We start from the raw sequence: 227,987 nt of genomic DNA on the forward strand, positions 1-227,987 counted from the left end.
CGCCCTCGCCGTGGGTGATCTCCATCACGCGCGCGGCCACATCCTGCTTGCCCTCGCCGCGGTAGCGAATCACCTCCACACAGCCACATTGATCGGCCTTATTCGCCGTGGCATCGCTGCCCGCGGTGCCAATCACCATCGCGCCCAGCTGCGTGGCCCACTGGCTCAGAATCTGGCCCATGCCGCCGCCCGCAGCCTGCACCAGAATGCGCGAACCCTGGCCCACCTGCGCCACGCGGTGCAGCAGCACATCGGCCGTCAGCCCGCGCAGCAGGCTGGACGCGACCAGCGCATCACTCAAATCATCAGGCACGGCTATCAGCTCGTCCGCGACAATCACGCGCTCTGCCGCATAAATGCCATAGGCTGCCGAGACATAGCAAACCCGGTCACCCTGCTTGAAACGGCTCACGCCCTCGCCCACTTCGGCCACCACGCCCACCGCTTCGATTCCCGGTGTGCCCGGCAGCGCCAGCGTCTTATACAGGCCCGAGCGCACATAGATATCGTGAAAGTTCACACCAATGCGCGTGTGCTGCACGCGCACCTGCCCGGCTGCCAGCGGCTGCGATGGGACAGTGGCAATCTGCATAACATCGGGGGCGCCATATTGCTCGATAACAATGGCTTGATGCGTGGCCTGGGCCATGATTGGTACTCCTTGATCGTTATGCCACGAATGTAGCCTGCGGCAGCGCTTGTCCCTGCAATATGCTGCGAAGCGGCAATTCCCGCACAATGCGCCTCCTGCACCGCTTTTGAGCCCACGTTGATTTCTATGTCTTTTGCCCCCCTAGGCCTGCGCGCCGAGCTTTTGAATGCTGCCCTGGACCTGGGCCTGCACGACGCCACGCCCATCCAGTCCCAGTCCATTCCCGCCGCACTGGCCGGGCGTGATCTCTGGGCCTGCGCCCCCACGGGCTCGGGCAAGACCATGGCTTATCTCATGCCGCTGCTGCAGCAATGGATGGCACAAAAGCGCAGCCACACCGGTTTTGTGCGCCCTCTTTCCACCTTGATTCTGGTGCCCACACGCGAGCTGGCCCAGCAAGTGCATGAAAGCCTGAGCGACCTCACCCGCAAGCTGCACGACCAGCCCCGCAGCCGCGTCGTGTACGGCGGTGTCTCCATCAACCCGCAGATGATGCAGCTGCGCGGCAGCGCAGACTTTCTGGTGGCTACGCCCGGCCGCCTGCTGGACCTGGTGGACAACAACGCCGTGCGACTGGGCCATGTGCAGCATCTGGTGCTGGATGAAGCCGACCGCCTGCTGGACCAGGGCTTTGCCGAGGAACTCAACCGCGTGCTGGCCCTGCTGCCCGCCAAGCGCCAGACCCTGCTGTTCTCTGCCACCTTCCCGCAGAACGTGGAAGCACTGGCCAGCCAGTTGCTGCAAGACCCCGTGCGTGTGCAAGTCGATGCAGATGCGGCATCCGAACACTCGGCCAGCCCCGAAAACATCAGCCAGCGTGCCATTGGTGTGGACAGCACACGCCGCACCCAGCTGCTGCGACAGTTGGTCAAAAACGGTGAAGGCCAGCCCGAATGGGAACGCGCCCTGGTCTTTGTGGCCAAGCGCCACACCGCCGAAATGCTGGCCGACAAGCTGTACAAGGCAGGCATCTATGCCACCACCTTCCATGGCGACATGAGCCAGGGCGCGCGCAAAGATGTGCTCGATCAGTTCAAAGCCAAGCGCTGGCAGCTGCTCATCACCACTGACCTGGCCGCACGCGGCATCGACATTGCGCAGCTGCCCACCGTGGTCAACTACGACCTGCCCCGCTCGCCTGCCGACTATATTCATAGAATTGGCCGCACAGGCCGCGCTGGACATACGGGTGCAGCTATCACTTTTGTAACACCTGCAGAGACTGCGCACTGGAATTTGATCTGCAAGCGCAACCAGCTAGACATCGCGCAAGAGCAAATTGCAGGGTTCGAGCCCACCGAAGAAGTGCCACCACCGCCCGTTGCCCAGGACGGAAACGGCGGCATCAAGGGCCGCCGTCCCAGCAAAAAAGACAAGCTGCGCGCAGCAGGCTTGTTACCTGCCAAACCCGGCCAGAACTGATGGCAAGCGGTATTTCCCAGTACAGTCAGCACCAACTGATTGATCTGGGAAATCCATGTCCGCCAACGAGAATCCAAGCGCAGCCAACGACGGCCTTGAAGCAGCTGCGCCAACGTCTTCTCCCGCCGCTTCAACGCCCATCGCCCGCCAGCTGGAAAAAAGCCGCCAGAGCCTGCTGGACCTGTCCACGCGCAACCGGCTGCTGAGCCTGCCGCAGGCCGCCACGGCCAAGCTGCTGCACTTTGCCGATGAACTGACGCCCGAGGTCTATCGCCTGCTGGTCGCTGAAAGCAAGGCCATGAGCTTTGTGCCCAGCAAGGTCGATGAAGCCGAGCCGGTCAACACCGAAGCGCAAGCCCCCGCCCTGCCCCAGCCCGATGCAGAAGATGAGCCGCGTGATGAACGTGGCGTGGCGCAGCGCCACCGCGACCTGAAACTGCAGACGCGCCTGACCAGCGAAAAACTGCAGCGCCGCCTGCTGGACATGTATTCCGACGCCCGCACTTTTGTGGAAGAGCAAGGCGTCAACATTCTGTTTCTGGCGCTGGGCCATTTGCAGTGGTTTGACCGCAATGCCCCCGACAAGCCGCGCTTTGCGCCACTGATTTTGCTGCCCGTGGCGCTGGAGCGCAAAAGCGCTGCCGAGCGCTTCACCCTGTCCTGGCTGCAGGAAGATGCGGCCGAAAACCTCTCGCTGGCCGCCAAGCTCAAGGCCGACTTCGGGCTGGAACTGCCCGAGTTCAAGGCCGGAGACGACTTTGACCCCGCCGCCTATCTGGCCGAGGTCGCCACCATGGCCGCCGCCCAGCCGGGCTGGCAAGTGCTGCCCGATGCCATGACGCTGGGCTTTTTCAGCTTTGCCAAATTCCTGATGTACCGTGATCTGGACGCCAGCACCTGGCCTGCAGAAAAGCGGCTGGACCAGCAGGCGCTGATAGCTGCCGCGCTGCAGGACGGCTTTGAAGCCCGCGACGAAATCTTTCCCGAAGATGCCGATGTCGATGCCCTGATACCCGTGGTCAGCCAGCGGCATGTGGTGGATGCGGACAGCTCGCAGTCTCTTGCCATCGAAGCCGTGCGCCGTGGCGAAAACCTGGTCATTCAAGGCCCTCCGGGTACTGGCAAGTCGCAAACCATCACCAACGTCATTGCCGCCGCCATTGCCGATGGCAAAAAGGTGCTGTTCATCTCCGAAAAAATGGCGGCGCTGGAGGTGGTGAACCGCCGCCTCAAAGCCGTGGGCCTGGGCCCCGCCTGTCTGGAGCTGCACAGCCACCACACCAACAAACGTAAGGTGCTCGAAGAGCTCAAGGCCACACGCGACCTGGGCAAGCCCCGTGTGGAGCACCGCGACCAGATCATCAACGAGCTGAGCAGCGTGCAGCAGCAGCTCAACGCACACAGCGACACCATGCATGCGCCGCTGACGCCCTGCGGGCTGACGCCGTACCAGGTGCTGGGCCATCTGGCCCAGCTTGATGCGGTACAGATTGCCCATCTGCCCGATCTGCTGCAAGGCGGCCAGGAATGGTCGCCCACCGACTTTCACACCCGCCAGCAAACCGTGCAGGCGCTGCGCCAGGCCGCCACCAAAGTCACGCCAGTGGCCCAGCACCCGTGGCGCGGCGTGTGCCACCCTGCCCTGCTCAAGCTGGATGCCGAACGCTTTGCCCAGCAACTGCCTGCCCTGCAGAGTTTGCTGCAGCAAGCGCTACAAGATTCGCAGCGGCTTGCGCAGTCACTGAATGGGCCTGCGGCGAAAAACAGTCAAAGTCTGCAAGCGCAGATTGCACTGGCGCGGCAACTGGCACTGGCTCCCTCGGTGGATCGCCAATCCGTCGTCAGCGTGATCTGGAACCATGGTCTGAGCCAGCTGCAAAAGCTGGTGGACACCGGCTATCAGTTCAACCAGCAGGCGCAAGGCCTGCGCAGCCGCTTTGCCGAATCGGCCTGGGCGCAGGACTGGAACAGCGCCCGCCAAAGCATTGCCGCGCATGGCGATTCGCTGTTTCGCATCTTCAACGGCAGCTACCGCCAGGCCATTGCCAGCGCCAAGGCCCACCTCAAGGAAGCGCTGCCCAAAACCAAGGGGGAGCGTATTCAGTGGCTGGATGCGCTGATGCAGGCCCAGAGCCTGCGCCAGACGCTGACCCAGCAAAACGCCGACGGACTGGCCGCCTTTGGCCAGCTGTGGCAGGGCGAGCAAAGCGACTGGAGCCAGCTGCAAGCCGTGCTGGGCTGGATGGCCGGGCCTGACGGCAAGGGCCGCAGCGAGGCCTTTCGCCAGCTCTATGCCCAGCTGCCATCGCCTGCGCACTGTGCAGAACTGGCCGCCAAAGCCCAAGAATCGCTGCAGAAATTTGAGCAGGCTGCGCAAGCCGTGCTTGCCAATTACCAGTTCAGCACTGAGGAGGCCTTTGGTGAGACTGCGCTAGCCGCTATCTCTTTTGAAGTCTTTGCCGAGCGCCTTGCCCAGTGGATGGCCCAGCCCGCCGCCCTGCTGGACTGGACGCAATACCACGCCACGCGCGAGCAGGCCCGGGCCTCTGGGCTCGGCCCTTTGGTGCAGCAGCTGGAGCGGGACGCCATTGCGCTGAACGATCTGCCCGCCAGTTTTGAGCGCGCCTATTACGAAGCCCTGCTGCGCCAGGCCACGCAAACCCACCCTGAGCTGGTGGGTTTCAACGGCGACCAGCACAGCCAGAAGGTGCGCCAGTTTCGCGCGCTGGATATTGAGCGCATTGAGCTGGCCCGCGCCCAGTCTGCGCTATCGCATTATGAGCAGGTACCGCGCACGGCGTCTGGCATTGGGCCGCTTGGCGTGCTCAATGGCGAGATTGCCCGCAAACGCGGCCATATGCCGCTGCGCAAGCTGTTCAAGCTGGCGGGCGAGGCTGTGCAGGCCATCAAGCCCGTGTTCATGATGAGCCCGCTTTCGGTGGCGCAGTTTCTGGAGCCCGGCGCTGTCGAGTTCGACCTGCTGGTGATTGATGAGGCCAGCCAGATCGAACCGGTGGATGCGCTGGGCGCCATCGCCCGCTGCAAGCAGCTGGTGGTGGTGGGTGATGACCGCCAGTTGCCGCCTACGCGCTTTTTCTCGCGCATGACCAGCGAACAGGATGAGTATGACGACGAGGACGAAGATCAACTGATCGCCGGCGCTGCCGATGTGGAAAGCATTCTGAGCCTGTGCCTGGCCAAGGGCATGCCCCAGCTCATGCTGCGCTGGCATTACCGCAGCCGCCACCAGTCGCTGATTGCGGTGTCCAACCAGCAGTTCTACAGCAGCAGCCTGTTCATCGTGCCCAGCCCCTACACGGCCCGCGCGGGCATGGGTCTGCGCTTTCACCATCTGCCCGAGGGCCGCTTTGACAGCGGCGGCACGCGCATCAACCGCCTGGAAGCCCAGACCATTGCCAACGCCATCATGGCCCACGCACTGCAAACGCCGCAGCTCAGTCTTGGCGTGGCCGCGTTTTCGCTGCAGCAAAAAGTCGCCATTCAGGATGAGCTGGAACTGCTGCGCCGCCAGCAGCCCGAGGCCGAGTCTTTCTTTGTTGCCCACGCCAACGAACCCTTCTTCATCAAGAACCTGGAAAACGTGCAGGGCGACGAGCGCGATGTGATCTTTATCTCGGTGGCCTATGCGCGCAATGCCCAGGGCTATCTGCCCATGCGCTTTGGCCCCGTCAGCGCCGATGGTGGCGAGCGCCGCCTGAACGTGCTGATCTCGCGTGCCAAGCAGCGCTGCGAGGTGTTCTCGTCCATCACGGCAGACGATATTGATCTGGAACGCGGCAAGGGCAAGGGCGTGGCTGCGCTCAAGGTCTTCCTCAACTACGCGGCCACCGGCAATCTGGCCGTGGCGGGCATCAGCGGGCGCGATCTGGAGTCTCCGCTGGAAGAAGATGTATACCAAGCGCTGACCGAGAAGCTCACGGAGCTGGGCCTGAAGGTTGAGACGCAAATCGGCATTGCCGGTTTCTTCATCGATTTGGCCGTGGTGGACCCCGAACAGCCGGGCCGCTATCTGCTGGGCATCGAATGCGATGGAGCCAGCTATCACCACACACGATCTGCCCGCGACCGCGATCGCCTGCGCCAGTCGGTGCTGGAAAGCCATGGCTGGCAGTTGCACCGCATCTGGGGCTGCGACTGGTTTCGCCAGCCACGAGCAGAGACCGAAAAAGTGCTGGCTGCCGTGCAGCGCGCCCGGCAAAACATTGAGTCCAATCTGCCGCAAGCCCAGGTTCCTGCAGCGCCAGCCGCTATCGAAGTCATAGAACGCGCAGATCCTGCGCAAGACCCGGCCAGCCGCCAGCAGCCAGCCAACGAAGCCGCCCATGCGTCCATCTATACCGAGGCGCGCTTTGAAGTGCCCGCGCAGGAACTGCACAGCCTGCCTACCTCACGACTGGCGCAACTGGTGCTGCAGGTGGTGGAGCAGGAAGGCCCGATTCACGCCGACGAGCTGACCACGCGCATGCGCACCCTGTGGGGCCTGCAACGCGCAGGCAGCCGCGTGCGCGAGGCGCTGGATGCTGCCCGCCAGTCGCTGCTGGCCGATGGCGCCATTACCGCAGAAGCCGACTTTCTGGACCTGCCCGGCCGCGCCGTGCGCGTGCGGGATCGCTCAGCCGTCAGTTCGGCCAATCTGCGCCGCCCGGATTGCCTGCCGCCCGCAGAGATTCGCCAGGCCATCAAGCAGACGCTGCAGTCAAGCCTGGGCGGCCAGCGCGAGGAGCTGCCCGGCGCCGTGGCCCGCACACTGGGGCTGAGCGCTGTGACGGCCCCTGTGCGCGAGCTGATTCTGAGCCAGCTGGATGTGCTGCACCAGTCGGCCGAAGTGGAGTTCAATGGCACGCTGTACCGGCTGCCCAGCTGATGCCGCCTCAGCAAGACTGACCCCATCTGCCTTCAACGCCCTGAGATCTCTCAGGGCGTTTTGCGTTTCAGGGCTGCGTTGCAGTGCCCGCACCAGCCACGCGCCTATCCATATTTCCTTTGCATTTTTTCATTGAGACATTTATAAATACATCATTAGTGTATTAATTACTGTCGCAATGTCCTCCTTCACACTGCAAGAGCTGTGCACCCAAGTCGATCTGCCCATACGCACGGTGCGCTATTACGTGCAGATCGGCCTGCTGGACAGACCGGAAGGTGAAACCCGCGCCGCACGCTATGGCGATGCGCACCTGAGCCAGCTTGCCAGCATCAAGAAGTGGAGTGCCAGCGGGCTGTCGCTCGACCGCATCCGAGAACTGCTGGCCCAGCAAACGGCACCCGAGCAGCCGCTGCGCGGACCGCAGCCCGGCTCTGTCCTGGTCAAAACCCATATGCACATTGCCACCGGTCTGGAGCTGGTGATTGACCCCAGCAGCGCAGCCCTCAGCCCCGATGAACTCAGGCAGCTGAGCCTGGGCATTGCAGAGCTGCACGCCCGCATCACACAACGCAAAGCCTGAACGCTGCACCCACCGATAGCCACCTCAAGGAACACCCCCATGCCACTTCCCCAAGCCTTCGCCGAATGTCGCACCCGTGGAAACCAGCCGCTGCACTTTATGGGCATGCACGCACTGGCACGCCTGCATGGCAATTTGCTGGACATGCATCTGCACCAGCGCTTTCGCAACCCGGGGCGCCGCAATGTCGAAATCAGCTACAGCTGCCCTCTTCCCTGGGGCGCAGTGTTGCTGGCCGTTTCGGTGCAGTTGAACGGACAGACACTGCATGGAGAAGTTCTGCCCAAAGCCAAGGCGCGTGACCGGTACGAAGTGGCTCTGGAAGAAGGCAATAGCAGCGTGCTGATTTCGGTGAACCCCGATGGTTCTCTGGGCATGGAGCTGGGCAATCTGCTGGCGGGTGAGGAATGTGAAATCCATCTTCACTACAGCCAGGTTCTGCTGCCCGCGCAAGGCAGTCTGCGCTGCATGCTGCCCACCACCATGGCGCCGCGCTATGGCGATGCGGTGCGTGACGGGGGCTTTGAGCCGCATCTGGCACCACAGACGGATTCGCAGGTGCAATATCCGTTCTCGGCAGAAATCCATATCGAAGGCGAACTGGCCCAGGCGCTTATCAGCTGCCCCAGCCACCGCACCAGCACCCAGCTGAAAAGCGATGGCTGTGTGCTGCGGCTGACCGAGGCGCAATACCTGGACCGCGATCTGGTGATTCAGCTTGATGCCTTGCCCTCGACCAGCATGGCCAGTGCGGCAATCGACCTCACTGAGCGAGAAGAATCTGTGGTGATGGCCTGCCTGAACACCACACTTGCCCAGCAAGAGCTGACGCCTCGCGCCGTGCAGGTGCAGTTTTTGCTGGACTGCAGCGGCTCCATGAATGGCGACAGCATTCACAGCGCCCGCAATGCCTTACTGCAGATGCTGGGGCAGCTCGGGCCAGAAGACCAGTTCAGTCTCAGCAAGTTTGGCAGCACGCATCAGCACTGCCATGCACGCATGGTCAACATGGACAGCACCCAGCGCGAACACGCGCTGAGCTGGGCGCGGCAGCTGCAAGCCGATATGGGCGGCACGGAGATGGAATCGGCCTTGCTCAGCACCCTAGGGCTGCCGGGCCCGCAGCAACGCGATCTGCTGCTGATTACGGACGGCGAGGTATTTGCCATTGACGCACTGATTCAAACCGCCCGCCACAAAGCGCAGCGTATTTTTATCGTGGGCATTGGTGCCAGCCCTGCAGAGCAGCATCTGCGGCGCCTGGCGCTTGCCACCGGCGGCAGCTGTGAATTTGTGGCCCCGGACGAAGATGCCCAGCCCGCCATACTGCGCATGTTCCACCGCCTGCGCAGCCCTGTGCTGACGCAGCTGCACCTGGAGCTTCCGGCGGATGTGAAGCTGCTGTCCACACTGCCACTGCCCCGCCATGCTTTTGCCGACGAGCATTTGCAGGTCTATCTGCGCATAGAAGGCGCCTGGCCCAGCCAGCAGCCGCTGCAGCTGACGGGCCACGTGGATGGAGCCACCGAGCCTTTGCTGCTGGCGCATTGCCTGCCGCAAACCGTCGTTGATAACGACAACAGCCTGGCGCGCATGGCTACCCAAGCGCTGATCAAGCTGCAGCCGGACTTGGCATCCATGGCCACATACCAGCGCCCGCTGAGCGAAGAACAGCTGGAAAAGCTGGCGCTGCGCTATCAGCTGATTACCGATCAGACCCACTTTGTGCTGGTGCACGAACGCGCCGAGCAGGACAAACCTGTTGATCTGCCCGACCTGGTGCAAGTGCCCCATATGCTGGCCGCAGGCTGGGGCGGGGCGGGCACGCTGCTGTCAGCACCGCTAGACAGCTCACCCAGTGTTCCCAGCGTCTGGCGCACTCACCGCAAACAATCCAATACACCGCTAATGGCAAGCTCAGACTTGGAGATTCCCTCCTTTTTGCGCCTGAGCGAGGAATTTTCCGCTGCCGATGTTCGCTTCTCTGTACATCGCCGCACACCTCGCTCCATCACGCCAGCAGCCTTTGTCAAAGCCCTGCAGCAGCTCGACTTCGCCGCGCTGCAGCAGATTGATGAACTGCGCGCTGCGGGGCTGCCAGAGAAAATCGCTCTGCGGTTGCAGCAGCAAGTCAGCCCCACGCTGACCGAGGCTGCTGTGGTGCAGCGCTTTGTTCAGGCAATGATGACCCTGAAGAGCAACCACTGGCAGGAGCCCATGACTATGGACTCCGACGATGACCTCTTCTTCACACTGCCCCTGTCGGGCGTGACGGCCCGCAGCTGGCCCTCGTTGCTCATGCCGTAAGCGCCTGCCAGCGCCACAGCCCGGTCTGCAGGATGATTTGCAGCTGCTTTGCGGTTTTCGGCCTCCAAACCGCCCTACCATTGCGCCATGCCTCGTCAGAACACCAGTCCCGCAGAGTTTCCGCCCGCCATTCTTTTGCAGATCGAGCAGCTGGCACAGCGCATTGTTGAACTGCGCAAAAACCGGGGCGAAACACAGGCCCAGTGGGCCACGCGACTGGGCATTTCTCAACCCACCATGGCGCGCATTGAGCGTGGCGATGCAGCGGTGTCCATGGCAACTTATGTGTCCTGCCTGTGGCAGCTCAACCCCGCCCTGGATTTGACGCAGTTGCTGGCCGCCAGCCCCGCGCCCAAACTCGCACCCGCTTCTGATTTAATAGATGCAAACGCGCACAAATCAAAGGCTTCGGCTGAAAAACCCATCCAAGCAGAGCCTGAACTGTCTGCCCAGCAGCAAGCCCAGATCGCGCAAAACTTTGCGGCAGCCAAGGCTGCGCTGGACTTTTTCAAAAGCCCGATGTTCTAAGCCCGATGTTCTGAGCCCCATGAAAAACCCCCGGCCATTGCGGACCGGGGTTTTTTCATGGCGTTGGCGGGCAAGCGGCATCAGCCCATGCGCTGCCCTATGGCCAGCACCGCAGCCATATTGCGTGCGGCACTGCGCACATTGTGCTCGGCATCGGCCAGTGCATCGTCCAGCGTGCAGATGCTGCTGAGCACGCTGAAGATGGCGTCAATACCATGGTCGTGCACCACATGGGCGTTGGTGCCCAAACCGCCTGCAATACCGATGACCGGCACGCCGTGGCGCTTGGCCACGGTGGCCACACCAAACGGCGTCTTGCCAAAGATGGTCTGGTGGTCAATGCGGCCCTCGCCGGTGACGACCAGATCAGCGCCTTGCACGGCTGCATCCAGCCCCACAGCCTTGGCGATGATCTCGCAGCCGGGGCGCAGTTGCCCCTTCAAGAAAGCCATCATGGCCGCGCCCATGCCGCCTGCAGCCCCTGCACCAGCGACGGCGTCCACATCCACACCTAGGTCACGCAAAATGATCTGGGCAAAGTGCTTGAGGCCCGCATCCAGCGACTGCACCATCTCGGGCGTTGCGCCCTTCTGGGGGCCGAAGATGGCTGAGGCACCACGCGGGCCGGTCAGCGGGTTGTCCACATCGCAGGCCACTTCGATCTGGCACAGGGCCAGACGGGCGTCGATGCCCGAGGCATCAATACGCGCCAGTTGCGCCAGCGGCGCACCGCCACGGGCCAGTTCATGGCCTGCAGCATCGAGCAGTTTTACACCCAGTGCCTGCAACATGCCTGCACCGCCGTCATTGGTGGCACTGCCGCCAATGCCCAGAATCAGGTGACGCGCACCGGCATCCAGCGCCGCCACGATCAGCTCGCCCGTGCCATAGCTGGTGGTGACATTCGGATTGCGCTGCGCTGGCGGCACCAGCGCCAGACCGCTGGCGGCGGCCATTTCGATCATGGCAGTCTGGCCGTTGCCCGTCAGGCCGTAAAAGCCGGTAATGCGCTCGCCCAGCGGGGCAGTCACTTGCACCTCGATACGGCGGCCCTGCGTGGCTTCGACCATGGCCTGCACCGTGCCCTCGCCGCCGTCGGCCATGGGCACCTTGATGTATTGAGCGCTGGGAAAGATTTCTTTGAAGCCCAGCTCGATCTGCGTGGCCACTTCCAGAGCGGACAGGCTTTCCTTGTATGAGTCGGGGGCAATGACGATTTTCATGGATTCGGCTTTCGCAAACGGCTGCGGCTTCGAGCGCTTGCCATCCGCAGTACGCAGAGGAAGTCAGGCTCGAAGCCGCAGGCCATGCCCCTCATGCAGGCTGCACGCGGGGCAAAGAGTGGTTTACAGCATGAAGGCGCTGGCGGCCCAGATGCAGGCAAAGGTCACCAGGCCCATCACCACGGTGGACGAGGAGAATACGCGCAGCGATTGCTGCATCTCGATGTTGGAGAACTTGGTGACCACCCAGAAGTAGGAGTCGTTGGCGTGCGATGCAATCATCGAACCGGCGCCAATGGCCAGCACGGCGAACATGCGGCCCATTTCCGAATCCAGACCAAACGTGGCCATGCTGGGCGCAATGATGGCGGCGCTGGTGAGCGCTGCCACGGTGGAAGAGCCTTGCGCAGTCTTGAGCAGCGCCGCAATGATGAAGGGCACCAGCAGGCCCACGGAAGCGCCGCCCAGCACCTGGCCCAGCGCGTTGCCCACGCCGGTTTCCTTGATGATGGCGCCGAACATGCCGCCCGCAGCGGTGATGATCAGGATGGGGCCAGCCTTGACGATGGCCTCTTCCAGCACATTGGTGAAGTCACCCTTTTGGCCGCCATGCTTCATCAGCAGCCAGATGCCGCACAGCATGCCCACCAGCAGCGCCATCACGGGGTTGCCCAGGAAGTGGAACACCACGGCCACGCCTTCCTTCATGCCCAGCGTGGTCAGCAGCGTGGAGATCGAAATCAGCACCAGGGGCAGCACCACGGGCAGCAGCGCATGGCTGAACTTGGGCAGATCGCGCTGCGACAGTTCATCGGCACCTTCTTCGGCTTCGGCCGGGGCGTAGTTCTGGCCCTTGTTCATCAGGCCAGCCCAGTAGTAGGAAGCCAGCAGGCCGGGAATGGCAAACACGATGGAGGCCAGCACCAGCATGCCCAGATTGGCATTCAGCGTGGTGGCGGCAGCCAGCGAGCCGGGGTGGGTAGGCACCAGGCAGTGCACCACAAACAGCGAGGAGCCCATGATGGCGGCAATCAGCGGCATCGAGGTCTTGGAGCTGGCGCTGACGCTGCGCGCAATGCCGCTCAAGATGATGTAGCCGGTGTCGCAGAAGATCGTCAGGCCGGGAATGAAACCCGTCCAGGCCATGGCAGCCTTGGCATTACCCTTTCCGGCCAGCTTCAGGATATGGCTGGCAATGCTCAGTGCACCACCACTTTTTTGCATGCACACGGCAATCGCGGCGCCAAAGATGATGATGAAGGAGATGCCGCCCAGCGTGTTGCCAAAGCTGCTCTTCAGGGTATCAATCACCTTGCCCAGCGGCATGCCAGAGCCCAGCGCCAGCGCCAGAGAGACGGCAAACAGCGATCCGAAGACGCTGAACTTCACCTTGGACGTTAGGAAGATGATGGCCACAATGCTGAGGACCACCAGAATGGATGAAATAGCAATACTGCTCATGATTTGGATTCGCTGATTGGTTGCCAGTGCACAGCAGATGTGGCCTGAACAAAATGTGGCGCTGGTTCGCAGCGCCCGTTTAGAGCTGCTTTCACACCCCGCAAACCCAGGGTTTGTGTTTGACGCGAAGCGCGCAGCGGCAGTCCGTACAAAAGTACGACTGGGCAGCGCAACGACGTATCAGGGGATGTGTGAGCGACTCTTACCGATCTGTGGCAGGCCACCTGTTATGCAGTTGCCGTGCCCACCTTGGAGTGGGCGAAATTATAGTTTTGCAAGTGCATGTAACTGGGTTACCAAAAGATTAGCCAACTGTGTCGCAAAGGCTGCTGAATCTTTCTTGCACATTGCGTGCACAAAGAGTAAGCAGGTACTCAATGGCCGGTTTCAGGCATGCCGGCTCAGTCGCCGCACAGCCCGGTTTCAATCCCCAAAGCGCTCCCGGTACACCACCGGCGTAATGCCCATGCGGCGCACAAACAGGTGGCGCAGCGCCTGCTCTGACCCCAGCCCCACCTTGGCCGCCACGGTTTTCAGGGGCAGATTGCCCAGGTTCTCCAGCAGTTGCTTGGCACGTTCAAGCCTTGCGCTCTCTACAAAGGTGCTGGGGCTGCAGCCCGTCTCCTGCAGAAACACGCGGCGGAAGTTGCGTTCGCTCATCGCTGCTTTGCTGGCCAGCAGCGCCAGCGGCATGGGCTGATCCAGATGCTCCAGCACCCATTGCTGCGCGGCCTGCACTCCATCGTGCTGTGTGGCCTGCGCCGCCAGCGAGACGCTGAACTGCGATTGGCCACCGGGGCGCTTGAGGTACATGACCAGATCCCGCGCCACCTCCAGCGCCAGCGCGTGGCCAAAGTCCTGCTCCACCACGGCCAGTGCCAGATCAATGCCCGCAGTCACTCCGGCTGAAGTCCAGTAACTGCCGTCGCGCACATAGATGGCATCGGCATCCACGGCAATGCGCGGAAAGCGCTGCGCCAGCAGGCCCGCCACGCTCCAGTGCGTGGCCGCACGCCGGTCGTTGAGCACGCCTGCGGCGGCCAGAAAAAAGCTGCCGCTGCACAGCGCAATCATGCGGCCCACCTGCGGGGCCACGCGGGCCACCCAGTCCACCAGTTCACCCGAGGCGGCCAGCACCTGCTCGATATGGCGTGAACCCACCAGCAGCACAGTGCAGCCCGTGCCATCAGCCTCGACCTGCGCCAGCGTGTGCGTGGCCTGCAGGCCCATCAGCGTGTCTGACTGCACCAGCCCGGCCTTTGCTGCCACCACGCGCACGGCATAGCCATCGGGCAGGCCCTTCTGGCGCAGATGCACATTGGCATAGTCGAACACCGACATGGGGCCAATGGCCTCCAGCGCTTTAAAGCCGGGGTAAACAACCAGATCAACGCGATGGGCGCCAGCGTGGCGATGTTCCATATCAAAAATAAGAGCTAGAAACGCAGATAGATATTGCGCTACAGAGCATTTTTATTGAATGAGCTGCAGCAAACTGCAGCAACTATACGCAGGCCCGGCCATTCGCTGACGCAGGCAGCCATGCAACCATCGCTACAGTTGGGGAATCCCGTTCTGCAACGCGAGTAAAGATTCATGATTCCTGGCCCGCTATTTTCCTGGCCCCAGCTTGTGCTGCTGCTGTCTCCATTTCTGGCCCTGTTGCTGGGCCTGGGCCTGCTGACCTATGGCGCGATTTGGCGGTCCAGCAATCACCATCTGCCCAAAGCGCAACGCCAACGCTTTTGGCGCGCCAGCACCATCACGGTGGCGCTGCTGGTGGCGGCCGGTGGCATCTGGGGCTTGTTTTTGCTGTACAAGACCTATGAGTTCGACCGCAAATTCACACTGCAGACCCACTACCGCCAAAGCCGCGAGCAGTTTGTGCTGCCGCAGGATTTTCAATATGGCGAGTTGCTGATCCCCAAGGGCAGCCTGATCAACAGCTACAACGCTTTTGACAATGGCGAGCCCCAGCGCCCGCTGCGCATGAACCGACTGGATGCAGTGCGCTTTGCCCATCCCGTGCAGGTTGCGGGCGTGTGGGCCAGCGCGATGGAAGGGGATGAACTGGAACTGGACCGCGACCAGCGCATCAGCCCGGTGTTTCATTTCGACAGAAATGTGAATGGCGACTATGGCGCCTGGGTACGTGACCCATCCCAGCCATACCTAGACTGCAAAAAAGGCCAGCTGGCGCGGTTCAACGTGCCGCTGATCGAATACGACATCCAGGCTGAATTTGGCAAGCCCGAACCAGATGGCCCGGATGCCCGCTTCAAGCCCAGCCAGTGGGCGGTGGTGGAGTGCAACAATCACGGCCCCATCGAGGTCAAGCCCGCTTATACCGAGAAAGGCCCACCCGAGGCACAGGCCCAGGTCTGGGGGCCGCTGCTGCCTAACAAGGAAGACTGAAACCCAGCCTCGCACCTTGATCTGCGGCCAACTGACCCGCCCCTGCGGCCATCACCATTCGAGGGCCGGGCCACATGCTCTAAAGTCGGGCTTTCGCAAAGCGAGGCTGTTCAGGGCCTCGCTTTCCCGCCTTCCATAGAAAGACCATCATGAAATCACGCGCCGCCGTAGCCTTCAAAGCCGGAGAACCCCTGCAAATCGTCGAAATCGACGTGGCTCCCCCCAAGGCTGGCGAAGTGCTGGTCAAGATCACCCACACCGGCGTGTGCCACACCGACGCCTTCACCCTGAGCGGTGATGACCCCGAAGGCATCTTCCCCGCCGTGCTGGGCCACGAAGGCGCTGGCATTGTGGTGGAAGTGGGCGAAGGCGTGACCAGCGTCAAGCCCGGCGACCATGTGATTCCGCTGTACACCGCTGAATGCGGCGAGTGCCTGTTCTGCAAGAGCGGCAAGACCAACCTCTGCACAGCCGTGCGCGCCACACAGGGCAAGGGCGTGATGCCTGATGGCACGACGCGCTTCAGCTACAACGGCGAGCCTATCTATCACTACATGGGCTGCTCCACGTTTAGCGAGTACACCGTGGTAGCCGCCGTATCGCTGGCCAAGGTCAACCCCGACGCCAACCCCGAGCAGGTTTGCCTGCTGGGCTGCGGCGTGACCACCGGCCTGGGCGCCGTGTGGAACACCGCCAAGGTGCAAGAAGGTGACACGGTTGCTGTGTTCGGTCTGGGCGGTATCGGTCTGGCCGTGGTGCAAGGCGCGCAGATGGCCAAAGCTGGCCGCATCATCGCCATCGACACCAACCCCGAAAAATTCGCACTGGCCAAGACTTTTGGCGCCACTGATTGCGTGAACCCCAAGGACTTTGACAAGCCTATCCAGCAAGTCATCGTCGAGATGACCGGCTGGGGCGTGGACCACAGCTTTGAGTGCATCGGCAACACCAACGTGATGCGCGCCGCGCTGGAATGCGCCCACCGCGGCTGGGGCCAGTCAGTCATCATCGGCGTGGCAGGCAGCGGCCAGGAAATCTCCACCCGCCCCTTCCAGCTGGTGACCGGCCGCAAGTGGATGGGCACGGCCTTCGGCGGCGTCAAGGGCCGCAGCCAGCTGCCCGGCATGGTGGAAGACGCCATGGCTGGCAAGATTCAGCTGGAACCCTTCGTCACCCACACCATGAGCCTGGCCAAGATCAACGAAGCCTTTGATCTGATGCACGAAGGCAAGTCGATCCGTAGTGTTGTGAACTACGCTGACGCTTCGTAACCCCCTGAGGCGCTCTGCGCCTTCCCCCTTTCTCGCTTCGCGGAAGGGGGACGACACCTTCGGTGCGGGACGGCCCTTCCTCGGTGTCTCGTTGATCGAGCATGCCAGTTTTGAAGATTGCGCCCTAGGCTTTCAATTTCGGAGCCGCTCGCACGAACGGCAATTGGTTTTTTGAATATAAAACAGCTGCAAGTCAACGATTTTCAATGACTTGCAGCTTCTTTTTTAGGAGCAACCATCATGGAACTAAAAAACGCCCACGCCTGCTTTGGCGGCGCTCAGCGCTATTACGAACACCATAGCACCGAGATTGGCCTGGCCATGAAGTTCTCGGTCTACCTGCCACCCAAGGCGGTGATGGGCGAGAAGGTGCCCGCCCTGCTGTATCTGGCGGGCCTGACCTGCACCGAAGAGACCTTCATGACCAAGGCCGGTGCCCAGCGTCTGGCCTCCGAACTCAACGTCGCATTGATCTGCCCGGACACCAGCCCACGCGGTGCGGGTCTGGCCGGTGAGTCGGACAGCTGGGACTTTGGCGTGGGCGCAGGTTTTTACCTGGACGCCACCACCAAGCCCTGGGCGCTGCACTGGCGCATGGAGAGCTACATCTTCAACGACTTGCTGCCGCTGATTGCAGCCAAGCTGCCGGTGGACATGGATCGTCTGGGCATCTTCGGCCACAGCATGGGCGGCCACGGCGCGCTGACGCTGGCGCTGCGCCACCCCGGCGTGTTCAAGTCGGTTTCGGCTTTTGCCCCGATTGCCAACCCCGTCAACTGCCCCTGGGGCCACAAGGCTTTCAGCGGCTATCTGGGCGAGGACAAGACCGAATGGGCCAAGCATGACGCCAGCGAGCTGATGGGCCAGCTGTCTGCCGCACCCTACCCTGCCGGCATCCTCATCGACCAGGGTCTGGCCGACAAGTTCCTGATCGAAAAGCAGTTGCTGCCCGAAGCCTTTGAAGCTGCCTGTGCCAAGGTGGGCCAGCCGCTGACGCTACGCCGCCAGGCGGGCTATGACCACGGCTACTACTTCATTCAGACTTTTATCGACGACCACCTGCGCCACCACGCGCAGCAATTGCAGACCAGTTCTGCAAAATAACCAATTTCAGTGATTCCCAAAGCCTGCGCTGATTTCTAAGATTCCCCCGTGGCTCCAGAAACGTACTGGGCCCCGAGGATAAATGCGCCCATTGAGCGCAACCCATCTTAGTGACTGAGGGAATCCATGAAATCCAACTCTTACGCCCTGCTGGCATTGCTGGCCCTGGGCAGCACCAGCGCGGCCCTGGCGCAAAGCAGCGTCTCGCTGTATGGCCGCATTGATGTATCTGTCGAACAGCAAAAGTACGGCGGCGCCAAAACCACCGGCATGGCCAGCAATGGCTCGTTCATCGGCCTGCGAGCACAGGAAGACCTGGGTGGAGGTCTGAAGGCAGGCTTTGTGCTGGAGTCCAGCATCAACGCCGATAGCGGTAGCGGCTCCAACACATGGGGCGAGGACGATACGTTCAACTTCAAACGCCGCAGCGAAGTCAATCTGGCCGGCAACTGGGGCATGGTGCGCATGGGCACGTTCAAGCACGCATCGTACGAAGCCACGGCGCAAGCCATCAGCTGGCATAACGACAATGTGGGCTCCACCGCAGACAGCTTCAGCAACGCCAACTCACACTCCAATGTGCTGGCCTATCGCACCCCCAGCCTGGCGGGCCTGAGCGCTGAGCTGCAATACCGCTTTGGCGAAAAAGCCGTCTGGTATGACGATATTCAATACCGTGATGGCGTTGACCTGGGTGTGCGCTACGAACGTGGCCCCTGGGGTGCAGGCTTTGGCTATGCACAGAGCACACTCAAAGGTGATGTGCACGGCGACAAGCTCAAGGACAAGGACTATTCGCTGCGCGCCAGCTATGACACCGGCACCTGGGCGCTGGGTGCCTACTACCAGCGCAGTGAAAGACGTGATCTCTGGCCCGGGCTGGAACAGTCCCACGCCCACAGCAACACGCTGCGTATCGCCGGTAAGTATGTCCTGGGTGCCTCCGAATTCCACGCCAGCATCGGCCGCAAAAATTTCTCTTTTTCTTCAGAAAGTCTGAACCCGAGCCAGCCTGGATCAATGCGTGAAAAGTCCAGCATGAACCAGTGGCTGCTGGCCTACCACTACAACCTGAGCCGCCGCACCAAGGTCTATGCCTTCTACGGCCATCAGGATGACGTACCCGTCACGCAAAGCTTTTCCAGCCTCTGGCAAGCTGGCATCAACGGCAACTTCCGCAGCATGGGCGTAGGCATGCGTCACCAGTTCTGACGCGCCGCCCACATTCCACAAACACCAAGAGGAAACCGCCGAAAGGCGGTTTCCTTTTTTCTATCCAGCCATGTGCAGAAGCCCTCAGTGCACCGGCTGTTCATCGGTTTGCGCTTTCAAACACTCTTCAAAAAGAGCATTGAGGCATCCGTGCCTGCCTCGCAGCAAACCTTGTTGCTCACACACGGCTTTCTTCCCCATAAGGGCAATCGTTTTCCCTAAATTTATAAGGAAAGCACACACATTGATTCAAATCAGTGAGTTCATCATCTTTTCAAAGCTGTTTCTTTGGCATAAATTGAAGGCAATCGTTTGCCTTAATCAATTTATTCATCGGCACAAATCAGCAAGGAGACCGCGATGTGTGAGCATGTTTTCCCCTCTACCAGCCCTGAGGCGCTGCTGGCCGCAGTGCTGAAGTCCAACGCCAACACCGGCAATCCGCGACTGAAGGAAATTCTGGAGATCGGCATCCGCCACCTGCATGCGTTTGCACTGGAGGCCGACCTTGCCCCCGCCGAGCTGGAAGTGGGCTTGGACTTTCTGGTCGCCATCGGCCAAGCCAGCGGCCCCAAAAAGCATGAAGGCATCTTGCTGGCCGACATCCTGGGGCTGGCCACGCTGGTTCAGCTCAACGACGCCCGCCACGCGCTGGAAGCTGGCGGCACCGAGCCTGCACTGATCGGCCCGTTCTGGCGTGCCAACCAGCCAGAGCGCAAAAACGGCGAGCGCATTTCCACTGACGACACACCCGGCCCGCGCCTGACGGTCACCGGGCAAGTGTTGTCGCTGGATGGCACGCCACTAGCCGGTGCCCGCGTGGAAACCTGGCAGGCATCGCCCAAAGGGCTGTATGAAAACCAGGACGAGTCCCAGCCCCGCATGAATCTGCGTGGTCGCTTTGTGACCGATGAGAACGGGAGCTTCTCGTTCGAAAGCGTGCGCCCCGCAGGCTACCCGGTTCCAGTGGACGGCCCCTGTGGCGAGCTGCTGGCCGCCCAGAACCGCCACACCATGCGCCCCGCCCATCTGCACTTTCTGGTGGTGGCCCCCGGCCACAAGGTGCTGGCCACGCAGTTCTTTGATGTGGATGACCCCCATGCCCAGGATGACGTGGTGTTCGGTGCCGTGGGCTCGCTGCTGCGCCAGTTTGAGTCTGATGGCGCAAGCGGTTTCAAGCTGGATGTGAAGCTGCGCATGGAGCCGGGCGAGACCCGTGTGCCCAAGTGCCCCATTCCCTAAGCCGCCGCAGGAGCACGCCATGAGCCACACTTTCTCTCCTCTCGATCGTCTGGACGGCCAGACGGTCGTCATCACCGGCGGCACCGGGGCCATCGCTGGCGCAGCCGCCATGCGTCTGGCACATCTGGGCGCACGCATCGTGCTGCTGCATCGCGGCGGCCCGGAAAAATCTGCAGCGCTGCTGCAGTCTCTGCCCGGCACGGGCCACGGCGCAGTGTCTGCCTCGGTCACCCACAGCCATGAACTGAGTGCCGCTGCCCAGCAAGTGCAGCAGGCGTTTGGCGGCGCGCAGATTCTCATCAACTGCGCAGGCCACACCCAGCCCGTTCCAGCCAGCGACCTGGAAGGCCTGACCGACGCGCTGATCGACGAAATGTTCGCCAGCAACTGGCGCGGCACGTTTGCAGCCATTCGAGCCTTTGCACCGCAGCTGGCCGCCAGGGGCGATGGCTTGATCGTCAATATTTCTTCCATCGCGGGCAGCACGGGGCTGGGCAGCAATCTGGCTTATGCCTCATCCAAGGCAGGCATTGACGCACTGACCAAAGGACTGGCCAAGACGCTGGCCCCCAAGGTGCGCGTGCTGGCCGTCTCCCCCGGCGTGGTGGACAGCGGCTTTGTCTCTGGTCGCGATGCCAGCTTCAACACCAAGGTCGGCGCAACCATTCCGCTGCAGCGCGTGGGCACGGCCGACGACGTGGCGGCCGCCATCGCCGCCTGCTGCACCAGTCTGCGCTATGCCACCGGCAGCATTTTTGTGGCCGACGGTGGCCGCCACCTCTGACTTTGCCCAGGAGATTCACCATGAGCCAGCCCACCATCCTGACCTGTGCCGTCACCGGCAACCTCACTACGCCCGAGCAAACGGCCTATCTGCCCGTCACCCCCGAGCAGATCTCCATCGCCTGCATCGAAGCCCATGACGCCGGAGCTGCCGCCGTGCACATCCATGTGCGCGACCCCAAAACCGGCAAGCCCTCCATGGATGTGGACCTCTATGCCCAGGTGGTGGAAACACTGCGCAAGGAACGCCCGGAACTCATCATCAACCTGACCACCGGCCCCGGCGGGCGCTATGTACCCAGCGCCGATGACCCCAAGGTGTTTGCCGCAGGCACATCGCTGCTGCCGCCCGAAGCCCGTGTCGATCACATTGCCGCGCTGCGCCCCGATATCTGCTCGCTGGACCTGAACACCATGAACTCTGGCGAGCAGGTGGTGATGAACACCCCCGCCAATGTGCGCCGCATGGCGAAGGTGATTCGCGAGGCAGGCGTAGTGCCCGAGCTGGAATGCTTTGACACCGGTGACCTGGTGCTGGCCCAGCAGCTGATTGCCGACGAGTACCTGCAAGGCCCGGGCATCTACAGCTTTGTGATGGGCGTGCGCTACTCGCTGCCCTTTAACACCCAGGCCATGCAGATGGCGCTGTCGCTGATTCCGCACAAAGCCGAGTGGACAGCCTTTGCCGTGGGCCGCCATGCGTTTCAAGCGGTGGCCCAGGCCTATCTGCTGGGCGGCAATGTGCGCATCGGTCTGGAAGACACGATTTATCTGGACCGTGGCCAGCTGGCCAGAAGCAATGCAGAGCTGGTGACCAAGGCCCGCCGCATTGTGCAGGACCTGGGCGGCACGCTGGCCACCAGTGCCCAGGCTCGCCAGCGCTGGGGTCTGCGCGCCAGCAACCAGAAGGCCTGATTTTCATCTCTCTCCCCTATCCATCCTCCTCAACGAAAGCCCACCATGACTGTTGCCCAATCTCTGCGCCTGAGCGCCAAGGCCGCCACCGCCGCCGACATCGCCCCCGCCATCGTCAATCAGACCCAGCCTGCTGCCACCGCCACGGAAGCGGTCATTGAAATTTATGCCGCTGCCGTCAACCCCAGCGATGTGAAAGCTGCACTGGGCTCCATGCCCCAGGCCGTGTGGCCACGTACCCCCGGCCGCGACTTTGCGGGCCGCGTGATTGCAGGGCCTGAGGACTGGGTAGGCCAGGATGTCTGGGGCACGGGTGGCGACCTGGGCGTGACACGCGACGGTACCCACGCCCGCTATCTGGTGCTACCTGTCAGTGCTCTGAGCCGCAAACCCAAAAGTGTTTCTGTGGCAGCCGCTGCCACTGTGGGCGTGCCCTTTATCACCGCCAATGAAGGCCTGCGCCGTGCTGGTCTGAAAGGTGAGGGGCAGACACTGATCGTCTTTGGCTCCAATGGCAAAGTGGGCCAGGCCGCAGTGCAACTGGCCACTCGCGCGGGTGCCCAGGTCATTGGCGTGGAGCGCGGCTCCAGCCAGTACCGTGGCCATGCATCGTCCGCCGTGACCGCGTTTGACGCCCAGGACCCCGATCTGGTGCAAAAGCTGCTGGATGCAACCGGTGGGCGCGGTGCCGATATCGCCTACAACACCGTGGGATCGCCTTACTTTGAGACTGCGCTGGCCACCCTGGCCATCGGCGGCACGCAGATCCTTATCTCGACCATCGAGCGCAATGTCTCCTTCGACATTCTGGCTTTCTATCGCCGCAATCTGCAGATGCTGGGCGTGGACAGTCTCAAGCTCTCCGTTACCCAATGCGCCCAGGTGCTCAACCAGTTGCTGCCGGGGTTTGACGATGGCTCGCTCAAGGCTTTTGAGGTGGACGAGTCTTCGCTGATTCCGCTCAGCGGCGCCGCCGACGCTTACCGCAAAGTGCTCAGCGGCTCCATGGACCGCGTGGTTCTGGCCCCCTGATTACCCCCCAGGAGCACGCCATGCATGTCGTTCCCATTACCGAGGCTCCCGCCTATGAAGCACCTGGCCATATGCAGATGGCCATGCAACGACTGCAGGGCATGGAGGCAGGGCCTTCCGGCAGCGTCTGGATTGGCTGTTCCCTGCTGGAGCCTGGCGGCGGCACCACGCTGGCTGGCTCAGACCTTGAAAAGTTCTACATCTGCCTGGAAGGCGTGGTGCAAGTCACTGCGGTTGCTGACGGTCACCGTCAGGAAACGCATCTGCACCCGCTGGACAGTTGCCGCATCGCCCCCGGAGAAGCACGTCAGTTGTTCAATCCCGGCACCACCGCAGCGCGCCTGCTGCTGGTGATGCCACAGAGGACCTCAACACCCCCACAGGAGACAAGTCCATGAACCGCAACCGCATCACCACGATCTGCGCCGCCCTGCTGCTGGGCAGCGCCCCCCTGACCAGCGCACTGGCACAGGACCCCTACCCCAACAAACCGGTGCGCATCATCGTGCCGTTCACCGCCGGGTCTGCTACCGACATCATTGCCCGCGCCGTAGGCGAAGGCTTGCGCAAGGAACTGGGCAACCAGCCCGTCATCGTGGAAAACAAGCCCGGTGCCGGGGGCACGCTGGGGGCAGCGCAAGTGGCCAGCTCACCTGCTGATGGCTATACGCTGCTGGTTCATTCTGCCGGTCATGTGGCCAATGCCGCGCTCTACCCCGGTCTGCGTTACGACCCGATCAAGGATTTCAAGCCTCTGGCCATGCTGGCCTCCGTGCCCAATGTGCTGGTGGTTTCGCCCAAAGCCAACTACAAGGATCTGGCCGCGCTGGTTAGCAAAGCCAAGGCCGAGCCTGGCAAGCTGCTCTACGCCTCTGCAGGCAATGGCAGCGCCACACACATGAACGCCGAGAAGTTCAGAATTGCATCCCAGATTGATGCCGTGCATGTGCCCTACCGCGGCACCCCCGAGGCGATCACGGATGTGATCTCCGGTCAGGTCAACTGGTTCTTTGCCCCCATCACCAGCGCCATCCCCATGATCAAGGATCACAAGCTGCAGGCCCTGGCCGTTGGCTCGCCCCAGCGCGCCACGGCACTGCCCGATGTGCCGACAACAGTGGAAGCGGGCTTTCCCAACTCATCCTATGACTTCTGGATCGGGCTGTTTGCCCCTGCCAAGCTGCCGCCCGCATTGGCTGAGCAGATCAGCAAGGCCACGGCCACTGCCCTGCGCTCTGATGCCGTCAAGGCGCGCTTTACGGCTCTGGGTGCCAACGCGCCCCATGTGGAGCCTGCGCAGTTCGAGGGTTTTGTAAAAGCCGAATCTGCCGTCGCCACCAAGCTGATTCAGCAAGCCAAAATCACGCAGAACTGAACGCCGTTCTGCGGCTCAGAAAGCGCTCTGTACCGGAGCGCTTTTTTGCTTTTAGCGGCGCGTGGCCGTCGAAGCACGTACCACCAGCGAGGGCGTGAGAATGCGCGTTGTCGTGGCCTGACCATCACCGTTGATATTTTCCATCAGCACCTGCGCAGCCTGACGCCCCATTTCGGCCACCGGAATATGGATGGTAGTCAGCGGCGGCTGAACAATGTCCACAAACGGCATGTCGTTGTGCCCCACCAGAGACACATCGGCAGGAATGGCAATGCCCAGCTCCCGTGCCACATCCATCACCCCCAGCGCCAGCAGATCGTTGCTGGCAAAGATGGCGGTGAATGGTCGGTCATGCAAATTCCAGCCTTCAAACAGCTGCCGCGCCGCCTTGACGCCTTCTTCTCGCGTAAAGGCCTGAGCATCCACCACCATGGGCGGCTCACTCTGCATCAATTCAAGAAACGCCTTCTTGCGCGCCGCGCCTGTGGATGACGAGGCAGGGCCTGCCACATGCGCAATCCGCTCATGGCCCAGCGCCCGCAGATGGGCGATGGCCAGATGGGTGCTCTCCTGGTCATCATTGACCACACTGGAAAAGCGCCGCTCGCCCAAGCCTCGGTTGACTAGCACCGTCGGAATCTTCTGCTGCACGGCTTCTTCCAGCATGGCGTCACCGCTCTCAGCGGCCAGAATCAGCAGCCCGCTGACCTGGCGCATGGCCAGCTCCTGCACCAGACGGGCCCGCGCCTCCTTGCCCTCCGGCGGCTGGGTGATTAGCGCCAGCATGTCGTGCTTGCGCAGCTCCTGCTCCAGCCCCTTGACGATGGGCGCAAACAAAGGGTTGGCCAGATCGGGCACGATGATGGCAGCCATATTGCTGCGCTTGGTGCGCAAAGAGGCCGCAACGATATTGGGCTGATACCCCAGACTGCGCGCCACGGCTTCAATCTCGGCCCGCTTGGCTGCAGACACCTTGCCCGCTACGCCGCGCAAAGCACGCGAAACAGTGGCGGCATGGACTCCGGCGGCCTTGGCAACATCGTCAATGGTTACAGGCATGTATTCACTCTTGGCTAGGGGAATCTGATTTTAAGAACGTGCGGACGAAAACTGCCCCTCACCCTCAGTCAACTTGAGGCGCCACCTTGCCCCTGCAACCAGCGCGCTGCCACCGTGCAAGCCTGGCCCAGCAGAGGCTGGGCCTCATCTTCAAAATGAGTAGCGGTGGCAAAGTAGCCCAGAGACACCTCATGCAACGCATTCTTGAACGGGCTGGCACTGACAAAGTCACCCGCAAGAAAGTCTTGGTAGGCCTTTTTATCTGCCAGGCAGATGCGCACAGCCTGCTCATAAAAACGCAAGGTGTTGCTTGCATTGAAGTTTTGAAACATCTGCGCCATTTCGGCCAGATATTCCCCGCCTGCATTGAAAAACAACTGGGCAAAGCCGCCGTTTATAAGGTTTCTGGCCACAAAAGCCGCCAGCACCACATCCATCACCTGCTGGGGTGGATGAGAGGTACTCGCGGTTCCATGCTGTAGTTTCACAGCCAGAGCACAAAGGGATTCCAAGCCCAGCGGCTCTTCGGGTGAATGGTGTTCAGCAGTCATTGCAGCAGATGGACGATCAACACCATCCCATCCTAGCGAGGCTTTACCCCTATTCCTGTCAACTCTCCAAGCCCTGCTCCAGGTCGCGTTCCATGAATCATTGCAGATACCTATAAATGGTTACCTCCTACAAGGTATTTCCTATCAGACTTCATTTGTTAAATCTATCGACTTATATTTATCAATAGCAATAAAAAGCATGATGGCATCAAGACAAACGCGATGCGACACACGCAGCGCTGTAACGCAAGGGGATGCATCATGATCGGACTGGCTTTTGCTGCAATTCTGGGTTTCAAGGCTGGCGCAGGCTTTCACTCCAGCTCGCTGTTCCTCGGCGGCATCATGGGCGCCACGGCCAGCACCGTGAGCTTTATTCTGGGCAACGACGTGGTGCAGAACTATCCGCACCTGATTCCTGCGTTCTTCTGACATCCATGAAAAAGGGCTACCCGTGGTAGCCCCTGTGCAATCACCGCAGTTGACGCTGCAAGTGCGTCAACCTGCCAGCATCAAGCTGGCTTGCGCCCGGCGCGCATATCCGCCGCAATAGCCTGCAGCACCTCAGGCAGATCCGCCACGCTGCGCACCACATAGTGGGCACCGGCTTTTTTCAGCTTGGCTTCAGCCACCTCCACACGGGCCTCAACGTCTGCTGCATCGGCCTTGGCAAACTCTTGCACGCTGTAACCTACTTCGTTGCCCGACAGGCTCAGGCCCACGGTCCACATGCCTGCATTCAAGCCTTCTTCAATGCCGGGCACGGTGTCATCCACCTTCACACAGGCGCGCACATCGCCAATGCCCAGCGCCAGCACATTGGCCAGTGCCATGAAGGGGCCAGGGCGGCCACCGGCTTCCAGTTCGTCACCCGCCACCACATAGTCAGGCTTAACGCCTGCCGCTTCAGCCTGCGGCAGCAACTGATTCAGCACTTCACGGGGGTAGCCCGAGCAGGAGCCCACCTTCAAACCATTGGCGCGCAGCCACTGCAGGGTCTGCACAGCACCTTCGATAGGGGCGGAAAACTCACCCACCTTGGCAATCTGCATGGGCATGAAGCGGGCATAAATCGCGTCCACATCTTCATTAGCAGGCGCACGGCCAAACTTTTCCAGCCACTGGGCGGCAATGCTTTCATCCTGCAGCAGCTGGCGAATGTGATCCCACTTGGACAAGCCCATGGGGCCGCGTGCCTGGGCCAGCGTGATGTGGATGCCGAAGGTGGCAAAGGCCTCGACAAAGATCTGCGTGGGCGCCAGCGAACCAAAGTCCACCAGCGTACCGGCCCAGTCAAAGATGACGGCTTGCAGCGGAGACAAGTCTGCGGATTTTTCGCGCCCAGCGGCGCTGGATGCTGTGGACAGGGCTTGCATTTCGGTGTTGACGTTGGAGTTCATGAGTGGATGGCAGGTTGCTATGGACAGGAGAGTGCGAGGCCTCACCCAGGCTTTGTGCAATCAATGGCAGCAGACAGAAGGGAGACATCGCAGAAAAGAGTTATGTATCGTTAAAGCGCGCGAATGAAATTGCGCCCGCGCGGGCCACTGGCGGCCTTGTGAACCATGGCCTGCCAGTCATCCGGCGCTACGCCGTAGTGCGCAGGATCGGTGGCAACACCCAGCCCTTGCAGGAAAGCGCGCAGGCGTTCAATCGCCACCGATGGGGTGCTTGCATCAAAGATGGACAGCAAGGCGGCATCGGCCACGGGGTCAGCACCCAGCGCCATCTCCAGCACCAGCGGAAGGCTGAATGAGCAGGCCAGGCCATGCGGCACACCATGCTGCAACGTGATGTCGTAGGACAGCGAATGTGCCAGCGCTGTCTTGGTGTTGGAAAACGCCAGCCCGGCCAGCAATGCGGCTTCGGCCATATCGGCGCGCAGCGCCAGGCTGCCCAGGTTTTTCATCAAGGCAGGCAGCGCAGCCATGGTGCGGCGGGCGGATTGCACGGCCAGCGACATGGAAACGGGGTTGCGGTTGACGTTCCAGATCGACTCCAGCGCGTGCGATAAAGCATCCAGCCCCGAAGCCAGCGTGGCGCCAGCGGGCAGGCTGGTCATCAGTTCTGCATCGATGACGGCTGCCTCGGGCCAGGTGCATGGCTGGTGCAGAGAATATTTCTGTCCCCCGGACTGATCCCAGATCGTGGCCCAAGGCGTCACTTCGCTGCCCGTGCCTGCTGTTGTGGGAATAGCGATCAGCGCCTTGTGGCCCGCAGACGGCAGCGAGCCGCCCTGCTTCAGCACCGCCAGCAGGTCTTCAAACTTGCCACTGGGCGTATGACAAATCAGGGCCTTGGCCGAGTCAATGGCGCTGCCGCCACCCAGCGCCACAATCACCGGCACATCGGCATGTTCGCGCTGCACCTGCTCATACAGCGGTGCCAGCCATTGCACATCGGGGTTGGGGGCAATGCTGTCGATCACGCCGCGCAGTTGCGCGCCCAGCATTGTGTGCACGCGCTGCACCAGGCCCAGAGCTTGCGCTTCAGGGAAGGTGACCAGCAGGCAGCTGCGGCCATTGAGCAGCGCTGGCAGTTGATCGAGGCTCTTGCATCCCACGCTAATGTGCACGGGGTTTTGATAGGTCCACACGAGAAAGGCTTTCAGAGAATTTTGGGTAAAACCAGCCCCTGGCGCTTATCCATAAAGCGCCAGCAGCTCATATTTCAGGAGTTTTGAATCGGCCATGCATCGCATGCATGGCGCGAAAAATCAGTGGCGTGCGCCCTGCTGGATGCGGCTGCGCAGCCAGTTGGAAGCCATGTCGGCAGCAATCACCATCACCGTGATGACGATGATGCAGGTAGCCGTTTCCTGGTAGCGGAACAGCTTGAGACTGCTGACCAGCTCAAAGCCCAGACCGCCTGCCCCCACCATGCCCAGCACGGTGGCAGAGCGCAGATTCACTTCAAAGCGGTAGAGCACCACCGCAATCCAGGCCGTGATGACCTGCGGCACCACGCCAAAGGCAATGATCTGCAACTGGCTGGCACCGGCGCTGCGCAAGGCCTGCAGCGGGCCATCGTCAATTTCTTCAATGGCCTCGGCAAAGAACTTGGCCAGCATGCCCATGCCATGCAGGGCCAGCGCCAGCACACCGGGGAACGGGCCCAGCCCCACGGCAGAGACAAAGACCAGCGCCAGAATCAGCTCGTTGATGCTGCGCACCACGTTCAAGAACTGGCGTGTGATGCGGCGCAGCCAGTGCCAGCTGTGCAAATTGCTGGCCGCGATAAAGGACAGCGGCAGCGCCAGAATTACCGACAGCAAAGTACCCCAGATCGCAATCTGAATCGTCTCCAGCGCAGGCGCCCACAGGCGCGGCAGAATGTCCCAGTCGGGCGGTACAGAGCGCGAGAGAAAGTCGCCAATCTGCGGCATGCCATTGGCCAGTTCGCTCCAGCTCATCTGCGCACCAGAAGCGCTCCAGTGCAGCACCCAGCCAATGACCAGTGCCATCGCAGCGTAGCCCAGCCATCCGCCCGTGCTTTCGGGGCGTGCAGCCGTCCACTGCCAGCGGTCTTCTTGCTTCAGGGTATTACTGCTCATTGCAAACCGCCCGCTGTGGCCGCAAGCGGCATGGCCTTGGGCAGCCATGCGCCAGGCGTGGTCAGCACCGCGTCTTTTTCACCTGCCGCCTGCTGCGGCATGTCGGTGTTGTAGATGGCGTTGAGTGCTGTCTCATCCAGCGAATCGGGTGCACCATCAAACACCATGCACCCTTGCGACAGGCCCACCACCCGGTCTGAAAACTCACGGGCGTAATCCACCTGGTGCAGATTGCAAACCACAGCAATGCCCAGCTCTCGCGTGGCATCACGCAGATATTGCAGCACGCTGCGCGCTGTCTTGGGGTCCAGACTGGCCACGGGCTCGTCCGCCAGAATCACCTGTGGCTGCTGCGCCAGTGCACGGGCAATGCCCACGCGCTGCATCTGCCCACCGGACAGAGCTTCCGTGCGCTCATCGGCCTTGTGGGCCAGCCCCACACGCTGCAGACACTCGTCGGCCAGTGCAATGTCGCTTTGCCGGAACAGCTGCATGACCGAGGCCAGCGTACCCACCTGGCCCAGGCGCCCCGTCAGCACGTTCTTGCGCACCGACAGGCGCTGCACCAGGTTGTGGTGCTGAAAAACCATGGCCACATGGCGGGCCAGATCGCGGCGCGAATGTTTTTGCATCAGGTCAATGCCGCCCACCTGCAGCGTGCCGCTGTCGGGCTGATTCAGCCCGTTCATGCAGCGCAGCAGCGTGGACTTGCCTGCGCCGGACAGCCCCAGCATGACCACGAATTCACCAGCCTTCACGTCCATGTCGATGCCGTGCAGCACATGGTTGCTGCCATAGCTTTTGCGCAGATTGCGGATGGTGATCATTTCATCTTCCCCAGATCCAGATTCAGCGCCTTAGCAGTCTGGCGCACCACGTCGTAAGCCTGATCGTTGGTGGGCGCAAAGCCGTTGAGCTCACCACGGTCGCCCCAGGGCAGGCCCTTGATCTCGGCCAGTGCAGTGGCTACTTTTTTCTTGGTGGCTTCATCCAGATTCTTGCGCCAGGCCATGGGTGACTCGGGGATGTCCTTGGAGCGCCAGATGATCTGGAAGTCTTCGGCCTTCACATGGCCCTTGGCCACAGCGGTCTGGAAGATCGGGGCGGCCACCGCCGCCGCATCCACCTTGCCGTTGGCCACCGCCATGATGCTGGCGTCGTGCGAGCCCGAGAAGATCACGCGAGAGAAGTATTTGTCGGTATCAATGCCGTCGCCCTTGAGGCCCGCCTTCGGGAACAGATGGCCCGATGCAGAGCTGGGATCGACAAACGCAAACGTCTTGCCCTGCAACTGGGGCACGGTGCTCAGGCCCTTGTCCTTCTTGCTGATGATGATGCTGTTGTAAGAGCTGCGTCCCGACTTCTTGGCTACGGGAATCGCAAACGCTTCGGCGTTGGCCAGCTGCGATGCCAGCACATAGGAGAAGGGGCCGAAGTAAGCCACATCGATCTTGCCCGAGCGCATGGCTTCGATCACGCCGTTGTAATCGTTGGCGACAAAAGGCTTGACCTTCATGCCCGTCTTGGCCGCCAGTTGCTCCATCACCTGCTGGCTGGCACGCATCATGGCCTGCGCATCTTCAGAAGGGATCAGGCCCACGCGCAACTCCGTGGGCTGCTGCGCCATCACACCGGAAGTGGCGGCCAGAGTCAGGCTGGCAACAGCGGCTTTCAGCCAGGTTTTGCGGGTCATTGTCATGGAGTTCATCCTTTGCATTTCGATCATTCGCACCGCCTTTGTGTGGTGCGTTGGCTCGAATATTAGGGACGACATATGACTGTCATGTGAAAGCTTCAGAATCAGTTTTGACAGTTTCCATAGATCAAACCTTGAGATGTAATCTTCATGAGCACCGCCCGCTACCGAGCCTTTATCGCCGTGGCCCAGCAAGGAAGTCTGAGCGCTGCCGCACGTTCTCTGGGCCTGAGCCAGCCCACGATATCGAGCCAGATCGCCACGCTGGAGCGACAAAGCCAGATTGAGCTGTTTCACCGTCAGGGCTACCGCATGAGCCTGACCAGTGCGGGGCACAAGCTGATGACGCTGGCGCAGAAGCTGCTGGCTCTGGAGTCGGAAGCCGAGTTCTTTCTGCGCGACTCCGGCAAGCTCCATCAAGGGGAACTCAAGATCGGCGCCGTGGGGCCGTTTCATGTCATCGAAATGGTGGCGGCCTACCGTGCGCTGCATCCTGGAATGCAGCTGTCGATTCGCATGGGCAACTCGCAGCAGGTGCTGCATGACCTGGAGAACTACAGCACCGATGTGGCCGTGCTGGCGGGCCTGTACGAACGCCCGGAACTGGTGGCCCGCGAATATGCACGCCACTCCATCATCTTGTTCGCCCATGTGGACCACCCGCTGGCGCAGCGCGAGCAAATCGACATTGCAGCCCTGCACAACCAGGCATTGCTGCTGCGCGAACGAGGCTCCACCACGCGCACAGCCATGGAAAAAGCACTGGCAGCCGCCAGCGTGAAACCACAACTGAATCTGGAAATTGGCAGCCGCGAAGCCATACGCGAAGCCGTGGCACGCGGCCTGGGCATTGGTGCGGTGTCAGAGGCTGAATTCATTCCCGATGCCCGCTTCAGGCCGATTCGCATTGCGGGCGACCCGGCCAGCACCACGACCTATGTCTATTGCATGAAGGAGCGCAGCGACAGCTTGCTGGTGCGCTCGTTCTGGGAAGCGATTGAGGACAGAAATTAAAGGCAGATACCTTGCTCTGAACAATCAGTCGTCGTCCAACTCTTCATCCTCGGAAGGCTCCAGACCGCGAATGAACTCGGCGAAGTTATCGGCCACATAGCTGATCTCGTAATTCGACTCCTGATTGACCGACACCACGCAGGGCTCACCGTCAGGGCCGCAATCCGAATAGTCCAGAAAAATCATCTGGTGACCGGCGCTGATGGTGTCGGCAATCGCAATGCCAATCTCTGGATAACGCCATTCTTCAATCCAGAACTTAGCACCCCGGCTTCCGCACAGCGAATAGGGTTTGCTGCGATCAATGCCAAAGATACTTTCCACGGAAAACGCCGCAGTCGTCCAGTCCCGGCGCAAAGCATTGGGGTAGCAATTGCGTGCCAAGATGCCGCCATTGCGCAGCTGAATCAGCGATTTGTAGGCACCTGGCAGGCGAAAACCCAGCTCGGTCTCGATCGCCGCAAAATCCTCGGTCGTTGGAGTGGCTCCGGTGTATTGGCTCAGCGAATATTCGCTGTCATCCCACAGGCCCGCCAGATCTTGCGCGCTGAACTTGGCATCCACAGGTGTTTTGCTGCGCGCCGATCTTCGCTGGGCTTCAAAGCTTTTCATCTCCAGCCGCCGCGGTGCCCACATCTCGGCGCGCTCCACCCATTTGCTGACCGACTTGGGGAAGTAAGTGCCGGGCAGCTCATCAATTTCCTCCAGCCCCAGGGTCTGCGCCTTGAGGAACCAGGGCAGCGCCTCATCTTCGCGATTCATTTGCCACAAAGTCAGCGCTCGGCGCAGGCAATACCACGGCTCATCACCACTGCGATCGGCAATCCCGTCCAGCGTTTCAAGTGCTGCAGGAAATTCGTCCTCATTGAACAGCGCCCGCGCCAGCAGGCTCAGCAGCTCATCACTGCGTTCAGCTGCAGGCAAAGCCTCAATCGCGGCTTTGATCTTTGCGTGCTCTTGCGCTGTGTGCCAAACGGCAATCTGGTTCAATCGTTCTTGAGATGAATTCATAGACATTCCTGTTGGGGCCAGCGCTGCCAGCTTCAAGCTGTTCTGTGCAGACCTCTACTGCTGTGACCTTGGCCGAAACACCCAAGGCAAAGCACCCACACCGAACAGATTCGCCCCCTGCCCCAGCAACTGGAAAAACTCTGCCGTCGTGGCGGCAATCACGACACCGTCAAAACTGCGCGGTGCAATGCGAATGACAGGGCAAGCATCTGGTGGCATGCGAATCAAGTCATGCAAGTGCCAGCCGCACATATCACCGTTGTCGCTGCTGGCAAAGACCAGTACATCGGCCGTGGGCTCCAGCAATTCCTGCAAGTCATCATCCATAAAGGAAGACAGCAGCTCCTCGTGCGTGCTCATATGCTCCGGCGCATGAAAGTGCAGAAATTCGCCCCAGCTTCCAGGGCCGAGAAGCCTCAAAAAGTCTTTATAAGCGGAGGGAATCTCAACGCCATGCGTGGGCTGCACAAGTCCAGAGCCGGGTTCCGGGTGAACTCCTTGGTTGGCACTGGCTTTGGCGAGATTCGTAAACAGGGTTTGCAGGTCGGCGGTCATCACGAACTCTTATTCAAAACAGGGATTGCTGCGCAGACAGGCGACTGGGGTGATATTGGCTGCAGTCCAGCACCACTCTGTCGCGATTCAAGCCCAGCTTGCGACAAGCCAGCCCAAAACGCTGGGCCAGCATATCAGCCCATGCCCCGGTGCCTTTCATGCGCTGGCCGAACTGGCTGCTGTAGACCTTGCCTTCGGCCCGGTCCTCTTCGCGGATGCCATGCAGGTCACGCACACGCTCCATCACGCGCTGGGCGCGGTCGGGGTAATGCAATTGCAGCCACTCCTCAAACAGCGGCGCCACCTCCCACGGCAAACGCAGCACGGCATAAAAAGCCTGGCGGGCACCCGCCTCTTGTGCAGCGGCCAGAACCTGCTCCAGGTCGTCGTTGAGAAAAGGAATCTGCGGCGCCAGGCTCACGCCGACGGGAATGCCTGCTTCGCTCAGGCTGCGAATCAGGCGCAGCCTCCGGTGCGGCGCGGCGGCTCGCGGCTCAAGGCGGCGGGCCAGCTCGGGCTGCAGCGTGGTCAGGGTGATATAGACGGCCACCAGATTTTTCTGCGCCAGCGGAGCCAGTAAATCCAGATCACGCTCTATGCCTGCGCCTTTGGTAACGATGGAAAACGGATGGCGTGCCTGCGCCAGCACTTCAATGGTTTTGCGCGTCAGGCCCACTTCGCGCTCTATGGGCTGATAGCAATCGGTGACCGAGCCCAGCATGACTGTGGCTGCCACATGGCCGGGGCGCGACAGCTCTTTGCGCAGCACCTGCGGGAAATTGGCTTTGGCGACCAGGCGAGTTTCAAAATCCAGCCCCGGCGAGTAGCCCAGATAGCTATGCGTGGGCCGGGCATAGCAATAAATACAGCCATGCTCACAACCACGGTAGGGGTTGAGGCCCAGATGAAAAGGCAAATCAGGCGATCCGTGGCGGCTGAGCGCAGACTTGCACTGCTCCCACTCCAGCTGGGTACGCCACGGCGCGGTGCCGCTCTCACCATCCTCTGGCACGACCTCGCCCCAGCCATCATCAAAATCCAGGCGCGCATCGCGTGCAAATCGGTGAGCGATCTGACTGGCAGAGCCACGCCCCTTGATGGCGATCACAGGCCGGACCACATCATTGCCTGTGGTTGCGTCCTGCTTGTGGAGTGGTGGCTGACTTTTCATGAAATAACTGTATAAAAATACAGCTATTTCAGCAAGGATTTTTGTTTTCCCATCGTGCCTCCTGGGTCAATACTGTTACAGCCAATGCGCGTTGATTTTTCTGAAAATCGGCTGTTTCGCTTATGCATAAAGCGCCAGCAGCTATCAAACAAGGAGCTTTCTGGCAAGCAATTCGCACTGGCGGAGTGCGAGATGGCTTGGAGCAAACCCAGCTTGCACCGACAATGACGCCAACGCACCAAAAAGGTGCTTTTTCATCGCCTTGGCCCGGACAACACCGTTGCCCGGGCTTTTGTCCGTTTGCGCAACGCGAAAAGCGCCAACCACACCACCAAGCAAGGGAGTCACACCATGGAGCGCAAGCCCCAAATCACTTTGTCGTCCTTGGATCTGGAACGCATTGAGACTTTGCTGGAAAAGAACTCCAGCAACTTTCCAGGCCGCGATGCGCTGGAAGCCGAACTGGATCGCGCAGATGTGCTCGACCCTCAGCAAATGCCACCCACTGTGGTGACCATGAACTCCACCGTGCGCTTCACGATGCTGGAGAGCGGCAAGGCCAACACCCTGACCCTGGTCTACCCCAAGGACATGGATGGCAGCGCTGACAAGGTCTCGATTTTCGCCCCCGTCGGCATTGCCCTGCTGGGCCTGTCTTTGGGTGACGAATTCAAGATGCCCAGCCCAACCGGCCAGGTCACCGTGCGCGTAGATGCCATCGTTTTCCAGCCCGAAAGCTCTGGCGAGCTGCACCGCTGAGGATTCAGTGCCCACAAAAAAGCAGCTCCGCGGAGCTGCTTTTTTCATGCCCTGCGCCCGTTCAGCGCAAGCCTGCCAGCAGGGTTGTGAAGAGGCCAACCCCAATCAAGCCAGCCTGCCAGCGCAGCGCCTGGCTCCAGGACGAGACATGGCGCTCGACCAGCTGATACAGCACATAACCTGCAGTCAGCGACAACACGAAGGCAAAAGGAATGCCCATCACTGCCGCCGTGACCGAGCCATGCCAGAAGTGGTTGACCACCGCATTGACCAGCAGGCAGATGGAGAAGTGAATCAGGAATACCGAGTAGGAAATCTCGCCCAGACGGCGCAGCGGGGCAAAGCCCTTCCAGCGCGCAATGCCCTCCGTGCGCATGCAGACGATCAGCAGCAGCCCGGTCACACCAGCCAGAAAGATGCGGTCGCGCCATTCATAGACCAGAGCGCCAATCGCCAGGGCGGCAATCAGCATGGCCCAGCTCCAGGCTGTGCTGCGCTTTTCTGCTGCCACGGCCCAGTAGGCCATCATGCCCAGCCCATAGGCCCCCATGAAGTAGATGGCCCAGACGTCCAGATCCGCATCCAGATTGAAACTGAAGAGCGATGCAGCAGTCAGCGCCACGACCAGCGCCTGCATGCCAGTGACGGCCCAGGGCCACCAACCCTTGACTGTGGCCTCGCCCCAGCGCTTGACTGCCAGTTGCTGCAAACCACGCACACCCGCCAGAAGCAGGACCGTGCCTGCAAACAGCTGAAAGTCTATGGACACATACCAGACACCGGCGGACAGAGACTCCTCGCCCACAATGTTCTGCAGCAGCAGCGCATGGGCAAACAGCTGCCAGAGGTCTGGGTCTGCCGAGACGGACTCGTGATCGAACCAGGGGCGAATGGCTGCAGAGACGACGATGGTCACCACCAGCGCCACGGCATAAGGCACGACCAGGCGCACAAAGCGCTTGCCGACTTTGGACCATGGCGAATCAAACCGGGCCAGCCCCTGCGGTGCCAGGCTTGCAGCCGCCAGGAAGCCACCAATCACCAGAAAAATCTGCACCGCCATGCGGGCGTACTCATAGAGCCAGTCCAGCAAATCCGGCATGACAGGATGCGCCACATCGGACATGGGGCCATAGAACGCCAGGTGATGCCAGACAATGGCCGCGCAAGCCAGGCCTTTGGTGCAATCAATCAGAGCGCTACGAGAGTGAGAGTTGTTTGAGCTTTGTGCCATCGGTGTCCTGTGCCCTGCATTCCTTGATGGCAATGCGGGCCGAGAAAGGGTTTTGAAGCACGAAGACGTGTCAAGAACCCGACAGGTAATTCACAGGAATGCGATTTTGCGCCCAAAGCCAACAATTTGCTGACACTCTCTGCGCTATTAATGCAACAAGTGACAAAGTTTCATCCCCACTTCATAGTTAGATATGCAAGTAGGTTTGATTTAGCGTCACGACTGAAAACACGGTGCAAAGGCACAATAGAGGGCATGACGCAAGCCAAACCACTTTCGGAATTGAGCCGACAATTTGTTTCTCATTTTGGAGAGATGGGCAGCCGCTGGGGAATTAATCGCACAGTGGGGCAGATCTATGCCCTACTGTTTCTGTCCGCAGATCCCCTGAATGCCGATCAAATTGCAGAAACACTGGAGTTCTCACGCTCCAATGTGAGTATGGGACTCAAAGAGCTACAGGCCTGGCGGCTGGTGCAACTTCGTCATCAGCCCGGCGACCGCCGCGAGTACTTTCAGGCGCCTCAGGATGTCTGGGAAATATTCAAGCGCCTGGCCGAAGAACGCCGCCGCCGCGAGATTGAGCCCACACAGTCCATGCTGCGTACCGCCATGATGGAAGAAGTCCATACGGATGAAGAGCGCTACGCCCAGCAGCGCATGCGCGATATGCATGAGCTGATCGACAAGCTCATGAACTGGTATGACGATGTGCAGCGCCTGTCACCCGAAACCGCCATGCAGCTCATGGGCATGGGCTCTGCCGTGACCCGCCTGCTGGACCTCAAGGACAAGATTACAGGCCGTGGCAGCAAAGCCGCCCCTGAAGCCTGAGACCGCTTCGTAAAAGCCTTTTCAAGTGCTGGCTCTCGGTATCAGCCTGAAGCCCAGATCCACACGCGGCTCCTGAACCGGCTTTCCCTCCAGCAGTTGCAGCAGCATCTGCGCAGCTCTTTGGCCCACCTCATCGCGCGGGGTGTGAATGGTGGTCAGCGGCGGCACCATCTGGTCACTGCCCGGCAAGTCGTTGAACCCCGCAATGGCGACTTGCTGCGGCACTCTGATGCCCATGCGCGCAGCCTCCAGCACCGCGCCTTGCGCGATGTCGTCGTTACAGAAAAAGATAGCATCAACCGCAGGATCCGCCTTGATAAGCGCCTGAAACTGCCTTGCACCCAGCGCCAGCGATGAACGCTCGGGGTTGAGCATTTCCAGCCCTGGCTCATACAGCCCCGCCTGCTTCAGCACGCGCCTGTAGCCTTGCAGCCGCTGCATCACCCGCGCATCCAGTTGCGCACCGCAAAACGCAATGCGCCTGTAGCCTTTGTCCAGCAGGTGCTGGGTCATCTCTGCCCCGGCCGCCGTCTGCGAAAAGCCCACGCAATAGCTGTCGGCCGCCACAGCCTGCTCTCGCAGCTCCATCAGGTGCACACGCGGCACAGGGTTGGCGGCCAGCAGTTGCTGGGCGGCTTCACTGTGGTCAAACCCGGTCAGCAGCAAGCCAGCGGGGCGCATGGGCAGATAGGCACGCAGCAGTTGCTCTTCTTCCTGCGGGTCGTAATGGGTCACCCCAATCAGCATGTGATAGCCGTGGGCGAACAGCACTTTGTGCGCGGCTTCCAGCAAATCCACAAACAAGGTGTTCGAGAGCATGGGAATCAGCACCAGCACCTGGGTGCTTTTTTGCGAAGCCAGTGCCCGCGCCGCCAGATCGGGCACATAGCCCAGAGACGCAGCCACCTCGCGCACTTTCTCGACCAGCGCCGGGGCCACGCGGCGCTCGCCGCGCAGTGCGCGAGATACCGTCATGGCGCTGACCCCTGCAGCCTCTGCCACATCACTCAAAGTCACCCGCCCGCTGGCGCGGGAACGGCGCTGCCCACTGGTGTCCGCCGGACTGTCGCTCTTGGCTTGAGGCTCGGGAGGCAAGGGATTCTCCTAGTCTTGTTTTGCAGTTCTGGTGCTTATGATAGCGCTAACCAAGCTTCATTTGAAGCACCCAATCAGCAGTCCGACAGCGAACCGCCCCCTCGACACCGGCCTTCATGGCCACGGAGATGAGAGCCTCTTGCGCATGTCGGCCTGCGCTTTTTTTAACCGCCAAGGATAGCGCTAACCAAGATGCCAGAACGACAATCTCATGCACCCGCGCAAAAGGTGGCTCTGGTCATCATGGGGGTCTCCGGCTGCGGCAAATCCAGCGCTGGCCAAGCCATTGCCCAGCAACTGAACTGGGAGCTGGTCGAAGGCGACAGCTACCACTCAGCGCAGAGCGTGGCCAAGATGCAGGCAGGCACCCCTCTTACCGACGAAGACCGCGAAGGCTGGCTTGAGCGGCTGGCCCAGCGGCTGGCGCAGGCCAGCCCCACGCATGGCCTGGTGCTGACCTGCTCTTCGCTCAAGCGCAAATACCGGGATCAACTGCGCGCAGCCCAGCAACTGGGCTTTGTGTTTCTGGAGCTCGACTACGACACCGCGCTGGAGCGGGTGCAGACCCGGGCGCAGCATTTTTTCTCGCCCCATCTGGTGGCCAACCAGTTCGCCACGCTGGAAGACCCGCGCCAGGAAAGCGATGTGCTGACACTGAACGCCACCCTGCCCTTGAACACCATTGCGCAGAAGGTTCAGCTCTGGCTGCAGGAACCTGCTGCCAGCCATACCCCCACAGGAGCCCAATAATGAGTCATAACAATCAGGCCGAATCCTCCCCCAAGCCAATGGCCAAGCGCCTGGCGGAAGGGCTGATGGTGCTGGCCCTGGCCGGCATGGTGATTGCCGTTTTCGTCAACGTGGTGCTGCGCTATGTGTTTCACACCAGCATCGTCTCGTACGAAGAAATCTCGCGCCTGCTCTTTGTATGGCTCGTGGCCATTGGCGCGATTGTTGCCGCGTTTGAAGGCTCGCATCTGGGCTTTGACATGGTGACATCCCGCGTCGGCCCCAGCACCCGCAAAGTGCTTTTCTGGATTTCCCAGTTGCTGATTGCAGCCTGCATGGGCTTGCTGCTGTGGGGTTCGTGGGAACAGGTGGTGGCAGGCTGGAGCAGCTATAGCACCGTGCTGGGTTACCCGCTGGCGCTGGGCGCTGCAGCCACGCTGGTGCTGGCCATCGGCATGCTGGTTGTCGTCGTGCGCGACATGCTGCGCGGCGGCCCTGCCGAGTCTTCTGAAACCACTGTGGAGTAAGGAGAGCACCATGGTCGTTACCCTGATTTTTCTGGCCGTGCTGATTGGTGGCATGGTCATTGGCATGCCGATTGCGCATTCACTGGTGCTGACCGGCGTGGCGCTGATGTGGCATCTGGACTTTTTCGACACCCAGTTGCTGGCCCAGAACCTGCAGGCCGGTTTTGACAACTTCCCGCTGCTGGCCGTGCCGTTCTTCATTCTGGCGGGCGAGCTGATGAACGCAGGCGGTCTGTCGCGCCGCATCATTGATCTGGCCCGCGCCTTTGTCGGCCACATCCCCGGCGGGCTGGGCTATGTGGCCATTGGCGCTGCGGTGCTGCTGGCGTCCATGAGCGGCTCGGCCATTGCCGACACCGCCGCGCTGGCCACCATCTTGCTGCCCATGATGCGCGATCAGAAGTACCCCGACAGCTACAGCGCAGGCCTGCTGGCTTCAGGCGGCATCATCGCCCCCATCATTCCGCCTTCGATGCCATTTGTGATTTATGGCGTCACCACCAACACATCCATCAGCAAGCTGTTCCTGTCGGGCGTGGTGCCGGGCCTGTTCATGGGCGCGTTTCTGATTGCCGCGTGGTGGTTCATTGCCCGCAAATACCAACTGGCCGCTGGCGAGCGTGTGGAGTGGGGCACCCGTATCAAGGCGCTGTTCAAAAGCTTCTGGGCCATGATGATGCCGGTCATCATTCTGGGCGGCCTGAAGGGCGGCGTGTTCACACCCACCGAAGCGGCTGTGGTTGCTGCCGTCTATGCGCTGTTCGTGTCCATGGTGGTGTACCGCGAGATGAGCTGGGGCAAGCTCTATGACGTGTTTCTGGCAGCCGCCAAGACCACCGCAGTCGTGATGTTCCTGTGCGGTGCAGCCACCGTGACAGCCTACATGATTACGCTGGCCGACCTGCCCAATATGCTAGCCGACAGCTTTGCCGGCCTGCTGGGCTCGCCCATGCTGTTCATGGCAGTGATGATGCTCTTCCTGCTGGTCGTCGGCACGGCCATGGACCTGACCCCCACCATCCTGATCTTCGGCCCGGTCTGCGCACCACTGGCGGTGAAGGCTGGAATCGACCCCGTGTACTTCGGCTTCATGTTCATCTATGTGGGCTGTATCGGCCTCATCACCCCGCCTGTGGGCACAGTGCAGAACGTGGTGGCCGGCGTGGGCAAGCTGCGCATGGAAACCGTCATCAAGGGCACCAACCCCTTCCTCATGGTCTATGTGCTGCTGGCAATTCTGTTTGTGATCTTCCCGCAGCTGGTGACCGCACCGCTCAAGTGGATGCATTGAAGACCCCGCCATAGTGCTCTTCAAAACTATCAATTCAATAGCTGACAGCGCATTACCTATAAGCGCTGCAGACATATTTCGCTTTAACCCAAGGGCTCCGGCCCATTCAAGCAAGGAGACAGGTATGCGTATCAAATTTGCAATCACAGGCCTCACCGCCATGTTGCTGGCCACCGGTGCTGTTCAGGCACAGGACTTCAAGCCCCGTCTGGTGCGCTTTGGCTACGGTCTGGTCGAAGACTCCAACCAGGGCCGTGCTGTGCGCATGTTTGCCAAGGAAGTGGAAAAAGCCACGGGCGGCAAGATGAAGGTGCGCGCCATTGGCAATGCCTCTCTGGGCTCAGACACCCAGATGCAGCAGGCCCTGATCGGCGGCGCGCAGGAAATGATGGTCGGCTCCACCGCCACGCTGGTGGGCCTGACACCCGAAATGGCCGTCTGGGATACGCCTTTCCTGTTTGCCAACACCAAGGAAGCCGACACCGTGCTGGACGGCCCCGTGGGCGAGAAAGTCAAAGCCACGCTGGAGCCCAAGGGCATGGTCGGTCTGGTCTATTGGGAAAACGGCTTCCGCAACCTGACCAATAACAAGCGCCCTATCGCCAAGCTGGAAGACCTGCAGGACGTGAAGCTGCGCGTGATGCAGAACAACGTCTTCCTCGACAGCTTCAAGGCACTGGGCGCCAACGCCGTGCCCCTGCCCTTCTCCGAGCTGTTCACAGCGCTGGAAACCAAGGCCGTTGATGGTCAGGAAAACCCGTTCAACACCGTGCTATCCAGCAAGTTCTACGAAGTGCAGAAGTACCTGACCGTCTCCAACCACGTCTATAGCCCCTGGATTGTGACGGTGAGCAAGAAGTGGTGGGACACGCTGACACCTGCTGAAAAGAAGGTGCTGCAGGATGCCGCCATCAAGAGCCGCGATTTCGAGCGCAAGGACACCCGCGAAGAAGCGGCCAAGGCGTTGGCTGAAATCAAGACCAAGGGCATGCAGGTCAACGAACTGCCTGCCGCTGAAGCAGGCCGCATGCGCGACAAGCTGGCCACGGTGAACGCAGGCATTGCCAAGACTGTGGGTCAGGGCACCTGGGATTCGGTGCAGGCTGCCGTCAAGCAAGCCCGCGCCAAGTAATTCCACTTCTAAATCATTCGATTACTTTGTCGGCTTCGCTTGCCGTGCGACTGCACTGTCTTCGCTTCGCCTTCGCGTACTCGAATGATTGATAAACGGAATAAAGCGCTCCCACTAAGCCGCTGCTGCGTGATCGCTTGAGGCTCTCACGCAGCAGCGCTTTTGAAAGATTCTCATCATGGCAATCCACCCCGTTCTGTCCCAGGTCACGCAGCGCATACAACAGCGCAGCCAGGCCAGCCGTGCGGACTATCTGGCACAGGTCGATGCCATGGCCGCGCGCCCGCCGCAGGTTCGCTCCATGGGCTGCGCCAATGTGGCCCATGCTTTTGCCGCCCTGCCCGGCGCTGACAAGATTCGCATCGTCGAAGAAAAAGGCCCGAACATTGGCATCGTCACGGCCTATAACGATGTGCTCTCGGCCCACGCGCCGTTTGCGACCTACCCCGATATTCTGAAAGACGAAGCGCGCAAAAACGGCGCCACCGCCCAGGTTGCGGGCGGCGTGCCTGCCATGTGCGATGGCGTCACCCAGGGCCTGCCCGGCATGGAGCTGAGCCTGTTCAGCCGCGACGCGATTGCCATGTCCACCGCCGTGGCACTCACCCACGACACCTTTGACGCCGCCCTGCTGCTGGGCGTGTGCGACAAGATTGTTCCCGGCCTGCTGATTGGCGCCCTGCACTTCGGCCACCTGCCCATGGTGTTTGTGCCCGCTGGTCCCATGACCTCTGGCCTATCCAACAGCGAAAAAGCCAAGGTGCGCGAGCAAGCCGCGCAAGGCCTTGTGGGCCGCAAAGAGCTGCAGGCTGCAGAGAATGCCGCCTATCACGATCAAGGCACCTGCACCTTTTACGGCACGGCCAACAGCAACCAGATGCTGCTCGAAGCCATGGGCCTGCATGTGCCCGGCACGGCTTTTATCAACCCCGGCGATTCAGAGCGCGAGCTGCTCACGCGCGAAGCCATGCGCACCGTGCTCTCCATCACCCACGGCAAGCGCTTTGCACCCATTGGCCATGTGGTGGATGAGCGCTGCATCGTCAACGCCATGGTGGCCCTGCTGGCCACAGGCGGCTCCACCAACCACCTGATTCACTGGGTGGCCGTGGCCCGCGCAGCGGGCATCCTCATCGACTGGGATGATTTCGAACAACTGTCTGCCGTCGTGCCACTGCTGGCCCGCGTCTATCCCAACGGGGCAGCCGATGTGAACCAGTTTCAGGCCGCTGGCGGCCCTGGCTATGTGATTGCCCAGCTGCTGCAGGCCGGGCTCATGCATGGCGATGTGCTGACCGTAAAACCCGAAGGGCTTGCTGCCTTTGGCCGCATCCCCCATGTCGAAAACGGCGCACTGCACTGGCAAGTGGCCGGAGCCTCCACAGACGATAGCGTGCTTCGCCCGGCCACAGCCCCTTTCAGCCCCACAGGGGGCTTGAAACTGCTCAAAGGCAATCTGGGCCGCAGCGTCATCAAGATCAGCGCCGTGCCCGAAGACCGTCACACACTGCGCGCACCGGCCTGGGTGTTTGACTCGCAGGACGAATTGCAGGCCGCCTTCAAATCTGGCGCGCTGGAGCAGGCCTGCCAGACCAACGGCCACAACGGCGTGGTCTGCGTGGTGCGCTGGCAGGGGCCGCAGGCCAACGGCATGCCAGAGCTGCACAAGCTCACCCCCCCGCTGGCCGTGCTGCAGGGCAAGGGCTACAAGGTGGCGCTGGTGACCGATGGCCGCATGAGCGGTGCATCGGGCAAGGTGCCTGCCGCCATCCACCTCAGCCCCGAAGCGCTGGCGGGCGGGCCGCTGGCCAGGGTGCAAAGCGGCGACCTCATCACGCTGGATGCTGCAAGCGGCCTTCTGCAGGCCGAAGTGACCGAGGCCGAATGGAATGCCCGGCCCCTGGCCGCCATGCCTGCCGAGCTGCAGCAGGCCAACCGCCGTGGTCTGGGCCGTGAACTGTTTGCCGGATTCCGGCGCAATGCGCTCAGCGCAGAAGAAGGAGCTTGCACATGGGTGCTCAACTGACGGCTTTATCCATCATGCGGGATGCCCCCGTCATTCCCGTCATCGTGCTCAACAAGGTAGAGCACGCTGTGCCCATGGCAGAGGCACTGGTCGCTGGTGGCATCAGGGTGCTGGAAGTCACGCTGCGCACGCCGCAGGGTCTGGCCTGCATTGAAGCCATTGCCAAGGCCGTGCCGCAAGCCATTGTGGGCGCTGGCACCGTGCGCAGCGCGGCAGATGCAGCCGCAGCAGCACAAGTCGGTGCACGGTTTGCCGTCAGCCCCGGCTACACCAGCAAGCTGGGGCAGGCCTGCCGCGATCTTGGCTTGCCACTGCTGCCCGGCGTGGCCACCAGCAGCGAAATCATGGCTGCCATGGAAGACGGCCTGAGCGAGCTGAAATTTTTCCCGGCCGTGCAGTCCGGCGGCATTCAGATGCTCAAGGCCTGGCAAGGCCCGTTTGGTGATGTGCGCTTTTGCCCCACGGGCGGCATCTCGCCTGCCAATGCTGCCGAGTTTCTGGCGCTGTCCAATGTGGTCTGCGTGGGTGGCTCGTGGCTGGTGCCATCAAGCGCCGTAGAAGCTGGCAACTGGTCACAGATTACCGATCTGGCCAAGGCCACGCACGCACTGCGCGCCTGAAAACCTGCACCCACAAAAAAGCCCGGCTGGCAAAACCAGTCGGGCTTTTTTCATCTGCGGCGAACGAGGGCCTATCAGGCTTCGGGCTGCGAGTTGGTCTCTTCCAGAATACGGCGACGGGTCACCTCATCGTCCGTCAGCTCATACCACATGGCGTTGAGCACCGCGAAAGCAGCGGCCAGCGGCAGGCCCAGAATCCAAGCGAAATACCACATTGTTTGTTCCTTTCTTGCGCTGTACCTGGTCAGTACGAGTGAGTCTTGCCGGTAGCGATGGCGATGGGGTCCACCTTGCCGCGCAGCACCGAGTACACCCAGCTGGTATAGGCCAGGATCAGGGGAATGAAGATCAGCGAGCACACCAGCATGATGAACAGCACCACATGGCTGGAGGACGAATCCCAGACCGTCAGGCTAAAGCGTGGGTCCACGGTGGAAGGCAGGATCATAGGGAACATGGCGCAGCCCACGCTCAAAATGATGCCGGCAATCGCCAGACCGCTGCCCAGCAGGCCCAGCCACTCTTTGCGGCTGCGCAGTGCAGCAGCCACCACCAGGGGCATGACCAGACCCAGAGCAGGAACAATCCACAGCACAGGGGAAGCCTTGAAGTTGCTCATCCAGGCACCAGCCACCACAGCGGCGGTCTTGTTCATGGGGTTGGAAGGGCCCACAGGGTTGATCTCACTGGTGATGACAAAGCCGTTCATATTAGCCAGCCAGACACCCGCAGCCGCAAACAGCACCGTAGTCAGCACGGCAAAGATAGTGCCGTACTTGGCAGCACGTGCAGAGACTTCGCCATCTGTCTTGAACATCAGCCAGGCCGCGCCATGCATCAGCAGCATGGACAGCGACACCAGACCGGCCAGCAGCGCAAACGGTGTGAGCAGGCCGAAGAATGTGCCGTCGTAGTAGATGCGCATATCGTCGCCCAGACGGAATGGCACGCCCAGCAGCACATTGCCCACGGCCACACCAAACAGCAGCGCAGGCACAAGACCGGTAATGCACAGCACCCAGTCCCAGCGGTTGCGCCATGCGGCGTCTTCACGCTTGCTGCGGAACTTGAAAGCCACGGGGCGCAAAATCAAGGGCACCAGCACGGCAAACATGGCCAGGTAAAAGCCCGAGAAGGACACGGCGTAGAGCTGTGGCCAGGCGGCAAAAATGGCGCCGCCGCCCAGAATCAGCCACACCTGATTGCCTTCCCACACGGGGCCGACGGAGTTGATGGCCGTGCGGCGCTCCACATCGGTCTTGGCCGTGGCGCGCAGCAGGCCCATGGCCCCCAGATCGAACCCGTCAGTGACGGCAAAGCCGACCAGCAGCACGCCCAGCAGCACCCACCAGATGACGCGCAAAACGTCGTATGTAATCAGTTCATGCAAGATCATTTTTGGTACTCCTTGCCTTAACCACGGGTGGCGGCCAGCTTTTTGATCATGGGCTCGTAAAAGCTCAGGTGCGGCTCGCTCTCGTGCTCTGGGCCCTTCTTGATGGCCTTGACCATCAGCTTGAGCTCAATCACCAGCAGCACGGTGTAGATCAGTACAAAGCCAGCAATGGTCAGCAGCAAGGTTGTTGCGCCCAGGTTGGACACGGCCATGGCTGTGGGCAGCACGCCTTCGATGATCCAGGGCTGACGACCCAGCTCGGCCACAATCCAGCCGCATTCAGCAGCAATCCAGGGCAGAGGAATGGACAGCACTGCCACCTTGAGCAGCCAGGGGTAGGCATCGAGCTTGTGACGCACAGACAGCCAGAAGAAGGTGCCGGTCAGCAGGATGAAGAACATGCCCAGTGCCACCATGATGCGGAAGCTCCAGAACAGCGGGCCAACGGGTGGCACGGTGTCCATGGCGGCCTTGTGAATCTGCTCTTCGGTAGCCTTGCGGGGGTCATCCACATAGCGCATCAGCAGCAGGGCGTAGCCCATGTTGGCGCCATTGTTCTCAAAGCGCAGGCGGGCTTCAGCAGGAACTTCCGCGTCGCTCTTGGCCTTGCGAATGGTCTGCAGCGCGTCATAGGCGTCAATACCGTTGCGGATATTGCCTTCGGCGTTCTTGACCAGCTGGTTGATGCCGGGAATCTCGGTATTGAGCGAGCGTGTACCGATCAGGCCCATCACCCATGGAATATGCACGGCAAAGTGGGTCTCGCGGGCTTCACGATCGGGGAAGCCGAAAGCCGTGAACGCAGCAGGCGCAGGCTCTGTTTCCCACATGGCTTCGATGGAAGCCAGCTTCATCTTCTGGTGTTCCGACGACAGATAGCCGGATTCATCACCCAGCACCACCACCGACAGCGAAGCAGCCAGACCGAACGAGGCCGCCACGGTCATCGAGCGCTTGGCCAGATGGATATGACGACCCTTGAGCAGATACCAGGCCGACACACCCAGCACAAACAGCGCAGCCATCACATAGCCGGCCGATACCGTGTGCACAAACTTGGCCTGTGCCACGGGGTTTGTGAGCACGGCAAAGAAGTCCGTCACTTCCATGCGCATGGTCTGGGGGTTGAAGGCAGCGCCCACGGGGTTTTGCATCCAGCCGTTGGCCACCAGAATCCACAGCGCCGAGAAGTTGGTGCCAATGGCCATCAGGCAGGTCACGATCAGGTGCTTGACCTTGGACAGGCGATCCCAGCCAAAGAAGAACAGGCCCACGAACGTGGCTTCCATGAAGAAGGCCATCAGACCTTCAATGGCCAGCGGTGCGCCAAAGATGTCGCCCACGTAGTGGCTGTAGTAGCTCCAGTTCATGCCGAACTGAAACTCCATCACCACGCCAGTGGCCACGCCCATGGCGAAGTTGATGCCAAACAGCACGCCCCAGAACTTGGTCATGTCGCGCCAGATGGTGCGACCTGTCATCACAAACACCGTCTCCATGATGGCGATGAGAATCGACAGGCCGAGCGTCAGCGGCACAAACAAAAAGTGGTAGAGCGCCGTTATCGCGAACTGCAGTCGCGATAGATCGACGATATCGAGGTCCATGGTCAGGTCCTTTCTCTCGGTACTTCAAATAATCAAACGAAAAACTCTTGGGCCTGCGGCGCATCGCTGCGGGCCATCTCGAAACCCTGCGCATCAGGGCGCAACCGGGCAATCAATGCTTCAAATTCAGGTGTGCCTCGCCGGGCCTGGCTCTGCACGCGCCCCGCCTGCAGACACACGATGCGGTCTGCCAGTCGGGCTTCACGCTGCCAGTGCGTGGCAAAAATCAGGGTGCGCCCCTGCGCCGCTAGACTCAGCCGCTGCAGCACATCACCCGCAGTGGCGGCATCCAGCCCTTCGCTGACTTCATCCAGCAACCAGCAGCCGCGCGGGCTCAGCAACAGTCGCGCCAGCGCAAGGCGCCGGGACTGCCCGCCAGACAAGCCCAGCCCACCTTCACCCAGCATGGTGTCCAGCCCTTGTGGCAGAGCCATGACGTCATTTTTCAGGCCTGCGGCTTCCAGCGCCGTCCACAATTGCGCATCATCGGCCTCGGGGGCGGCCAGCCGCAGGTTCTCGCGCAGGCTGTCCTGGAACAGCTCGGTTCTCTGCGTCATCCAGCTGCTGGCCATGGCCTTCAACTGGCCCTGCTGCGCGTTCAACTCACCCGAGATCAGCTGCAGCAACGTGGTCTTGCCTGCGCCGCTGCTGCCAATCAGAGCCACGCGCTCGCCAGGGGCGATGCTCAGATCAACGGGGCCGAGCTGACGCAGTTGCACGCCATGCAACACAGCCGCCCATTCTTCAGCGCTCTGCTGCGGCGCTTCAGGCGCGGGTTCCGCCTCTTGCACCAGGGCTGGGCCCAGACGCCGCACCGCCAGCAAAGTGCGCCCAGCCTGCTCTGCCCCACGGCGCAGCGCTGCAAACGGCTCCAGCGCCGACAGTGCCAGCAAAATTCCCAGCGCCGCAACGGGTGCATTGATCCAGCCCTGCTCCATCAGCCAGGCCATCAGCAACACAGATGCACTTAAAGTAATAGCAGATACCGCGCCATACGCCTTGACTGCAGCCGCTTCTGTGCCATAAAGCTGTGCATCAGCGACGGCTGCCCGCTCGTCGCTGCGCAAGACCTGCTGCATCTGGCGTGGCAACTGCCCCGCCATCAGCAAATCGGTCTGGCCGGCGACCAGATCCACGGTCTGAGCGCGCATGGCTTCCAGCGCCATGGCACGGCGCACAGCGGCCTTGCGGCTGCGCAGCCCCTGCCAAAGAGCAATGCCCCAGCCCGCCAGCAGCAGCCAGGCCAGTGCCAGCAAGCCCAGCCACCAGCGCATCACGCCATAGGCCAGTGCCAGCAGCAAAGCCGCGCCCAGCGCCGAACAGGCGGGCACCAGCAGGCGCAGATAAAGGTTGTCCAGCGCGTCCACATCCGAAGTCAGGCGCTGCAGCAAACGGGCGGGCCGCTGCAGCAGCATACGCGCAGCCTGCGGGCGGGCCCAGTGCAAAAACAGCTTCTGGCGCAGCGCAGCCAGTACGGCCAGCGTAGCGTCGTGCGTGACCATGCGCTCGGCATAACGTGCACCAGTGCGCCCCACGGCCAGCAGGCGAATACCGGCAGACGGCATGAATACATCGAAGACGAGAGCCACTGCGGGCACCAGCCCGGCAATCGCCGTGGCGGTAATAAACCAGCCCGACAGCCCCAGCAAGGCCATGCCCATGAGCACCGTCAGCGCTGCCAGCGCGACACCGCCCAGCCAGAGCTTGCGTGGGGCCATCTGCCCAAGGGCGATCAACACCTGGCGTAAAGAAACAGGGTTGCGTGAAACAGCGTTGCAACTCATGCGACCTGCTCCAGTTCTTGGGAGGGCAGTACAGGCAGTGCAGCCAGCACGGGCAGCTCGATCACCCGATCCATGGCTGCCGCCAGTTGTGCATCGTGCGTAGCCACCAGCAGGGTGCGCCCCTTGGCCAGTTGCCTGAGGGACTGCGCAATCTGCGCGGCTGTCACAGGGTCCAGGTGCGCGGTCGGCTCATCCACCAGCAGCAGCCCTGCATGGGCCTGCACTGCCAGGCGTGCCAGCGCCAGACGAACAACTTCACCGCCCGACAGGCCACTGCCGCCCTCACCCAGACTCATGCCAGCGCGGGGGGCCAGAGTCTTATCAAGCTGCGCCTGCTGGGTTGCCGTGGCAATTTGCTGATCAGAAACTGCTGCATTACCCAGCGCAATATTGCGTGCCACCGAGCCTGAGAACACATGGGGTTGCTGACTCATCCAGGCCATACGGCTGCGCAGTGCTGGTGCAGTTTCCGCATTCAGAATCTGGCCATCAATCTCGATACGACCTTGCTGCACCGGCAGCAGGCCTGCGATCTGCGCCAGCAGCAAAGACTTGCCTGCACCACTGGGGCTCCACAGCGCTACATGCTCGCCGGGCTGCACATTCAGGGTGACAGGTGCCAGACGGCTCTGCGCACCCGGTGCCTGCACAATCAGATCAGAAACACGCACAAGTCCAGCAATTACGCTTACTTGATGCTCACTTTTTTGAGAATCGTCCGTCCCTACGATCTCAACGGACTGAGACTGCATATTCTTCAAGGTCTGCAAGGCGGCTTCGCCCGAAGCGCGGTCATGCCAGACGGCTGACAGGTCACGCAGTGGCTCGAAAAATGCCGGGGCCAGCAGCAGCACAAACATGGACTGGCCCAGGCTGAGCTTGCCACCCCAGGCGCCAAAGTTCAGCGTGCCCAGCAGGTGAAAGCCGATATAGACAGCCACCATAGCTACACCCAGCGCAGAGAACAGCTCCAGCACGGCAGAAGACAGAAACGCAATGCGCAGCACGCGCATGGTGCGGGCACGCAAATCTTCGGCATGGGCGCGCAGGCGCTGACCCGTCAAATCCACGGCCTGCAGAGCGCGCAAAGTGCTCAGGCCGCGCAAACGGTCCAGCAAAAAGGCGTTCATTTCGCCCAGTTGCACCATCTGCTCTTCGCTGGCGGCCTTGGCACGCCAGCCCACAATCGCCATGAACACGGGAATCAGCGGCGCGGCAACAATCAAAATGAGAGCAGCAACCCATGACTGGCTGCCGACAGCGGCCACAATGGCCAAAGGCAGAATGCGCACGCGCCACATGGCACTCTGGTAGCGGGCCAGCCAGGGCACGATGGCTTCTGCCTGTTCGGCCACAGCACTTGCCGCCTGACCCGAGGCGGCGCGTGCCTTATCCAGCGGCGATGCACGGCCCAGCGCCTGCACCACCTGCGCCCGCAACTGGCTCAGTTGCTCACGCGCAGCGCGGTTAGCCAGCCAGCCGCCATGGCCGTCCAGCCATGCACGCAGCAAGCCCAGCGCCAGAACGCCGACAGCCATGTGCCAGATCTGCGCCACACCCTGACCATCGGCCATGCGCTGCACCGCCCATGCCAGCAATACCGCCTGCGGCAACCAGATCAGGGCGGCCGCCATCTGCCACAACGCGCCCGCACTTGGGCGGCGCACGCTCACCGCCATGGTGGCTTGCGCCGTTTCCATGGAGGTTTGCGTGCTACTGGCGGGAGATGAAGACATGAATGTTAATTTCTGAATTTTCAGTATTTACTGAAATTTAAATAATCTTACTCTTCTTTTGACAATCATCATGGCGGCAGCCGCAAAAGCCAATTGCAGGACTCAAGCGACATTGACTGGCGTCAAATTCAAACGCAATTAACAAGGGTTAACCCTTTGAATTGCAGCACTTGAGCAACATCAAGAGCACTCGCAGAACGAAAAAAACGGCACCCAAAGGTGCCGTTCTGTTCAGCCAAAGAGGTCTGACTTCAGTGACCGAGCAAGCGCTCTCTGGCCTGCGCATACTCACGCTTCAGGCGTGCCACCAGTTCGGCCGTGGGCACCACCTTGTCAATCGCGCCAATGCCCTGACCGCAACCCCAGATGTCCTTCCAGGCTTTCTGCGCACTGCCGCCAAAGTTCATCTTGCTAGGGTCGGACTCTGGCAGGTTGTCCGGGTCCAGCCCCGCAGCGCGAATAGATGGGGCCAGGTAGTTGCCATGTACGCCGGTAAACAGATTGCTGTAGACCACGTCGTCAGAGTTGCCCTCCACAATCGCCTGCTTGTAGCCATCTACCGCGCGGGCCTCGTCCGTGGCAATGAAGGCCGAGCCGATATAGGCAAAGTCTGCTCCCATGGCCTGCGCGGCCAGCACGGCGTCGCCCGTGGCAATGGCGCCAGACAGCGCTACAGGGCCGTCAAACCACTGGCGAATTTCCTGAATCAGCGCAAACGGGCTCTTCACGCCCGCATGTCCACCCGCACCCGCGGCCACGGCGATCAGGCCATCGGCGCCCTTTTCAATCGCCTTCTTCGCAAACTTGTTGTTGATGATGTCGTGCAGCACCACACCACCCCAGCTGTGCACGGCCTGATTCACATCCTCACGCGCACCCAGGCTGGTGATGACGATGGGCACCTTGTACTTGGCGCAGACCTGCATGTCGTGCTCCAGCCGGTCATTGCTTTTGTGCACGATCTGATTGATGGCGAACGGCGCAGAGGGGCTGTCGGGGTGGGCCTTGTCCCAGGCCGCCAGCGTTTCGGTGATCTCGGCCAGCCAGTCTTCCAGTTGCTCCGCAGGCCGCGCATTAAGCGCAGGCATGGAGCCCACAATGCCCGCCTTGCACTGCTCTATCACCAGCTTGGGGTTGCTGATGATGAACAGCGGCGAACCAATCACGGGCAAAGCCAGCTTTTGCAAAGCAGATGGCAGTTTGGACATTGCTTGTCTCCTTGTTGATATTTTTCAGATCAAATTAACCGCCAGCGCTGATAAATCAAGCGCTAGCAGCTCATCTTTTAATAGTATTCAGGCAGCCTCAGAACTGTTCCATTGGCAGCGCCATCACGCTGGCACCACCTTGGGTAATGGCACCGGCCTGACCGGGAACGCGCGTCAGAATATGCTCGGCATAGAACTGGGCTGTAGCCAGTTTCGCCTGCATAAAGGCCGCTTCCTGTCCCTTTTGCAACAGCGCTTGCGCCACCAGCACCGAGCGGCCCAGTTGCCAGCCTGCGACCAGATTGCCGGTCAGCATCAGATAGGGCACGCTGCCTGCGTAGGCGGCATTGGGGTTGGTCTTAGCATTCGCCACCATGAAGTCCACCACTTGCAGGAATGCCTGACGGGCCTCACCCAGATGCTTGGCCACGGCCTTGGCGGCGTCTGTGCCGTTGGCGTTCAGCTCGGCCTCGGTTTTTTCAATTTGGGCGGCAATGGCCTTGGCGGTCTGGCCGCCGTCACGGGTGGTCTTGCGGCCCACGAGGTCATTGGCTTGAATGGCGGTGGTGCCTTCGTAGATGGTCAGAATCTTGGCATCGCGGTAGTACTGGGCGGCGCCGGTTTCTTCGATAAAGCCCATGCCGCCGTGCACTTGCACGCCCAGGCTGGTCACTTCCAGACTCATCTCGGTGCTGTAGCCCTTGACCAGCGGCACCATGAATTCATAGAAGGCCTGATTCTGCTGGCGCGTGGCGGCGTCGGGATGGTGGTGAGCAGCGTCATAAGCCGCAGCGGCCGTGGTGGCCATGGCGCGGCAGCCTTCGGTGCTGGCACGCATGGTCATGAGCATGCGGCGCACATCGGGGTGATGAATGATGGTGGCGCTGGCCTTGACCGAGCCATCGACCGGGCGGCTTTGCACGCGCTCCTTGGCGTAGGCTACGGCGTGTTGGTAGCTGCGTTCAGCCACAGCAATGCCTTGCACGCCCACGGCGTAGCGGGCGGCGTTCATCATGATGAACATGTATTCGAGGCCACGGTTTTCTTCGCCGACGAGGTAACCGACTGCGCCACCGTGGTCGCCAAACTGCAGCACGGCGGTGGGCGACGCCTTGATGCCCATCTTGTGCTCGATGCTGACGCAATGCACATCATTGCGCTCGCCCAATGAGCCATCGGCATTGACCAAGAACTTGGGCACCACAAACAGGCTGATGCCCTTCACACCTTCGGGCGCACCGGCCACACGGGCCAGCACCAGATGCACGATGTTCTCGGCCATATCGTGCTCACCGTAGGTGATGAAGATCTTGGTGCCAAACACCTTGTAAGAACCATCACCCTGAGGTTCTGCCTTGGTGCGCACCAGCGCCAGATCGGAGCCCGCCTGGGGCTCGGTCAGGTTCATGGTGCCCGTCCACTCACCGGTCACCAGCTTTTCCAGATAGGTGGACTTGAGGGAGTCGCTGCCCGCAGTCAGCAAGGCTTCAATGGCACCATCGGTGAGTAAAGGGCACAGCGCAAAGCTCAAATTGGCGCTGTTGAGCATCTCGATGCAAGCTGCACCAATGATCTTGGGCAGGCCCTGGCCGCCAAAGTCCGTGGGGTGCTGCAGGCCCTGCCAGCCGCCTTCGGCGTATTGCTTGAAAGCGTCAGCAAAGCCGGGCGTTGTGGTGACCACACCCTCCTTGAACGAAGACGGGTTCAGATCACCCGCCACATTCAAAGGCGCAACAACGCCCTCGCACAGCTTGGCGCATTCTTCCAGCACAGCCTGCGCAGTTTCCAGACCGGCGTCTTCAAAACCGGGGATCTGGGCGACTTGTTCGATCTGGGCCAGATGCTCCATGTCGAACAACATGTCTTTGATGGGGGCGGTGTATGTCATCGTGATCGCGTCCTAAAAAAACGGCCCGTCAGTACGAATCACTGCGGGCCTTGTTGTCGGTGTTTACTGTGTCACTCGCCCGGAGGCGCTGACAATGGACAGGTCTACATATCTGGACCCGATCTGGGAGCCGGGCTTGTAGCCCACCCAGTAGCCGCCCAGGTCATACGCATCCAGTGTGCGCAGGGCGGCAGTGACTTTTTCCGGGGTCACCGGCTGGCTGCGGCGCATGGCTTCGACGATGACCCGGGCATTCACATAGCCTTCCATCATCGCAAAGCTGACAGGAACATCCACAGACTTGCCTGCTGCGGCCACCGCATCGCGAAATTCCTTGTTGAGCTTGGCCGAGACCTTGTACGGGCTGGGCACCACCTGCGCAATGGACAGGCCGCTCATGTATTCCACCGGCAGGCGCTTGGCCAGTTGTTCGATATCGGCTTCGGCCGTGGCATAGATCTGGGTGCTGCCGCCATCCATGCGGTAGGACTCTACAAACGCAGCAGTCGTGGGGCTGGATGCCACGACCAAAATAGCCTGCGCCGGCGTTTTGGAGCCGCGCAGTTGCTCGACCACTTTATCAACCGATGCCTTGCTCTTCATGGAAGCCGCTGACACCAGCTTGGCACCACTGGGCGCGATGGCCTTGCCCACCAGATCGTTCAGCGCCTGTGCGTCAGGCCTGTCCTCATACACCAGCGCCAGCCGCGTAATACCCACGGTGGCCAGATGCGTGGCAATCTTGTTCATCTGCTCTGCCAGCCCGGCACGGGTGGCAAAGAACTGACCAGAGGCCAGCACGCGCGTGTCCGTGCTCTGGTAGCCCACCACAGACAGTGACGAAGACTCCAGCAGCTTGCTGTCCATCAGCGCAGCCATATTGCGGTTGCCGAAAAAGCCCGCCAGCACCACGGGCTTGCTGTCGCTGAGCAACTTGCGGGCCTTGGCCACGGTTTCATCCGGATGGCCCACATCGTCGGCCACAACCAGCTCCACAGGCTGCCCCTGCACGCCACCGGCCTTGTTGACCTGATCAAAGTACAGCTTCATGCCCTGAGAGTACGCACGTCCCTGCGTCGCTTCTGCACCAGACAGCGGGGCAACCTGCCCGACAGTCCAGCCCGCATGGGCCATCAATGCGACGCCGCTGCAGGCCACGGCTGCCGCCAGTCGCAATGTGTTTGACAAACTATCCCAGCGCTTGCACATCATTGATTGTCTCCCTCCAAAAAACGGTCATGGACGCGACCGGGCTGCTTGAGTTTTTATTGTTCGGGAATTTATTGCACGCAGCCACCAGCACAGATGAAAAAAAAGGGGCTGCAAGCCCCTCTTTTGATGTGCGCCAAATTACAGCGCCTTGACCAGTTCTGGCACTGCCGTGAACAGGTCAGCTTCCAGACCGTAGTCAGCCACCGAGAAGATCGGGGCTTCGGGGTCCTTGTTGATCGCAACGATCACCTTGGAGTCCTTCATACCGGCCAGATGCTGAATAGCGCCGGAAATACCGGCAGCGATGTACAGCTGAGGCGCGACGATCTTGCCGGTCTGGCCCACTTGCAGGTCGTTGGGGGCGTAGCCCGCATCGACGGCAGCACGCGAAGCACCGATGGCGGCGCCCAGCTTGTCGGCCAGAGGCGTCATCACTTCGGTGAACTTCTCGGCAGAGCCCAGAGCACGGCCACCGGAAACAATGATCTTGGCTGCGGTCAGCTCAGGACGGTCGCTCTTGGTGACTTCGCGGCCCACAAAGGCGCTCTTGCCAGAGTCGGCCACAGCGGCCACGGTTTCCACAGCAGCGGAGCCGCCAGTAGCAGCAGCGGCGTCAAAGCCAGTGGTACGCACGGTGATGACCTTGACGGCATCAGCAGACTGCACGGTGGCGATGGCGTTACCAGCGTAGATGGGGCGCTCGAAGGTATCGGGAGCATCCACCTTGGTGATGTCGCTGATCTGGGCCACGTCCAGCTTGGCGGCCACGCGGGGAGCCACGTTCTTGCCAGCAGCCGTCGAGGGGAACAGGATGTGGCTGTAGTTGCCAGCAATGCTCAGCACTTGAGCCGCAACGTTTTCAGCCAGGCCGTCCTTGAGGCTTGCGCCGTCAGCGTGGATGACCTTGGCGACACCAGCGATCTGGGCTGCAGCAGCGGCAGCAGCGCCAGCACCTTCACCAGCCACCAGCACGTGCACATCACCACCGCAGGCAGCGGCAGCAGTCACGGTGTTCAGCGTAGCAGTCTTGATCGAAGCGTTGTCGTGTTCTGCAATAACGAGGGATGTCATGTCAGTCGTCTTCCTTTAGATCACTTTTGCTTCATTTTTCAGCTTGTCAACCAGAGCGGCCACATCGGCCACCTTGACGCCAGCACCGCGCTTGGCGGGCTCGGCAACCTTGAGGGTCTTGAGGCGAGGAGCAACGTCCACACCCAGATCTTCAGGCTTGAAGGTGTCCAGCTGCTTTTTCTTGGCCTTCATGATGTTGGGCAAGGTGACGTAGCGTGGCTCGTTCAGGCGCAGGTCGGTGGTGATGATGGCGGGTGTGGACAGAGACAGAGTCTCCAGGCCACCGTCCACTTCACGGCTGACGGACACCTTGTCGCCAGCGACTTCCACCTTGGAGGCGAAAGTGGCCTGGGGCAGGTCTGCCAGCGCAGCCAGCATCTGGCCGGTCTGGTTGTTGTCGCCATCAATGGCTTGCTTGCCCAGGATCACGAGACCGGGCTGCTCTTTGTCCACCAGTGCCTTGAGCAGCTTGGCGATGGCCAGGGGCTGTAGATCGACGTCGGTTTCCACCAGGATGCCACGGTCAGCACCGATGGCCATGGCTGTGCGCAGGGTTTCCTGGCACTGGGCCACACCGCAGGAGACGGCGATGACTTCGGTCACCACGCCTTTTTCTTTGAGGCGCACGGCTTCTTCGACGGCGATTTCGTCAAAGGGGTTCATGCTCATCTTGACGTTGGCGATGTCTACACCCATGCCGTCCGACTTGACGCGGACCTTCACGTTGTAGTCCACCACGCGCTTGACAGGGACCAATACCTTCATTGCTGCGGCTCCTTAATGATTAATGCATTGACGTTTACGTAAACTGGATTCATTTTATGCGGCACTGCAACACTCTCTGAACAATTTTCCAGACAATCTTGCTGGAGATCGCCAGCGCGGGCTATTTCAACCACCGGGCACAAAAAGAACGACCGTTCTATTTTATGCATGACTTGCGAAGAATCTACTGTCCCTCGAAGGTCAGCCTAGGGTAATACCTAGGCCAGCGATGAGCGCGATCACCTGCCTGCATCCAATCAGGCTACACGCTACCACTGTAAAAAAGCACTCACGTCGTTCAAACGGACGGTCATGCCTGCCACTGTCGCTACCACTGCGGCTTGCGCTTTTGTGCAAATGCCTGCGCGCCCTCCTGTGCATCGGCGTCCAGCATATTGGTTGCCATGGTCTGCCCCGCCAGCTGATAGGCGGATTCCAGCCCCATTTCACGCTGGCGATAAACCAGCTCCTTGCCCATGCGAATCGCCATGCGGGGCTTGCTCACAATCGATGCCACGAGTTCTTCGACCGCCGCATCCAGCTGATCTGGCGGTGCCACGCGGTTGAGCAAGCCATAGTGCTGCGCCGCCTCAGCATCGATGAATTCGCCGGTCAGCAGCATCTCCATCGCTTGCTTGATGGGCATATTGCGCACCAGGGGCACACTGGGCGTGGAGCAGAACAAGCCGTACTGAATGCCACTGGTGGCAAAGCGTGCTTCGCTGCTGGCAACCGCCAGATCGCACTGGGCGACCAGCTGACAACCAGCAGCCGTCGCAATACCCTGAACCCTAGCAATGACAGGCACTGGCAGCTTCTGAATCGATAGCATCATACGGCTGCACTGGGCAAACAACTGCTGGTAGTACGCCAGATCAGTGTGCGCCGCCATGTCCTTGAGGTTATGCCCGGCGCAAAAGGCTTTGCCCTGCGCTGCCAGTACCACGACACGGACTTGCGCATCACTGGCAATGGCATCCAGCGCCTGCTGCAGCTGCGTCAGCATTTCCGAGCCCAGCGCGTTGAAGCGCAGCGGGTCATTCAGCGTCAACCGCACCACGCCGCGCTCGTCCTGCTGGTGCTGAATCAAGGAATCTGTCACCGCTGTCTCCCTGCGAACGGACTAGAAAACAAGGCTTTCAGGCGTCAGACATCGGCCAGCACGCGCAAATGCGCTTCCACACTGCGTGCCAGCGCATCCATCACATACCCGCCTTCCAAACAGGAAACGATGCGCCCCTTGGAAAAGCGACGGGCAATGTCCTTGATGCGCGTGGTGATCCAGGCAAAGTCGTTTTCATTCAAGCCCAGCTGCCCCATGTCGTCATCACGATGCGCATCAAAACCGGCGCTGATGAAGATCATCTCGGGCTTGAAGCTCTCCAGCCGTGGAATCCACATCATCTCGACGATTTCGCGCACATCCATGCCCTTGGTATAGGCAGGCACGGGCACGTTCAGCATATTCGGCGCGGGGTCCTTGTCACCGCTGAACGGATAGAAGGGGTGCTGGAAGATGCCGCACATCAGCACGCGATCATCACCCGAGAGGATATCTTCCGTGCCATTGCCGTGGTGCACGTCAAAGTCGATCACCGCCACACGCTTGAGCTGGTAGCGCTCCAGCGCGTATTTGGCGGCAATGGCCACGTTGTTGAAAAAGCAAAAGCCCATGGCCTGGCTGCGGGTGGCATGGTGACCTGGTGGGCGAACAGCGCAAAAGGCGTTCTCCAGCTCTCCGGCCAGCACCGCATCAGTCGCTGCCATGGCCGCGCCTGCCGAGCGCAGCGCCGCTTTCAGGGTGTGGCGATTGATGGAGGTATCCGTATCCATCTGCTTGTATTGCGGCCCGCCGGCGACCTGCTCCTGCTCCAGCCGGTCAGTCAGGCCGCGCAGCGCTGCCACATACATGGGGTCGTGGGCGAGTTCCACTTCGTCCAGCGAAGCCTCGGGGACTTCACAGCGCTCCAGTGCATCGCCAACCCCCGTTACCAGTAGCCGGTCTTCAATCGCATCGAGCCGTGCCGGGCACTCGGGGTGGCCCGGGCCCATCTCATGCAACCAGCAATCCCGGTGGGTGAAATAACCTGTCTTGCCCACAGTCATGTCTCCGCTATCGCTTATTTAGGATATGTTTCTGCCATGCATGCACAGAACACAATTAATGCGCTTTTAAGTCAGCTTAACACGGTGATGGAGGGGAAGCCGGATCAGGTCCGGGACGGAGTCGCCTGTTTGATTGCGGGTGGTCACTTGCTGATTGAAGACGTGCCCGGTGTGGGCAAGACCACGCTGGCCCATGCGCTGGCGCGCAGTTTTGGTCTGCAGTTCTCGCGCGTGCAGTTCACCGCCGACCTTATGCCCAGCGACCTGACCGGCGTGTCCATCTACGACCGTGGGCAAGAAGCTTTTGTGTTCCACCCCGGCCCCGTGTTTGCACAGGTTCTGCTGGCCGACGAGATCAACCGCGCCAGCCCCAAGACACAAAGCGCGCTGCTGGAAGCCATGGAAGAGCGCCAGGTCACCACCGAAGGCAAGACGCACAGCCTGCCCGCGCCGTTCTTTGTGATTGCCACGCAGAACCCGCTGGAGCAACTGGGTACCTTCCCCTTGCCGGAAAGCCAGCTGGACCGTTTTCTGATGCGAATCAGCCTGGGCTACCCCTCGCGTGACGCAGAGCGCAGGCTGTTGCTGGGCAATGGCCGCCGCTTGGCCGCCGATGCGTTGCAGCCCATGATTACGCTGGAGCAGCTGCAACAGTTGCAGGCGGCGGCCCTGGCCGTTCATGTCAGCGATGCGCTGCTGAACTATGTGCAGGATCTGGTGGCCGCCACGCGCAGCGGCCAATGGTTTGCACAGGGCTTGTCACCCCGCGCAGGCATTGCGCTGCTGCGCGCCGCCAAGACAGTGGCCTTGATGGAAGGCCGCGACTACGTGGCCCCCGACGATGTGCAAGCCATCCTGCCGCAGGTGATTGCCCACCGCCTGGTGCCCGTGGGCCATGCAGGCCGTGGCGCTGTGGAGCAGGTGCGCGCCATGATGCAGGCCGTGCCGCTGTCTTGATGATGCTCATGAATTTCATAGCATGACGCGCTTGATAAAAAAGGGCTACAAGCCAGAAACACTTAAAATTCTTCAACCACGTAACGCGATTCACGCCTGGATGATGGCGCGCCTGCCGCGCAGCGACCAGCTGACGCTGACCCAGGGCAATGTCTATATCCTGCCCTCCCGCGCAGGCTGGGCCATGCTGGCCACGCTGATCGTGCTGCTGATTGCGGCCATCAACTACCAGCTCAACCTGGGCTATCTGCTCACCTTTTTGCTAGCAGGCAGTGCAGCAGCCAGCATGGTGGTGGGCCACGGCAATCTGCGCGGGCTGCAGCTAAGTCTGAACGGCAGCGGCGCGCAGACGGGCACACCGGGCGGCTGCTTTGCCCACACCCCCTGCCCCGTGCACATGAAGCTGCACAACGCCCGCCAATCAAGACGCTGGGGCATCGGCCTGGCTTTGCGTGACGCGGAACGTCGCCAGCCCGAAGCCGATGGCTGGACCTGGGTGGATGTGCCAGAGCAAGGCGACACCGCTGTGCAGCTGAGCTTTGTTCCCACCCAGCGCGGCCAGCTGGTGCTGCCCCCAGTCTCGGTGCTGACGCGCTACCCCCTGGGCGCTTTTCGCGTCTGGGCACTGTGGCGGCCCGCCAGCAAGGTCTGGGTCTATCCCGCGCCGGAACTGAATGCACCGCCCCTGCCCGCCGCCAGCCCCGAAGCGGGCGGCAGCAGCAGCGCCCAGGTGCGCAGCGGCGAAGAATTTGATGGTGCGCGCGCCTATCAAACCGGCGACCCGCTCAAGCTGGTGGTCTGGAAAAAAGCCGCGCAGGCCTTTGCCGCAGGCAGCCACCAGTTGGTCAGCCGCGACCGGCCCACCGCCCACCATCACCGCCTGTGGCTGGATGCCCGCCACACCGGTCTGGCAGACCTTGAAGCGCGGCTTTCGCGCCTGACGGCCTGGGTTCTGATGGCCCAGCAGCAGGGGCGCACCTGGGGCCTGCGCCTGCCCAATGGCCAGGAAATTGCCCCGGCCAGCGGCGCGCAGCACACCACGCGCTGCCTTGAAGCATTGGCGGCAGCATGAGCAGCAACACCCTGAACCCATCCAGCAGCTGGTTACAGCGGCTTGGCTCCCTGCCTCGCGATGCGCGGGACACACTGTTTTTGCTGGCCGTCATTGGCTGGATCATGCTGCCCCAGGCTCAGCACACCCCGTGGTGGACCAGCGCCTTCGCTGCCGCGCTGCTGCTGTGGCGTGCGCGGCTGGCGTTGACGGGCGCCCCCCTGCCCAGCCGCTGGGTGCTGGCCGGTGCACTGGCTGTGGCCATTGCCGCAACCTGGGCAACGCACAAAACCATTGTGGGGCGCGACGCGGGCGTGACGCTGGTGGTCATGCTGCTGGCGCTTAAAACGCTGGAGTTGCGCGCCCGGCGCGATGCCATGGTGGTATTCTTTCTGGGCTTTTTTGTTCTGCTCAGCAACTTCTTTTATTCGCAATCGCTGCTCACGGCAGCGGCCATGGTGCTGGGGCTGATGGGCTTGCTCACCGCGCTGGTCAATGCCCACATGACCGCTGGCAAGCCCCCGTTGATGCAGGCACTGCGCACAGCGGCCAAGCTGGCGCTGTGGGGCGCCCCCGTCATGGTGGCGCTGTTTCTGTTCTTCCCACGCATGGCGCCGCTATGGGGCGTGCCAGCGGACGATCTGGCAGGCAAATCGGGCCTGTCAGAGAACATGCGCGTAGGCGAAGTGGCGTCTTTGGCCATGGACGACAGCGTGGCACTGCGCATTCGCTTTGATACACCCGGCCAGAAAGAGCCCCCCGCCAGCACCCTGTATTTTCGCGGCCCGGTGCTCAGCCAGTTCGATGGCCGCAACTGGCAGGCCGACCCGGTGCTGGACGCCATGAACTCGCCGCAGCTGCGCGTGAGCGGCGAGCCCATTCGCTACCAGATGCTGATTGAGCCCAGCAAGCGCCGCTGGCTGACGCTGCTGGATGCCGTCAAGACCGCGCCGCAGCTTCCGCCCGGCGCTTCCGTGGGCAGCCTGCGCATGACGTCCAGCCTGCAATGGATGAGCTGGCGCCCCATTACCGATGTGCTGCGCGTGGATGCGCAAAGCTATACCGACTTCAGCCACGGCCCGCTGCAGGCCACGCCTGAACTCAAACGCTATCTGCAACTGCCACCCGGCAGCAACCCGCGCACCAGGGCGCTGGGCGAACAGTTGCGCGCCCAGTTGGGCACCAATGCGGATACCGCTGCATTGATCGCAGCAGCCCTGCAGCAGCTGAAAACGGGCGGCTACACCTACACCTTGGAGCCCGGCGTGGTGGACAGCGTTCACACCGCCGACGACTTCTGGTTTGACAGCAAGCAGGGCTTTTGCGAGCACATTGCGTCTGCCTTTGCCGTGCTCATGCGCGGCATGGGCGTGCCTGCGCGTATCGTCACCGGCTACCAGGGGGGCGACCGCAACAGCGTGGACAACTACTGGACCGTGCGCAACAGCGATGCCCACGCATGGACCGAAGTGTGGATTGCTGGCCAGGGCTGGACCCGCGTGGACCCCACAGGCGCGGTCTCGCCCGGCAGGGTCGGGCAGTTCCAGCGCCTGAGCGCACCGCAGGGGGCCTTTGCCAGTGCGGTGGGCAATTTTGTCGACATCAGCACGATGGAGAAGCTGCGCGCCGTCTGGGAAGCCGTCAACAACCGCTGGAACCAGTGGGTCATCAACTACACGCAAAGCCGCCAGCTCAATCTGCTGCAAAGCCTGGGCTTTGAATCCCCCAGCTGGACGGACTTGCTGCGTCTGCTGGCAGGCAGCCTGAGTGCGCTGGCCTTGCTGTGGCTGATCTGGGCACGCGCCACGCGCCCGCAGCGCGATGGTTGGAGCCAGCTCATGCACGAAGCCAGGCAGCGCCTGCAGCGCGCGGGCCTGGATAGCAACGCCAGCGACTCCGCCCGCAGCCTGGCACGCAACGCGCAAGAGCGCTGGGCGGCAGAACCAGCACTTGCCCCGCTGGCCGCGAACTTATCCGACTGGCTGCTAGATATGGAACGGCTACGCTATGCACCGTCCTCGGCCCCGCAAACGGCTGAACTCAAAACCCTGCGCCAGCGCTGGCAGACACTGAAAAAGCAGCGCTGGCCCACCAACGTCAAAAACTAAAAACATGAGCACCATCCGCAAGACTGACAAGCACTACAAGGCAAAAACACTGAGTATTCTTGCCCTGTGCCTGCTGACCGCAGCCGCCATGGCCGCGCCTGCCAAAAAGACAACCAAGTCTGCACGCAAGGCCGCGCCTGCCGTAGCCGTAGCGACAGCAGCCACCGCCGCCGTGGCCTATGCCAGCCGGAGCGATGCCATGCAGCTGGCCGACGACATTGCCGCCCGCCGCGACCTGCCTGCCGACTGGGTGCGTGCACAGCTGGGTGAAGCGAAGAATCTTCCCGTGGTCACCCGCCTGATGACGCCCGCAGGCAAGACCTTTGTGAAGAACTGGACGGTGTACCGCAGCCGCTTTATCGATCCCGTGCGCATTCGCGCCGGTGTGCAGTTCTGGCAGGCCAACCGCCAGGCGCTTGCGCGTGCTGAGCAGCAGTTTGGCGTGCCCGCCGAAATCATCGTCGGCATCATCGGCGTGGAAACCATCTATGGCCGCAACATGGGCAACTTCCGGGTGATGGATGCCCTTGCCACGCTGACGCTGGACTTTCCGCAATCGCACCCCCGCGCCCAGGCCCGCACCGACTATTTCCGGGGCGAGCTGGAGCAAGTGCTGGTGACCGCCAACCGCACAGGCAGCGACCCATTTGCGCTGCGCGGCAGCTATGCAGGCGCCATGGGGCTCGGTCAGTTCATGCCTACCAGCTGGGACAAGTTTGCCGTGGATTTTGATGGTGATGGCCGCATTGATCTGTTCAACAGCGCCAGCGACGCCATTGGCTCGGTAGCCAACTACTTCGTCGGCCATGGCTGGAAGCCCGGCCTGCCCTCAGTGTTCCCCGTCGATATGCGCGCCCAGGGCGAAAATCTGGCAACCCTGCTGGCACCAGACATCAACCCCACGTTTACAGCAGCCCAGATGGCCGAACGCGGCGTACGCGTCATGGGCGCCGAGGGCTACGAGCGCCCGCTGGCACTGATTGAGCTGAAAAACGGCAATTCCGGCCCCACGGAATACATCGCTGGCACAGAAAACTTCTACGCCGTCACCCGCTACAACTGGTCGGCCTTCTATGCGCTGTCCGTCATCGAACTGGGCCGCGAAGTGCATGATGCCTATCTGGCCAGCCAGACCGCAGCACGCGCCAAGGAGTAGAGCGCGCCACCATGAAGCCGTTGCACGCTGCCATCGCCAGCGCAACCATCCTGCTTGCAGGCATGGCGGCGCTGGGCGGCCTGGCGGTGCGCAAGATCGAGAAACTGAATGGCGGCTTGAATGGCCATGTGGCGCAGAGCCACACTCCAGCGCAGTCTGCCCCGCAGCCCTCACCTCAACAGGACAGCCGCTTCTACGCCCACAACCCACGCGCCATGCGACTGGCCGAGCGCATCGCGACAAATACCGGGATGGATCTGGCGTGGACGCAGGAGGCCATAGGCAAAGCCCGAGTCAGCAAAGCTATTCAGCGTCTGGTGCTGCCGCCAAAATCCGCTGACACCCAACCCAAAAGAAAAAACTGGAATGCCTACCGGGCGCGCTTTGTAGAACCCAAACGCATTCGCGCAGGCCAGCAGTTCCGTGACGCACATCGCCCAGCGCTGCAGCGCGCGCAGCAACAGTTTGGCGTGCCCGAAGACATCATCGTGGGCGTGCTGGGCATGGAGACCTTATGGGGCAAGCAGACCGGCCAGATTCCCGCGCTCGATGCTCTGGTCACGCTGGCGGTGGACTTTCCCGCTGCACATCCACGCGCCGCCCAGCGCGCTGCCTATTTTGCGGATGAGCTGCAGGCCTTTTTACGCCTCATGCATGACAGCGGCACCGACCCGCGCGAGCCGCGTGGCAGCTATGCAGGAGATATGGGTCTACCCCAGTTCATGCCCTCCAGCTGGGCACGCTTTGGCGTGGATTTCAATGGCGACGGCCATATCGACCTGTGGAATGCCGAAGACGCCATAGGCTCAGTCGCCAACTATCTGCGCGGCAAGGGATGGCAGGCCGAGCTGCCGGTGTACTACCCGGTTCAGATGGAAGCATCGGACGCTGTCGTTGCCGCTCTGACGGCGACCGGAGTTGCGCCAGTGCACAGCGCTGAAAAGCTGCGCAGCCTTGGTATCACACTGCTGAGCACTCCAGACAACGCGCCACCAGACAACCTGCAACTGGCGCTGGTAGAGATGGAGAACCGCGATCAGCCATCCTTGTGGATCGCAGCCACAGCCAATCTTCGCGCACTGACCCGCTACAACCCTTCGCGCTATTACGCCATGGCCGTTACCGAATTGGGCGCAGCTATCGCTGCAGCACCCAGTTCAGAACATTGAGCTTTACCGAAGAGGCTGCATCGCCTTCAGGCGGTTGTTCCGCCATCGATTGAGAGCGCTTGCCGCGATGCAAGCGACCGAAAACGGTGCGCACAATGGTGGCAACTGCAGGTAATTCAAGGCATTTCAGCGAAATTTATTCCTCAAAAAAATCTCTTGAAAAGCGCCTTGAGCCACCTACCTATGAACCAAGCGGCAACAACGCAAGCCGCAAAGTTGATAGGAGTTAAACACCATGATCTTCGCCCCCGTGATGAGCCGCAACACCTTTGTTTCCCCACGCGCTGCCGACCTGGCACTGCAACGCTTTTTGCAAGGCACGCTGGGCGCTTCCAGCCCCGTGCAGCAGCAGGTTCAAGTCAACCGCGATGACAAGACCACCACACTGACTCTGGACGTTCCCGGTCTGGCCCGCGAGCAGCTCAAGCTCTCCATTGAAGGCGCCATCGTCAAGCTCGAAAGCGTGGAAGGCGCACCTCGCCAGGTCAAGCGTGCCTGGGAATTGGATCACGAAATCGACGCCGCGGCCAGCAAGGCCAAGCTTGAAAACGGCGTGCTGACGCTGGCTCTGGCCAAGCTGGAGCCCCAGATCAAGTCCACCGAGCTGACGATTGAGTAAGCCGCAAAAGCGTTAACCTGCCTGCCGCTTTCTTTCCTTTCTTCCATCTCCTCTTAGCACTGGCAGTGCAGGAAAACCAAAAGCCCGCAATGTCTTGGCATTGCGGGCTTTTGCGTTGCAAGGGTCTGACCGCCACAAACCAGCTATTGCAGAGATTCGGGGTTTTCACCTACAACTGCACGCTACTCACGCCAAATACTTTGCAAAAAAGGCTTTCTACACTGTCCGGGTGTCGTCAGGGGCAATGCATGCCCCGCTTTTTTCACTGAATTCGTTTGAGGAGTTTTCTCAATGGCAAAAGTACTTGTTCTCTACTATTCCATGTACGGTCACATCGAAACCATGGCCAATGCCGTGGCCGAAGGTGCACGCAGCGTCAGCGGCGCAGAAGTCACCGTCAAGCGTGTGCCAGAGACCATGCCGGAAGACATTTTCAAGAACGCGGGTGGCAAGGCCAATCAGGCAGCCGACGTAGCAAGCCCGGCCGAGCTGGCCAACTACGACGCGATTTTGTTTGGCGTGCCCACCCGCTTTGGCAATATGCCCGGCCAGATGCGCACCTTCCTGGACCAGACAGGCGGCCTGTGGGCCAAGGGTGCCCTGATCAACAAGCTGGGCAGCGTTTTCACCTCCACCGGCACTGGCGGCGGCCAGGAAATGACGGTCACCAGCACCTGGACCACGCTGGCCCACCACGGCATGGTCATCGTGCCTCTGGGCTTCCCGCTGCCAGAGCAGACCAATCTGGCGGCCGTCAAGGGTGGCAACTCGCCCTATGGCGCATCGACCATTGCGGGCGCTGATGGCTCGCGCCAGCCCCATGCCGATGAGCTGGCCATTGCCCGCTACCAGGGCCAGAATGTGGCAAAACTGGCGGTAAAGCTGGTGGGATAAGCGCCAGGCGCTCTCAAAACAAAAGCAGCCCTCGGGCTGCTTTTGTCATATGGCGCCCATACCTGGCGCATACCTGACGCTTATTTCAGCGAATCCAGCGGCCAGCGGGGCTTTACGTCAAAGGCGTATTCCTTGTTGGCCTGCTCGCGCCCAGCCTGCAGGCGCATGGCGGCAGCCATGGCAATCATGGCCCCGTTGTCGGTGCACAGGTGCAGCTCGGGATAGTGCACACGAATCTTGCGCTTGGCACAGGCCTGATTGAGCTGCTCGCGCAGCAGCTTGTTGGCCCCCACGCCACCGGCGACCACCACGCGTTTCAGCCCAGTCTGGTCCAGCGCCTTCAGGGTCTTTTTCACCAGCACATCCACAATCGCCGCCTGCGTACTGGCAGCCAGATCGGCCTTGCGCGCTTCCAGTTCATCACCCAGCTTCTTGGCCTGGGTCAGCACGGCGGTCTTGAGGCCCGCGAAAGAAAAGTCCAGATCGCCCGAGTGCAGCAATGGACGGGGCAGCTTGAAGGCCTCGCCATCACCACCCTCGGCCAGCTTGGAAAGCACCGGGCCGCCGGGGTATGGCAGCCCCATCAGCTTGGCAGACTTGTCAAACGCCTCGCCCGCGGCGTCATCAATGGTTTCACCCAGAATTTCGTACTCACCCACGCCATCCACCCGCATGAGCTGGGTGTGACCGCCCGAGACCAGCAGGGCCACAAAGGGGAATTCAGGCGGGTCTTCACTCAGAAATGGCGACAGCAAATGCCCTTCCAGGTGGTGAACGCCCAACACAGGCTTATCCAGTGCAGCGGCCATGGCACACGCCGCGCCAGAGCCGACCAGCAGAGCGCCAGCCAGGCCCGGGCCACGGGTGAAGGCCACCACATCGACGTTGTCGAGCTCTACCCCGGCTTCGGCCAGCACTTTTTCCGTCAGCGGCAGCACGCGGCGAATATGGTCGCGGCTGGCCAGTTCTGGCACCACACCGCCATAGGCGCGGTGCATTTCAATCTGGCTGTGCAGCGCATGGCTAAGCAAGGCGGGCACGCCTTGTCCATCCGGCATGCGCACCAAGGCCACGCCGGTTTCATCGCAGGAGGATTCGATTCCGAGGATCAGCAAACTCATGGGGAGCAAGTGTAGGACTTGCTCCCACCAGACGCACAAAAGGCGGACATTGGCCCTGTCCGCCTTTTGCTATTTAAAGCAGAGCATCCAGCGCTCAGTTCATGGGCGTTGTGCCGGAAATATAGTGTTCAAGCTGCTGAATGGTGAATTGCTGCTCGGAAATGATTTCCTTGACCAGGTCACCAATGGAGAGCACACCCACCAGCTTGTGCGTCTCGTCCATCACGGGCAGGTGACGAATGCGATGGGTGGTCATCAGCGACATGCATTCGCCACTGGTCTGGCGCGGCAGCACGCAGTGCACTTTGGCGGTCATCACATCGCCGACCAGGGTGCTGCTGGAGTTGCGGCCCTGCAGCGCGATCTTGCGTGCGTAATCACGCTCGGTCACGATGCCTGCCAGCTTCTCCCCATCCAGCACCAGCAGGGCGCCCACGCCTTTTTCGGCCATCAGCTTCAAGGCATCCAGCATGGTGCTGCCGGGAGATACGCTGTAAACAGCGCTATTGCCTTTGTGTCGCAGGATGTCAGCTACGGTGGTCATAGGGTTCTCCTTTCAGGATCAGCAATTCATGCATGGCTGCATGATGACTGAAGCCAGTTTGAAGACAATGCTGCATTGCGACAATCAGGCTATGTCCGTAGGCCCAAATGAAAAAGGCAGCCTCAGCTGCCTTCATACTGTCATGCTGACCTCGATCAGCGGCGACCGCCCAGCAGGCTGCCGCCCAGCTTGAACAGGTCGCCCACGTCCAGCTTGCCGTCGCCGTTCTGGTCCAGCAGGCTGCCCAGAATGCCACCCGCAGCGCCGCCTTGGGACTGAATCTGGCTGCGTTCCTGACCCAGAGCATTACCCAGATCACTGGCACCCATGCCCTGCGACTGCACGCGGTTGGCCAGGAAGGACATCACCAGCGGTGCCAGCATGGCCATCAGCTGACCGGCATTGCCGCCCAGACCCGTGGCCTGACCCAGCTGAGACTCTGCCTGCTGGCGCTGACCACCAAAAATATTGCCCAGAATGGAGCCGCCATTGAGCTGCGAGCTGCCTGCACCGCCGCCCAGGACCGAGCCCAGAATGCTGCCCAGACCACCGGCTGCGCCAGCGCCGCCAGCGCCGCCAGCACCGCCCAGCAGGCCACCCAGCAGACCGCCGAGGTCCATCGCGCCCTGCGCGCTGCTGTGGTCACGCTGCAGTGCACCAAACAGATCGGCAGCGCCCTGAGGCTGAGCCGCGTTCTGGCCCAGTGCGCCAAACAGCATGGGCAGTGCCACGCCAACAGCCTGCTCCGTCTGCACGGAGTCCAATCCCAGTTGCTGGGCCAGGCCTTGCATGGGCGCGCCCTGCAGTTGGCCCATCAGTTCGTCGCTCAAAGATGCATTGGTGGTCATAAAAATTCCTCAAAAACAGCCAGCATGGTAAACGCCGATATGGCACTCAAATGTGAGCAATGTTGTGCAAGCATACTGCGTGCGTGTGACGGGCGGTGAGTCTGCCCGCTGCAGCCGCCCATAGTCTGCGCCGCATCAAGGCAAACGGAACACTGCCACCGCCTGCACCAGCTCGGCAGCCCGGGCATTGAGACCTGCGGCACGGGTCGAGGAAGCTTGCACCAGTTGTGCACTGGTCTGGGTGCTGCGCTCCATCTGCGCAATCGCCGCGCCCACCTGGCTTACTTCCATGCTCTGCAACTGGCTGGCCGCGCTGATTTCGCCCATGATGGCCGTGACGCGCTGAATGGCCGATTCCACCTGCTGCATGCTCTGCCCGGCCTGATTGGCCAGTTGCATGCCATCCTTGGCCCGGCTCACGCTGCTGTCAATCAGCTGCTTGATCTCCCGGGCGGCCTCAGCGCTGCGCCCGGCCAGCGCCCGCACCTCGCCAGCCACCACGGCAAACCCGCGCCCCTGATGCCCGGCGCGGGCGGCTTCCACTGCGGCATTGAGCGCGAGGATATTGGTCTGAAACGCAATGCTGTCGATCACCCCCACGATGTCGGCAATGCGCTGCGCGCTGTCATTGATGCTTTTCACGGTGGCTACCAGCTCAGTCACCACAGCAGCGCCTTCGCCAGTGACATGGCTGGCATCGACGGCCAGGGTGTTGGCAGCCTGCGCACTGTCTGCGTTCTGCTCCACCTTGCGGCCCAGCTCCTGCATGGAAACAGCCGTCTGCTCCAGCGCCGCTGCCTGGTCTTCGGTGTGCGCATTCAGCTCACCGTTGCCCTGCGTGATGCCTGCACTCGCGTCGGCCACGGCATAGGCATTGTTGCGAACATCTGCCACCACCGCCCCCAGACTGCGCTGCATATGCTGCAGCTGCGCCATCAGGCTGCCAGCGCTGCGCGCATCCAGCTGAATCCGGGTGCTCAGGTCGCCCTGCGCCACGGCCTCGGCCACCTGTGCCGCTTCGCGGGGCTCTGCGCCCAGCACCTTCAGCAGGCTGTGCGTAATCCACCAGCCCAGCAGCACGGCGGCCGCCACGGCAAAGACTGAAGCCAGCACCAGTTGCAGCAGCGCACGCTGATACCCGGCCGCCGCCTGCGCTGTGCGCTCATGGCCTTGCTGCATGCCGGACTGCACCAGCGCAGCAATCGCCTTAAGCAGCGCCGCCAGCAGGGGGCGGCACTCGTCATTCATTTTGGTGATGGCTGCATCGCGCTGACCGGTCAGCGCCTTGTCCACAATATCCAGCGCCACCGGGCCGTAGCGCTGCTCAATCTCGGCAATCCGCGCCACCATGTCCTGCGTGGCCCTGTCCTGAGACACGACCGATGCCTTCAGTTCGGCCAGCAGCGCCTGTGCCGACTGGTGGGCGGCGACAACACTGGCTTTTTCCAGCTGCAAATCATCATCACGCACGACCAGCACCAGGTTGCGTGCCGCCACCGCACGCTGATTGACGGCTTCAGCCAGCTGGCTGGCCAGTTCGCCCTGCCTGGCCACAGTGCTTGTGTAGGAAGTAAAGCTTTGGTTCGTGGTGTTCAGCGCCGTCAAAGACACCACGCACACCAGCACCACCACCGCCACCAGAAAACCAAACGCCAGCGTCAGCTGACGCTTCACACTCATCGCACCCATAAACCCTCTTACTTACCCCATGCCCGCCTTGAATAACGGACAGGCATCTCTTGCGCCACCCAGTGGCGCTTTATCGAGACCGAATTCTCAAAGCAGATCAACAGCGAGCAGGCAAACCCCGCCATCACGAAACATTTATTTACAAGCTTGGAAGACAAAAATAACGGAGAAGTTCCAATGGCACAAATTTACAAATAACCAAATCTTCTTATGGAACTCTGTTTTTATGAGGACAATTGCATAAATCATGAGCATCAGTCACTACATCAAGGAAATTGGCCGCGGCACCAAGGGGGCCCGATCCCTCACGCGTGCGCAGGCCTGCGACTTGATGGGGCAAGTGCTGGACGGTCAGGTCAGCGACCTGGAGCTGGGCGGCTTTTGCATTGCCATGCGTTTCAAGGGCGAAAGTGCCGACGAGCTGGCAGGTTTTCTGGATGCCACGCAGCAGCGCCTGCCCAAGTGGCCTGCGGGCCGCGCGGAGCGCCCCGTGGTCGTCATCCCCAGCTATAACGGTGCGCGCAAGCTGGCCAACCTCACCCCCATGCTGGCCGGACTGCTGAGCCAGCGCGGCCTGCCCGTGCTGGTGCATGGCTGCGATACCGAGAGCCAGCGCATCGGCACTGAAGCCGTCTGGCAAGCCCTGGGCTGGCCAATTGCCTCCGCCCCCACAGCGCTGGAGCCCGGCGACAAGGTCTGGATACGCACCCGCCACCTGCTGGCGCCGCTGGAAAAACTGCTGCAACTGCGCCGCCAGATGGGCCTGCGCAACCCCGCGCACAGTCTGGTCAAGCTGATGGACCCTGTGCAGGGCGCCACGCTGGCCCAGTCTGCGCTGGTGCTTTCCAGCTATACCCACCCCGCTTACGCCCAGCCCATGGCCCAGACCCTGGCACTGCTGGGCACCAGCGCCCTGCTGCTGCGCGGCACCGAAGGTGAATCTGTCGCCGCACCGAACCGGGAGCCCGCCAGCATGGGCGTGATTGCCGGAGAGCTTTGTTTTGAACGCTCATCCATTCATAGCAGCCAGCTCTTATCAGATGCAGGCAGCGAGGCAATTAGCCAAAATATCGATGCTGCGCAGACCGCGCAGCTGACCCTGGACATCCTTGACGGCACGCGGCCTGTTCCCGCCCCCATTGCCGCACAGATAGAACAAATCGTGGCCCTGCAACAGGCCATGCAGGACAATCTCGCCAGCCGCTCAGCGCTGCAGGCATTTCAGCGCAGCGCTGACTGAAAGCTAGTTTCCCCATGAATTCTTTTTCGACCTCTTCTGCGCCCCGCACACCACAAGGCTCCTGCACGCTGGTGGGCGCAGGCCCCGGCGACCCCGAACTGCTGACCCTCAAGGCCGCCAAAGCCATTGCCGCAGCCACCGTGCTGTTTGTCGATGACCTGGTCAGCGATGCCATCATGAGCCACGCCAGCGCCGAGGCCCGCGTGGTCTACGTCGGCAAGCGCGGCGGCTGCAAAAGCACGCCTCAGGCTTTTATCGAGAAGCTGATGATTGCCGCTGTGCACGAAGGCGAACGCGTGGTTCGCCTCAAAGGCGGCGACCCCTTCATCTTTGGCCGTGGCGGCGAAGAAGTGGAGCATCTGCGCGAGGCAGGTATTGAGGTGAATGTCATCAACGGCATTACTTCCGGCCTGGCCGGTCTGACCAACCTGGGCGCCCCGCTGACCCACCGTGACCGCGCCCACGGCGTGCTGTTCATGACCGGCCACGCCAAACCCGGTGACAGCGGCCCCGACTGGAAGCTGATTGCTGCCACCGCCCATAGCGCCAAGCTGACACTGGTGATTTACATGGGCGTCAGCGGTGTGCAGCGCATCAGCGACGAGCTGCTGACCGGCCTGCCCGGCAGCACACCTGTGGCCATTATTCAGCACGCAAGCTTGCCCCATCAGCGCCACGCGCTCACTTTTTTGAAAGACTTGCCACAGTGCATCAGCGACAACGGCCTGGGCAGCCCCAGCATCATCGTCGTTGGCGATGTGGTGCAAGGCGTAGCCGCCTGGCAAGCCGAAGAAGCCCAGCGCCGCACGGCCTGAAGCGTCACCGCGCACCTAGCAAAAAGGCCGCAATGCGGCCTTTTCTAATTTCCAAGCGCCTACTTAAAACAGGCATGCCCCACCTCAGAGACAGCGAGCAAGCGCCGCCGCGCAGCAAAGCTGTCGTCCCCCTCCCGCGAAGCGAGAGAGGGGGAAGGCGGCAAAGCCGCTCAGGGGGTCTGTCTGGTTTTTTCGAAGCGCTCCGTCAGCTCCTTGCGCAGTTCCTTGCGAATGATGGCCGCATCCCAGCGGCGCTTTTCCTCGTCCGTCTCCAGTTGCAGCTGCGGCACGGGGGCGGGCTTCTTTGCGTCGTCCACGGCCACCATGGTGAAAAAGCAGCTGTTCACATGGCGCACCACCTGGCTGCGAATCTCTTCCGCAATCACCTTGATGCCAATTTCCATGGACGATTTACCCGTGTGGTTCACGCTGGCCAGAAACGTCACCAGCTCGCCCACATGGATGGGCTGCAAAAACATCACCTGATCCACGCTCAGCGTCACCACATAGCGGCCTGCGTAGCGGCTGGCGCAGGCGTAAGCCACCTGGTCAAGCAGCTTCAGAATGGCGCCGCCGTGCACATTGCCAGAGAAATTGGCCATATCCGGCGACATGAGCACGGTCATGCTCAGCTGATGGGAGGGTGTATTCATGGGGCGCGATTTTAAAAGTGATCACTCGCGGCTGTAGGCCCTCGCCCTATACCCCGGCTCTGTACCCCAGCTCTGTCATCGCTGCACGGTATAACCGGTCATTGCGGTCTGTTCCCGCTCCATTTTTCTGATCTGCCATGCAAGTGCTGTTCCCCAACCCCTTTGGCGCCGCCCCTGCGCCTGAAAAAGACATACAGGCGCTGCAGGCGCATATCGGCTTTTCGGACGCCTATGCCGACTTCTTGCGCACGCAAAATGGCTTTTCTCTGTGGACGATGGAAAACGCCGCAGATATTCAGCCCTATGCAAAGCCCAGCCCTTTGCGAGGCGCAGAGAAATACGCCAACTTTCGCGCCCTCAACAGCTTTGCGGCGCAAGATCCGCACTATGACCTGGAAGCCGAGCAGGCAGACTTTCTGCTGGCCGACTGGTTTCTGAATATTGGCAGCGACCCGGCAGGCAACCCCTTTGTGGAAGTGCTGCACGGTCAGCACAAGGGCAAGATCGGCAGTCTGGACCACGACCTGTTTGCAGGCGCTGAAGACCTGCCGGAGTTTCTGCAGAACATGGAGCTGAGCCATATCGCCCCCCTGAGCCTGGCCGAGCAGGCCGATGCGCTGTGCGATCCCGAGCAAGGCCTGATCTGGTTTCATGCCCGCGACATGCGCGCCTTCACCACCCATTGCCTTTACTGCGATGACAGTTTCTGGGGCTTTGTGGTGGATGAGCCGGGAATCTGAGCCATCTGGGACAATCGCGGCCTTGTTCCTGCTTCCCGCAAATGGTCTGCCGTGTCCTCCTTCACCCAGGTTTCTCCTCAGATTTTTGACGCCATCATCATCGGCGCCGGTGCTGCCGGCCTGTTCTGTGCCGCCCAGGCGGGCCAGCGCGGCCTGAAGGTTCTGCTGATCGATCACGCCGAAAAAGTGGCCGAGAAAATCCGCATCTCTGGCGGCGGGCGCTGCAACTTCACCAACCGCGATCTGGATGTGCGGGCGCCGCACAAGCACTTTGTGGGCCAGAACCCGCAGTTCTGCCGCTCTGCCCTCTCGCGCTTCACGCCTGCAGACTTCATCGCGCTGATGGACAAGCACGGCATTGCCCACCACGAAAAGCACAAAGGCCAGCTGTTTGCCGACCGCTCGGCCGAGGACATCATCGCCATGCTGCTGGCCGAATGCAGCGCTGGCGGCGTGCAGCGCTGGCAGCCTTGCAGCATCAAAAAAATAGCATTTTCAGCCTCTAGCCTAGGACAGGAAAGCGCTGGCAGCTATCAAATTGAGACTGACCGTGGCCCCGTGCAAGCCCCCAGCCTGGTCATTGCCACTGGCGGCCTGAGCATTCCCAAGATTGGCGCCACCGACTTTGGCTACCGCCTGGCCCAGCAGTTCAATCTGCCGCTGGTAGAGCGCACGCCAGGCCTGGTGCCCATGACCTTTGATGGCGATGCCTGGCAGCCCTATGCAGGCCTGGCCGGGCTGGCCCTGCCCGTAGAAATCAGCACCGGCAGCAAAAAAGAGCGCATGACCTTCCACGAAGATTTGCTGTTCACCCACCGTGGCCTGTCTGGCCCGGCGGTGCTGCAAATCTCCAGCTACTGGAAGCCTGGCACGCCGCTGCAAATCAATCTGCTGCCCGGTGTGGACCTGCTGGAGCGGCTGAATCAGGCCAAGCTCAGCTCGCGCAAGCTGGTGGCCAATGAACTGTCCGCGCTGCTGCCAGCCCGTCTGGCCGATGCCTGGGTGGCCCGCATGCCCGAGCTGCAGCGCCCCATCAACGAAGCCAGCGACAAAGCCCTGACCAAGCTGGCAGAACAACTGAGCCGCTGGGAAATCACGCCCACCGGCACCGAAGGCTACAAAAAAGCCGAAGTGACACTGGGCGGCGTGGACACCAAGGTGCTGTCGCAGCAAACCATGGAATGCAAAACCCAGCCGGGCCTGTATTTCATTGGCGAAGTGGTGGACATCAGCGGCTGGCTGGGTGGCTACAACTTTCAGTGGGCCTGGGCCAGCGCGAATGCCTGCGCACAGGCGCTGCCGTTTGAAAATTCACTCTAAAAGTGCGCAGCCCATTGTTGATAAAGCGCTAGCAGCTATCAATTTCATAGAGCAGCCTCATACCAAGGTGCGCGCCAGCGCCTTGGCTGCTTCATGCAGACGGGGCACGTTTTCAATGGCTTGCGCCAGCGTCATGCGGGCAGCCGGGGCCTGCAGCGCCACGGCACAGCGCACACTGCGCCCGTCGGGGCTGAACACGGGCACGGCCGCGCAGACCAGACCTTCCACAAACTCCTCGGCATCCACCGCATAGCCCACCTTGCGGATACGGATGAACTCATCCTCCAGCGCGGCCAGACTGGTCAGCGTCGTTGCCGTATGGCTTTCCAGCGGCAAGCTGCCCAGCAAGCTGGTGCGCTGACTGAGGCTCATATGCGCCAGGATGAGCTTGCCACTGGCCGAGCAATGCACGGGCACCCGCGTGCCAGGGCGCAAATGCAACTGCAGCGGAAATGCCGACTCAATACGGTCCAGATACACCACCTCCACGCCCGATAGCGTGGTCAGGTTGCAGCTCTCGCCAATATCCGCCACCAACTGGCGCAGCACCGCATGGCGCACGCCTTGCTGGGTGCTGCCCGTCAGCGTCGCCTCGGCCAGCCGCAGCAGGCGCGGCGCCAGGGCGTAGCGCCTGCCATCGGGTTCGCGCGCCAGCAGCCCTCCACTTTCCAGCTGCGCCAGCAGGCGGTGCACGCTGGGCTTGGGCCAGCCGCAGGCGGTGACCGCTTCTGCCAGCGTCAGCGGCCGCGCTTCGCGGGCCAGTATTTCCAGCAGATCAAACAAACGCAGACCGGGTGTGGATGGGGTGGCTTCTTGCATAAATCTCAAAATCCGAGACGAATTCAGAAAATTTTTCGAGATTTTCAAAGCTTCTCATAGAGTGCAAACACGGCCCCTGAAACAACACTCTCCATCAACGTCACACCCCTCACACCCGCCATGAACGGCCAGCCCCACACCCCAGCCCCCTTCTTTCGCAATGCCGTGCTGACAGGCGCCTGCGGCGGCCTGGGCCAGGCGCTGGCGCGTGAGTTGATTGCGCAGGGCTCAAAGGTGGCACTGCTGGGTCTGAATGTTTCCGCGCTGAGCGAGCTGGCCGCGCTGGCCCCCGAACGCTGCGCGGTCTATGTGCTGGATGTGTCTGATTCTGCTGTCATGCAGGAAGTGGCAGAAGACTGGATCCGCCATACAGGCCTGCCCGATCTGGTGATTGCCAATGCCGGCGTGGCTGGCGGTTTCGATTCCTCCCAGGCCAGCGACCTGGCGGTGATGCGCCGCATGCTGGAGATCAACCTGCTGGGCCCGGCCACCACCTTCCAGCCCTTTATCAAAGCCCTGCAGACGCAGCCGCAAGCCCGCTGCGCCCTGGTGGGCGTGGCCAGCATCGCAGGCTGGCGCGGCATGCCGGGCAATGGCGCGTATTGCGCCAGCAAGGGCGGGCTGATTCGCTATCTGCAAAGCCTGCGTGCAGAAATGCGGGGCAGCCGCATCAGCGTACACACGGTCAGCCCCGGCTATCTGCGCACGCCGCTGACGGCAGGCAACCGCTTTGCCATGCCGGGCCTGATGGATGCCCGCCCCGCCGCCCGCACCCTGTTGCAGGCCGTGGCCAAGGGGCGCGAGCTGATTGTGCTGCCCCGGCGCATTGGCTGGCTCTCGCGTTTGCTCGACTGCCTGCCAGACGCTTTGCACGACAGAATTTTGCGTAATCAGCCACGCAAGCCTCGTTTAGGGGAAGCCGGTGCCACCGCCATCCCAGGCCTGAGCCAACCACCAGCCAGACACTAGAACATTCCAAAAAATGATGACGGAGACACACACCATGCGATACGAAGAGCACACCGCGCCTGCGCCCACCCAGGCGTCTGAGGCGGCAACCGGCCTGCCTACGCAGGAGATGATTGCACTCATCGGCGCCGGCCCTTCCGGGCTGGCCGGGGCGCGCAATCTGCAAAAGCTGGGTATCGCGTTTCAGGGCTTTGAGGCCTATACCGATGTGGGCGGGCTGTGGAATATTGCCAACCCTCGCTCCACTGTCTATGAATCGGCCCACCTGATCTCCAGCAAGCGCACCACAGAATTTGCCGAGTTCCCCATGGCCGACAGCGTGGCCGACTACCCCAGCCACCGCGAGCTGTGCCGCTACTTTGCCGATTTTGCAGACCACTTTGACCTGCGCCGCCACTTTCGCTTTGGCGTGCGGGTGGAGCGTGTAGAGCCTGTGCGACCCGAGGACCCGGCAACGCCCTGGCGCGTGACCATTCGAAATAAAGAGGGAGCGCTGGAGAGCGCCGAGTACAAGGGCGTGGTGATTGCCAACGGCACGCTGGCCGAACCCAATCTGCCCAAGTTTGAAGGCCAGTTTGCGGGCGAGCTGCTGCACACCAGCCAGTACAAAAGCGCTGAGCAGTTCAAGGGCAAGCGCGTGCTGCTGATTGGCGCGGGCAACTCGGGCTGCGATATTGCCGTGGATGCCGTGCATTACGCCGACAGCATTGATATCTCGGTGCGCCGTGGCTACTACTTCGTGCCCAAGTATGTGTTTGGCAAACCCGCCGACACGCTGGGCGGCAAAAAGCCGCTGCCGCGCTGGCTCAAGCAGAAGGTGGATTCCGTCATTCTCAAGTGGTTCACGGGCGACCCGGTGCGCTTTGGCTTTCCCAGGCCCGACTACAAGATGTATGAGTCCCACCCCATCGTGAACTCGCTCATCCTGCACCACCTGGGCCATGGCGATATCCATGTGAAGCCAGATATTGCGCGCTTTGACGGGCACACCGTGCACTTCAAGGACGGCTCGCAGCAGGACTACGACATGGTGCTGCTGGCCACGGGCTACAACCTGCACTACCCCTTCATCGACAAGGCCCACCTGAACTGGGAGGGCATGGCCCCCAAGCTGTACATGAACATTCTGGCGCCCCGCTACCAGCGCCTGGCAGTGCTGGGCATGGTGGAAGCCAGTGGCCTGGGATGGCAGGGGCGATATGAACAGGCCGAACTGGTGGCCCGCTACTTCAAGGGGCTGGACGGCCAAACCAGCGCAGCCCAGCGCATGCAGACTGCCGTGGCCGGGCCACCGCCGGACCTGACCGGTGGCTACCGCTATCTGCAACTGGAGCGCATGGCCTATTACGTGAACAAGGATGCGTACCGCAATGCAGTGCGCGCTGCCGCCGATTCACTGAAGTAAGCCAGGAGAACACCATGCTGCCTGTCGATGAAATCCGGCTGAATTTCAACCCTGCGTCCCTGATGCTGCTCAATGGCGTGCTCGCATTCTTGATGTTCGGCATTGCGCTGGACACCAAAATAGAAGACTTTCGCCGCGTCGCCCGCATGCCCTGGGCCATGGCCGTGGGCGTGGCCGCGCAGTTTGTGGTGCTGCCAGCAGTGACCTATGGCCTGACGCTGCTGCTGGGCGTGGGCCCCAGCATTGCGCTGGGAATGATTCTGGTGGCCTGCTGCCCACCCGGCAATATCTCCAACATCCTCACGCACCGCGCCAAAGGCAATGTGGCGCTGTCGGTTTCGATGACGGCGATTTCCAACGCGCTGTCCGTGGTCATCATGCCGCTGAACTTTGCCTTCTGGGGTGGACTGCACCCCACGGCATCAGCACTGCTCAAGACCATTGCACTGGATCCGCTGGAGATGGTGGGCCACATCATCGTCATCATCGGCATTCCGTTTGTGCTGGGCGTGTGGTGCGCACACCAGTTTCCAGCACTCACACGGCGCTTCAAAAAGCCCGTCGGCATCATCAGCTTTCTGGCGCTGATTGGTTTCATCATTGGCGCCATCGCAGGCAACTGGCGCTTCTTTCTGGACTACGTAGGCATGGTGCTGCTGGCCGTGGCCTTGCATGACGCCATCGCCTTTGCCACAGGCTATCTGTGCGCCCGCGTCACAGGCCTGCAAGACTACGAACGCCGCGCCGTGACCATGGAAGTCGGCATTCGCAACGCGGGCCTTGGCCTGGTGCTGATCTTCAGCTTCTTTGGCGGCCTGGGCGGCATGGCCGTGGTGGCAGGCGTCTGGGGCTTCTGGGACATCATCGCCGGGCTGGCCCTGGCATCGGCCTGGGGCCGCAAAGCCCCGCAAGGCGCGCACGCAATGGAAGGACAAGCGGCATGACTGAGCAACAAGCTGTTGAACGCGCCTACCGCATTCTGATCACCGGGGCCGATGGCTTTCTGGGCCGCAGCGTGGTGCAAGCGCTGGGCCAGCGCATTGATACCGAGGTGGTTGCGCTGGATGTGCGTGCCGTACCTGCTGAACGCCAGGTCGATGGTGTGCACTACGCCGTCATGGATGTGCGCAACCCGGGGCTGGCGCAAGTGCTGCGAGAGCACCGCATCGACACCGTGGTGCACCTGGCCTCCATCGTGACGCCCGGCAAGGACAGCAACCGTGCGCTGGAATACGACGTGGATGTCAATGGCACACGCAATGTGCTCACCGCCTGCGTGGAGCAAGGCGTCAAGCATGTCATCGTCTCCTCCAGCGGCGCGGCCTATGGCTACCACGCCGACAACCCCGACTGGCTGCAGGAGCACCACGCGCTGCGCGGCAACCAGGCCTTTGCCTATTCCGACCACAAGCGCCTGGTGGAAGAAATGCTGGCCGAGTGGCGAGAAAAATACCCCCGGCTGGCGCAGACGGTGCTGCGCATCGGCACCATTCTGGGCGAGAGGGTGGACAACCAGATCACCGCCCTGTTTGAAAAGCCACGCCTGCTGGCCGTTCGCGGCAGCGACAGTCCTTTTGTGTTCATCTGGGACCAGGATGTGACCGGTGCGGTCATGCACGCCCTCGATGGTGCTGCGCCCGGCTGCTACAACCTCGCTGGCGATGGCGCGCTTTCCATTCACGACATTGCCAGCCGCCTGGGCAAGCGCACGCTGAACCTGCCCGCCGGCCTGCTGCGCAGCGCGCTCTGGGTGGGCTCCAGCCTGGGCATCAGCCGCTATGGGCCAGAGCAGCTGGACTTTCTGCGCTACCGGCCGGTGCTACTCAACACCGCTCTCAAGCAATGGGGCTATGTGCCGCGCAAGACCAGCGCGCAGGCGTTTGAGGCCTTTGTGGCCGCGCGTCAGGCGCAAGGTCGCCCCCTGCGCGTGATGGCAGCTGCCTGATGCAGGCTCCATCCCGATTTTCGCGCGGCGATATGGCCTGCGCGCTGAGCGTGATCGTCATCTGGGGCCTCAACTTTGTGGTGATGAAGCTGGGCCTGCAAACACTCAGCCCCATGGTGCTGGGGGCGCTACGCTTCATGGCGGCATCACTGCCATTCATTGCGTTCATTCGCCCGCCCCAAATGCCATGGCGCTATGTGGTGGCCTACGGGTTGGCGCAGGGGCTGGGGCAATTTGGCTTTTTGTTTCTGGGGCTTAGGCTGGGCATGACGGCGGGCATGGCCTCGGTGGTCATGCAAACGCAGGCCTTTTTCACACTTCTGCTGGCCGTGGCGTTTCTGGGCGAGCGTGCACGCGCCATGCAATGGGCGGGGCTGGCAATGGCGCTGTCGGGGCTGGTCATCATTGCCGCAGGCCATGGTGAAGGCGCATTGCAGATGACGCTGGCGGGCTTTGTGCTCACGCTGTGTGCAGCCTTCATGTGGGCCGTGTCCAACCTCGTGGTGCGCAAGGCTGCGCAGGCCGCGCCGGGCTATGCGCCGCTGCCGTTTGTGGTGTGGAGCAGTCTGGTGCCCATCATTCCCTTCTGGCTGCTGGCCTGCCTGCAAGACGGCCCGCAGGAAGTCGCCCGGCAACTGGCCTCGCTGGACATCAAAGCCGCGCTGGCCGTGCTCTACCTGGCCCTGCTTGCCACCTTGCTGGCCTACAGCCTCTGGACACGGCTGCTGCAGCGCCACACCGCAGGTAAAGTAACGCCCTATTCGCTGCTGGTCCCAGTCATCGGTCTGGTGGCCGCCCTGCTGGTGCTGGGCGAGCACCCTTCGCCCCTGCAGTGGTGGGGCACGGCCGCTGTGCTGTGCGGCATGGTTATCAACCAGAGTCAGGGGCTGATGCAGACACTGGGCGGTGCATTTCGGCGCTCGATGCCGTAGTTCAAAGAACTTTCGCGCCTTGCATTTCCCAGAGTCTCTTGAATTGTTTATAATGCTCGACTTTGCTGGCATTACCCCGTCGGCCATACTAGTTAAAAAGTGGCGGGGAAAACCGCTGTTCATGGCTCTCAGGCCCGATCTTCCCGAGAACCCGCTGTCAGCACAGATATATCTGGAAAATTAAATGACTACCATCCGCGTCAAAGAAAACGAGCCCTATGAAGTTGCCCTGCGCCGCTTCAAGCGCACCATCGAAAAGCTGGGTCTGCTGACCGATCTGCGTGCTCGTGAGTTCTACGAGAAGCCTACAGCCGAGCGCAAGCGCAAGAAGGCTGCTGCCGTGAAGCGTCACTACAAGCGCGTTCGCAGCATGCAACTGCCTAAGAAGCTGTACTAATCTCTTGATTAGGACTAGCCGGCCGTAAAAACGCCGCAAACCCGCGCTAGGGACGCCAAGCGCGGGTTTTTTGTTTTCTGGCCACTGCGATCGATCACCATGCAGTGACCTTTCTACTGAAGGAAAAGCCATGAGCTTGAAAGCCCAGATTACCGAAGATATGAAGACCGCCATGCGTGCCAAGGACAGCGCACGCCTGGGCACCATCCGCCTGCTGCAAGCCGCGATGAAGCAAAAGGAAGTGGACGAACGCGTGGAGCTGGATGACGCCGCCGTTATCGCCATCGTGGACAAGCTGATCAAGCAGCGCAAGGACTCCATCGCCGCCTACGAAAGCGCCAACCGCCAGGATCTGGCCGATGTGGAAAAGGCCGAGATGGAAGTGCTCAAGGTCTATCTGCCCGAACGCATGTCCGAAGCCGAAATCACCGCCGCCGTGCAAGCCATCGTGGCCGAAGTTGGCGCCGCTGGCCCCGGCGACATGGGCAAAGTCATGGGTGCCGTGAAGTCCAAGCTGGCAGGCAAGGCTGATATGGGCCTGGTGTCTGCCGCCGTGAAGGCTGCACTGACCCAATAAGTCGGTCAATCAGCGCAGGCTGCCGCACAGTCATGCGCTTCAAAATCAGAAGCTGCTGTCGCTTTATTGATGGATATTTCAGATCAAAAATAATCTGAAGTTATTGAATATCAAGCGCTGGCAGCTTCTTTTTTAAGAGCATCTTTCAGCAACGCGGGCCGCTGCTGCTGAAAAAAGCTCTGCAGAAATTCCACGCAGACCCGCACCTTGGCAGATCGCTCCAGCCGCGTTGGATAGACGGCCCAGATATTCGCCTGCTGTCGCCATTCGGGCAGCACTTGCATCAGGCGCCCTTGCTGCAGATCAGCCGCCACATCCCACAGTGATCGCAGCACAATGCCGTGCCCATCGCAGGCCCATTGCACAGCCATCTCGCCATGGTTGGTAGACAGCGGCCCCGTCACCTTCACGCTGCGTTCCTGGCTGCCCGCACGCAGCTTCCACACGCCAAACGGGTGGTCGCGCTCCTTGATGACCAGACAGTCGTGGCCCGCCAGCTCGTCCAGCGTGCGCGGGCTGCCGCGCCGCTGCAGATAGGCGGGCGCGGCGCACAGCACGCGGTGGTTGTCGGCCAGATGCCGAGCAATCAGATGTGGCGCAATTTCGTCGCCCACGCGCACATCCAAGTCAAAACCTTCGGCCGCCACATCCACAATGCGGTCAAACACCTCCAGCCGCAACTGCAGCGCCGGGTATTGCGCAATCAACTGCGACAGCGCGGGCGCCACCACATTGCGGCCAAAGCCAAAGCTGGTGGACACGCGCAGCAGGCCGCGGGGCTGGCGGCGTGTCACATCCACCTCCTGCAGCAGGTGCTCAACTTCATCCAGAATGCGCTGCGCCCAGTGGTAGACGCGCTCGCCCTGCTCCGTCACCGCCACACGGCGCGTGGTGCGGTGCAACAGCTTCACGCCCAGCTCTTCTTCCAGCAGACGAATGCGCTTGCTGACGAAGGCGGGCGAAGCATGGAGCGCGGCCGCCGCTTCGCCAAAGCTGGCTTTGCGCACCACAGTGGTGAAGACGCGCAGGTCTTCTGGCGAGGGCATTTTCTGCACGATCTGTAAACAATCAGGCCACGATATGGCGATTGTATGCAGCCCATCGCGCTGCAAAATAGGCAGCTACCGCACACCCCAAAAGAGAGTTCAGCCATGAACAGCCCCAAAAAAATCGCAGTCATCGCCGGCGACGGCATTGGCAAGGAAGTCATGCCAGAAGGCCTGCGCGCGCTGGAAGCCGCCGCCAGGCGCTTCAACCTGCCGCTGGAGTTTCACCACTTTGACTGGGCGCACTGCGACTACTACGCCGAGCACGGAAAGATGATGCCGGACGACTGGAAGGCGCAACTGCAAGGCATGGACGCCATCTTCTTTGGCGCCGTGGGCTGGCCTGCGACGGTGCCCGACCATGTGTCGCTGTGGGGTTCGCTGCTCAAGTTCCGCCGCGAGTTTGACCAGTACATCAACCTGCGCCCCGTGCGCCTGTTTGAAGGCGTGCCCTGCCCGCTGGCTGGCCGCAAGCCCGGCGATATCGACTACTACGTGGTGCGCGAGAACACCGAGGGCGAGTACACAGCCCTGGGCGGCATCATGTTTGAAGGCACAGACCGCGAGATCTGCATCCAGGAATCGGTCTACAGCAAGCACGGCGCCGAGCGCCTGCTGAAATATGCGTTCGATCTGGCCCAAAGCCGCAGCAAAAAGCATGTGACGCTGGCCACCAAATCCAACGGCATTGCCATCAGCATGCCCTGGTGGGACAAGCAGGCAGACGCCATGCACAAGAGCTATCCCGAAATCACGCTGGACAAGCAGCACATCGACATCCTGACCGCGCGCTTTGTGCTGCAGCCCGGCCGCTTTGATGTGGTGGCTGCGACCAATCTGTTTGGCGACATCCTGAGCGACCTAGGCCCTGCCACCACCGGCACCATCGGCCTGGCGCCTTCGGCCAACCTGAACCCGGAGCGCAACTTCCCGTCGCTGTTTGAACCCGTGCACGGTTCGGCGCCCGACATCTACGGCAAGAACATTGCCAACCCCATCGCCATGGTCTGGTCTGCCGCGCTGATGCTGGACTTCCTGGGCCACAGCGAAGGCAACTGGCGCACTGCGCACGACGCCATCGTCAGCGCGATTGAAGACGTCATCAAAACCGGCCCCAAGACCCCCGACCTGGGCGGCAGCGCCAACACCACGCAGGTGGGCGAGGCAATTGCAGTGGCTATTACCGGAAAGCTTTAAGACCGAGATCATTTCAGCGGACAGCCTACCCAAGGGGTAAGCTGCAGCCAGTACAAAGCAGTGTTCACTTCTTTGGCTTCGGATACTGCTTTGTTCAAGATTGCTGAAAAACTGCTGCCCCAGCCTGCGGGCATGAAGATTGACTTTCTTCACCCCGCAGGCGCCCCTGCACTGACGCCTGCGGGCAGTGTGTCCTGGCAGGTGTTTTCCAATCCTGTCAGCCTGTTCATTGGCGGCGTAGCCGCTGTTTTGCTGGAGATGGCCGAGCCATCAGTACGCACGGGCGTGTGGGAACACAGCAGCTTTCGGCGCGATCCGCTGACGCGCTTGCAGCGCACTGGCTATGCGGCCATGGTTACCGTGTATGCCCCGCGTGAGCAGGCCGAGCAGCTCATCGCACGCGTGGTGCGCATGCACGACAAAGTCAGCGGCAGCACACCGGACGGCACGCCGTACCAAGCCAATGACCCCAGACTGCTGAACTGGGTGCAAGCCACGGCCAGCTTTGGCTTTTGCCAGGCGTTTCATCAATATGGCCGCCCCTTGAGCATGGCCCAGCGCGACGCGTTCTTCAGCCAGAGCCGCCTGCCCGCCTCACTCTATGGCGCAACTGAGGCGCCTGTCAGCGAGCAGCAATGGCTGGATCTGCTGCAGGCCACCGCCCCACAACTGGAAGACAGCGCCATCATTGAAGAGTTTCTGAGCATCATGGAAGGCAGCGCCATTCTTCCCGGGCTTCCCTTCCTTGCCCGCCCGCTGCAAAAGCTGCTGGTGGCCGCTGCAGTGGATATCACGCCCGCGCCGGTGCGCAACTACCCCGCGCTGCAAAAGCGCCGACTGAGCTGGGCAGGGAAAACCATTGTGAAAGGGCTGGCAAGACTGGCGCAGGCGCTGCCTTTGCCAGACATGCCCAGTGCCCAGGCTCAACAACGCATGCGCCACACCGCCAGTTGATTATCAAATTTAGTAGCACATAGCGCTTTTGACAAAAGGGCTTGGGGCATATTTCATGAATATTCCGGCAAAAGCCTTGAGCAAACGCCCGCCCACACTCTGCGGGACAATCGCGCCATGAGCACTTCCGAGCAACCCCGCAACCCGCTGCACGGCATCACGCTGGAGCGCATGGTGACCGACCTGGCCGACTACTACGGCTGGGATGGCCTGAGCGAGAACATTCCGCTGCGCTGCTTCAGCGTGGACCCCAGCGTCAGTTCCAGCCTGAAGTTTCTGCGCAAGACACCCTGGGCACGCGAGAAGGTGGAAAGCCTGTACCTCTATACCCTGCGCCGCCAAGAACGGCAGTCGCAAGGTAAGCGCTACTGATTCTGAACAATGCGCTGACTCGCCCCCCGCGCCTCTTCATCGGAACGAACAGAGGGCTGTGCGGCTGGAGCCAGTGACGGGGACTCCATTTGCTGCTCGCGCAGCCACTGCACCAGAGCATCGGGAGCCAGCGGCCGTGCAAACAGATAGCCCTGAGCGACCGGATAGCCCTGCTCGCGCAGCATCAGGTTCTGCGCCGGCGTTTCCACCCCCTCGGCCACCACGGTCAGGTGCAGGCTCTGGCCTATGCCCAGAATGGCACGGCTGAGCGCACGTGCGGCCTCATCGTGCTCAAGATCCGCGACAAAGCTGCGGTCCAGCTTGAGTTCGCTGACCGGCAGACGGCGCAGATAGCTGAGACTGGAATAGCCGGTGCCAAAATCGTCCATGGACAGGCGCACGCCATGGGCATGCACCTCGTTGATGGTCTTCATGGTGCTGGGGTTGGTATCCAGCAGAATGCTCTCCGTCAGCTCCAGCGTCAGATTCTGCGGCTTGAGTTCATTGCGCTGCAGCGTGTCGGCAATCATGCGCGGCAGGTCCAGGTTGTGAAAGCTTGAGGGCGAGAGGTTCACCGAGACCGCCGGTATGACCAGGCCCTGAGCATGCCACTGCGAGAGCTGACGGCAGGCCTCGCTCAAAGCCCAGCGTCCCAGGTCGGCAATCAGGCCACATTCCTCGGCCAGCGGAATGAAGCGGGCCGGTGAGATTTCCCCCAGCTCGGGGTGTGACCAGCGCGCCAGCGCCTCCACGCCATAGAGACGCCCGCTGCTCAACTCGATCTGCGGCTGATAGTGCAGATGCAGACTCCCCTGCTGCAATGCCTTGCGCAGTGCAGTTTCCAGCGCCAGCCGCTCCTGGGCCAGGCGGTTCATTTCGCTGCTGAAAAAGCTGAAGCGCCCACGCCCCTGGCTCTTGGCCTGGTACATGGCCATATCGGCACGCTGCAGCAGGGTTTCCATATCGCGCCCATCGGCGGGGAACATGGCAATGCCAATGCTGGCAGAAATGCCCAGCGCCGTGTCAGCCACCGTCATGGGCTGAGACAACAGCTCCTGCAGCCGCTCAATGGTGCCCGCCACCTGGTCGGCATCGCACTGCGGCAGCACGGCGACAAACTCATCACCCGACAGACGCCCCGCAATATCGGAGGAGCGCAGCACCTGCTGCAAGCGCTTGGCCACGATGCAGAGCAAATCGTCACCAGCCGTATGACCCAGCGAGTCGTTGACCTGCTTGAAGCGGTCAAGGTCGATGAACAGCACAGCCAGTTGTTCGTCGTTGCGCGCTGCCGAAGCCATGGCTTGATCGGCCTTGGCCTGCAGCAGACTGCGATTGGGCAAACCCGTCAGGCCATCGTAGAAGGCCAGCTGGCGAATACGTACCCGCGCATGCTCGCGCTCCAGCGCCAGCGCGCACAGATGGGTGCAGGCATCGGCCAGTTGCTGGTGAAAGGCCAATGAGGTCGGCGTGCGCGGCGCGAGGTAGTAGAAGGCGAAAGTGCCAACAGGCTTGCCCTGGCTGTTGCGAATCGGCGAGGACCAGCAGGCCCGGTAGCCCAGCGGCAGCACCAGATCCTTGTAGTCGCTCCACAGCGGGTCGGTGGCAATATCGTCAACCATCACCGTCGCATTGCGCCAGATCGCGGTGCCGCAGGAACCGGCTTTGGGCCCGATAGCCAGCCCATCGAGCAACTGCGAATAGGAATTTGGCAAGCTGGGCCCGGCCAGCGGATGTATCAGCCCTTTTTCATCAACCCCCAGAATCATGGCACTGATCTCGGGCGCAATGCGCTCCACTTCTTGGCAGACCAGCTCCAGCACATCAACCAGTGGACGCTCTCGCGCCATGGCCTCCAGCACGCGGTGCTGCAAGGTCTCATGCATCTTGGAGCGCGTGATGTCCGTAAGCATGGATACGGTGTAGCGCCAGCTGCCATCAGGGTTGGCAATGGGGTTGCTGATGATCTTGGCCCAGTAGCGCTGGCCGTTTTTGCCAACCACGATTTCCTCGCGCCCCACGGAACGACCAGCCCGCAGCTCGGACTGGTACAGCTGCGTGCGGTCAGCCGACAGCTGTGGAGCCAGCAATGAAATAGGCATCTTGCCCATGACTTCCTCGTCCGCCCAGCCGAACATACGTGTGAAACCGCCGTTGACATGCAGGATTTGCGAGTGGCTGTCGCTGATGATGACGGCTGTGTCCGAGGCATTCGCCACCAGCGACAGCAGGTACAGATGCTCCTGCTGCGCTTTCTCGCGCGCACGGCGCTCGGTGATGTCAGTCGCAATCTTCAGGATATGGGACACCTGCCCCTGCTCATCCAATACCGGCGAATAGGTGGCCTCCAGCCAGCAGCTGCTGCCATCGCTACGCAAACGCTCCACCACACCCGAATAGGCGCCTCCTGCACACAGCAGATCCCAAGCCGCCTGGTATTTGGGGCTGCGCAGCAGGCGCTCGGTGCAGAAGCTGCGGTGCTGGCGGCCCAGAGCCTGCTCGCGTGTCAGGCGCATCAGCTGCAGATAGTTGGCATTGGCATGGAGCAGTCTGCCGTCCAGCGAAAATTCCGCCAGTGCCATGACACGATCCAGGGCCTGCAGCTGCGCCCGCGGCCATGGATGGGCCGGCTCTTTGTTATCTCCCTCTCTCATCACTGCTCCTTGGCAGTTTCGCCTTTTGCAGACCGACAGCAGCTGGGTCGATATGTCAAACGACGAAACCTGCATTTGCATTAATGCTGGCAATAATAATGAAGAGAGTCCATCAAACGCAGGTTTTCTGCGTCATTTACTCCACAGAAGCCGATGATTTTCAAACCCCTGTTTTTATGAAGCGCCACAGAGGCGGTAGCAAAAATTTCCACAACCCATACTGGATCTACAGAAACACCAGAGCAATTACTCACCCTCCAGCCACTGAAAGGTTGTGTGAATATTTGTTGATGGCACCGGGCATTATCTGAATGACGCCCGGTTCACTCAGACTGAGTTTTTCTCAGCGCCTCATCCATTTACCGCCAAACTGGTTGACCAGCATGCCCAGCAGCACACCTGCCGTGCCCAGCCACTGCAGACCTGTTGGAAACTCCCCCAGCAGCACCATGGCCGACAGAAGACCAATCACCGGCACCAGCAAGGACAGCGGTGCCACCGTACTGGCGGCATAGCGCTGCAGCAAACGTGTCCACAGCCCGTAACCCAGCAAAGTGGAAAGCAGGGCCAGATAGGCGATTACGCCCAGCTCACGCCAGCCTATGGCGCTCAGCTGCGTCTTCACCGCATCGCCGCCCTCCATCCACCAGGACAGCAAAAACAGCGGAATCATGGGGAACACGCTGGTCCAGACGATGAAGGATGCAGGCTCGTACGAGCCTTGATTCGCCGCCACGCGCGTCAACAAGTTTGAAACCGCCCACATGGCAGCGGCCCCAACGGTGAGCACAAAGCCAATCAGCGTCATATTGGCTGCGCCCTCGCCATGCGCAGCGCCAATCAGCACCAGACCGCCAATCGCAACCAGCAAGCCCATCCACTGCCAGCGCTGCGGCTTTTCCTTCAAGAAGGCGGCCGCCAGCAGCATGGTGATAAAGGCCTGCGTCTGCAGCACAACGGATGCCATGCCCGCAGGCATACCCAGCTTCATGCCCGTAAACAGCAGGCCAAACTGCCCCACGCCTTGCACCAACCCATAGGCCGCCAAAATACCCCAGGACAGATTGCGCGGAGGCCGCACAAACAGCAAAAAAGGCAGCGATGCCGCCGCAAAGCGCAGCGCACACATCAGCAGCGGGGACAAAGTGGCCAGGCCCCACTTCATGACCACAAAATTCAGCCCCCAGATCACGATGACGATGATGGCGCTGAACCAGTCAGCACGGCTCATGCCCGAGGCAGGCGACGAAGCGGAACTCATAAAACAATCACAAAAGAAGAAGCAGCAATGGTTTGAGTATGACGGGAATGTGGCTGCGGCGCAGACCCTGTGGTGACCGGGCGTAGCGCCGAGTTACTGCAGATCGTAAGGATTGCTTCTTGCGGGCAATAGCTGCAGCACCAGCTTGGCCCCATACAGCACGATCAATGTGCCCAGCAAATCTCCCACCAGCAAAATCAGCAAGCGGTCTGGGTGCAGCCCTCGCCCCATCAGCCAGCAGCCAATCTGATGCAAAACCGCATTGGCCAGCGCATACAGCACACTCAGAACCAGCAGCCGCGAAGCGGTGAGATTGTTCAGCGCCTGACCCAGCCCCATCCAGCGCCGGGCAAGCCGGTACATGCCATAAGGAGCCACCGCTGCCACCACAGCGCCCCAGGAAGATCGGACCAGATCATTGGGGAAAATATAGAAAAAGCAGACCAGCCAGGAGGCAATCAGCAAGCCCACACCACCTGCACCCGCAAACAGCAAGGTGCACAGCAGGCGCGCACCGGCAGGCAGATAAATCCAGTTCACCCCTGGCACAAACTCCAGTGAGCCGAAGATCAACTCGTTGAGCACCACCATCGCCACAAAAAACACGATGGTGGTCATAACCATTGCACAGTACAGACCGATATTCTTCATTCTCGTTGCTGCTCAGGATTTCCTGCAAAGCAGTACTATCGGCAACTCGCTCCAGGTCTTTACCTTGATGACCTCCCATTCGCACTCTGCCAGTGATGAAAAAGTCCTTGTCCGCTGATATCTATCTCCGTTTTCTGCAACTGGCGGAATCCATACGCGGTCTTCCAGCCCTGCCCCTGCTGGACCCGCAGGAAGAGCGTCTTCTGGAGCAGATTGCCAAGGCCGGCACACGCCAGGAGCGACTGTGCGTGCGCGACCTGATGGCGCAGCGCGAAATGGGCTCTCCCGCCACCATTCACTCGCGGCTCAAGTCCATGCGTCAAAAGGGCTGGATTCAGCTGGCTGACACGGAAGACACGCGCCGCAAGCAGATCGAACTCAGCCCGGATGCGCACAAGCACTTTGAAAAGCTCTCTCAATGCATTGTGGATGCCGCAGCAGAGCGCTGAGAGCGTTTTCAGTCTTTCTGCACCAATACAAAAAGCCAGTCAGAAATCCATCTGACTGGCTTTTTTCTTTCAGCGTAGCTTCGATGTCAGGACTTGCGGCGGCGCACCAGCCAGGCAATCAATGCCAGCACCACGATGACACCCACGGCCATGCCGATGCGGGCCAGTGTCAGCAAGCTGCTGCCCGAGCCTGCTGCCGCAGGGTCACGCAACTGCGCCACTTGCTGCTCTGTCACCTTGGCGCTGGGGTTGCCATAGCTGGTCAGCAGATAGTTGCCCAGCGAAGTGATCTGCTTGTCGGTCAGCTCATGGGCAAAGCCGGGCATGACGGAATCTGCGCCATGGCGCTCAATACCGTGCAGCAGCACCTGCACCAGATTGTTGCTGTTGGCGTGCCCCAGTGATGTGTTGTTGAACAGCGAAGGCAGGCCGCCCCCTTCTGTACCCTGGCCCTGTGCCTGGTGGCAGGCAGCGCAGTAGCCGTCATAGATCTGCGCACCGGTCATGGCGTTGTAGTCCTTGGGCAGATCGACTCCGCGCACGCTGTCCAGGGCATCGGTCTGCTTGCCAAAGCTGGCTGCCGACTGCTTGAGGCTGCCGTCATCCACCGCTGGCAAGGATTTCACATACACCGCAATGGCTTTCAAGTCCTCAGCACTCAGGTGCTTCAGGCTGTGGTCCACCGCTTCGGCCATAGGGCCTGCCGCTGGGCCTTTGCCAGGCACGGGCTTGCCGCTCATATAGGCCACCAGCTCTTCCTCGGTCCAGCTGCCAATGCCGCTGCTGGCGTGCGATGTGATGTTGGGGGCATACCAGCCGCCTAGGTCAGCACCGCCCAGGCTGCGCTTGGCATCTTCCGCCATCAAGGCTGTGCGGGGCGTATGGCAGGTGGTGCAGTGGGCCAGACCTTGCGCCAGATAGGCGCCGCGGTTCCATTCAGGGGGCTGCGAAGCATCGGCCTTGTAAGGCGTAGCGTCGTGGAACATGGCGTTCCACACACTCAAGGACGCGCGGATATTGAACGGGAATGGCAAATCCGTCTGCTTGGCCGGTGCGTCATCCACCGCCTGCACGCCTTGCATGAAGTAGGCATACATGGCGGCAATGTCCTCGTCCGTCGTCTTGGCATACGCGGTGTAGGGCATGGCGGGGTACAGGTTCGCACCGTCAGCGCGTTTACCGTGGCGCAATGCATCCGTGAACTGCTGCAGCGTGTAGTTGCCAATGCCGTGCGTCTTGGAAGGCGTGATGTTGGTCGAGTAAATCGAGCCCAGTGGGCTGGCTAGCGCCAGGCCACCGGCCATGGACTTGCCGCCCGGCGCAGTGTGGCAAGCCACGCAGTCGCCCGCAGTGGCCAGATAACGGCCTCGCTCCACCTCAGCGTTGTCAGCCGCGAAGGCGGGGGCAGCAGCCAGCACCGTGGCAGCCAGCCAGGAGAATTTCATCAATGTCTTGTTCATGGTGTGTGTTCTCCTGCCTCAGGCCTTGGGTTGCCAGTCAGGCACCAGAGGTTTCCACGTCGCTTGCGTGTTGCTGCGCGGCAGCATGGCCGGGCCACCGTTTTCGGCAATGATGTGCGCCGCTGTACGCATGGCTACGGCCAGTGCATTCACAGTCGAATTGCAGGTGGACGAGGTGGGCAGCAGGCCCGTAGAGGCCATGTACAGGTTCTCGTGATCCCAGGCGCGGCCGAACTGGTCAACCACGCATTCCTTGGGGTCCTTGCCCATGCTCAGGGTGCCGCAGATGTGCTGGTTGTTGCTGTAAGCGCCGTCTTTGCTGTAGCGCAGATTGGTTCCCCCCATCAGCTCGGCGATCTTGGCAAAGTCCTTCTGGGCACGCTTGTGACCCTTGAAGGTGTATTCGTCAATCTGATAGTGCACACGGGGCTTGGGGATGCCCATGCTGTCTTTTTCATCCGCCAGATCCACGCGGTTTTCCGGGTTGGGCAAAACTTCCAGCACCGTTTTCATGCTCATCTCGCGGGCCGAGATGTGGCGAAGCTTTTCTTCAAACTCCTTGCCATATACCCCTTCCTTAATGAGCGCACTGGTGGCGCCATCAACACGCGACATATTCGTGAAGTCAATGCGGTAGGGAGAGTGCTCCGAGCGGAACGCGCCATCACGCATGGCATTGATGGAGCTGGGGCTTTGCGGGCCACGGCCCAACCACACGTCCTCGTCTGCATCAAAAGCAAGCGAGGTGCTGGGGTGGTCCATCAGGTGGCGGCCCACCTGGTCATGCTCGTTGGCCAGACCATTCTTGAACTTGTCGCTCTTGGACAGCAGCAGCAAACGTGGTGACTCGATGCCGTTGGAGGCCACGATAAAAGTCTTGCCGGTGACGCGGTGCACGTTCTTGTCCACGTCGTAATAGTTGGCAGCCACGATGCGGCCTTTTTTGTCATGCTCCAGCTGGAAAACGTTGGCATGGATTTGCAGCTTGACACCCACGGCCAGCGCCTGCTTGACGGCAATACCGCCGTGGTACTGCGCATCAATGGGGCAGACGGGCTGGCAGTTGTTGGCACCGCAGCAAGGCGGGCGACCATCAAAACTGCGGCTGTTGCGGGCCACCGTGTTGCTGACCACATTGAAGCTGCCTTTGAGGCGATCCGTCAGGCGCTGCATGGCGTAAGGCACGGCCACTTCCCCCATAGGGAAAGGCTTGCTGCGGGGCGAGCCGGTTTCGGTCGAGCCACCCACACCCATGATTTCTTCGACTTCCTGGTAGTAGGGCTCCAGATCGTCATAGTCAAACGGCCAGTCCTTGCCCACGCCATACAGGCTGTGGATGCGAAAGTCGTTGGGCACATTGCGCCAGGCCTGTGCGGCCCAGTGCCAGCTGGTGCCGCCCACCTGGCGGATGTACTCGGCCTTGTAAGGCTCAGGACCTGCCTGCACCAGATAACCGTTGTCCTCTGGTCGATAGATAGGGTGTGGCGCTGTAGGAATGGATGGATACGGCGCCATCAGGTCGCCTCGGCGTGAGGCGTTGTGAAAACGTGCGACGAAAACGCCGCGATCCGAGGGGCCGCCTGCTTCGAGCATCAACACCGATGCCCCCGAGCGAGCCAGCTTCGCGCCCATCATGGAGCCGATGATGCCGGCGCCGATGATGACGAAGTCTGCAGAGAGATTGGAATCAGCCATGGTATTTCTCGTGGATTGTGATGAGTGGGCTGCGCTTCAGGCCTGGGGCAGCTTGACGACTTGCTGCAGCTTGAAAGTCGTGGGGTTGCTGCTCCAGCTGCCATAGACCCCGTAGGCGTAGGACGGCGGGCGCAGCTTGTCGGCAACTACTTCGGCGTTCAGCGCATGTTCATAGGCCACCACGCGTGTTGCAGTGCCACTGCCCGCAATGCCCTGGTACCAGACCTGCATGACCTGCCCGGGGATATCGGCCAGATCGGGCTGCTCGACCTTCAGGCGCTGGTTCAGGTCGGCCAGAGCCACCTGCTGGCTGCCAATCCAGGCCCACAGGGTCTGAAGCTTGTCGCTGAACTTGCCGTCCAGTTCATTGAGTGCCGCCAGCAGACGCGAGCCTTGTGACAGGGGCAGCTCTGCGCGTTCTGTCAGGTAAAGCGACAGCGCCATAAAACTATCGCTGCCCGCAGCAGTGGCTGCCGGGACTGCGGCCCAGCTGCCGGGAATGAGCTGAGCCATGCCAGCCGCCAGTGCGCCACCCAGCAGGTGGCGACGGCTGAGGCCGAACGTCGGAAATTGAGGAGTAGTGGTCATAGTAGTACTGGGTCTGAAGATCGGTGCACAACACCTCTATTGGCGGGGCAAAGGCCTGCGCCAGCCATAGGACGTGGTCATTGGGAGGTCTTCAGCCTCGAACCATTCAGGGGTCGGTGATTGACTACGGCTGCGGCCAGATGGCGCACCGTGCTGCGGCGTATCTTTGGGAAGCAATACGGGCAGATGGGCCGCACCCTCCAAAGATCAGATGTTTGCACTTGCTCTCAATGTACGTTCTGTAAACATGAGAACCAATGCACCCACACACAATGATTTATTACGGCAGCCGTAATAATTAAGTCTTTATGGAGGTAAGAACCTGTGCTGGATCGCTTGCACACCATGACGGTGTTTCTGGCCGTCATCGATGAAGGGGGCTTCACTGCTGCGGCACGCCGCCTGTCCATGACCGTGCCCCATGTCACGCGCCACATTGCCGCGCTGGAAGGGCAGTTGGGCACCCGGTTGCTGCAGCGCACCACGCGCAGCGTGAGCCTGACGCCTGCGGGCGAGCGCTATGCCGCCCGCGTGCGCGACATTCTGGACGCCGTGGCCATCGCCACCACCGAAGCGCAAAGCGACACCAGCGCCCTGACTGGCGTGCTGCGCATTGTCTCCACACCATCGCTGACGGACGCTCTGATCTCGCCTCTGGCCGCAGACTTTCGCCTGATGTATCCCGGCATTGCACTGGATGTGCATGTGGACTCCAGCCTGGCCCCCGACATGAACCGCTACGACCTGGGGTTCATGCAGGTGTTCGAGAATTTCAACGCCAGCATCGTGGCACGCAAGCTGTCCACCTCAGAGGCCATGCTCTATGCTGCGCCCAGTTACCTTCAGCGCCATGGCGCGCCTCAAACGCCACAGGAGCTGAGCCAGCACCTGTATGTGCTGCGCCGCCGCCAGGGCATGCAGCGCAACAGCATTGCGCTGTGGCACAGCCAGCAGCACACGAGCGAGCCCCCGGTTCATGACATCGATGTGAGGGCTGTCATCACCATCAATCAGACCGCCAGCATCTTGCAGATGGTGCTCGATGGCTCCGGCATTTCAGACTTCACACTGGATTCCGTCCGCCCGTTCCTCAGCGAAGGCCTGCTGCAGCCCGTGCTGCCCGGCTGGATCACGGGCCGCCTGCATGTGCTGATGGCCCTGCCCAGCCACAAGCACATTCCGCCACGCACCAAGGCTTTCATGGACTTCATGGCGCAGGCGCGTCAGGCAGGCAAGGTGCATCCCTGCTAAATCACCACATCAAAAACAATAGCTTCCAGCGCTTCTTGCATATTGGTTTCATTACTAAAAATCAATGAACCCCTTCAATAATCAGCGCAAGCAGCTATCAAATTGACACAGACCCAAACTCTGCCGCAGACATGAAAAAAAGGCGAAGTGCCTGCGCACCCCGCCTTTTGCTGCAACCGCTTCAGCCGTCAGCCCATCAGCTGCCTGCCACCTTCATGCGGTTGATGAGGATGGAGCCCACGGTCTTGGCACCGTAGTTATAGGCGTCTGCGCCAATGGCTTCGATGCCCTTGAACATGTCCTTCATATTGCCGGCGATGGTGATTTCATCCACGGGGAAGGCGATCTCGCCGTTCTCCACCCAGAAGCCGCTGGCGCCACGCGAATAGTCGCCGGTCACATAGTTCACGCCCTGGCCCATCAGCTCGACCACGAACAGACCGGTGCCCAGCTTTTTGAGCATGGCGTCCAGATCGTCGCCCGCCTTGGTACGGCGCGAGCTCATCACCAGATTGTGCGAACCACCGGAGTTGCCCGTGGTCTTCATGCCCAGTTTGCGGGCCGAGTAGCTGGAGAGGAAATAGCCTTCCACACGTCCAGCATCCACCACCTTGCGGGCCTGCACGCGCACACCTTCTTCGTCAAACGGCGAGCTGCCCTTGCCGCCCAGAATAAAGGGGTCTTCTTCAATGTCGATGTGCTTGGGGAAGATGGGCTTGCCCAGCGAATCCAGCAGGAAAGTGCTCTTGCGGTACAGCGCACCACCGCTGATGGCCTGCACAAAACCGCCCAGCAGACCGGCAGCCAGAGGGGATTCAAACAGCACCGGGCATTCCGTCGTCGGAATCTTGCGGCTGCCCAGGCGGCTCAGCGTGCGCTCAGCCGCGTAGCGGCCCACCGCTTCGGGCGAGGCCAGATCGGCCGCATTGCGCATGGAGCTGTACCAGTAATCGCGCTGCATTTCGCCGTTCTTGCCGGGCAGCTTGGCAATGGGCGCCACCGAAAGGCTGTGGCGCGAGCTGGCATAGCCGCCACGGAAACCATTGGTATGGGCCGAGAAGAAATGGCTTTGCTGGGCCGAAACGCCCGCACCTTCGCTGTTGCTCACGCGGCGATGGGTCTTGAAGGCGGCTTCCTCGCAGCGCAGGGCCATTTCGGCAGCGGCTTCGCTGCTGATGTCCCAGGGGTGGAACAGGTCCAGATCACGGTGCGTGCCGGGCAGCGCAATGTCTGCACTGTCGGGCAGGCTGGCAAAGGGGTCTTCCGCCGTAAAGCGGGCAATGTCGTAAGCCGCCTGCACGGTTTGCTGAATGGCGGCTTCGGAGAAGTCGGAAGTGCTGGCATTGCCACGGCGCTGACCCAGATAAACGGTCACGCCCAGCGACTTGTCGCGGTTGCGTTCCACCGTCTCCAGCTGGCCTTTGCGCACGCTGACCGACAGGCCGCAGCCTTCGGAAGCCTCGGCTCCTGCATCCGTGGCGCCCAGCTTTTTGGCGTGCTTGAGCGCCTGATCCACCAGCCCCTCAAAAAAGGACTGGCTGAAGCTGAAACCGGCTTGCGGTGTGGATTGGGCCTTTGCACTAGAAGTGCTTGTATTGCTGGAGCGAGGTTTTTTCATAGCGGCGGATATGATAGCCGCCACTGCAGCGCCCTCTGTGCTGCCACCGATATTGCCCCCTTACCATGTCACGCAAACCAACAAAAGGCTATTTTGTTCGCGGCAAATTCGTTGCTGAAGGCAGCGAGCTGGACCTCGAACTCAAGGCCGAACTCAAAGGCACTTACGACTCCACCAAGACCGATCTGAAGCGCGAAAGTGATGCGCTCCAGGATCTGGGCAAGGATTTGCTGACGCTGCGCAGCGAGTTGTTCAAGCGCCTGCAACTGCCAGACACGCTGGTCGATGCCCTGCAGGAAGCCAAGCGCATCACCAACTTTGAAGGCAAGCGCCGCCAGTTTCAGTACGTCGGCAAGCTGATGCGCAAGCTGCGCCCGGAACAGGTTGAAGCCATCAAGCAGGCGCTGGACGAGCAGCGTAACGGCTCGGCCGGCGAAAAAATGTCGCAGCAAGTGACCGAGCAGTGGCGCGACCGCCTGATTGTGGAAGACGGCGCTCTGGCCATCTGGCTGGACCACTTCCCCGAAACCGATGTGCAGCAACTGCGCTCGCTGATTCGCCAGTCGCGCAAGGATCTGGAAAAAGCCAAGGAACAAGCCGCGGCCGCCGCAGCGGCTGCTGGCCCCGATGCCGAGCCCAAGGAAGTCAGCAAAGGCCGCGCCTACCGCGACCTGTTCCAGCTGGTGCGCGAGCAACTGGCGCAGGCTGGCAAGGCCAGCGCTGCCGACGCTGAAGACGACGACGATGAGTGAGCTGGCTGTGCACGATGCCGTGAAGATCGGCATTGTCTCCATCAGCGACCGCGCCAGCAGCGGCGTTTATGAAGACAAAGGCCTGCCTGCCCTCAAGGAATGGCTGAGCCGCGCGCTGAAAAACGACGTCGAATTTGAAGCCCGCCTCATTCCCGATGAACAGGCTGGCATCAGCGCCGCGCTGATCGAACTGGTGGATGCAGGCTGCTCGCTGGTGCTGACCACCGGCGGCACCGGCCCCGCGCTGCGCGATGTAACGCCAGAGGCCACGCTGGCCGTGGCCGACAAGGAAATGCCCGGTTTTGGCGAACAGATGCGCCAGATAAGCCTGACCTTTGTACCCACGGCCATACTGTCGCGCCAGGTGGCGGTGATTCGCGGCCAGAGCCTCATCATCAATCTGCCCGGCCAGCCCAAGGCGATTGCCGAGACACTGGAAGGCCTGAAAGACGCAGACGGCCAGCAAAAGGTCAACGGCATTTTTGCCGCCGTGCCCTACTGCATCGACCTGATTGGCGGCCCCTACCTCGAAACCCATGACGAGGTCTGCAAGGCCTTCCGCCCCAAGAGCGCCATCCGCGCACCGCGCACGGCATAAGCCCTGCCATTCAGGGTGCAATCTGCGCCAGCCTCTTCAGCAAAGCAGCCTCAGGGCTGCTTTTTTCATGGGCCGCTGCGGTGCATCCAGCGGTTGGAGTGCCAGCAATAGCTATCAAAAACAAAGCTGCCAGCACTTTCTGCATATTCACTCCCCTATGAAATTCATCTGAACCACATATATTTCAAGCGCAAGCCGCTCTCATATTTGATAGCTCACTTGGGATTTCCCGCAGGTGCTTGCCCCAATGCAAGGGCGCAGCACCAGTCCTAGCATGTTTGCTGCTCTGCAGCGATAGCGGCCACCCACCGCCACAAGCTGTGCGCACTCTCCATATTCCCAAGAACTTTCAGGAGACTACATGCCCCGCTTGCCCGCAACTTCCGCATCTTTGCTGACTCTGGCCCTGGCCGCAGCCTTTGCCCCGCCTGTGCTGGCGCAGGAGAAAGTCAAGATCGGCTTCATCACCGATATGTCCAGCCTCTATGCCGACGTGGAAGGCAAGAACGGCGCGGTTGCCATACAGATGGCGATTGACGACTTTGGCGGCAAGGTGCTGGGCAAACCGATCGAGTTGCTCTCGGCCGATCACCAGAACAAGGCCGACATTGCCGCCAGCAAGGCCCGCGAGTGGATTGATACCCAAGGCATCAGCTTGGTGTTTGGCGGCACCAACAGCGCCACGGCACTGGCCATGGCCAAGGTTGCGCAGGAAAAGAAACGCGTCTTTATCGACAACGGTGCAGGCAGCTCTGCCCTGACCAATGAGCAATGCAGCCCCTACACCGTTCACTACGCTTTTGACACCGTGGCCCTGGCCAAGGGCACAGGCGGCGCCGTGGTGGACACCGGCGGCAAGAGCTGGTTCTTTGTGACCGCCGACTACGCCTTCGGCCACGCACTGGAGGCCGACACCACCAAGATCATCGAAGCGCGCGGCGGCAAGGTGCTGGGCTCGGTCAAAACGCCGCTCAACGCCAGCGATTTCTCCAGCTTCATGCTGCAGGCACAGAACAGCAAGGCGCAGATTCTGGGTCTGGCCAATGCGGGTGGCGACACCATCAACTCCATCAAGGCCGCCAAGGAGTTTGGCGTGACCAAAAACATGAAGCTGGCCGGCCTGCTGGTCTTCTTCAGCGACATCCATAGCCTAGGCCTGAAAAACACCGAAGGCATGCAGTTCACCGCGCCCTGGTACTGGGACATGAACGACGCATCGCGCAAGTTTGCCGATGCCTTCATGGCCAAGACCCAGCGCCGCCCCAGCGAAATTCAGGCTGCCGACTATTCAGCCACCATGAACTACCTCAAAGCCGTGGAAAAAGCCGGTACGCTGGATGCCGACAAGGTCATGGCCACCTGGAAAGGCATGAAGATGGACGACTTCTTCGGCAGCGGCCATATCCGCGAAGACGGCCGCTATGTGCACGATATGTATCTGATGCAGGTGAAGTCTCCGTCGGAGTCCAAGGGCACCTGGGATTACTACAAGATCATCAAGAAACTGCCCGCCGACCAGATCTGGACCACCAAGGCGGAGAGCAAGTGCCAGTACTGGCGCTGAACTGAAGGGACGCCCCTTCTCACCCGCGGACTGCTGCAGCCACAGCAGTCCGTTTTCGTTTCAACCAGTAACAAATTCAATGCGCCGAATTTGTGGCTTATCAAGGCATATGCACAGAGATGAACGCACTTGCCGCAAGCCACTCGCCTCTGCCCCTGGGGCCAGCTTCCTGCCCGATACACTGCGCGCCCCGTCGCCCTCTTTTTTCGCCTGTATCCGGGGTCATTACCTGAATGCAGTTCTCACCTGCATTGCACCAGCTCGCTGGGAACCTGACGGATGCAATGCATTCTTCGGCTTTTCATGTTCCCACGCTGGACTCTCACGCTTTTAGCAAGCCTGGCCCTGACCGCCTGTGGTGGCGGAGGCAACGACAACACTGGCACGGCCCCATCGACGCCCCCGCAGGTGGAGCAGCCCGTCACTCCCGATACAGATCAGCCCAATACAACGCCTTCAGAGCCAGAGCAACCCGGCACCGAGCCGCCAGTGGTTCGCCCGCCAGAAACGGACTTGCCAGAAACACAACCGCCCGTCGTGGCCCCACCTGCCAGCAGCCGCATTGCACAGGCTCTGCTTTCCGGCGACAGCCGCCTGCTGCAGGACGAAGACCGCGCAGCGCTGCTGCAATCGGCCACGGACATCGTGGCCAGCCTGCGCTCTCAGCAAAAGGCCTTGATCGCCAGGCTGCTGGATGACAGCACGGCAGCGACGCTGGATTTTGGCAACAACAGCCAGACGGTGAGCCCCCTGCTCTCCAGCAGCGCCAGCCCCTTGCTAGTGTCCAACAACGGCCGTGCACTGGCCAGCGTCAGCGCCACTGCGCAGGGTGGTCGTGCACTGGGCTATGGCAAGGATTTGCTGGGCCAGCTCTCCTCATCCACAGGCGCGAATCAATCACAGCTGCCGCTGTTCAAGCGCAGCTTCGCCTGGCTGGCCACCGGCAATGAAAAAAGCGCGCTACCCGCCAGTCTGCGCATCGCCACGCAGAACTACAGCAGTGCAACAGTCAGCAACCTGGTCACTCGCCTGGGCGGTAAAGCGACGGCAGTCAGCTGCGCCATTGCCGATGCCAGCAACACCTGCTGGCAGGACGTCGATGTCTTTGTATTCGGGCAAGACACTCCCGCCTCCCCCTCTCTGAGCAACTTGGTCAGCCGCTATCTGCAGGCAGGCAAAGGCGTGATCTATCTGCACAACAAATGGGGCGAATCCGGCGGTGGCCGCCAGGTGCTGCAGGCCATGGGGATGGAGCTGGGCGGCTACGGCGGCAACTGGTGGGCTGGCGAGAACGGCTACGGCATCAGCGGCAAGACAGCCAGCCAGCAGCGCGAAGCAGCGGACCGGCTGGCATCTCACGAAGCCGTGCTGACGGCCTTGCTCAAGGGCAGCAGCGCCAATCTGGCCAGTGATACCAGCCTGATTACCGCACTGGACGGCATTCGCCGTGACCTGCTGGGCCTGGAAGCGCAGGGCTTTGATCTGTTTGCCGACAGCTACCTGCAAAAGCCCTATATGGAAGCCCACAGCCGACTGGTGCTGTGGGCAGACATGGCACGGCAGACGACGGATTACAGCCAGGTTCGCCGCTCCAGCACCAACGATTTCCTGCGCACCATGGCGGCAGACTCGCTGAGTTATGCCGTGCGCAGCAGCGAAGCCGTGCCGAAGAATTTTGGCGACTGGATGCCTGCAGCATCTACCTCTTTGGCAACCAGCCAGAACTGGGAAACCATTGAAGTCACCATCGCCCAGGATGGTGGTCGCACAGCCATTGGGCGCGGTGCAGTGCCTGGCAAGGCGGTTGAGGTGGAAATTGTGAATGCAGCAGGCGCCAATCTGGCGCTGCGCGTGGGCAATATCCGCACCCGGGGCAATCCTCTGGCCCAGGAAAACTACACCCGCCCACGCTTTCCCGATGGGCATGAAGCCGCACTGACTGCAGGCAAGAAGCTGACGTACAGCACTGCCTGGGGCGGCCCGCTGTTTCTGAACTACGCCAATGCCAAGCCAGGATCCGTCGTCACGCTGCGCGTGCGCGGCAGCATCAAATACGCGCACTTTGACTTCACCCGCAACCCCGGCACGCAGGAAATCGACGAGGCCGTGCAAGCGCTGCAGCGCGGTGACTTTGGCTGGCAAACCAGCAAGATGGTGGGCGGCGAAGTTCAGCAGACCATAGCTTTTGCCAAGAGTGTGATTGGCAACCAGTCGCCCCGCGCCTATGTGGTGGACCGTCTCAAAGGCATGATTTTTGACAGCAACCACTTGGCCAACGGCTACAACAATATGCCGCTCAGCGCCAATGTCAGCAATCTCTGCGCAACGCTGGGCTGGGACTGCACGGGTTCACTGCAAAGTGCGCCCGGCGTGCAGCACTTTGTGGGCTGGCTGGCGGCCTGCGGCTTTCTGTGCTCTGGCAACCCATCCGATGGTGCAGCAGGCCTGCAGCCGGGCTGGGGCTGGTGGCACGAGCTGGGCCACAACACCGTAATGCGCCATATGACGCTGCTGACCGATGGCGGCGGCGGCTGTGGAACCGAGTGCAATAACAACATCCTGGCGAACGCCAGCGCGCTGCGCCAGTACGCCATCACCCATGGCGCTGAGAACGACAGCGGCGGCCGCATCGACCACAAAAAGCTCTACCAGGACATGCAGGCTGCACGCGCCACCGGCAAGACTGGCGACGCATTGCAGGCCGATATGTTCCAGCGCTTCTGGACAGCCGGCAAGAAGAGCGACGACGCCATGCGTGCGGTCCACTTCCAGCTGGCATTCATCTACACCAAGGAGCGCCTGAATCAAGCCCAGCCACAAGCCGCAGATGTCATCGACTTTCTGGGCATGCTCGGACGCGGTGAACGCCTGATTGGCAATGCCGACTACTGGACAGCCAACCAGAGCGCGCTGGGCATGGCAACGTATTCCAGCAAGGACATCAGCAACCACGAGCTTTTGTATGTGCTGTCCAGCCGCATCATTGGCCGGGATATGCGCCTGATCTTTGCCCACTACGGCATCCCGCTCAGCAGCACGGCGCTGAACTCCATCGCAGCCAATGCCCTGCCCCTGCTTCAGCCAGAGTTCTACGCCATGGTGCCCGGCAAGGGGAACCAGCTGGAGCTGGGCCACTGGCTGGACCTGACGGCAGGCATTCCCACCTACCCCTTCTAAGGCTGAACTGCCGCAATGCGGTTTGGCCGCCCGAGGCATCTGCAGCGCTACGGGGCTTCCGCTTCTCGATGCGTTTCAGCAAAAAAGGCAAGCTCCAAGGCTTGCCTTTTTTGTACCGGAAAGCAAGGCGCTAAGCCCCCCGCCTCCTGAAATACGCCTTTATCAGTTCCCCACGGTGCGGGCCGCTTGCGGTGTAAACATGGCGGGCGTCATGTCATTCTTGTTGAGCACCGGACCCAGTTCACGCTCCTGGAACAGGTTATAGGCCAGATAGCCGCCAGAGTTCAGGTCGTGATAGAAGCTGGTGCCTGCATGCCAGGCATTCGCATCAAACGCGTAGTAATGATTGATGAAAGCGTGCTGCCACAGCTGGCCACGGCCGTCGTAGTAGTCGCTGACCAGTGCCTGGCCCGTGTCTTCGTCAAGGAACAGCACGCGCTTGGAAAACAGGTGGCGATAGCCTTCCTTGAGGCTGGCCTCCAACACCCATACGCGGCGCAGCTCGTAGCGCAGGAAGTCGGGGTTGGCGTGGTTGGGCTTGATCAGGTCGGCATACTTCACGCCCTTGCCATGAACCTTGTAGGCGTTGGCGGGCACATAGATTTCGCGCTTGCCCACCATCTTCCAGTTGTAGCGTTCGGGCGAGCCATTGAACAGGCGGTCCGAATCAATGGTCATCTTGCCGCCCGTGCCAGCCATGGGCTGGTCAAAGCCGTATTCCGGAATCTGACGCACGCGGCGGGTGCCGGGGTCATAGCTCCAGCCCAGACGCTTGTCCTTGCCAAAGTCCACAGGTTCCAGGCTGACGCTGACGCCGCCTTTTTCACGCTCTGGCAGCTTGGTGATGTTCATGCCCTGAGCCATCGCACCTGTCAGCGGCTGTCCCGCCACATCAGGCTGATTGAGCAGGCTCATGCTGCGGTTTTCTGCACGGCCCCAGACGATGCTGCCGTCTGGCAGCACATTGGCACTGTCGCGCAGGGTGAGTTCGGTCGAGGAACGGAAAGGCAGCAGATTGTTAAAGACCAGTTCCAGCCCGTTCTTGGGCAGAGGGAAGGGCATGGCACCTTTGACTGCATTGCTGACGCCCAGACCATCTGCATTCATCGTTGCGTTCTCTGCGTTCTTCTTTGCAGATGCACACACAAAGTCTGGATATCGGAAATCACGGTGTCCGGTATAGACAGGGATACGGAAAGTCTTGGGGTACTTGGCGAACATGGCTTTTTGCCCGTCCGTCAGACGCTCTGCGTACTTGCTCAGATTCTCTGCAGAGATCACAAACACCGGCTTTTCGCTAGCATAGGGATCCACGGGGTGCTGGCCCGCATGAGACTCATACTTGATGCCCGCAGGTGTGCCCAGCCATTTGCCTGTGAACTCAGGCACGCCACTGGCTGTGCCCGCTTTTTCGCCGCCTGTGCAAGTCAGCGTATTGCCCAGCTTTGCCACTTCATCGGGCGTCGCCTTCGCCCATGCAACACCTGTACTTCCCATGCTCAGCAGCACGGCCGCGCCCAAGGCCGAAACTGCACTCAAACCTGCCCCTTTTTTCATTCTGATCTCCAGATATAAACAATAGAACAATTAATTATTTTCATAAATCAGAGAAATATATATCGCCTAATATCTCATCTCTGATTTCACAGAGTGTTTTGCGACTCGATCATTTGAGCATCGTCTATTTTGACTACGATCAAGAGAATCCGCACACCCTTTGCTTATTGGAAATAACTTCAAACCCAAAGCCTATAGAAAACCCTATAAAACATAAAAGTCAATTATTTCAACAACTTATTTATTGAATTATTTTTCACTGACTTTTTGAAACAAATTAATAAATTCAGCAGTCGTTACTTCCTAGTCTTTTCAGACTATCCAATTTTCATACGCTTGACTCAAAAATATGCCTGCTGCAAATAGCGCACTAACTTTTAAATCTGCAGCGCCAATAAATATCTCCAAGGAAGGCATCGTGATTCAAAGTATTTTCAAAACAGCCGCCCTCAGCCTGGGCCTGGCAATGTCCGCACACGCCGCAGAGCCCGCAACGGATACCTCCAAGCCCAACCCTGTGTCGGTAGAAAAATTCGAATTACGCAAGGAGCTGATGACGCAGTACCCCAATGTGCTGAGCGTGCTCACCTCCAATGCCAACGCAGGCTTTGGTGGCGACCAGTCGGTAAGCATTGCCAACCACATGTACAGCCGCACCAATGCAGAGGCCATTGCTGATGCACGGGCCAAACTCAAGGTCGAGTCGCATGGCAAGGGCACCTGGCTGCTGCGCCTGCCCTATGTGAATATTGCGGTCTTCGAGACCACGGAAGGCCTGGTTCTGGTGGATGCAGGCTATGCCCCCGCAGGCCCGGTGCTGCTGGAGACTTTGCGCAAGCTCAGCAACAAGCCTGTCAACACCATCATCATCACCCACCACCACGCCGACCACGGCTTTGGCGCCTGGTCGCTGCTGGAAGCGGGCGAGAAGCCGCGCATCATCACCACCAAGGAATATCTGGCGGAAATGGATCTGGACACGCGCACCGCCAACTACTCCATGGTTCACCTGAACAGCCAGGACCCGCGTGATGTTCCCCGCAAGCTGGAAGAAGCCATTCTTCCCACGGAAACCTTCGTCGGCCAGAAGACCCTGAAGATCGGCGATGACGAGTTTGTGCTGACCCACGCACGCGGCGAATCTGCAGACCAGCTGTGGGTCAACGTTCCCACACGCAAGATCGTGGTCAGCGCCGATTACTGGCAACCTTTCCTTCTCAATGCAGGCAATGGCAAGCGCCGTCAGCGCTATGTCGCCGAGTGGGCCCAGGCTCTGCGCGACATGGCAGCGGCCAAGCCTGACATGCTGCTGCCCATGCACGGCCCCGCATTGACCAGCGCCGCAGAAGTTCAGGACAAGCTGCTGGCCTCTGCCGACATGCTGAGTTCTGCCGTTGACCAGGTCATTGCAGGCCTGAACGCCGACAAGCGCCCCGACGAAATCGTGGCCTCGGTGCAACTGCCTGAGAAGCTGCGCGGCCGCAAGGACATGGCCGAGACCTATGTGCGCTTCAAGAACATCGCCAGCATGGTGCTCAAGGAGTACGGCGGCTGGTGGAACGGCATCCCTTCCGAATGGGACCCTGCCTCGCGTGAGGTGTTCAGCAAGCAAATCGTTGCCATGAGTGGCGGCGTGGACAAGGTCAATGCGCAGATCAAGCAGCTGAGCAAGACCAACCCCGCCCTGGCCTGCCAGCTGGCAGACATTGCCTTCTTTGCCGCGCCCAGCAACAAGGACGTGCTGCAAACAGCGCTGGATGCCTATGCCCAGCGCATTCAGCCCGGCATGCCTACACAGGAGCTGACGGTGTACACGCACCACATGCTCGACCTCAAGAGCAAGCTCAAGCAGGTAAGCCAGTAACCACCCAGCCCCTGCTGAAAAGCGCCCCGCAAAAGGCAAGCCATGGCGGCTTGCCTTTTCCCATTTTGATAGCTGCTTACGCTTATTGATCAAGCGCTTGAGGCAGATTCAACCCTTACCCTGACTTCAATAACTGCAGAGCCAGCAAAGCACCCGGCCACTCTGGCACCAATCCGAACAAGCACTCACAAAGCATCGTCACACACCTTGCGGCACATCAATTTCTGTAGCAATTCAGTAAAGATTTAATGTAACAAAAGGATTCGAATAGCCTCGTTTTTATACTTTCAAGCCAAGGTCTTATAGAAGACCAAAGCGTGGCGGACGACTTTTCATCGGGATTTTTTTGGCGTAATTGCTGACAAAAATCCAGGGCCGTTATCACCTGCTTTTTGACGCCTGGAATCGCAAAAATTCCAGGAACACATAGTCATTTAGCAATGTGACCACGCCAGCTCCTGAGCTGCATGTGCGCGTTGCAGCAAGGAGTCAAAACAGTGTCCAAACAGGACTTAAATCGCCGCAGTTTTCTGAAAGCTGCGGCCGCTCTGGGCGTCATTGCAAGTGTGCGCCCCGTCAAAGATGCACTTGCAGAGCTGATCACCCCCGCAGGTGGTCAGGAATCCAGCTGGATCAGCGGCAACAAGCTCAACTACCGTCGTGACGGTCTGGCCAAAGTCACAGGGCAGAAGGTATTTGCCATTGACTTGCGCGCCAAGGACATGCAAGGCTGGCCCGAGCAGCAATCGTATGCACTGACCATCCACATTCCACGCGCAGACCGCATCTATGAAGGGCTGGACCTTTCGGTGCTGGGCGAAGAATTCAAGCCCGACGTGCTGATTGACGCTGAAAGCATTGCTGCAGACAACGTCGGCATGCCAGAGCCCAGCTTCTATGGCGAATATTTCGTCAAAAAGGGCCAGCTCTCGCCCATGCTGGGCCACCCCGTGGCTCTCGCCATCTGGCACGACTACGAGAAATTCCGCGTCGCCAACAAGCGCCTGCACTTCAACGATGCCATCTTCAAATATGGCGCCGAAGCAGCCCAGCCAGCCCGCGCGCCCTATGTTGCTGCCCGCTATGTGCGCGTGCAGGGCGATGACGCCTATGGCGAAGACAAGTTCTCGCCCATGAAGGACACCGTCATCTGGCCGCCCGTCGATGAAAAAGGCGTGCACTGGCCCGATGACAAGCATCCAGCCTTTGGCGCACTGATGGGCGAGTCGGCCCGCATTCAGGCCGAGATGAAGCAGCCCAAGGATGGCCTGCGTTCCTTTGCCCGCAAGTACTACAGCCAGTCCATTGACCATGTCGCCATGGAAATGGAAAACGGCCTGGCCTGGTACAACCAGGACAGCGGTGAGCTGCACATGGTCGGAGCCTCGCAAGCGCCTTACGGCACGGCGGAGCATGTGATGCACATGGTCACGGCCAGCCGCCTGCCCCTGAAGAAGCTGGACTACCTCAGCTCCTACACCGTGGGCTACGGTCAGAAGGAACACCAGTCCTTCCCCTTCTATGTGGCACTGGCTTCGCTGTACGCACAGGGCCGCCCCGTTCGTCTGGCGCTGGACCGCTGGAAGCATTTCCAGTTCGCCCTCAAGCGCCACCCCTTCGACGTGGAAACCGCAATCTCGGTGGACAAGGACGGCAAGTTCCAGGCCCTGACCTGCCATATGGTGGGCGACGGCGGCGGCATCACCAACTTCAGCCCCTCCGTCGGCACTGTGGCGGTGACTGCCACGCAGTCCATCTATTACTTCCCGCAAAGCGATCTGTCCGTCGAAGTCAACCCCAGCATTGGCGTGACTTCCGGCTCCATGCGCGGCTATGGCTCGCTGCAGTCCATGGCCACGACGGAAATGCTGGTCGATGAAATCGCCCAGGAAATCGGTCTGGACGCCATTGAGCTGCGCCGTCGCAATGCGCTCAAGAGCAGTATGAAAAACACCCAGGGTGCCTCGCCTTCTGGTGAGCTGCGCATTGGTGAAATTCTGGACATCGCTGCCAAGGAGCCACTGTGGACCGAGCGCGACAAGCGCAAGAAAGCCTATGAAGCGGCCAACCCCGGCATGCTGTACGGCATAGGTTTTGGTGCGGTGCAAAAAGACTTTGGCACTGGCGCTGAAGCCTCGATTGCCGAGCTGCAAATCACGCCTGAAGGCCGCATCAAGATGCGCCATATTGCCAACGAAATTGGCACAGGCAGCACCACGGCCCAGCTGATCGCGGTCGAGCCTTTCCTGGGCCGCCCGGCCGATGATGTGGACTTCGCCGTCAATCACTGGGACAACCTGCCCCTGCAGACCAAGGACGAGCCCTACACCACGCCCCAGGCCAAGGAAGATGAGCTGGCCCGCAACCCGTACTGGGTGCCCCGCATGGTCTCGCCAGTCTCGGCATCCAACTCGGCCTACTACTTCCGCCACGCCACACAGCAAGCGGCGCAGTTGCTGCTCAAGCTGTGCCTGTGGCCCGCTGCGCAATCCATCTGGTCCAGCAAAGCCGGTGGCGGGCAAATGCTGCCCAGCGCCGTGACTGAAAACATGCTGGAGTGGCGCAATGGCCTGCTGGTTGCAGAAGGCCTGGAGCCACTGTCACTGGAGCGCCTGGCCGCCCGTGCCCACGAGATGGGAATCGTCACCGGCGTCTGCGTTCACGCCTTCAACCGCTGGGCCTGGGCCAAGGCTGACTTCACGGTCGATGGCACCAAGTTCCAGATGTTCATTGACGCGCTTTCCGTCAAATACGGCCAGGGCGCCAGCGATGCGAAAAAGGCGAGCATGAAGGATGGCGGCTACGCCTTTGTGCCACGCGACAAGGTGTACTACCCACCTGTGCAACGCACCAATGCGGGCACGGTGTACTACGCGCCCTGCGCCACCATGGTGGAGCTGGCAGTGTCCTCGGGCACAGGCAAGGTCAAGATCCTCTCGCACAAGACATGGCTGGAATGCGGCACGCAAATCGTCCCAGAGCTGGTGTCTGGCCAGATCCAGGGGGGCGTGGTCATGGGTATTGGCCATGCGCTCTACGAAGACCTGCCCCGTGATGCCACCGGGCCCGGCAACGGCCAGTGGGGACTGAACCGCTACCACGTGCCTCGCGCCAGCGAAGTCGCCGTCTGGTCGGCACAGGGCGATGTACTGCCGCCTCTGTCACGCACCGATCCACCCAAGGGCATGGCCGAAGTCGTGATGATTCCGGTCGTCGCGGCCTGCGTCAATGCCGTCGCCAATGCCACAGGCAAGCGCTTCTACGCCACACCTGTCACCCCCGAAAAAATCAAAGAGGTACTGTGATGCAGGACCGTATCCAATTCAGCGCAACCATCAATCGTAAAAAAATCGGCCCTGTCGATGTGCCCCGTGACTTGATGATGATCGAGTTTTTGCAGGAGTACGCGGGCATGTCCGGCACGCGCCTGGGCTGCGGTCAGGGCGTTTGCCGCGCCTGCACCATCATTGTGGACGACCCCGTCAACGGCTCCACCACGGTTCCCGCCTGTGTCACCGGCGTCACCTGGCTCAATGGCAAGACCATCCGTACCGTGGAAGGCATTGCCACTGTGGATGACAAAGGCGTGGTTCACCCCTCACCCATGCAAAAAGCCTTTCTGGAGCATTACTCCTTCCAGTGCGGCTATTGCACGCCCGGCTTTGTGAACTCGGCCACCGTGCTGATGGAAAAGCTCCAGAAAAACCCCGTGCCCGCAGACGAGGTAGAAGCCGCTATCGAAAAGCAGCTGGAGCCCCATGTCTGCCGCTGCACCGGCTATGTGCGCTACTACCACGCCGTGCGCGATGTCATCCTCAAAACCCCAGGGCTGACAACCGGCAAACGCACCAAGGAGGTTGTGAACAATGGCTAAAAGCACATGGCTCAAGCGCCTGGCCGTGGTGGCTGCCGTTGGCGTGCTGGCCGCCGGAGGGCTGTACCTGTATGGCAGCTCCAGCGGCGACATTCCTGCCGCCACCGTGGACTTCGCCAAGCTCGACAAACCCCAGTACGACGCGCTGTACAAGCGCGGTGAGCAGGTCTTTCGCGCGGGCGACTGCGCAGCCTGCCACAGCTCACCCAAGACGGGTGCAGAACTGGCAGGCGGCCTGCCCATGGTGACGCCGATGGGCACGCTCTACGGCAGCAATATCTCCCCCTCCAAGGAACACGGCATTGGCAACTGGACTGCGGATGACCTGTACCGGGCCGTCGCCACCGGCATCGCGCCGGGCCGCAAAGTTCTGTACCCGGCCATGCCCTATGCCAGCTACCACCAGATCACCCGGGGTGATGTGGATGCACTCTGGGTCTGGCTGATGAAGCAGCCCGCGGTGGAAGTGGCCAACCAGTCCAACAGCATGAACTTCCCGTTCAATATCCGCCCTGCTGTTTCGCTGTGGAATGTGGTCAACCGCCCTGCCGCCAAAGAGTTTGATCTCTCGGTCGATGAACTGGTGCGCGGCAAGTATCTGGTCGATACGCTGGGCCACTGCGCGGAATGCCACAGCCCCCGCACCAAACTCACCTTCGCCATGGACAAGGGACGCTATCTGGAAGGCAACACCATCGAAGGCTCCTACGCACCCGCGCTGACGCCAGATGCCCTGGGCGCGCGTGGCTGGAACAAGAACGACCTGGTTCAGTTCTTCCGCACCGGCGTTTCCCCTCAGGGTGTCATGACCTTCGGCATGGCCTCTGTGCTGGAGCACTCCACCTCGCGCATGCCTGAAGAAGACCTGCGCGCCATGGCGGCCTACCTCACGCAAAACCGTGACATGCCCCCGCTGGCCATCAAGGCTGCGGAAGCACAGACCAACGTCAAAGGCGCTGACCTGTACACAGGCTTGTGCGCGGGCTGCCACGGCACCAAGGGCGAAGGCCAGCCGCACTCGTCCGTGCCCATGAGCACCAACACCACCGCCATGTTCCCCACGCCTATCAACCTGATCCGCGTGATCCGCGAAGGTGTGGCCGAACGCGACCTGGCCCACGGTGAGCGCATGCAGACCATGCCCGGCTTTGCCGACAAGCTCAATGACCAGGAAATGAGCGATCTGGTGAACTACATGCGCCAGACCTGGGGTGGCCAGCCCGGCGATGTGACCGCCGCCAATGTGGCCGAGCACATCAAGACCATCGAGCACAGCAAGTAAGCAACTCACACGCTGCTCATAGAAAAAGCCACCGTCTGCAAACCAGGCGGTGGCTTTTATTTTGATAGCTGCAAGCCATTGAATCACAATGACCTGCGGCACTTTTGAGGCTTAACGTGCCGTGGTATCCGAAGCAATCGGGATGTAGAAGTCACCGCCCGCTTTGTTGAACTCCGCCGCCTTGGCCTGCATACCCACGGCAATGCCCTGCTCGGCCGCCACGCCTTGCGCCTTGGCAAAGTCACGCACTTCCTGCGTGATCTTCATGGAGCAGAACTTGGGGCCGCACATGCTGCAGAAATGCGCCACCTTGGCGCTGTCCTTGGGCAAGGTTTCGTCGTGGTAGGCCTGGGCCGTGTCGGGGTCCAGACCCAGGTTGAACTGGTCTTGCCAGCGGAAGTCAAAGCGCGCTTGGCTCAGCGCATCGTCGCGTGAACGTGCGCCAGGGTGGCCCTTGGCCACGTCCGCCGCGTGCGCCGCAATCTTGTACGCGATGATGCCCTGCTTGACGTCGTCACGGTCGGGTAGACCCAGGTGTTCTTTGGGCGTGACATAGCACAGCATGGCCGTGCCGAACCAGCCGATCATGGCCGCGCCAATAGCGCTAGCGATGTGGTCGTAGCCGGGGGCGATGTCGATGGTCAGCGGGCCCAGGGTGTAGAACGGCGCTTCGTGGCAGTGCTTGAGCTGCTCGGTCATATTGGCTTGGATCATGTGCATGGGCACATGGCCGGGGCCTTCGATCATGGTCTGCACATCATGCTTCCAGGCGACTTGCGTCAGCTCGCCCAGTGTGGCCAGTTCGGCAAACTGGGCTTCATCATTGGCATCCGATGCGCAGCCGGGGCGCAAGCCATCGCCCAGCGAGAAGCTCACGTCGTACTGCTTCATGATGTCGCAGATGTCCTCGAAGTGCTCGTACAAGAAGCTCTCGCGGTGGTGGGCCATGCACCACTTGGCCATGATGGAGCCGCCGCGCGAGACGATGCCGGTGCGGCGCTGGGCCGTCAGGTGGATATAGGCCAGGCGCACGCCGGCGTGGATGGTGAAATAGTCCACGCCCTGCTCGGCCTGCTCCACCAGCGTGTCGCGGAAGATTTCCCAGGTCAGGTCTTCGGCGATGCCGCCGACTTTTTCCAGCGCCTGGTAGATGGGCACCGTGCCAATCGGCACGGGCGAGTTGCGCACAATCCAGTCGCGCGTGGTGTGGATGTTCTTGCCGGTAGACAGATCCATCACGTTATCTGCACCCCAGCGGATGGCCCAGACCAGTTTTTCGACTTCTTCCTCGATGCTGGAAGTGACGGCCGAGTTGCCGATGTTGGCGTTGATCTTGACCTTGAAGTTGCGGCCAATCGCCATCGGCTCGATTTCAGGGTGGTTGATATTGGCGGGGATGATGGCGCGGCCGCGGGCCACTTCGTCACGCACAAATTCGGGCGTGATGATCTTGGGGATGCTGGCGCCCATGCTGTTGCCTGCCAGACGTGCTTCACGCGCTGCATCTTGCTGGTACTGCGCCATCCATTCGCGGCGGCCGTTTTCGCGCAGGGCCACATATTCCATCTCGGGCGTGATGATGCCGCGCTTGGCATAGTGCATCTGGGTCACGTTCTGGCCGCTCTTGGCACGGCGGGGCTGGCGTTGCAGGGCGGCGGCTTCGGCACGCAACTGGTCCACCCGCAGGTCTTCTTCGCCACGCTTGCCACCATCGTCCAGCGCCACGCGCTGGCGGCCCACGTAGAACTCGCTGTCGCCACGCGCTTCAATCCAGCTGCCGCGCACGCTGGCCAAACCGCTGCGCACATCAATCTGTGCCGCCGGGTCGGTGTAAGGGCCCGAGGTGTCGTACACGCTGACCTGCTCACCGTTGGTCAACGCAATATCGCGCACTGGCACGCGCAGCTCGGGGTGAATCGCCCCGCTCAGATAGCTTTTGGTGGATGCAGGAAAGGGCTGGCGCGACTGGGCCAGCAGGTCTGCAAAACGGGCGGAATCGGGGGCGTTACCAGCGGCGGGCGTAAAGATCAGATCGGGGGCATTCATCGCAGTCTCCAAAAAGCGGTTGAAAGTTCATCAATCGCTCCGTGGAGTGCGGCCCTGCTCTGACTTGGCCCTGCACTGGCGACCCACTTTGGGTGTCTGCCTGTGCCGCTGAAATGTCTGCATTTCAGCCTGTTGCCCTGCGCTTTGGGGGTGTCCAGAAAGACAAAAACCCCAGTGCGCGAGGCGCCTGGGGTTTGCTCTGCCCATGGAAGGCTGGCATGAATCGGGCTTGAAAAAAGCCACTATGCCTGTCTGTCCATGGACTCTGCATCAGGGTCCCGCTCTTCTTCCGCCGGTATGAACCGGATCAAGTTCGTCGGGTTCGCTTGCCTCTGTTTTCACAGCGGCTCGCATCTCAGCACTTTCGCACACCCCGGAGCTGCGTGCAGTATAGGCGGGATTGCGATAAAGCCAAGCGGCTCGCACCCGGCACAACTGTGCTGACCGAAAGAGGCCCAATCGCCTGCTCAGTCAAAGCCCTTGAGCGACAGCCACTCATTGCTGGCGGCGCGACCCGAGCGCCACTGGTTGATGGGTGCGCTGGCATCTTCGTAGCCCAGTGCAATGCCAAAGGCGATCTGGTAGCCCTCGGGCATGCCCAGTTGCTCAATCAGCATATCGTTGTACATGCGCCAAAAGCCTTGAGCGCAGGTGGCCAACCCCTTTTCCGCAGCCAGCAACATGAAGGACTGCAGGTAGATGCCCAGATCCACCCACTGCGCATAGCCCATGCGCTCTTCCACCGCCACAAAAATACCGACGGGCGCACCAAACATCTGGCCGTTTTTGGCCAGTTGCGCCAAGCGTGCAGCCTTGTCTTCGCGACCAATATTGAGGGCGCGATACAGGTCTTCGCCGTTTTCAAAGCGGCGGCTGCGGTAGGGCTCCCACAGGCCAGCCGGGTATGACAGGCCGGGGCGCTGCACGGCTTCTGTCTCTTTGGCTCTGGCGCACAGAGCCCCGAGCGCCTGCCCGCCCACCGCTGTGACGCGCCAAGGCTGCATATTGCCGCCGGATGGGGCTTGCGACGCTGCCTCCAGCAACTCACGCACCGTGGCACCGCTGACGGCCTGAGGCAGGAACGCACGCACCGATCGGCGCTGCTGCAATGCTTGATGGATGTCCATATCTTTCTTCTTCCCAAAAATGCTGCACCGCAGTGTAGAAGCTCCGGGTATTTCCCCTGAACGCGCCGGATACGCAGCCCCATCTCCCCAGTGCTTGCCCTGATTGCATGCGCTGCATCAGCTGCGACCATGCAAACCTCGCCTTCGCACCAACCATGCAGTCACATCGCAGGAGATGACTCTGATGAAGTCTCACGCTGTCACCATCGCCCCCATTTTTTCACCCAGCGCATGGTCTGTCGCGCTGGGCTGCCTGCTTGCGGCGACATCAGCGCAGGCACAGGACAAAATTCGCATCGGCTTCATCACCGATATGTCGGGTCTCTATGCCGATGTGGATGGCAAGGGTGGAGCCATGGCCGTGCAGATGGCAGTTGATGACTTTGGCGGCAAGCTGATGGGCAAGCCCATCGAAGTGCTGACAGCCGACCACCAGAACAAAGCCGACATCGCAGCCAGCAAAGCACGCGAATGGTTTGACACCCAAGGCATGCAGATGTTGATTGGAGGTACCACTTCCAGCGCAGGCTTGGCCATGGGCAAAGTGGCCGATGAAAAGAAAAAAGTCTACATCATCAACGGCGCTGGCACCTCGGCCTTGACCAATGATCAGTGCAGCCCCTACTTTGTGCACTATGCCTATGACACCGTAGCGCTGGCCAAAGGCACAGGCAAGGCCGTGGTGGAGCTGGGCGGCAAAAGCTGGTTCTTTCTGACGGCCGACTACGCCTTCGGCCACGCGCTGGAGGCGGACACCACCAAGGTCATCAACGCCTCGGGCGGCAAGGTGATGGGCAGCGTCAAGCACCCTCTGAACACGGCCGACTTCTCGTCTTTCCCGCTGCAGGCGCAGAACTCCAAGGCCCAGATTCTGGGCCTGGCCAATGCGGGCGGCGACACCATCAACTCCATCAAGGCAGCGCGTGAGTTCGGGCTGACCAAGAGCATGAAACTGGCCGGCCTGCTGCTGTTCAGCTCGGACATTCACAGCCTGGGGCTCAAAGCCACGGAAGGGCTGATGTTCACCGATAGCTGGCACTGGGATCTGAACCCCGAAAGCCGCAAATTCGCAGACCGCTTCTATGCCAAGTTCAAGAAGATGCCTACCTCGCTGCAGGCCGCCGACTACTCGGCTGCCATGCAGTATCTGAAGCTGGCCGAGAAACTGGGCACCACAGATGCCGACAAGATCATGGCGGGCTTCAAATCCGCACCGCTGTCTGACTTCTATGCCAAGGGCGTGGTTCGCCCCGACGGTCGCTATGCCCACGATATGTATTTGCTGCAGGTCAAGACACCCGCAGAGTCCAAAAAAGCTTGGGACTACTTCAAGGTCTTGAAGACCCTGCCCGGCGACCAGGTCTTCACCACCAGGGAAGAAAGCAAGTGCGCGCTGTGGAAGTAAGTATCTGCCGCTGAACACTGAAAGCCGGAGCAGTCGTAGCCCCGGCTTTTCTTTTTCTGCAATGCGCTACCAAATCAGAAGCTTAGTCCGCTTACCAGGCATAGGCTTGGGGCACTTCTCACTCAAACCCTCGCATCTCGCACCACTCACCCACTTCTGCCCTGCTGGAGCGCCACTGGTTGATCGGCGCACTGCTGTCCTCATAACCCAGCGCCATGCCAAAGGCGATCTGATAGTCCTCTGGCAGCGCCAGATGCCGGCTCACAAAATCGCTGAAATTGCGCCAGAAGCCCTGGGCGCAGGTGGCCAGGCCTTTCTGGGTGGCCAGCAGCATCAGCGACTGCAGATAAATCCCCAGATCCACCCACTGCGCATGCACCATGCGCTTGTCCACGGCGATAAAAATGCCCACGGGCGCGCCAAACATCTGGGTGTTTTGCGCCAGCTGCATCAAGCGGCCTTTTTTATCTTCGCGGTCTATGCCGATGGAGCGATACAGGTCTTCGCCGTTTTCAAAGCGGCGGCTGCGATAGGGTTCCCACAGCGCAGCGGGATAGACCAGCGCCGGGTCGCTATTGGGTGTGGCCCCGCCCATGGCCTGACGCAGCTCCTGCAGGCTTTGCCCGGTAAGCGCCACCACGCGCCAGGGCTGAAGGTTACCGCCTGAAGCAGCCTGCCCGGCCTGCGCCAGCAAATCTCTGACCAGCGCCGCATCCACCGCCTGCGGCAAAAAAGCGCGCACCGAATGGCGCTGCTGCATGGCTTGCTCCACATTCATCATGACTTGTCCTGCATTGAAGTTAGCAGGCAGTCTCTGCGCAGCGCTTTGCCCGTGCTCCCCTCAAATCAACTACGGGCATGCCCCATGAAAAAAGCCAGCACGCAGGCTGGCTTTTACGGCAAGAGACTCCTGAAAAGTGAGCTGCTTGCGCTTTCTGGATAAAGGCTTTCGCCTTATTTACCCATGATCTGATCGATCTTGTCTTTCTGGAAGGCTTCAGGACGTTCGGATTCGCAAGGCACGCAATCCTTGACCTGGCCCTGAATCGACAGCTTCTCAATCGCCGCCCACAGCAGCGCAATCTGCTTTTCATGGCCTGCTGCGCCATCAGACAGAGAACGCATGGCCTGGGCCACGGGATCGACTTCCGAGGTCACACCATAGGCGCTGAAGCTCGTTTCCCCCGTTTTGCCGCAGTCGTCCTGCGCGGCAGGCTGGGGCTGAACCTTGGGCGTCGCCTCATGCTCGGTCACATCAGCGCTTTGCCCGGTCTTGCTGGGAATGATGCGGGCAGGAATGCCCACGGCTGTTGCGCCAGCGGGCACGGGTTTGATCACAACAGCATTGCTGCCAATCTTGGCGTCATCACCCACTTCAAAGCCGCCCAGCACCTTGGCACCGGCGCTGACCACCACATTCTTGCCCAGCGTGGGGTGGCGCTTGGCCCCCTTGTACAGCGAGGTGCCGCCCAGCGTTACGCCGTGGTAGATGGTGCAGCCATCGCCCACCACAGCGGTTTCGCCAATGACCACGCCCATGCCGTGATCGATAAACACCTGGCGGCCGATGACGGCGCCGGGGTGAATTTCGATGCCCGTGAACCAGCGGCCCATGTGCGAGATAAAGCGGCCCAGCCATTTGAAGCCATGCGTCCAGCACCAGTGCGCCGGGCGCTGCAGCCAGATGGCGTGCAGGCCGGGGTAACAGGTGATGACTTCCCAGGTGCTGCGGGCCGCAGGGTCGCGGTCAAGAATGCACTGGATGTCGGAGCGCAGGCGATCAAGCATCAAATTAACAAGGTGAGGAAATATGTTTAGCGTGTGAAGTCTAGCGGGTTGGCGGCTCGCTCTGCAGCATGGCTTTGGCAACACCGCGAAGAATATGGATTTCTTCCTGGGTCAGCTGCGCACGGTTGAAAAGCTGGTTAAGCCGGGGCATGAGCTTCTTGGGCGCCGCCGGGTCCAGAAAGCCGATATGGGCCAGCGCCTGCTCCCAGTGGCCCAGCATGCCCTGCACCTGAGCCATGTCGGCACGGTGCACCTCGGGCGTGTGCTCCACCACCGGAAAGCCTCCCAGCGCCTCGCGCCAGTCATAGGCAATGACCTGAATGGCCGAGGCCAGATTCAGCGAGCCGAACTGAGGATTGGACGGAATCGACAGCGCCACATCGCAGCGATAGACATCGTCGTTGCTCATGCCAAAGCGCTCGCAGCCAAACAAAAAGGCCACGCCCTTCTGGTTGCAGGCTGTGCCCGGCGTAGGTACGTTATCGGTCAAATCGCCTTCAACCACAGGTGCAGAGCGCGTATCCAGCTCACCTTTGAGGAGCAATTCAAAATGCTGGCGTGGCGTGCGTGTAGGCGGGCCAAAGTCGCGCGGCGTCATGGCCGTGGCGCACATATGGCTGATGCCTTCCAGCGCTTCTTCCAGCGTGTCGACGATGCGGGCCTTGTCCAGCACATCGAGTGCACCGCTGGCGCGCTGGATGGTTTCTTCCTTGCGCAGCACGTTTTTGTAGCGCGGGCGCACCAGCACCAGGTCGTCAAAGCCCATGGTCTTGAGCGCGCGGGCCGCCGCGCCCACATTGCCGGCGTGGCTGGTTTCAATCAGTACGAATCGGGTTTTCATGAATGAGAATGCAAAAAGGCCCCACTTGTGGCCTTGATAAATCGGAGCACATCAGCCACTGACTCGCTCTGTGCACGCTCTGAGAAAGAAAGGCATCCCTTGGGAAAGCCCACACAGCAGAGTTTCGTGCGAGCAAAAAAAGCGCAGGCTGGGTAGAATTGCCGCTATTGTCGCCGCCCCGCATCGCCGGTCGCGGCTTTTTACGTTCTTACCCGCGTAGTTCAGCCCACCATTGCTCCGGGCTGCACCGTTAACGGACCCACAATTTATGTCGAACTCCCTGCACCCCATGCTCAACGTGGCTATCAAAGCCGCACGCGCCGCTGGCGCCCTTATCAACCGTGCCGCCCTGGATGTGGAATCGGTGCGCGTTGCGCAAAAGCAGGTGAACGACTTTGTGACCGAAGTAGACCAGGCCGCCGAGCGCGTCATCATCGAGACGCTGCTCAACGCCTACCCCCAGCACTCCATCCTGGCCGAAGAATCGGGCAGCGAGCACGGTGCCAAGAACTCTGACCACGTCTGGATCATCGATCCTCTGGACGGCACCACCAACTTCATCCACGGCTTCCCCGTGTACTGCGTCAGCATCGCTCTGGCCTACAAGGGCAAGATCGAGCACGCCGTGGTGTATGACCCATCGCGCAACGACCTGTTCACCGCCACCAAGGGCCGCGGTGCCTACCTGAACGAGCGCCGCATCCGCGTTTCCAAGCGCACCCAGCTGCGCGACTGCCTGATCTCCACCGGCTTCCCCTTCCGCCGTGGCGACAACTTCAAGCAATACATGCTCATGCTGGGCGAAGTCATGCAGCGCACTGCTGGCGTGCGCCGCCCTGGCTCTGCTGCGCTGGATCTGGCCTATGTGGCCGCTGGCTTTGCCGATGGTTTCTTTGAATCCGGCCTGTCCATCTGGGACGTGGCTGCAGGCTCGCTGCTGGTCAGCGAAGCCGGTGGTCTGGTAGGTAACTTCACCGGCGAAGCCGACTTCCTGGAACAAAAGGAAATTCTGGCCGCCAACCCACGCATCTATGGCGCCCTGATCCCCGTGGTCGGCAAGTTCAGCAAGTTCGCCACCGCTGGCGAAAAGGCTGCTGTGCGCCAGGCCGTGAAGACCGGTGAGTTTGAAGAAATCGCAGAAGAAGGCGCCGAAGCCGCTGCGCAAGAAACCCCAAAAGACGCTGAATAAAAACGGCGGTCGCCCCACGACTGCGGGAAGGGCCAGGCTCGAAGGAGTCTGGCCCTTTTTTTACCTCCACAGAATCCACAAATTCAGCACCCAGAATCTGCCCCAACGACAACCGGGCAGAACAATATGATGGATTTCTTCAGCCAGCACTGGGCGCTGGCCATTGACTGGGTTGCTGCGCACGCCGTAACCCCCGTCGTCACCACACTGAACATTGCCGAAGCTGCTGGCGACCCACGCGAAATTGCCGCAGGCATCCTGATTGCACTGCTGCAGCTGTTTCTGATTGGCGGCGTCATGCGCCCGCTGGAGAGTCTGCTGCCCGCCGAGCGCTGGGCCGACCGCCGCCACACCACGGTAGACCGCCACATGACGCTGCTCATGCTGCTGGGGCTGTTTCCGCTGTTCAGCTTTCTGGTGCTCATGCCCTTTGCGCATTTGCTGGGCGGCGGGCCAACCACCGCCGAAGTCAGCGGCCTCAAGGCCTGGGTGCCCTGGTTTGCCGACCACCCCTATATTTTGTTTGGCGTGTACTACGTGATCTACGACCTCACGTATTACTGGATGCACCGCGCCCAGCACGTCATTCCCTGGTGGTGGGCCATGCACAGCATGCACCACAGCCAGCGCCAGATGAGCTGCTGGAGCAACGACCGCAGCAACTATCTGGACGGCATGCTGCAAAGCTTTGTGCTGGCCAGCGTGGGTTTGGTCATGGGCGTCGAACCTTCGGAATTCGCCATGCTGGGTCTGCTCAGCGAACTGGTGCAAAACTTCTCGCACGCCAATGTGGCGCTGCGCCTGGGCGCTCTGGGCAAGCTGGGCGAGCGCCTTTTTGTCGGCCCGCGCTTTCACCGCAACCACCATATGCTGCGCGATGCCGAGCGACCCGAGCGCCACAACTGCAACTTTGGCCAGGTCCTGCCCTGGTGGGATCAGCTGTTTGGCACAGCCCTCTATCACAACGAAGAACTGCGCCCTACTGGCGTGAGCGATCCCGAAGTGGATGCCGACAACGAGCGTAACCTCATCACCATTCAGTGGTATTCACTCAAGCGCTTCTGGGGCGCGGTGACTTGCCGCGCAGGCTGGCGCCTGGGCGATGTGTCGTTTGGGCCCGGCTACCGCCCCATCCATGATGAAGACGAGGCCAGCGCATCCCACATCAAAGCTGACGTGCAGACAACACCTGCCAAATAGCCATAAAGCAGCCACGCCCCCTGCTATTGGGCTTCACGGATAATGCAGCGTTTGGCGCCCGCCCAGCACCGGTGCGGCGCCCCCTGTATTGCATACCGCTGAAGCGATGACCCAGAAAAGCACAGATACCCCGTCGCTGGCCTACTCCCCTGACATGGCTGACCTCTCGGCGCACACGCCGATGATGCAGCAATACTTCAAGCTCAAAGCCGACTACCCCGACACGCTGGTTTTCTACCGGATGGGGGACTTTTACGAGCTGTTCTTTGCAGATGCCGAAAAAGTTACGCGCCTGCTGGATATCACGCTGACCTCACGCGGGCAGACCGCTGGCCAGCCGATTCCCATGGCCGGTGTGCCATTTCACGCGCTGGAAAATTATCTGGGCCGCCTCATCAAGATGGGCGAATCGGTCGCCATCTGCGAACAAGTGGGCGAGATTGGCGCGGGCAAAGGCCCGGTGGAGCGCAAAGTGGTGCGCGTGGTCACCCCCGGCACGCTCACCGATAGCGAACTGCTGTCTGACAAGAGCGAAGCCATGCTGGTGGCGGTGCACACCGCAGGCCGCCAGCGCTGCGGCCTGGCATGGATGGCCGTGACGCAAGGCCGCATCCACATGGCCGAATGCGCGGCAGATGAGCTGGGCGCATGGCTGTCGCGCATTGCGCCCAGCGAAGTGATTTACAGCGCCGGTGTGACCGAGCGTTTTGAACAAGCGCTGTTTGCCGTCAAGCACAGCGGCTCTATCAGTTGCCCGCTGTCCCCCCGCCCCGACTGGCAGTTTGACTCCGGCCTGGGCGAGCGCAAGTTGCTGGAGTTGCTGGGGGCTGCCAGCCTCAAAGCCTGGGAAGCCGAAAACCTGCCCCTGGCTCACGCGGCCAGCGCCGCCCTGCTCTCGTATGCCGAGCACACGCAGGGCCGCAACCTCACCCATATCCACGCCATTGCCGTGCAGCGCGACGATGACCTGATCGCCCTGCCGCTGGCCACGCGCCGCAATCTGGAGCTGGTCAAGACGCTGCGCGGCGAGGATTCGCCAACCGTATTCTCGCTGCTGGACACCTGCATGACCGGCATGGGCAGCCGCTTGCTCAAGACCTGGCTGCTGGAGCCCGAGCGCAACCGCAAGAGCGCCATGCAGCGCCTTGACGCCATTGGCGTGCTGCGCGGTGCCGGCGCGGGCATGGCGCCCTGGCAGCAACTGCGTGCCGAACTCAAAGGCGTGAGCGATGTGGAGCGCATTACCGCCCGCATTGCCCTGCGCCAGGTGCGCCCGCGCGAGCTGGTGGGCCTGACCAAAACGCTACAAAAATCGCAGCTTCTTGCGCAATCGGGTCAAGCGCCATCGGCCTATTTGACTCAGATTTTTACCGATCTGATCCCTCCCGCAGGTTGCGCCGAACTGCTGGCGGCCTCCATCATGGAAGAGCCTGCCGCGCTGGTGCGCGATGGCGGTGTGATTGCCACCGGCTTTGATGCCGAGCTGGACGAGCTGCGTGCCATTCAAACCAACTGCGACGAGTTTTTGCTGGAGCTGGAAGCCAAGGAAAAGCTGCTGACTGGCATTCCCAACCTGCGCGTGCAGTTCAACAAGGTGCATGGCTTCTATATTGAAGTCACCAACAGCTACAAGGACGCGGTTCCAGAGCGCTTTCGCCGCCGCCAGACCCTCAAGAACGCCGAGCGCTACATCACGCCAGAGCTCAAGGCCTTCGAGGACAAGGCCCTGTCGGCGCAAGAGCGTGCACTGCAGCGCGAGAAGTTTTTGTTCGAGCAAGTGCTGGACCAGTTGCAACCCCATGTGCCCCAGCTCACCCGCGTGGCCCAGGCCATTGCGGCGCTCGATGTGCTCTGTACGCTGGCTGAGCGCTCGCTGACGCTGAACTGGGCCGAGCCGCAATTCGTCAGCCAGCCCTGCATCGAAATCGAAGCGGGCCGCCACCCCGTGGTGGAAGCACGCATGGCAGAAACATCCAGCGGCAGCTTCATCGCCAACCACACGCGCATGAACCTCAACACGCGCATGCAGATCATTACCGGCCCGAACATGGGCGGTAAATCGACCTATATGCGCCAGGTGGCGCTGATTGTGCTGCTAGCCAGCATGGGCAGCTATGTGCCCGCCACAGCCTGCCGCCTGGGGCCGATTGATGCCATCCACACCCGCATTGGCGCGGCCGATGATCTGGCCAACGCCCAGTCCACCTTCATGATGGAGATGACCGAGGCCGCGCAGATTCTGCATTCAGCCACGCCCCACTCGCTGGTGCTGATGGACGAAATTGGCCGGGGCACCAGCACTTTTGACGGTCTGGCGCTGGCCAGCGGCATTGCCACGCAGTTGCATGACAAGACCAAGGCCTTCACGCTGTTTGCCACCCACTACTTTGAGCTGACCGAGCTGCCCGCCAAAGCCAAGGCTGCCGTCAACGTGCATGTGGGCGCAGCCGAATCGGGCAGCGACATCGTGTTTCTGCACGAAATTCAAGCCGGCCCCGCCAGCCGCAGCTACGGTATTCAGGTCGCCAAACTGGCGGGCATGCCCGCCGGTGTGCTCAACCATGCGCGCCACGCGCTGGAGGCGCTGGAGTCTCAGGCCGGAGAGAACGATTTGCAGGTCAATCTGTTTGATGCGCCAGAGCTCTCAGAGGAAATTACAGCGCCAAGCCAGTTGGAGCAAGCGCTGTCCGCTATCAATCCTGATGCCTTGAGCCCGCGTGAAGCGCTGGAAGCGATCTACCAGCTCAAGCTTGTGGCTGCGCGTAATACCTGATGAGAACACCACCGGCGCGTGCCCCATCGGCCCGCGCCGGTCAGGTCTGTCACCAGGAATAGCCCATCTGCGCGCGCGCTGCTGGGCGGGAGCCACTGCCACTGGATGTCGCCACACCCAGTCCCAGATTCACATTGGCGTTGACCTGATAACCCCAGGCCACACCCAATGCAGACTGCCCGCCATAGGTACCCACGGCGGCGCCCACCCAATTCTTGCCAGGCGCCAATGCGGGCATACCGGGAATGGCCAGCGATGCTGCAATCCCCTTGCTGGCATAGTTTCTTGCCTCTTGGCTGGCTGCTGCCACCGCCCCCTGCATCTGACCCACGTTCACCGCATCAGTCGCTGCAGTACCCGGTGCCACATTGGTAATCTGGCGGCTCAGCCCCGTGCTGCCATTACCCACCGAAACGCTATTGGCCCGATCTGCGGTAGACCCCTGCCCCAGCGCTACCGAGTTATCACCACTGGCCAGCGTATTCGCTCCAAGCGCCACGCTGTTATTGCCTTGTGCAATCGCGTTATTACCCACCGCCGTGGTGGGGTCGGCCAGCGCCTTCGCCCCCGCACCAATGGCCACAGACCCCGCGTAATGTGCTTCAGCCCCTGCCCCCAGCGCCGTCGTTGCGTCGCCAACGGCTTTGGAGCCTTGGCCTATGGCGGTGGCACCGCTGCCCTGAGCTGTCGCATTCGGGCCGCAACTCACATTGCCATTGCTGAAGCTGCACAGCCCATTGGCAAACGCCTGGTTCATCATGGTCTGCAGCGCCATGACTTGCTGGCTGGTGAAGTTATTCGCACTGCCCAGGGCCGCCTGACTGCTTTGCTGCATCTGCCCCACATTCACCGCATCGGTGCTGGCCTGCCCTGCAGCGACGTTGCTGATAGTGGTACCTGCGCCAGCATTCGCATTCAGATTCAACGTTCTGCCGCCATTGGCGTATTGCGCAGAATTATTGGCCGTGGCCTGCGCCGTGGAAATTCCCGTAGACAGGCTCCCTACACTGGCCGCTGTGCTGGTGGATAGCGAAGAGATTGAACTTTGGGCCCCTGCAACCCCCGTCGACAAGCTACCCACATTGGCAGCCATGCTGGTGGACAGTCCGGCAACCTGCCCTGCGGTGCTGGTAGACAGGGAAGAAATGGCACTTTGAGCACCGGCAATACCGGTGGACAAACTGCCAACGCTGGCGGCAGTGCTGGTGGACAGCCCCGAGATTTGGCCCCCCACGCTGGTGGAGAGCGACGTAATCGAGCTGTTCGCCCCCGCAATCCCCTTCGACAAACTCCCCACACTCGCCGCCGTGCCGGTGGACAGCGATGCCACTGCGCTATTGGCCCCCGCAACCCCCGTCGACAAGCTACTGGCATGGGCATCTACCGTTGTGGACAATGACGACAGAGAACTGTTTGCGCCTGCAATCCCTGTCGACAAACTGCCAACGCTGGCGGCAGTGCTGGTGGACAGCCCAGAGATTTGCCCCCCCACGCTGGTGGAGAGTGACGTAATCGAGCTGTTCGCCCCCGCAACCCCCGTCGACAAGCTACTGGCATGGGCATCTACCGTTGTGGACAGTGACGACAGAGAGCTGTTTGTGCTTGCAATCCCTGTCGACAAACTGCCAAGGCTGGCGGCAGTGCTGGTGGACAGCCCAGAGATCTGCCCCCCCACGCTGGTGGAGAGTGACGTAATCGAGCTGTTGGCTCCCGCAATCCCCGTAGACAAACTGCCCACACTCGCCGCCGTGCCGGTGGACAGCGATGCCACTGCGCTATTGGCCCCGGCAATCCCCGTAGACAAGCTGCTGGCATGCGTATCTACCGTCGTGGACAGTGACGACAGAGAACTGTTTGTGCCTGCAATCGCAGTCGACAGGCTAACGTTCAAGTCGTAAACCTGCCCACCGGTCACGCCATCCGTACTGCCACTGACAAGACTGCCCACAGCCATATTGGTGATGACACGGTTTACACCATTTCCGCCGACGGAAACGGAGTTGCTCACGTTGGCCACCGACCCCTGGCCCAGCGCCACGGAATTGGCCGCGGTGGCCTGCGCGCCATTGCCCAGCGCCGTGGCATTTTCTGCAGTGGCCTGCGCAGCGTTCATGCTGGCATTGCTGCCGCCAATCGCCGTGGTGTAGTTGCCGCTGGCAACTGCGCCATTTCCGCCGGCCTGGCCATTCGTTCCTCCATAATTATTAGGATCATATGTCCCATCACTTCCATTAGCACCGCCACCAATGGCTGTGCTGCCAATGCCACTGGCAATCGCTCCACTCCCGCCCTGCCCGCCGACACCTCCACCTACAAGTCCATTCCCCCCAAAGCCCCCCTGGCCTCCGCTGCCTATGGCGGTTGCCCCTGCCGCATTAGCAAGGGCTCCGTTGCCGCCATTGCCACCGTTGCCCCCCCCTGCATACAGGGCCGCGAGTCCGCCGGCACCACCACCTCCGCCACCGCCAAGTGCCAGCGCACCACCTGTCGCAGCATTGGCACCACCGCCACCGCCACCGCCGCCGCCATAGCGCCCTGATGAATCGAAGTTTGTGCCACCTATGCCACCCGCCCCTATGGCGGTAGCACCTCCCACTGCAATAGAGCCGCCACCGCCGCCTCCCGGCGAAGCCCCTTGAAATAAGCTGGGCCCACCTGTCCCTCCACTTCCTGCGGCACCCCCCACTCCTCCTGCATTACTGGCTCCGCTTGTGCCCTCACTTCCTCCCTGCCCTCCTGGGTTCGCGCCTGAGCCATTCCCACCTTGCCCCCCTTGCCCACTCTGCAGTTGCGCTTGCACTGGTGCCAGCGGAAACAGCGCCAACCCCGCGGTGGCAACAATGGCCGCGCACAGCAGACGCGGGGTATAGCGTGGGGGTGGGCACAGTTGGGTTTGATGGTGATGCCGCCAGGCACTGAGGAAGGCTTTGGGACTGCGACTCATGAAATACTCCTTGCTATTGAAAGAGGGAGGTAACTACTGCACCGCACAAAAACTCATGCAAGTGCTGTAGCAAGGAACCGTCCACTCTTGATAGCTACCGATGCTAGGAATCGACATCAGAGTCGCCAATCACTGAAAACTGGTAATTTTTGACATTTAAGGAAAAAACCGCGATTCCACGACTCAGAAGCCGTTACTTCGCTGCGAACCTATAATTTCCGAGTTTTTGCTGGCGTCGCCTCTGGGTGGTGCTTTCAACTGTTATCTCTTGTGATAGCGCCGTTGTGGCGCAACTGACTACCGCTCTCCCATGACCTATTGCGTCGCTCTCAAGATCAACGCTGGCCTTGTGTTTCTGTCGGACTCCCGCACCAATGCGGGCCTGGACCAGATCAGCACGTTTCGCAAGGTCATGCTTTACGAACAGCCTGGCGAGCGCTTCATGGTGCTGCAGTCGGCTGGCAATCTGGCCATCACCCAGTCTGTGCGTGAGTTGCTGGAAAGCTTTCAGCTGCATGACCCAGCTACCGACGAGCGGCTGACCATCTGGAATGTGCGCAGCATGTTCGACGCTGCCCGCGTGCTGGGCGCCGCTGTACGCCATGTGTATGACCGCGAGGCCGCAGCCCTGCAGCGTGCGGGCGTGGACTTCAATGTCTCCATGATTTTTGGCGGCCAGATTCAGGGCGAAGGCATGCGCCTGTTTCAGGTCTATTCAGCTGGCAACTTCATTGAGGCAACCAGCGAAACGCCTTATTTCCAGATTGGTGAATCCAAGTACGGCAAGCCGGTGCTGGACCGTGTCATCACCTCCGAGACACCGCTGGACGAGGCCGCCAAATGCGCGCTGGTGTCAATGGACAGCACGCTCAAGTCCAACCTGTCGGTGGGCCTGCCGCTGGATCTGATCGTTTACGAAAACAACCGTTTTGCCACCGACAGAATTGTCTGCCTGGATGCCGACAACCCCTATCTGCGCATGTTGCATGACAGCTGGGGCGAACGCCTGCGCCATGTATTTGACAGCATTGACGACCCCGCCTGGGACGGTGGCCAGACCCAGACACCTATCCGCGTGCACAGCCCGCGTGCCCATCCGCTGGCCAAGGTGGGGGCACCAGCCAAAGCGCAGTCTGCCGGGCTGTCAGGCGCAGGCAATATTCCGCCTGCTGCGCTGCGCCAGCCCATTGTTCCGCCTCAGGCTGGCCTGAGTGCAGCGCATGAATATCAGCGCCTGCAGTCGGCCGAGGAACAGGCCCGCCTGCAAAAGCAGGCCTCGCTGTCCAACCTCTGAGCGGACTGCCGCATGCCCGCCACTCCAGTCCGTGAAAACACCTTGCCGATTGTGTTCGCGCATGCCAACAGCTTTCCGCTGGGTACCTACCGGCTGCTGTTTTCGCTGCTGCGCCAGCGCGGCATTTCAGCCAGTGGTGTTGAGCGCTTCGGGCATGACCCGGCCCGCCCGGTCACCAACCATTGGCCACATCTGGTCGATGAGCTGATCGAACATGCCGAGCAGCAGGTGCAGCGGCACGGCCAGCCTATCTATCTGGTCGGGCACTCGCTGGGCGGCATTCTGAGCTTTCAGGCCGCCACCAAGCGCCCTGACCTGGCCCGTGGCGTGCTGCTGATTGATTCGCCCCTGCTGGGCGGCTGGAAGGCCAATGCGGTGGACCTGGCCAAACGCACGCCCATCGTCGCCTCGGTGTCACCGGGCAAGATCAGCCAGCGCCGCCGCAACACCTGGGCCAGCAATGAAGAGGCGCTGGAGTACTTTCGCGGCAAGAAGGCTTTTGCCCAATGGCACCCGCAGGTGCTGCAGGACTATGTGGAGCATGGCCTGGAAGATCATCAGGGCAAGCGCAGCCTGCTATTCAAGCGGGAAGTGGAAACCGCTATCTACAACACCCTGCCCAGCAATCTGAACCACCAGCTGCGCCGCAGCCCGCTGCGCTGCCCCGTGTCTTTTATCGGCGGACGTTCCTCGGTCGAGATGCGCCAGGTGGGCATGGAGATGACGCAGCGCATGACCAAGGGCCGCATCATGATGCTGGACGGCGGTCATCTTTTTCCCATGGAGCGCCCCGAGGCCACGGCGGCGGCCATCGAGGCATCGCTGCTGAATATGGAGCAGAGCATTCTGCAATCAGCCCCGCAAATCGCTCCTAAATAAATAGCTTGTAGCGCTTGATAGGATTGGACATCCACCTCAAACTGACTTGAAGTCTTGATTTAACAAGCGCTGGCAGCTATGAAAAAAGCCACTTGCAGTGACGCAAGTGGCTTTTTTTGGGGCCGCTGAAAACGGCTTAATGGTGCCAATCCACCATGCCGGTATAGGCCGTCACCAGCACGATGATGCCGAAGACGATGCGGTACCAGGCAAAGGGCACAAAGCTGTTGGTGGAGATAAAGCGCAGCAGCCAGCGCACGCACAGCCAGGCGCTGATGAAGGAGAACACCAGGCCCACCAGAAACAGCGGCGCATCCGCCATGCTCAGCGAGGCGCGCTCCTTGTACATGCTGTAGACACCCGCACCAATCAGCGTGGGCATGCCCAGGAAGAAAGAGAAGTCGGTCGCCGCCTTGCGCGACAACCCCATCAGCATGCCGCCGATGATGGTGGAGCCACTGCGGCTCATGCCCGGCACCAGCGCAAAGCACTGCACCAGACCCACCTTGATGGCGTCCACTGGCGTCATATCGTCCACCGAATGCACGCGTGTGGCCGATGCGGGGCGCTTTTCAGCCCACAAAATGATGAAGCCGCCCACGATGAAGGTCGTGGCCACAATCACCGGGGTAAACAGATGCTCCTGCACCATCTTGCCCACCAGCAGCGCCAGCACTGCAGCAGGCAAAAAGCCCACCAGCACATTGAGCGCAAACTTCTGCGCTTCGCGGCTGCTGGGCAGCTCGACCAGCGTGGAGCGAATCTTCTGCCAGTACACCAGCATCACGGCAAAGATGGCACCGGTCTGAATGGCGATCTCGAACACCTTGGCCTTGCCGCCGACAAAACCCATCAAAGAGCCCGCCAGAATCAGGTGACCCGTAGAAGAAATGGGCAGGAACTCGGTCAGTCCTTCCACAATGCCCATGATGGCGGCCTTGAGCAGCAATAAAGTATCCACGCGATTCTTCCTTTGGATGCAGGGTTAGAAGCAAAGCTGAGCATTATCCTCTCAGCCATTTCCACTGTGGCCACAGCACGGTCTTGCACTGGCGCAATCGCAAACTTTTACAAGCTCTGAGGTGCTGACATAGGCAAAGCCGTCCAGCTGTGCTGCAATTGCGGTGCGCCGGCTGTCGGCGTTCTCAAAAAACATCACACCATCATGAAAAAATTCCTTGTCCTGGCTGTTGTCTCCCTGGCTTGCAGCATGAGCATGGCCGCAGGCGACAAGCCCAAAACCGCCCAGCAGCAGCTGATGGGCACCTGCAATACCGAAGCCACCGGCATGAAAGGTGACGAGCGCAAGGATTTCATGAAGTCCTGCCTGTCCGACGGCCGCAAGCGCCAGCAGGAACGCATGAAGTCCTGCAATGTGGACGCGACCGGCAAGAAGGGTGACGAGCGCAAGGCTTTTATGAGCGACTGCCTGAAGAAGGACTGATCGCGCTTTATTGCCTCTGAGCAAACGCCGCAGACCTGCAAAGGCTGCGGCGTTTTTCATGAGCCGTTCACGCAAACGCAGCGCATCTCACACCGCGCTTTCTGCCATTCATCGCATGGCACTGGCTTCTGACGCCTGTCAGCCGCACAGTGCAGACACCCCCTGAATCGCAGGAGCTGCACCATGCCACTGACACCGCTGATCGCCTTTCACATGAGCTGCGCCATTGGCGCCACTGCAATTGGCCCGGTTGCACTCTGGGCACGCCGCAGCGGCGCCGCGCGGCCTGTGCTGCATCGCATTGCGGGCTATGCCTTTGTGCTGCTGATGGTGTGCACTGCCGTTTCAGCCCTGTTCATTCGAGATTTCAAGCGACTCAACCTAGCTGGCTTCACGCTGGTTCACCTGCTGATCCCGCTGACGCTGGTCGGCTTATTCGGTGCCTTCTGGCATCTGAGCCATAAGCGCATAGATCAGCACCGCCGCATCATGCGCAAGCTCTATTTCGGCGCCTGTGTGAGCGCGGGTCTGTTTACGCTGGTTCCCGGGCGTCTGCTCGGTGATCTGCTCTGGAAGCAACTGGTCTGAATCATTCACCCTCAAGGAGAGCAGCATGTACTGTGACGCAAGCACCCTCACCCTCGAACAACAGGCCCGCCGCCGCGCGGGTAAGAAGCTGGGCTGGTATCTGCACGCCAGCGTCTATCTTTGCGTCAACCTGGGGCTGATGGCGCTGTCCTTCAGTCAGGGGCGCCATTGGGCCATCTTCCCCGCGCTGGGCTGGGGCGTGGGCCTGCTCATGCACGGGCTGGCCGTCTGGCTGACTTCCTCTGGCACACCCCTGTGGCAGCGCATGGTGGAGCGCGAGATGAAGACACTGCAAAAAGCCGACACACCGAGCTAGCCGCTACGCCTTGTCTCACCTAGTATGCATTCCATGTTTTTTAAGCCCCGCCCCGCACGCTCGCCAGCCATTGAACTGCTGCGACACGGCGCGACCGTGCTGGGCGTGTGTCTGTTCATCACCTTGCTGCTGACCCAAATGGGGCAAGGCAGCTGGGATGTGAATCTGGTCTACTCCGTGGCGATCGGCCTGCCTGCCTGGCTCATCATCGAGCTGGGCGGCAAGCGGTTTCGGCAAAGCGACCAAATCCCCTGGCCTCTTGGCTGGCGCGGCGTGCTACTGGTGATTGTGGGCGTACTGGCTGGTTTTGGCCTGGGCAGTGTGATCGGCCACAGTTACCAGTCACAGATGTACCCGGAGCAAACTGATGCCAAGGCGCCAGCGCTACTGTTCCCCATGCTCATCACGCTGGTGACCAGCACGGCCATGTCCACCGTGTTCTATCTGGCGGGCAAGGCCCGCTATCTGCAAATGCAGGCTGAGCAGTCGCAGCGCCAGGCAGCCGAGGCCCATCTCAAGCTGCTACAGGCCCAGCTTGAGCCGCATATGCTGTTCAACACGCTGGCCAACTTGCGCGCACTGATCTCCATCGACGCACAACGCGCCGAGCAGATGCTGGACCATCTGATTGACTACCTGCGCGCCACCCTCAGCGGCTCACGCAGTGGCACGCACAGCCTGGAAGCAGAATTTGCACTGCTGACCGATTATCTGGCGCTGATGCAGATACGCATGGGCAAGCGGCTGAGCTATGCGCTGCACCTGCCCCCTGAGTTGGCCCAGACCCCTGTTCCGCCGCTGCTGCTGCAGCCACTGGTGGAAAACAGCATTCGCCACGGGCTGGAGCCCAGACTGGAAGGCGGCCATATCCAGATAGCGGCAAGCCTGCTGCAAGGCCCGCAAATGCTGCTGACAGTCACAGACAATGGCCAGGGGCTTTCCGGCGCCAAGCCACTTTCGGCAAGCTCCAGCAGCTTTGGTCTGGAACAAGTGCGCGAGCGCCTGAGCAACCGTTATGGAGACACTGCCACTTTCAATTTGATAGCTGATAGCGCAGGTGGTACGAAGGCTTCCATCACATTTCCCTTGAATACTACGCCATGACCAGTTCCCCACGCGCCCTGATTGCCGAAGACGAGCCACTGCTGGCCCAGGCCCTGCAGCAGATGCTGGCGCAGCAATGGCCTGCACTGCAGATTCAGTGCGTCGCGGCAGATGGAATCGGCGCGGCAAGCCAGGCCCTTGCGCTGCAGCCCGATGTCCTGTTTCTCGATATCCGCATGCCCGGCCAGAGCGGGCTGGAGGCCGCTGCCGAGATTGCCGACAGCTGGCCCGATCAACTGCCACTGCCCGCCATTGTTTTTGTTACCGCCTACGACCAGTACGCGCTGGCCGCCTTTGAAGCCTGTGCCATTGACTATGTGCTCAAGCCGGTTCAAGGCCCGCGCCTGCAGCAAACCGTGCGGCGGCTGCAAAACTGGTGGGGCCAGCGCCAGCAAGACGGCCATGCGCCCATCAGCGCAGCAGATACCGCCCATAGCCTGCAGACCCAGCTGGCGCAGTTGCTTGCGCTGCAGCAGCAGTTGCAGACGACTCAGGCCGCACCGCTGCAAATCATTCAGGCCAGCGTTGGCAGCCAGATCCATATGGTGCGGGTGCAGGACATCCTCTATCTCGAAGCGGCAGACAAATACCTGCGCGTGATGACCGCCAGCCAGGAATATCTGATTCGCACCCCGCTCAAGGATTTGCTGCCGCAGCTCGATGCCCGGCAGTTCTGGCAGATCCACCGCGGCACTGTGGTACGTGCCGACGCCATTGCCAGCGTGCAGCGCGATGACGCCGCCCGGCTGTGGCTGCAACTGCGCAATCGCCCCGAAAAACTGGCTGTCAGCCGCCTCTACGCTACCCGCTTCAGGGCGATGTGAACCAGCATGTGAGCCGGCTACAGAACCATCACATCATCCCAGGCCACGCCCTGCATGGCATCCCAGTGCGCCACGATGACGCAGCGGGGATGAGCGGGGCTTTTCAGATCTGCCGCCATGGCTGCCAGCGCCTGCTGCACATACTGCTCGGACGGCTTATCCAGCGCCGCCAGCGGCTCATCCATCAGCACCAGCGGCGCACCGCTGGCCCAGCCTGCCGCCATCCACAGCTTGCGCTGCGAGCCTGAGGACAGGGCCAGCAATGGCTTGTGCAGATGCGGCTCCAGCCCGAAACCCTGCACATGCTGCTCAAAGTCAGGCTGAGACCAATGCGGATAAATCGTGCGCTGCAGCGCCACCCAGTCTGATGCGGGCATGCGGCTCAGAAAATCGCTCAAGGGCTGGCGCGGATCTTGCCAGAACAGCAACTGCGCGCTGAGCGCAGCGCAAGGCGCAAAGTTGTAGTGCAGCACCCCGGCACGGGCTGACAGATTGCCGGCCAGCAGCTTGAGCCAGCTGCTTTTGCCCGTGCCTTCATCGCCCTGCAGCAGACACAGCCCCGCATGCCAGCGATGCGATACCTGATCGGCCACCAGCCGCCCCGGATAGCCGAAACTGACCTGAATGACCTGCACCATGCAGGGGGAAACACAGCCTTCATCAAGTTCAGAATTCATAGCTACATCCGCTTTATTTGTATAAGCCTAAGCCCATTTTCTGGATACCCTCACACCACAGCTTGCCCTGCACCACAGGCAAAATGGCGACCCTCTCAACAGCAGGCAATATGCCATGACTCTGGAATATCTCGAATTTGATTACAGCGAAGACGAAGAAGGCACAGGCACCTGGGATGCCATGGCTAGCGTCAAGGCTGAGCGCGTGCCAGCACTGGCCGCCGAGATTTCCCGTCTGCTGCAATGGGCGCAGCGCCAGTTTGCGGGCCGCCAGGGCGCCGTCGAAGAAGGCATGGACTGGGACTATGACCTGCAGTCACAAGATGATGACGGCCAGCAATTGCCCGTGCACTTGGACAAAGCCAGCGGCCAATGGACACTGCAGGCCTGTGCCACGGGCTACACCACGGTCAGTCTGTCGCTGTCGGGCTCGGCCCAGTTTGGTGATGCACTGCGCGATGCGTTCGGGCTGAATGACTAAGAGCCGCTAAGCAGCTTCAACTGAGCCGTTTTTAATCCTCATCGCACACGCACAGCAACCACCACAGATCACGCTCCGGCTGCCAGGCCAGATAGCCTGCGCAATCGGTTGCGGCCCGCATCCACTCGCACCAGTCCATGCGGTCAAAGCGATAAACCCAGAGCGCCGAAAATGGCTCAGGGAACACGGCCTCCAGCATCTCGGCCACCTGCTTGCGCAACTCGGCCAGCGACAGATGACGGTTGGAGCCATGACAGCCACCGCCGCGCAGCACGCCGACCAGTGAGCCCTCAAACTCCAGGCGGTTCAGCATGGCGTACTGCACATCATCCGCATCCACCGGCCCCATGAGGGTCTGCTCGGCCAGCGCCCCTGCACGCTGCAAAAATTCCTGCAGGCGCTGCTCCTGCGAGCCGCTGACGCTGACCGCTGGCCTGGGCTTGATGAAGAGGGAAACCACCTCACCGCAGTGGCCCAATGAATCCAGAAAGACGGCCAGCGCCGCCTTATCCACGGGCCATTGGTGCTCGCTGGAGAAACTCTCCGCAGGCTTTGTCACAACGCGTTATCTGCGGCAGGCGCAGTCGTGGAGCCAGCACCTGGCTCCGTCTTCCAGCGCCCAGCCACATTCTTGAGCAAGGTGTTCACTGCCGTCAGGCGGCGGTTTTGCACATTGATCAGGCTGTTCTGCGCACTGATGACCGTGGTCTGAGCCGTCAGCACATTCAGATAGGCCACGATGCCCGCCTTGTACTGGTTATTGGCCACGGTCAGTGACTTTTGCGCAGCGGCCAGCGCCTCTATCTGCACCTGCTGCTCCTGGGCCAGATTGCTGGCGGCCACCAGGTTGTCTTCCACTTCCTGCAGCGCCGTAATCACGGTCTGCTTGTAGGTGGCGCCGGCCAGATCCAGCGATGCGCGGGCCGATTCAACCGCCGCGCTGCGTGCGCCGCCATCAAACAGACTCATCGCCAGCGAGGGGCCCAGCGACCAGAAGAGATTGGGGGCGTTGAACAGATCTGCCAGCACCGTGTTGCGATAGCCACCGCTGGCCGACAGCGTAAGCGACGGGAAGTATGCCGCTCGCGCCACACCAATCTGCGCGTTGGCGGCTGCCACGCGGCGCTCTGCCGCGGCGATGTCGGGGCGCTGCTCCAGCAAGGTGGAGGCCAGCATTTCAGGCACCACAGGCGGCCTGGGCAGATGGCCCGTCACCGGCAGGCTGAATACCGCAGGGGCCTTGCCCAGCAGGGCCGCCAGCGCATGCTCGTACTGGGCACGCGTGGTCTGCGCCTCAATCAGGCTGGCCTGCGTGCTTTTGTACTGAGACTGGGCCTGTGCCACATCGGCCGATGAGGCCACGCCTGCCTGATAGCGGTTTTGCGTGAGCTTGAGGCTTTGCTCGTAGTTGCTCAAGGTTTCCTGCAGAAACTGCATCTGTGCCTCGGCTGCACGCAGCGAGAAATAAGTCTGCGCCACCGATGCCTGGGCCGACAGGCGCGCTGCGGCCAGATCATCACTGGTGGCCTGCGCCGTAGCCTTGTTGGCATCTACCGCGCCCGACAGCTTGCCCCACAGATCCACTTCCCAACTGGCACTCAGGCCCATCGAGAAGTTGTTGTTGATGCTGCCGCTGCGCGCCACGTTCTCCCCATTGGTGTTGCTGTAGGTGCCGCCACCGGTCAGCGCACGCGTGCCGCTGCCCGTCGTGCTCAAGGTGGGCAGTTGCGCTGCACGGCTGCTGGCCACGGCGGCCTGTGCCGATCGCACACGCGCCACCGCCTGAACAACGCTGAGGTTGCCGACTGCGGCTTCATCCTGCAGCTGGTTGAGCGTGGCGTCGCCATAAACCGTCCACCACTGTTCGGGCACCGCCGCAGCCTGACTGGCTGCACCCGTTTGCGCAGGCTGCCAGACACCAAACGCGGCCGCCTGCGGCGTGGCTTCCTTGAACTGGGCAGGAACATCCAGAGCTGGCACTTTGTAGGCGGGTTGCAGCGAGCAGGCAGACAGCAGCACCACCGCAGCCACGGGCAACAGGCGCGGCCAGCTCAGGGAAGAATGCTTCTTAAAAGTGAGCTGCTTGCGCTTATCCATATTGGGCTGTATGCCTTTTTCATTCAAAAACAATGCTTGCATATTCTTCTCACTTGGTGGCAAGGGCCGGGGCGTCGGCCGCGCTGTTGCGCCCGCGCAGCCACGCAGGCCGCGCCGCCCAGCCCCGCAGCACGCGAAGGCGGGCACGGTCCAGCAGCACATAGATCACTGGCGTGGTGTAGAGGGTGAGCAACTGGCTGAGCAGCAGGCCACCCACAATCGCAATGCCCAGCGGCTGGCGCAGCTCGGCCCCGTCACTGCGCCCCAGGGCCAGCGGCAGCGCACCAAACAGCGCGGCCATGGTGGTCATCAAAATCGGGCGCAGACGCAGGCTGCAGGCACGGTAAATGGCCTGAGCTGCCGTGACATGGCCGCCTTTTTCACGCGCCAGTGCGAAGTCGATCATCATGATGGCGTTCTTCTTGACCAGTCCAATCAGCAAGATCACACCGATGAAGGCGATCAGCGAAAACTCGGTCTTGAACAGCATCAGCGCCAGCAGCGCCCCCACGCCTGCCGATGGCAGCGTGGACAGAATCGTCAGCGGGTGCACCAGGTTTTCATAAAGAATGCCCAGCACCAGATAGATGGTGATGATGGCCGCCAAAATCAGGAGCGGCTGCCCTGCCAGCATCTGCTGGAAAGCGCCCGCCGAGCCGCTGAAACTGCCGCGAATGGACACGGGCACGCCCAGCTCGGTCATGGCATTGCGAATCGCATCATTGGCCTGCGACAGCGACACATTGGGTGCGAGGTTGTAGCTCACGGTGCTGGCCGGCGTGCCGCTCTGGTGTTGCACCGACAGCGGCGTGGTCGATGTCGTGATCTTGGCAAAGGCTGTCAGCGGTATCTGCTGGCCGCTGCTGTTGACGAAGAAAAAGCCGCGCAGGGATTCCGGGCTCTGCAGATAGTCGGACGATGCCGTCATCACCACACGGTACTGGTTGAGCGGGTTGTAGATCACGCCCACCTGACGCTGACCAAACGCATCGTTCAAGGTGTTGTCGATCTGCGAGACCGTCAGCCCCAGCCGTGCAGCCTGGTCGCGGTCAATGACCAGACTGGTCTGCATGCCGTTGTCCTGCACATCGCTGTTCACATCGGTCAGCTCTGGCAAGGTCGAGAGCACCTGACGAATGCGCGGCTCCCACAGGCGCAGCTCGGCCGTATCGTCGGCCTGCAGCGTGTACTGATAGGAGGACATGCTCTGGCGCCCGCCAATACGCACATCGGTCTGGGTCATCATGAACAGGCGCGCTCCGGGCTCGTCCTTGAGCTTTTCACGCAGGCGGTTGATGACTTCGTCGCTGGATACCTTGCGCTCTGCCATGGGCTTGAGCGACATGAACATATTGGCCGAATTGGCCTGACCACCGCCGGTGAAACCGGTCACATATTCCACTGCCGGGTCTTGCTGCACCACATCAAGAAAGCGTTTGATACGCCGCTCCATAGCCTGAAAGGATGTGGACTGGTCGGCACGGATAAAGCCCATGACGCGGCCTGTGTCCTCGCTGGGCATAAAGCCTTTTTCAATTGCCGTGTAGAGGTAAACGTTCAGACCAATGACCGCCGCCAGACTGAGCAGCACCAGGGGCTGATGACGCAGGCCCCAGGCCAGTGTTCTGCGGTACAGCGCGGTCAGGCCTTTTTCAAAGCGATCCATGGCTTGCGAGAGGCGCAGCCAGAAGGCATCCCAGCGGCGCGCAAAAGGCCGTTTGGAGCGCTCGGCACGCAGGCGCGCTTCCTCTTCAGGCGTGCGCAGCAGGGCCGCGCACATCATGGGCGTAGTGGTCAGCGAAATGACCATGGACACCAGAATGGCCGCCGACATGACCACCGCGAACTCGCGAAAGAAGCGGCCCACAATGCCGGCCATGAACAGAATGGGCACGAACACCGCGATCAGCGACAAGCTCATCGACACCACGGTAAAGCCAATTTCACGCGCCCCTTCAATGGCTGCCTGCATGGCGGATTTGCCTTTTTCCATGTGGCGCATCACGTTTTCCAGCACCACGATGGCATCATCCACCACAAAGCCCGCGGCCACCGTCAGCGCCATCAGCGAGAGGTTGTCCAGCGTGTAGCCGCACAGGTACATGACGCCGAAGGTCCCCATCAGCGACGCGGGCACCGCCACGGCAGGAATCAGCGTGGCGCGGGCGCGGCGCAGGAACATGAACACCACCATGATGACCAGTGCCACCGAGATGATGAGCGCGTTCTGCACTTCCTTGACCGAGGCACGCAACGTGGGCGTGCGGTCAGAAATCACCGTCAGATCAATGGCAGGGGAAATTGACGCCCTGAGCTGCGGCAGCATGGCGCGCACCTTGTCCACGGCCTGCAGAATATTGGCATTAGGCTGCTTGAAGACCTGCAGCAGCACCGCAGGCTTGCCATTCATCACGCCGTAGTTGCGTATGTCCTGCACGGAATCCGTGACATCGGCCACATCAGACAGGCGCACTGCATTGCCGTTGTTCCAGCGCAGCACCAGCGGCGCATATTCAGCGGCGGTGCGGGCCTGGTCGTTGGTGGCAACCTGCCAGTAGTGGTCTTCACGCTCCACCGCGCCCAGCGGGCGGTTGGCATTGGTCGCACTGATGGCCGTGCGCACCGAATCGAGCGAAACGCCGTTGGATGCCAGGCGCACCGGGTCCAGCTCCACCCGCACAGCAGGCAGTGCGCCGCCGTTGATGGTGGCCTGCCCCACGCCTTCCACCTGGGCCAGCTTCTGCGCCAGCACCGTGGATGCCGCGTCATACATCTGGCCGCGGGTGAGCGAATCCGAGGTCAGCGCCAGCATCAAGATAGGCGCATCGGCCGGGTTGACCTTGCGATAGGTCGGGTTGCCCGGCATGCCCGATGGCAGCAGCGTGCGGGCCGCATTGATGGCGGCCTGCACATCGTGCGCCGCGCTATCCACCGTGCGGGTCAGGTCGAACTGCAGCGTGATGCGCGTGCTGCCCATGCTGGAGCTGGACGTCATTTCATTGACGCCCGCAATCGCGCCCAAAGCGCGCTCCAGCGGCGTGGCCACCGTGGCTGCCATGGTGTCTGGCGCCGCGCCAGGCAAGCTGGCGGTGACGGAGATGGTGGGGTAATCCACCTGCGGCAGGGGCGCCACCGGCAGCAGAAAGTACGCCATGCCGCCCACCAGTGCCATGCCAATGGTCAGCAGCATGGTGGCGATGGGGCGGAAGATGAAGGGCGTGGAAATGCTCATGGTTCCACCCTTGCCTGGCCGGGCTGATCGCCCATCACTTCATCTTCGGAATGGGGCAGGTGCTTGACCGCAGGCAGGCCCCGCTTGACGCGCCAGCGCTCGGCCCAGGTCTCAAAGGTGAGATAGATCACTGGCGTGGTGAACAGCGTCAGCAACTGGCTCAGCAGCAGACCGCCCACCAGCGTCACACCCAGCGGATGGCGCAGCTCACTGCCTACGCCGCTGCCCAGCATCATGGGCAGGGCGCTGAGCAAGGCGGCCAGCGTGGTCATGATGATGGGGCGAAAGCGCAGCAAGCAGGCCTGATAAATGGCGTCACGCGCATTCATGCCTTCCTCGCGCTGGGCGTCCAGCGCGAAGTCGATCATCATGATGGCGTTCTTCTTGACGATGCCAATCAGCAAGATGATGCCGATGATGGCAATGATGTCCAGATCCAGCCCCGCCACCAGCAAGGCCAGCAGCGCGCCCACCCCTGCCGATGGCAGCGTGGAGAGAATCGTGATCGGGTGAATCGTGCTTTCATACAGCACGCCCAGCACGATGTACATGGTGATGATGGCGGCCAGCACCAGCAGCAGCGTGTTGGACAGCGACGCCTGGAAAGCCAGCGCCGCGCCCTGGAACTGCGAATCGACCGACAGCGGAATCTGCCCTTCGTCACGCAGCGTCTGAATGACCTGCTTTGCTGCCTCTACGGCATGGCCCAGCGATACACCCTGCGCAGTGTTGAAGGAGATGGTGGCAGCCGGCAGTTGCCCCACATGGTTGACGGCCAGCGCCATGGGGCGTTCGCTGATCGTCGCTATCGACGACAGCGGCACGGGCGCACCGTTGCTGGAAGCGGCGTAAATGGTTTGCAGCGCCTCCGGGCCCACCTTGAACTGCGGAGCCACCTCCAGCACCACGCGGTACTGGTTGGACTGCGTGAAGATGGTGGAGATCAGCCGCTGACCAAATGCGTTGTACAGCGCCGAATCCACCGAGGACACCGTCACACCGAGACGGCTGGCCTGTGCACGGTCAATCTGCACATAGGCCTGGCGGCCCTGGTTCTGCAGATCACTGCTCACATCCAGCAACTGGGGCAGTTGCTGCAGTCGCTCCACCAGCGTCTTGGTGCTGGCGCTCAGCTGCGTCATGTCGGGTGAAGACAGCAGCAGCTGATACTGCGTGCGGGCCTGACGGTCTTCAATCGTCAAGTCCTGCACGGGCTGCGCATAAAGGCGAATGCCGGGCACCTGCTGTGAGTCTTCGGCCAGGCGCTTGAGCACCACCTTGAGCGCATCGCGCTGACCGTGGGGCTTGAGATCGATCTGAATACGGCCTGTATTCAGCGTGGTGTTGGTGCCATCCACGCCGATAAACGACGAAATCGAAGCCACCGCCGGGTCTTTGAGCAATTGCTCGGCCAGCGCCTGCTGGCGCTCAGCCATGGCGGCAAACGAGATGGACTGATCCGCCTCGGTGGTGGCGGCAATCGTGCCCGTATCCTGCTCAGGGAAAAAGCCCTTGGGCACCACAAAGTACAGCAGCACCGTCACCACCAGCGTGGCGATGAACACCAGCCATGTCAGCTTGCTGTGATCCAGCACCCAGGTCAGCATGCGGCCGTATTCGGCAATCACCTTGTCGAAGAAACGGGCCACGGCCGCACCAATGCCGGTGGATTTTTCAGCCTGCCCGCCTTCGGGCTGGTGGCGCAGCAAACGCGCGCACAGCATGGGCGTAAGCGTGAGCGAAACCACGGCCGAGATCAGAATCGCCACTGTCATGGTGATAGCGAATTCGTGGAACAGCCGCCCCACCACATCGCCCATGAAGAGCAGCGGAATCAGCACCGCTACCAGCGAGATGGTCAGCGAGATGATGGTGAAACCAATCTGCTTGGCACCCTTGAGCGCGGCCTGCATGGGGGTCTCGCCCTTTTCGACATAGCGGGCGATGTTCTCGATCATCACGATGGCATCGTCCACCACAAAGCCGGTGGAAATGGTCAGCGCCATCAAGGTCAGGTTGTTGATGGAATACCCGGCCAGATACATGATGCCGAAGGTTCCAATCAGGGACAGCGGCACCGCCACACTGGGAATCAGCGTGGCCGAGGCACTGCGCAGGAACAGGAAAATCACCATCACCACCAGAGCGATGGCCAGCCCCAGTTCAAACTGCATGTCCTTGACGGACTCGCGAATCGTGACCGTGCGGTCGGTCAGCACCTGCACATCAATCGATGCGGGCAAGGTTTCCTTGAGCTGGGGCAGCAAGGTCTTGATGGCATCGACCGTGTCAATCACATTCGCACCGGGCTGACGGCGGATGTTGAGAATCACCGCCGATTTGGAGCCGGTATCGGGCGTGCCCGACCAGGCAGCCAGACGGGTGTTTTCGGCGTCATCCACGGTCTGCGCCACATCAGACAGGCGCACGGGGTTACCGTTCTTGAACGCGATGATGAGGTTGCGGTACTCGGCCGCCGACTGCATCTGGTCGTTGGCATCGATGGTGGAGGCGCGGTTGGGGCCGTCAAAGCTGCCCTTGGCCGACTTGACGTTGGCCGCCGAGATGGCGCTGCGCACATCATCGAGCGTCATGCCAAAGCTGGCCAGCGCTGCAGGGTTGGCCTGAATCCGCACCGCGGGGCGGCGGGCACCGGCAATAGCCACCAGACCCACGCCCTTGACCTGCGAGAGCTTGGGCGCCAGGCGGTTTTCCACCAGATCATTGATCTTGATAACGGGCAGCGAGGGCGAGCTGATGGCCAGCGTCAGCACCGGCGCATCCGCCGGGTTGACCTTGCTGTACAGCGGCGGCATGGGCAAGTCGCTGGGCAGCAGATTGGTGCCTGCGTTGATGGCGGCCTGCACCTGCTGCTCAGCCACATCCATGGACATATCGAGTGCAAAGCGCAGGCTGATGACCGAGGCACCACCCGAGCTGGTGGACGACATCTGGTCCAGCCCCGGCATCTGACCGAATTGCCGCTCCAGCGGGGCCGTGACGTTGGAGGTCATCACATCAGGGCTGGCGCCCGGATACAGCGTGGCGACCTGAATGGTGGGGTAGTCCACCTCGGGCAGGGCCGAGATGGGCAGCAGGCGGTAGGCCAGAAGGCCCGAGATCAGCACCGCCACCATCAGCAAGCTGGTGGCGATGGGCCGAAGAATGAAAAGGCGCGAGATATTCATGGTGGCCGCAGGCGAATGGTTGCTCAGCGGCCCGCTGCGGGCGCGGCCTCGCCACGGGCTTCACGCTCAGCACGCAGCTTCTGGAAGAAGGCGCGGCGCTCTTCGGGCGACATCGCTTCAAGCTTTTCGCGCTGCTCGGGCGTCAGCTGCGGGCGCTCTCCCCGGCCTTCACCTCTGCCCTCTCCCCTACCTTCGCCTCGGCCTTCACCGCGTCCTTCCGCACGCTCCGCACCGGCCTGGGGCTTTTGCTCTGACGATGCAGCGGGCTTGCCGTCTTGCGTCTTGGCCGCTGCATCCTTCGATGCACTGCCATTTGCGCTGCCCGACGCACTGACCGGTCCATTTCCTTGAGCCTCTGGTGCGCGAGGCTGATCGCCACCACGCCCCTGCGGGCCACCAGCGCCACCTGCAGCACCACCCGCAGCACCACCCGCAGCGCCACGCTCAGCACGCAGCTTCTGGAAGAATTCCTTGCGCTCTTCCGGCGTCATCTTGGACACCTTCTCGCGCTGCTCAGGCGTGAGGTTGCGCATCATGCCGCGTGGCTGGCTGGCGGCATCCTGCACCGCCTGATCGACCTTCTTGACCTTGTCCGAATCAATCACGGTCACCTTGGCGCCTTCACGCAGGCGGTCGATGCCGTCCGTCACCACCTTGTCGCCCGGCTCCAGCTCACCACGCACGCTGACGTAGTCGCCATCGGTCACCCCCACGGAGATCTTGCGCTGCGTGACGGTGCCGTCAGCCTTGACCAGGTACACAAAATTGTTCTGCACCGCGTTCGCAGGCACGGCCAGCGCCTGATCGAGCTGGCGCACCTGCAGCTTCACGTTCACAAACTGGTTGACGAACAGCCTGCCATCCGCGTTGTCAAAAGCAGCCTTGGCCTTGACCGTGCCGGTGGTGGTATCGATGGTGTTGTCCAGCGCGTTGAGCTGGCCTTTGGCCAGAACCTGCTTTTGCTCCCGGTCCCACAGCTCTACCGGCATGACCTTGCCTGCACGCAGTTGCTCTGCCAGCGTGCTGACATGGGCTTCTGGGATGGAGAACACCGCATCAATTGGTCGCACCTGGGTGATGGTGACCAGTCCGTTGGTGTCCGAAGGGTTGACCACATTGCCCAGATCGGCCTGACGCAGACCCAGTCGCCCCGAGATGGGGGCCGTGATCCGGGTGTAGCTCAGCTGCAGCTTGGCCGCATCCACCTGCCCCTGATCGGCGGCCACCGTGCCCTGCAGCTGGCGCACCAGCGCTTCCTGCGTATCCAGCTGCTGGCGGGCAATGGAGTCCTGCGCCAGCAAATCCTTGTAGCGCTTCAAGTCCAGCTGCGCATTCTTGAGCTGGGCCTGATCGCGGGCCAGAGAGCCTTGCACCTGCGCCAGCGCCGCTGCCAGGCTGCGTGGGTCAATCTCGGCCAGCAACTGCCCGGCCTTGACCTCATCGCCTTCCTTGAAGTGCAGCTTGAGCAGTTCGCCCGAAACCTTGGCCCGCACAACCGCCGTGGCGCGCGCATTCATGGTGCCAATGGCGCTGAGCAGCACGCGCATATCGCGCTGCTCCACCACGCCCACCGACACGGGCTGGGCCTGCCCCATGCCGCCGGCGCCACCGGGGCCCATGCGGCCGCCGCGCCCACCACGCGCGCTGCCAGATCCTGATTTAGGAGCAGCTTCCGCAGATGTACCCAGGGCTTCACCCTGTTTCTTTGTGTACCACCAGTACCCACCACCACCTGCGGCTAGCGCGAGAACGACGCTGGCCAGAATGACGGGGCGGGCCTTGCCCTGCTGTAGAAAAAGGGATTTGGGGGTCAAAGAAGTAGTGCTGGACATGGTGTGAGCGCAGGAAATTCAAGCCTGAATAGACGCTAATGGTATCTATTTGCAATTGAGCCCGAAGTCAGGCAGAGCCGCCTTTGCCAGCATTTACCCCCGCTTTACCTTGGGTTTACCTGCCTGCTTCGCTGAATCAGACCGTAAACAGTGCTGACTTTCATCGCACCAATGCTGGCGCCATCAGGCCTCATGCTTGCCTGTTGAAGCTGCCCGAGCCACCTCGGTCATGCCCCGATTCCAAGGAGATTACTGATGACCACCGAACGCCTGACCAACCACCCCGAAGAAGCCGCAGTGCGCGCCCCGCTGGAGCTGTATATGCGCGGCCACGCCGAAGACAATGCAGACCATATGCGCGCTGCCTTCATGCCCACAGCGCGCCTGGAATCCGTGCGCGAAGGCCCGCTGACATCGTGGGATGTGGACTTCTACTGCCAGCGCTTCAAGAACCAGCCCGCTGCCGACGAAGCCACGCGCCGCCGCGTGATCGACTCGCTGGACATCGTGGGCACAGCCGCCATGGCCAAGGTCACGCTCTACCACGGTGCTGTGACGTTCACCGACTACTTTGTGCTGCTCAAGACCGAGCAAGGCTGGAAGATTGCCAACAAGGCCTTCCACGCCCAGCCGCAGTAAAACTCAGCACTCAGCCCCAAAAAGTCCCCAAAGCCACCGCTTCAAGAGCCGGTGGCTTTTTTGTTGCCCCTCATCCATCCAACCAGCAGTCAGAGCACATGGGCGGGTTCAGCAGGCCTTGCGGCAGGCAAAACGCACTCGCCAGCAAAAAAACCTCCCCGGATTTGCCCTAGTACGCGCTCGCTCACACCCCGGCATCCGGGCATGAACTTGATGCATAAAGCATCTTTCACAGCTCAGAATTCTCAATAAAACAAGGCTCTAGCGCTTATGCATCTTGCGCTTCCAGCTATCACAGAGATAGCAGTACAGCCTGACGTGCACCCGCCACATTTGCTGCAGTATTTGTAAGAAACACGATACAGCCCTCCGTAGAATCTCATCCTTGATTCATAACTCAGATCGCTACTGAGGCTTACCAGCCCCAACCGCGCGACGCACACGCAGCCTACTTTTTGGAGACACCATGCAGGCTTTACTCGCCCTGTCCAGGGCTATAGACAGGCTCAACGCCTTCATTGGCAAATATTCCATCTGGCTGATATTTGCCGCCACCTTCATCAGCGCCGCCAACGCCATCGTCCGCAAGGCCTTTGACACCAGCTCCAACGCCTTCCTGGAAGTGCAGTGGTACCTGTTTGCCTGGTCCTTTCTGATTGCAGCGGGCTACACCCTGCTGCACCGCGAGCATGTGCGCATTGACGTGATCAACTCCCGCCTGTCCAAAAAGGCGCAGGTCTGGATCGACATCATCGGCTTTGCCTGCTTTCTCACACCGCTGTGCATCACCATTCTGTGGCTCAGCACCCCGGTGGCCATTCAGATGTACCAGTCTGGCGAAGTTTCCGGCAACCCCGGCGGCCTGATCCGCTGGCCCGTGTGGGCAGCCATTCCCGTGGGTATCACGCTGCTGATGCTGCAGGGCTGGTCTGAACTCATCAAGCGCATCGCCTTCCTCACCGGCAACGGCCCGGACCCCATGGGCAAGCTGCAGGACAAGAGCGCCGAAGAAGAGCTGGCCGAAGCACTGCGTGCCGAAGCTGAACGCAAGCAGACCGAGGCGCTGGCCGCCCAGGCCAAGGCATAACGGTAGCGGGAGACACTGATGGAATTTATCGCTACCAACTTCGCCCCCATCATGTTTGCGGGGCTGATTGTTTTTCTGCTGCTGGGCTTCCCGGTGGCTTTCAGTCTGGGAGCCGCAGGCCTGGCCTTTGGCTTTCTGGGCATTGAGCTGGGGGTCTTCCCCTCTTCCGTGATGGCCTGGCTGCCCCAGCGCCTGATCGGCATCATGGCCAACGACACCTTGCTGGCCGTGCCGTTCTTTACCTTGATGGGCCTGATTCTTGAACGCTCCGGCATGGCCGAAGACTTGCTCGACACCGTCGGCCAGGTGTTCGGCCCCATCCGCGGCGGTCTGGCTCTGGCTGTGATCTTTGTGGGTGCGCTGCTGGCGGCAACCACGGGTGTGGTGGCTGCGTCGGTCATCTCCATGGGCCTGATCTCGCTGCCCATCATGCTGCGCTACGGCTATGACCGCCGCCTGTCCTCGGGCGTGATTGCCGCCTCTGGCACCTTGGCCCAGATCATTCCACCATCGCTGGTGCTGATTCTGATGGCCGACCAGCTGGGCAAGAGCGTTGGCGATATGTACAAGGGCGCCTTCATTCCCGGCTTCATGCTGATGGGCCTGTATGTGGTGTGGGTGGTCTTGCTGGCCATTTTCAAACCCAAGATGGTTCCTGCCCTGCCTGTTGAAGCGCGTATCTACCGCGAAGCCAATGGCAGCGGCGGCTATGTATCGCTGTTTGTGGTGATAGGCCTGTCCACCATCGTCGCCATCTTCCTGGCCAGCCACATGGCCGACCTGCACACCTGGTGGCAGGGCAAGGAGGTGACCGAAGTTGCCACCGACGAAAAAATCGTTACCGCCATGTGCGGCGGCACTTTCATCGCCTTTGTGATTGCGTCGCTCAACCGTCTCTTCAAGCTGGGTCTGCTGTCCAAGCTGGCCGAGCGTGTGACCTTTGTGCTGATCCCGCCCCTGCTGCTGATCTTCCTGGTGCTGGGCACCATCTTCCTGGGCATTGCAACGCCCACCGAAGGCGGCGCCATGGGCGCCATGGCAGCGCTCATCATGGGCTTTGCCCGCAAGCGCCTGAACATGGATCTGCTCAAGCAGGCTCTGGCCTCCACCACCAAGCTGGCCAGCTTTGTGATGTTCATCATGATTGGCGCCACCACCTTCAGCTTGGTCTTCCAGGCTGCAGACGGCCCCAAGTGGGTGGAGCATCTGCTGACCAGCCTGCCCGGCGGTCAAGTGGGCTTCCTGATCGTGGTCAACATCATGATCTTCTTCCTGGCCTTCTTCCTGGACTACTTTGAACTCTCGTTCATCGTGGTGCCCCTGCTGGGCCCGGTCGCAGAAAAGATGGGCATTGACCTGATCTGGTTCGGCGTGCTGCTGGCCGTGAACATGCAGACCTCGTTCATGCACCCGCCGTTTGGCTTTGCGCTGTTCTTCCTGCGCTCCGTCGCACCGGAAAAACAGTACGTGGACCGCGTGACGCACAAGGTGATCGACCCCGTCACCACAATGCAGATCTACAAGGGTGCAGTGCCCTTTGTGCTGATTCAGCTGGTGATGGTGGGCGTGCTGATTGCCTTCCCCGGCATCGTGACCGGCGCACTGGATAAACCCGTGGCCGTGGACATGAACAAGGTAGGCGATGAAATGCTCAACCAGCTCAACGACGCAGGCGGTGGCTATGGCGCAGACAACCCGTTTGGCGCACCAGAAGGTGGCGAGGAAGGCTCTGCCGCCCCGGCCCCTGGCACTGAGCAGCCCGCAGCCCCCGGCGCACCGGAAGCTGCACCAGCGCCCGATGCGGGCGGCTATGGCTCGGATGACCCGGCCAAGGCCCTGCAGGACTCGCTGAACACGGCCCCTGCCAGCAAGTAAGCTCTGCTGCTCTATCCAAAGCCCTGACGGCCTGCTGTCAGGGCTTTTTTCATGGCCGCAATGCGGAGGGTGGCTACGATGGTGCTTGCGTCAACACCTTTTCTTCGCCATGCCGGAAACTCTGATCGTCGTTCACACCCAGGGCCAGACTTATTACTTCGAGCCCGGCCAGCAGCCCTCTGAATCCGTCTATGGTGGCCCGCTGCAGCCCCGTCTGCATGGCAACTTCGGCCCTGCCCCGCTGCACCATATCGCCACGCTGAGCACCGAACATCTGCCCATGCTTGGCGGTATCAGCCTGCCTTTGCTGTACGGCTTTCAGTATTCAGGCTGCACGCTTGACTATCGGTACAGCCCGCTGGAAGTGAACCTTCTCGACATGGACCCGCAGGAATCCACCCCCGAGTGGCCCTATGCCGACTATCCACCGCTGCTGCCTCGTCTGGCGCTGCGCCTGGCCAGCGTGCAAGCAGAGCGCTGGGAGGACTTTTCATCACGCGCTCGCTACCCCAACCTGCCTGCCCGACAAAGTGCAGAGCTGGTCGCCGTGATTCCAGCGCCCTTGCATATCGGCCAGTCACTGTGGGGGGAAGATGGTGATGACGAAGGCGTATGCGTGGTCTGCGAATGCGATCTAACCCGGCATCGGGTGCACAGCTACAACATCTGCAGCTGATTCATACATGGCTGCAGGCATAAAAAAACCGCAGCAAGCTGCGGTTTTGATAGCTGCCAGCGCACGGCACTGGCAGGCTTGAGATCCATTTCAATCAGATCTTGGCAGTGGCCATGTACTGGTTGAACGGGAACTCGGAGAAGCGGTTCCACAGGATCTGGTCGCGCTGGAAAGCGCGCATGTCCTGGTGAATCTTCTTGAACTCAGGCGACTTGGCTTCGTGTTCGGCAAACACTTCCATGGAGGCCTTGAAACCTGCATCCATCAGTGCCTTGGGGAACATCTTGAGCTGGGTCTTGTTGGCCACCAGGCGCTTGATGGCCTGAGGGTTCAGCACCTGGTACTTGCTGGTCATGTCCATGGCTGCCACGCGGGTGGCGGCATCCAGAATGGCCTTGTTTTCAGGCGACAGCGCGTTGTACTTCTTCTGGTTGATGAAGAATTCCAGCTCTGCAGAGCCTTCCCACCAGCCGGGATAGTAGTAGTAAGGCGCAACCTTGTTGAAGCCCAGCTTTTCGTCGTCGTAAGGACCCACGAATTCCACGGCGTCCAGCGTGCCCTTTTCCAGAGCCTGGTACACATCGCCAGCAGGCATGTTCTGCGCCACCACGCCCAGCTTGGCCATGGCTTCGCCGAACACACCGCCGCCCAGACGCATCTTCAGACCCTTGAGGTCTTCCACGGTCTTGATTTCCTTGCGGTACCAGCCGCCCATCTGGGTGGTGGTGTTGCCGGCGCTGGCGGTGCGGAAGTTGTACTTGGCAAAGAAGGCATCCAGCAGCTTGCGGCCGTTGCCGTGGTCTTTCCAGCCACTCATCTGCAGTGCGGTCAGGCCAAAAGGCACGGCGCAGCTGAAAGCGAAGATGGGGTCCTTGCCAGTGAAGTAGTAGGCCGCTGTCTGGGCCATGTCGATGGTGTCGGCCTGCAGCGCATCCACCACGCCGAAAGCGGGCATCAGCTCGCCAGCAGGGTGAACCGAGATTTCAAACTTGCCGCCCGACATGGCCTTGACCACTTGCGACAGCTTTTCAGCGCTACCGAAAATCGTGTCCAGCGACTTGGGGAAGCTGGAAGCCAGACGCCAGCGCACTGCCGCCTGGGCGTGCACTGCGGGGGCTGCACCAGCAGCCAGAACGCCGGCGATGCCAGCATTTTTCAGGATGGAACGACGATCCACTTATGTCTCCTTGAGGAACGGGTTGAGCTGACACAGACCACTGATCTATGCCAGCTTGACTCATGTAACAGGCTCAAAATGTACACGAGCCACAGGCTCAGCACGCATGAAAAAGTGGACGTTCGCTTAAGAAGTTCTACCTAGTGAGCTGCATCAAGCCCAAGTCCATAACAGAGCAATCGCTCACTACAGGCGTACTGCACTCATGTAGCTGACATAGCGAAATTCCGAGAAGCGATCCCACAGCAGCTGGTCGTGCTGAAAGCCGCGCAGGCTACGGTGAATTTTCTTGAAGGTGCTGGACTTGGCCTCATGCTCGGCCATGGTGGCCATCACCGCCTTGAAGCCCGCATCCATGAGTTCACGGGGAAAGGCGCGCAGTTGCACTCGCTCGCTCAGCAGCTTCTTGAGTGCAGCGGGGTTGAGCGCCAGATATTTGGCACTCAGGTCCTTGGCAGCCAGCGCCGCTGCGCACTCGACCATCGCGCGCAGCTCTGGTGTCAGCGCAGCAAAGGTTTTGGAGTTGATGAAATAGGCCAGCTCGGCACCGCCTTCCCACCAGCCGGGGTAGTAGTAGTAAGGCGCAATCTTGCCAAAGCCCAGCTTCTGATCGTCGTAAGGGCCGACGAACTCAACCGCATCAAGCCGACCTTTTTCCAGCGCCTGATAGGCCTCGCCCACGGGCATGTTGTGCGCCTGCACACCCAGCTTTTGCAAGGCTTCCACCAGCAGCCCGCCACCCACGCGCATGCGCAGCCCCTTGAGGTCTGCCACCGCCTTGATTTCCTTGCGGTACCAGCCCCCCATCTGCGCGCCGGTATTGCCCGCGCTCAGGCTCTTGATGTTGTACTGCCCATAAAAGTCATCCATGAGCTTGCGGCCGCCGCCATATTCCATCCAGGCATCCATCTGGCGGGCCGTCAGGCCAAAGGGAACAGCGCAGCCAAAGGCAAACGTTGGATCTTTGTCGGTGAAGTAATACGGCGCGGTCAGCGCCATCTCCACCACGCCGCTTTGCACGCCTTCCATCACGCCAAAGGCAGGAAGCGACTCACCTGCAGACTGCACGACCACGTCGATCTGCCCGCCCGATATCAGCTTGAGGGTCTGCGCAAACTTCTCGGCAGCCCCATGAATGGCGTCCAGTGACTTGGGAAAACTCGTGACAAGGCGCCACTGCATCGTCTCCTGCGCGTGCACCGAAGGCGCTACACCCGCTGCCAGCACCCCAGCCATGCCCACATGTTTGACGAGTGAGCGACGATCCATGAATATTTCTCCGCTAGTAGTTGTTCAAAGCTTGCGCTGTTATAGCAGTCTGAACGCAAGACGCAGTTATTCTAGAAACGCATGCGTCAGCCGTGGGGAGATTCCAGTCAGCCGTCAGTTTTCTCTGGCCCGGCGCAAGAAAAAGGCCCTTCGATGAAGGGCCTGATTTCAGGGTCTGGCGATCAGCGCTCCAGACGCTTGCGGATGGATGCCTCAATGCCTGCGGCATCCAGACCTTGCAAGGCCATCAGCTTGACGGGATCGCCATGTTCGATGAATTCGTCGGGCAGGCCCAGTTGCAGCACCGGCTTGCTCAAACCATGAGCGGCCAGCGACTCCAGCACCGCGCTGCCAGCGCCCCCCATGATGCAGCCGTCTTCCACGGTAACGATCAGCTCATGCTCTGCCGCAATCTGCAGCAGCAGCGCTTCATCCAGCGGCTTGGCCCAGCGCATATTGGCAACGGTGGCGTCCAGCGACTCAGCGGCTTGCAGCGCAGGGTACAGCAGTGAACCAAAGGCCAGAATCGCCACCTTCTTGCTGGCAGACTCACGGCGAATCTCGCCCTTGCCAAAGGGAAGGCCTTCCAGGCTTTCCAACGGTGCAGCGCCGACACCCGCACCACGCGGGTAACGCACGCACACGGGGTGGTCCTGCTCGTAGGCCGTGCTCAGCAACTGGCGCGTTTCGCGCTCGTCGGCCGGGCAAGCCATGCTCATGTTCGGAATGCTGCGCACAAAGGCGATGTCATAGGCACCGGCATGGGTGGCACCATCGGCGCCAACCAGACCCGCGCGATCCAGTGCAAACACCACGGGCAGGTTCTGCAGCGCAACGTCGTGAATCAGCTGGTCATAGCCCCGCTGCAAAAACGTGGAATAAATGGCGACCACGGGCTTGAGACCCTCGCAGGCCATGCCACCCGCAAAAGTCACCGCATGCTGCTCTGCAATGCCCACGTCGTAATAGCGACCAGGAAAGCGCTTGTGAAACTCCACCATGCCAGAGCCTTCGCGCATGGCGGGCGTAATGCCCACCAGACGCTGATCCTTGGCAGCCATATCGCACAGCCAGTGGCCGAACACTTGCGTGAACGTCTGCTTGGATGGCGTGGCGGGCTTGACCAGGCCCACGGCGGGGTCGAACTTGCCAGGGCCGTGATAGGCAACAGGGTCGGCCTCGGCCAGCTTGTAGCCCTGGCCCTTCTTGGTCACCACATGCAGGAACTGCGGGCCTTTCAAGCCCTTGATGTTTTCCAGCGTGGGGATCAGCGAATCGAGGTCATGACCGTCGATAGGGCCGATGTAGTTGAAGCCGAACTGCTCAAACATGGTGGCAGGCACCACCATGCCTTTGGCCTGCTGCTCCAGTCGCTTGGCCAGCTCCAGCAGCGGCGGCACTTGCTTCAAGACGCTCTTGCCCACATCGCGGGCCTTGGCGTAGAACTGGCCGCTCATTAGCTGCGCCAGATAGCGGTTCAGCGCGCCCACGGGCGGGCTGATGCTCATGTCATTGTCATTGAGGATGACCAGCAGATTGGCATCAGCCACACCACCGTTGTTCAGCGCTTCAAAGGCCATGCCAGCCGTCATTGCGCCATCCCCAATCACGGCAATGGCGCGGCGGTCTTCACCCTTTTGCTTGGCCGCCAGTGCCATGCCCAGAGCGGCCGAGATACTGGTGGACGAGTGCGCCGTACCAAAGGTGTCGTACTCGCTCTCGGCACGCTGCGGAAAGCCCGACAGGCCACCCAACTGGCGCAGCGTGGACATGCGGTCACGGCGGCCCGTCAGAATCTTGTGGGGATATGTCTGGTGACCCACGTCCCAGACGATGCGGTCATAGGGCGTGTTGAACACTGTGTGCAGCGCCACGGTCAGCTCCACCGTACCCAGGTTGGAGCTGAGGTGACCGCCGGTCTTGGAGACGCTTTCGATCACATAAGCGCGCAACTCTGCTGCCAAAGTCTTGAGCTGGGGCCGCGACAGGCGGCGCATGGCCTCAGGATCATCAATGTTCTGCAGCAGAGAATAAGTATTCGTGGACATGATCTATATTTTTAGTAGCTGCTTGCGCTGACCAATATTAGGGAATAAGGCTGTTTGACCAATAAAATAGTCAGTGCGTACGCTGCACGACCATATCAGCCAGAGCTGCCAGCGCCTGCGTATCAGGCAAGCCGCTGCGCGCCAGGGCAGCGTGGGCCTGAACGCGCAATTCCTCGGCATGGGCACGCGCTTGCTCAAGCCCCAGCAGCGAAACATAGGTGGGCTTGTCATTGGCCGCATCCTTGCCTGCCGTCTTGCCCAGAGTGGCCGAATCTGCTACCACATCCAGAATGTCATCCACCACCTGGAAAGCCACACCCAGCGCCTGACCATAGTCCGTCAGCGCTGCCAGCGCCTTGGCATCGACCCGGGCATTGCAAGCCGCCCCCATCAGCACACTGCCCAGCAGCAGGGCACCGGTCTTGAGACGGTGCATCTCGCGCAATTGCGCCTCGGTCAGCTGCTTGCCCACACTGGCCAGGTCAATCGCCTGACCGCCAGCCATGCCCTGGCAGCCAGATGCAGCACCTAGCAATCGGCAAAGCTTGGCCTGCGTTGAGCAAGGTACATCGTCTTCATCCAGAACCAGCAACTCAAAGGCCAGTGCCTGCAAGGCGTCACCGGCGAGCAGCGCAGACGACTCACCAAACTGCACATGAACCGTAGGTTTGCCACGGCGCAGCACATCGTTGTCCATGCAGGGCATGTCATCGTGCACCAGTGAATAGGCGTGGATCAGCTCAACCGCACAACCTGCACGCAGCGCAGCGGCCTCTTGCCCGCCTACGGCTTCAGATGCAGCCCAGACCAGCAACGGGCGCAGGCGCTTGCCACCATCAAGCACGGCATAGCGCATGGCTTCACCCAGGTCCGCAGGCGCATTGACGCCGACCCAGCGCGACAATGCGTCCTCGGTACGGGCCAGGCGCTCGTTCATCCAGGAAAGGAAATCCAGGGCTGTCGTGCCCATATTCAAAGAAGACGGCTGTTCGGCAATCATTGATTCATTCATGGCTGATGCTGGGCTATTTCAAAAATAGTGAGGTCGGCTAGTCCTGTGTCCAGGCCGACAATTGACCCTCATCCAGCACCTTCACTTGCTCCTGCACCGCTTCCAGCTGGCTGCGGCAAAAGCCCAGTAGCTGGGCTGCGCGATGATAGCCGCTGAGCATCTGCTCCAGCGGCAACTGTCCTGACTCGATTTGCGCAATCAGTTGTTCCAGCTCTTGCAAAGCAGCTTCATAACTGGCAGGTTGGTCGGCTTTTTTAGCGGCAGCAGCCTTGGGCATGGGCGGTGTGGAGCAATGTTAGACGGAAGCGACGATTCTAGGCGCCCCAGTCGCCTCGATAAGTAATGCCCGCAAACTCTCACCTCTCACATCAACCTCTCTCACCGTCCAAAGCCACTGGACATCGCATGGGCCCGTTATTGCAAAACAATCTGGTGCTATAGCAACCAATACACGCACCAGAAAAACGGAAATAACCCCACCAGCTATAATCCCATTCCCGTCAAGCCGGCTCCATTGCTTGGTCATCGTCGTCGGTCATCGCATCAAGGTTACAGCCTCCGAATGCGTGCCTGAGCCCATGTCCAGACAAGGCCGGTTTCGTTTTTTACCGCGTGCGCACGCGCACCCTCCCTGTGGGGAGTCTTTAGGTCAGGTCATCCATGTCTGATTTAAGTCTTCAACTGCAGCAGGCCGCAAGCCAACTACCAGTTTCAAGTTATTTCGACCAAGCGCTGTTTCAGCGCGAGTTGGAAACCATTTTCAAGCGTGGCCCGCGTTATGTCGGCCATGAGCTTGCCATCCCGGAGATAGGCGACTACTACGCCCTTCCTCAAGAAAAAGAGGGGCGTGCACTGGTGCGCAATGCCAGAGGCGAGATCGAGCTGATCTCCAATGTCTGCCGCCACCGTCAGGCTGTGATGCTCAAGGGCCGGGGGAATCTGCTGTCCGAAGGCAAAGGTCATGCGGGCGGCAATATTGTCTGCCCGCTGCACCGCTGGACTTACAACACCAGCGGTGAGCTGCTGGGCGCACCCCATTTCAGCCACGACCCGTGTCTGAACCTCAACAACTACAAACTGCGTGAGTGGAATGGTTTGCTGTTCGAGGACAACGGCCGCGATATTCAGGCTGACCTTGGTGGCATGAAGCTGCGCGAGCAGCTCAAGTTTGACGGCTTTGTGCTCGACCATGTCGAAATGCACGAGTGCAACTACAACTGGAAGACCTTTATCGAGGTCTATCTGGAGGACTACCATGTCGGCCCCTTCCACCCCGGTCTGGGCAATTTCGTCACCTGCGACGATCTGAAGTGGGAATTTGCCAAGGAGTACTCGGTGCAGACCGTGGGCGTGGCGCCCACTTTCGGCAACCCCGGCTCGGATACGTACAAGAAGTGGCACGACGTGCTGCTGCAGTACCGCAATGGCGAGCTGCCCGATCGCGGTGCCATCTGGCTGACCTACTACCCCCACATCATGGTGGAGTGGTACCCGCATGTGCTGACGGTCTCGACCCTGCACCCGCTGGCCGTGGACAAGACGCTGAACGTGGTGGAGTTCTACTACCCCGAAGAGATTGCCGCCTTCGAGCCCGAGTTTGTTGCCGCGCAAAAGGCCGCCTATATGGAGACCTGCATCGAAGACGATGAAATTGCCGAACGCATGGACGGAGGCCGCCGCGCCCTGTTCGAGCGTGGTGACAACGAGGTTGGCCCCTACCAAAGCCCCATGGAAGATGGCATGCAGCACTTTCATGAGTGGTATAGGGGCTTGATGGCCCCCTGAGGCGCTTCGCGCCTTCCCCCGTAGGGGGACAACAGCCTCGCTGCGGGGCGGCCCTTGCTTGCTGTTCCGCCCCTAAGGTGTTGTTAACTCCTCTTGGTGTGCGCCAGTATTTATGGCTTGTTGACTATGTGTAGAAAATATTAAAACTGATAGCTGCTAGCGCATACCCAGTAAGCGCAGCAGCTATTTTTTATGCTGAATTGAGTGAGTTATGAGAGCCCTGTGGATGGTGCTGGCCGCGCTGATTTTTGCGGTCATGAGTGTGTGTGTGAAGTTTGCTTCCAGGGACTTCAATGCAGCAGAGATCATTTTCTATCGCGGTCTGGTCAGCATGGCTCTGCTGGCCTTGCTGGCACGCCAAAGCGGCGTGACGCTGGCCACCCAGTACCCGCGCGAGCACGCCTGGCGCAGCTTTGTCGGCGTGATCTCCATGGGCGCCTGGTTCTATGCCATTGGCCATCTGCCGCTGGCCACTGCCACCACCCTCAACTCCATGAGCAGCATCTGGATGGCAGTCTTTCTGATTGCACAGGGGCTGTGGATGCGCCACACCCTGCGCAAGTCCTACGCGGCCCAGCCCGAAACCCGCCGCGCCATTCCGCCTTTTCCCTGGGCGCTGGTGGGCACTGTCTTCCTCGGCTTTATCGGCGTTCTTCTGGTACTGCGCCCCAGCAGCGCACCGGCCAGCGAATGGATTCCCGCCCTGGGCGGCCTGTTTGGCGGCATGTTCGCCGCCATGGCCTATATGCAGGTGACCACGCTGTCGCGCCTGGGCGAGCCTGAAACCCGCGTGGTGTTCTATTTCTCGCTGGGCTCGGCCATTGCGGGGGGCATCACCATGCTGTTTACGGGCCTCTCGCCCTTCCCGGGCTGGAGCGCACTGTGGCTGCTGCCCGTGGGCGTTCTGGCCGCCGTGGCCCAGGTCTGCATGACCAAGGCCTATGCCTCTGCCGAGACCAAGCGCAATACGCTGGTCGTCGCCAATCTGCAGTATTCAGGCATTGTGTTCGCCGCCCTGCTCAGCCTGATGCTGTTTGGCGAGAGCATTCCGCTGATCGGCTGGGCCGGCATTGTGCTGATTGTGGCCAGCGGCGCTGCCGCAACGGCCTTGCGCTCACGCAGCTGACGGAGCGTCGGCGCGGGTCTGCATGGCCTGCGCCAGAAACTGCGCAAACAAAGGCTCAATGGCAGGCAAAGCATCGTTGAGCCGGTGATCGCCGTCCAGCAAATGCAGGGCCACCCGGTGCTGACAGGCAAATGCCACGCTGTGCGCGGCAGGCACAACCGCATCGCCCCAGCCATGCACCAGCAAGGTCTGCCGGGCATGAGGTGCCAGTGTCTGCTCTGCATAGCCCGGCAGATAAAAAGCAGATGCCAGCAAAAACAAACCATCGGGCTTGAGTTCTGCGCTGGCGACTGTGGACACATAACCCCCCATGCTCGACCCCACCAGAATCAGCTGGCTATGCGGCGGCAAAGGCGTAGCCAGCAACTGGGCCACGCGCCGATCAGGCTCTTCTGGCGCGTCCTGATCGAACACTTGCCCGCCCTCACCCTCGCGGTAATTGATGGACAGGACTTGCGCGCCAGCAGCCTCGGCTACCGCAGCCAGCGCCTTGATCTTGGAGCCCCATGGCCCTGACTCCTTGCCGTGCGAAAACACGACCAGTGCTGGTGCAGCCGGGCTTTGTGCGCTCAAATTTTCCTCACTCATTGAACTTCCCTCGTTGTCTCTAACGTATCCGCTCATGGTGCCATGTGCGGCAGATATCCCTTTTGCCGCGACGCATAATCAGGCCAAAAGGAGTTTTCATGAGCACGCCTACCGCATTCAACACCCTGATTTCCGTCGAACAGCTGGCCCAGTTGCAGGCCAGCGGCAAGCCCTTGATGGTGTTTGACTGCAGTTTCGACCTCATGAATCCACCTGCGGGCCATGAGCAATATCTGCAAGCCCATATTCCCACCGCAGTGTTCGCCGATCTGGACAAAAACCTCAGTGCCCCGCACGGCTCACCGGATGACAAGGGCCAGGTTGCCACCAGCAATCAGGCGGTATCGGGTGGCCGCCACCCGCTGCCCACGCGTGAGCGCTTTTCGGTGTGGCTGTCCTCCATCGGCTTTTCCAACGATATGCAGGCCGTTGTCTATGACCGCAACGGCGCCAATTACTGCGGCCGCCTGTGGTGGATGCTGCGCTGGGCTGGCCACGATGCTGTGGCCGTGCTCGATGGCGGCCTGCAGGCCTGGCAGACCGCAGGGCAGGCAGTGCGCAGTGGCGAGGAAGCCGCGCACTTTCAGTCCAACTTCGAACTGGGCCAGCCGCTGGAGACGCTCAAGACCGTGGATCAGGTGGAGTCCGATCTGGGCCAGCCCACCCAGACCCTGATCGACGCCCGCGCACCCGCGCGCTATCGCGGCGAGGTTGAGCCCATGGACCCTGTGGCGGGCCATATCCCCGGCGCACTCAACCGCCCCTTTGCCAGCAATATCGCCGCCGATGGCCGCTTCAAGCCTGCCGCGCTGCTCAAGGCCGAGTTTGACGAGCTGCTGGCAGGCCGTGACCCCGCCACCATCGTTCACCAGTGCGGCAGCGGCGTCAGCGCCACCCCCAATGTGCTGGCCATGCGCATTGCTGGCTTTGCGCCAACCGCGCTGTTTGCGGGCAGCTGGAGCGAATGGTGCAGCCAGCCTAACCGGCCATTCGAGCGGGGGTGATCAGCAGACCAGGCGCCATACTCGGCGCCCTGACCTGCCCCGCCCAGACCACGCGGTTGCGGCCCTGGTGCTTTGCCGCATACAGCGCTTCATCCGCCTGCATTAGCAACTGCGCAGGCTCATCCCCCTGCTGCAGCTGCGCGGCACCAATGGAGACCGTGACCCGCAGGTTCTGCCCGGGCGCTACGGGCATGGGAGCAGCCGCAACGACAGAGCGCACACGCTCCAGCATCTGCGAGCCATCGTGCACCGAGGTGTTCACCATCAGCAGCACAAACTCCTCTCCGCCCCAGCGGGCCAGAATATCGCTACCCCGGATATTGGCCGAAACCAGTTTGGCAAAATTCTGCAGCACGACGTCGCCCGCGCCATGCCCATAGGTGTCGTTGACCGCCTTGAAAAAATCCAGATCCAGCTGCGCAATCAGCAGCGGCAAGCCGTGGCGCATGGTCCTCGCATGCTCCAGCTGCATCATCTCGGCCATATAGCGCCGGTTGGGCAGACCAGTGAGTTCATCGCGGGTGGCCAGCTCTCGAATGTGCTCCAGCGCCTGCGTCAGCTCCTTTCTGTTGCGCTGCAGGCCTGTGCGCAAGGCGTGCACTCGCAAAGCCAGAGCCGTACTGGTCAGCAATACGATGAGAACAATCACCATATACATAATGGCCAGCGCATCAGGCATGGCGTTCAGCCTGGGCAGCGTCTGCACACAGACGGTGGCCACACCATAAGCCAGCAAGGCAAATAGCATCAGGCGCTTGATCTGCAAGGGTTTGAGCCCGAAAACACCAAACATGATGATCAGCGCCAGCACCGGCGGCGTAATGCCACGTGCCTTGTCGGCAATCGCAAAGGCCACGGCATTGCTCACAATGGCATAGATGATCTGCACTGACGTGAATGCCGGGTCACGCCAGCCAAGGCTGAAGCCACTGCGAATCAACGCGAAACTGATCAGCACGCACGCGGCGCTGCCAATGGACCAGCACCGCACCAGAGCGGCATCCGCCAGCCCCGCAGACGCTCCCAGCTCCAGCGAAAAAATGCAGAAGGCCATCAGCAGGCATGCCCATCCCGTGGTGACCAGCGACGCACGCTGGCGCCTGTCATCCCCAAAAACCGCCGTCTGAATGCGCTGAAACCAGCCCGCACCATGGGCAGGACTATCCGCTTCCTGACTCACTGCACCCCTTCTGCCGCCCTTCTGGCAGCACCATCTCTAACACACAAAGAAAGGGAAATGTGCTGCAAACACTCCTAGATGAGGAGCAAACACCATGCAATTCCCACCATCCCCCCACTCACAAAGCTTCACAATACACACCAGCCAGAGCTTTCCCCATAGAGATTGCCCGACAGGGTCAATCAACTTCACTGGTTTTTTGATGTCATCCAAAGCAAGTACATCAAAGTAAGGGAAATCTGACAAACACCCTTGTGCAATCAGACATGCTGCGCAGTTGCAACCCGACTTCAGTTCACCGGGGGGCTGTCACACAATTCAATCCAACAGATCGAAACATTTTTGACTCTTTGTACCAAGCAGGGTCACGGTCTGTAAATTGAAAAGGACAGACCATGACCAACGAACAACTGCTTGCCGAGATCCGCGAAGCCAACCTCACTTACCTGATGTTGGCCCAGACCCTGATCCGCCAGGACAAGGCTGAAGCCGTGTTCCGCCTCGGTCTGAATGAAGAGTCCTGCGACCTGCTGGGTGCGCTGTCCTCGGCCCAGGTGCTCAAACTGGCATCGCGCAACACGCTGCTGGCCAGCTTCCGCGCTGATGATGAAATGGTCTGGAGTCTGCTGACCAACCACAGCAGCAACAAGATTGGCAACGCCGCCACCAACACCCTGCACGCCAACATTCTGATGGCCAGCCGTGTCTCCGAAGTGCTCTGAAGCACTTTCAACGCCTACCCCGTTTTAAGGAGAGACACATGCCTGCTGCCAAGACTGCCGTGAAAAGCGTTCTCAACGAATCCAAGCAAATCGAGCGCGCCGCCATGCTCATCGAAATGGGCGCCCGCATGCAGGTGCTGGAGTCCGAGACCACGCTGTCCTATGAACGCCTGATCCGGCTGTACAAGGAAATCTCGGGCAAGTCCCCCTCCAAAGGCCAGTTGCCGTTTTCTACCGACTGGTTTCTGACCTGGCAGGAGAACATCCACAGCTCGCTGTTTCTGAACATCTACGAATACCTGTCCAAGGGCGTAGAGCTGGACAGCGCCGAACAGCTGACCAAGGCCTACCGCCTCTACAGCGAACAGATTCAGGCGGCCGAACTGGATGTGCTGCTGTCCTTTACCCGCGCCTGGCGTCTGGTGAAGTTTGTCGATGCGCAGATGCTGACGCGCACGCAGTGCTCGGTGTGCAAGGGCCAGTTTGTGACCGAGCCTTATGAGAATGCCCGCCACTACCAGTGCGGCCTGTGCAATCCGCCTGCGCGTGCGGGCAAGAGCAAGGCTGCGGGTTCCCTCATGTTGCACTGAGGGGGATGCCCCCTGAGCCGCTGCGCGGCTTCCCCCTAGGGGGACGGCAGCATCGCCGCGAGGCGGCTCTTGCTGGCTGCCTCTCGCTTGAAGTGCGCCAGTATTGAGTGCTTGCTTACATTTTCATAGCTTGTAGCGCCATATAGAAAAAGGGTTTGACGCATTTAAATGCCTCAAACCCTTTATGCATTGGCGCAAGCAGCTCCTGTTTCAAGAGCTGCTTTCTTTCTGTCTTCAACCCGTATTGCGCACCCCCGCAGCAATCCCGTTAATCGACAGATGAATACCGTTCTTCACCCGGTCATCGGTCTGACCCGCACGCCAGCGGCGTACCAGTTCGACCTGCAGGTGATGCAGCGGGTCAATATAGGGAAAGCGGTGACGGATGGAACGCGCCAGTGCGGAGTTGTGTTCCAGGCGCTGCTTGTCTCCGGTGATCTGATTGAGCGCTTCCACCGTGCTTTGCCATTCCGCCTCAATGGCGCCAAAGATGCGGCGGCGCAGCCGTGTGTCGGTCACCAGTTCGCTGTAGCGCGACGCCAGGTTCAGATCGCTCTTGGCCAGCACCATGTCCATATTCGACAGCAGCGTTTTGAAGAACGGCCACTGGCGGTACATCTTCTGCAACAGCGCCAGCTGGGCCTTGGCGTCCTTGCCCGGGCGGTTGATAAAGGCCTGCACCGCCGCGCCAAAGCCGTACCAGCCTGGCAGCGTCAAACGGCACTGTCCCCAGCTAAAGCCCCAGGGAATGGCGCGCAGGTCTTCAATGGCCTGGGTGGCCTTGCGCGATGCGGGGCGTGAGCCGATGTTCAGCTCGGTGATCTCGCGAATCGGCGTGCTGCTGAAGAAGTAGCTGGTAAAGCCCGGTGTTTCATAGACCAGTGCACGATAGGCCCCCATGCTGGCTTCAGACAGGAACGCCGCCGCATCCAGAAAAGCTGGCGTTGCGGGCTTGGTAGGCTGCAGCAAGGTAGCTTCCAGTGTGGCGGCGACCAGTGTTTCCAGATTGCGGCGGCCAATTTCGGGGTTGGCGTATTTGGAGGCAATGACTTCGCCCTGCTCGGTCAGGCGAATCTGGCCGCGCACCGTGCCGGGCGGCTGCGCCAGAATGGCCTGATAGCTGGGGCCACCGCCACGACCCACCGTGCCGCCGCGGCCGTGGAACATGCGCAGCTGAATACCGTGGTGATCGGCCAGGTCGTCAAACAGGTCAACCAGCGCGATCTCGGCGCGGTACAGCTCCCAGTTGCTGGTGAAGATGCCACCATCTTTGTTGCTGTCGCTATAGCCCAGCATGATGTCCTGCTCGCCACCGCTTTTCTTGACCATCTCGGCAATGCCGGGCAGTTGGTAGTAGCGGCGCATGATGGGCTCGGCATTGCGCAGGTCTTCAATGGTTTCAAACAGGGGCACCACGATCAGGTCGCAAACCGCCCCGTCCTGCAGCGTGCCGCGCATCAGGCCCACTTCTTTTTGCAGCAGCAGCACTTCCAGCAAATCGCTCACCGTTTCGGTGTGGCTGATGATGCAGTGGCGAATGGCTTCGCCGCCCTGCAACTGGCGCAGGCGGTGGGCGGTCTCGAAAATGCTCAGTTCGCTGCGCGCATGGTCGGAGTATTCAGCGCCAATCACGCGCAGCGGGCGCGCATCTTCCAGCAAGCGCACCAGCAGTGCACATTTGGCGTCCTCCTGCAGCGCGCTGTAAGCAGGCTCCAGCCGCGCCACGGACAGCAGCTCCTGCACCACGGCCTCGTGTTTGTCAGAGCTTTGGCGCAAGTCCACCGTAGCCAGATGAAAGCCAAACACCTGCACCGCACGCATCAGCGGGTGCAGGCGCTGCGGTGCCAGCATGTCGCCGTGATAGGCCGACAGCGAATCATCAATGATCTGCAGATCCGCCAGAAACTCGTGGGCAGTGGCATAGGCGTTCTGCGGCGCAACCGCATGGCGCGCCGCATCGCCGCCCGTCAGTTGCTTGAGCGTGGCTGCAAGCCGTGCATAAATGCCCGTCAGCGCCCGGCGGTAGGGCTCGTCGCTGCGGTGCACATTGGCGTCGGGCGATGCATCGGCCAGCGCCCGCATCTCGGGGGTGACTTCCACCAGGTTGCCGGACAGCGACAGCTCACCGCCCAGCCAATGCACTTCGCGCAGATAGTGGCGCAAGGCCACATCGGCCTGACGGGACAGCGCCAGCTCCAGGCTCTCGGCCGTCACAAACGGGTTGCCGTCGCGGTCGCCGCCAATCCACTGGCCCATGCGCAAAAAGTTGTGGGCAGGCAGCTTCTGGCCCAGTTCCTGCTCCAGCTGGGTGTAGATCTTGGGAATCTCGTGCAAAAACGTGGCTTCGTAGTACGACAGCGCGTTTTCAATCTCGTCGGCCACCGTCAGCTTGGAGTGGCGCAGCAGCCGCGTCTGCCACAGCTGGGCCACACAGGCGCGCAACTGCGCATCCACACGGGCCAGCTCACGCGGGGTCAGCGCATCCTTGGCGCTGTTGTAGAGCTGGGCGCGCATTTCAATGTCATCGCGCTCGGCCAGCAACTGGGCAATGCGGCGCTCGGCCATCAGAATGCTCTGGCGCTGCACCTCGGTGGGGTGAGCCGTCAGCACGGGGGAAATAAAGCTCTTGACCAGCATCTGCGCCACCGAGCCTGAAGAAATGCCCGCCCAGCGCAGCCGCGCCAGCGCCACTTCAATGCTGCCTTCCTGCGTATTGCCTGCACGCTCGTGCACAGCGCGGCGGCGAATGTGGTGGCGATCTTCGGCCAGATTGGCCAGATGCGAGAAATAGGTGAAGGCGCGAATCACGCTCACGGTCTGATCGCTGGACAGGCCCTTGAGCAGCTTCTTGAGCGCTTTGTCAGCCGCTTCATCGGCATCGCGGCGAAACGCCACGGAAAGCTGGCGCACCTGCTCGACCAGTGCAAAGGCGGGCTCACCTTCTTGCTCGCGGATGACATCGCCCAGCATGCGCCCCAGCAGTCGAATGTCCTCAATCAGCGGCAAATCCTTGTCTTTGGACTTGTCCATCACGCGCTGGGGCTTGTCAGTGCCAGCGGATTTTGAGGTACGGGCGGAAGGCATCGACTATTCTCCTTGGGCTCTGTGTAGGTCAACGTGCCATGCTAGCATTCCCGATTTCCCGCTTGAGACTGCGCCGTCATGAAATTTTCTGCATCCTCCCCCACAACAATTGTCATTGCGACTCGTGAAAGTCAGCTGGCGTTGTGGCAGGCTGAGCACGTGCAGACCATCCTGCGTGGTCACGGTCACCCGGTTGAACTGCTGGGCATGACGACCAAGGGCGACCAGATTCTGGACCGCGCCCTGTCCAAGGTGGGCGGCAAGGGCCTGTTCGTCAAGGAACTGGAAGTCGCCCTGGAAGAAGGCCGCGCCGATCTGGCCGTGCACTCCTTGAAGGACGTGCCCATGGAGCTGCCCGAAGGCTTTGTGCTGGCCTGCGTGATGACCCGCGAAGACCCTCGCGACGCTTTTGTCTCTAATAAGTACGCAAGTCTGGACGAGCTGCCACAGGGCGCCGTGGTCGGCACCTCCAGCCTGCGCCGCCAGGCCCTGCTGCAGGCGCTGCGCCCCGACCTCAAGATTGAGCCCCTGCGCGGCAACGTCAACACCCGCTTGCGCAAGCTGGACGAAGGCCAGTACGACGCCATTGTGCTGGCCGCTGCCGGCCTGATGCGCCTTGAGATGAGCGAGCGCATTCGCGCCAAGTTCGACCCCGCCCACATGCTGCCCGCCGCAGGCCAGGGTGCACTGGGCATTGAGGTGCGCGCCGACCGTCAGGACATCATTGATGCACTGGCGCCGCTGGCCCACATGCCCACCTGGCTGACCGTAACGGCCGAGCGCGCTGTCAGCCGCTGCATGGGCGGCAGCTGCTCCATGCCACTGGCTGCCTTTGGCCGCTTTGAGGGCGACACCCTGCACATGGACGCCGCCTGGGGCGATATCGAAGGTCAAAAGCCTCTGGTGCGTGTGCAAGCCAGTGCCACCGTGACCGACTTCGCCTCGGCCAATGCGCTGGGCGAGAGCCTGGCCGCACAGCTGCAGGCCGCAGGCGCTGTTCCAGCACCCAAGCAAGCCTGAACGGCAAAGGCCATGCGCGCGCGCATTCTGGTCACCCGCCCGCAGCATGATGCCCAGCCCTGGGTCAGCGCCCTGCAGTCGCGCGGCTGGGAAGCCCATGCCCTGCCGCTGATGGGCATAGGCCCGTGCAGTGGCGAAGCGGCCCAGCAGGCACTGGCACAGGCCCAGGCTGCAGCGCTGACTCCCGGCCACTACCGTGCCGTGATGTTTGTCAGCGGTAATGCGGTGCAGTATTTTTTTGCATCAAATGATGCTCAAGCCCTTAACCATCAAGCGCTGCTAGCTCCTGATACCAGAGCATGGACACCCGGCCCGGGTACGGCCCACGCATTGCTGACAGCAGGCATTGCCGCCAGCCAGATCGACGGCCCCGCACCGGACGCCGCCCAGTTCGAATCCGAAACCCTGTGGCAGTGCGTGCACGGCCAGATTCGAGCCGGCGACCGCGTACTCATCGTGCGAGGCGACAGCCCTGCCCCTGAAAGCACCGCGCCATCGACCCAGGGCGCAGGCCGGGAGTGGCTGGCCGCACAGCTGCGCGAGGCTGGAGCGCAGGTGGAACTGCTGGCTGTCTATCAGCGCTTGCTGCCCCAGTGGAGTGCCGAACAACTGGAACTGGCACGCAACGCAGCCTCTGATGGCAGCCTGTGGTTGTTCAGCAGCTCCGAAGCTGTTGCCAACCTGCAACAGATACTGCCAGAGCAAAGCTGGCAGCAGGCGTTGGCGCTTACCACCCATGCCCGTATTGCCGCAAAAGCCCAGGCAGCGGGCTTTGGCAAGGTTGTGCAAAGCCGCCCAACGCAGGATGAGGTGTTCGCGTCGATAGAATCAGCTCTATGAGCTCTGACGCCATCCCCACCCCTGAAACCTCAGCCAAAGACCTCCCCTCCCAGCCTCCGACATCCGCCGCCGCAAGCCAGGGCGCGCCCATGCCGCTGGTGCTGACGCTGGGGGCCGTGGCCGTTGCGGCCTTGGTCGGCTGCGGCATGCTGTGGCAGCGCGTGGGCAATATGCAGGAGCAACTGGCCCGCCAGTCCGCCCAGTCTGGTGCGCAATCTGTGGAAGCCCGCACCTTGGCCAAGGATGCCCAGGATCTGGCCCGCGACAGCGCAGCCCGCGTCTCGGTCATGGAAGCCCGGGTGGGCGAGCTGAACCTGCAGCGCAGCCAGCTGGAAGAGCTGATGCAGAGCATGTCACGCACCCGTGACGAGAATCTCGTGGCCGATATTGAATCGGCCGTGCGCATGGCGCAGCAGCAGGCCGAGCTGTCAGGCAGCCTGCAGCCCCTGGTGGCCACCCTCAAATCCGCGCAGAAGCGTGTGGAAAGTGCCGCCCAACCCCGTCTGGCTCCGGTGATTCGCGCCATGGAGCTGGATCTGGAAAAACTCTCACGCATGAGCGTGACAGACACCACGGGCGTGCTGACGCGTATCGAAGATCTGGCGCGCCAGGTTGATGAACTACCCTTGACCAATGATGTGGGCCGCTACCGCAGCCGCACATCCGATCAGCCCCCCAGCGCCCCGGAACACGCTGCAGCCGACAGCAATCTGACCCTGACCCAGTGGGCCTGGTGGCAAGGCCAGGGCGTACGCCTGTGGGAGTCCTTCCGCGACGGCGCCTCAGACCTGGTGCGGGTGCGCCGCATCGATCACCCGGATGCCGCGCTGCTGGCGCCTGAGCAAGGCTATTTTCTGCGCGAGAACCTCAAACTCAAGCTGCTCAATGCACGCCTTGGCTTGCTGTCGCGCCAGCCCGAATCGGCACGCATGGACCTGAACTCTGCCGGCATCATGCTGAGCAAGTATTTCGACACCCGCGCGCGCCGCACCCAGATCGCACAGGCACAGCTGCAGCAGATTCAAAGCAATCTGCACACCTCAACGGACCGCGTGCGGCTTGATGACACACTGACCGCGCTGGCAACCGCCGCGGCAGGCCGCTAAGCCAGGAGGACACCGAAATGCGTGCTGCCTTATGGCTGATGGGTTTGTTTGCCGTAGCCGTGGCCACGGCCTTGTTTGCAGGCAATAACCAAAGCACTGTGACCTGGTTCTGGTCGCCCTACCGGGTGGACATGTCGCTGAATCTGGCCATCGTGCTGATTTTTCTGGGCTTTGTGCTGCTCTACGCGGCCTTGCGCGCTCTGGCGGGCTTGCTGCAGATGCCGCACCAGGCCCGTCGCTGGCGCATGCAGCAAAAAGAACGCAGCATGAACCAGAGCCTGCTGGAGTCGCTGTCCCACCTGCAGGCTGGTCGTTTTCTGCGTGCCCGCAAAGCCGCGATGACCGCGCTCTCGACCGAGCAATCGCTGCGCGAAACCGATGCCGCCATTCCCTATGGCGACCGCCTGAGCGCCACGGCCCACTTGCTGGCCGCTGACGCATCCCATGCTCTGCAGGATGCCGCCTTGCGCGACAAGCACTGGCAGCAGGCCCTGGCGCTGCTGCCCGAGCCCGGCGCCACCCAGGATCAGGAAATTCGCGAAGGCGCGCAAATGCGCTCGGCCCGCTGGGCACTGGATGACCGCGATGCCGGTGAATCCATGCAGCGCCTGGCCGATCTGCCTCAGGGCGCAAGCCGCCGCACGATTGCGCTGCGCATCAAGCTCAAGGCCGCCCGCCTGGCTGGCAATACCCAGGTGGCGCTGGATACCGCCCGCCTTCTGGCCAAACACCGCGCTTTTTCGCCCGCAGCATCGGCCAGCGTGGTGCGCGGCCTGCTGCTGGCCAGCATTCGTGATGCGCGCGACACCTCATCGCTGCAGCAGTTCTGGCTGTCACTCGATGAAGAAGAGCGCGCCATGCCCGAAGTCGCCATTCCCGCGACCGAGCGCCTGATTGCCCTGGGAGGCGAAGCCATCCAGGCCCGCGCCTGGCTGCTGCCCGTGTGGGAACACCTGCTGCCCCACGCCAGCCCACGCACCGAAGCCCATCTGCCCCAACTGGTGCAGGTGCTTCAGTCCTGCCTGAGCAAGCTGGACGCCGCCTGGCTGGCCCGCTTTGAAACCGCCGCCAACGCCAACCCACGTGAGCCGCGCCTGCAATATCTGGCCGGTGTGGCCTGCGTGCAGCGCCAGCTCTGGGGCAAGGCCCAGCAAATGCTAACCCGTGCTGCCCCCCTGCTACAGGAACCAGAACTACGCACCCGTGCCTGGCAGCGCCTGGCGCTGATGGCCGAGCACCGGGGGGATATGGAGGCCTCGGCCATTGCCTGGAAGCTGGCGGCGCAAGCCGTTGCGGTACTGCCAGAAAACCCGGCTCTGGACGAGTAAGACAAACAGCCCCTATACGGCCCAGATACGGCCCAGATCCAAGCTGCAACCCCGCTGCCTCAGGCTGCGGGGTTTTTTCTTGCACTCAACCCTTCAGCTTTTTTGAATTGAGACCTCAAACTCGCTGAACCTTTTTGTACTTACGGCTTCATACACTGCAATCAGTGCTTCGCTGAAGATGGCGAAGCAACCGAATCACAGCAGTCTCCATGAACACCGTGTCCGCTCTCTCCACCCGCCGCTACAGCAGCACCGCCATCGCCCTGCACTGGGTACTGGCCCTTGCCTTGATCGGCATCTTTGGCTTCGGTCTTTACATGACTGGCCTGCCGTTCTCGCCCGCTCGCCTCAAATACTTCAACTGGCACAAGTGGGCAGGCATGACGATTCTGATTCTGTCCGTGCTGCGACTGGTCTGGCGCATCACCCACCGCCCGCCCGAGTTGCCCGAGGCCATCACCCGCACCATGCCAGGCTGGCAGCGTGTGGCCCACCATGGCGTGCACCACCTGATGTATGCGCTGTTCTTTGCCATCCCGCTGGTGGGCTGGATGTACAGCTCGGCAGCTGGTTTCCCCATCGTACTGTTTGGCCAGATTCCTCTGCCCGACCTGGTGGGCAAGAGCCCTGAACTGGCTGAGGTGCTCAAGCCCTGGCACGGTTATCTGGCCTACGCCCTGGCCGCGCTGGTTGTCATGCATATTGCCGCCGTGATCAAGCACCAGTTCATCGACCGCGACGGTTTGCTGTCCCGAATGATTCCAAGGTAAGCCCCCCCCTGAGGCGCTTTGCGCCTTCCCCCCAAGGGGGACAACACCGTCGCGGCGGGGCTGCCCTTGCTCGGTGTTTCTCACTTGGGTTGCGCCAGTTTTTGAATTTGTCTTTCTTTATTCACAGGATGCTTTGTATGAAAGCCCTCTTTACTACCGCTCTGATCGCTACTGCCTTCCTCGGCTCGGTCGCTCACGCTCAGCAAGCCCTGGTGCCCGCACAGAGTGCCGTCAACTTTGAAGCCAAGCAGATGGGTGTGCCCCTCAAAGGCCACTTCAAGAAGTTTGATGCCAAGGTGGCTTTTGACGCCACCAAGCCCGAAACCAGCAAGATTCACTTCAGCGTGGATATGGGCAGCGCCACCATGGGCGCCAAGGAAACCGATGCTGAGCTGCCCAAGGCAGACTGGTTCAATGTGGCCAAGTTCCCCCAAGCCACGTTTGACTCCAGCGCCGTCAAGGCGCTGGGCGGCGGCAAGTACCAGGTCGAAGGCACGCTGACCATCAAGGGCAGCGCACAAAAGGTGAGCCTGCCCGTGACGCTGACCCAGTCTGGCGCCACCACCACCGCCACCGGCACCCTGCCCCTCAAGCGCCTGACCTTCAAGATTGGCGACGGCGACTGGAAGGACACCTCCATGGTGGCCGACGAGGTCAATGTGCAGTTCAAGCTGGCCCTGAGCGGCGTCGGCAAGATTTAAGTGTTATTTGCCTCCAGCGTATCTAAATCAAGCGCTGGAAGCTCATGTTTTGATAGCTACCACCCCATCCCTTAAAGGAGTTTTCACCATGCGTTCTGCTCTGTTTGCTCTGGCTGCTGCCTCCCTGTTCGCCTCCGCTGTTCAAGCCGCTCCTGCGACTTACGCCATCGACCCGACCCACACTTTCGCAAGCTTTGAGATCGACCACTTCGGTGCCTCGACCAACCGTGCCCGCTTCGACAAGAAGACTGGCTCGGTCGAATTCGACAAAGCCGCCAAGACTGGCAAGGTCGAAGTGGTTCTGGACATGACTTCGGTCAACTCTGGCACACCGGCTTTCAACAAGCACCTGCAAAGCGCAGACATCTTCAACGCTGAAAAATTCCCCGAAGCCAAGTTTGTTTCCGACAAGTTTGTGTTTGACGGCGACAAGCTCAAGGAAGTCACCGGCCAGCTGACCATGCTGGGCAAGACGGCCCCCATCACCATCAAGTCCAACAAATTCACCTGCTACGAAAGCCCCATGCTGCAAAAGCGTGAAGTCTGCGGCGGCGACTTTGAAGCCACCATCGACCGCACCCAGTGGGGCGTTAACTACGGCATCCCTTACGGCTTCCCCAAGGAAGTGCGTCTGGTCATGCAGATCGAAGCCGTGAAGCAGTAATTCACCTTTAACCGCTCCCTCCCGCCGGATTCCCACAAGGATCCGGCCTTGGCCCAGCCCGTGAAAACGGCCTGGGCTTTTTTACGGCCCAGTCACTCCCAAATCCCCTGCATAAAAATTATCTTTAGGTAAATTTATTACGGATAGTAGAATATTTACACATACACCGATTCAAGGAGACAGAGAGATGAGCACAGCCCCAACCCCGGTTTACTCCCAGCCAAAACGCGTAGACATGAGCGGCCTGCCCCAGCCCGCCGCCGTGCAGCAACTGCACCACTACGCCTACAAGGCCAAGGATGCCGAGGAAACACGCCACTTCTACGAAGACATCCTGGGTCTGCCGCTGTATCACATCATCCAGAGCGACTATGTGCCCTCGACTGGCGAGTACTGCCCCTACACCCACTTCTTCTTCCGTCTGAAAGATGGCTCGTTCATTGCCTTCTTTGATATTGGTGACGACGAAGCGGCTCTGCCCTCGCCCAACACCCCCATCTGGATCAACCACATCTCCTTCCGCGTTGATACCGTGGAAGAGCTGGAAAACACCAAGGCCCGCCTGCAAGCCTGCGGCGTGGAAGTGCTGGGCGTGACCGACCACCACATCTTCAAGAGCATCTACTTCTTCGACCCCAATGGCATCCGTCTGGAGCTGACAGCCCAGCTGGCCAGCGCAGTGCAGATGCAAAAGGAAAGCACCACCGCCCACGCACGCCTGAACGAATGGACAGCGCGCAAGGAGCAATGGCGCAAGGAACGTGCCGAGGGTAAATCGGCAGCACCGCTCAAACCTCAGAGCAATGACCGCCCGGAATTTGTGCCCACGAAATAAATTAGAAGCATCTAATTTGCTAGCAAGCGACGCTTGATAGATAAGCGCTCAAAGGCCAAATAAGGCCTACCGCCCTCATCAGCGCACCGGATCGCTAAAATCATTGGCAATCCGTCCTAATTTCTATGCAGACGGCATCCCTTTTTCAGGATGCCGTTTTCATTTTCAGAATTCCTAGCCACGCAGCCATGAGCGACACCATTCAGCAGCCCGGCCTCGACAGCCTCTCCAAGTCTTTTGAACCCGCCTCCATCGAAGCCCTGTGGGGCCCCGAGTGGGAAAAGCGCGGCTACGGCAACGCCGGCGTGCGCGGCACGGGCCTGCCCGACGCCAGCCAGCCTTCGTTCGCCATCCAGCTGCCCCCACCCAATGTGACCGGCACGCTGCACATGGGCCACGCGTTCAATCAGACCATCATGGATTCGCTCACGCGCTACCACCGCATGAAGGGCTACAACACGGCCTGGATTCCCGGCACCGACCACGCCGGTATTGCCACGCAGATCGTGGTGGAGCGCCAGCTGCAGGCCGCCGGCCAAAGCCGCTATGACCTGGGCCGCGAAAACTTTGTCAGCAAGGTGTGGGAGTGGAAGGAGCAATCGGGCAACACCATCACCACGCAGATGCGCCGCATGGGCGATACCGTGGACTGGAGCCGCGAGTACTTCACCATGGACGACAAGCTGTCCAAGGTCGTGACCGACACCTTTGTGAAGCTGTACCAGCAAGGCCTGATCTACCGCGGCAAGCGCCTGGTGAACTGGGACCCGGTGCTGCAATCGGCCGTGTCCGACCTGGAAGTCGAGAACCAGGAAAAGGACGGCAGCCTGTGGCACATCGGCTACCCGCTGACCAGCGGTGAAGGCAATCTGGTGGTGGCCACCACCCGCCCCGAAACCATGCTGGGCGACGTGGCCGTGATGGTCCACCCCGAGGATGAGCGCTACAAGCACCTGATCGGCCAGACCGTGACGCTGCCGCTGGTGGGCCGCCAGATTCCCATCATTGCCGACGACTATGTGGACCGCGAGTTCGGCACCGGCGTGGTGAAGGTCACGCCTGCGCACGACCAGAACGACTACCAGGTGGGCCAGCGCCACAAGCTGCCCATGATCACGGTGCTGACGCTGACCGCCAAGATCAACGACGAAGCGCCCGAAAAATACCGCGGCATGGACCGCTTTGTGGCCCGCAAGGCCATCGTGGCCGATCTGGAAGAAGCCGGCCTGATGGTGGAGATCAAAAAGCACAAGCTGATGGTGCCGATCTGCGACCGTACCGGCCAGGTGATCGAGCCCATGCTGACCGACCAGTGGTTCATCGCCATGAACCAAGTGGGCAAGGGTGACGCCACCGGCAAGTCCATCGCGCAAAAAGCCATTGACGCCGTGGAATCCGGCGCCGTGCAGTTTGTGCCCGAAAACTGGGTCAACACCTACAACCAGTGGATGAACAACATCCAGGACTGGTGCATCTCGCGCCAGCTGTGGTGGGGCCACCAGATTCCCGCCTGGTACGACGAAGAAGGCAATATCTACGTCGCCAAGAACGAAGCCGAAGCGCAAGCCCAAGCCCCGGGCAAGAAGCTGCGCCGCGACGAAGACGTGCTGGACACCTGGTACTCCTCGGCCATGGTGCCGTTTTCCACCATGGGCTGGCCCAACCAGACCGACAAGGCGGATGACGACTACAACCTGTACCTGCCCTCCTCGGTGCTGGTGACGGGCTACGACATCATCTTCTTCTGGGTGGCCCGCATGATCATGATGACCACGCACTTCACCGGGCGTGTGCCTTTCAAGCATGTCTACATCCACGGCCTGGTGCGCGATGCGCAGGGCAAGAAGATGTCCAAGTCCGAAGGCAATGTGCTGGACCCCGTCGATCTGATCGACGGCATCGCGCTGGAGCCCCTGCTGGACAAGCGCACCATCGGCCTGCGCAAGCCCGAAACCGCACCACAAGTGCGCAAGAACACGCAAAAAGAATTCCCCGAAGGCATTCCCGCCTACGGCGCGGACGCACTGCGTTTCACCTTCGCTGCCTTGGCCAGCCTGGGCCGCTCTATCAACTTTGATAGCAAGCGCTGCGAGGGCTACCGCAACTTCTGCAACAAGCTGTGGAACGCCTCGCGCTTTGTGCTGATGAACTGCGAAGGCTACGACTGCGGCCTGAAGGAACACACCAAGGAGCAGTGCCAGCCCGGTGGCGAGTTCGCCGGCTATATGCACTTCAGCCAGCCCGACCGCTGGATTGCTTCGCAGCTGCAAAAGGTCGAGGCCGAAGTGGCCAAGGGCTTTGCCGAGTTCCGCCTGGACAACGTGGCCAACACGATCTACGACTTTGTCTGGAACGAGTTCTGCGACTGGTATCTGGAAATCGCCAAGGTACAAGTCCAGACCGGCAACGAAGCCCAGCAACGCGCCACCCGCCGCACGCTGATCCGCACGCTGGAAGCCATTCTGCGCCTGGCCCACCCCATCATCCCGTTTGTGACGGAAGAGCTGTGGCAGCAAGTGGCACCGGTTGCAGGTTTGAAGGGCGACTCCATCGCCGTGGCCCGCTACCCCGAAGCCCAGCCGGCCAAGATCGATGAAGCCTCTATCGAGTACGTGGCCCGCATCAAGCAGATGGTGGATGCCTGCCGCGCCCTGCGTGGCGAGATGGGCGTCTCGCCCGCCCAGCGCCTGCCGCTGCTGGCCATCGCCGGTTCGGCTGAAGGCTCGGAATTCCTGCGCGCCAATGCCGCCGTGCTGAAGAACCTGGCCAAGCTCAGCGACGTCAAGGTCTTCGACGACGAAGCCGCATGGGCTACCGAAGCCCAGAACGCCCCAGTCAATGTGATTGGCGACGCCCGCCTGGCCCTGTTCGTGGAAATCGACGTGGAAGCCGAAAAGGCCCGCCTGTCCAAGGAAGCCAAGCGCCTGGAAGGTGAAATCGTCAAGGCCAACGGCAAGCTCTCCAACGAAGCCTTCTGCGCCAAGGCCCCGGCTGCCGTGCTGGAGCAGGAACGCAAGCGCCTGGCCGACTTTGGTGCCACCCTGACACGTATCAACGAGCAACTGGCTCGTCTCGGCTAAACCCTAGTAAACTTTCACCAAGACAAGGCGCAGGCAACTGCGCCTTTTTTCCATCCTCTTTGACTGCTATGAACAATCAAACCCGTGTCCGCAAAGCCGTGTTTCCCGTTGCAGGTCTTGGCACCCGCTTCCTCCCTGCTACAAAAGCGTCCCCCAAGGAAATGCTGCCCGTGGTGGACAAGCCACTGATCCAGTACGCGGTGGAGGAAGCGTATGAAGCCGGTATTCGCGACATGATCTTTGTGACCGGTCGCAGCAAGCGCGCCATCGAAGACCATTTCGACACCTCGTATGAGCTTGAAAACGAGCTGGAAAATGCTGGCAAGCAAGCCATGCTGGATCTGGTTCGCAGTGTCAGCCCCGCCGACATGAACTGCCTGTTCGTGCGCCAGCCCCGCTCTCTGGGCCTGGGCCACGCCGTGCTGTGCGCCGAGCCGCTGGTGGGCAATGAGCCGTTTGCCGTGATTCTGGCCGACGACCTGATGACCGGTGAAGCAGGTGGCCCCGGTGTGATGGCGCAGATGACTGCCGCTTTCCAGAAGCAAGGCCGCTCTCTGCTGGCCGTGCAGGAAGTGCCGCTGGAGCACACCAAACGCTATGGCATCGTCAAAGGCGAACCCGCGGGCGGCCCGCTGATGCGCATTGACGAAATCGTGGAAAAGCCCGCCCCCGAAGTCGCGCCATCGCGCATGGGCGTGGCAGGCCGCTATGTGCTGACGCCAGCGATTTTTGATGAAATCCGCAACCAGCCCAAGGGCGTGGGTGGTGAGATTCAGCTGACCGACGCGATTGAGCGCCTGATGGCCCACGAAGCCATCTATGCGTTCCAGTACAAGGGCAAGCGCTATGACTGCGGTAGCAAAGAAGGCTTTTTGCAGGCCACGGTAGAGCTGGCCCTGCAGCACCCCGATGTGGGCGACAGCTTCCGTGAATACCTCAAAACTTTGAGCATCTGATTCTCGCGCCCCAACCATCTCGCCTCATGCCACCCAAAGTGTCATGAGGCGAATTTCTTGGCGCCCGCTACGCACAACACCACCGCCAGTGTCACGATCAACATGGCTGCGCTCACCTGCTCATGCAGCAGGGCTGCTGCAAGCACCAAGCCCAAAAGCGGCTGCAGCAACTGCAACTGCCCCACCGCAGCAATGCCGCCTTGCGCAAGCCCGCGATACCAAAATACAAAACCGAGGAACATGCTGAATAGCGCCACATAGGCAAGGCTGAGCCAACCGGGCATGCTCACCGCACCCAGCCGAGCGGGCCACCACCAAAGTGATGCCAGAAGCATCAGCGGAAGTGACAACACCAGCGCCCACGAAATCACCTGCCAGCCGCCCAGCGTGCGTGCCAGCCGTCCACCTTCCGCATAACCAAGCCCACAAAGCGCAATAGCCAACAACATCAGCGCATCGCCCATCGGTGCCGCACTCACCCCCTCGCGCAGCGCAAAACCTGCCACCAAGGCGCTTCCGATTAATGAAAATACCCAGAACGCGGTCCGTGGCCGCTCGCCAGCGCGCAGCACGCCAAATAGCGCCGTGGCAAGCGGAAGCAAACCGATGAAGACGATGGAGTGCGCCGAAGTCACATGCTGCAGCGCCAAAGCAGTGAGCAGCGGAAAACCCACCACAACACCTATTGCCACGACCACGAGCGATCGCCATTGCACGCCCTGCGGCCAGCGTTCGCGCCGCAGCATCACGATGGCAAGCGCCAGCAGCCCGGCAATGCTGGCCCGCGCCACGGTCAGAAACAGCGGATCAAAATCGCGCAGCGCCAAGCGCGTTGCGGGCAGCGATCCACTGAAGATCACCACCCCCAGCATGCCGTTGAGCCACCCGCCGGAAGCGGCACGTTTGTACCTCGAATCGTCCATCTCTTGCCTTGTTGAGCCTTGCAAAACCGTGCGCACAAGGCATGCTAAATCCTTGACTCAATACAATCAAAAAATTGTCATGGATACATTGCAGCATGGCCGACACTCGCTACAAATCACTGGTGGACCAGTTTGCGCATGAAATCCGCACAGGCCGGTTGATTGCTGGAACGCGTCTTCCCACACATCGCAAACTTGCAGCCAAGCACGGGCTGGCACTGGTCACCGCAACGCGCGTCTATGCCGAGTTGCAGGCCATGGGGCTGGTAAGCGGCGAGACGGGGCGCGGCACCTTTGTGCGGGACTTGTCGCTGCCGCTTGGTCTTGGCGTGGACTATCCGGCTCAAGCTCCCGAGCACGCAGACCTCACATTCAACAGCCCGTTGATCGCGGGCCAGACCGAATTGCTGCGCAGCGCTTTGCGCCAGCTCGCAAACTCGGGAGATCTTGAATCGCTGCTCCACTACCAGCCGCACGCTGGCAGAGCAGCGCATCGTGCCGCCTTGGCCGCGCACCTGCGCACACGCGGCCTGCAGATCGACGCATCACGATTGCTGTTCGTCGATGGTGCGCAGCACGGGCTCACGGTCACCGCCATGGCCCTGCTCAAGCCCGGTAACGTGGTCGCGGTGGATGCGCTGACCTACCCCGGCTTCAAGCTGCTGGCCGAATCGCTGCGACTGGAGTTGCTGCCCATTCCCGCATCAGGCAAGGGCCCAGATATGAAGGCTCTGGCAGCGCTTTGCGAAAGACGCAAGGTGCGCGCCATCTACGCCATGCCCACCATGCACAATCCACTAGGCTGGGTGATGAGCCTTGCGCGCCGCCAACAACTGATCGCCATTGCGCGCAAACATGGATTGCTGATCATTGAAGACGCCGCCTATGCATTTTTGGCAGAGGCGCCGCCACCGCCGCTGGCCGCACTCGCGCCCGACATCACGGTCTATGTGAGCGCTCTTTCCAAAAGCATCGCCACGGGCTTGCGCGTGGGCTTTATCGCCGCACCCGAGTCTTTGCAGCCGCAGCTGGAGCGGGGAATCCGCGCCACCACATGGAACACCGCTGCCATCATGACGGCCATCGGTTGCCGCTGGCTGGAAGACGGAACGATTGTGGCTCTGGAAACCGGAAAGCGCCGGGATGCCGCAGCACGACAAAACATGGTGAGCGAGGTGTTCACAGGTATGCGTCTGCAACGACACCCGTGCTCCTACTATGTCTGGATTCCTTTGCACGAGGATTTTCGGGCCGACCAAGTTGCCAGCAACTTGCTGCGCCAGCGCATTGCTGTATCGACGGCCGAGCCCTATGCGACAACGCCATCCGTGCCGCATGCCTTACGGCTGGCACTGGGCTCCATCCCGCCACCTCAATTGCGCAGCGCACTGCTGACGGTGCGCCAAGCGATTTCGTATGACTGAGCCATCCATGGCGTGGCCGTGAACCTGCTCAACGGCGCTTGAGAATGTGGATGAACTCATCACCCACGGTTTGCTGCTCCACCAGTTCATTGCCCGTCTGCTTGGCAAAGGCCTGAAAGTCGCGAATGGAGCCTGTATCAGTTGCCACCACTTTGAGCAACTGACCGCTTTGCATGGTGGCCAGCGCCTTCTTGGCCTTGAGAATGGGAAGCGGACAGTTCAGGCCGCGGGTATCGACTTCTTGATCTACGTGCATGGCTAGGAATTCCTTTAGGACTTAGGTAAATACGGCTGCGCAAGGAATGCATGCAAGAAGCAAACGTCTTGCATGAACCTGCTTTGCGTAAGTCGTGTCCTCAATGCCTTCGATTGTAGAAAAACCCGCGCCAGGCGTTGCCCACGCGGTCTTTTCTCAATCGAGCTTGGGCGCAATCGTGAAGCGCGTGTCCTGCTCCCAATAATGCAGCGGCCACTTGGCAGGATCGGGTTCAGGGTTCTGCCCGGGTCTGAAGGCACCAAAGCGTGGCTCAAAGCCTTTTTGCTTGATCCACTCCGCCAGTGCATAGCCAGTACCTGCAGGCCAGCACTGCGACTCTTCAGCCGTCTGCCAGCGATATTCCAGCAACTCGGGCGAGAGCCTCACATCCTCAGACTTACCCTCCACACGCACGTGATAAGCAATCAGCACCTGGTTCATGCGCAGGAATTCCGAGCAGCACAAAAGCCGCAAGGCTTTCACGCGCAGGCCTGTTTCCTCCATCACTTCGCGGCAAATGCCAGCCTCTGGTGATTCACCCGCTTCCATAAAGCCGGTAATCAGGCCAAACACTCCCTCCTGCCACAGCGCATTGCGCGCCAGCAGAACACGGCCGTCATCACCTTCCACAACTGCCGCCAACACTGGCGTGGGGTTGCCCCAGTGCGTGAAACCACAGACCGGGCACCGCAGGCGCTGCACTTCACCACTGTCCTCACTGGCCACAATCCATTGCAGCTCAGTCGCACAGTTGGAGCAAAAGCGGACTTCATAAGCCATTGAGCACTCCGATTCATTGTTTTGATAGCACAAAGCGCTTATTCATCAAGCGCTTCGTGCCATTTAGCATCTCTTGCCCGCCAAGGTAATCACCTTGAAGGCAAGGATCTTGAACACCTGTCAGGCGGGAAAAACGCCGGTGGACAGGTAACGATCACCCCGGTCGCAGACCACAAAAACAATGGTCGCATTCTCTTCACGCTTGGCGATTTCCTGAGCCACCCACAGCGCACCCGCAGCCGAGATACCGGCAAAGATGCCTTCCTCGCGCGCCATGCGGCGGGCCATGTCTTCGGCATCATCCTGGGTCACATAAACCAGCTCATCGACCAGAGATGCGTCATAGATCTTGGGCAGATATTCCTCGGGCCACTTGCGAATGCCGGGAATGCGCGAGCCTTCGGAAGGCTGGGCGCCAATGATCTTGATATTCGGGTTCTTTTCCTTGAGGAACTTGGCCACACCCGTAATCGTGCCCGTCGTTCCCATGGCGCTGACAAAGTGCGTGATCTCACCGCCCGTCTGCTCCCACAGTTCAGGGCCCGTGGTTTCATAGTGAGCGCGTGGATTGTCTGCATTGGCGAACTGGTCCAGCAGCACACCCTTGCCCTGTGACACCATCTGATCGGCCAGATCACGCGCATATTCCATGCCGCCGCTCTTGGGCGTCAGAATCAGCTCGGCACCATAGGCCTTCATCGTCTGGGCTCGCTCAATGGACAGGTCCTCGGGCATGATCAAAATCATGCGGTAACCCTTGATGGCAGCCGCCATGGCCAGGGCAATACCGGTATTGCCAGAGGTTGCTTCAATCAAAGCATCACCCGGTTTGATCTCGCCGCGCTCCTCGGCGCGCTGAATCATGGACAGCGCGGGACGATCCTTGACCGAGCCCGCAGGGTTGTTACCTTCGAGCTTGCCCAGCACCACATTCCCGCGCTCACGATTCGTATCCGCGCCAATGCGTTGCAATGCCACCAGCGGCGTGTGACCGATAGCATGTTCGATGGTCAAATAATTTTTCATGTCCAATACTGTGCCATAATTCCTGTCTGCGCTAAGCCAGCCCGGGTGGTGAAATTGGTAGACGCAGGGGACTCAAAATCCCCCGCCGCAAGGCGTGCCGGTTCGATTCCGGCCCCGGGCACCACACACAGAAAAGCCGTTAAGTCTCAATGACTTAACGGCTTTTTTCTTTGGCTTTTCAAGCCGTTGAAAACAGCATATTTTTGCAAATTTGGCGCATAGAGAAAACGTCGTAGGCGCAAAAAACCATAACGACGTCAGTCTTGCTTCTTCAGCGCACTCAACAGCCCTCGCCACCGAGCGGCTCCAAACATCAAATGGAGAGCGTTTGCTCACGCATAGAAACGCAGCATATACTGTACAAATAACCAGTATTTTGATGCAGCCATGCCAGCAAAGAACGCTATAGATGAGCAGCTCCAAAGCGAGATTGATGAGGTGAGCACCTCTGTAGCGGCACTCTGTGAACTACTTGCTGCAGCTCAAAATGCTCAAGTCAGTGCTGCAGCTGTACATGCAATCCTTAAGCCTGTGGCCCGCAAGCTGGACAACGTCGCAGGAACTACTGCCGACATGTTGATTCCAGCAAAATTCTAGTAATTTCTCGTAATTAAAAGAGACACCTTAATTACGCACAGCGCTAATACTGGCTTCAACTTCGAGTCGCCGACTTGTTCGTAATTTGCGCCCCACGAAGCGGGGAGGCGCGGCGGGGGCGTTATGGCGCGCCGCGGGGAAAGGGGTGGGCTTTGGTCTTGGGCGAGGGGCGGCCTCAACAAGCGGCAATGCCTCGTGACGGGCTGCTGACGCCGCCACATGCGCGCCCAGGCGCAGCACGCACCCTCACCCGCACACAGACGCAAAAAAGGGCGCCTGACGCGCCCTAATCGATTCCAGTCCTGTCGCCCTACTCTGCGCTCACCTTCGGCTCGTGCGGTGCAAACCTCACCACATCCAACCCCGCCCACTCGTTGAAGGACTCAAACAGCCCCTGCAGCGGCACGATCTCATTGTTGATGAACACATCCAGCGACTGACTGGCATTGCCAAAGCCGCCCGCATTGTTCGGAATGATGCCCAGCAATCCAGGCGGCACGCGATGCGCGGCCAGCACATCCTCCTTGCTGGCGTTCTTGATCGCGGCGAAGTCATCCTTGGCCGCAATCTCGCTGACGGGGATCAGCTTCAACCCATCGGTCTTACCGCCTGGCGCATGGACAAACAGATTGCGGAAGTTCCCCGGCCCCTTGGACTTGCGCAGCTGCTCGCGCAGCTTGTCCACGTCCGAGTTGTTCACCGAGCTGTCGCTCAGATACATGATGAAGCCCGCGTGGCTTCCATTCTCGTAATATCGGCGCCGGAAAATCGTGGCCGACTCATTGAGCAACGCCGACTGCAGCGCGCTCAAATACTCCGGCAGGCCATACAGCTCCTGATTGATGTCCGGCTCGCGCAAATGGAACACCGAGCCCGGCACGAACTCATGCTCCTCACTCCAGTTCGGCACATAGAAATAGCGCTTGTCCTTGCCCCGGCGCATATAGCGGCTCAGCGTGTGCTCAAAGCGCATCGCCCGCCCCGTCAACGCCCGCCGCGTCTCCAGATAACCATTGCCAAACACCAAAAAGTCCAGGCACCAAGCCTTGAACGTTTCACGCGACATCATCGGGTGCGGAATAAAACTCGCCGTCAGCAGATTGCGCTTCAGGTAAATCGCAGACCCATGGTGCGGCGATGCCCGAAACGCCCCGGCCAGCCCATCCACCGGAAACGGCGGCTCATACCAGCGGCCGTTAAACATCGCCTCCACATAATCAAGCAGCCGCATCCGGCTCATAGGCTCCGGGTCGCCAAAGGTAAACACCTCCATCTGGCCCTGATCCTCAACCTCGGGCCGGGCCTGCGTCGTTCTTGGAGTATTGCGCTTTGTCATTCATAAACCTCAACAGAAGAGTTACCGCCGTGGACATCCCCGGCCAGTGATTCGTTATCCAGCGCATGCATCACCGCCCAGGCCAAGTCGGCGTGGCCGATATCGTCTGACCGGCCCGACTGATACGTCACATGTCGCTGGCTCGGCGTCAGCACCTTCTTGATCGCCATAAACGCTGCCGCCACATCCGTGCAATCCGCGTCCATCTCCAGGCGTCCCTTGCTGATCACCTGCTTGGCCTTCAGCACCAGCCGCGCCTTCAAAGCCAGGTCATAGTGATAGGCCCGGGCCTGCGGATAAAACTTGATCACGTTCTGATAGACGCCCTGGCCAAGGCCCGTCGTATCAATTCCCATGAACGTCACGTTGTACTGAAGCGTGATGCTGCGGATGTACTCCGCCTGCGCCTCAAAATCAGCGCCCCGAAACTGCTGGCGGTGCAGCAGCCGGAACTTGCCGCCCGGCACCTTCGGTGGCGCAATCACCACCAGCGCCGCCGTATCGCCGGTAAATGACGGGTCATAGCCCACCCACACCGGCTGCCACGCAAACGGGCGTGCGGCCAAAGGCTTGAAATCGTCGGCCCACACCTCCCACGAATCCACCATGCACGCCTGCATCATCTTCAGCGTGAACTGCGAATTGCTATCGTCAATGAACTCGCAGCGGAACAGGTTGGAGAACTCGTCATCCGGGTACTCGGCCAGCAGCTCCGCCAGGTCAAACAGATTGCAGCCCAGCCGCAGCGCATCATCAATCGTCACAATGTGGCGAAACCGCCCATCCGCACAGCGCATGCCATTGGCCAGCACCTTGTGGCTCAGATCAATCTGCACATGCTTTGAAGCATCCCGCCCCCGGTTGCGGTCTTCGCCCGTCCAGAACGGGTACGCCTCATGACTCTTGGCCGACGGCGTACTGAAATACGTCTTGCGCCAGTGCTTGTGCGTCGCCATCGCACTGGCCACCTTGTTCAGCTCCTTGAACCCACTCGTCCAAAAGAACTCATCAAAGTAAAAGTCCCCGCTGCGCCCCTGCGCCGTCTTCGCGTTCGTGCCCAGAAAATGCAGTTCCGCGTTATTCCACAGCACCATCGGATCGCCGCCCAGGTCAACATCCACCTCGCGGGCAAAGGCAATCATGTAGTTCTTGAACTGGTGTGCCTGCGCCTTCGATGCCGACAGAAAAATCTGATTGCGCCCCTCCGTCACCGCCCGAATCAACGCCTCCCGGGCAAAGTAAAACGTCGCGCCAATCTGTCGCGACTTCAACAGAATCCGCGTGCGCTCCTTCTGCGCCTCAAACCAGCGGTTCTGATAGCCAAAATTCCCCGCGTGGAAAATCTCCAACAGCTGCTGCGTCTGCTCCTCGGTGAACTCATTGCGCTTGGGCTTGCGCTTCGGCACCGCATTGCGGCGGGCAATATTCGGGTTTAAGTCCCCCTCCTTGCCCGTCTCCTGATAGCGCTCCACCCGGGCAGTGCGCTCCAGCTGGCGGCCCAGCAAATCGATCTCCTTGAAGTCCGAGCCAGTCTTCGCCTCCTTCATGATCAGCTGCACCATGCGCAGCTCCAGCGCGCCATTCACACGGTCCAGCGGCTTGAACTTGTCCCACTCCTCCTGATCGCGCCAGCCGTACAGCGTCGTCGCTGGAACGCCTAGCTTTTCCGCAATCAGCTTCGGCCGCCACCCCTGCCAGTACAGATAGCGCGCCACCTGCCGGGGCTGTGAACCATTGGCCACCGCCGCCGCCTGCAGCGCCGCGCCCTGCTCATGCGCCTGGGCCTGAACCAAAGCGCCCAGCTGCTCGCCAAAGTCAGCCTCCAGCTGCTCTGCGGCGCAGTCAGTGCTGCCCGCCTCACCAGCGGCAAACGGGGAGCCATCGCCCCCTGTGGATTTCTTTCGTGCCATGGCAGGCAGTTTTACGGGCGCGCTCTATATCAACCAGCACCCGCATACGTCCACCGCGCCGCCACAACGACACCGGCGTGACGCCGCTCCAGCCGCTGGCCACCATAAGAACTCACCGCCACTCACCGCCAATTACCGCCGCAGGCACGGCAAATCCATCAGCGAGGCACACCCACCCATGTCCAAGAAATCCCGCTTCCTCCGTGTAGCCGTAGAAGGCGCCACCTCCGACGGCCGCGCCATCGACCGCGACTGGCTGCTGCAAATCGCCAAGAACTACGACCCTAAGGTCTACGGCGCCCGCATCAACATGGAGCACATTCGCGGCTACAGCCCCACCAGCGACTTCCGCGCCTACGGTGATGTGATCGCCGTCAAGACAGAAGAGATCGACATCGGCGGCAAAAAAAAGCTCGCCCTGCTGGCCCAGCTAGAAGCCACTGATGAGCTGCTCGAACTCAACAAGCGCCGCCAAAAGCTCTACAGCTCCATCGAAGTGCGTCCTGCCTTTGCCGACACCGGCGAGGCCTACCTCGTTGGCCTCGCCGTCACCGACAACCCCGCCAGCCTCGGCACCGAAATGCTCGCCTTCGCTGCGAAAAACCCCGAAGCCAACCCCTTCAAGCTGCGCAAGGAACACCCCGACGACGTCTTCGCCGTGGCCGAGCCGCTGGAGCTGGAACTCGAAGACGAAAGCGCAGGCATCGTCGCCAGCTTCAAAGCCACCATCAACGCCGCCGTCGCCAAATTCACTGGCAAGGCCACCAGCGATGACGCCCGCTTCGGCGCCGTGGCCGAAGGCATGGCCGCCATGGGCGACAAGTTCGCCGAGCACGCCCAGGCCGCCTCCACCCATCAGGCCAAGACAGACCAGTCGCTGCAAACCATGAGCGCCGACGTCGAAATGCTCAAACAGCAATTCGCCAAGCTCGACAACACCGAAGTCCCCAACACGCGCCCCGTGGCCAGCGGCGGCAGCGGCCAGCAGCAGGCCGACTTCTAAGCGCCTCCCCACCTACTCCATTCCGTCACTACCTAGGACCCCATATGCAGAACGAAAGCCGCACCAACTTCAACCAATGGCTGGCCCGAGTGGCACAGCTCAACGGCATCAACGTCGCCGACACCGACAAAACCTTCTCAGTCACCCCCAGCGTCCAGCAAAAGCTGGAAACCGCTATGCAGGAATCCAGCGCCTTCCTCGGCATGATCAACATGATTGCGGTCGATGAGTTGCAGGGCGAAAAGCTCGGCCTGTCCCTGTCTGGCCCCATCGCCAGCCGCACCAACACCACCAACAAAGACCGCGCCACCCGCGACCTGAGCGACATCGCGGCCCGCGGCTACCACTGCCGCCAAACCAACTACGACTCCCACCTGGGCTACGCCAAGATCGACGCCTGGGCCAAGTTCCCCGACTTCCAGGTGCGCGTCGCCCGTATGCTGGTCCTACGTCAGGCGCTGGACCGCATGTGCATCGGCTTCAACGGCACATCCATTGCCGAAGACACCGACATCGTCGCCAACCCCCTGCTGCAAGACGTCAACAAAGGCTGGCTGCAGAAAATGCGCGAAGAGGCTCCCTCTCGCGTCATGCACGAAGGCAAGACCGCTGGCAAAGTCATCGTCGGTGCAGCGGGCGACTACAAAAACCTCGACGCCGCCGTCTTCGACGCCCGCGAGCTGCTCGACCCCTGGCACCGCAACAACCCCAACCTCGTCTGCATCCTGGGCGCCAAGCTGCTGCACGACAAGTACTTCCCCCTGGTCAACACCAACCAGGCACCCACCGAAACCCTGGCTGCCGACATCATCATCAGCCAGAAGCGCGTGGGCGGCCTGCAGGCCGTACAGGTGCCGTTCTTCCCTGAAAACGGCCTCTTCATCACCACGCTGGACAACCTCTCCGTCTACTGGCAGCGCGGTGGCCGCCGCCGCCACATCGTCGAGAACCCCAAGCGCAACCGCGTCGAGGACTACCAGTCCAGCAACGACGACTACGTGATCGAAGACATCGGCCAGGCCGCCATCGTCGAAAACATCGAGATCGCGGATTAAGCCCAGCAGGGCCGCAATCCAGCCCAGCGCTGTGCGGCCCCTCCCTCCCCACTACCGGACACCGCATCATGGAACTCACCCCCGCACAGCGCCACCGCGCCCGCGTGCTGGCTGCGCAGGCCCAGGCGCAAAGCCCATTCGGCATCGAAGTGCAAGGCAGCGAATACGAACTCATGCTCGCCAAGCTCGCCGCCGACAAACGCACCCTCAAAGGCATCGAATCCATCCAGCTCAAGTGCCGCACCAAAGCCGCACTGCTGCCCGAATACCTGCCATGGATTGAAGGCGCGCTCACCACCGGCCAGGGGGCCAAAGACATGGTGCTCACCACCACCATGGTCTGGGCTATCGATGCCGGTGCCTACAGCCTGGCCCTGCGCATCGCCGCCTACGTCATGCAGCACAAGCTGCCCCTGCCAGACCAGTACCACCGCAGCACCGCCGCCCTGCTGATGGACGAATTTGCCGACGCCTACCTGCGCGGCCAGTGGTCACCGCTGCGCCCCGGCGCAGACGACTCCGGCCAGACCGTCATGCTCCACGACGGCACCCACCCCGCCGAACACCTCACAGCAGTGGACGGCATCACCCAAGGCATGGATGCCCCCGACCAAGCCCGCGCCAAGCTCTACAAAGCCACCGCCTACGCCATGCTGGGCAAAGTGCAAACCGCCGAAGAGCCCGCGCTGGACTCCATGCCCGCTGAAACCCTGGGCGCAGTCCATGCACTGCTGGCCCAGGCGCTGCAGCTCGACGCCCAAAGCGGCGTCAAAAAAGACATTGAGCGCATCGAGCGCAAGCAGCGTGCGCTGGCCGCCCCCGCCAAGGAAGAAGCCACAGCGCCTGCTGCTGCGACGCCAGCCGTCAAACGCACTGCCGCCGCAAAGCCTGCAGCCAAGACCACGGCCAAAGCCACTACTCGCACCAAACGCTAACCCCACCGAGCACAGCCCCCCGTGCTGGGCGGCTCGCAGGGCAATGCACAGGCTTCGGCCTCCTGCAACGCCCTGCGACCACCGCCCACTTTGAAGCCAGCACGCGGGCACAACCAGGCCACAGCTCATGATCGCCAATGCACCGCCCATCATCGTGACCGATCCACCCGGCAAGCCGCCCATCACCGGCGTGCTCGATGCGGGCGCGTTCTGGCCCCATATCGAGCTGGCCAAGTTGCGCGACACCGTCGATGTCGATGGCTCCGTCACCGCTGCCCGCCTCACTCACGCTGCCAGCAGCGCCCTGGCCAGCGTGGTGCTGGACCTCTCTGCCTGGGCTGCTACCCAGCAGGCTGCCGGGTTCGTCGCGCTCTCTTCTGTCCCGGCAGTGGCCATCAACGGAGTCAGCGTCAACGTCCTGCGCTTTGAGCGCGCTGTCTACGCCTACGCCAAGGCAGAGCTGGCCCAACGCTACGCAGGCGCTGATGCCACAGGCCGTGCCGAGCGCGGTGATGACGGGCGCGAGTTGCAGGCCAGCGACTACCGGGCCGATGCCCTGAGCGCCGTGCGCGACATCCTCGGCGTCGCCCGCTTCGAGTCGGAGCTGATCTAGCCATGCCCTTCACCGTCCGAGCCCAGCAAGGCGACACCGTAGACCAGCTCTGTCAGCGCCACCTCGGCACCACGGCCGGTGTCACCGAAGCCACCTACGCCCTGAACCCCGGCCTTGCCGCACTGGGCCCCACCCTGCCGCTGGGCCTGCAGGTCACCCTGCCAGATCCGCCTACAGCCCCTGCCGCCACCAAGACCGTCTCCCTTTGGGATTGACCGCCCTGCTTGACTGATCGCCATGAACCACTCCACACCATGAAAGCCGCCACCATGTCCGAACCCACCACCGCCGTAAGCACCTTCGCGGGCTACAAGCTCGCCCTCTTCTCGCTGCCCGTCATTGCCAGCCTCATCGCCTTCTGGCTGGGCCTGCGCTTTGTGCCCCTGCGCACCACAGACCCTCGTGGCGACCTCATCAACCGTGTCTTCGCCTGCCTGGTCAGCAGCTTCCTGCTGGGCGTGCCTGTGCTCGTTCTGCTCATGCAGCACTGGCCCGGCGTGTTTGAGGCAGGCATGCAACTGGCCCAGATCGCGGCTGTCCCCTCCATCGCTGGCTTCTTCGTCATCACCGCCTGCGTATTTGTCATCTGCTCCATCCCCGGGCCCTGGGTTGTCGCGGGCGTCTTCCTCTGGCTCAAGCGCAGCGAGGGCCAAACCATCACCGAAATGGCCGACCGTCTGCGCAGCGATGTCACCGGCAACCCCGCACGAAAGGCAGACGGGCAATGAGCGCCACCGAATACATCAACGACCTCATCGCCCGCGAGGGCGGCTACGTCTTCGACCCCCAAGACTCCGGCGGCGAAACCAACTACGGCATCACCGTCGCCACGGCCCGCGCCTACGGCTACACCGGCCTCATGCGCGAGCTGCCCAAGTCCACAGCCCTGACCATCTACCTCAAGCGCTACTGGGTCGAGCCCAACTTCCACAAGGTGGCCGAGATCTACACCGCACTGGCAGACACCCTGCTGGACTTCGGCGTCCTCGCAGGCCAAAGCACCGCCGCCAAGCAGCTGCAGCGTGCCCTCAACGTCCTCAACCGTAATGAGCAGGACTGGCCTGACCTCGTCGCTGATGGCCGCATTGGCACCATCACCCTCAGTGCCCTTCGCGCACTGCTGGCCAAGCGTGGCAAGGAAGGCGGTGGCGTGCTGTTTGGCATGGTCTGCGCCCAGCAATCCGTCTACCTGCTGGAACTGGCCGAGCGCCGCCCCAAAGACGAACGCTTTGAATACGGCTGGCAGCTCAACCGCGCTCTGGGTGAATTTATGAGCGGTAAATCCTTCCTGCCCGCATAGGTGCCCCATGACGTTCGCCAACATCATCGCAACCCTCACCCGCCTGGTGGTGCCTCTGTCCGTGTTGCTGCTGATCTACGCCGTAGATCAGCGCGCCGAACAGCGCGGTATGCAAAAAGCCCTGGCCCAGCAAAGCGTCACCACCATCCAGCGCCTGGAATACGCCATCGAGCGCAGCGGCCAACTGGCCGGTCAGATTGACCGAATCCTTGAAAGCAACCAGCAAGACAAAGCCCATGCCCAGCAAACCCTTGATCGCCTTGACGCTGACCTGCGCAGCGGCACTCTGCGCCTGTCAATCCGCACCACAGCGCAGCCAACAAGTCCCGGCAGTCACAGTCCCGCCGCTGGGCCTGAGCAAACGCGAGCCGACATTGACCCGGCAGATGCTGCAGCTCTTGTCCGCATCACCAGTGCAGGCGACGACGCCATCATCGACCTCAACACCTGCATCGACGCCTACGGCAAAGTGATGCTGCAGGCCAATGGGACGGCCCAGCCATGAAAACTAGCCCCCACGCTTACTCGCTGCGCGTAGTTCGCTGCCCCCCAAGGGGGCCGCATTTTCATCTTGGGGCGGCCCTGCGATGAAAAAAGCCCAGTCCCTGCGCAACTTCCTCTCGGGCGCCATCCCCGAGCTGCAGACCGACCCGCAGCGCCTCAAAATGTTTGTCGAAACCGGCAACATCGTGGCGCGCAGCGGCGACACCCTCTCGTTTGAGTACCGCTTCACCGTGCGCCTCATCATGCTGGACTTCTCCGCCAGCCTCGATCTGTTTGCCGTCCCCCTGCTGGCCTGGCTCAGCACCTACCAGCCCGACGTACTGCAAAACAAAGACAAGGCCGCCAAGGCTCTGCGCTTTGATGTGGAAGTGCTGGCCAATGACAAGATCGACCTCGTGATCGAGGTGGACCTGACCGAATCCGTTATCGTGAAAGAAGACAAGGACGATGCAGGCCGCCAGCGCCTCACCACCGAGCACAAGGGCGAGATCTACCACCCCATGCCCTACGCCTCGGGCGACTACAGCCTCTACCTGGGCGACAAGATCGGCGCCGAATGGCACCAGACCCAAGGGCTTGACTGATGGCCGACGCCCTGCAGCAGCTCGCGCAGTGGGTCACCCCACTGTTGCAGCGCATGGAACCCGCTGGGCGCAAAGCCGCCATGCTGGAAGTGGCCAACTACCTGCGCAAAAGCCAGTCCCAGCGCATTGCCGACCAGCGCAACCCTGATGGCTCCCCCTATGAGCCCCGCCGCCCGCGTGAGCAGTTGGCCAAGCGCCAGGGCGCTATCCGGGGTGAAATGTTCCAAGGCCTGCGCAAGGCCCGCAACCTGCAACGCAAAGCCACGGCAGACATGGCCAGCGTCGCCATGAATCCCCGTGTGGGCTATGTGGCCCGCGTTCACCACTACGGCTTGCGTGACAAGGTGGATCGCCGCATTCAGCACAGCCCAGAGGTGCGTTATGCGCGGCGGGAGTTGCTGGGTTACACAGATGAGGAAATCAAGGCTATTGAGGACATTCTCATGAAACATGCTATTTGCAAGCAGTAGGTTTCTTCCGTTAATTAGCTCACAGGTGAGCAGCCACTAATCAAAACTCACTCTTTAGCTAGTTTCATTTGAGCTATTCTTCACATGCACAAGCAAAATTTTCGTCTGTGCAAATGACGAGCAAATAAATGAAAGAAAAATGAAAAAATCACTAACACTTATTGGAATTTCAGCAATAGCGATGGCCATTCTGGGCTGTTCCAGTAGCCCAAGAGCTCATAACATAGGTGGCAATTACTTTATGGTTGGCGATGAAAATTGTAAAAAGTGGTCCGTCGTCTCTAGTCAACAAATCGTCTGCTACACATCTGAAGAAGAGGTTACTAGCAGTCGATATGCAATGACGCCGCAAGATATCCAAAGCTACGGTGCAAATGCAGCATCCCAATCGCAACAAATGTCAAATCTTGGTGCTCAATTAAATGATATGGGGCGCTCGTTGAATCAGCAAAGTCAAGGAATGCTTCAACAGTCATCTGGGCACTCGGCCCCCATTTCAAATTCGATTCAGCAGCCTAAAAAATATATCAGTTGCTATACCACCAGCGGCATAACGACCTGTCGGTAGCAGTTAGACGCGAATACCTACGGACATCAATCGGTGGTTGCGTCTTGACTGCTCGCCTTGTCACGCCTTACGTACTCACCACCACCACAACGCCCACTGCTCGCCTGCCCGCCAAGGGCTGGGCACAGTGGGTGAATGCATTCCGAACCCGCTCTCGCCATTGGCGAAACCCAGCGCCTGCTGCACAACCTGATCCGCGTGGGCACCATCCACAGCGTGGACCATGGCGGCCCCGGCAAACCCGCGCTGGTGCGGGTCTCGCTGGGTGAGCTGGTCACAGACTGGCGGCCCTATCACGAGGCCCGCGCAGGCGGCACCACCACCTGGAGCCCGCCCACCGTAGGCGAGCAAGCCACCGTGCTCTCGCCCAGCGGCGATATCGGCGCAGCTGTGGTCATCGTCGGCCTCAACAGCACCGGCAAGCCTGCACCCAGCAACGATCCCAACAAGACCGTCACCCGCCACGCCGACGGAGCGGTCATCGAATACGACCATGCAGCCCATGCGCTGACGGCCACATTGCCCAGCGGCGGTACCGCCAATCTGATCGCCCCCAGCAGCGTCACCATCGACAGCCCACAGGTCACCATGACGGGGCACTGCCTTGTCAAAAAGTCGCTGGTCTTTCTTGGCGGCATGCTTGGCAGCGGTGTGGCCGAAGGTGCCAGCAGCGTGGCAGAGATCGACGGTACCTTGCGCACGACTCAGGACGTCGTCGCCAACGGTGTCAGCCTCACCGGCCACAAGCATAGCGGCGTGCAAACAGGCGGCGGCAGCACCAGCGGACCGACTGGGGGCGCAGCATGATGAACGTCAAAACCGGCAAGCGCCTCGCCTACTCGGCCCACATCAGCCAGTCCATCACCGACATCCTCACCACGCCCATCGGCTCGCGCCTCATGCGTCGGGGCTATGGCAGCTTTATCCCGCAGCTCATCGACCAGCCCATGACGGCTGCCAACATCCTGCGACTGCAGGCCGCTACTGCGCAGGCCATCATGAAACACGAACCTCGCACCCGCCTGCGCAGTGCAAATCTGGCCTTTGATGCCAGCGGCCGCGCCGTGCTGCAGATCGAGCGCCAGGACCGTGGCCAAGCCTCCACTCGCCGCCAGAGCATCAGCATCCAGCCGGGGGGCAGCGCATGAGCAATGCCCAGATCATTGACATGAGCAAACTGCCCGCGCCCGATGTCGTCGTGGTGCCGCAGTTTGAAACCATCCTCTCTGCCCTCAAGTCCGACCTGCTGGCAGCTATGCCCGCAGACCTGCGCCCCGACGTCAGCGATACGCTGGCCCTGGAGTCCGAGCCACTGACCAAGTGGCTGGAGCGCTTGGCATATCAGTTGGTGGTGGAACGCAGCGACCGCAACGACAGCGCCCACGCCGTCATGCTGGCCTATGCACGCGGCGGCGACTTGGATCAGCTCGGTGCATTCTTCGGCGTCGTGCGCCTGGTCATCACCTCGGCCAACCCGGCGGCCATCCCGCCTGTAGCCGCCGTGCTGGAAGACGATGAAACCTTCCGCGCCCGCATCCAGCTCGCCCCGCGTGGCTACAGCGTGGCCGGGCCTGTAGGCGCCTATGTCTTCCATGCCAAGACTGCCGACGGCCAGGTGCTGGATGCCGCCGCCACCAGCCCCACACCGGGCCGTGTGGTTGTGTCTGTCCTATCTCGCGCAGGCAGTGGCGTGCCCACGCAGGAACTGCTCAACGCCGTGGCAGCAGCAGTCAATGCCGAAGACATCCGCCCCCTGACCGATGAAGTCATCGTCCAGGCCGCAACCATCGTCAACTACCAGATCACCGGCAAGCTCTACACCCTGCCAGGGCCTGACTCATCCAGCGTCCTGGCCACCGCCCAGCAGCGCATTACGGCCTACGCAGAATCCATGCATCGCATTGGCCGCCGCCCCACCCTGTCCGGCATCTATGCAGCCCTGCACATCGAGGGCGTGGACCGTGTGGAGCTGACCAGCCCCATCGCAGATGTGGCCGTGGGCGAAACCCAGGCCAGCTGGTGCACAGCCATCAACGTCACGCACGGGGGCACCGTTGGCTGACTCCCTGCTCCCCCCCAATGCCTCGGCACTTGACCGAGCGGCAGAGTCCGTCATCGTCAAGCAGCTGGACGCCATCGACCAGCCGCACCGTGCGCTGTGGAACCCCAATACCTGCCCGCTGGAGTTTCTGCCATGGCTGGCCTGGGCCATGGGCGTGGAAGCCTGGCGCAGCGAATGGCCAGAGGCCATCAAGCGGGCGCTGGTACGTAATGCCATTCAGGTCCAGCGGCAACGCGGCACCCTTAAAAGCGTGCGCGATACGGTGCGCAGCTTCGGTGGCGACATCGGCATTAGGGAGTGGTGGCAAACAACGCCAAGGGGTACTCCCCATACCTTTGAGCTTGTCCTCAACGTGAGTGGATTGGGTGATGAGCAAGCAAGCGCAGCCTTCGTTGATGACGTTATTGCCGAGGTCTCCCGCGTCAAGCCATTGCGCTCGCACTTCACTTTTATTCAGGGCTTAAGCGCAAAAGCATCAATCAAACTCGCATGCGTGGGCAGAGCCGTGGTTTACGCCCGTCTCGATATGTCTGTGAGTTGATCACCAAGGCAACAAATAAGCAGGCACATCAATGGGAATCATCTTCAAACTCACAACTGCCGGACGTCAAGCGCTACTCAATGCCTCGCAAAATGGCACAGCAGCACGCACGATTGTCAGCGTCGGCGTTACCGCGACAGCATTTGCATCGTCCGAAGCATTGATCGCAGTTCCGAATGAAACCAAGCGAATCGCCACCATTTCCGGTGATGTTGTCGCGAAGGACACTATTCATGTCACCGTGCGTGATGATGGGAATCAGTCCTATACCGTTCGCGGCCTGGGTCTGTATCTCGACAATGGTGTGCTGCTTGGAACATACAGTCAGGCGCAGGTGATTCTTGAGAAATCGGTTGATTCAATTTTTTTGCTCTCCACTGATCTGCGAGTGTTAGATGGAAGTTCAGACATCAGCACCCTGCAATTCGGCGATACCAATTTCATCAACCCGCCTGCAACTACAGAACGTCAAGGTGTTGTTGAGTTGGCGACGCAAGCTGAAGCGGAAGCGGCCGTGGATGATCTGAGATCTGTCACGCCAAAAGGTCTGAGTCGCTATATGCGTATGCGCCAAGCTCTGGGAGTGGGCGTGAATCTGAACGGTATTCGGACATTTGGTCTCTATGTGCAGAGCACCAATGCCAATGCCACTGCGGCACTCAATTACCCGGCTGAACTCGCTGGAACCTTGCTGGTGCAAGGGGTTGACGGTAATGTCAGCACCCAGATCTATTCCACGTTTTACGGCAGCGATGTGTATGTGCGGTCCGGCAACGATCAGTCGTGGACGCCCTGGCGGCGCATCGTGTTTGGAGAGCGCAAAGTCAATGCAGGCCTGGGGCTGAAGGGTGGCGGCGACCTTGGTCAAGATCGCACGTTTGATCTGGCCCAGCCCGGCACCCTTGATGGAGCCTCTGTCAATGAGGCCACAGCGGACGGTCACACCCATGCGCTGCGCGCTGCATCGCAAGCCACGGCGGGCGTGGTGGCGTTGGCAACGCAGGCGGAGTCCGAAACCTCAGAAAGCGATGCCAAGGCTGTCACGCCCAAGGGGCTGAGCCGCTATATGCGTATGCGCCCGGTGCTGGGCGCGGGCGTGAATCTGAACAGCATTCGGACATTTGGTCTCTATGTGCAGAGCACCAATGCCAATGCCACTGCGGCACTCAATTACCCGGCAGAACTCGCTGGAACCTTGCTGGTGCAAGGGGTTGACGGTAATGTCAGCACACAGATCTATTCCACGTTCTACGGAAGCGATGTGTATGTGCGATCCGGCAACGATCAGTCGTGGACGCCCTGGCGGCGCATCGTGTTTGGCGAGCGCAAAGTCAATGCAGGTCTGGGGCTGAAGGGTGGCGGCGACCTTGGTCAAGACCGCACGTTTGATCTGGCCCAGCCCGGCACCCTTGACGGTGGGTCAGTCAATGAGGCCACAGCAGACGGACATACCCATGCGCTGCGCGCTGCATCGCAAGCCACGGCGGGCGTTGTGACGCTGGCAACTCAGGCGGAGTCCGAAGCCGCAGAAAGCGATGCCAAGGCTGTCACGCCCAAGGGGCTGAGCCGCTATATGCGTATGCGCCAAGCTCTGGGAGTGGGCGTGAATCTGAACGGTATTCGGACATTTGGCCTCTATGTGCAGAGCACCAATGCCTATGCCACTGCAGCGCTCAACTACCCGGCAGAACTTTCTGGCACCCTGCTGGTGCAAGGGGGTGACGGTAATGTCAGCACCCAGATCTATTCCACGTTTTACGGCAGCGATGTGTATGTGCGGTCCGGCAACGATCAGTCGTGGACGCCCTGGCGGCGCATCGTCTTCGGCGAGCGCAAAGTCAATGCAGGTCTGGGGCTGAAGGGCGGTGGCGACCTTGGTCAAGATCGCACGTTTGATCTGGCCCAGCCCGGCACCCTTGACGGTGGCTCTGTCAATGAGGCCACAGCAGACGGTCACACCCATGCGCTGCGCGCTGCATCGCAAGCCACGGCAGGCGTTGTGGCACTGGCAACTCAGGCGGAGTCCGAAACCGCAGAAAGCGATGCCAAGGCCGTCACGCCCAAGGGTCTGAGCCGCTATATGCGTATGCGCCCGGTGCTGGGAGTGGGCGTGAATCTGAACGGTATTCGGACATTTGGCCTCTATGTGCAGAGCACCAATGCCAATGCCACTGCAGCGCTCAACTACCCGGCTGAACTTTCTGGCACCCTGCTGGTGCAAGGGGGTGACGGTAATGTCAGCACCCAGATCTATTCCACGTTTTACGGCAGCGATGTGTATGTGCGGTCCGGCAACGATCAGTCGTGGACGCCCTGGCGGCGCATCGTCTTCGGCGAGCGCAAAGTCAATGCAGGCCTGGGGCTAAAGGGCGGCGGCGACCTTGGTCAAGACCGCACGTTTGATCTGGCCCAGCCCGGCACCCTTGACGGTGGGTCAGTCAATGAGGCCACAGCAGACGGACATACCCATGCGCTGCGCGCTGCATCGCAAGCCACGGCGGGCGTTGTGACGCTGGCAACTCAGGCGGAGTCCGAAGCCGCAGAAAGCGATGCCAAGGCTGTCACGCCCAAGGGGCTGAGCCGCTATATGCGTATGCGCCAAGCTCTGGGAGTGGGCGTGAATCTGAACGGTATTCGGACATTTGGCCTCTATGTGCAGAGCACCAACGCCAATGCCACTGCAGCGCTCAACTACCCGGCTGAACTTTCTGGCACCTTGCTCGTGCAAGGGGTTGATGGCAATGTCAGCACCCAGATCTATTCCACGTTTTACGGCAGCGATGTGTATGTGCGGTCCGGCAACGATCAGTCGTGGACGCCCTGGCGGCGCATCGTGTTTGGCGAGCGCAAAGTCAATGCAGGCCTGGGGCTGAAGGGCGGCGGCGATCTTGGTCAAGACCGCACGTTTGATCTGGCCCAGCCCGGCACCCTTGATGGAGCCTCTGTCAATGAGGCCACAGCAGACGGACATACCCATGCGCTGCGCGCTGCATCGCAAGCCACGGCTGGCGTGGTGGTGTTGGCCGATCAAGTGGTTGCGGAGGCTGGTGTAGACACATCGCGGGCAATGTCACCGCTGCGTACCTTGCAGCTTGTCAGGTCCGCAGTCGCAAATGCTACTGAGACATTGCGGGGAGTTTTACGAGTTGCTACCCAAGTTGAGGTAAATGACGGGATCAACGATGCAGTTGCTGTGACGCCAAAAAAGTTACGTGCAGGCTTCTCTGTGAGTTTGGGTGTGAATGGATATATTGCGCTGCCGACTTGGCTCGGTGGGCTCATCTTTCAATGGGGCAGCATTCAATGCGCACATAGATCCACAACTACCATTTCCTATCCAATTGCTTTCCCATCAGCACTTTTGCAAATCGTGGCCTCCGGTTACCAAGCATCGGGTTCACAGCAAGCCTATGTGTCCGTTAATAACTCTGAGAAAACCACGGCAAACTTCAACGCATACTACGCACCATCTGGTGCTTCGCCTTCGCTTGCCGATGCTGGGGCTGTTGTTATCAAATATATTGCCTTGGGAATGTGAAAATGAAAATCAAATACTCTGCGGAAACAGGTGGCTTCTATTTCAGCAATTTTCACTATGACATTCCTCGTGATGCTGTTGAGCTGTCTGAAGCTGCATATAAAGGACTGCTGCACAGTCAATCCAGTGGAATGATGATTAAGCCAGATTCCAATGGCTATCCGATTGCAGTTGAGAAAGATGTGGGGCCTGTAGTCGCTCCCCTGTTTTGCACTCCCGCCCAAGGCCTTGTCGCCTTGTACGCGCTCAAAAGCATCACCGAAGAAACCATCCTCACCGCCATTGAAAGCATCCCCGACGATGTGCAGCGCTACACCGCCCGCATTGGCTACCAGCGCGCCACAAGCTGGGAGCGCAACAGCCCCACCATGCAAACCATGGCACAGCTGCTGCAGCTGACTGACGCGGATCTGGATGAACTCTTCAGCTACGCTGCCAGCGTCAACGTGTAGTTAGATCTGCATCCCAAGGCCCCGAAACCGGGGCCTTTTTCATTGCGCCTGCGTGCAAGTCGCCGCCACAACGGCCCGCGCTGGCCGCTTCGATCACCAAAAGCAAACATAGGGCTCTCCACCATTTGAAGGAAGCCCATGGCTGCTACCGAATACCACCACGGCGTCCGCGTCATCGAGACCACGGGCGCAGGCGCGGCTATCCGCGTTGTCTCCACCGCCGTCATCGGCCTGGTGGCCACGGCCCCTGATGCGGATGCCGAAGCATTCCCGCTCAACACCCCTGTGCTGCTCACCAACCCCGCAGGCGGTATCGGCAAGGCTGGCAAGACCGGCACCTTGGCCCGTGCGCTCACAGCCATCAGTGGCCAGTCCCGCGCCATCACCGTCGTCGTGCGAGTGGAAGAAGGGGATGACGAAGCCTCCACCACCTCCAACGTCATCGGCACCATCACGCCCACAGGCCAGCGCACCGGCATTCAAGCCTTGCTGTCGGCAGAGTCCGAGCTGGGCGTCAAGCCGCGCATCATCGGCGCGCCTGAGCTGGATACGCAGGAAGTCGCCAACGCCCTGGCCACCGCTGCCAAGTCCCTGCGCGCCTTCACCTACGTGACCGCCCGCAACACCACCGGCGGCTATGCCCAGACCAAGGAAGAAGCCACCGCCTACCGCAAGGAATTCGGCCAGCGCGAAGTCATGATCCTGTGGCCCAACTTCCTTGCCTGGGACAACAACGGCGGCGAAGACGGCAAGGGCGCGGTGGTCACCATGGGCGCAACAGCCTATGCGCTGGGCCTGCGTGCGCAGCTCGACCAAGACATCGGCTGGCACAAGAACATCAGCAACGCCGTCATCACCGGCCCCCAGGGCATCACCGTGCCCGTGTTCTTTGACCTGCAGAACCCGGCCAGCGATGCGGGCTACCTCAACGCACTGGAAGTCACCACCATCATCCGCCGCAGCGGCTACCGCTTCTGGGGCTCGCGCACCTGTGAAGAGCAAGGCGGCAAGTTCGCTTTCGAGAACTACACCCGCACCGCCCAGGTACTGGCCGACACCATTGCCGAAGCCCACTTCGCCTTCATCGACAAGCCCATGCACCCCAGCCTGGTCCGCGACATGCTGGGCTACATCAACAGCCGCTTCCGCGACCTCGTCGCCGGTGGTTACCTGATCGGTGCCGAAGCCTACTTCGACCCCGACCGCAACAGCAAGGAAGACCTGGCCGCAGGCCGTCTGCTCATCAGCTACCGCTACACGCCCGTGCCGCCGCTGGAAAACCTCATCTTCGAGCAATCCATCACCGACGAATTCCTCACCGAGTTCGCCTCCGCCATTCAGGCCTGAGCCGCGCCATCCCCATAGGAGCACCAACACATGGCACTGCCTTCCAAACTCAAAAACTTCAACCTCTTTGGCGACGGCAACGTCTGGCGCGCCCTGATCGACAGCGTCACCCTGCCCAAGCTCTCCCGCAAGGTTGAAGAGTGGCGCGGTGGCGGCATGCACGGCCCCATCGAAGTTGACCTCGGCCTGGAAAAGATCGAGATGTCCTTCAAGGCTGGTGGCTTCCTGCTCGACGGCTACCGCGCCTTTGGCGGCAGCACCCACAACGCCAACCAATGGCGCTTTGCTGGCGCCTATGAAGACGACAGCACTGGCGCCGTCCAGGCCGTCGAAGTCATGGTCAGCGGCCGCGTGCGCGAGATCGACCCCGGCGACGCCAAGGCCGGTGACGACACCGAGCACACCCACACCATCAGCGTCAGCTACTACAAGCTCACCGTCGATGGCCGCGACATCATCGAGATCGACATGCCCGGCATGGTCTTCAACGTGGACGGCAAAGACATCCTCTCCAAGATCCGCCGCGCCATCGGTATGTGACCGGCCCCGCCCCACCTTCCACCCTCATTGCCTGAAAGCACACCGACATGCCCGAAAACGAAAACCCAGCCCCCACCACCACAACTACCGCGCCCGAAGGCGTGGAAGTCGTCACCCTGGATTGCCCCATCAAGCGCGGCGAAACTGAAATCACCCAGATCACCCTGCGCAAGCCCCTGGCGGGCCAGCTGCGCGGCGTCAAGCTGGCCGAGCTGCTGAATCTGGATGTCGGCTCTGTCCAGCTGGTGCTGCCCCGCATCAGCACACCCTCGCTGCTGCCCCACGAAATCGCCCAGCTAGACCCTGCCGACCTGGCCGAACTGGGCGTCAAGGTGGCCGCTTTTTTCGTGCGCAAGAGTTCCCGCGAGGCCTATCAGACTGCGTAGAGGACGCCATGGCCGACCTGGCCATGGTCTTTCACTGGCGGCCGGTGGACATGGAAGACATGCCGCTGGCCGACCTCATGGAATGGCGTGAACGTGCCCGCGTACGCGCCCAGCATCAAGGTGGGTAAACTCATGGGCCATGGACATCGTCATCTTCGCCGCCGCGCTTCTGCTAGCCCTGCTGGCCGCCGGAACCATCTATTCCATGGTTTGGGCCTTGTTCAGAGCCATCTTCAAGTAAACGCCACTGCCACCACGGCCCCAGTCCAAGGGGTCGTGCATGGCTGATGCGCGCGTACAACTCATTCTGGATCTGCGCGAGAAAGTCCTCGCCCCACTGCGCAGCATCCAGTCCGGCAGCAAAGAAGCGGCCGCCGCCCTCAAATCCACCCGCGACCAGCTGCGCGATCTGGAAAAAGTCCAGCAAGACATCACCGGCTACCGCCAGACCCGTATGCAGCTGCACAGCCAGCAAAGCGAGCTGCAGAAACTCACACTTCGCCGCAACGACTACAACGACAAGCTGCAGGACGAACGCGCCAAGCATCTGGAAAATGCTGCAGCCGTGCGCACTGCGCGTGAGGCGCACAAGCGCATGATGCAAAGCATCGAGCACGGCACCAATGTCACGCCCGCCTTTTCCCGCGAGCTGGAACTGATGCGCAACAAACTGCAGGCCAGCGAGAAAGCCTTCCAGCGCAGTACCGCAGGCATGCGCCGTGCCAAGGAAGGCATGACGGCCACTGGCCGTGAAATAGGCGACCTAAGCGCCAAGATCAACAAAGGCAAAGAACGCCTGCAGGGCTACCAGCAACGCCTGGAAAGTGCAGGCCTCAGCACCGACAAACTGGGCCAGGCTTGGCGCAGCCAAAAAACCCAGATCGCCGCCGCCACGGCCGCCATGGAGCGCCAGAAACAAACCCTTGCGGGACTTCGTGAGCAACAGGAAAAGGTCAACGCCCTCAAGGACAAGCATGCCAAGGCCATGATCCACACCGGCATGGCCGCCGGTGCAGGCGTCGCCATGGTGGCGGGCGGCCGAGCCATTGCAAGGCCGGTGCAGGCCACACTGGGCGCGTTCTCTCAGCAGGAAGATGCAACCACCCAGCTGAGCGCCAGCATGATGCTGTCCGACGGGAGTGTGTCCAAGGAATTCACAGAAATCGATGCATTGGCCAAGCGACTGGGCGACCGCTTGCCCGGCACCACCGCTGACTTCATCGAGATGATGACCATGCTGCGTCGCCAGGGCCTGTCTGCACAGACCATTCTGGGCGGTACCGGTGAGGCTGCGGCCCTGCTGGGCGTGCAGCTGCGCATGCCTGTGACAGAGGCTGCAGAGTTCGCAGCCAAGATGCAAGACGCCACTCGCACCACCGAGAAGGACATGCTGGGCCTGATGGACATGATCCAGCGTACCTTTTATCTGGGCGTGGACTCCGGCAACATGCTGCAGGGCTTCACCAAGATGTCGCCCATCATGAATGTCATCCGCAAAGACGGGCTGGAAGCCAGCAAGATGCTGGCCCCGCTGCTGGTCATGATGGACCAGACCGGCATGAAAGGTGAATCCGCTGGCAACGCCTTCCGCAAGATCTTCCAGTCGGCCATGAACACCGACAAGATCAAGAAGGTGACCGATGGACTGAAGGTGGAAAAAGGCATCGACTTGAAATTGAACTTCACCGACGGCAAAGGTGAGTTCGGTTCCATTGAGCAGATGTACAAAGAGCTGGGCAAGCTCAACAACCTCACCACTGAGCAACGCCTTGTCGTTGTCAAAGACCTGTTTGGCGACGACAGCGAAACTATCCAAGCGCTGGATACCATGATCAGCAAGGGGCAAGCAGGCTATGACGAGGTCGTCGCCAAAATGGAAGCCCAGGCCGACCTGAAACAACGTGTAGACCAGCAGCTAAGCACCCTGAGTAACGTCATGGAGGCAGCACAAGGTGGCTTCACCAACGTCATGGCCGACATTGGCGACACCATCAAAAACGATGCCAAGGACGTCATCAAAGCCATTGGCAACATCACCAGCAGCATTGGCGGCTGGGTCAAAGAACACCCGGCACTGACCGCAGGCATTGCCCGCACCGTGGCCGTGCTGGCGGGATTGATGGTTGTGCTGGGTACGCTGCTGATCCCTCTGGCCCTGATCGCAGGCAAGTTCATGCTCATGCGCTTTCTGTTCAGCATGCTCAGCATCAAAGTTCCCATGTTCGGCGGTGCTATCACTGGCCTGATTGGAGCATTTGCCAAGCTCGGCGCTGCCATGCTTGCTACACCTTTTGGCTGGCTGATTCTCGGAATTGCCGCGGTAGCAGCGGCGGGCATCGCGCTAATCAGCAACTGGGAGCCTATCAAGGCGTTCCTGCGCGGCTTCTGGGAAGGCTTCACCAGTGGACTGGCACCGCTGGGGGAAATGCTCTCGTCAGCCTTTGGTGATTTGGTCTCCATGCTGGAGCCACTGCGCCCGATCTGGAACTGGCTGACAGATGAATTGGGGCAGGCTTGGGACTGGTTCACACGCCTCATCACTCCCGTGGAGGCGACGCAAGAAGCATTGACCAACGCGACTCAGGCTGGCCGTAGTCTGGGTGCATGGCTGTCTGGCTTGGTAGTCTCTCTGGCCCGCCTCGTTGGTACGTTCTTTAGCTTCGGGCTGAGCATTGCACGTGGTGTCATTGGCGGCATCACTAGCATGTTGGGAGCCATTGCCACAGTGGCAGCCACTGTGGCCCGTCTCTTCTCTCGCCTCTGGCAAGGCATCCAGACCACCGCCATCAGTGCATGGCAGTCCATTGCCTCCACACTGTCAGCTCTCTGGTCTGGTGCGGTATCGATGGCTGGTTCTGTATGGGGCGGGCTGTCTGGATTCTTTGCGGGTATGTGGCAAAGCATCAGCAGCACCGCCTCTTCAGCTTGGTCTGGTATCACATCCATGCTGGGTCAGGTTTGGTCATCGCTGGTCGCGGGGGCGTCTACCCTCTGGCAGCAGCTGGGCGGTTCCTTCCCTGCAGTGTTGCAAACCATCAGCACAGCCATCATCAACTGGAGCCCGCTGGGTCTGTTCTACCAGGCATTCGCTGGCGTCATGAGCTACTTTGGTGTGGAGCTGCCCACCAAGTTCACCGAGTTCGGTGCCAACATCATTCAGGGCCTGGTCAACGGCATTACCAGCAATCTGGCCATGGTGCGCGATGCTGTGGGTGCGGCCGCCAATTCTGCGGTGGGCTGGTTCAAGGAAAAGCTGGGCATCCATAGCCCCAGTCGCGTCTTCATGGCCGCAGGCGTGAACGTGGGTGAAGGCGCCGCCATCGGTATCGAGAGCACGCTGGGCATGGTGCGCAAATCTGCGGCGGCAATGGCAGCAGCCACAGGCCTCACGCTGGGTGCGCCGGTCATGGCCTCGCCCGCTATGCAGCAGTTGCCTGCGGTAGGCCAGTCAAGCATTCCCCTGCTGGCCGACCCCGTGCAGATCGACCGCCGTCCCACGCTGGCCCAGCGTGCCCCTGCGGCTGCCCGCCCTGCGCCCGTCATCCAGGGCGACACCATCACCATCCAGATCCACGCCGCCCCCGGTATGGATGCCCAAGCGTTGGCCCGCGAAGTGCAGCGTCAGCTCGACCAGCGCGACCGTGATAAGGCCAACAAACTCAAAAACAGCTTTAGCGATCCTTGGAGTTTCTGACCATGCTCTGCCTTGGCCTCTTTGTCTTCAGCCTGGACACCCTCTCCTACCAGGACTTGCAGCGCCGCACCTATTGGAAGCACCCCACCCAATCCATCGTGGGCGGGCGAGACACCTCGCAGTACCTTGGCTATGGCGAGGACATCATCACCTTGAGCGGCAGCGTGGTGCCCGAATTCAAAGGCAAGCGTGCCAGCCTGGAAGAGCTGCGCATGATGGGCAACACCGGCCTGGCCTTTGCCCTGGTCGAAGGCAGCGGCACCGTGTACGGCGCCTTTGTCATCACCGAAATGCAGGAAACCAAAACCTACTTCGAGGTGGACGGCACGGCCCGCAAGATCGAATTCAGCCTCACCCTGCGCCGCGTCGATCAAGACGATGAAGGCGATGCCGCTTACAGCGATGGGATGGGCGACCTTGAAATGTCCGAAGCCGTCAGCCTGAGTTGATCACCATGAGCGATATTGACGACATCCGCCACCGCCAGCCCTATGCCACCTCCACCGGCGGCCGGGGCCAGCGCCTCTTTCTGCAGCTCACACCTATCTGGCGCGTCACCGTCAAAGGGCAAGACGTATCGGCCCGCTTTGCCCCGCGCCTGATCAGCCTCACCATCACCGACAACCGAGACGGCGAAGCTGATGAAGTGGAAATCGCCATCAGCGACCATGACGGTGCTGTAGAGCTGCCCGACACCGGCGACACCATGACCGTGGCCATCGGCTGGCAGCTCAGCCGTGGCACCGGCCCCTACCGCGCACCCACGCAGGAAGAAATGGGCGGCTTCCCCCTGGGGCTGGTAGACAAAGGCAGCTACACCATCCAGGCCGTGGAATACAGCGGCGCCCCGGACACCATCACCCTGCGCGGCCGCGCTGCCAACCTGCTCGATGAGCTGCGCGATCTGAAAGACCGCAGCTGGCACAAAACCACCGTCGGCACCATCGTGCGCAGCATCGCCGCGCAGAACAGTCTCAAGGTCAGCATCGACAAGGAAATCGAGCAGCGCAAGATTGGCCACGCCGATCAGTCACAAGAGTCCGACGCCTCATTCCTGCGCCGCCTGGGCCGCCAGATGGACTGCCTGTGCAACATCAAAAACGGCACCCTGTTATTCAGCCAGGCGCGCAAGGCCCGCACACCCAGCGGCACAGAGCTGCCGCCCGTCACCATCACCCGCAACGCGGGCGACCAGCACCGCTGGACCCGCTCAGACCGCGACAGCTACAGCGGCGTCAAAGCCTTCTACAACAACATCAAGCGCGGCACCCGCTCCAGCGTGGTGGCAGGCATCAGCGGGCGGGCCAAAACCCTGCGCCAGACCTTCGCCAATGAAGCTGACGCCCTGGCCGCCGCCCGTGCCGAATGGCTACGCATCCAGCGCGGCATCTACTCCTTCGACATCACGCTTGCCTACGGCCGTGCCGACGTCATGCCCCAGCGCCCCGTGGTCGTCAGCGGCTGGAAAAAGCAGATCGATGAAACCGTGTGGATGGTCACCGCTGTGCGTCACTCCTTGAGCAGCAGCGGCTACACCAGCCAGCTCACGCTGGAGACGCAGCAGAGTGAAGGGGTCGATGGAGGGGACGAAGCAAATGATTGATTAATTTTTAACTGACATTCAAATAATTACTCAATTCCGATATCTTCATTATTTTTCAATTTTTTATATTTACTATATTCTTCAATTCTTTTATTAATGTTGGAGGCCATTATATATTTCATTATCTGATATACGAAAACTATAATCATTAAGAAACACGCAACAGAAATTCCAGCAGAAAATGCTTTTGATTTTTTTATCGTATCTTGATAGAATTTTTTTCCTTCAACGCTAAATATTCCACATGCGATGTACGTGTTAAATGTCTTATTATCAGAATCATTGCCAGGCTCTGGATATGCTCCAGCAGTCATCACATCGCACTGCCTACGGCTAAATTTTTCATCGTAAATGGACAGCTTTTTTCCATCAAAATGAAAATTTTTCTCTGTTTCAACAACGACAAATTGTGCATCATTTGTATTTAAATAAATATTAGAAATAATAATAAATAATACGAGAGCTGAAATAAGAACACTATTAATAACAATATCCGACTTAAAACTGCTTTTTCTAATACGACCAAGCCGTGCATCAAAGAGGTTGGAAATCTTGCGAAGCTCAAGGAAGTTCACGTTATTAGAGGTAAGCCAAGTTCTCAATGACCTAACATGATCTTTAGTTTCCACATCGAATCCATACCTATATCGGAACAGCTCCAAGTCTCTAATAATCTCCCAGTCATTATTAAGTTCTTTGTCATTAAATTCCAACTTGCCACCAAAAAATATCCATATTCTATCCAAAAGGAAGTTTATTGATTTGGCTCGGTAGATACAAAGAAAAAGACAAATAGCAACAATACACCCTACAATTAATCCTCCAAAAATCGGAAATGAACTAGCGATTGAACCAATTCCGTCAACAACATCTGCATTACTCATATCTTCTATCGATAAATATTTTAATATTTACTTACCGCGCACAAGCTCAATTATCTTTTTCAGTTCATCTGCGTTGAGCTTTTCAAGAATCTGAAAAGCAGGTGGCTTTTCTATGTGCTTACCATCCAACGTTACTGAAGCGTTGTAAGCGATTGCATTGATCGACTTGGCAATCAAATCCTTCTGCAAGTCTTCTGCATCACCCTTCAGGTCCTGAAGCTGCTTCTTGTAGCCTTCATAAGACGACGCAAGCGCCTCTTTGTGCGCGTACTCTTGCTGGAGTCGTTCATACTGGCTTCTGCGAGTAGCAGAGAACACTGCAAACCAAACTACTGGAATCACAACTGGTGCGCGAACTAGGAGCGTTTTCAGCATCTCAGTCCAATCATGCGCTTTCACAAGTTCAATCTTTAAAGGATCGCTAGTGAAATCAATAATCATAAAAATTCCAGATAATAGCAAAACAACCAATGCACAATAAAACGCTATCGTATAGTTTTTAATGGGTTTATTGAATGAGTCTTTCAGCGATTTATAGGCTGTTGCTAAGCCTGCACTAGTTGCCCCAGGCAAGAGAGATTCAACTTTCTCGAACATCGCATTATGTCGAGTTTGATGTTCACCCTCAAAAACTCCAAGCTGTTTAAGTCGATCATCAATTTCCTGCTTAAGTCCAATGCTATCAACTTTCCCGTCTACACCGGGCGAAGAACCGAATACTCTTTGATAGAACTGCCTTAATTCTTCATGCTCTTTTTCCGAGGCATTAGTTAACTCAGTTAACCTATTTCGCAAGTTATCGATATCGCGCTGATAACCTCCAACCAACTGCGAAGTCGATTCAGGCCCCACGAGCAATTTATCGTGTAGATCTGCTACTGACTTTTGATCCGTCGATATTTTCTCCACTAGGTTTTTTACACGTTGCTCAGTGGAAATTTTCTCATCTATGTTCAAAAATAGGTAATCATCAAATCCTTTGATTCTTGCCTCTATCTCATCAAATCTCTTTTTTTGTGCAACTGCCTCTCCACTTGCAATAGAAAGAGAAGATTGTGCCTTTTTTGCAGCTTGTTCTAATGATAATATGTAGTCATCAAACTGCTCTATATATGATTTTTGAGCGATTCCATAAGCTTTTATGTACTGTTCAGGAATTACCAAATACGGTCTAAGCTGAGCAATCAACATATCTGCATATTCGTTCGCATTGACTAAATATCCAGAGTTTTGAGTTCCCTTATATTGATTTATCTCATGACGGCAGTTCTCAGAATATTGATGACAGGTTGAATATATTGCCAACGGCATTAATTCAGCATCCAAATTATCAATTATGCTTCCTAAAAATGACAAAACTTTCTTAAGCCTTGCCAACTCTTCCACTGTGCCGGCCGAGGTGCTTTCATCGATAGCCAATTCTTGAACGGTTATCAAGAGCACTTCCCATGATTTTTTAAATGGGTGCTGATTAGCTGAGTTAGTCCATCGGCTCACAATATTTTCCCCTTACATTTTTTGGTTCATGTCAGTCGACATAATTAGTCGAACGACATAGCGGTCTCACCGCCGCACATAACTCTTGCGCCCCGAATCCGAATAGCAATACTGCCCGCCACGCGGCCCGGTGCAGATATTGCCGCTGCGGCAGCTGCAGTCACCACCAGCAGACGGGGAAGACTTGGACTGCGACATCAGCCCCAGGGAACGGCTGGCACCGCCGCCGCCCATCTCGGCGCTGCAGCTGCGCTTGGAGCCACTGATCGATCCGTCATTGCAGACAAACTGCTCACCCGCGCAATGAGCCACCCCGCCCTTTTTGCCAGAGCAGGGGTAGTTCGCCGCATTCACATGAAAAGCAGCCAAAGCCATGACTGCACAAGCGAGTGCAGCTCTCAAAACAGAAGCATTCAAAACGTCAAACCTGCGCGACAGCAAGCCCAGCTGTCCACTGCTCTTCCGTCACGATCAGAATCGGATGCCCCTGCTCCTTGAGCTTCATGGCAGAGTCAATCTTCTGCCCATAGGTCGCCTGCTTCCAAGAGACGGTTGCGCCCGCCGATCCAATGACCAAGTAATGCGTGGTCTTGGTCACACGGTCCACACAGATGCCACCAACAGCCTGGGTTGCGGCCGCCGCATCGCCGCGTGATCCAAAGTGAAATTTACCGGTCAAGCAGACATTACGGCCCGCCAGCAGCACCTCGCCGTCATCAGCAGGGAAAGCCATCGTCTCTGGCGTCACGCTGCCAGTGTCAGCAAAGTCCACGCCTGAAGCGGCCTTCAGTTCGGCCATCAGCTCGGCGCGCTCGGCCTCTGTGATTACGCCGTCGGACAGGATGTGGTCAATGGTCTTGACCAGCTTGTCGTAAAGCCAGTGATCTGCCTCATGCTGCTTTTCAGCCAGCCAGGTGCGTAGAAACTGGATCTCCATATCGTGCAAATGGCCGTCAGCCGTAATGCCCGCAATCAGGCCCAGCAACTGCGCGCAGGCCCTCTCTGTTCTGCGCTCGCGATTGACTCCACTCTTAGGAATGAATTGCTCATCCATAGTTCTCCCCCTCTTTGCTTTATTTATTGGCTCAGCGGCCTTTGGCTCTTTGAGACCATCTGGAATCATGGCCAGCATCGCGGCTTCGTCCAGAACCGCAATCCCCAATTCTTCGGCCTTTGCCTGCTTACTGCCGCCGTCAAAACCACACACTACAAACTTGGTGTCTAGGTTCACGGCATTAACCACTGTCGCACCAGCTGCCTCAAGCAACCGCTTAGCTTCTTTTTTATCGAGAGTGGGCAACTCTCCCAATAGAGCCACTCTCTTTCCTGCAAAGCTCTCTCCAGTACCAAAGCACGGCACGAGCTCTTGCATTTCACTCCCCCTCTTTGGTTCCGATTCAGCGCCCGTCGGCGCTTTCATCGGTGCTGCTGTCGTCCCCACTGCTGTGACAGGCTCTGGCGGCAGCAGCGCGAGAAAGCCAGCCTCGTCGATCACCGGCACGCCCAGCTCTTGGGCTTTGATCAACCTGCTGCCAGCCTCGTTGCCGCATATGACGTAATGCGTTTTTTTGTTGACCGCCTGGGTCACCGTCGCACCTGCGGCTTGGGCAAGCTCCACTGCCTCGGACCGATCAAGGCTAGGCAGCGTTCCCGTAAAGACCACTCGCTTCCCTTGCAATGTCTGCGTGAAGCCCGGCTCACTAGTTTTGCTTAGGGCGGCCATGGGCATGCTGGTGGCTACCGCTTTAGCTAGAGGCAAGGGACTTGTGGCGGAGTGAACTGCAACAGCTGGCCACGGTTCTTGGATGGGTGTGCTGGCTTGAACCGCTGGCTCTGGCAGAGGTGCTGATGTCTGTGAGGGCACGGCAATGGCGACTGGTGCAGCAGGCCCATCCGCAGTAATGGCAAGCGCTGCAGGCAACACATCGTCAACTAATGAAGCAGGCGACGTGGCGACGACAGCGCCCTTGACTGCCGCACTCAATAACGCATCAGCCGGCTGAACGGCATGCAGTGAAAGTGCCACATCTTCTTTGAGATTGGGGGGCGTATAGGGCGTCTCAATCTCTGCAGAAGAGACCGCCACATTCGCAGAGCTGACAGCAGATTGTGGCGCGTTGCTTGGTGATGCTGAGCGAGTCAGGAAGAATGCAGCAGCAACAAACACCCCACTCAAGACAATCAACGTCCAGACTCGCGCACCTGTATCAGGGCTTGTCGTTGCAACAATGAACACCCCGGCGGCCAAGAAAGACACGACACCTAAAGTGCTGCCCAAGGCATGCTTGAGAAGCGGTGAAAGACTTTTGTGCTTTTTCGCTAAACGACTCCAAAACCAGATGCCTATTGCTGGGGCGATGCAAAGCAGCAGAAGCCCTCTGAATGTTTCATCCATGGTTCCTCCCTCTCCTATTTAAGCTGCGGCCTCTCCGAGCCTTCAGCCTTTTAAACAGTTCTATCTCATTTACGTTGATCTACAAAAGCGACGTAGTCCACCGCGGATCTAAAAAAAGCACGCCCCTGATCGGAAGTGCTCCGAAAAATGTGCAGTAAGTCACGTTCTTGAGGAGCAAGCGTGCTATCCGACTCTCCCGCCTTGGTGCCGGTTACCACGTAGAGCACGTCGACACCTAGACCTGCCATCAGCGCGAGCACGCCTGCATTGGGCGCGGTTTCGCCCTTCTCCCACTGCAAAAGTGCATTCCGTGAAGCATCACAAGCGGCTGCGAAATCGACCTGGGAAATGCCAAGCCTCAGCCGCTCCTCCCTAAGGCGCTCTCCTATTTGCACATATTTAATTTCACTCATCTATTGACGTGCACTTTTTTCAGTGCAATGATGCGCTTACGTTGTAAATCTCAGTTCTCATCGTACATGACCACCACAGCCAACACCCAGCCCTCCCCGCGTGCCGCGCTGGCCAGCGCGACAGTGGACAAGCCGATTGCCATACGCCTGGGTCGCGCAGAGCTGGATGAAGTCCTGCACTTTGCCCATGCCGAAGACCTGCCCGCTGGCAACTTCGCCCGCATGATTTATCTGCTGGGCTTGGCTGTGTACCGCCAGCAGGGCTATCTGACACTGCGCGTCGATATGGCCCAGCCTGCGCGCAGCCGCTGGCAGGCGGCCAGTGGCCTGGTGAATGAAAAGCCCATCGCCATGCGCCTGCAGCCCAGCGAGCGCGAGGCGGTGGAGACCATGGCATCCGAAACCGGCCGCCGCCCCGGCAACTTTGCCCGCGTGGTGTTTCGCATGGGCATGCCCATTTACCGCCAGCGGGTGCAGCACCTGCTGGCAGACATGCCTGCCTTTGGCGCAATCAGCAATGAGTGAGGTGCCCATGTCTGTGACAAACCCTTTTGATACAGAACCCGGTCTTGCGGCCCATCGTAGTTTTTCGCAGGCGGCTCTGGCCGTAGGTGCGCGCAAGGTAAGCATGGGCGTGCCAGCCCCTCAGTCCGTGGGACAAACCGGGCAAGGCTGTAACGCAGAGAACGCGGATGGCACTGATCTGGGCGATGCCGCACACCACGCAGAGCGCGATCTGCCTCGCGAGCGCACCCGCCTGGAGTGCCCACACTGCGAGCACCCTTGCGTGATTCGCACCAGCCGCCGCATGAGCAAACTGACCCGCGAGTACGCCTACTGCTGCACCAACTACGAATGCGGCCACACGTTTGTGGCCAGCATGGAGATTCAGCGCACGGTATCGCCCAGCGCTACGCCCGACCCATCGGTGGACTTGCCCCTATCCAGCCACGTGCGCCGCGACTTGGTGCGCGCCCAGATGGACTTCGCCCGCGCAGCCCCGCATCAGGCCGTGCTGACCAAACCTGTGACCGGTGACCTGTTCGTCGGCCAGCCCCCAGACCCACCGCGCAGCTAGCGCTTTTTCACTCCCCTTCCCTACCCGCTGACAGAGCCTGTTTTCAGGCCCTGCGGCCCTTCTTACGCCCAAAAACCTGAAAGGCAAGCCATGACAGCCGTTTTGAACCACGAAACCACCGCAGCGCAAGACAGCGCAAAGCCCATGGCGCACCAGCCATTGAAGGCTGAGCAGGTGCTGCAGCCAACTCAGCACTCGACACATTTTCAGAGTCACGCAAGCCTGCGCTTTGATGGTTTGGATGTAAGCATCTATACCCGGCTTGGAAGCGGTGACAGCTACAAGGACGCCTATCTCACGATGACAGTGGGCGGGATTGAAGGCGGGTTCAACCTGGGCATGGGAATGACACCTCTGCGCGCTGAAAGCATCATGCAGGGGCTAGCCAATGGTGTGCGGAAGCTGCGCCAGATTCATGCCTTGGGCACACCCAGCGAGGTCGTGGAAGTCGATGACTGGCTGCACTACGAGCAGACCACTGACGACTATGTAGACGCCAAGACAGGTGGCGTGGCCTACCGCGTGTTTGCCAATCAGCTTGAACACATGAGCACGCCCGAAGTGCAGCTGATGACGTACTGCCATCACGGCTTTGCCGCTGGCTCGCAAGGTCTGCCTGGATTCCTTACGCCAGATGCCGCCGATGAGCTAGCTAACGCCCTCAAAGCCGCCGCCTATCGCGCCCGAATGATGACTGCTGAGCAGAAGGCTCAAGGCGGTGCCGCATGAGCCGCTTTGCAGTTACCCATGTGGACGCGCTGCATGTGCGTCGCCGCATCTTCGTCAATGGTGCCCAGTCCCGCGTGGCCGCTGTGGAGTTTGTCGAAGGGCTCTACGGCAAAGACTGCTGGTATCTGTCCTGCGTGAGGGTCTGAGCATGGACGCGCAGCCTTTACGCAATGCCCTGGTCATGCTGCCGCCCAAGCTGGCTCCAGCCGCGCTGGTGGAGGCTGAACTGCCTCAGGCACTGCATCAGCCTGCTGAGCCCACGCCTTTGCTGCCCGGTGCAGTGGATCTGCTGCGCATTACCACTGAGGCCTGGGGCCCGCTGCGCGAGAGCGATGCCGTGCCCATGCCGCTGAAGGTGCGCAAGCAACTGGAAGTGCTGCGCAAGAAGTACCGCAAGCAGTCTGGCCGTGGCTATATCGATGCAGAAAATCAGGAGTGGTTTGGCCTGCCTGAAGAGCTGCGCATGGTGATTCTGCTACTGGCAAAGGTCAGCGGCAATCTGCAGGAGCTGGCAGGCCGTGACTGGCGCGAGACGCCGCCGCCAGAGCGCGCAGCCATCAAGGCGGCTACCCGCGCCATCAAGCGCAACTCCGGGCGCTTGGTCGCGCTCACCAGCCTTTGGTAATTGGCCATGGCTGTATCGCTCATCCCGCGCAAGCGCGTCACATCCAGCTTCAGGGAGTGGCTGCGCCACCTGCCCAAGCAAGCGCATGTGGACCACCACCTGGCGCGCATCATCGAGTCCGCACCACGCGAGTGGCAGAGCGCCATCCGCGCCCGCTTTATCCAGACGGCCCCCATGCCGCCTGCAGGCGTGGCCATGGATTCCAAGGAATACGCACGCTGGGAGTTGGGCCTGCCAACCGAGAGCGAGCAGGCATGGACACAGCTGCAAGCGCTGGCCGACTATGAAGACCGGTATGGCGATGCGCTGCGCCTGAACATGAGCGATGACGAGATCTGCGCCTGGGCCAAAAAGCTGGCCGAGGATGTGGAGGAGTTTGACAACCGCATCGCGGTGCATGCCACAAGCACGCTGAGCTTTCCCAAGCTGCAGCCTGCATCGCCCAAAGTGATTCTGCAGGCCCGGGTCGATGCGGTGCGCCGGATTGTGGATCTGCTGGGGGTTGAAGTCAGCAAGCCCATTGAGGGTGAATCCGACATCGCCAGTGCCAAGTGCGCCCGCTGGTGGCGCCGCCGTCTGCGTCGTCACATCGCCCGGGTGGTGGAGGCTGGCGCCATCAATATGGGGCTGGTGCACCTCAATAGCGGCGGCTATGTGAGTCATAGCGGCCTGCACCGCCGCAAGGGTCAGCTGGCACGCAATGCAGAGGCGCTGGGTCGCACGTATTTCAAGAATGAAGCGGGCCAGCATTACAGCCTGGCAGAGCTGTCTGCACTGAGCACATCCAACCCGACCATTCGCGGCGGTGAGCTGATGACGCGCATTCGCGGCGCCGAAGAGTACGCCGATGCCCATGGCCATGTGGGCCTGTTCCTCACGCTGACTGCACCCAGCAAGTACCACGCCATGCGGCTGGTGGGCCAGGGCAGCAGGCGCTGGGCCGAGCGCAACCCAAAGTTCAACGGTGCTGACCCACGTGAGTGCCAGCAAATGATGCTGGCCTTGTGGAAGCGCGTACTGGCCAAGCTGGACCGCGAGCAAATCAAGCGCTATGGCCTGCGCGTAGTGGAACCACACCACGACGGTACACCACACTGGCACATGCTGGTGTGGACGGAAGACAAGGCGGCGGCCCGAAAGCTGGTCGCAGTCATCCGCAAATATTGGCTGAGCGAAGACGGTAACGAGCGCGGCGCGCAAGAAAACCGCGTGGATGTGAAGCGCATGGAAGCTGGCGGCGCTGCTGGCTATGTGGCCAAGTACATCGCCAAGAACGTAGGCCACATCGCCCTGGCCGAGCACATGGATGTGGTGATGGGCCAAGAGATCCAGATGCGTCTGGGCCTTGACCAACCAGTGCAACCAGAGCTGACCGACACCAATGGCATGGCCGCCCAGCGCCGCGTGGACGCATGGGCCGCCACCTGGGGCATTCGCCAGTTTCAAGCCTTCGGCATGCCCAGCGTAACGGTGTGGCGCGAGTTGCGCCGCGTGAGCAAAGACCAGCCCGAGCAGCTGGATCTGTTTTGCCAAGAAACCCAGCACAAAGTGCAGCGCGCCTATCAGGCCTGCCACCGCGACGGTGAGGTGCGCGCCGACTGGCGTGCGTTCATGCAGGCCATGGGCGGCCATAGCTGCAAGCGCCATGACTGGCTGCTGCGCCCTGCCCGCCGCGCCGCCAAAGCTGGCGCAACCAATATGTATGGCGATGAGCTGACCGTAGGGCCAGTGCGCGGCGTAGAGATCCAAACGGGCCGCGCACGCGGTCACTGGCTGGTGAGCCGCCGCATTGCGTGGAGCCACTGCACAGAAAAGCCCATGGCAGCACACGCCGAAGGTGTGGCTGCAGACGCCGAAGGTGTGGCTGCAGACGCGGATGGCGTCATCAACACCCCAGGCCAAGAGGCGCAGACACGGCAGGCTTTGCCTGCCGCTTGGACTGGTTTCAATAACTTCACGGGCCGCCTTCAGGGCGCCGCCGCTGAACAGATATCGATCAGCAAAAACCGTGAATCAGGCCAGCAAAACAGCCGCCTGGACCCCGATTCAGCCGCCTACCAGCGCCAAGCACTGGCCAACCGCTTTCAGCAAGCCGCCCATTTCTTCAAAAACGCCCATTGATCCATCACAGGAGGAATCGCCATGTCTGAAAACACCGTCAACACCACAGGAGAAGTCGATATGAATACTCAATCTGGCGTCAAAACGCTGCGCGAAGAATTTGAAGGCCTGTACGCCGGAATATTCGATCTGCAGAAGTCGGGCGATGCCTACCTGAGCCCAGTAACCCAAGCTGCGGCAATTGCCTGGTTTGATGCATGGGTGAGCTTCACCACGGTAGAGCATGCAGCGGGAGCGCTGCAGCTGAATTGCCACGGCGCAGCCAAGCGTGCGGGCTGGTGGCAACACCCCGCAACTGGTGAGCCAGTGCAAAACAACCCCTACTGCTTTTCCAACAAGCTGATGCTGATCGTCAGCGAGGTGTCGGAAGCCATGGAAGGTGATCGCAAGAACCTCATGGATGACAAGCTGCCGCATCGCCCTATGCGCGAAGTGGAGCTGGCCGACGCCGTGATCCGGATCTTTGATCTTGCTGGTGCCTACGACATGGATCTGGGTGGAGCGATACAGGAAAAGCTGGCATTCAACGCCCAGCGCCCCGATCACAAGCTGGCCACCCGACAAGCCGCTGGCGGCAAGGCGTACTGATATGACCGCCCGCCGCACCGAACCGAGCCGCGCCGCCGTCGATCAGTCGGCGGGCTTCAAGTACACGCGCTCAGAGAGCACCGATCTGGCCAAACGCTTTGCCGCCATCAAGCGCGAGCAGGCCAAGGCCCAGCGCGAAGCCGCTGCAGCCGAATTTCAGCAGGCCCAGCAGTCGCTGGAGCTGGAGCAAGGCGCGCAAGTGCTGCCACTTTTCAAACAAGCCGTCTGACCGACAAACCACAGGAGCCATCACCATGGACCACGCAATCACAGCGCTGCACAGCTACCGCGCCATCCTCATCCCGCTCAATGCGAGCTCAGAAAACCTTGAAGACCTGGCCGACGCCGGTCTGCTGCCCACGATTCGCCTGAAGGCAAGCAACGCCACTCAGGCCGAGGCTCGCGCCCACCTAGCCAGCGGCAAGGGCGTGCTGCGTGTTGAGCGTGTGGAAGAAGGTGGGCAAGCATGAAAAAACTGATTGCGATAGGCGAAGCAGTTGCAGCAACGAAGCCTCTCATCAAGCCTTGCAGTGATTGCCCTCTCCGACGTGATGCATTGGCCGGTTGGCTCGGAGGAAGCACACCAGAAGAGTATGCGCGCCTGTGTCACTCGGATGCCGTTGTGGAGTGCCATGTTCATGCAGGTAGTCGTTGCGCAGGACTGGCGATTTATCGAAGAAATACATGCAAATGGCAACCCAAGGAACACCAGCTCCCGGCAGATCACGAATCAGTGTTCTCCAACATTGTTGAATTTGTAGAGCACCACTCTCGCGCAAATGCTGGTTTGCCCCAAAGAGGACGCACATGAACAACGAATACCTGAGCAACCAGGAACTGAGCCGTCTCACCGGCGGCAGCGAGAACTCGCATAAGTCCCACTGGCTCAAGCTGCGCAGCATCCCTCATCAGCAGGACGGCAAGCGCATCATCGTTTCGCGGGAACATGTCCGCAATTGGCTGGAAGGCAAGGTCACGCTGACGCGAAGCGGCATGAACCTGGGCGCCATCCGATAGAAAGCAAGGAGCAGAAGATGCCCAAAGTCACCAAGTACCCGCGCTTGCGCACCAAGGTCTACAAGGGCAAGGGTGGCAAGGCTTATGTCTACTACGTGTACGACATGCGCAAGGAAAACAAGCCCGACATTCGCCTGGGCACGGACTATGCCAAGGCCCTGCAGAAGTGGGATGAGTTGCATAACCTCCGTCCGCAGGACATTGGCAGAATCGAGGAAGCCTTTGCACGCTGGGAAGAGCGGGAGCTGCCCAAGTACAGCGCGGATACCTATGCAGGCTACCTGAAGAACCTGCGCACCATCCGGCCCGTGTTTGGCCAGATGGTCTGGGATGAGGTGGACCTACCCACGCTGCGCCAGTATCTGGACCTGCGTACCGCAAAGACACAGGGCAACCGTGAAATGTCACTGCTGCGTCTGATCTGGGGCAAGGCCAAGCTTTGGGGCATGACCCGCACCCCATGGCCTGCCGAGGGCATTCGTGGCTGGAAAAATGAGGAAAACGCCCGGGTCTTTGAGGTAACGCCTGAGCTATTTCGCGCCGTGTACGCCCAGGCCGATCAGGTACTGCGTGACAGCATGGATACGGCATCCGCCACGGGCATGCGCCTGAAGGATGTGATTGCGGTGGAGATGCCTAGGAATGGCCTGCTCAAGCGCATCGCCAACAAGACCCAGAAGGTCAAAGGCGCCATTGAGTTCGACATTGCCGATTCTCCGGTGCTCACCCGCATCGTCCAGCGCCGCGAGCTGGTGGACACGCTCTGCCCCAATCTGCTGGTGCTGCCCAATGGTCTGCCGGTGACCTACCGCATGATCTCCCGCCGCTGGGAAGACGCCCGCGATGCCGCGGCCTACCGCGCCGAAGTCACCGGCGACGATGAACTGGGCAAACGCATCCGCCAGATGTACCTGCGCGACATGCGCAGCTTCGCAGCGAACCTGGCTGAAGACATCGATGAAGCATCAAAGCTGCTGGACCACAGCAGCGTGAACGTGACGCGCAAGCACTACCGGACGCGGGCTACGCGGTTGAAGGCAGTGCGGTGAATGTGTGCGGATTTTCCCCGCACGTGATTAATAAAACTTGCTGTTGCTTTCAATCCGTGCTCTCTCCGCCTCGGGAAACCGTCTTTCGGCGAGTAGCTGTTCAGAAGCCATTCGCCCATCTTCCAGAGCACCGGCATACCATGCAGAGCTGGCCAGCTCATCCAGAGCCCGCCATTCATAGACAGACGCATCGACAAACAACAGATCCTCTGTTTTCTTGATGCGAGAAGCACGCAAGGCATAGAGGTGAGCCAAAGTCATATGCCCCTGCAGCCTTAGATATCTGGACAGCTCGTAAAGAGGCTCTGCCCGACTTGGGCGCAGTGCATAAGCGCGCAAATATGCCTGCTGCACATCCGTACTGGAGCGCTGTAGCCTTTCCATCAGTACTGCAACCTGGAATGCGGCATACCAAGTTTCTTCGGCCCAGCCTTGAATTCCCATCCGTTTTTCGTATTGCTGCAGACTCTCAGACAGCAGGCCAGCATCCCGGTAGCTTTGGGCAAGATAGAAGGTGTACCGAGGATGATCCGACTGCTTTGCAAGTGCTTTTTTGAGCACCTCAATGTCTTTGAGATATGTGGATGGGTCTCTGGCTCTGGCTCCATCTCTGCTGACGTGAATTTCTGGTCCAGCAAGCAATTCCCATTGATGAGGCTCAGGACAGGTCAAGTACTCGTGAATCACGCCTTCCCACGCCCAATTCCGACGGGTAGAGATCAAGCTGTTTCGAGAATACTGGGTCGAATTCAGAATGCATTTGAAGAGATATCCATCAGCATCCAGCTCTGGCCACTGAAAGCCTGACGGTAGTTGCAGCTGCTCATCCGCATCGATGAAAAGCACATAGTCAGCGTCGGATTGAGCAAAGACCAAGGCCTCATTTCGATTGTGCGCAAAGTCAACCCAAGGCCGTTCATAGAGCGTGCCGGGGATACCGGCCATCGCCTCCTGCACAAGCTGCTGCGTCCCATCAGTAGAGCCCGTGTCAACGATGACCCATCGATCAATCCACGGCTTAACAGATTCGAGGCAGCGCTTTATTACAGGAGCCTCGTTTTTCACGATCATGCTCAAACTGATGCTTTTTTCTGACATGGCGAGAAATTGAAATCAAAAAAGGGAGCAAGGAAAGCAGAATCCACGGCCTATCCGTGGAGCTTTAAAAATGCGAACTTCTGTCAATCCGCTTCTTGCCAGTTTACTGGTTGGTCTCACAATTTCTTTGTCAGCCTGTGGCGGTGGAGATGATGGAGGCGAAGCCAGCGTCCCCACCACCTCTGGCTTTGTGCTGCTTGGGGCAAAGACTGCACCAGCCAGCACAGTCGGCAAAGATGGCGACTTTTATTTGGACAGCTCCACAGGCAAGCTCTATGGACCCAAAGCAAATGGAGCATGGCCCACTGACCCACTGACGCTGATTGGCCCTGCTGGCCCTGCTGGCGTAGAAGGCCCTGCTGGAGCAGAGGGCCAGCCTGGATACACGCCTGGCGCCGTTCTGATTACTGGTACGCGCGCACCCGCAAGCACTGTGGGCCGTGACGGCGACTTCTATGTCGATATCAGCACGTATGCGCTGTATGGCCCCAAATCCGGAAATGTTTGGGGCTCGACTATTGGTACTTTGAAAGGAGCCACTGGTGCCACCGGCGCGACAGGTGCAACCGGTGCAACCGGCTCTAATGGAGCAGCAGGGGCTGATGGTGCTACAGGTGCCACCGGCCCTGCCGGTGCAACAGGCTCCACTGGAGCAACAGGCCCTGCAGGTGCCACAGGTGCAACTGGATCTACGGGTGCTGCAGGTTCGACAGGTGCAACAGGCTCTACAGGCGTAGGCGGCGCCACTGGTGCAACTGGCCCTGCAGGTGCAACTGGATCTACTGGTGCGGCAGGCCCGACAGGTGCAACAGGCTCTACAGGCGTAGGCGGCGCCACTGGTGCAACTGGCCCTGCAGGTGCAACTGGATCTACTGGTGCGGCAGGCTCGACGGGTGCAACAGGCTCTACAGGCGCGGGCGGTGCCACTGGCGCAACAGGTCCTGCAGGTGCAACCGGTGCAACTGGATCCACCGGCGCAGCAGGCCCGACAGGCGCAACAGGGTCCACAGGTATTGGCGGAGCAACAGGTTCAACTGGCCTGACCGGCCCAACAGGAGCTACTGGCGCGACGGGATCTACCGGTGCTGCAGGCCCGACAGGAGCTGATGGAGCGACCGGTGCAACAGGTCCTGCTGGTGCAACTGGGACCGGGTCCACAGGTTCAACCGGAGCGACAGGCCCTACAGGCGCGCAAGGGCCTGCCGGTGCAACAGGTGCCCAGGGCGCGACAGGAAGCACTGGCGCACCCGGCGCAACGGGCCCCGCGGGCGCTCAAGGTCCAGCTGGTGCGACAGGTAGTACAGGAGCAACTGGTGCAACCGGCGCCACCGGAGCAAGTGGACCTGTAACCTATTCTTACTACATTAATGATGCAAATAACTGGGGAGCGACCCAAGCATCAACAAGCAGCAACGTTTACTACATGACGACAGGTAGTGGATGGACACAGTCCGTGGACAACGGAGTCCTAATACCTAGAGCATGCAACAACCTAAAGTTTCTAGCGACCCTGTCCGGGACTCTAGCCGGTTTAACATCCACTTACAAATTGGAGCTTCTGAGCTCAACACCTCTGTCAGCCCCCCCTGGCACTCCCATTAACACTTTCAATTGCACCGTTGGTAAATCAACCCCTTCATGCAACATCTCTGAGCAAGGAAGTCTCCTTATTCCCTCCGAAAGTATTCTCCAAGTCCGGGTTAGTGGAGGAACTCAAAACTTTTCAGAATGGACAGGTGCTCTTTACGCTTCCGTGGTCTGTGGTGATTAACGCATGACACAACTCTCAGCGGATTGAGAATTCATAGGCGCAAAGTACAGCCAACAGAATGGCGTATCGGTTCTGACTTTGCGCCTAAAGCTCGCCTCAAAGCCAGCCTGTACAGGTTATGCAATAAGACTCAAAATCCCCCGCCGCAAGGCGTGCCGGTTCGATTCCGGCCCCGGGCACCACATACAGAAAAGCCGTTAAGTTTCAAAGACTTAACGGCTTTTTTCTTTTTCGTTTTCATTCACACAAAACTCTGTTTCCGCCAAAAACCATGGCGTTAGCAGTTTCAATTTCCTGCGATGGAGCCCTGCCGCATTCGCAAGAACTGCCTGTGCCCAAACATGGTGTGAATCTGCAGCACCTCACCGCCCAAGCCAAAGCACTCGAAAAGGCTTGAGTGCAGCACTTCTTTTCCTCTGCCCTCATGGCTATCACCTGCCAGGAAGGTTTGCCTCAAAACAACATCAGATTAAAATGATCCGAAAAATGAGATCAATTTGATTTCATTTGTTATGATGAATCCATCGCAATCGGATTGAACAAGGAAGCAGATGTCAACTCTGGACCGCGCCATTGAGATCGCCAGCTCCGCCCATGCAGGACAGGTGGACAAGGCTGGACAGCCCTATATTTTTCACCCCATCCGCGTGATGAATCGCGTTGAGACGGAACACGAAAAGATGGCAGCCGTTCTGCACGATGTGGTGGAGGACACACCCATCACGCTTGCAAACCTGGAGCACGAAGGCTTTCCTGCCGAAGTGCTGCAAGCAATTGATGCACTGACCAAGCGCAAGGGCGAGACACGGCTTGAAGCAGCCCTGCGCGCTGCAGCAGACCCGATTGCGCGCACCGTCAAGCTGGCTGACAACGCCGAAAACATGGATCTGTCGCGCATTGCCAGCCCCACAGACAAGGATTACGCCCGGCTGCGCGAGTACGAGCAGGTCAGAGCCATTCTTCTTGCTACCCACTGAATACGCCGCACCGCCATGAACAATGAAGAACTACTCTCCAGCCTTTCTGCCGCGCAGCGGCTGCGCCTGACATTTATAGAGTTTCGCGTGTGGTTCTATGGCGCTGTGGCCCGCAAGCATGTGCTGGAGCGATTTGAAGTTGCCACCGCGGCAGGAACCCGCGACCTGATGCTCTACAAGCAACTGGCCCCCGAAAATGTGAGCTACGAGCACAAGCTCTATCTCTATCAGCCAACGTTCAAGCCGCTGTTTGCGCATGACCCCGAGAAGGTTCTGGCCGCACTGACATCCGGTGTCGCCGCCGCGGATTCCGGCACGGCCAGCGAAACCATTTCCTTCGCTGCACCCAGACGCCTGAACCAGCCAGACCTCTACACGCTGGCGACCGTCACCCGGGCGATTCACAAGGGGCAGATTCTGGCGCTGACCTATCTGTCCATGAAAAAAGGTGCCGGCGCCCGGGTCATCGTGCCCCACTCGCTGGTGGACTCTGGACTGCGCTGGCACGTACGCGCCTTCGACCGCACCAAAGGGCATTTTCGCGACCTGGTGCTGACGCGCATGGAGGATGTTCGCGCATTGATGGACTGCAGCCCCCCTGCCCTGCCCGAGCGGATAGCCGCCGATACGCAGTGGAACCAGATGTTCAAGCTGACCTTGATTCCCCATCCATCGCGCCCGCACCCCGAGGTGATTGCCAAAGACTTTGGAATGCAGCAGGGGCGCTTGCAGGTTTCATTGCGCGGCGCTGTGGCCGGTTATGTGATGCGGCAGTGGCAGGTGGACTGCAGCCCGGATGCGCATCTGAACGGCCCCGAAGTCCGGCTGCGCCTGGCAGACCCCGCTGAACTGCACGGTGCAGGCAGCGCAGCACTGGCACCGGGCTACATCGTCAAGTCCTGACCCTATTCAACGCCTGAAGGAGCGACTCAAGATGCCGCAGAGCCTGCCCCAACCTTCCGCTGATTTGCCAGCGCAAGACAGTGAGTTGATCGAGCACTCTGCGGATTTGATGCTTTTTGCACGCTATCTGCAGCGCCTGCCGACCCACGTCAAGGTCACAGTGAAAGACACCGAGCACGGCGCTGATGTGTATGCCATTTACCGGAACGATGCTGGTGAATTTAGCTACCAGTTCGCACGGTTGATTCCGGATGAGAAAGGAGTCAGCACCCTGGGTAGCGATATTTATGCCGAAATTCACAAGGCATTTCGAGCTGCCCTGCCCGCATCTGGCTATCTGGGTTTTCGTGGCTGTGGACGTTTTGCCATCGCACCGCTCATGCTCGTTGCCAAGCTGTACGAGCGTTATGGCAGAGGCATTTTCCTCGACGGAGATTCAAAACCGCGCCCGTGCACGGCCATTGAATCGCAATACGGCTGGCAGATCCGCAATTTCCGCACTGATGCACCACTGAGATAGTTTCCCACCCGAAATACAGGAGGAGAGATGTCCAAGCTAAAGTCCAGATTTCGCCCCAAGGCCCCCAAGCCACTGAAGCCTTCGGCACCTAAAACCTGGCATGTCGATATTCATGAATCTGAAGCCGACTGGGGCGTGCGACTGGATGAACGCCTTGTTTTTCCGACTGAAGAACAAGCCTTGGCATACGCCCAGAAATTCAACGAAGAAGCAGCAACATATGCCACTGCGCAGCAGTCGTTTCATGCCTTTGCATATTGCAAAAAGCTCACCAAAGAATAAACCAGGGATTTAAAAAATGACTGATAAGAAACTGATTGCGGAAGAAATTTCCACCATTCTGTGGGAACTGGACCCCATGACAACCTGCTGCAACGCCAACGAAGGTATGGAGGATGAGTATTCCAGTGAAGCTGCTGAAATCACATCACTTGCGAACAGCGGAATGCCGGTTCGCCAAGCAGTTCAGGAGGTCTTTGAAAAATGGTTCTGGGAAGACTGCCTGACTTCCGGTTCAGCCCCTACCAAGCTTGATGTGATTTTAGAAAAAATCTCAAAAATTTCGCCGTAATTGCCTACACCGTATTTTCAGACCTGTGCAGAATAAACGGCACAGGCCCTCTCTTTAAAAATCTTTGAAAGGCTTGAAAAACATGGACAACAAAGAAGAGCTGGAAGTTTACCGAGGCATCAAAATCAAGATTCAGCAGTCTTTTGATGGCCTGCCCGGTTTTTACACCGCCATAGCAGGCACTTTTGATGGCGGTGACCGCGCCATTCTCGACACGACCTGCTATGAAGAAATGATTGAGGCCATCGACGAATACTTCGAATGGAAAAAGCAACGTGATGCCGAAAGAGGCATTCCGCCCAAGCCCTGAATCATTCCCCAAGCAAAAAAGCTCGCTGCATGTAAAAAGCCGCCCGTTTTCACAAACTGGGCGGCTTTTCTCTGGCCATGAAATCTCAAACTGTTCAGAAAGTGCGGCGAATCAGCGTACGCCCGGCGTCGGTGATATGCCAGTGCCGCTCGGTGTCCTGGGTCACCAGGCCACGCTCCAGCAGGCGTTTGGACAGGTAATCACGAGCGGCGGACCACAGCGATACGTCCTGCCCCATCTCCAGTTGCTTGAGGGTTTCCAATTCATCGACCGTTGGTTCATACACTGGTGCGCGATAGACTGCGGTTTGCATGATGATTTCTCCTAAGCTCGTGCTATATCACTGGCTGCTCCGGCCCCGAAGCGCCTGAGATTCAAGATAGACCTGCGCGCCGTAGCGCGCAATAGCTGGCTTTCGGCTTTACCTAACTTCACGCCGCCTTTCAGACCCGTGGCTGAGCGCTGAACCCGGCGCTTGGCCGCTCTTATTTTTGGAGCTAGCTGCCGCCATGCTGTATGCGCTTGCCACTCTTTTTGCCTTTAATTTACTGGGAGAGCTGCTGGTGCGTGTCTCTGGCCTGCCGTTGCCTGGCGCGCTGGTCGGCACGTTGCTGCTGCTGATAGGGCTGCTGTTCTACAAGCGCCTGCCCAAGCCGCTGGAAGACACCGCGCAGGTTTTGCTGCAGAACATGATGCTGCTGTTCATCCCCGTGATTGCGGGCGTAATGCTGGAGTTTGACCACCTGCGCCGCGAATGGCTGCCGTTTGTGCTGTCCTGCGTGGTGGGCGCAGCCGTCACATTTACCGCGACGGCGCTGACTTTTCGCTTTTTTCTTCAGCGCGAACGCGCCAAAAGCACCAAGGATGAAGCAGCAACCGGCAACGAGCAGGAGGCCGCATGAATACCCCCCTACTTGAACGCCTGTCCACCGCCTGGACCGGGCTGGCCAATGCATCGCCCCTGCCCTGGCTGGTACTGACCATGGTGGTCTATCTGGTGGCCATGGCCATCTACAAGAAAAGCGGCAGCCGCCCCATGCTGATTCCCGTGTTCACTGGGGTGCTGGTGGTGGTGGGCATCTTGGTGCTGACGGGTACGCCTTACGAGACCTACCGCAGCGGCGTATCGCTGCTGGGGCTGATGATTGGCCCGGCCACGGTGGCGCTGGCCATTCCGCTGTACGCACAGCGTGAACGCATCAAGCAGCTGTGGCTGCCCATCAGCGTGGCCCTGCTGGTGGGCTGTGTAGTGGCGCTGTTTTCTGCGCTGGGCATAGCCTGGGCTTTTGGCGGCTCGGAAGCGACGCTGATTGCTGTAGCTCCCAAGTCGGCCACCATTCCCATCGCCCTGCCCATGGCCGAGCGCTTTGGCGGAACACCTTCGCTGGCGGCCGTGGCCGTGGCCATTACCGGCATCAGCGGCACCATGATGGCGCCGCTGCTGTGCCGCTTGCTGCGCCTTAAAGACCCTGCGGTGCAGGGCTTTGCCATTGGCCTGACGGCCCACGCCATTGGTACGGCTCGCTCCATTCAAATCAACCCCACGGCAGGCGCATTCTCGGCTCTGGCCATGGGCCTGAACGGCGTGGCGACGGCGGTGATGATGCCGCTGGTGCTGGCCATTACGCCCTGGATTTAGTCATTTTTTGATAGCTGCTAGCGCTTTATTCATAAGGACTAGAGACTCAGAA

At 60.5% G+C, this 227,987-nt stretch carries 212 protein-coding genes, 1 tRNA gene, 2 pseudogenes and 1 riboswitch (1 of these 216 running past the window's edge); of the genes and pseudogenes, 136 read left to right on the forward strand and 79 right to left on the reverse strand.

Translation table 11 applies throughout. The features are described 5' to 3' along the window. On the reverse strand, nucleotides 1–649 hold the 5' portion of the coding sequence (locus JDW18_RS15445) for a quinone oxidoreductase family protein (protein ID WP_218240279.1). It extends 347 nt beyond the left edge of the window; the window shows 649 of its 996 coding nt (coding positions 1–649); its start codon is at nucleotides 647–649; its stop codon lies beyond the left edge, outside the window. A 129-nt stretch (nucleotides 650–778) separates the two neighbouring features. On the opposite strand from JDW18_RS15445, the gene JDW18_RS15450 reads away from it, so the two are divergent. The 5 genes from JDW18_RS15450 (at nucleotide 779) to JDW18_RS15470 (ending at nucleotide 10,377) form a co-directional block, all read left to right on the forward strand. Beyond that, on the forward strand, nucleotides 779–2,074 hold the full coding sequence (locus JDW18_RS15450; RefSeq protein WP_218240280.1) for a DEAD/DEAH box helicase: 1,296 nt from the start codon (nucleotides 779–781) through the stop codon (nucleotides 2,072–2,074). A 55-nt stretch (nucleotides 2,075–2,129) separates the two neighbouring features. Further along, on the forward strand, nucleotides 2,130–6,959 hold the full coding sequence (locus JDW18_RS15455; protein WP_218240281.1) for a DUF3320 domain-containing protein: 4,830 nt from the start codon (nucleotides 2,130–2,132) through the stop codon (nucleotides 6,957–6,959). A 178-nt stretch (nucleotides 6,960–7,137) separates the two neighbouring features. Continuing rightward, nucleotides 7,138–7,542 carry a MerR family transcriptional regulator gene (locus JDW18_RS15460; protein ID WP_218240282.1) on the forward strand — a complete coding sequence of 135 codons (405 nt, stop codon included), beginning with the start codon at nucleotides 7,138–7,140 and terminating at the stop codon, nucleotides 7,540–7,542. 39 nt (nucleotides 7,543–7,581) lie between these two features. Then, nucleotides 7,582–9,849: a VIT and vWA domain-containing protein gene (locus JDW18_RS15465; RefSeq protein WP_218240283.1), complete on the forward strand. Its 2,268-nt coding sequence runs from the start codon at nucleotides 7,582–7,584 to the stop codon at nucleotides 9,847–9,849. Nucleotides 9,850–9,936: 87 nt separating this feature from the next. Further along, the gene (locus tag JDW18_RS15470) at nucleotides 9,937–10,377 is read left to right on the forward strand and encodes a helix-turn-helix domain-containing protein (protein WP_218240284.1); all 441 of its coding nucleotides are present in this window, start codon (nucleotides 9,937–9,939) and stop codon (nucleotides 10,375–10,377) included. Nucleotides 10,378–10,457: 80 nt separating this feature from the next. Here the strand turns inward: JDW18_RS15470 and JDW18_RS15475 are convergent, their stop codons facing one another. From JDW18_RS15475 to JDW18_RS15485, 3 genes are all read right to left on the reverse strand, one after another. After that, nucleotides 10,458–11,600, reverse strand: a complete 1,143-nt coding sequence (locus tag JDW18_RS15475; protein ID WP_218240285.1) for a glycerate kinase — start codon at nucleotides 11,598–11,600, stop codon at nucleotides 10,458–10,460. Nucleotides 11,601–11,723: 123 nt separating this feature from the next. Continuing rightward, nucleotides 11,724–13,061, reverse strand: a complete 1,338-nt coding sequence (locus tag JDW18_RS15480) for a GntP family permease (protein WP_218240286.1) — start codon at nucleotides 13,059–13,061, stop codon at nucleotides 11,724–11,726. Nucleotides 13,062–13,484: 423 nt separating this feature from the next. After that, a complete protein-coding gene (locus JDW18_RS15485) occupies nucleotides 13,485–14,483 on the reverse strand; it encodes a GlxA family transcriptional regulator (protein ID WP_218240287.1) in 999 nt (332 codons plus the stop codon). Nucleotides 14,484–14,693: 210 nt separating this feature from the next. Between JDW18_RS15485 and JDW18_RS15490 the strand changes: the two genes are divergently transcribed. From JDW18_RS15490 to JDW18_RS15535, 10 genes are all read left to right on the forward strand, one after another. Then, nucleotides 14,694–15,476 carry a hypothetical protein gene (locus JDW18_RS15490; RefSeq protein WP_246609968.1) on the forward strand — a complete coding sequence of 261 codons (783 nt, stop codon included), beginning with the start codon at nucleotides 14,694–14,696 and terminating at the stop codon, nucleotides 15,474–15,476. A gap of 149 nt (nucleotides 15,477–15,625) precedes the next feature. Then, a complete protein-coding gene (locus JDW18_RS15495) occupies nucleotides 15,626–16,747 on the forward strand; it encodes an S-(hydroxymethyl)glutathione dehydrogenase/class III alcohol dehydrogenase (protein ID WP_218240289.1) in 1,122 nt (373 codons plus the stop codon). Nucleotides 16,748–16,987: 240 nt separating this feature from the next. Beyond that, nucleotides 16,988–17,851, forward strand: a complete 864-nt coding sequence (fghA, locus tag JDW18_RS15500) for an S-formylglutathione hydrolase (protein WP_218240290.1) — start codon at nucleotides 16,988–16,990, stop codon at nucleotides 17,849–17,851. A gap of 126 nt (nucleotides 17,852–17,977) precedes the next feature. Further along, complete coding sequence (locus tag JDW18_RS15505; protein ID WP_218240291.1) at nucleotides 17,978–19,063, forward strand: porin; 1,086 nt, start codon at nucleotides 17,978–17,980, stop codon at nucleotides 19,061–19,063. Between the two features lie 360 nt (nucleotides 19,064–19,423). After that, entirely contained in the window at nucleotides 19,424–20,305 is an 882-nt protein-coding gene (locus tag JDW18_RS15510) for a dioxygenase family protein (RefSeq protein WP_218240292.1), read from the forward strand. 19 nt (nucleotides 20,306–20,324) lie between these two features. Continuing rightward, nucleotides 20,325–21,089 carry an SDR family NAD(P)-dependent oxidoreductase gene (locus JDW18_RS15515; RefSeq protein ID WP_218240293.1) on the forward strand — a complete coding sequence of 255 codons (765 nt, stop codon included), beginning with the start codon at nucleotides 20,325–20,327 and terminating at the stop codon, nucleotides 21,087–21,089. A gap of 20 nt (nucleotides 21,090–21,109) precedes the next feature. Further along, nucleotides 21,110–22,003 (forward strand): beta-keto acid cleavage family enzyme, encoded by an 894-nt coding sequence (locus JDW18_RS15520; RefSeq protein WP_218240294.1) that lies wholly within the window; start codon nucleotides 21,110–21,112, stop codon nucleotides 22,001–22,003. Between the two features lie 45 nt (nucleotides 22,004–22,048). Then, on the forward strand, nucleotides 22,049–23,035 hold the full coding sequence (locus JDW18_RS15525; RefSeq protein ID WP_218240295.1) for a quinone oxidoreductase family protein: 987 nt from the start codon (nucleotides 22,049–22,051) through the stop codon (nucleotides 23,033–23,035). Nucleotides 23,036–23,055: 20 nt separating this feature from the next. Then, nucleotides 23,056–23,433 (forward strand): cupin domain-containing protein, encoded by a 378-nt coding sequence (locus JDW18_RS15530; RefSeq protein WP_218240296.1) that lies wholly within the window; start codon nucleotides 23,056–23,058, stop codon nucleotides 23,431–23,433. Next, a complete protein-coding gene (locus tag JDW18_RS15535; protein ID WP_218240297.1) occupies nucleotides 23,430–24,410 on the forward strand; it encodes a Bug family tripartite tricarboxylate transporter substrate binding protein in 981 nt (326 codons plus the stop codon). Before JDW18_RS15530 ends, JDW18_RS15535 begins: the two co-directional genes overlap by 4 nt. Nucleotides 24,411–24,461: 51 nt before the next feature. Here JDW18_RS15535 and JDW18_RS15540 read toward each other — a convergent pair whose 3' ends face one another. Together JDW18_RS15540 and JDW18_RS15545 are read right to left on the reverse strand one after the other, a co-directional pair. Continuing rightward, nucleotides 24,462–25,469 carry a LacI family DNA-binding transcriptional regulator gene (locus tag JDW18_RS15540; protein ID WP_218240298.1) on the reverse strand — a complete coding sequence of 336 codons (1,008 nt, stop codon included), beginning with the start codon at nucleotides 25,467–25,469 and terminating at the stop codon, nucleotides 24,462–24,464. Between the two features lie 68 nt (nucleotides 25,470–25,537). After that, on the reverse strand, nucleotides 25,538–26,020 hold the full coding sequence (locus JDW18_RS15545) for a DMP19 family protein (protein WP_218240299.1): 483 nt from the start codon (nucleotides 26,018–26,020) through the stop codon (nucleotides 25,538–25,540). A gap of 261 nt (nucleotides 26,021–26,281) precedes the next feature. On the opposite strand from JDW18_RS15545, the gene JDW18_RS15550 reads away from it, so the two are divergent. Next, entirely contained in the window at nucleotides 26,282–26,452 is a 171-nt protein-coding gene (locus JDW18_RS15550; protein WP_218240300.1) for a hypothetical protein, read from the forward strand. An 80-nt stretch (nucleotides 26,453–26,532) separates the two neighbouring features. Here JDW18_RS15550 and phnX read toward each other — a convergent pair whose 3' ends face one another. The 5 genes from phnX to phnD form a co-directional block, all read right to left on the reverse strand. Beyond that, nucleotides 26,533–27,396, reverse strand: coding sequence for a phosphonoacetaldehyde hydrolase (phnX, locus tag JDW18_RS15555; RefSeq protein WP_218243935.1), 864 nt, complete (start codon nucleotides 27,394–27,396; stop codon nucleotides 26,533–26,535). A gap of 134 nt (nucleotides 27,397–27,530) precedes the next feature. Further along, nucleotides 27,531–28,616: an iron-containing alcohol dehydrogenase PsrA gene (gene psrA, locus JDW18_RS15560; RefSeq protein ID WP_218240301.1), complete on the reverse strand. Its 1,086-nt coding sequence runs from the start codon at nucleotides 28,614–28,616 to the stop codon at nucleotides 27,531–27,533. A gap of 120 nt (nucleotides 28,617–28,736) precedes the next feature. Continuing rightward, nucleotides 28,737–29,573 (reverse strand): phosphonate ABC transporter, permease protein PhnE, encoded by an 837-nt coding sequence (gene phnE / locus JDW18_RS15565; protein ID WP_218240302.1) that lies wholly within the window; start codon nucleotides 29,571–29,573, stop codon nucleotides 28,737–28,739. Next, a complete protein-coding gene (gene phnC, locus JDW18_RS15570) occupies nucleotides 29,570–30,400 on the reverse strand; it encodes a phosphonate ABC transporter ATP-binding protein (protein WP_218240303.1) in 831 nt (276 codons plus the stop codon). The genes phnE and phnC overlap by 4 nt, the downstream gene beginning before the upstream one ends. Further along, nucleotides 30,397–31,272, reverse strand: a complete 876-nt coding sequence (gene phnD / locus JDW18_RS15575) for a phosphonate ABC transporter substrate-binding protein (RefSeq protein ID WP_425514743.1) — start codon at nucleotides 31,270–31,272, stop codon at nucleotides 30,397–30,399. Before phnD ends, phnC begins: the two co-directional genes overlap by 4 nt. A 147-nt stretch (nucleotides 31,273–31,419) precedes the next feature. On the opposite strand from phnD, the gene JDW18_RS15580 reads away from it, so the two are divergent. Next, nucleotides 31,420–32,283 (forward strand): LysR substrate-binding domain-containing protein, encoded by an 864-nt coding sequence (locus JDW18_RS15580; RefSeq protein ID WP_218240304.1) that lies wholly within the window; start codon nucleotides 31,420–31,422, stop codon nucleotides 32,281–32,283. Nucleotides 32,284–32,307: 24 nt separating this feature from the next. Here the strand turns inward: JDW18_RS15580 and JDW18_RS15585 are convergent, their stop codons facing one another. The 3 genes from JDW18_RS15585 to JDW18_RS15595 are packed head-to-tail and all read right to left on the reverse strand — an operon-like array spanning nucleotide 32,308 to nucleotide 35,020. Next, nucleotides 32,308–33,294: an SMI1/KNR4 family protein gene (locus JDW18_RS15585; protein WP_218240305.1), complete on the reverse strand. Its 987-nt coding sequence runs from the start codon at nucleotides 33,292–33,294 to the stop codon at nucleotides 32,308–32,310. 54 nt (nucleotides 33,295–33,348) lie between these two features. Beyond that, nucleotides 33,349–33,849: an SMI1/KNR4 family protein gene (locus tag JDW18_RS22810; protein ID WP_343216755.1), complete on the reverse strand. Its 501-nt coding sequence runs from the start codon at nucleotides 33,847–33,849 to the stop codon at nucleotides 33,349–33,351. A 13-nt stretch (nucleotides 33,850–33,862) separates the two neighbouring features. Then, complete coding sequence (locus tag JDW18_RS15595; RefSeq protein ID WP_218240307.1) at nucleotides 33,863–35,020, reverse strand: PA0069 family radical SAM protein; 1,158 nt, start codon at nucleotides 35,018–35,020, stop codon at nucleotides 33,863–33,865. Between the two features lie 351 nt (nucleotides 35,021–35,371). Here JDW18_RS15595 and rnk point away from each other — a divergent pair, with 351 nt between their 5' ends. Next, the gene (rnk, locus tag JDW18_RS15600; protein ID WP_218240308.1) at nucleotides 35,372–35,779 is read left to right on the forward strand and encodes a nucleoside diphosphate kinase regulator; all 408 of its coding nucleotides are present in this window, start codon (nucleotides 35,372–35,374) and stop codon (nucleotides 35,777–35,779) included. Between the two features lie 61 nt (nucleotides 35,780–35,840). On the opposite strand, the gene JDW18_RS15605 is transcribed toward rnk, so the two are convergent. Further along, entirely contained in the window at nucleotides 35,841–37,013 is a 1,173-nt protein-coding gene (locus tag JDW18_RS15605; RefSeq protein WP_218240309.1) for an acyltransferase family protein, read from the reverse strand. 246 nt (nucleotides 37,014–37,259) lie between these two features. On the opposite strand from JDW18_RS15605, the gene JDW18_RS15610 reads away from it, so the two are divergent. Further along, nucleotides 37,260–37,847, forward strand: a complete 588-nt coding sequence (locus tag JDW18_RS15610; RefSeq protein ID WP_218243937.1) for a GbsR/MarR family transcriptional regulator — start codon at nucleotides 37,260–37,262, stop codon at nucleotides 37,845–37,847. 21 nt (nucleotides 37,848–37,868) lie between these two features. Here JDW18_RS15610 and gntR read toward each other — a convergent pair whose 3' ends face one another. Then, nucleotides 37,869–38,942 (reverse strand): HTH-type transcriptional regulator GntR, encoded by a 1,074-nt coding sequence (gntR, locus tag JDW18_RS15615; protein WP_218240310.1) that lies wholly within the window; start codon nucleotides 38,940–38,942, stop codon nucleotides 37,869–37,871. 192 nt (nucleotides 38,943–39,134) lie between these two features. Between gntR and JDW18_RS15620 the strand changes: the two genes are divergently transcribed. From JDW18_RS15620 to JDW18_RS15645, 6 genes are all read left to right on the forward strand, one after another. Further along, the gene (locus JDW18_RS15620) at nucleotides 39,135–39,692 is read left to right on the forward strand and encodes a gluconokinase (protein ID WP_246609970.1); all 558 of its coding nucleotides are present in this window, start codon (nucleotides 39,135–39,137) and stop codon (nucleotides 39,690–39,692) included. Continuing rightward, a complete protein-coding gene (locus tag JDW18_RS15625; RefSeq protein WP_218240311.1) occupies nucleotides 39,692–40,198 on the forward strand; it encodes a TRAP transporter small permease in 507 nt (168 codons plus the stop codon). The genes JDW18_RS15620 and JDW18_RS15625 overlap by 1 nt, the downstream gene beginning before the upstream one ends. A gap of 10 nt (nucleotides 40,199–40,208) precedes the next feature. Next, nucleotides 40,209–41,489 (forward strand): TRAP transporter large permease, encoded by a 1,281-nt coding sequence (locus JDW18_RS15630; RefSeq protein WP_218240312.1) that lies wholly within the window; start codon nucleotides 40,209–40,211, stop codon nucleotides 41,487–41,489. Nucleotides 41,490–41,613: 124 nt separating this feature from the next. Then, nucleotides 41,614–42,621: a TRAP transporter substrate-binding protein gene (locus JDW18_RS15635; protein WP_218240313.1), complete on the forward strand. Its 1,008-nt coding sequence runs from the start codon at nucleotides 41,614–41,616 to the stop codon at nucleotides 42,619–42,621. 178 nt (nucleotides 42,622–42,799) lie between these two features. Further along, nucleotides 42,800–44,647: a phosphogluconate dehydratase gene (gene edd, locus JDW18_RS15640; protein ID WP_218240314.1), complete on the forward strand. Its 1,848-nt coding sequence runs from the start codon at nucleotides 42,800–42,802 to the stop codon at nucleotides 44,645–44,647. Next, complete coding sequence (locus tag JDW18_RS15645) at nucleotides 44,632–45,267, forward strand: bifunctional 4-hydroxy-2-oxoglutarate aldolase/2-dehydro-3-deoxy-phosphogluconate aldolase (RefSeq protein ID WP_218240315.1); 636 nt, start codon at nucleotides 44,632–44,634, stop codon at nucleotides 45,265–45,267. The genes edd and JDW18_RS15645 overlap by 16 nt, the downstream gene beginning before the upstream one ends. Before the next feature lie 74 nt (nucleotides 45,268–45,341). On the opposite strand, the gene cydX is transcribed toward JDW18_RS15645, so the two are convergent. The 12 genes from cydX to JDW18_RS15705 form a co-directional block, all read right to left on the reverse strand. Beyond that, on the reverse strand, nucleotides 45,342–45,482 hold the full coding sequence (gene cydX, locus JDW18_RS15650) for a cytochrome bd-I oxidase subunit CydX (RefSeq protein ID WP_218240316.1): 141 nt from the start codon (nucleotides 45,480–45,482) through the stop codon (nucleotides 45,342–45,344). Between the two features lie 29 nt (nucleotides 45,483–45,511). Beyond that, entirely contained in the window at nucleotides 45,512–46,663 is a 1,152-nt protein-coding gene (gene cydB / locus JDW18_RS15655) for a cytochrome d ubiquinol oxidase subunit II (RefSeq protein ID WP_218240317.1), read from the reverse strand. Nucleotides 46,664–46,680: 17 nt separating this feature from the next. After that, on the reverse strand, nucleotides 46,681–48,270 hold the full coding sequence (locus tag JDW18_RS15660) for a cytochrome ubiquinol oxidase subunit I (RefSeq protein ID WP_218240318.1): 1,590 nt from the start codon (nucleotides 48,268–48,270) through the stop codon (nucleotides 46,681–46,683). Between the two features lie 32 nt (nucleotides 48,271–48,302). Beyond that, on the reverse strand, nucleotides 48,303–50,054 hold the full coding sequence (locus JDW18_RS15665; RefSeq protein ID WP_218240319.1) for an amino acid ABC transporter ATP-binding/permease protein: 1,752 nt from the start codon (nucleotides 50,052–50,054) through the stop codon (nucleotides 48,303–48,305). After that, entirely contained in the window at nucleotides 50,051–51,790 is a 1,740-nt protein-coding gene (gene cydD / locus JDW18_RS15670; protein ID WP_218240320.1) for a thiol reductant ABC exporter subunit CydD, read from the reverse strand. Before cydD ends, JDW18_RS15665 begins: the two co-directional genes overlap by 4 nt. A 251-nt stretch (nucleotides 51,791–52,041) precedes the next feature. Next, a complete protein-coding gene (locus JDW18_RS15675) occupies nucleotides 52,042–52,998 on the reverse strand; it encodes an NAD(P)H-dependent flavin oxidoreductase (RefSeq protein ID WP_218240321.1) in 957 nt (318 codons plus the stop codon). Between the two features lie 97 nt (nucleotides 52,999–53,095). Continuing rightward, nucleotides 53,096–54,886: an acyl-CoA dehydrogenase gene (locus JDW18_RS15680; RefSeq protein ID WP_218240322.1), complete on the reverse strand. Its 1,791-nt coding sequence runs from the start codon at nucleotides 54,884–54,886 to the stop codon at nucleotides 53,096–53,098. Nucleotides 54,887–54,949: 63 nt separating this feature from the next. After that, nucleotides 54,950–56,074: an ABC transporter substrate-binding protein gene (locus tag JDW18_RS15685; protein WP_246609972.1), complete on the reverse strand. Its 1,125-nt coding sequence runs from the start codon at nucleotides 56,072–56,074 to the stop codon at nucleotides 54,950–54,952. Between the two features lie 162 nt (nucleotides 56,075–56,236). Beyond that, entirely contained in the window at nucleotides 56,237–57,169 is a 933-nt protein-coding gene (locus tag JDW18_RS15690; RefSeq protein WP_218240323.1) for an electron transfer flavoprotein subunit alpha/FixB family protein, read from the reverse strand. 15 nt (nucleotides 57,170–57,184) lie between these two features. Further along, nucleotides 57,185–57,934, reverse strand: a complete 750-nt coding sequence (locus JDW18_RS15695) for an electron transfer flavoprotein subunit beta/FixA family protein (protein WP_218240324.1) — start codon at nucleotides 57,932–57,934, stop codon at nucleotides 57,185–57,187. A 328-nt stretch (nucleotides 57,935–58,262) separates the two neighbouring features. Further along, entirely contained in the window at nucleotides 58,263–59,036 is a 774-nt protein-coding gene (locus JDW18_RS15700; RefSeq protein WP_218240325.1) for an enoyl-CoA hydratase, read from the reverse strand. A gap of 44 nt (nucleotides 59,037–59,080) precedes the next feature. Next, on the reverse strand, nucleotides 59,081–60,040 hold the full coding sequence (locus JDW18_RS15705; protein WP_218240326.1) for a histone deacetylase family protein: 960 nt from the start codon (nucleotides 60,038–60,040) through the stop codon (nucleotides 59,081–59,083). 36 nt (nucleotides 60,041–60,076) lie between these two features. Here JDW18_RS15705 and JDW18_RS15710 point away from each other — a divergent pair, with 36 nt between their 5' ends. The 7 genes from JDW18_RS15710 (at nucleotide 60,077) to wrbA (ending at nucleotide 67,994) form a co-directional block, all read left to right on the forward strand. Then, nucleotides 60,077–60,997 carry an AAA family ATPase gene (locus tag JDW18_RS15710; protein WP_218240327.1) on the forward strand — a complete coding sequence of 307 codons (921 nt, stop codon included), beginning with the start codon at nucleotides 60,077–60,079 and terminating at the stop codon, nucleotides 60,995–60,997. Nucleotides 60,998–61,019: 22 nt separating this feature from the next. Further along, nucleotides 61,020–62,069 carry a DUF58 domain-containing protein gene (locus tag JDW18_RS15715; protein WP_218240328.1) on the forward strand — a complete coding sequence of 350 codons (1,050 nt, stop codon included), beginning with the start codon at nucleotides 61,020–61,022 and terminating at the stop codon, nucleotides 62,067–62,069. Then, nucleotides 62,066–64,156, forward strand: coding sequence for a transglutaminase TgpA family protein (locus JDW18_RS15720; protein ID WP_218240329.1), 2,091 nt, complete (start codon nucleotides 62,066–62,068; stop codon nucleotides 64,154–64,156). Before JDW18_RS15715 ends, JDW18_RS15720 begins: the two co-directional genes overlap by 4 nt. A gap of 4 nt (nucleotides 64,157–64,160) precedes the next feature. After that, entirely contained in the window at nucleotides 64,161–65,312 is a 1,152-nt protein-coding gene (gene mltB, locus JDW18_RS15725) for a lytic murein transglycosylase B (protein ID WP_218240330.1), read from the forward strand. 11 nt (nucleotides 65,313–65,323) lie between these two features. After that, a complete protein-coding gene (locus JDW18_RS15730) occupies nucleotides 65,324–66,481 on the forward strand; it encodes a lytic murein transglycosylase (RefSeq protein WP_246609974.1) in 1,158 nt (385 codons plus the stop codon). A gap of 235 nt (nucleotides 66,482–66,716) precedes the next feature. Next, the gene (locus tag JDW18_RS15735; RefSeq protein ID WP_218240331.1) at nucleotides 66,717–67,100 is read left to right on the forward strand and encodes an Hsp20/alpha crystallin family protein; all 384 of its coding nucleotides are present in this window, start codon (nucleotides 66,717–66,719) and stop codon (nucleotides 67,098–67,100) included. A 291-nt stretch (nucleotides 67,101–67,391) separates the two neighbouring features. Beyond that, complete coding sequence (gene wrbA / locus JDW18_RS15740; RefSeq protein ID WP_218240332.1) at nucleotides 67,392–67,994, forward strand: NAD(P)H:quinone oxidoreductase; 603 nt, start codon at nucleotides 67,392–67,394, stop codon at nucleotides 67,992–67,994. Nucleotides 67,995–68,074: 80 nt separating this feature from the next. On the opposite strand, the gene tsaD is transcribed toward wrbA, so the two are convergent. From tsaD to JDW18_RS15760, 4 genes are all read right to left on the reverse strand, one after another. Next, on the reverse strand, nucleotides 68,075–69,115 hold the full coding sequence (gene tsaD / locus JDW18_RS15745; protein WP_218240333.1) for a tRNA (adenosine(37)-N6)-threonylcarbamoyltransferase complex transferase subunit TsaD: 1,041 nt from the start codon (nucleotides 69,113–69,115) through the stop codon (nucleotides 68,075–68,077). A 94-nt stretch (nucleotides 69,116–69,209) separates the two neighbouring features. After that, nucleotides 69,210–69,659, reverse strand: coding sequence for a CBS domain-containing protein (locus JDW18_RS15750; protein ID WP_218240334.1), 450 nt, complete (start codon nucleotides 69,657–69,659; stop codon nucleotides 69,210–69,212). 155 nt (nucleotides 69,660–69,814) lie between these two features. Beyond that, complete coding sequence (locus JDW18_RS15755) at nucleotides 69,815–70,507, reverse strand: DUF937 domain-containing protein (protein WP_218240335.1); 693 nt, start codon at nucleotides 70,505–70,507, stop codon at nucleotides 69,815–69,817. 135 nt (nucleotides 70,508–70,642) lie between these two features. Beyond that, a complete protein-coding gene (locus JDW18_RS15760) occupies nucleotides 70,643–72,187 on the reverse strand; it encodes a methyl-accepting chemotaxis protein (RefSeq protein WP_218240336.1) in 1,545 nt (514 codons plus the stop codon). A 256-nt stretch (nucleotides 72,188–72,443) separates the two neighbouring features. On the opposite strand from JDW18_RS15760, the gene ybiB reads away from it, so the two are divergent. Together ybiB and cobA are read left to right on the forward strand one after the other, a co-directional pair. After that, nucleotides 72,444–73,436, forward strand: coding sequence for a DNA-binding protein YbiB (ybiB, locus tag JDW18_RS15765; RefSeq protein WP_218240337.1), 993 nt, complete (start codon nucleotides 72,444–72,446; stop codon nucleotides 73,434–73,436). A gap of 14 nt (nucleotides 73,437–73,450) precedes the next feature. Further along, a complete protein-coding gene (gene cobA, locus JDW18_RS15770; protein WP_218240338.1) occupies nucleotides 73,451–74,251 on the forward strand; it encodes a uroporphyrinogen-III C-methyltransferase in 801 nt (266 codons plus the stop codon). A 170-nt stretch (nucleotides 74,252–74,421) separates the two neighbouring features. On the opposite strand, the gene JDW18_RS15775 is transcribed toward cobA, so the two are convergent. Further along, a complete protein-coding gene (locus tag JDW18_RS15775; protein WP_218240339.1) occupies nucleotides 74,422–74,904 on the reverse strand; it encodes an acyl-CoA thioesterase in 483 nt (160 codons plus the stop codon). 137 nt (nucleotides 74,905–75,041) lie between these two features. Between JDW18_RS15775 and JDW18_RS15780 the strand changes: the two genes are divergently transcribed. Beyond that, entirely contained in the window at nucleotides 75,042–75,644 is a 603-nt protein-coding gene (locus tag JDW18_RS15780) for an SMI1/KNR4 family protein (protein WP_218240340.1), read from the forward strand. Between the two features lie 51 nt (nucleotides 75,645–75,695). Next, nucleotides 75,696–76,964 (forward strand): BaiN/RdsA family NAD(P)/FAD-dependent oxidoreductase, encoded by a 1,269-nt coding sequence (locus JDW18_RS15785; protein ID WP_218240341.1) that lies wholly within the window; start codon nucleotides 75,696–75,698, stop codon nucleotides 76,962–76,964. A gap of 57 nt (nucleotides 76,965–77,021) precedes the next feature. On the opposite strand, the gene JDW18_RS15790 is transcribed toward JDW18_RS15785, so the two are convergent. Beyond that, a complete protein-coding gene (locus JDW18_RS15790; protein ID WP_218240342.1) occupies nucleotides 77,022–77,783 on the reverse strand; it encodes an IclR family transcriptional regulator in 762 nt (253 codons plus the stop codon). A 120-nt stretch (nucleotides 77,784–77,903) separates the two neighbouring features. On the opposite strand from JDW18_RS15790, the gene JDW18_RS15795 reads away from it, so the two are divergent. The 7 genes from JDW18_RS15795 to JDW18_RS15825 all read left to right on the forward strand — a co-directional run bounded on the left by JDW18_RS15795 (nucleotide 77,904) and on the right by JDW18_RS15825 (nucleotide 84,008). Continuing rightward, complete coding sequence (locus JDW18_RS15795) at nucleotides 77,904–78,752, forward strand: SDR family oxidoreductase (protein ID WP_218240343.1); 849 nt, start codon at nucleotides 77,904–77,906, stop codon at nucleotides 78,750–78,752. 34 nt (nucleotides 78,753–78,786) lie between these two features. Continuing rightward, on the forward strand, nucleotides 78,787–80,157 hold the full coding sequence (locus tag JDW18_RS15800) for a flavin-containing monooxygenase (RefSeq protein ID WP_218240344.1): 1,371 nt from the start codon (nucleotides 78,787–78,789) through the stop codon (nucleotides 80,155–80,157). A 14-nt stretch (nucleotides 80,158–80,171) separates the two neighbouring features. Then, on the forward strand, nucleotides 80,172–81,101 hold the full coding sequence (locus JDW18_RS15805; RefSeq protein ID WP_218240345.1) for a bile acid:sodium symporter family protein: 930 nt from the start codon (nucleotides 80,172–80,174) through the stop codon (nucleotides 81,099–81,101). Continuing rightward, the gene (locus JDW18_RS15810; protein WP_218240346.1) at nucleotides 81,098–82,102 is read left to right on the forward strand and encodes an SDR family oxidoreductase; all 1,005 of its coding nucleotides are present in this window, start codon (nucleotides 81,098–81,100) and stop codon (nucleotides 82,100–82,102) included. Before JDW18_RS15805 ends, JDW18_RS15810 begins: the two co-directional genes overlap by 4 nt. Further along, the gene (locus JDW18_RS15815; RefSeq protein WP_218240347.1) at nucleotides 82,102–83,034 is read left to right on the forward strand and encodes an EamA family transporter; all 933 of its coding nucleotides are present in this window, start codon (nucleotides 82,102–82,104) and stop codon (nucleotides 83,032–83,034) included. Before JDW18_RS15810 ends, JDW18_RS15815 begins: the two co-directional genes overlap by 1 nt. Nucleotides 83,035–83,218: 184 nt before the next feature. Further along, nucleotides 83,219–83,431: a 30S ribosomal protein S21 gene (rpsU, locus tag JDW18_RS15820; protein WP_003052999.1), complete on the forward strand. Its 213-nt coding sequence runs from the start codon at nucleotides 83,219–83,221 to the stop codon at nucleotides 83,429–83,431. A gap of 130 nt (nucleotides 83,432–83,561) precedes the next feature. Then, a complete protein-coding gene (locus JDW18_RS15825) occupies nucleotides 83,562–84,008 on the forward strand; it encodes a GatB/YqeY domain-containing protein (protein ID WP_218240348.1) in 447 nt (148 codons plus the stop codon). Between the two features lie 110 nt (nucleotides 84,009–84,118). Here JDW18_RS15825 and JDW18_RS15830 read toward each other — a convergent pair whose 3' ends face one another. Next, nucleotides 84,119–85,054, reverse strand: a complete 936-nt coding sequence (locus JDW18_RS15830) for a LysR substrate-binding domain-containing protein (RefSeq protein WP_218240349.1) — start codon at nucleotides 85,052–85,054, stop codon at nucleotides 84,119–84,121. Between the two features lie 105 nt (nucleotides 85,055–85,159). Between JDW18_RS15830 and JDW18_RS15835 the strand changes: the two genes are divergently transcribed. From JDW18_RS15835 to JDW18_RS15845, 3 genes are all read left to right on the forward strand, one after another. Beyond that, nucleotides 85,160–86,251: a tartrate dehydrogenase gene (locus JDW18_RS15835; RefSeq protein ID WP_218240350.1), complete on the forward strand. Its 1,092-nt coding sequence runs from the start codon at nucleotides 85,160–85,162 to the stop codon at nucleotides 86,249–86,251. 90 nt (nucleotides 86,252–86,341) lie between these two features. Further along, nucleotides 86,342–87,205 carry an oxygenase MpaB family protein gene (locus JDW18_RS15840; RefSeq protein ID WP_246609976.1) on the forward strand — a complete coding sequence of 288 codons (864 nt, stop codon included), beginning with the start codon at nucleotides 86,342–86,344 and terminating at the stop codon, nucleotides 87,203–87,205. 117 nt (nucleotides 87,206–87,322) lie between these two features. Then, nucleotides 87,323–87,577, forward strand: coding sequence for a VF530 family protein (locus JDW18_RS15845; RefSeq protein WP_218240351.1), 255 nt, complete (start codon nucleotides 87,323–87,325; stop codon nucleotides 87,575–87,577). On the opposite strand, the gene JDW18_RS15850 is transcribed toward JDW18_RS15845, so the two are convergent. The 3 genes from JDW18_RS15850 to JDW18_RS15860 form a co-directional block, all read right to left on the reverse strand. After that, nucleotides 87,571–90,231 carry a bifunctional diguanylate cyclase/phosphodiesterase gene (locus JDW18_RS15850; RefSeq protein ID WP_218240352.1) on the reverse strand — a complete coding sequence of 887 codons (2,661 nt, stop codon included), beginning with the start codon at nucleotides 90,229–90,231 and terminating at the stop codon, nucleotides 87,571–87,573. The genes JDW18_RS15845 and JDW18_RS15850 overlap by 7 nt on opposite strands. A gap of 343 nt (nucleotides 90,232–90,574) precedes the next feature. Then, nucleotides 90,575–91,462, reverse strand: coding sequence for an EamA family transporter (locus JDW18_RS15855; protein ID WP_425514809.1), 888 nt, complete (start codon nucleotides 91,460–91,462; stop codon nucleotides 90,575–90,577). Between the two features lie 123 nt (nucleotides 91,463–91,585). Next, on the reverse strand, nucleotides 91,586–92,143 hold the full coding sequence (locus JDW18_RS15860) for a hypothetical protein (RefSeq protein ID WP_218240354.1): 558 nt from the start codon (nucleotides 92,141–92,143) through the stop codon (nucleotides 91,586–91,588). 95 nt (nucleotides 92,144–92,238) lie between these two features. On the opposite strand from JDW18_RS15860, the gene JDW18_RS15865 reads away from it, so the two are divergent. Next, a complete protein-coding gene (locus JDW18_RS15865; protein ID WP_218240355.1) occupies nucleotides 92,239–92,592 on the forward strand; it encodes a helix-turn-helix domain-containing protein in 354 nt (117 codons plus the stop codon). 86 nt (nucleotides 92,593–92,678) lie between these two features. On the opposite strand, the gene JDW18_RS15870 is transcribed toward JDW18_RS15865, so the two are convergent. From JDW18_RS15870 to JDW18_RS15880, 3 genes are read right to left on the reverse strand one after another with little or no spacing between them, the layout of a single operon-like run. Then, nucleotides 92,679–94,052: a cytochrome c gene (locus JDW18_RS15870; RefSeq protein WP_218240356.1), complete on the reverse strand. Its 1,374-nt coding sequence runs from the start codon at nucleotides 94,050–94,052 to the stop codon at nucleotides 92,679–92,681. An 18-nt stretch (nucleotides 94,053–94,070) separates the two neighbouring features. Next, nucleotides 94,071–95,747 carry a GMC family oxidoreductase gene (locus tag JDW18_RS15875; protein WP_218240357.1) on the reverse strand — a complete coding sequence of 559 codons (1,677 nt, stop codon included), beginning with the start codon at nucleotides 95,745–95,747 and terminating at the stop codon, nucleotides 94,071–94,073. 36 nt (nucleotides 95,748–95,783) lie between these two features. After that, entirely contained in the window at nucleotides 95,784–96,335 is a 552-nt protein-coding gene (locus JDW18_RS15880; RefSeq protein ID WP_218240358.1) for a sugar dehydrogenase complex small subunit, read from the reverse strand. Between the two features lie 324 nt (nucleotides 96,336–96,659). Between JDW18_RS15880 and JDW18_RS15885 the strand changes: the two genes are divergently transcribed. Next, a complete protein-coding gene (locus JDW18_RS15885) occupies nucleotides 96,660–97,586 on the forward strand; it encodes a LysR family transcriptional regulator (protein ID WP_218240359.1) in 927 nt (308 codons plus the stop codon). 196 nt (nucleotides 97,587–97,782) lie between these two features. Here the strand turns inward: JDW18_RS15885 and pmbA are convergent, their stop codons facing one another. After that, the gene (gene pmbA, locus JDW18_RS15890; RefSeq protein WP_218240360.1) at nucleotides 97,783–99,204 is read right to left on the reverse strand and encodes a metalloprotease PmbA; all 1,422 of its coding nucleotides are present in this window, start codon (nucleotides 99,202–99,204) and stop codon (nucleotides 97,783–97,785) included. 65 nt (nucleotides 99,205–99,269) lie between these two features. Between pmbA and yjgA the strand changes: the two genes are divergently transcribed. The 4 genes from yjgA to JDW18_RS15910 all read left to right on the forward strand — a co-directional run bounded on the left by yjgA (nucleotide 99,270) and on the right by JDW18_RS15910 (nucleotide 105,295). Then, entirely contained in the window at nucleotides 99,270–99,956 is a 687-nt protein-coding gene (yjgA, locus tag JDW18_RS15895; RefSeq protein ID WP_218240361.1) for a ribosome biogenesis factor YjgA, read from the forward strand. Further along, on the forward strand, nucleotides 99,949–100,554 hold the full coding sequence (mog, locus tag JDW18_RS15900) for a molybdopterin adenylyltransferase (RefSeq protein WP_218240362.1): 606 nt from the start codon (nucleotides 99,949–99,951) through the stop codon (nucleotides 100,552–100,554). Before yjgA ends, mog begins: the two co-directional genes overlap by 8 nt. A gap of 361 nt (nucleotides 100,555–100,915) precedes the next feature. Further along, complete coding sequence (locus JDW18_RS15905; RefSeq protein WP_218240363.1) at nucleotides 100,916–102,118, forward strand: ABC transporter substrate-binding protein; 1,203 nt, start codon at nucleotides 100,916–100,918, stop codon at nucleotides 102,116–102,118. A 303-nt stretch (nucleotides 102,119–102,421) separates the two neighbouring features. Next, nucleotides 102,422–105,295: an ImpA family metalloprotease gene (locus JDW18_RS15910; RefSeq protein WP_218240364.1), complete on the forward strand. Its 2,874-nt coding sequence runs from the start codon at nucleotides 102,422–102,424 to the stop codon at nucleotides 105,293–105,295. Between the two features lie 162 nt (nucleotides 105,296–105,457). Here the strand turns inward: JDW18_RS15910 and JDW18_RS15915 are convergent, their stop codons facing one another. After that, on the reverse strand, nucleotides 105,458–106,792 hold the full coding sequence (locus JDW18_RS15915; protein ID WP_246610572.1) for a DUF1329 domain-containing protein: 1,335 nt from the start codon (nucleotides 106,790–106,792) through the stop codon (nucleotides 105,458–105,460). Between the two features lie 478 nt (nucleotides 106,793–107,270). Between JDW18_RS15915 and JDW18_RS15920 the strand changes: the two genes are divergently transcribed. From JDW18_RS15920 to JDW18_RS15935, 4 genes are all read left to right on the forward strand, one after another. Beyond that, the gene (locus tag JDW18_RS15920) at nucleotides 107,271–108,716 is read left to right on the forward strand and encodes an MBL fold metallo-hydrolase (protein WP_246609980.1); all 1,446 of its coding nucleotides are present in this window, start codon (nucleotides 107,271–107,273) and stop codon (nucleotides 108,714–108,716) included. A gap of 497 nt (nucleotides 108,717–109,213) precedes the next feature. Then, a complete protein-coding gene (locus tag JDW18_RS15925; RefSeq protein WP_218240367.1) occupies nucleotides 109,214–112,021 on the forward strand; it encodes a xanthine dehydrogenase family protein molybdopterin-binding subunit in 2,808 nt (935 codons plus the stop codon). Further along, entirely contained in the window at nucleotides 112,021–112,590 is a 570-nt protein-coding gene (locus JDW18_RS15930; protein ID WP_218240368.1) for a (2Fe-2S)-binding protein, read from the forward strand. The genes JDW18_RS15925 and JDW18_RS15930 overlap by 1 nt, the downstream gene beginning before the upstream one ends. After that, nucleotides 112,583–113,872: a c-type cytochrome gene (locus JDW18_RS15935; RefSeq protein WP_218240369.1), complete on the forward strand. Its 1,290-nt coding sequence runs from the start codon at nucleotides 112,583–112,585 to the stop codon at nucleotides 113,870–113,872. The genes JDW18_RS15930 and JDW18_RS15935 overlap by 8 nt, the downstream gene beginning before the upstream one ends. Nucleotides 113,873–113,983: 111 nt before the next feature. Here JDW18_RS15935 and thiC read toward each other — a convergent pair whose 3' ends face one another. Both thiC and JDW18_RS15945 read right to left on the reverse strand, forming a co-directional pair. Beyond that, nucleotides 113,984–115,918: a phosphomethylpyrimidine synthase ThiC gene (gene thiC / locus JDW18_RS15940; RefSeq protein WP_246609983.1), complete on the reverse strand. Its 1,935-nt coding sequence runs from the start codon at nucleotides 115,916–115,918 to the stop codon at nucleotides 113,984–113,986. Nucleotides 115,919–116,185: 267 nt separating this feature from the next. Further along, nucleotides 116,186–116,304: riboswitch (TPP riboswitch) on the reverse strand. Nucleotides 116,305–116,385: 81 nt separating this feature from the next. Next, nucleotides 116,386–117,045, reverse strand: a complete 660-nt coding sequence (locus JDW18_RS15945; protein WP_218240370.1) for a nitroreductase — start codon at nucleotides 117,043–117,045, stop codon at nucleotides 116,386–116,388. Between the two features lie 184 nt (nucleotides 117,046–117,229). Here JDW18_RS15945 and JDW18_RS15950 point away from each other — a divergent pair, with 184 nt between their 5' ends. After that, complete coding sequence (locus JDW18_RS15950; RefSeq protein ID WP_218240371.1) at nucleotides 117,230–118,450, forward strand: ABC transporter substrate-binding protein; 1,221 nt, start codon at nucleotides 117,230–117,232, stop codon at nucleotides 118,448–118,450. Between the two features lie 118 nt (nucleotides 118,451–118,568). On the opposite strand, the gene JDW18_RS15955 is transcribed toward JDW18_RS15950, so the two are convergent. The 3 genes from JDW18_RS15955 to JDW18_RS15965 form a co-directional block, all read right to left on the reverse strand. Continuing rightward, the gene (locus JDW18_RS15955; protein WP_218243943.1) at nucleotides 118,569–119,228 is read right to left on the reverse strand and encodes a nitroreductase; all 660 of its coding nucleotides are present in this window, start codon (nucleotides 119,226–119,228) and stop codon (nucleotides 118,569–118,571) included. Nucleotides 119,229–119,404: 176 nt separating this feature from the next. Further along, the gene (gene cysE / locus JDW18_RS15960) at nucleotides 119,405–120,238 is read right to left on the reverse strand and encodes a serine O-acetyltransferase (RefSeq protein ID WP_218240372.1); all 834 of its coding nucleotides are present in this window, start codon (nucleotides 120,236–120,238) and stop codon (nucleotides 119,405–119,407) included. A gap of 40 nt (nucleotides 120,239–120,278) precedes the next feature. Further along, complete coding sequence (locus JDW18_RS15965) at nucleotides 120,279–121,079, reverse strand: RNA methyltransferase (RefSeq protein ID WP_218240373.1); 801 nt, start codon at nucleotides 121,077–121,079, stop codon at nucleotides 120,279–120,281. Between the two features lie 268 nt (nucleotides 121,080–121,347). Here JDW18_RS15965 and JDW18_RS15970 point away from each other — a divergent pair, with 268 nt between their 5' ends. From JDW18_RS15970 to mutS, 3 genes are all read left to right on the forward strand, one after another. Then, nucleotides 121,348–122,268, forward strand: a complete 921-nt coding sequence (locus JDW18_RS15970) for an inositol monophosphatase family protein (protein WP_218240374.1) — start codon at nucleotides 121,348–121,350, stop codon at nucleotides 122,266–122,268. 126 nt (nucleotides 122,269–122,394) lie between these two features. Further along, entirely contained in the window at nucleotides 122,395–123,468 is a 1,074-nt protein-coding gene (locus tag JDW18_RS15975; RefSeq protein WP_218240375.1) for a sterol desaturase family protein, read from the forward strand. 181 nt (nucleotides 123,469–123,649) lie between these two features. Beyond that, nucleotides 123,650–126,241, forward strand: a complete 2,592-nt coding sequence (gene mutS, locus JDW18_RS15980; protein ID WP_218243944.1) for a DNA mismatch repair protein MutS — start codon at nucleotides 123,650–123,652, stop codon at nucleotides 126,239–126,241. Nucleotides 126,242–126,290: 49 nt separating this feature from the next. Here the strand turns inward: mutS and JDW18_RS22660 are convergent, their stop codons facing one another. After that, the gene (locus JDW18_RS22660) at nucleotides 126,291–127,421 is read right to left on the reverse strand and encodes a YadA family autotransporter adhesin (RefSeq protein ID WP_246609985.1); all 1,131 of its coding nucleotides are present in this window, start codon (nucleotides 127,419–127,421) and stop codon (nucleotides 126,291–126,293) included. Here JDW18_RS22660 and JDW18_RS22665 point away from each other — a divergent pair. Further along, nucleotides 127,414–128,139, forward strand: coding sequence for a hypothetical protein (locus JDW18_RS22665; protein ID WP_246609987.1), 726 nt, complete (start codon nucleotides 127,414–127,416; stop codon nucleotides 128,137–128,139). The genes JDW18_RS22660 and JDW18_RS22665 overlap by 8 nt on opposite strands. Here the strand turns inward: JDW18_RS22665 and JDW18_RS22860 are convergent. Then, a pseudogene (locus JDW18_RS22860) lies at nucleotides 128,136–128,315 on the reverse strand (hypothetical protein); the annotation flags it as partial. The gene JDW18_RS22665 and the pseudogene JDW18_RS22860 overlap by 4 nt on opposite strands. Nucleotides 128,316–129,495: 1,180 nt before the next feature. Between JDW18_RS22860 and JDW18_RS15990 the strand changes: the two are divergent. Further along, nucleotides 129,496–130,479 carry a proteasome-type protease gene (locus tag JDW18_RS15990; protein ID WP_218240377.1) on the forward strand — a complete coding sequence of 328 codons (984 nt, stop codon included), beginning with the start codon at nucleotides 129,496–129,498 and terminating at the stop codon, nucleotides 130,477–130,479. Between the two features lie 12 nt (nucleotides 130,480–130,491). Beyond that, the gene (locus tag JDW18_RS15995) at nucleotides 130,492–131,358 is read left to right on the forward strand and encodes an alpha/beta fold hydrolase (protein WP_218240378.1); all 867 of its coding nucleotides are present in this window, start codon (nucleotides 130,492–130,494) and stop codon (nucleotides 131,356–131,358) included. A gap of 136 nt (nucleotides 131,359–131,494) precedes the next feature. Here the strand turns inward: JDW18_RS15995 and JDW18_RS16000 are convergent, their stop codons facing one another. Beyond that, a complete protein-coding gene (locus tag JDW18_RS16000; protein ID WP_218240379.1) occupies nucleotides 131,495–132,319 on the reverse strand; it encodes an undecaprenyl-diphosphate phosphatase in 825 nt (274 codons plus the stop codon). A 204-nt stretch (nucleotides 132,320–132,523) separates the two neighbouring features. Between JDW18_RS16000 and JDW18_RS16005 the strand changes: the two genes are divergently transcribed. The 5 genes from JDW18_RS16005 to JDW18_RS16025 all read left to right on the forward strand — a co-directional run bounded on the left by JDW18_RS16005 (nucleotide 132,524) and on the right by JDW18_RS16025 (nucleotide 135,634). After that, nucleotides 132,524–132,802 (forward strand): PsiF family protein, encoded by a 279-nt coding sequence (locus JDW18_RS16005; protein ID WP_218240380.1) that lies wholly within the window; start codon nucleotides 132,524–132,526, stop codon nucleotides 132,800–132,802. Nucleotides 132,803–132,985: 183 nt separating this feature from the next. Continuing rightward, complete coding sequence (locus tag JDW18_RS16010; protein ID WP_218240381.1) at nucleotides 132,986–133,390, forward strand: DUF2306 domain-containing protein; 405 nt, start codon at nucleotides 132,986–132,988, stop codon at nucleotides 133,388–133,390. 25 nt (nucleotides 133,391–133,415) lie between these two features. After that, nucleotides 133,416–133,706: a 2TM domain-containing protein gene (locus JDW18_RS16015; protein WP_218240382.1), complete on the forward strand. Its 291-nt coding sequence runs from the start codon at nucleotides 133,416–133,418 to the stop codon at nucleotides 133,704–133,706. Between the two features lie 33 nt (nucleotides 133,707–133,739). Next, the gene (locus JDW18_RS16020) at nucleotides 133,740–134,810 is read left to right on the forward strand and encodes a sensor histidine kinase (protein WP_246609991.1); all 1,071 of its coding nucleotides are present in this window, start codon (nucleotides 133,740–133,742) and stop codon (nucleotides 134,808–134,810) included. Beyond that, nucleotides 134,807–135,634 carry a LytR/AlgR family response regulator transcription factor gene (locus JDW18_RS16025; RefSeq protein ID WP_218240384.1) on the forward strand — a complete coding sequence of 276 codons (828 nt, stop codon included), beginning with the start codon at nucleotides 134,807–134,809 and terminating at the stop codon, nucleotides 135,632–135,634. Before JDW18_RS16020 ends, JDW18_RS16025 begins: the two co-directional genes overlap by 4 nt. A 17-nt stretch (nucleotides 135,635–135,651) precedes the next feature. Here the strand turns inward: JDW18_RS16025 and JDW18_RS16030 are convergent, their stop codons facing one another. Beyond that, nucleotides 135,652–136,311, reverse strand: coding sequence for an ABC transporter ATP-binding protein (locus JDW18_RS16030; RefSeq protein ID WP_218240385.1), 660 nt, complete (start codon nucleotides 136,309–136,311; stop codon nucleotides 135,652–135,654). Nucleotides 136,312–136,426: 115 nt separating this feature from the next. Here JDW18_RS16030 and JDW18_RS16035 point away from each other — a divergent pair, with 115 nt between their 5' ends. Beyond that, complete coding sequence (locus JDW18_RS16035) at nucleotides 136,427–136,792, forward strand: hypothetical protein (RefSeq protein ID WP_218240386.1); 366 nt, start codon at nucleotides 136,427–136,429, stop codon at nucleotides 136,790–136,792. Nucleotides 136,793–136,823: 31 nt separating this feature from the next. Here JDW18_RS16035 and JDW18_RS16040 read toward each other — a convergent pair whose 3' ends face one another. From JDW18_RS16040 to JDW18_RS16060, 5 genes are read right to left on the reverse strand one after another with little or no spacing between them, the layout of a single operon-like run. After that, nucleotides 136,824–137,351, reverse strand: a complete 528-nt coding sequence (locus tag JDW18_RS16040) for a hypothetical protein (RefSeq protein ID WP_218240387.1) — start codon at nucleotides 137,349–137,351, stop codon at nucleotides 136,824–136,826. Then, nucleotides 137,348–138,931, reverse strand: a complete 1,584-nt coding sequence (locus tag JDW18_RS16045) for an efflux transporter outer membrane subunit (RefSeq protein WP_218240388.1) — start codon at nucleotides 138,929–138,931, stop codon at nucleotides 137,348–137,350. Before JDW18_RS16045 ends, JDW18_RS16040 begins: the two co-directional genes overlap by 4 nt. A 7-nt stretch (nucleotides 138,932–138,938) precedes the next feature. Further along, nucleotides 138,939–142,121, reverse strand: coding sequence for an efflux RND transporter permease subunit (locus JDW18_RS16050; RefSeq protein ID WP_218240389.1), 3,183 nt, complete (start codon nucleotides 142,119–142,121; stop codon nucleotides 138,939–138,941). Then, complete coding sequence (locus JDW18_RS16055; protein ID WP_218240390.1) at nucleotides 142,118–145,309, reverse strand: MdtB/MuxB family multidrug efflux RND transporter permease subunit; 3,192 nt, start codon at nucleotides 145,307–145,309, stop codon at nucleotides 142,118–142,120. The genes JDW18_RS16050 and JDW18_RS16055 overlap by 4 nt, the downstream gene beginning before the upstream one ends. Before the next feature lie 23 nt (nucleotides 145,310–145,332). Continuing rightward, entirely contained in the window at nucleotides 145,333–147,123 is a 1,791-nt protein-coding gene (locus JDW18_RS16060; protein WP_484793083.1) for an MdtA/MuxA family multidrug efflux RND transporter periplasmic adaptor subunit, read from the reverse strand. Nucleotides 147,124–147,396: 273 nt separating this feature from the next. On the opposite strand from JDW18_RS16060, the gene JDW18_RS16065 reads away from it, so the two are divergent. From JDW18_RS16065 to JDW18_RS16080, 4 genes are all read left to right on the forward strand, one after another. After that, nucleotides 147,397–147,780 (forward strand): nuclear transport factor 2 family protein, encoded by a 384-nt coding sequence (locus JDW18_RS16065; RefSeq protein ID WP_218240392.1) that lies wholly within the window; start codon nucleotides 147,397–147,399, stop codon nucleotides 147,778–147,780. 466 nt (nucleotides 147,781–148,246) lie between these two features. Continuing rightward, a complete protein-coding gene (locus tag JDW18_RS16070; RefSeq protein ID WP_218240393.1) occupies nucleotides 148,247–148,867 on the forward strand; it encodes a TRAP transporter small permease subunit in 621 nt (206 codons plus the stop codon). Between the two features lie 18 nt (nucleotides 148,868–148,885). Beyond that, nucleotides 148,886–150,742 carry a TRAP transporter large permease gene (locus JDW18_RS16075; RefSeq protein WP_218240394.1) on the forward strand — a complete coding sequence of 619 codons (1,857 nt, stop codon included), beginning with the start codon at nucleotides 148,886–148,888 and terminating at the stop codon, nucleotides 150,740–150,742. Nucleotides 150,743–150,851: 109 nt separating this feature from the next. Next, on the forward strand, nucleotides 150,852–151,418 hold the full coding sequence (locus tag JDW18_RS16080; RefSeq protein ID WP_218240395.1) for a hypothetical protein: 567 nt from the start codon (nucleotides 150,852–150,854) through the stop codon (nucleotides 151,416–151,418). Nucleotides 151,419–151,512: 94 nt separating this feature from the next. Here the strand turns inward: JDW18_RS16080 and JDW18_RS16085 are convergent, their stop codons facing one another. From JDW18_RS16085 to xseB, 5 genes are all read right to left on the reverse strand, one after another. After that, entirely contained in the window at nucleotides 151,513–152,595 is a 1,083-nt protein-coding gene (locus tag JDW18_RS16085) for a TRAP transporter substrate-binding protein (RefSeq protein ID WP_218240396.1), read from the reverse strand. A 186-nt stretch (nucleotides 152,596–152,781) separates the two neighbouring features. Next, nucleotides 152,782–153,864 carry a TRAP transporter substrate-binding protein DctP gene (gene dctP, locus JDW18_RS16090; protein ID WP_218240397.1) on the reverse strand — a complete coding sequence of 361 codons (1,083 nt, stop codon included), beginning with the start codon at nucleotides 153,862–153,864 and terminating at the stop codon, nucleotides 152,782–152,784. Between the two features lie 182 nt (nucleotides 153,865–154,046). Beyond that, nucleotides 154,047–155,912 carry a 1-deoxy-D-xylulose-5-phosphate synthase gene (gene dxs / locus JDW18_RS16095; RefSeq protein WP_218240398.1) on the reverse strand — a complete coding sequence of 622 codons (1,866 nt, stop codon included), beginning with the start codon at nucleotides 155,910–155,912 and terminating at the stop codon, nucleotides 154,047–154,049. Between the two features lie 70 nt (nucleotides 155,913–155,982). Next, complete coding sequence (locus JDW18_RS16100; RefSeq protein ID WP_218240399.1) at nucleotides 155,983–156,924, reverse strand: polyprenyl synthetase family protein; 942 nt, start codon at nucleotides 156,922–156,924, stop codon at nucleotides 155,983–155,985. 37 nt (nucleotides 156,925–156,961) lie between these two features. Next, a complete protein-coding gene (xseB, locus tag JDW18_RS16105) occupies nucleotides 156,962–157,201 on the reverse strand; it encodes an exodeoxyribonuclease VII small subunit (RefSeq protein ID WP_218240400.1) in 240 nt (79 codons plus the stop codon). 383 nt (nucleotides 157,202–157,584) lie between these two features. Here xseB and JDW18_RS16110 point away from each other — a divergent pair, with 383 nt between their 5' ends. After that, nucleotides 157,585–158,709: an aromatic ring-hydroxylating oxygenase subunit alpha gene (locus tag JDW18_RS16110; protein WP_218240401.1), complete on the forward strand. Its 1,125-nt coding sequence runs from the start codon at nucleotides 157,585–157,587 to the stop codon at nucleotides 158,707–158,709. A gap of 211 nt (nucleotides 158,710–158,920) precedes the next feature. Then, a complete protein-coding gene (locus tag JDW18_RS16115; protein ID WP_218240402.1) occupies nucleotides 158,921–159,835 on the forward strand; it encodes a DMT family transporter in 915 nt (304 codons plus the stop codon). Here the strand turns inward: JDW18_RS16115 and JDW18_RS16120 are convergent. After that, nucleotides 159,824–160,423, reverse strand: a complete 600-nt coding sequence (locus tag JDW18_RS16120) for an alpha/beta family hydrolase (RefSeq protein ID WP_218240403.1) — start codon at nucleotides 160,421–160,423, stop codon at nucleotides 159,824–159,826. The genes JDW18_RS16115 and JDW18_RS16120 overlap by 12 nt on opposite strands. A 98-nt stretch (nucleotides 160,424–160,521) precedes the next feature. On the opposite strand from JDW18_RS16120, the gene JDW18_RS16125 reads away from it, so the two are divergent. Further along, nucleotides 160,522–161,427 (forward strand): sulfurtransferase, encoded by a 906-nt coding sequence (locus JDW18_RS16125; protein WP_218240404.1) that lies wholly within the window; start codon nucleotides 160,522–160,524, stop codon nucleotides 161,425–161,427. On the opposite strand, the gene JDW18_RS16130 is transcribed toward JDW18_RS16125, so the two are convergent. After that, complete coding sequence (locus JDW18_RS16130; protein WP_246609993.1) at nucleotides 161,402–162,607, reverse strand: GGDEF domain-containing protein; 1,206 nt, start codon at nucleotides 162,605–162,607, stop codon at nucleotides 161,402–161,404. The genes JDW18_RS16125 and JDW18_RS16130 overlap by 26 nt on opposite strands. 395 nt (nucleotides 162,608–163,002) lie before the next feature. On the opposite strand from JDW18_RS16130, the gene flhD reads away from it, so the two are divergent. After that, nucleotides 163,003–163,329, forward strand: a complete 327-nt coding sequence (gene flhD / locus JDW18_RS16135; protein ID WP_218240405.1) for a flagellar transcriptional regulator FlhD — start codon at nucleotides 163,003–163,005, stop codon at nucleotides 163,327–163,329. Nucleotides 163,330–163,367: 38 nt separating this feature from the next. After that, nucleotides 163,368–163,919: a flagellar transcriptional regulator FlhC gene (gene flhC / locus JDW18_RS16140; protein ID WP_218240406.1), complete on the forward strand. Its 552-nt coding sequence runs from the start codon at nucleotides 163,368–163,370 to the stop codon at nucleotides 163,917–163,919. 234 nt (nucleotides 163,920–164,153) lie between these two features. Here the strand turns inward: flhC and ppc are convergent, their stop codons facing one another. Next, nucleotides 164,154–166,949, reverse strand: a complete 2,796-nt coding sequence (gene ppc, locus JDW18_RS16145; protein ID WP_218243946.1) for a phosphoenolpyruvate carboxylase — start codon at nucleotides 166,947–166,949, stop codon at nucleotides 164,154–164,156. A gap of 132 nt (nucleotides 166,950–167,081) precedes the next feature. Between ppc and hemC the strand changes: the two genes are divergently transcribed. The 10 genes from hemC (at nucleotide 167,082) to galU (ending at nucleotide 178,303) form a co-directional block, all read left to right on the forward strand. After that, complete coding sequence (gene hemC, locus JDW18_RS16150; protein ID WP_218240407.1) at nucleotides 167,082–168,023, forward strand: hydroxymethylbilane synthase; 942 nt, start codon at nucleotides 167,082–167,084, stop codon at nucleotides 168,021–168,023. Nucleotides 168,024–168,035: 12 nt separating this feature from the next. Beyond that, nucleotides 168,036–168,863 (forward strand): uroporphyrinogen-III synthase, encoded by an 828-nt coding sequence (locus JDW18_RS16155; RefSeq protein WP_218240408.1) that lies wholly within the window; start codon nucleotides 168,036–168,038, stop codon nucleotides 168,861–168,863. Continuing rightward, entirely contained in the window at nucleotides 168,860–169,969 is a 1,110-nt protein-coding gene (locus JDW18_RS16160; protein ID WP_218240409.1) for a uroporphyrinogen-III C-methyltransferase, read from the forward strand. The genes JDW18_RS16155 and JDW18_RS16160 overlap by 4 nt, the downstream gene beginning before the upstream one ends. A gap of 17 nt (nucleotides 169,970–169,986) precedes the next feature. After that, on the forward strand, nucleotides 169,987–171,297 hold the full coding sequence (locus tag JDW18_RS16165; protein ID WP_218240410.1) for a heme biosynthesis protein HemY: 1,311 nt from the start codon (nucleotides 169,987–169,989) through the stop codon (nucleotides 171,295–171,297). Between the two features lie 209 nt (nucleotides 171,298–171,506). Next, nucleotides 171,507–172,067 (forward strand): cytochrome b, encoded by a 561-nt coding sequence (locus JDW18_RS16170; protein WP_218240411.1) that lies wholly within the window; start codon nucleotides 171,507–171,509, stop codon nucleotides 172,065–172,067. A 137-nt stretch (nucleotides 172,068–172,204) separates the two neighbouring features. Then, entirely contained in the window at nucleotides 172,205–172,768 is a 564-nt protein-coding gene (locus JDW18_RS16175) for a YceI family protein (RefSeq protein ID WP_218240412.1), read from the forward strand. A gap of 88 nt (nucleotides 172,769–172,856) precedes the next feature. Next, on the forward strand, nucleotides 172,857–173,432 hold the full coding sequence (locus JDW18_RS16180; protein WP_218240413.1) for a YceI family protein: 576 nt from the start codon (nucleotides 172,857–172,859) through the stop codon (nucleotides 173,430–173,432). A gap of 187 nt (nucleotides 173,433–173,619) precedes the next feature. Continuing rightward, a complete protein-coding gene (locus tag JDW18_RS16185) occupies nucleotides 173,620–174,267 on the forward strand; it encodes a VOC family protein (RefSeq protein ID WP_218240414.1) in 648 nt (215 codons plus the stop codon). A gap of 188 nt (nucleotides 174,268–174,455) precedes the next feature. Next, nucleotides 174,456–177,347 (forward strand): valine--tRNA ligase, encoded by a 2,892-nt coding sequence (locus JDW18_RS16190; protein ID WP_218240415.1) that lies wholly within the window; start codon nucleotides 174,456–174,458, stop codon nucleotides 177,345–177,347. Nucleotides 177,348–177,415: 68 nt separating this feature from the next. Further along, nucleotides 177,416–178,303 carry a UTP--glucose-1-phosphate uridylyltransferase GalU gene (gene galU / locus JDW18_RS16195; protein WP_218240416.1) on the forward strand — a complete coding sequence of 296 codons (888 nt, stop codon included), beginning with the start codon at nucleotides 177,416–177,418 and terminating at the stop codon, nucleotides 178,301–178,303. 41 nt (nucleotides 178,304–178,344) lie between these two features. On the opposite strand, the gene JDW18_RS16200 is transcribed toward galU, so the two are convergent. Beyond that, entirely contained in the window at nucleotides 178,345–179,226 is an 882-nt protein-coding gene (locus JDW18_RS16200) for a DMT family transporter (RefSeq protein ID WP_218240417.1), read from the reverse strand. Nucleotides 179,227–179,321: 95 nt separating this feature from the next. Here JDW18_RS16200 and JDW18_RS16205 point away from each other — a divergent pair, with 95 nt between their 5' ends. After that, nucleotides 179,322–180,650 (forward strand): aminotransferase-like domain-containing protein, encoded by a 1,329-nt coding sequence (locus tag JDW18_RS16205; protein WP_218240418.1) that lies wholly within the window; start codon nucleotides 179,322–179,324, stop codon nucleotides 180,648–180,650. 28 nt (nucleotides 180,651–180,678) lie between these two features. Here JDW18_RS16205 and JDW18_RS16210 read toward each other — a convergent pair whose 3' ends face one another. From JDW18_RS16210 to cysM, 3 genes are all read right to left on the reverse strand, one after another. Continuing rightward, nucleotides 180,679–180,906 (reverse strand): sulfurtransferase TusA family protein, encoded by a 228-nt coding sequence (locus JDW18_RS16210; RefSeq protein ID WP_218240419.1) that lies wholly within the window; start codon nucleotides 180,904–180,906, stop codon nucleotides 180,679–180,681. Nucleotides 180,907–181,062: 156 nt separating this feature from the next. After that, the gene (locus JDW18_RS16215; RefSeq protein ID WP_218240420.1) at nucleotides 181,063–181,686 is read right to left on the reverse strand and encodes an NUDIX hydrolase; all 624 of its coding nucleotides are present in this window, start codon (nucleotides 181,684–181,686) and stop codon (nucleotides 181,063–181,065) included. A 120-nt stretch (nucleotides 181,687–181,806) separates the two neighbouring features. Beyond that, nucleotides 181,807–182,712, reverse strand: a complete 906-nt coding sequence (gene cysM / locus JDW18_RS16220; RefSeq protein WP_218240421.1) for a cysteine synthase CysM — start codon at nucleotides 182,710–182,712, stop codon at nucleotides 181,807–181,809. Nucleotides 182,713–182,751: 39 nt separating this feature from the next. On the opposite strand from cysM, the gene JDW18_RS16225 reads away from it, so the two are divergent. Then, nucleotides 182,752–182,836, forward strand: a tRNA-Leu gene (locus tag JDW18_RS16225). Between the two features lie 263 nt (nucleotides 182,837–183,099). Then, nucleotides 183,100–183,309, forward strand: a complete 210-nt coding sequence (locus JDW18_RS16230; RefSeq protein WP_218240422.1) for a hypothetical protein — start codon at nucleotides 183,100–183,102, stop codon at nucleotides 183,307–183,309. Nucleotides 183,310–183,619: 310 nt separating this feature from the next. Here JDW18_RS16230 and JDW18_RS16235 read toward each other — a convergent pair whose 3' ends face one another. Further along, on the reverse strand, nucleotides 183,620–184,645 hold the full coding sequence (locus JDW18_RS16235) for a phage portal protein (protein ID WP_218240423.1): 1,026 nt from the start codon (nucleotides 184,643–184,645) through the stop codon (nucleotides 183,620–183,622). Next, a complete protein-coding gene (locus tag JDW18_RS16240; protein ID WP_425514810.1) occupies nucleotides 184,642–186,387 on the reverse strand; it encodes a terminase large subunit domain-containing protein in 1,746 nt (581 codons plus the stop codon). Before JDW18_RS16240 ends, JDW18_RS16235 begins: the two co-directional genes overlap by 4 nt. Before the next feature lie 148 nt (nucleotides 186,388–186,535). On the opposite strand from JDW18_RS16240, the gene JDW18_RS16245 reads away from it, so the two are divergent. The 24 genes from JDW18_RS16245 (at nucleotide 186,536) to JDW18_RS16360 (ending at nucleotide 207,750) form a co-directional block, all read left to right on the forward strand. Further along, nucleotides 186,536–187,558 carry a GPO family capsid scaffolding protein gene (locus JDW18_RS16245; protein WP_246609995.1) on the forward strand — a complete coding sequence of 341 codons (1,023 nt, stop codon included), beginning with the start codon at nucleotides 186,536–186,538 and terminating at the stop codon, nucleotides 187,556–187,558. A 44-nt stretch (nucleotides 187,559–187,602) separates the two neighbouring features. After that, complete coding sequence (locus tag JDW18_RS16250) at nucleotides 187,603–188,613, forward strand: phage major capsid protein, P2 family (protein WP_218240425.1); 1,011 nt, start codon at nucleotides 187,603–187,605, stop codon at nucleotides 188,611–188,613. A gap of 68 nt (nucleotides 188,614–188,681) precedes the next feature. Beyond that, complete coding sequence (gpM, locus tag JDW18_RS16255; RefSeq protein WP_218240426.1) at nucleotides 188,682–189,548, forward strand: phage terminase small subunit; 867 nt, start codon at nucleotides 188,682–188,684, stop codon at nucleotides 189,546–189,548. A gap of 127 nt (nucleotides 189,549–189,675) precedes the next feature. Beyond that, nucleotides 189,676–190,161 (forward strand): head completion/stabilization protein, encoded by a 486-nt coding sequence (locus tag JDW18_RS16260; protein ID WP_218240427.1) that lies wholly within the window; start codon nucleotides 189,676–189,678, stop codon nucleotides 190,159–190,161. Between the two features lie 2 nt (nucleotides 190,162–190,163). Beyond that, entirely contained in the window at nucleotides 190,164–190,376 is a 213-nt protein-coding gene (locus tag JDW18_RS16265) for a tail protein X (RefSeq protein ID WP_218240428.1), read from the forward strand. A 54-nt stretch (nucleotides 190,377–190,430) separates the two neighbouring features. Then, nucleotides 190,431–190,889: a hypothetical protein gene (locus tag JDW18_RS16270; protein WP_218240429.1), complete on the forward strand. Its 459-nt coding sequence runs from the start codon at nucleotides 190,431–190,433 to the stop codon at nucleotides 190,887–190,889. After that, the gene (locus tag JDW18_RS16275) at nucleotides 190,886–191,461 is read left to right on the forward strand and encodes a glycoside hydrolase family 108 protein (RefSeq protein ID WP_218240430.1); all 576 of its coding nucleotides are present in this window, start codon (nucleotides 190,886–190,888) and stop codon (nucleotides 191,459–191,461) included. Before JDW18_RS16270 ends, JDW18_RS16275 begins: the two co-directional genes overlap by 4 nt. 7 nt (nucleotides 191,462–191,468) lie before the next feature. Then, entirely contained in the window at nucleotides 191,469–191,966 is a 498-nt protein-coding gene (locus JDW18_RS16280) for a lysis system i-spanin subunit Rz (protein WP_218240431.1), read from the forward strand. 82 nt (nucleotides 191,967–192,048) lie between these two features. Further along, a complete protein-coding gene (locus tag JDW18_RS16285; protein ID WP_218240432.1) occupies nucleotides 192,049–192,549 on the forward strand; it encodes a phage tail protein in 501 nt (166 codons plus the stop codon). Next, entirely contained in the window at nucleotides 192,549–193,019 is a 471-nt protein-coding gene (locus JDW18_RS16290; protein WP_218240433.1) for a phage virion morphogenesis protein, read from the forward strand. The genes JDW18_RS16285 and JDW18_RS16290 overlap by 1 nt, the downstream gene beginning before the upstream one ends. Before the next feature lie 139 nt (nucleotides 193,020–193,158). Beyond that, nucleotides 193,159–193,587, forward strand: coding sequence for a hypothetical protein (locus JDW18_RS16295; RefSeq protein ID WP_218240434.1), 429 nt, complete (start codon nucleotides 193,159–193,161; stop codon nucleotides 193,585–193,587). 135 nt (nucleotides 193,588–193,722) lie between these two features. After that, entirely contained in the window at nucleotides 193,723–194,394 is a 672-nt protein-coding gene (locus JDW18_RS16300) for a phage baseplate assembly protein V (protein WP_218240435.1), read from the forward strand. Beyond that, nucleotides 194,391–194,735 (forward strand): GPW/gp25 family protein, encoded by a 345-nt coding sequence (locus JDW18_RS16305; protein WP_246609997.1) that lies wholly within the window; start codon nucleotides 194,391–194,393, stop codon nucleotides 194,733–194,735. Before JDW18_RS16300 ends, JDW18_RS16305 begins: the two co-directional genes overlap by 4 nt. After that, nucleotides 194,732–195,649: a baseplate assembly protein gene (locus tag JDW18_RS16310; RefSeq protein WP_218240436.1), complete on the forward strand. Its 918-nt coding sequence runs from the start codon at nucleotides 194,732–194,734 to the stop codon at nucleotides 195,647–195,649. The genes JDW18_RS16305 and JDW18_RS16310 overlap by 4 nt, the downstream gene beginning before the upstream one ends. Further along, nucleotides 195,642–196,190, forward strand: a complete 549-nt coding sequence (locus tag JDW18_RS16315) for a phage tail protein I (RefSeq protein ID WP_218240437.1) — start codon at nucleotides 195,642–195,644, stop codon at nucleotides 196,188–196,190. Before JDW18_RS16310 ends, JDW18_RS16315 begins: the two co-directional genes overlap by 8 nt. Before the next feature lie 31 nt (nucleotides 196,191–196,221). Next, complete coding sequence (locus tag JDW18_RS16320) at nucleotides 196,222–199,728, forward strand: pyocin knob domain-containing protein (protein WP_218240438.1); 3,507 nt, start codon at nucleotides 196,222–196,224, stop codon at nucleotides 199,726–199,728. A 2-nt stretch (nucleotides 199,729–199,730) separates the two neighbouring features. Continuing rightward, nucleotides 199,731–200,180, forward strand: a complete 450-nt coding sequence (locus JDW18_RS22680) for a hypothetical protein (RefSeq protein ID WP_246610001.1) — start codon at nucleotides 199,731–199,733, stop codon at nucleotides 200,178–200,180. A 138-nt stretch (nucleotides 200,181–200,318) separates the two neighbouring features. After that, entirely contained in the window at nucleotides 200,319–201,527 is a 1,209-nt protein-coding gene (locus tag JDW18_RS16330; protein WP_218240439.1) for a phage tail sheath protein, read from the forward strand. A gap of 30 nt (nucleotides 201,528–201,557) precedes the next feature. Then, on the forward strand, nucleotides 201,558–202,067 hold the full coding sequence (locus JDW18_RS16335) for a phage major tail tube protein (protein WP_218240446.1): 510 nt from the start codon (nucleotides 201,558–201,560) through the stop codon (nucleotides 202,065–202,067). A gap of 47 nt (nucleotides 202,068–202,114) precedes the next feature. Further along, on the forward strand, nucleotides 202,115–202,453 hold the full coding sequence (locus tag JDW18_RS16340) for a phage tail assembly protein (protein WP_218240448.1): 339 nt from the start codon (nucleotides 202,115–202,117) through the stop codon (nucleotides 202,451–202,453). 8 nt (nucleotides 202,454–202,461) lie between these two features. Next, nucleotides 202,462–202,581 (forward strand): GpE family phage tail protein, encoded by a 120-nt coding sequence (locus JDW18_RS16345; protein ID WP_158390569.1) that lies wholly within the window; start codon nucleotides 202,462–202,464, stop codon nucleotides 202,579–202,581. 152 nt (nucleotides 202,582–202,733) lie between these two features. Then, nucleotides 202,734–206,147: a phage tail tape measure protein gene (locus JDW18_RS16350; RefSeq protein ID WP_218240450.1), complete on the forward strand. Its 3,414-nt coding sequence runs from the start codon at nucleotides 202,734–202,736 to the stop codon at nucleotides 206,145–206,147. Nucleotides 206,148–206,149: 2 nt separating this feature from the next. Continuing rightward, complete coding sequence (locus tag JDW18_RS16355) at nucleotides 206,150–206,596, forward strand: phage tail protein (RefSeq protein ID WP_218240452.1); 447 nt, start codon at nucleotides 206,150–206,152, stop codon at nucleotides 206,594–206,596. Between the two features lie 5 nt (nucleotides 206,597–206,601). Continuing rightward, nucleotides 206,602–207,750: a contractile injection system protein, VgrG/Pvc8 family gene (locus JDW18_RS16360; protein WP_218240453.1), complete on the forward strand. Its 1,149-nt coding sequence runs from the start codon at nucleotides 206,602–206,604 to the stop codon at nucleotides 207,748–207,750. Nucleotides 207,751–207,776: 26 nt separating this feature from the next. On the opposite strand, the gene JDW18_RS16365 is transcribed toward JDW18_RS16360, so the two are convergent. The 6 genes and pseudogenes from JDW18_RS16365 to JDW18_RS16390 all read right to left on the reverse strand — a co-directional run bounded on the left by JDW18_RS16365 (nucleotide 207,777) and on the right by JDW18_RS16390 (nucleotide 212,939). Next, the gene (locus JDW18_RS16365; RefSeq protein WP_218240455.1) at nucleotides 207,777–208,634 is read right to left on the reverse strand and encodes a DUF6216 family protein; all 858 of its coding nucleotides are present in this window, start codon (nucleotides 208,632–208,634) and stop codon (nucleotides 207,777–207,779) included. Nucleotides 208,635–208,661: 27 nt separating this feature from the next. Next, nucleotides 208,662–210,131, reverse strand: a complete 1,470-nt coding sequence (locus JDW18_RS16370; protein WP_218240457.1) for a hypothetical protein — start codon at nucleotides 210,129–210,131, stop codon at nucleotides 208,662–208,664. A 66-nt stretch (nucleotides 210,132–210,197) separates the two neighbouring features. After that, a complete protein-coding gene (locus JDW18_RS16375) occupies nucleotides 210,198–210,506 on the reverse strand; it encodes a YdcA family protein (RefSeq protein WP_218240459.1) in 309 nt (102 codons plus the stop codon). 46 nt (nucleotides 210,507–210,552) lie between these two features. Continuing rightward, nucleotides 210,553–211,551 carry a BRCT domain-containing protein gene (locus JDW18_RS22865; protein WP_218243949.1) on the reverse strand — a complete coding sequence of 333 codons (999 nt, stop codon included), beginning with the start codon at nucleotides 211,549–211,551 and terminating at the stop codon, nucleotides 210,553–210,555. Nucleotides 211,552–211,593: 42 nt separating this feature from the next. Then, nucleotides 211,594–211,818, reverse strand: a pseudogene (locus tag JDW18_RS22870) (BRCT domain-containing protein); the annotation flags it as partial. 773 nt (nucleotides 211,819–212,591) lie between these two features. Next, nucleotides 212,592–212,939: a helix-turn-helix domain-containing protein gene (locus JDW18_RS16390; RefSeq protein ID WP_218240460.1), complete on the reverse strand. Its 348-nt coding sequence runs from the start codon at nucleotides 212,937–212,939 to the stop codon at nucleotides 212,592–212,594. A gap of 66 nt (nucleotides 212,940–213,005) precedes the next feature. On the opposite strand from JDW18_RS16390, the gene JDW18_RS16395 reads away from it, so the two are divergent. The 11 genes from JDW18_RS16395 (at nucleotide 213,006) to JDW18_RS16445 (ending at nucleotide 220,146) form a co-directional block, all read left to right on the forward strand. After that, a complete protein-coding gene (locus tag JDW18_RS16395) occupies nucleotides 213,006–213,464 on the forward strand; it encodes a hypothetical protein (RefSeq protein ID WP_218240462.1) in 459 nt (152 codons plus the stop codon). A gap of 7 nt (nucleotides 213,465–213,471) precedes the next feature. After that, nucleotides 213,472–214,017, forward strand: a complete 546-nt coding sequence (locus JDW18_RS16400) for an Ogr/Delta-like zinc finger protein (RefSeq protein ID WP_218240463.1) — start codon at nucleotides 213,472–213,474, stop codon at nucleotides 214,015–214,017. A 90-nt stretch (nucleotides 214,018–214,107) separates the two neighbouring features. Then, nucleotides 214,108–214,746: a hypothetical protein gene (locus JDW18_RS16405; protein ID WP_218240464.1), complete on the forward strand. Its 639-nt coding sequence runs from the start codon at nucleotides 214,108–214,110 to the stop codon at nucleotides 214,744–214,746. Next, the gene (locus JDW18_RS16410; protein WP_218240465.1) at nucleotides 214,743–214,892 is read left to right on the forward strand and encodes a hypothetical protein; all 150 of its coding nucleotides are present in this window, start codon (nucleotides 214,743–214,745) and stop codon (nucleotides 214,890–214,892) included. The genes JDW18_RS16405 and JDW18_RS16410 overlap by 4 nt, the downstream gene beginning before the upstream one ends. Before the next feature lie 2 nt (nucleotides 214,893–214,894). Then, nucleotides 214,895–215,371 (forward strand): hypothetical protein, encoded by a 477-nt coding sequence (locus tag JDW18_RS16415; protein WP_218240466.1) that lies wholly within the window; start codon nucleotides 214,895–214,897, stop codon nucleotides 215,369–215,371. 6 nt (nucleotides 215,372–215,377) lie between these two features. Next, nucleotides 215,378–217,492 carry a replication endonuclease gene (locus JDW18_RS16420; RefSeq protein ID WP_218240468.1) on the forward strand — a complete coding sequence of 705 codons (2,115 nt, stop codon included), beginning with the start codon at nucleotides 215,378–215,380 and terminating at the stop codon, nucleotides 217,490–217,492. Nucleotides 217,493–217,513: 21 nt separating this feature from the next. Beyond that, the gene (locus JDW18_RS16425; RefSeq protein WP_246610003.1) at nucleotides 217,514–218,080 is read left to right on the forward strand and encodes a nucleoside triphosphate pyrophosphohydrolase family protein; all 567 of its coding nucleotides are present in this window, start codon (nucleotides 217,514–217,516) and stop codon (nucleotides 218,078–218,080) included. Between the two features lies 1 nt (nucleotide 218,081). Next, entirely contained in the window at nucleotides 218,082–218,309 is a 228-nt protein-coding gene (locus JDW18_RS16430) for a hypothetical protein (protein WP_218240470.1), read from the forward strand. Nucleotides 218,310–218,334: 25 nt separating this feature from the next. Further along, entirely contained in the window at nucleotides 218,335–218,550 is a 216-nt protein-coding gene (locus JDW18_RS16435) for a hypothetical protein (RefSeq protein ID WP_218240472.1), read from the forward strand. 337 nt (nucleotides 218,551–218,887) lie between these two features. After that, entirely contained in the window at nucleotides 218,888–219,097 is a 210-nt protein-coding gene (locus tag JDW18_RS16440; RefSeq protein ID WP_218240473.1) for a DUF4224 domain-containing protein, read from the forward strand. 17 nt (nucleotides 219,098–219,114) lie between these two features. After that, nucleotides 219,115–220,146 (forward strand): site-specific integrase, encoded by a 1,032-nt coding sequence (locus tag JDW18_RS16445; RefSeq protein WP_246610005.1) that lies wholly within the window; start codon nucleotides 219,115–219,117, stop codon nucleotides 220,144–220,146. A 27-nt stretch (nucleotides 220,147–220,173) separates the two neighbouring features. On the opposite strand, the gene JDW18_RS16450 is transcribed toward JDW18_RS16445, so the two are convergent. After that, on the reverse strand, nucleotides 220,174–221,217 hold the full coding sequence (locus JDW18_RS16450; protein WP_246610007.1) for a glycosyltransferase: 1,044 nt from the start codon (nucleotides 221,215–221,217) through the stop codon (nucleotides 220,174–220,176). A gap of 596 nt (nucleotides 221,218–221,813) precedes the next feature. Here JDW18_RS16450 and JDW18_RS22755 point away from each other — a divergent pair. From JDW18_RS22755 to JDW18_RS16490, 8 genes are all read left to right on the forward strand, one after another. Next, entirely contained in the window at nucleotides 221,814–221,981 is a 168-nt protein-coding gene (locus JDW18_RS22755; protein WP_218240476.1) for a hypothetical protein, read from the forward strand. Nucleotides 221,982–222,083: 102 nt separating this feature from the next. Further along, nucleotides 222,084–222,287, forward strand: a complete 204-nt coding sequence (locus JDW18_RS22760; protein WP_218240478.1) for a hypothetical protein — start codon at nucleotides 222,084–222,086, stop codon at nucleotides 222,285–222,287. Between the two features lie 1,279 nt (nucleotides 222,288–223,566). After that, nucleotides 223,567–223,992, forward strand: coding sequence for an HD domain-containing protein (locus JDW18_RS16465; protein ID WP_218240480.1), 426 nt, complete (start codon nucleotides 223,567–223,569; stop codon nucleotides 223,990–223,992). A 15-nt stretch (nucleotides 223,993–224,007) separates the two neighbouring features. After that, the gene (locus JDW18_RS16470) at nucleotides 224,008–224,895 is read left to right on the forward strand and encodes a BrxR family transcriptional regulator (RefSeq protein WP_218240482.1); all 888 of its coding nucleotides are present in this window, start codon (nucleotides 224,008–224,010) and stop codon (nucleotides 224,893–224,895) included. Nucleotides 224,896–224,926: 31 nt separating this feature from the next. Continuing rightward, nucleotides 224,927–225,415 (forward strand): hypothetical protein, encoded by a 489-nt coding sequence (locus tag JDW18_RS16475; RefSeq protein ID WP_218240483.1) that lies wholly within the window; start codon nucleotides 224,927–224,929, stop codon nucleotides 225,413–225,415. A 27-nt stretch (nucleotides 225,416–225,442) separates the two neighbouring features. Next, nucleotides 225,443–225,697: a hypothetical protein gene (locus JDW18_RS16480; protein ID WP_218240485.1), complete on the forward strand. Its 255-nt coding sequence runs from the start codon at nucleotides 225,443–225,445 to the stop codon at nucleotides 225,695–225,697. A gap of 16 nt (nucleotides 225,698–225,713) precedes the next feature. Next, on the forward strand, nucleotides 225,714–225,986 hold the full coding sequence (locus tag JDW18_RS16485) for a hypothetical protein (protein WP_218240487.1): 273 nt from the start codon (nucleotides 225,714–225,716) through the stop codon (nucleotides 225,984–225,986). 82 nt (nucleotides 225,987–226,068) lie between these two features. Beyond that, nucleotides 226,069–226,296, forward strand: coding sequence for a hypothetical protein (locus JDW18_RS16490; RefSeq protein WP_218240489.1), 228 nt, complete (start codon nucleotides 226,069–226,071; stop codon nucleotides 226,294–226,296). 94 nt (nucleotides 226,297–226,390) lie between these two features. Here JDW18_RS16490 and JDW18_RS16495 read toward each other — a convergent pair whose 3' ends face one another. Further along, on the reverse strand, nucleotides 226,391–226,609 hold the full coding sequence (locus JDW18_RS16495; RefSeq protein ID WP_218240490.1) for a hypothetical protein: 219 nt from the start codon (nucleotides 226,607–226,609) through the stop codon (nucleotides 226,391–226,393). Between the two features lie 196 nt (nucleotides 226,610–226,805). Here JDW18_RS16495 and JDW18_RS16500 point away from each other — a divergent pair, with 196 nt between their 5' ends. Both JDW18_RS16500 and JDW18_RS16505 read left to right on the forward strand, forming a co-directional pair. Then, the gene (locus JDW18_RS16500) at nucleotides 226,806–227,198 is read left to right on the forward strand and encodes a CidA/LrgA family protein (protein WP_218240492.1); all 393 of its coding nucleotides are present in this window, start codon (nucleotides 226,806–226,808) and stop codon (nucleotides 227,196–227,198) included. Further along, nucleotides 227,195–227,935 (forward strand): LrgB family protein, encoded by a 741-nt coding sequence (locus tag JDW18_RS16505; RefSeq protein WP_218240495.1) that lies wholly within the window; start codon nucleotides 227,195–227,197, stop codon nucleotides 227,933–227,935. Before JDW18_RS16500 ends, JDW18_RS16505 begins: the two co-directional genes overlap by 4 nt. The last annotated feature ends 52 nt before the right edge of the window (nucleotides 227,936–227,987 follow it).

The organism is Comamonas fluminis, from assembly GCF_019186805.1.
GTDB lineage: Bacteria > Pseudomonadota > Gammaproteobacteria > Burkholderiales > Burkholderiaceae_C > Comamonas > Comamonas fluminis.

Coding starts and splice junctions, on each gene's coding strand:
- ppc (WP_218243946.1), bottom strand. CDS start 166,949: ATGGACAAGTCCAAAGACAAGGATTTGCCGCTGATTGAGGACATTCGA.
- JDW18_RS16190 (WP_218240415.1), top strand. CDS start 174,456: ATGAGCGACACCATTCAGCAGCCCGGCCTCGACAGCCTCTCCAAGTCT.
- JDW18_RS16205 (WP_218240418.1), top strand. CDS start 179,322: ATGGCCGACACTCGCTACAAATCACTGGTGGACCAGTTTGCGCATGAA.
- JDW18_RS15675 (WP_218240321.1), bottom strand. CDS start 52,998: ATGTCCAAACTGCCATCTGCTTTGCAAAAGCTGGCTTTGCCCGTGATT.
- JDW18_RS15710 (WP_218240327.1), top strand. CDS start 60,077: ATGCATGCACAGAACACAATTAATGCGCTTTTAAGTCAGCTTAACACG.
- JDW18_RS16295 (WP_218240434.1), top strand. CDS start 193,159: ATGAAAAAATCACTAACACTTATTGGAATTTCAGCAATAGCGATGGCC.
- JDW18_RS15505 (WP_218240291.1), top strand. CDS start 17,978: ATGAAATCCAACTCTTACGCCCTGCTGGCATTGCTGGCCCTGGGCAGC.
- JDW18_RS16030 (WP_218240385.1), bottom strand. CDS start 136,311: ATGAATTCTGAACTTGATGAAGGCTGTGTTTCCCCCTGCATGGTGCAG.
- JDW18_RS16065 (WP_218240392.1), top strand. CDS start 147,397: ATGACCACCGAACGCCTGACCAACCACCCCGAAGAAGCCGCAGTGCGC.
- cysE (WP_218240372.1), bottom strand. CDS start 120,238: ATGCTTGATCGCCTGCGCTCCGACATCCAGTGCATTCTTGACCGCGAC.
- JDW18_RS16210 (WP_218240419.1), bottom strand. CDS start 180,906: ATGCACGTAGATCAAGAAGTCGATACCCGCGGCCTGAACTGTCCGCTT.
- JDW18_RS15690 (WP_218240323.1), bottom strand. CDS start 57,169: ATGACATCCCTCGTTATTGCAGAACACGACAACGCTTCGATCAAGACT.
- JDW18_RS16405 (WP_218240464.1), top strand. CDS start 214,108: ATGACAGCCGTTTTGAACCACGAAACCACCGCAGCGCAAGACAGCGCA.
- JDW18_RS16285 (WP_218240432.1), top strand. CDS start 192,049: ATGAAAAAAGCCCAGTCCCTGCGCAACTTCCTCTCGGGCGCCATCCCC.
- JDW18_RS15935 (WP_218240369.1), top strand. CDS start 112,583: ATGGCTAAAAGCACATGGCTCAAGCGCCTGGCCGTGGTGGCTGCCGTT.
- JDW18_RS16445 (WP_246610005.1), top strand. CDS start 219,115: ATGCCCAAAGTCACCAAGTACCCGCGCTTGCGCACCAAGGTCTACAAG.
- JDW18_RS16365 (WP_218240455.1), bottom strand. CDS start 208,634: ATGAGTAATGCAGATGTTGTTGACGGAATTGGTTCAATCGCTAGTTCA.
- JDW18_RS16470 (WP_218240482.1), top strand. CDS start 224,008: ATGAACAATGAAGAACTACTCTCCAGCCTTTCTGCCGCGCAGCGGCTG.
- mltB (WP_218240330.1), top strand. CDS start 64,161: ATGAGCACCATCCGCAAGACTGACAAGCACTACAAGGCAAAAACACTG.
- JDW18_RS16345 (WP_158390569.1), top strand. CDS start 202,462: ATGGCCGACCTGGCCATGGTCTTTCACTGGCGGCCGGTGGACATGGAA.
- JDW18_RS16015 (WP_218240382.1), top strand. CDS start 133,416: ATGTACTGTGACGCAAGCACCCTCACCCTCGAACAACAGGCCCGCCGC.
- JDW18_RS16005 (WP_218240380.1), top strand. CDS start 132,524: ATGAAAAAATTCCTTGTCCTGGCTGTTGTCTCCCTGGCTTGCAGCATG.
- JDW18_RS16430 (WP_218240470.1), top strand. CDS start 218,082: ATGACCGCCCGCCGCACCGAACCGAGCCGCGCCGCCGTCGATCAGTCG.
- JDW18_RS15495 (WP_218240289.1), top strand. CDS start 15,626: ATGAAATCACGCGCCGCCGTAGCCTTCAAAGCCGGAGAACCCCTGCAA.
- JDW18_RS15910 (WP_218240364.1), top strand. CDS start 102,422: ATGTTCCCACGCTGGACTCTCACGCTTTTAGCAAGCCTGGCCCTGACC.
- JDW18_RS15865 (WP_218240355.1), top strand. CDS start 92,239: ATGAAAAAGTCCTTGTCCGCTGATATCTATCTCCGTTTTCTGCAACTG.
- JDW18_RS16450 (WP_246610007.1), bottom strand. CDS start 221,217: ATGATCGTGAAAAACGAGGCTCCTGTAATAAAGCGCTGCCTCGAATCT.
- JDW18_RS16305 (WP_246609997.1), top strand. CDS start 194,391: ATGATGAACGTCAAAACCGGCAAGCGCCTCGCCTACTCGGCCCACATC.
- JDW18_RS16435 (WP_218240472.1), top strand. CDS start 218,335: ATGGACCACGCAATCACAGCGCTGCACAGCTACCGCGCCATCCTCATC.
- JDW18_RS16075 (WP_218240394.1), top strand. CDS start 148,886: ATGGAATTTATCGCTACCAACTTCGCCCCCATCATGTTTGCGGGGCTG.
- JDW18_RS15450 (WP_218240280.1), top strand. CDS start 779: ATGTCTTTTGCCCCCCTAGGCCTGCGCGCCGAGCTTTTGAATGCTGCC.
- JDW18_RS15630 (WP_218240312.1), top strand. CDS start 40,209: ATGGTCGTTACCCTGATTTTTCTGGCCGTGCTGATTGGTGGCATGGTC.
- JDW18_RS15750 (WP_218240334.1), bottom strand. CDS start 69,659: ATGACCACCGTAGCTGACATCCTGCGACACAAAGGCAATAGCGCTGTT.
- JDW18_RS15855 (WP_425514809.1), bottom strand. CDS start 91,462: ATGAGCCGTGCTGACTGGTTCAGCGCCATCATCGTCATCGTGATCTGG.
- JDW18_RS16115 (WP_218240402.1), top strand. CDS start 158,921: ATGAGAGCCCTGTGGATGGTGCTGGCCGCGCTGATTTTTGCGGTCATG.
- JDW18_RS16165 (WP_218240410.1), top strand. CDS start 169,987: ATGCGTGCTGCCTTATGGCTGATGGGTTTGTTTGCCGTAGCCGTGGCC.
- JDW18_RS16440 (WP_218240473.1), top strand. CDS start 218,888: ATGAACAACGAATACCTGAGCAACCAGGAACTGAGCCGTCTCACCGGC.
- JDW18_RS16300 (WP_218240435.1), top strand. CDS start 193,723: ATGCATTCCGAACCCGCTCTCGCCATTGGCGAAACCCAGCGCCTGCTG.
- JDW18_RS16020 (WP_246609991.1), top strand. CDS start 133,740: ATGTTTTTTAAGCCCCGCCCCGCACGCTCGCCAGCCATTGAACTGCTG.
- JDW18_RS16505 (WP_218240495.1), top strand. CDS start 227,195: ATGAATACCCCCCTACTTGAACGCCTGTCCACCGCCTGGACCGGGCTG.
- JDW18_RS16475 (WP_218240483.1), top strand. CDS start 224,927: ATGCCGCAGAGCCTGCCCCAACCTTCCGCTGATTTGCCAGCGCAAGAC.
- JDW18_RS16310 (WP_218240436.1), top strand. CDS start 194,732: ATGAGCAATGCCCAGATCATTGACATGAGCAAACTGCCCGCGCCCGAT.
- JDW18_RS16395 (WP_218240462.1), top strand. CDS start 213,006: ATGACCACCACAGCCAACACCCAGCCCTCCCCGCGTGCCGCGCTGGCC.
- JDW18_RS16335 (WP_218240446.1), top strand. CDS start 201,558: ATGGCACTGCCTTCCAAACTCAAAAACTTCAACCTCTTTGGCGACGGC.
- JDW18_RS16035 (WP_218240386.1), top strand. CDS start 136,427: ATGACTCTGGAATATCTCGAATTTGATTACAGCGAAGACGAAGAAGGC.
- phnX (WP_218243935.1), bottom strand. CDS start 27,396: ATGCAAGCCCTGTCCACAGCATCCAGCGCCGCTGGGCGCGAAAAATCC.
- JDW18_RS15990 (WP_218240377.1), top strand. CDS start 129,496: ATGACCTATTGCGTCGCTCTCAAGATCAACGCTGGCCTTGTGTTTCTG.
- JDW18_RS15715 (WP_218240328.1), top strand. CDS start 61,020: ATGACGCGCTTGATAAAAAAGGGCTACAAGCCAGAAACACTTAAAATT.
- yjgA (WP_218240361.1), top strand. CDS start 99,270: ATGTCACGCAAACCAACAAAAGGCTATTTTGTTCGCGGCAAATTCGTT.
- JDW18_RS15635 (WP_218240313.1), top strand. CDS start 41,614: ATGCGTATCAAATTTGCAATCACAGGCCTCACCGCCATGTTGCTGGCC.
- pmbA (WP_218240360.1), bottom strand. CDS start 99,204: ATGAAAAAACCTCGCTCCAGCAATACAAGCACTTCTAGTGCAAAGGCC.
- JDW18_RS15520 (WP_218240294.1), top strand. CDS start 21,110: ATGAGCCAGCCCACCATCCTGACCTGTGCCGTCACCGGCAACCTCACT.
- JDW18_RS15585 (WP_218240305.1), bottom strand. CDS start 33,294: ATGAATTCATCTCAAGAACGATTGAACCAGATTGCCGTTTGGCACACA.
- JDW18_RS16465 (WP_218240480.1), top strand. CDS start 223,567: ATGTCAACTCTGGACCGCGCCATTGAGATCGCCAGCTCCGCCCATGCA.
- JDW18_RS15760 (WP_218240336.1), bottom strand. CDS start 72,187: ATGAGTGTGAAGCGTCAGCTGACGCTGGCGTTTGGTTTTCTGGTGGCG.
- JDW18_RS15680 (WP_218240322.1), bottom strand. CDS start 54,886: ATGACATACACCGCCCCCATCAAAGACATGTTGTTCGACATGGAGCAT.
- JDW18_RS15460 (WP_218240282.1), top strand. CDS start 7,138: ATGTCCTCCTTCACACTGCAAGAGCTGTGCACCCAAGTCGATCTGCCC.
- JDW18_RS15880 (WP_218240358.1), bottom strand. CDS start 96,335: ATGACCACTACTCCTCAATTTCCGACGTTCGGCCTCAGCCGTCGCCAC.
- JDW18_RS15950 (WP_218240371.1), top strand. CDS start 117,230: ATGAAGTCTCACGCTGTCACCATCGCCCCCATTTTTTCACCCAGCGCA.
- JDW18_RS15805 (WP_218240345.1), top strand. CDS start 80,172: ATGCTGCCTGTCGATGAAATCCGGCTGAATTTCAACCCTGCGTCCCTG.
- cydX (WP_218240316.1), bottom strand. CDS start 45,482: ATGTGGTATTTCGCTTGGATTCTGGGCCTGCCGCTGGCCGCTGCTTTC.
- JDW18_RS16340 (WP_218240448.1), top strand. CDS start 202,115: ATGCCCGAAAACGAAAACCCAGCCCCCACCACCACAACTACCGCGCCC.
- JDW18_RS15780 (WP_218240340.1), top strand. CDS start 75,042: ATGCAAGTGCTGTTCCCCAACCCCTTTGGCGCCGCCCCTGCGCCTGAA.
- JDW18_RS16010 (WP_218240381.1), top strand. CDS start 132,986: ATGCCACTGACACCGCTGATCGCCTTTCACATGAGCTGCGCCATTGGC.
- gpM (WP_218240426.1), top strand. CDS start 188,682: ATGGAACTCACCCCCGCACAGCGCCACCGCGCCCGCGTGCTGGCTGCG.
- JDW18_RS16290 (WP_218240433.1), top strand. CDS start 192,549: ATGGCCGACGCCCTGCAGCAGCTCGCGCAGTGGGTCACCCCACTGTTG.
- JDW18_RS16350 (WP_218240450.1), top strand. CDS start 202,734: ATGGCTGATGCGCGCGTACAACTCATTCTGGATCTGCGCGAGAAAGTC.
- JDW18_RS15965 (WP_218240373.1), bottom strand. CDS start 121,079: ATGAAAACCCGATTCGTACTGATTGAAACCAGCCACGCCGGCAATGTG.
- JDW18_RS16175 (WP_218240412.1), top strand. CDS start 172,205: ATGAAAGCCCTCTTTACTACCGCTCTGATCGCTACTGCCTTCCTCGGC.
- JDW18_RS15850 (WP_218240352.1), bottom strand. CDS start 90,231: ATGAGAGAGGGAGATAACAAAGAGCCGGCCCATCCATGGCCGCGGGCG.
- JDW18_RS15720 (WP_218240329.1), top strand. CDS start 62,066: ATGAGCAGCAACACCCTGAACCCATCCAGCAGCTGGTTACAGCGGCTT.
- JDW18_RS16485 (WP_218240487.1), top strand. CDS start 225,714: ATGACTGATAAGAAACTGATTGCGGAAGAAATTTCCACCATTCTGTGG.
- JDW18_RS15955 (WP_218243943.1), bottom strand. CDS start 119,228: ATGAATGTGGAGCAAGCCATGCAGCAGCGCCATTCGGTGCGCGCTTTT.
- JDW18_RS16355 (WP_218240452.1), top strand. CDS start 206,150: ATGCTCTGCCTTGGCCTCTTTGTCTTCAGCCTGGACACCCTCTCCTAC.
- JDW18_RS15735 (WP_218240331.1), top strand. CDS start 66,717: ATGATCTTCGCCCCCGTGATGAGCCGCAACACCTTTGTTTCCCCACGC.
- JDW18_RS15845 (WP_218240351.1), top strand. CDS start 87,323: ATGAGCACTTCCGAGCAACCCCGCAACCCGCTGCACGGCATCACGCTG.
- JDW18_RS16375 (WP_218240459.1), bottom strand. CDS start 210,506: ATGGCTTTGGCTGCTTTTCATGTGAATGCGGCGAACTACCCCTGCTCT.
- JDW18_RS15540 (WP_218240298.1), bottom strand. CDS start 25,469: ATGCCTGTAACCATTGACGATGTTGCCAAGGCCGCCGGAGTCCATGCC.
- JDW18_RS16200 (WP_218240417.1), bottom strand. CDS start 179,226: ATGGACGATTCGAGGTACAAACGTGCCGCTTCCGGCGGGTGGCTCAAC.
- JDW18_RS16270 (WP_218240429.1), top strand. CDS start 190,431: ATGTCCGAACCCACCACCGCCGTAAGCACCTTCGCGGGCTACAAGCTC.
- cydB (WP_218240317.1), bottom strand. CDS start 46,663: ATGATCTTGCATGAACTGATTACATACGACGTTTTGCGCGTCATCTGG.
- JDW18_RS15970 (WP_218240374.1), top strand. CDS start 121,348: ATGTCGAACTCCCTGCACCCCATGCTCAACGTGGCTATCAAAGCCGCA.
- JDW18_RS16185 (WP_218240414.1), top strand. CDS start 173,620: ATGAGCACAGCCCCAACCCCGGTTTACTCCCAGCCAAAACGCGTAGAC.
- JDW18_RS16080 (WP_218240395.1), top strand. CDS start 150,852: ATGCCGGAAACTCTGATCGTCGTTCACACCCAGGGCCAGACTTATTAC.
- mog (WP_218240362.1), top strand. CDS start 99,949: ATGAGTGAGCTGGCTGTGCACGATGCCGTGAAGATCGGCATTGTCTCC.
- JDW18_RS22865 (WP_218243949.1), bottom strand. CDS start 211,551: ATGAAAGCGCCGACGGGCGCTGAATCGGAACCAAAGAGGGGGAGTGAA.
- JDW18_RS16390 (WP_218240460.1), bottom strand. CDS start 212,939: ATGAGTGAAATTAAATATGTGCAAATAGGAGAGCGCCTTAGGGAGGAG.
- JDW18_RS15475 (WP_218240285.1), bottom strand. CDS start 11,600: ATGAAAATCGTCATTGCCCCCGACTCATACAAGGAAAGCCTGTCCGCT.
- mutS (WP_218243944.1), top strand. CDS start 123,650: ATGATGCAGCAATACTTCAAGCTCAAAGCCGACTACCCCGACACGCTG.
- JDW18_RS16230 (WP_218240422.1), top strand. CDS start 183,100: ATGCCAGCAAAGAACGCTATAGATGAGCAGCTCCAAAGCGAGATTGAT.
- JDW18_RS16415 (WP_218240466.1), top strand. CDS start 214,895: ATGGACGCGCAGCCTTTACGCAATGCCCTGGTCATGCTGCCGCCCAAG.
- JDW18_RS15835 (WP_218240350.1), top strand. CDS start 85,160: ATGAACAGCCCCAAAAAAATCGCAGTCATCGCCGGCGACGGCATTGGC.
- JDW18_RS16215 (WP_218240420.1), bottom strand. CDS start 181,686: ATGGCTTATGAAGTCCGCTTTTGCTCCAACTGTGCGACTGAGCTGCAA.
- tsaD (WP_218240333.1), bottom strand. CDS start 69,115: ATGAGTTTGCTGATCCTCGGAATCGAATCCTCCTGCGATGAAACCGGC.
- rnk (WP_218240308.1), top strand. CDS start 35,372: ATGGAGCGCAAGCCCCAAATCACTTTGTCGTCCTTGGATCTGGAACGC.
- rpsU (WP_003052999.1), top strand. CDS start 83,219: ATGACTACCATCCGCGTCAAAGAAAACGAGCCCTATGAAGTTGCCCTG.
- JDW18_RS15875 (WP_218240357.1), bottom strand. CDS start 95,747: ATGGCTGATTCCAATCTCTCTGCAGACTTCGTCATCATCGGCGCCGGC.
- JDW18_RS15755 (WP_218240335.1), bottom strand. CDS start 70,507: ATGACCACCAATGCATCTTTGAGCGACGAACTGATGGGCCAACTGCAG.
- JDW18_RS15975 (WP_218240375.1), top strand. CDS start 122,395: ATGATGGATTTCTTCAGCCAGCACTGGGCGCTGGCCATTGACTGGGTT.
- JDW18_RS16100 (WP_218240399.1), bottom strand. CDS start 156,924: ATGAATGAATCAATGATTGCCGAACAGCCGTCTTCTTTGAATATGGGC.
- JDW18_RS16125 (WP_218240404.1), top strand. CDS start 160,522: ATGAGCACGCCTACCGCATTCAACACCCTGATTTCCGTCGAACAGCTG.
- flhD (WP_218240405.1), top strand. CDS start 163,003: ATGACCAACGAACAACTGCTTGCCGAGATCCGCGAAGCCAACCTCACT.
- phnE (WP_218240302.1), bottom strand. CDS start 29,573: ATGAGCAGTAATACCCTGAAGCAAGAAGACCGCTGGCAGTGGACGGCT.
- JDW18_RS16045 (WP_218240388.1), bottom strand. CDS start 138,931: ATGCAAGCATTGTTTTTGAATGAAAAAGGCATACAGCCCAATATGGAT.
- JDW18_RS15660 (WP_218240318.1), bottom strand. CDS start 48,270: ATGGACCTCGATATCGTCGATCTATCGCGACTGCAGTTCGCGATAACG.
- JDW18_RS15775 (WP_218240339.1), bottom strand. CDS start 74,904: ATGAATACACCCTCCCATCAGCTGAGCATGACCGTGCTCATGTCGCCG.
- JDW18_RS15525 (WP_218240295.1), top strand. CDS start 22,049: ATGACTGTTGCCCAATCTCTGCGCCTGAGCGCCAAGGCCGCCACCGCC.
- hemC (WP_218240407.1), top strand. CDS start 167,082: ATGAAATTTTCTGCATCCTCCCCCACAACAATTGTCATTGCGACTCGT.
- JDW18_RS16265 (WP_218240428.1), top strand. CDS start 190,164: ATGCCCTTCACCGTCCGAGCCCAGCAAGGCGACACCGTAGACCAGCTC.
- JDW18_RS15905 (WP_218240363.1), top strand. CDS start 100,916: ATGCCCCGCTTGCCCGCAACTTCCGCATCTTTGCTGACTCTGGCCCTG.
- galU (WP_218240416.1), top strand. CDS start 177,416: ATGAACAATCAAACCCGTGTCCGCAAAGCCGTGTTTCCCGTTGCAGGT.
- JDW18_RS15815 (WP_218240347.1), top strand. CDS start 82,102: ATGCAGGCTCCATCCCGATTTTCGCGCGGCGATATGGCCTGCGCGCTG.
- JDW18_RS15455 (WP_218240281.1), top strand. CDS start 2,130: ATGTCCGCCAACGAGAATCCAAGCGCAGCCAACGACGGCCTTGAAGCA.
- JDW18_RS16425 (WP_246610003.1), top strand. CDS start 217,514: ATGTCTGAAAACACCGTCAACACCACAGGAGAAGTCGATATGAATACT.
- JDW18_RS16400 (WP_218240463.1), top strand. CDS start 213,472: ATGTCTGTGACAAACCCTTTTGATACAGAACCCGGTCTTGCGGCCCAT.
- JDW18_RS15665 (WP_218240319.1), bottom strand. CDS start 50,054: ATGAGTTGCAACGCTGTTTCACGCAACCCTGTTTCTTTACGCCAGGTG.
- JDW18_RS15545 (WP_218240299.1), bottom strand. CDS start 26,020: ATGACTGCTGAACACCATTCACCCGAAGAGCCGCTGGGCTTGGAATCC.
- JDW18_RS16160 (WP_218240409.1), top strand. CDS start 168,860: ATGAGCTCTGACGCCATCCCCACCCCTGAAACCTCAGCCAAAGACCTC.
- JDW18_RS15465 (WP_218240283.1), top strand. CDS start 7,582: ATGCCACTTCCCCAAGCCTTCGCCGAATGTCGCACCCGTGGAAACCAG.
- JDW18_RS15930 (WP_218240368.1), top strand. CDS start 112,021: ATGCAGGACCGTATCCAATTCAGCGCAACCATCAATCGTAAAAAAATC.
- JDW18_RS16110 (WP_218240401.1), top strand. CDS start 157,585: ATGTCTGATTTAAGTCTTCAACTGCAGCAGGCCGCAAGCCAACTACCA.
- JDW18_RS15595 (WP_218240307.1), bottom strand. CDS start 35,020: ATGAAAAGTCAGCCACCACTCCACAAGCAGGACGCAACCACAGGCAAT.
- JDW18_RS16500 (WP_218240492.1), top strand. CDS start 226,806: ATGCTGTATGCGCTTGCCACTCTTTTTGCCTTTAATTTACTGGGAGAG.
- JDW18_RS15695 (WP_218240324.1), bottom strand. CDS start 57,934: ATGAAGGTATTGGTCCCTGTCAAGCGCGTGGTGGACTACAACGTGAAG.
- JDW18_RS16025 (WP_218240384.1), top strand. CDS start 134,807: ATGACCAGTTCCCCACGCGCCCTGATTGCCGAAGACGAGCCACTGCTG.
- JDW18_RS15945 (WP_218240370.1), bottom strand. CDS start 117,045: ATGGACATCCATCAAGCATTGCAGCAGCGCCGATCGGTGCGTGCGTTC.
- JDW18_RS22810 (WP_343216755.1), bottom strand. CDS start 33,849: ATGACCGCCGACCTGCAAACCCTGTTTACGAATCTCGCCAAAGCCAGT.
- dxs (WP_218240398.1), bottom strand. CDS start 155,912: ATGTCCACGAATACTTATTCTCTGCTGCAGAACATTGATGATCCTGAG.
- JDW18_RS15825 (WP_218240348.1), top strand. CDS start 83,562: ATGAGCTTGAAAGCCCAGATTACCGAAGATATGAAGACCGCCATGCGT.
- JDW18_RS16495 (WP_218240490.1), bottom strand. CDS start 226,609: ATGCAAACCGCAGTCTATCGCGCACCAGTGTATGAACCAACGGTCGAT.
- JDW18_RS15580 (WP_218240304.1), top strand. CDS start 31,420: ATGAGCACCGCCCGCTACCGAGCCTTTATCGCCGTGGCCCAGCAAGGA.
- JDW18_RS16155 (WP_218240408.1), top strand. CDS start 168,036: ATGCGCGCGCGCATTCTGGTCACCCGCCCGCAGCATGATGCCCAGCCC.
- JDW18_RS16070 (WP_218240393.1), top strand. CDS start 148,247: ATGCAGGCTTTACTCGCCCTGTCCAGGGCTATAGACAGGCTCAACGCC.
- JDW18_RS15605 (WP_218240309.1), bottom strand. CDS start 37,013: ATGGCACAAAGCTCAAACAACTCTCACTCTCGTAGCGCTCTGATTGAT.
- JDW18_RS15705 (WP_218240326.1), bottom strand. CDS start 60,040: ATGACTGTGGGCAAGACAGGTTATTTCACCCACCGGGATTGCTGGTTG.
- ybiB (WP_218240337.1), top strand. CDS start 72,444: ATGAGCATCAGTCACTACATCAAGGAAATTGGCCGCGGCACCAAGGGG.
- phnD (WP_425514743.1), bottom strand. CDS start 31,272: ATGACAATGACCCGCAAAACCTGGCTGAAAGCCGCTGTTGCCAGCCTG.
- JDW18_RS15480 (WP_218240286.1), bottom strand. CDS start 13,061: ATGAGCAGTATTGCTATTTCATCCATTCTGGTGGTCCTCAGCATTGTG.
- JDW18_RS15620 (WP_246609970.1), top strand. CDS start 39,135: ATGCCAGAACGACAATCTCATGCACCCGCGCAAAAGGTGGCTCTGGTC.
- JDW18_RS16360 (WP_218240453.1), top strand. CDS start 206,602: ATGAGCGATATTGACGACATCCGCCACCGCCAGCCCTATGCCACCTCC.
- JDW18_RS15485 (WP_218240287.1), bottom strand. CDS start 14,483: ATGGAACATCGCCACGCTGGCGCCCATCGCGTTGATCTGGTTGTTTAC.
- JDW18_RS16055 (WP_218240390.1), bottom strand. CDS start 145,309: ATGAATATCTCGCGCCTTTTCATTCTTCGGCCCATCGCCACCAGCTTG.
- JDW18_RS16320 (WP_218240438.1), top strand. CDS start 196,222: ATGGGAATCATCTTCAAACTCACAACTGCCGGACGTCAAGCGCTACTC.
- JDW18_RS16120 (WP_218240403.1), bottom strand. CDS start 160,423: ATGAGTGAGGAAAATTTGAGCGCACAAAGCCCGGCTGCACCAGCACTG.
- JDW18_RS16170 (WP_218240411.1), top strand. CDS start 171,507: ATGAACACCGTGTCCGCTCTCTCCACCCGCCGCTACAGCAGCACCGCC.
- JDW18_RS15515 (WP_218240293.1), top strand. CDS start 20,325: ATGAGCCACACTTTCTCTCCTCTCGATCGTCTGGACGGCCAGACGGTC.
- JDW18_RS15800 (WP_218240344.1), top strand. CDS start 78,787: ATGCGATACGAAGAGCACACCGCGCCTGCGCCCACCCAGGCGTCTGAG.
- xseB (WP_218240400.1), bottom strand. CDS start 157,201: ATGCCCAAGGCTGCTGCCGCTAAAAAAGCCGACCAACCTGCCAGTTAT.
- JDW18_RS15795 (WP_218240343.1), top strand. CDS start 77,904: ATGAACGGCCAGCCCCACACCCCAGCCCCCTTCTTTCGCAATGCCGTG.
- JDW18_RS16180 (WP_218240413.1), top strand. CDS start 172,857: ATGCGTTCTGCTCTGTTTGCTCTGGCTGCTGCCTCCCTGTTCGCCTCC.
- flhC (WP_218240406.1), top strand. CDS start 163,368: ATGCCTGCTGCCAAGACTGCCGTGAAAAGCGTTCTCAACGAATCCAAG.
- JDW18_RS16330 (WP_218240439.1), top strand. CDS start 200,319: ATGGCTGCTACCGAATACCACCACGGCGTCCGCGTCATCGAGACCACG.
- dctP (WP_218240397.1), bottom strand. CDS start 153,864: ATGGATCGTCGCTCACTCGTCAAACATGTGGGCATGGCTGGGGTGCTG.
- JDW18_RS15645 (WP_218240315.1), top strand. CDS start 44,632: ATGGGTGCTCAACTGACGGCTTTATCCATCATGCGGGATGCCCCCGTC.
- JDW18_RS15730 (WP_246609974.1), top strand. CDS start 65,324: ATGAAGCCGTTGCACGCTGCCATCGCCAGCGCAACCATCCTGCTTGCA.
- JDW18_RS15470 (WP_218240284.1), top strand. CDS start 9,937: ATGCCTCGTCAGAACACCAGTCCCGCAGAGTTTCCGCCCGCCATTCTT.
- JDW18_RS15995 (WP_218240378.1), top strand. CDS start 130,492: ATGCCCGCCACTCCAGTCCGTGAAAACACCTTGCCGATTGTGTTCGCG.
- JDW18_RS15535 (WP_218240297.1), top strand. CDS start 23,430: ATGAACCGCAACCGCATCACCACGATCTGCGCCGCCCTGCTGCTGGGC.
- JDW18_RS22680 (WP_246610001.1), top strand. CDS start 199,731: ATGAAAATCAAATACTCTGCGGAAACAGGTGGCTTCTATTTCAGCAAT.
- JDW18_RS15830 (WP_218240349.1), bottom strand. CDS start 85,054: ATGCCCTCGCCAGAAGACCTGCGCGTCTTCACCACTGTGGTGCGCAAA.
- JDW18_RS16410 (WP_218240465.1), top strand. CDS start 214,743: ATGAGCCGCTTTGCAGTTACCCATGTGGACGCGCTGCATGTGCGTCGC.
- JDW18_RS15510 (WP_218240292.1), top strand. CDS start 19,424: ATGTGTGAGCATGTTTTCCCCTCTACCAGCCCTGAGGCGCTGCTGGCC.
- fghA (WP_218240290.1), top strand. CDS start 16,988: ATGGAACTAAAAAACGCCCACGCCTGCTTTGGCGGCGCTCAGCGCTAT.
- JDW18_RS16050 (WP_218240389.1), bottom strand. CDS start 142,121: ATGAGCATTTCCACGCCCTTCATCTTCCGCCCCATCGCCACCATGCTG.
- JDW18_RS16275 (WP_218240430.1), top strand. CDS start 190,886: ATGAGCGCCACCGAATACATCAACGACCTCATCGCCCGCGAGGGCGGC.
- JDW18_RS16490 (WP_218240489.1), top strand. CDS start 226,069: ATGGACAACAAAGAAGAGCTGGAAGTTTACCGAGGCATCAAAATCAAG.
- JDW18_RS15625 (WP_218240311.1), top strand. CDS start 39,692: ATGAGTCATAACAATCAGGCCGAATCCTCCCCCAAGCCAATGGCCAAG.
- JDW18_RS16420 (WP_218240468.1), top strand. CDS start 215,378: ATGGCTGTATCGCTCATCCCGCGCAAGCGCGTCACATCCAGCTTCAGG.
- JDW18_RS15915 (WP_246610572.1), bottom strand. CDS start 106,792: ATGGGAAGTACAGGTGTTGCATGGGCGAAGGCGACGCCCGATGAAGTG.
- thiC (WP_246609983.1), bottom strand. CDS start 115,918: ATGAATGCCCCCGATCTGATCTTTACGCCCGCCGCTGGTAACGCCCCC.
- wrbA (WP_218240332.1), top strand. CDS start 67,392: ATGGCAAAAGTACTTGTTCTCTACTATTCCATGTACGGTCACATCGAA.
- JDW18_RS15860 (WP_218240354.1), bottom strand. CDS start 92,143: ATGAAGAATATCGGTCTGTACTGTGCAATGGTTATGACCACCATCGTG.
- JDW18_RS16260 (WP_218240427.1), top strand. CDS start 189,676: ATGATCGCCAATGCACCGCCCATCATCGTGACCGATCCACCCGGCAAG.
- JDW18_RS15810 (WP_218240346.1), top strand. CDS start 81,098: ATGACTGAGCAACAAGCTGTTGAACGCGCCTACCGCATTCTGATCACC.
- edd (WP_218240314.1), top strand. CDS start 42,800: ATGGCAATCCACCCCGTTCTGTCCCAGGTCACGCAGCGCATACAACAG.
- cysM (WP_218240421.1), bottom strand. CDS start 182,712: ATGAAAAATTATTTGACCATCGAACATGCTATCGGTCACACGCCGCTG.
- JDW18_RS16250 (WP_218240425.1), top strand. CDS start 187,603: ATGCAGAACGAAAGCCGCACCAACTTCAACCAATGGCTGGCCCGAGTG.
- JDW18_RS15530 (WP_218240296.1), top strand. CDS start 23,056: ATGCATGTCGTTCCCATTACCGAGGCTCCCGCCTATGAAGCACCTGGC.
- JDW18_RS16235 (WP_218240423.1), bottom strand. CDS start 184,645: ATGACAAAGCGCAATACTCCAAGAACGACGCAGGCCCGGCCCGAGGTT.
- phnC (WP_218240303.1), bottom strand. CDS start 30,400: ATGATCACCATCCGCAATCTGCGCAAAAGCTATGGCAGCAACCATGTG.
- JDW18_RS15550 (WP_218240300.1), top strand. CDS start 26,282: ATGATCGGACTGGCTTTTGCTGCAATTCTGGGTTTCAAGGCTGGCGCA.
- JDW18_RS15790 (WP_218240342.1), bottom strand. CDS start 77,783: ATGCAAGAAGCCACCCCATCCACACCCGGTCTGCGTTTGTTTGATCTG.
- cobA (WP_218240338.1), top strand. CDS start 73,451: ATGAATTCTTTTTCGACCTCTTCTGCGCCCCGCACACCACAAGGCTCC.
- JDW18_RS16280 (WP_218240431.1), top strand. CDS start 191,469: ATGACGTTCGCCAACATCATCGCAACCCTCACCCGCCTGGTGGTGCCT.
- JDW18_RS15870 (WP_218240356.1), bottom strand. CDS start 94,052: ATGAACAAGACATTGATGAAATTCTCCTGGCTGGCTGCCACGGTGCTG.
- JDW18_RS16480 (WP_218240485.1), top strand. CDS start 225,443: ATGTCCAAGCTAAAGTCCAGATTTCGCCCCAAGGCCCCCAAGCCACTG.
- cydD (WP_218240320.1), bottom strand. CDS start 51,790: ATGTCTTCATCTCCCGCCAGTAGCACGCAAACCTCCATGGAAACGGCG.